Here is a 230686-nt window from a genome sequence, read left to right as displayed (position 1 = left end):
CATGGGCCTTTGCATTTGGATGATTTACTGTTTGTTGGCAATACCACGCAGCATATAATTTACCTGTATTGGTCATTTCGGCTTTACCATCATTATCGATCTTGGATTAAAACACAATTCTCAAACGTTGAACCAGTCAGCTTTCGTTGGCTTAGAAATTTCCTCATAGCCCTTTCGCTGCTTGTGTCAATCGACTTTGTTGTAACCGTGCTGGATCTTTGGTTGAACCTGAGTTTTTGGCAAGACTGGTGGAATAATCTAGCAGGTGTAATCCTGATTTACTATGTAAGTATTGCCGGATATGCCCAGCGTCAACCGGGTCGTCAGCTTGCCTTTTCTGAGTCCGGGCTAGCAAATGCAGATCCTGTCCCTAGTGAAATCCAGAAAAAAAGTGTAGTTACGCTCACTTTGGAACAAGACGCAGTTTATAAACAACTATTAAATTTGATGGACACCGAAAAGCCATACCTGAATCCTGATTTATCTCTCCCTGATCTGGCGAGGCGAATGAAAATAAACTCCCCGACATTGTCCCAGGCAATTAATCTCGGCAGCAGCAATAACTTCAACGATTTTGTGAACACTTACCGGATCAAAGAGTTTAAATACCAGGCGCTTGTACCAGCCAATACGCATCTGAGTTTGTTGGGAATTGCCTTAGAATGCGGTTTTAATTCAAAAGCAACATTCAACCGTGCGTTCAAGAAACTGGAAAATCAATCTCCTGGTGAATTTCTAGCTACTCAAAAGTTAGACCATTGATCATGTCACCGATACCTATCTTTTCCCAACCTTTTAATTGAGTAGGGCGTTGATTATCCACGCTTTATTTCACTTGCAGGCAATAACTTTCGAGTTGAGCATCTCGAATGAAGCTGTGGTGTTCAAGTCTTATTCCCCAGCCGCACTCACCGGTGGGAATGGCCGCACGGATTGGCAAGGTGCAGGTAACTTCTGCCAATTGATTCTATGCCTGAGCGGTATACCATTTAAGGGCAAATCCGCAAGTGACCGACGACGCAACTATGTCGCCTGTAAATATGGTCAAAAGCGCACCTCACCTTGGTACTGCTGCGCTCGATATCGGCGAAAGGAGTAGATATTAATTCGGTTTTTAGTTGTGCGCCATGATGTTAATTGAAATGCATGTAGTTGTCGGCTTTCAGCGATTGGCGAGGCCGCCCAGGTTGTCAACAATGGGGGACAGCAGTTAATTAACCAATTACTTAATAAAGTACCGCTAAAATAGAAAATAATGTTTCCCTCAGCCTCTGTAACGCCGACTAACTATTTAGAAAAGATCAATTCCATACAATTCGGATTCTAAACTTCTCTTTGATTATGAAAAAGCAATTCATTTATTCTTACTTCATGATGCTTACAACAGCATTGGTTTTACTTAACTGCAAAGGCGATCCGGGGGCAACCCCGAATCCAAATCCTGGCGGTGGCACTACCCTCGCAATTTCCTCTATAAACCCGGCATCGGGAGCCGAAGGTACCAAAGTAGTCATTTCGGGTACCGGATTCAGCACAACACTTTCCAATAACATTGTCAAATTTGGAACAGTTGCCGCGGTCGTTGATTCAGCCTCGGCAACGCGTATAGTCACCAAAGTTCCCAAAGATGCAAAGACCGGGAAAGTAAGTGTTGAGGTAGGAGGGCAGGTGGCGGCGAGTACGGCGGATTTTACGATGATGGCAAATCCGCCTGTTTTTGGAGCTGCGAATACTAATTCTTCTGCTGATATAACAGCTGCAAGTGCCAAAGTGAGCAGTACCATTACCTCCAAAGGTGACGGCGAAATTATCCAGCACGGCCACGTGTGGTCCGACACCAAATCCGACCCCACCCCCGCCGACGCCAAGACTGAACTAGGCAAAGCCGACGGACCATTTCCGCTCAAATTCACTTCTGACCTCAAAAGCCTGAAAGCCAACACAACCTACAACGTGCGAGCCTATGCTACGAATGACAAGGGTACCAGCTATGGCGCGGCGGTGCAGGTAATGACGGGGGCGGCTCCGTTAGCGGGATCGTACACCGTAAAAGCTAAGTTTCCGGGAGCGGCTCGGAACTCTGCTAATTATTTTGCCTTCAAGGACAAACTCTATGTGATAGGAGGATCATCGGGAACAGGTTATCTCAAGGATTTATGGGAGTACGACCCCGCCCAAGACAAATGGGCACAAAAAGCAGACGCTCCCATTACCCAGGCATTCGGGAGTTATCGGATATTCCATTTTGGGGCTTCTTCGCCCCTCATGTTCATCGATAACAAAATCTTTGTAATTGCGACTGCCGAATATTTGGGTAATCCCAAAAAGACGGTCGTGTTGGAATTTGATACAAATTCGAATACCTGGGCTGTAAAAGGGCAAGCTCCGGAAACCGATCAATCTGGTTCAAATACTTTCACTATCAATAAAAAGGGATACCTCTTGACTGGTCGGAAGATAGGCAATAACCTGACTATACCTCAAAAAGTATATCAATACGACCCCAGCACCGATAACTGGTTGCAAAAGAAAGATTTTCCCGGTAAGACCATAAGTGGGGGTGCAAGCGCGGCATATAATGGCAAAGGGTATGTGATGGGTGGATTAGATAAAGATTACGGTTTCGTGCAGGAGATGTGGGAATATGATGATGGCAAAGATGACTGGACCATACTGGCGAATTATCCCCAATTAGGTGCAGTATCGCAAAACAACACGTTTTTGGTGGATAATATCCTGACCATCAATTCTGGTGAAACAAATTACAGGTACAACTTCGACACTAAATCGTGGAATGTGAGCACGCTCCCTGACGCAATCAGCAAATCGCCTGCTTTTGGGGGCGGAACTTGCCGAATACAATACTGGGTACTCGCACAGGGTGTGAAAGGAAGTATCTACTTTTTCCACTTAGACAGTTCGGGTGGGACCTGCAACAATCTTATGGGGGAATTATGGGAGTACAAACCCTGATAGCTCCCTGCTTCCCCGTGACCTGGTACTTCGGCGCACCCAGCATCTATTAATGAATCATTAGTTCTTCACCTTAGCCAGTGTCCCCACAGGACTTGCTTCACCCTGATCTTTGTTCTCACTATCAACTATAAATTTCACCAAAATCATGAAAAAGATGTCAGTTTTCAATCGGCCAATTTGCACCTACCTGATTTTCATTATGTTCCTGCCTGCTGGTTTGACCATTTCCGGTTGCCAGGAAAAGAACAGCGACAGCGACCCGCAACCCGTCAGCCAGGACGCGCTGCCCAAAATCTTCACATCTACACTGGGCGAATCAACCCACAGTCTGCAATACGACGCCCAGGGGCGCCTGACCCGCAGCACGGTATCAACAGGCACCTACAAAGATGATTACAACTACTACGAGTATGAGACCGGGATCATGCGATTTGGGTACGTGATTCCGCCCAGCACAGAAAAGACTGTCATAACAGAGTACACGCTGAAAGACGGGCTACCCATGGAAGCCAACGATGGCCCTAAGTGGGTCATTACCAATAGAAAGCGGGAGTTTAACTACCGCTTCGATGCCGAAAAGCGGCTGCTGGGTTACGAGTACGAATACCGGAAGCAGGCGAATAACGAACTAATCGAGGCGGTTCGCGTGGAGTACACATGGAAAGACGGAAACGTGGTTCGGCGCCAGCGGTTCAATCCCACTACCAACCAGGTGCTCCAGGATTTGGCCTACGATTACGACCTGACTCATTCCAACCGCCTTTTTTCGGGCTTCGCTATCGAGCGGCCCCACTTCGGGGTGGAAAATCCCGCCGGACTTTACCTGCCCAAATGCGGACTGGGCGTCAAGAACATCCTGGTGAATGTACACACCACGGGCAAACCCGCTACGCGTCCATACATCTACACATTCGATGAGCAGAACCGCGTTCTGTCCATTCAGGATGGCTCTTATAAGTTGAGTTTTAGCTACTGATTTTTAATTTTTTTCACCGACTAGTCACAGCGCTTATACATAATTCCTTTGGAGGCAAAGGCTAGGTAATAGCGCTGGTACAGTGCAAAACGTTTAATTTTTCAATCAATACAATCAAAAAATCATGTCACAGAATCTTCCCCCCGAGCAGGCGGAGTTGCTGAAAAACCATCAGCCCCGCGTAATTGTAAAGTTGAACGGAAACGTTGAACTGCCCTACGAGGATGGGGCCGAAAAAATCCTGATTTTGGAAAAAAAGGGCGATTGGCAATTGCTGGCGAAACAGTTTCCGAGCCTGACGCTCAAAAGGGTTTTCGACCTTGAAACCGAAGCTTGCTATCGGTACCTGATCGAGCTGGCTCGGAAGGAAAATCCATCAGAACCAGTACCCAGACTATTTGCCTACTATTACGCTGAGGTAGCCAATGACACCGACCACAAGGCGCTGGTCGATGCCCTATTGGCCTGCCCATTGATCGAGACGGCCTACCGGGAAGGCATTTGGCTACCAGCCGGACCCAACCAAGGCGACCGAAACCCGCTCTCAATGAAGCAATTGTATCTCGATGCGGCTCCAGTGGGGGTGGATGCGCGTTTTACCCAGCAACTCCTCAACGGAACCGGCTTTGGCATACGGGTGGCTCATCTTGATAAGGGCTGGCAGTTGGATCACCAGGATTTGTATCGGAGTCAGAATCAAATCGTCCGAATCCCAAATACCGCTCCTGATACGCAGGATAAATTCCACGGGACTGCCGCTCTGGGAATCCTAGCTGCCATCGACAACGACCGGGGTATCGTGGGCATGGTGCCCGAGGCTACCTTTGGTGTAGGGGGTACTCACTATGCTGAAGGACCAGCCTATTATGGTGCTTTTGCTTTTGCCACACGATGGTGCAGAAATACCCCCCTCCAAAACACCTTTAGAAGACCAGATTGGGGTGATGCCAAATCTCCGACGATATATCCATCGTTTCCAATTTTTCGAAGCTCTTTGAGAAAGTCTAACTTTTCAACTTCGGAAAAGGAAGAATAAATTTAATCAGTTTCAAAGTTGAAGCAGTCTTAAATTCATGTTTTTCGGATCTTCTTTCTTCTTCGGCTTAAAAGGGGCGGCAACGACGCCTGCTAAGATGCCTCTGCCGGCTCCGACATCATATTAAGTTCGAAAAAGAGCTTTTTTCATAATTTCTGTTTTAATTTTACCTGGGATCGGAACCGTTTGAAGAACCTATTTTGGTCGGAGCCTGCAATTTTGCTTCGGTGATCCGGTTGCCTTCCTTGTCAAGTTCAATTACTTCATATCCTAATTGCTCCAACCCCGGCTTGATCGACGCTTTATCGCCTACAACTGATATGATCATGTTATCCAGGGGCAGGCGCTTCTTTGCAATTGCGTTTATTTCCTCTTTCGTAATATTCCTGACAATAGCGCTCTGTTGCTCGGCAAAGTTTTTTGGCAAATTATATTCCAGGATCTGATAAATCAGAAACGCTTTGCTTTCAGGCGTTTCATAACGGAGTGCATCGCGCTGGCCAATTGAATTTTTAAGAAAATCCAACTCTTCGTCAGTAATACCATTTTTACCGTAATTACTTAATTCCTTCATAAATTCAACAACTGAGCTGTCCGTCGCAGTCGCTCTCACGCCTGCCCTGGCAGTAAACGGTCCCGGTATAAGCGAACTTCTGTAATATGAAAATGCGCCGTAAGTATAGCCTTTGTCTTCCCGCAGGTTCAAATTAATGCGGCTGTTGAATGCATCACCAAGAATATAATTTGCCAGTTCGGCCTTGTAATAATCTCCGGTTGCGTCAAAAGGAAGGTCTGTAAGATAACCGATCCGGATTTCAGACTGTGCCGCTTTTTCTTTATCAATCAGATAAATAGCCGTTTTATCGGTATTCTTTCTGATGTTGGCCTCAGGCAGTTTCACAGGTTTGGCAGGCCACTTTTCCAGAAACCCTAGCTTTGGCCGGAGCATAGCCTGATCTATATCTCCAACTACAACCAGATTGGCAACAGAAGGGGAAAAGTAATTATTGTAAAAGGCCTTTACGTCTTCCAGCTTGATTTTTTCTACCGTTTTGGCAGTACCCAAAAGCGGGACACCGATTATATTGTCGCCGTATAACAATTTATCAAAGGCATTACTGGCGATGGCCACAGGCTGCGTGGCCTGATTTTCTATACTTTCCAGTTGTAATTTTTTCAATCGGTCAAAATCCTCGACAGCAAATTTCGGATGCAGCAACTTTTCTTCTATCAGCGCCAGAACACGATCCAGTGCCTTTTTTGGCGATTCCACCATAATGAAAATATCTTCCTTGCCGGAATAAATCTGAATGTTGCCGCCAAGCTTTTCCAGTTCAATATTGATCTGTTCCGCTGTGTACTTTTGAGTGGCTTCGTTCAGCATGGATGCAGTAAGCTGGGCGATTCCCGCTTTTGAAGGGTCATTAGCCGATAATAAATGGCCACCTTTCAGGGCGAGCAGCATAGTTACTGTCGGCACTTCATCATTTTTGGCCGCAATGATTTTAACGCCGTTTGCGAGTTTGTCAGTCCAGTATGGCGGAACTTTTATGGTCGGATTGGCGCCGGGCGCAGGCTTGGCACTTCTGTCAAATGAATCTTTTGCCTTTGTGTAACTTAATCCATTGTAGCCATAATCGGGAGCTGCATAACCTGCCTGCGAAATCGTGTAATTATCTGCATGCACCAGAATCTCTTTTTTGCCTTTTGGATAAACCGTTAGGACAACTGCATGCTTGTTGCGGATATATTTACCATAAACCCGCATTACATCTTCTTTGGTGACTGCGGCATAACGCCTCAGTTCAATTGGAAGATAATTGGCTGTTCCTGCAAAAGTTTCATATTGCGCCAGCTGTGAAACTTTTCCGGAAACGCTGGAAAGACTGGAAATTATACTGGCTTCCCTTGTAGCCTTAAACTGCAGTATGTCATCATCGATGACGCCGCGCTTTTCAAATTCGGCCAGCGTATTTTTCAGGATGAGTTCAATGCTGTCCAGACTTACTTCAGGAAATGACTGAATATTAAACGTGAATTCCCCGGCGAGTTCATAACATGGGTTGTTTGCCGATGCTCTCACCGCTTTTCTGCTTTTTACAAAGTTTTTATAAAAAAGTGAAGATTTTCCTCCGCCAAGTATTTGGGCAAGTGCGTCCAAAGGAGCTTCGTCCGGATGGTAACGGGGGACACTCGCATAAGTTACCGCCAGCATCGGAAAACGGACCTGGTCTTCATACGAAACATAACGATCACTTTCAAGAAAAGCAGGCTTAACACCTGTTTTGGACACAGCCGGTCCTCTGGGGATTGATCCGAAATATTTTTCGGCCATTTTTGCCACTTCGCCGGATTTTACATCTCCGCCGACAGTCAAAACTGCATTATTGGGGCTATACCAACGAAGGAAAAAGTTTTTCAGATCATTGGCGTCAACCCGGTTGAGATCTTCGATGTAGCCAATTGTCAGCCATGAATATGGATGACCGTAGGGATAAAGATTTTTTGATGTATATTCCCCTACAAGGCCATAAGGACGATTATCATAATTCTGGCCACGTTCATTTTTGACTGTAGCGCGCTGATTTTCAAATTTCTTCTGAGTAACAGCATCCAGCAAAAAACCCATACGGTCGGCTTCAAGCCATAATGCACGTTCGAGCTGATTATTGGGCACTGTTTCAAAATAATTGGTCCGGTCCCTGTTTGTCGAGCCGTTAAGATCTCCTCCTGACTCGGTTACAATTTTAAAATGCTCATCGTCGGCAACGTGGTCTGAGCCCTGAAACATCATATGCTCAAAAAAATGCGCGAAACCTGACTTTCCAACTTCCTCACGTCCGGAACCGACATGATATGTAACATCAACATGAACCAATGGATCTGAATGATCTTCATGAACAATGAGCGTCAGACCATTTGACAATACATATTTATCATAGGGAATTACAAGTTCGCTTCCCTTGCGGGTTACTTTCTCTATCAATTTGGTTTGTGCACTGGCTTCAATGACAGAAACCAAAAGCAATACCTGGCAACAGAAGATTATTTTTTGCATAGGGGTTGTGGCTAATTGAATTAGTAAGTTAATAATAATAAAGATTTTTCAAACATCACCTCCCGACAGGATATGATGTCTCATTTATCCGCAGTGACTAGTACATTAATCAAAAATAAAGGTGCGCTTTACAAAGCCCTATTTTTGAAAGCTTGTACATGAAGGACAAAATGCAGAATATGAAGGCAAATTGTAATTTCTGGCAATATATAATCATAGATTAAAAGCGGTAACGTATATGAAGATTTCCGACTATCTCACCATTAAAATTGATGAGCTTCAGGCCTGTCACTTCCCAGCAAGCAATAAATAAGCCCTCGCCGGAAATCGTCCGAAAACCCCTCATTGTCAAAAAGATATTTTACATCAAAAAGATCACGCGGATGTTGTCTGTAAGTATTGGAAAAAGTGTGCATCACCTAATAATTTTTGATCTACCAAGTTACAAAGCCAATGTAGGTACCATAATTTTTGTTTCAAAAATCCTCCATTCATGATTTTGTCTGTCGGATGCTCGTAATAGCACCCCTAACGAATCAGATTTCGGACGTTTTTTGAGACGGACTTCGGTTTGAAAAATTGGAACTCGTGGTGACTGGTGGTGCCATACCATACGTAACGAGCTATCTCAAATCAATTTGAGATAGCTCGTTTACTGAATTTTGAAAATTTATTTAAGCGAGAAACTCCTGTTGAATTCTCATAGCTTCATTCAGCGACTTCTGAATATATTCAACATTCTTAATGGCTTCTGGCGTGCTAGATCTTTTTTGGGCTTCTTTTGGATCGGTAGGGTCGATATTTTCCACGCGCTCGTTGATCCACCAAAGATTTCCAAACGGGTCAAGTATCCTACAAACCTTTTCTCCGAACCAAAGTGAAGTAATATCTGTGACCGATTTGGAACCCAGATCTAATGCTTTTTCATAAGACTTTTCAATGTCATCAACGTATACATTCAGGAAGCTAGGTGTAGGGTTCCATCCTTCCCGGGAATCAAACAACATTACCATTGCGTCCCCTATTTTTACCACCACGTGAATGACAACTCCTTCTTCATTTTTAATTTTACTATTTGGGACTTCTTCTGCACCAAACACGGCCTCCATAAATGTGATTAACTTTTCAGAGGATTCAGAAATTAACCAAGGAGTCACCGCAGTATAACTATCGGGTATAGTATTGATTCTTGATGAATTTTTTGCTTTCATAATTTCCAACATTTACTGTGAACTCAAAAATTTAATGATATTCACAAATTACCATGCCAATGACACCGCAAACTCTTTGTTTATCAACAATATAGGCAGTGTTTAGCTAGTATACACATAGCACCAGAGCAAAACCGGCTCTCATAAGAAATAGTAATTAATGAGTCATTTATGCAAATTGCTGACTGTTTCAAATAGTAAGTTATGGACATTCTCACAAAACGCTCGAACGTGAGACGGTGCCCCCTTCGGCCTACCATTCCATATCGCATATTTTGGACGTTTTATGAGACAAGAAAAAAACCTCATAAGTATATCGTTTAAATGGCTCTCTTTACTCCATTCTAGCTAAGGCGAGAGGATGACTGCAAAGGAGATACAGAAACAATTTATCAAGACTTATTTGAAGGTCACTTTAAAGCAATTTGGGTATCAAAACAAGCGGACAAACGTGGTGAAAGAACAAGGGTGATTTTTTAATGTGTTTAATCTTCAAAATTATTTTTGGAACTCAAAGGACAATGTTGATTTCCGGTTTAACATTGATATTGCTATACGTAGTCTGCACAGCGCTATTTTCCACCGGCAGCTTTATTCATGATCAGCTGAATGATCTTGGCGAATCCATTTTAAGCTTACTTAGTCCCAATTAATTACTTAGTCCCAATTCATAAAGGACAAGTGCGATTCGGAACTCTCTATCAGGATTTCCAGTAATATATGTGAGCCACCCGGCTAATTGGACCGAATGCGCGAAGTTGAACAGTTCGACCCACAGCAGCGATCAACCCAGGAAAAAGATGATCCAGAAGTTACTTATGATAAACTGAAAGGTCGATAAAGTCCATCCAGTGATTTGCGTGATTTTAAATACATGTTCATAGCGATCTTATTAAGTATTCACAAATCTGGAGGCGAGCATTCATTAAGCCTTCGATATTTAATGGAAAATACGAAGGTGTTACCAAATTTTTGATGACATTCTCAAATAAATATAGGTCAGCGAAATTCAAATCTAGTATTTTCCCTCGTTCAATCAGGTACTCAATGATTCACTCTAAAATAAGAATATGAAAATGCAAGTTGATGTCGGCATTGCTTTCTACGGTAAACCCTATCATACCATTGTCACAATTAAGTCGCTCTTAAGACATAGTGGACAACACATCGACAAAATATATATTTCCCGCGAACGCAAGCAGCCTCATGACGATTATATCGGGATCTTCAAGGTCATAGACTATTTCCGAAACGACCCCAATGTGCGCCTCGTTATCCATTATCCACATCACCATGTTGGGCTTGGTGTGATGGATTCGGAAAGAGCGAAAAAGGATACGAAGTTCAGGCAAAGTATTATGTTCCAGTATGCGTTGGAAACCACAGAGAAAAAATATTTGTGCATCATGCACAACGATATGCTGTTTCACGACGACATGGTTGGGGCGATGCTGGAAGAAATGATGACCGCCCCGGAAAATCTAATTGGCATAGGCTCGATCGGGCAATGCTGGAGTTGCCCGGCAGGAAAAGATTTTGCAAATAAGTGCAATCCCTATATAGTTGACGAATTTGTCCCTAGCTACGAGGAGGCCATGGAAATTACAGAGGCCTACGCTACGCCGCGACAGCAATTACAAAAGGAAATCATCAACGGCGGTCGGGTACATCTGTTGCCTGAATGCCGGTTGAATGAGTATTGCGCGATGTTCAACGTGGAGAGTTACCGGAAAGAAACCGTTCCCTATGGCGACATTGCCTGCTATGGAGGCAACTGGGGCGGTACGGATAATGCCACCATTTGGTCACACGATGTATACGAAAAAGGTTACCGGTTCAAACATATCCATTTGGAACAATATACCAAACACGCCCCATTTGATAGCACAAGCAGCGGTACCCAAGCGAACGACAATCGCAACTTATATGCGCGATCCGAAGAAAATGCCCAGGAATATATTGAAAAAAACTACGGGCCAATTAAGTTTTCAAGCTACGTCTCCCGCGCCAATTTCATTGATACGACGAAGCGGAAAACCTGGCTCTCCATCATCCATACCTATGGTTTTTTCAAGAGAATCTTAGGCAAGTAGCTGATTTTCATAAAAAGGCTAGTCGTATTGAACTGACAATATCGAGCGAAACGGCCGCCAGTTTTATCAAAAAATTAAAGCGCTTTTTCTTTTCCATCATTGCAGCTGTTTTTTCGCATTGTGTCCGGCAGATATCGTGCCGGCAAGAAATATTTGATAAATAGTGATGCGGTTGACTGCAGAAGTTTCGATGAAAAATCCGTTTTCATTGAGCTTCGCTTCCAGACCGGTCGCGATCGTGCTTTTACCAGCCCATAGGTGGAACCATTGTTACGCTCACAATTGGACCTGCTGGCGTATACGTCGCCTTTTCAACAAGTATAATTAGCTGACAGAGGTTAAAAAAAAAGAGAAAATCTAAGGGTAGCCAAATGAAGAAATTAGTAATTACTAGTATTGTAATATTGGTTTCAATTGGTAGTCTTTATTCTCAAGGAAAACTAATCAATGGAAAAATAATTGCTGAAAATTTAGAAAATTTGCCATTTGCTTCGATTTTGATTAATGATACGATTGAAGTGGGCAAGTCTGATGTAAATGGTTATTTTCAAATAAATATTCCTGCTTTAGAGCAAAAATAATATTTGCTGTTCTTGGATTGGAGTTTACGAATATAAATCTTGAAGATAAATGTAACGAGGTCGAAGTTATTTTGATGGACAATGTTACTTATGATTTTATGTCTCTCCAAAAGGTGGATAGACTACGTAAGGAAAGATTTAAGAAGTTACCTGAACTACGTAAAAAAGCATTTGAAAAAGGTATTTTTAAAACACCTAATGCCTGTTATAACCAAGAGTTTATACCTTATTCTAAGAAAAAACAAAAGTAAAATTTGGTGATGCCCTCTGATTGAGGGCTTTATTGTTTATAATGCTGCAATTTGTCTCACAAAACCCTCGAACGTGAGACTGCACGCACTCGCTTATCCACTCCAGTTCGGCCACAATTTTCGGACGTTTCGTTAAACCTAAACCAGCTAGGACAATCTTTAGAGTTAATTCGGGGCCGAATATAACCATCGGGAAAATATTCTTGTTATGGCCGGCATTAAAACATACGTCATTAAAATTCCCATAATCATTACACTTAAGACTCCCCAAATCCAGTCTGGTAGGTTGATTCGCAGGAAAACCGTATGACCCCAAGCTAGGATTGTATGGATAATAACATAGATCGTGAGGCTGGTTATTAGTACAATTTTCCATCGGACTGGCGTCTTCGGGTTGTTTGGACTGTGTTGATAAACCAGGAAATCCATTCCACTGAGGCGTCTACGTTCAGTTTCTAAAAATAATTTTTCCCCCATTGAAACGTACTGGCGACGCTGTTCCGATTTTTCCCAAACATCAAGATTTAATGGTGAGTCAAAGGTAAATACATTAAGTAATTCTTGATGGAAATTGTCATTTGTGGTTTCGAATACACTCCCACTAACATAGCCGTCAAATTGTGATGCAGCATATGCCATGCTCTTGAACCAGTCTATTACGGCCGCCCTGCATCCTTCCTTTGGCGTGACTCTTATAATTGTAATCACCTTTAAGGCGTTGGTCGCATCCATCAATTATGATGATCAAGGAAAAGCTTTACAACATTCGCATCTTCTAACCCACTGGGTAGCGGAAGCGACATACCGCCGTTCGTTGTCACGTAGAGGGAATTCTTATCTGCTGGTGTCCGGCCGAAGGCAATCGCCGTTGAGCCTGTCACACCACTTGATTCGTCAGCGATCAATAGTATTTGTTTTTGAGGACTAATTTTTACGACGCTATTGTAAATGTGGGTTGTCGCATAGATCGTTCCATCTAAATCGATAGCAAAATCATCGAAGTTGACATTTTCAAGATCGATTTTAACCGGGCCGGCGTTATCGCCAACCAGGTCAATTGTCAATAGCAGGTGTCGTTCTGTATTGGAAATGAAAACTTGATTATTGAATATCTTAATGCCATTGGCCGCCGGCAATGAGCTATTATCATCGGCCCTGGCCAACAGTGGGTTATCGGCCCAAATTTCTGAGGTATTTGTAGTCAAATCATATTTCCATACAACACCTAAATATGAATCACACATTAAGAAGGTAGTATTAGACAATCGTGTGATGCCGTTAAGAAACATCGCTCCCGCCGGTTGATTGACAGCAACAAGCTGACGCTGTTGATTAAGAAGGTAAATGGTGGGAACTCCCTGGTCATCCCATCCATTGCATAAAAACTCGTTTTGCCTTATGTGGACAATGCCGGCAAGTTTTCCATCGATCTGACTGTACTTTTCTTTGGTTTTGTTTGCTGAAATTTTGTAGACAGCGCCTTCCTCTAGGGAAGTAATAAATATTGAACCCTTGTCGTCAATAGCAATATTTTCAATAAAGGATGGTTTCCCAAATGAGGTAATAATTTCAGATGGAACGATTTGCCTGGATATGTTTTTGAATAAAAGAAGTGAATTGTTGGGGATCATGGTGCAACTATATAAAGTTATTTATCGAAATTTAGTCGCGTTGATGGCCAATACAAATGGGTTACCATAACACCTCCTGGTCACAAAAAAGTTACTTATGGTGATAGTCAGATAAATAAAATTTGATATGACTGAAAATAATTTGGAGATGCCAGCAGAAATGAAGGAAAGTTTCCTGGCGATAGGAACGTGCCCGGTGTCGACGACGATTGGAATTATTGGGGGAAAATGGAAAGTCATCATCCTGTATCTTATCAGTTATGATATTTGCCGATTCTCCCATATTCATAAATTAATTGATGGTATCAGTAAAAAAACACTCGCCGAACAATTAAAGGAGTTGGAAAATGACGGCATCATTCTCCGAAAAGCTTTCCCGGAAGTTCCACCTCGCGTGGAGTATTCCCTCACAGCCAAGGGTCTTACACTGCGCCCGATTATTTTTTCAATGAGGGATTGGGGAATCAAGTTTGGATGAATTCATGGCCAGACAGTGATCGTAATGGGAGCGGAAACGGTTGTGCCAAGTGGCAAATCAGCTGATGCCGGCAAAACGATAAACCGTCGGTTTACAAATGTATGGATGAACACGACCGGGAAATGGTTATTAGTAGCCCGCCAGGCAAGTGTTCTGTGCCAAAACTAACAATGCCGGCTTCCCTGAATTATTGAACGGGACTTAATTACCGGAAAAACACCGACCTGAGAGGCAGAAAATAAAATTGAAGGTAATCGCAAATGAATATATTAATTGTGCTTGCTCACCCCAAAAAGGAGAGTTTAAACGCCGCGCTGGCTTATTACCTGGCCAAACAATTAAATGAAAAGCATGAAGTAGTTTTGCAGGACCTTTACAGAGAGGGTTTTGATCCGATACTAAAAGAGAATGAGTTGCTGGATATTAACTATTTTAGCGAAGATATCCGCCCATATTGCGATGCGCTGCTAGCGGCGGATATCCTGATTGTTATCCATCCAAATTGGTGGGGATCCCCACCTGCAATGATGAAAGGTTGGATAGACAGGGTAATCCGTCTAAATGTTGGTTACGGTTTTAATGATAAAGGCGAAGGTGAACCCGTCAAACTTTTAAAATTAAAGCACTTTTTTGTTTTCAACACTTCAAACACGCCCGAAGAGCGGGAGCAAAACGTATTTCATGACCCCCTCGAAAATATCTGGAAGTATTGCATCGCTGGTTTTCTGGGCTCAGACCATTTTGAGCGAAGGATGTTTAACATGGTTGTCACCAGCACTGAAAACGAGAGATCCGGATGGCTTACCAGTTCATATCAGCTGATCGCAACCTCAGTTGATGCGAAATTATCAGTTAACCGCTGATTATGATTGCAATCTGGCCAGACTCGTTATAGTAGTGACCCTTAATTATTCTTATTAACCTGCACTTTCTCTGCCTTGTGTCCCTCTATTGAAATACCTTTTTCCTTCATTATCGTATAACCATATTGACTTATGGTTTCAATAACTGGAATAACGTCCCTACCCTTGTCTGTTATAGTATATTCTACCTTTGGAGGAACGACGGGATATGCTTTTCGTTCTATTAAGCCATATCCCTCCAACTCACGCAATTGAGATGAAAGCATTTTGTGTGTAATATGCGGCAGTGTTTTTTTAAGTTCACTGTAACGCATCATTTTTTTATTTAGCCTCCAGAGTATCGGCATTTTCCACGTGCCGCCAATAAAGTGCAAGGCAAACTCCATGGGGTTGTAATACAGTCTGTTGTCATAAATAAAATCAGGCATCGTTGAGAGGTTTGTTGACATAAAGATATTATTAATAATCAGGAACCCATCCCCTAACTATCCAAAAAGATAGTATCACACTTAAAAGTAGTATAGGTCTTTCTATCATATATACTTCACACTTTTGGCAGATAATCAAATTACCTAATCTAGTCAATAAGCGATATGGGGCACAAAAATTTAAACACGGTTAAGTTAGCAAGACCTAAAAGGGTTGCGTTAGTCGTATCAAACCCTGGTATATCCACCACCACCGGCCTGCCTGTCGGCTTTTGGTGGTCCGAGTTGACCCACCCTTATTTCAAATTTACAGAAATGGGATACGAGGTTGAGATCTTTAGTTATTTTGGTGGAAAATGCCAGGCAGATGCGATGAGTAATCCCGAAGATATATCACGATGGCAAGCCGAAGATGTTATTAGCCTGGGATACATACACGACCCAAGCTTTGTGAAACTGTTGGAGGATACCCCAGCCGCCAAAAATATTGATGCGGACACTTTTGATGCAATCTTAATTGTCGGTGGGCAAGGCCCCATGTTTACCATCGAGAAAGCCACAGACACGATAAAAAAGTTTGTTGAATTTTATGAAAGTGGAAAAATTACCTGTGCACTATGTCATGGCGTGGCAATTCTCAAATACGCCCGCCTCTCTGGGGGTGAGTATCTGGCAAAAGGAAAGACAGTGACCGGTTTTGCCAACGTGGAAGAAGATTTTACGGATAATGCAATATGGGGAATGAATTTGCTTCCTGCCGGACAAAGCCTTATGCCGTGGCGCATTGAGGATGAGCTGCGAAAAATAGGTGCAAATTTTATTCAGGCGGGATTGTGGAAAGGCTTTGCCATTCGAGACGGAAATCTGATAACAGGGCAGCAAAACTTCAGCGCAAGTGAAACTGCTGATGTCTTGATCCAGGCATTAGGCCAATAATATGGTGGGAGTAAAAAAGGTTGACTTAATGATCAGTATTGTTTTATTGAGTTTATCGGCAACAAAGACAAGCGCACAACTCAATAGGAAGGACACTTTGGCCTGGCAGTCGAAATTATCAGCTACAGGTTCCTTTTTGGATGGGAACGTTGCAAGGTTATCATTGGTGAATAGGCTGGAAGTGGCATACGCCGACGAATTGTGGGGAATGAGTTCGCGAAATGATTATCAATACGGTACCACCAAGCATGTTAAAACTGAGGATGATTTCATTTCGTATAATTTTGGATACTTCAAGCCACAAAAAAAGATTTATCCCTACCTGATGGGGATTGCTGAAACAAATTATAGAAGAAAAATCAAATTGCGCTACCAACTTGGGCCAGGTATTTCTTATACTATTCCATCAAAAAAAGGTATTCTAGCGCGCTTGTCCGCAACGGGTACATATGAATACACCCGGTTTGGCGGAACAAAATTTGAAAATCTGTCCGACACCCTATCGAAAATTATTACTACAGCGCGGATAACGGGAAGACTGTTCGGTATGCAAAGGATCTTCGAAAATAAAATGAGGTTGTCGTATGAGTTTTGGTGGCAGCAATCGGTAGAGGATGATCGAAATTTCCGGATTTACAATGAAGAAATTTTGGAGATCCCTTTTAATAAAAATGTCAGTTTCAGAACAGGCTTTCGATATTCTTACGAAAACATAAGGATCAGGGGATTAAAGCCCTACGATCTATTCTGGACTTTCGGTTTAACAATTGGCAATTTTTAACACACATCATTCACTTATTATTAAAAATTAAATGCGATGAGTAAAAGTATTTTGATAACATTTATTTCAGTGATTTTTTTAATTAGCTCCTGTTTGTCTCAAAAGCAAATTATTGGAAAGTGGGTAAGTGAAAGCCCTGAAAATACTGCTGCGGGTGGTTTTGGTACAAGACAGTTTACACTTGGTAAAGAATCCTGGGAGGTAAGAGCTTCGGTATATCTAGATAGTTCTTTGAACTTTCCGGTTTTCACTTTCCGGGCAGTTGGAAAATATACTATTGGCGGCAAATCAGGTGCCATAAGCAACGCAGAAGAGGCGGTATTTGGTTTTGATAAAAAATACATCACATTAAAAACAAAGGATACTTCTTTAATTCATAAATACGGATTTGATAAATGCGATCTTATTTATTTAATGGAGAAGGATATTACCGATACAGGATGTGCCTTTTTCGTTTCTAATGCCGTTTGCCCGCAAGAATTTGATTTGGTAAGCATTACGGGCAATACACTTTATTTAGGAGCAAGACCCCTTAGTGGTGGCATGTGCGAAGAGGCAAAAAGACCAAAGTTACTAGGGTTACCGCTTACAAGAATAGGCAAATAAATTTGATCTACATTTATAAGAACATGTTTCAAAATAATCCAAACAGAAAAAAATATCTTGTTTTAGCCCTGTGCTTTACGATCATATTTACAGGATGTGTGAATAAGCCACTGACCAACAATGGTCGCATTCTTCATCTAGACCATATTGTTGATTTAACGCATACATTGACATCCGACTTTCCCTACATTCCTGTCAAAGGGCTTACTTATCCGTTCGAGCTTATTTCAATGGCAACGCTGAGCAAAAATGGGGTGGCCGCCAACTCCTGGAAGATTCACGAACATTTGGGAACACATACCGATGCACCAAACCATTTTGTGGATAATCAAAAGTCGCTTGACCAGATAGATTTGAAAGATTTGATAGTGCCTGTTGTAGTTATTGATATCAAGGAAAGAGCTTCTCATAACAGGGATGCAGAGCTCACGGTGGATGATATCAGAAATTTCGAAAAACAGTATGGGAAAATACCAGACCGTGCATGCGTTATGATGTATTCAGGTTGGGAGGAACACTTAAAAGACAGCTTGTTTGTGGGATTAGATCGTAATCAGGTAAAGCACTTTCCGGGTTTTTCAGATCCGGCGATAAAGTATTTACTCGCCAACCGGAATATAGCGGGCATCGGCGTAGATGTGTTATCATTCGACCCTGGTATTGATGGAGACTATACTGGGCATAAGACACTTTTTGCAGCGGGTAAATGGGCGGTGGAATGCGTTGCGAACCTTAGTAAAATTCCTAAGACAGGCGCTACTATTATTGTCGGTGCGCCCAAAATTGGCTTGGCGACAGGAGGCTTTTCGAGAATAATTGCAGTTTGGTAGAATCTTCAACTTTCTAAAGAATATTATGACAGTAGAATATATCCGTTATAACATAACACCGGAGCAGATAGAAGTCTTTATTCAATCCTATGAAAAAGCCTCGGAGCAATTGGATGCTTCGGAGTATTGCGTGGCTTACGAATTAAGTGAATGTGAAGAAGAAGTGGGGCAATTTATTTTACGCATTGAATGGACGTCAACGAAGGAACATTTGAATGGATTTAGAAAGAGCAAAGATTTTCCTGAATTTTTCGCCAGTATAAAACCTTTTTTTAACGATATTATGGAGATGCGCCATTACAAATTAACGAACGTAAAAAGAAATAAAAGATGAAAACAAATCCAACATTGTACCAATGGGCTGGTGATATTCAAACCTTTGAGATCTTGTTCGAGAGCTTTTACTATCAGGTTTTAAAAGATAATTTACTAGGTGGGGTCTTTAAAGATATGTCGTCGCAACACATTAAGCATGTTGCGCATTTTGTCGCGCAAGTCTTTGGGGGACCCAGCTTATATACCAGCGAAGACAGGGGTTCTCATGCAATTATGATTGGCCATCACATAGGCAAAATGTTGAATGAAGAGCAACGTCAGCGATGGGTTCAATTGTTACTACTTACTGCCGATGAATTGGCCCTAAAATCCGACCCTGAATTCCGGTCGGCATTCGTAGGCTATTTAGAATGGGGAACGCGAATCGCTGTAATCAATTCTCAATTAGTTAATAATCCCATGGCTTCTGAGGAACCAATGCCTACATGGGGTTGGGGCGAAACTGGCGGACCTTTTGTTCAGGGGAATTAATAATCTTCCTGTAGATGGTCTCATGTTTTTCGCTATTTATCATAAGTTCCGATTTTTCTGAAAGGAGAAGTTACTGTTTAATGACAATAGAGAGTACACGTGTTTTGTTGAATAACAGGCGATATGATAACTCGAAAGTCAATGAGCTTCGTTTACTTCAGATCTGATTGTATAAACCATTTAATAGGGTCTCAATTACGGACCAATTGCTCCTCCATGGCGTGTCGGATTAAGGTGGTGATTGCACTATTAATTTCTCCGGATGCGCCGATAAAAACATGAATTTGCCCGGGATAACAGGCATACCATACTTTCACTTTCGATTTTCTAAGTGAGTCTGCATAGGCCGCACCTTGGTCTCGCAAAGGGTCAAACTCAGCTGTCAAAATTACCGCGGGTGGAAGATTGGCTAAGTCTTTTGAGCGGACAGGTGATAGCTCTGTTTTGTGATAATCCTGCTTGGTGGCATATGTTTCTATAGCAAAGATGACATGTAATGGATTAAACACTAGGATTGGGATACTGTCTGCCGTAATTTTAAGGCATTCTACATCGGTTTGAGGATAAGGAGTGGCGGGTGGTCCACCTTTTCGCTCGTATTCAAAATTGATGGTTTTTCGTAATTCTTCAGGCGTTCGATCATCGGCAGGAAATCTTTTTAGGAAGGCAGCGACGGTCGAATCGAGCTTACCTGAGTTACATGTTTGCGCCAGCATGGGCTGAATTGATAACCAAAATATTGGTAGGAAGATCGTTAATGAGCGGGTTTTGTTTTTCATATATGGGAAGTGAAAAATGGGTATTCCTTAATATTTTGTCTAATTATTTGTTTTACAAGACCTTTACTTCCTGACAAGTCAACTTGCATGGCATGCGATGAAATGATAGTTGCAGCGCTAAATCGATTTGCCTTTCGTCTATGTTCAGGGTCATTGCGGTGTAATCATATGAATTCTCACTAATTCTAAACGTGTATTCATCTGGCTTAAAAAGCCAGACTTTGATTGACACTAATAGCCGGCACCACCGTTTTTCGGCGCAGGCGCTTACTTACCGCCTGTTGCAGAAACATCCTGGACTGATGGATTTGGCCGCGCCCGCGTCGTAGTATTGATAAACAAAATACCATCAAAAAGCTTAGCAAGCGTATAAGAAAGAAAGGAATATGGCTCCAATGTCGCGTAGACGGCTTTTTTCTCGGTTTATAATTAACTTTCAACTTTTAAAGCAATTCTTTTTTCGGGCAGAAGTACCTTCTTTTGGGCAGAAGTGCCTTTTCGTGTGTACTTGTGACCGTATAATAACATTTCATTCATTGCGATAATACAGATATAAAATCCAAGTTATCCAACCATCGGTTACATTTGATAGGTCACCTAGCCCAGTTGGTATGAAAAACATTTATCTGATTACGCTTTTGCTTTTTTTTTGGGTACAGGCTTTTCCCCAGGGCGGCAATGTCACGATCAGCGGATTTGTGCGGGAGATAGGCAGCCTGGAATCGCTGCCGGGGGTTAATGTTTACTTGGGGAATATGGGCATCGGGACGGTCACCAATACTTACGGCTTTTATTCGATTTCGGCCGCGAAAAAAGATTCCCTCAGGGTTTCCTATTCATTTGTCGGGTATGAACGGATTGAAATTCAAATCCCTGGCTCGGCAGACAAGCAACTAAATGTGGCCATTTCGCCGTTTACGCAGCTGGAAGAAGTAACGGTTTCGGCGCGGCGGGAGGGAGAAAAGATGAGCGGGGCGGTGCAAATGAGCAAGATTGAGGTGCCAATCAGTCAGATCAAGAAAATTCCTTCTTTTTTCGGTGAAAAAGATGCGATCCGTGTATTGCAGCTGATGCCCGGCGTGCAAAAAGGTAGCGAGGGGCAAACGGGATTATATGTACGGGGAGGTGGCCCGGAGCAAAACCTGATTATTCTCGACGATGCGGTGGTTTACAATGCGAGCCATTTATTCGGGTTTTTTTCTGTTTTCAACAGCGATGCCCTCAAAAGTGTGGAGCTGACCAAGGGGGGTTTTCCAGCGCGGTACGGAGGGCGGCTGTCTTCGGTAGTAGAGATGAACATGAAAGAAGGCAGTAAAGAAAAATTGCATGGTGAAGGCGGGATCGGACTGTTATCGTCACGGCTTACATTGGAGGGGCCCCTGGTTAAAAATAAAGCTTCCTTTCTGATTTCAGCCCGGCGGACATACGTTGATGCGCTGGCAGGATTGCTGGTACAGAATCAACAGTCGGCCAATTACACCAGCGCAAAACCCAGGTATTTTTTCTATGACGTAAATGCGAAGGTCAATTATGATTTTGGTAAAAAAGATAAGCTGTATTTGAGCGGATATTTTGGAAAAGACAGGTATGGCCTGCGTGAAAAGTACGATCGCCAAGACAACCGTTCCGCACTCGACTGGGGCAATTCGACGGCCACCCTGCGCTGGAACCACTTGATCAGCAACAAACTTTTTGTAAACACTTCACTGATTTACAGCCGTTTCAATTTCAGGATTTCTTCAAGTGATAAAACGCTTGATTCGCTGGGTAAGGTTGAGGATGAAGCAACGCTGGACTACAACAGTCTGATCCGCGATTACAGCTTAAAAATGGATTTCGATTTTTATCCGAACGCAAAGCATAAGATTAAATTTGGGGCGCAGGCAACCTCCCACCGGTTTGTCCCATCAGCCCTGGTGGTCAAAGATGAAAATCTTATTGGTGATATCGACATCCGTACCACGCCCATCAATACTATTGAGGCCGGTGCATACATTGAAGACACCTGGCAGCCTTTTACCAGACTGAAAATCAATGGCGGGTTTCGCCTGAGTGTTTTTAATACACAATCCAAGACCTATCTAAGACCGGAACCCCGGGCTTCTGCGGCGCTGAAAATCGGCGAAGATCTTTCCGTCAAGGCTTCATACGCCAGAATGAACCAATATGTACACCTGCTGAGCAATACAGGAATGGGGTTGCCGACGGACCTTTGGGTGCCTACCACCGACAGCATTCCACCGCAGCAGTCGGGCCAGGTAGCGCTGGGACTTGCAAAAGACCTGGAAAAACAGGGCCTGACGGTAACCCTGGAAGGGTACTATAAAAAAATGAACAACATTATCAGTTACAAGGAAGGCGCATCATTTATCAGATTGGATGGTGCCAATGCAAACGAGCTGGATTGGGAAGACAATGTGACAATCGGAAAGGGCTGGTCTTACGGCGCGGAATTCATGGTGCAAAAGAAAGCAGGCAGACTTTCCGGCTGGATCGGTTACACACTTTCCTGGACGAAATGGAAATTTGCTGACCTGAACTTTGGCCGGACGTTCTACCCACGTTACGACCGGCGGCACGACATTTCGGTAGTCGGGATTTTTGAATTGAATAAACGCATCACACTTTCAGCAACCTGGGTTTACGGCACAGGCAATGCACTTACGCTACCGATTTCGCGCTTCTCCACTTTCGAAAACAGCTTTTTGCTCCGGCCTTACAGCTATGGAAACCTAAATACCGAGTATGGAAAAAAAAATTCGTTTCGGGCGGAAGCATACCATCGGGCAGATCTGGCCATTCAGTATCACAAGAAAAAAAAGCGGTTCGAGCAGACATGGGAGCTGGGCGTGTACAACGCTTACAGTCGCAAAAACCCGTTTTTCTATGAAATTCGGGGCAAACCAGACCCAAAAGACACAAGTATACTTACCAACGTGCTGACCAGGTATTCCCTATTCCCGATACTGCCGTCCGTCACTTATAACTTCAAATTCTAAGCGCGATGAGGCATATCAATATTTGGATTATAACGATTTCCGCCCTGTTGTTCTGTGGCTGTGATGGTTTGATAGAAGACCTTGATGAGAGCAAATTGCCAAAAATTGAATCAAAACTGGTCGTTTCTTGCTATATCTCACCGCAATCAGCCATCATCAGTGTTATTGTAAGCGAGTCGCAACCGTTGTTGGGGCCTGCATCTTACAATCCTGTTTACATCACTAATGCAGAAGTGGTGCTTTCCGGCAATGCGGGTCAGATCAGGATCCGGCGCCGCGATTCTACTTCGTTATACGCCGTCGATAGCAGTGCATTTAAAATATTAGCCGGGCAAACTTATACGCTGACGGTCAATGATGGAAAGCGATATGTCAAGGCTACCTGTACGGTTCCGGCGAATGTGCCAAAGATTAAAAATGTATTGATTGAAGATGTTTCTGGTACTCAGTTTAATCATTATTTGGGCCTGCGGGTCAGGTCATCATGGGAGGATATCAAAGGGGAAAATAATTATTACTCGACCAGAGGTTTCATCGATTATGGGGCCAAGCAATTATGGTCTGACCCGATAACTGGAGATGTTGGACCTGTCCTGCAAAGGGGATGGGTTGAAATATCATTCTTCCCCCCAATTGATAATTTATTCAACGATGCCAACCTTGACGGATCAATTTTTGTCGGCCCAGAATTGAATATGTTTTTCGAAAAGAGGGACACGATAGTTTACCGGGACAAAAACAATGTAGAGCGTTCCTTTGATAATGAGGCTAGGATCAGCGAAGTACATATTGAAGTGATAAATATGGACGAGCATTATTATCAGTTTTTGCGCTCAACTGCTAACTATAAAGAAGACAACAAGTTCACCGAGCCTACGCCGGTTTATACCAACATTCAGGGAGGCCTTGGCTGCTTTGCTGCTTTTAATGCTGTTGTCTTTGTCGACAGGTCGGGGTGGTAACCCCAGCGTAGCTGCGATCGGAGAGACAAGGTCTAGAAGATGATGAGACCGCGTCTCACGATCGAGGGTTTCGTGAGACAATTATTCTATGGTTTTGTAACAAGCCTTTGATCTTAGTCGCACTTTGTAAAGATAGAGGTTGCACAATCATTCACCCCACTTTGTAGTTGTGGGCGATCATTGTTTTAAATGTCCGAAATTGAACAAGAAATTTCAGCACATATCTTTCTGAGTGCAAATAAAACGGGTTTTTAATTGTGGTACAGTCCTTTGCTACATCATTCGAACAAGATGATATTAAAAGGACAATTAAAAAAATAACTAATACCTCAGTGCATATTTGCACTTGGTAACACTGTCGTCGAATCGAATACATAAGATATCCCGCCCATTAATGTCAACAATTACGTTAGTCGCCTAGCAGGAGGATCCGCATTGCCGTACGACCTGCCTTACTTTTTTTTAGCACTACGTAATAATAAATAAAGTAGGCGAAATTTGACAATAAAAACCGACTAGAACTCGGATGGTCTTCAATATAAAATCTCCACGTAGCACTAAGCGACATATTCTCCTAGAGTACCTAGGCCAGCCTCTTTCCTTCTTTCATCAACGTGATCCGGATCCGTCAAGGGCAACACATAGTAGCTATTTGTGTTTTCGTCGAACCCGATTTGACTGCCATAGATCTGGCATCTACCTTGACCTAATGCTACCCGGTCTTCGAGTAGTGCTAAAGAGCTGTTTTCGGCAGCATCACGCTTTACTGCGTCTCTCATTAATGGGAGGTATTTTTGTTGTGTGGCTAGGTCGGAATGTTGGAGAACAAGGAATATTGTATTTCCATGCTGTGCAATTATCTCTGAACCGGGCCAACCAAAGTCATTGAGTAACCCAGTGACTATCGGAAGATTAATACTATCCTCAATAAGAATTAGCCTGTTCATTTCATCAACCTGCCTGGAATTCATTCCATACTTGTTTATCGTATCATTGACGGTTAATCGGTATTGCTGATCGTTGGCTAAGACTGTATCCAAAATTGCAATTAGGTGCCAATTGTACTTTGCCTCCTTTATTTCTTTGTTGCTTTTGATTGAACCAATTGCCCTGTCCCATCTGGGATCACTCCTTAAATTTTTAAAGGTTGAATCTGATAGAACCTTGTTCACATCATCATATTTTGCTCGGTCAATTATTCTAAATGCCAGCGCGATTCCCCACTGGCATGTTCTGCCGACCGGGGCCTGCCATCACGGATCAATCGTAGCGCATTCCTGATTGGTCATCCATAATCCAATTACCCATTCACACATCAAAAAGGCTAAATAGGAAAGTCATACACCCTAGTTGAGGGCGGGGGATGGCGATTTTGGGATTGCCGCAGGCTAAGTAAATTTAAAGACCGCCAGGATGATAATGGTTAGAAACACCGCGAGTTGAACGCTGTGAAACCTAGTTAGCTTCGTGACCGCAGGTTGCACCCCTAAACTAGGGCCAACGCCCTCCGCAAGCAGGCTATTTCTTAACTGCTTCATTCGCGGACTGCCCACCAGAAGCCCGTTCAGCGGCAGCAGCAAAATCAGCCCCAGTTTTACTTGAAGCCATAGCTGCTGGAAATATACGCCCCCACTAATAATCGTCAGACCGATCCCGGAAAGCGCCAACACTACCCCGCCGGCTAGTAAGATCCTGCCCAGACCCGACATGAGTCCGAAAAGACTGACAGCTGCTTTATCCTGCTTCTTTAACAGGCCTACAAACGAGCGGAACATCACCAACTCGGTAACCGTGGTGCCCACCATCAGTACCAGACCGGATAGGTGCAGAACTAGCAACACTTGTCGTAGCATGAAGGCATCCATCAGGCAGTTGCATTATGACTAGGGCTGAATAATAAAAAACTGGTAATGACCATGTATACGGCGGTTCCGCTATGGACCAGCAGGCGGGGCAGGTCCACTCCGTTCTGTAAATAGATCAGCAGGCAGTCCGTAAAGGGGATGATGATGGCGGCCGTAAACACATACGCGGTCGCTTTTTTCATCTGGGTCAGTATTAAAGCCAAAAGGGCCAATCCCGAAAAAATATCGCGTATCCCCTTGATGCGGCCCACAGTAAGATCCGAATCATTCAAGGGCCGTATCCCGAAATCTTCCAGACTGATCTGGGGAGCCAGCACAAACCGGAGACCGATGAAGAGAATTCCCAGCGCGATGGGCAGGATCATCCAATAGGATGCAGACCGCCAGCCCCAGCGGGCCGGTGCATTTTCTGTTTTCATAGTGGTATTGTCGTGATTGATTGAGACCACAAAGCTCACGACCAAAAAACAACCCTTCGTTCACCTATGTTAATTAATGCGTCTGGGCCATTCTTTTTCGAATGCGGCTCAGGGATTGGGGCTTGATGCCCACGTAGGAGGCGATATAATATTGAGGAATGCGCTGGGCAATCTCGGGAAACTTCGCCAGAAAGGTTTGGTAGCGCAACTCGGGCATGTCGGTGTAGAGAGAGTTGATCTGGTGGATAGCACTCACGAAAACGTCGCTAATGGCCAGCCGCCCAAATCGTTCACCCTGTTCAACTTGTTGGTAAAACACGTCCATATTGGTTTGGCTGATACTATAGACGGTAGAGTCTTCCAACGCCTGAATGTTAGTCCTCGAGGGCTGCTGGGGGAGAAAGCTGACGTAATCACAAACAAATTCGCCCTCTTTGTTAAAGTAGCTAGTTTTCTCCTCCCCCTCTATATTGGCATAATAGCGGACCAGGCCCTTTTCCATAAAGAAGACGTTTTTGCAGACCTGCCCAGCCTGCAGGAGATGCTCGCCTTTACTAAGTTTTTGTTGGCGAAATAAAGTGGCAATGATAGCTTCATCCGCTGAGGAGAGGGGAATATAGTGCTGAATGGTTTTGAGCAGTCGATCCATCCTCAAAAATACGCATGAGATTGCTTTGGTCAAGCAAGCACAAGAAGAAGTAGGGGTTTGCTCGCGGAGTAGAAGGGTTTTAGTTGCAAACGCGGGTGTCGGTGCGAGCAAAACGGCGGATCTGCGACTTATAGATTGCTCTACTGGTTTTAAATTTTTTAATTGCGTCCTGATCGAAACGAGGAATTGGATGATCTTGAACTCTCTCCGCAGGAAAACAAAAGAGGGAACATCGTTGCTGTCATTGCAGACTGTTTGAGAAACTTTCTGTGTGTATTTCTTAATTGCGCCCTCATAGCAAAATCTTGTTAAGATGTCATGTTATAAAAAAGCTTATTTACTTCTTTGAGGATACACCATCAGTACGAAACTCTCCAATTTCCTTCTGTATTTTTCTTCCAAATGTGTAACACCTTGTTACGTACCGCGTGAATTGTCCCAGTAGAATCGGGCATTTGAACTGCGTTTCCATCTAAGGAATAAGCCATGCTTCCGTCATTGGAAAACTGAATAAGGTTTGGCTTTTCTTCATCATCCCATTCAATGTGAGGTTTATTTGGCCGTCTCACCAAAGATCGATCGGTGCGACGTAAAATGAACCACGGTCAATAGGGTAGACATGGCTCACTTTCGAGGATTTTTTGACTTAGCGACGCATTTTACCGGTTAATAACTTCAACCGCCCCGTCCCCCTTTTATGGGAGGCGGGGCGGTTTTGTAAAAGCTACTTTTGTTAAGCCCTCCGAATTTTCGCGAACAACATGTTTCCTTTTGTGCAGGGTTTACGACTAATGTTCCGGTTATAACTTACTTAACATTCCAGCATGATGAAAACACTTTACCTGATGTGCGGACGATTGATTTGCTCCGCGTTTTTTCTCCTCCTAAGCCTCAGTGTGCAGGCTCAAACTTTTTATGTGAAAAAATCTGGTGGCAGCGACGCCAATTCTGGAACAACCTGGGCCTCTGCTTTTCAGAACCTGAACAAAGCGCTGGCCGAAGCGAATCTGGTTGCCGAGGGTACCGCTGTTGAAATACATGTGGCGGCAGGTGTTTACAAACCAGACGAGGCGTATACCGGAGTTCAGGTTGGAAGAAGGCAGTCCTTTGAGCTTTATAGAGGCGATGGACTGAACAAAAGCCTGAAAATATATGGAGGATATCCGGCATCGGCAACCAACGGCGCAACGGCAAACCCAGGCGCAAACCCGACCTATCTGGACGGCGACATAGGCACAGCAGGCGACAAAGTGGATAACAGCTACCACGTAGCCATTATTTTCCAGCAAGATGTGGAAGCTGAAATTCTTTTTGAAGGGTTTACGATCCGAAATGGGTATGCAAATGGAATCAACGGCGATGAAGGGAATCTTACATTTTATGGGGCAAATTTTATCCGAAATGAAAATGGCGCTGGACTTGTTGTTGACCGGGCGCGGAGTGAAAAGATAACAATCAAAAATTGCCTCATTACCGAAAACACATCATATGATCCGGGGAGTGGTGGCTCGGCAGGAGCCACGTTTGGAGATACCAAAGCGAAAATTGAAAACTGTACTTTCTCCAATAACAATGCTAACGATACTTTCTTCGGCAGCGGGGGTGTTGGTGTAGGAGGAGAGGTCCAATTTTTAAATTGCCATTTCGAAAATAATAAAGGAAATAACGGAGGGGCCGCGGCAATCGAAGGTTCCAATCAATCCTTTACCAATTGCAGTTTCACAGGAAATGAGTCGCTTAGAGGCGGAGGTGCGATCGCTATGAACCAAGTGCAAGAATCGACCATGATAACTGGCTGCACGTTTACCAATAATAAGGCAGTTACCGGAGGAGCGATATCTAGCAATGCCTCATCGCCTCAGATATCACAATGCAAATTCGAGGGTAATGAAGCCAGCGGCGATGCAGGCGCTGTTTACTGCAATGGGCCATATCCAAGTAGCCCGCAAAACATCTCCAAATGTACTTTTACCAGTAACAAGGCGGGAGGCCACGGGGGTGCCATAAATATTCAAAATCTGGCATTTGGAACCATTAGCAGTTGTATTTTCGATGGTAATACTGCTTCCGGGGGAAATTCAAACGGAGGCGCCATGTATATGAGTCTCATAGGGTTATCGATTGAAAATAATGTTTTCCTGAATAACAGCGCGACCCAGCTGGGAGGTGCATTGTTTGAAGATCGCCCTGTGGGGGGTGCCGGAATCCCTCGTGCCAAGCTGATCAACAGCACTTTCCACAACAACAGCGCGACGTCGGGGGGCGCATACTATCATTCAAACGAACAGGGGTATATAGAGTCAAATCCCGAGGGTTTGAGACTTTTTTCCAACAATATATTCTGGAACAATGGCGACGAGATTATCAATTCGGATCCAGCAGCCCCTGCCCCCGTAACATACAGCATCGTCGAAGGCGGCTACACTGGCACAGGCAACCTGGATACCGATCCGCTTTTCAAAAATGAAGCTGACCCCGATGGTCCGGATAATATTTTGGGTACGATAGATGATGGAATTCAATTGCTGGTTTGCTCCCCCGCAGTGGACGCCGGAACAGCCACTGATGCCCCTGCAACCGACATCCTTGGCAATGCTCGTTTCAACGGTGATGGACAAAATGGTGCGGAGACGGACATGGGAGCCTACGAAAGCCAAACCCTTCAAAACCCACCAAGAGGCGTCATTTCCGGAACCTCTGAAATTTGTCCCGGAGGAAGCACGCCGCTGGTTTTTACTTTATCCAATGGAACAGCGCCGTTTGTAGTGGTATATACCAACGGAACAGACCAATTCACATTAAACGATTATGCTTCAGGTACCAGTGTAGCAGTATCACCATCGGCAACCACCACATATAGCCTGGTATCTATCACGGATGCCAACAAATGCGAAGCGACATCGCTGACAGGCTCGGCGGTTGTTACGGTACTGACGTCCCCGTTCTTCTCCACTACTCCTTCGGACAGAAGCACGGATACAAATGCCGGCCTTTGCACAGCAGCAGTCAATTACACGGCCGAGGCAGGAGGCAGTAATACAGCTCTGCATCCATTGACCTTATCCTACGCACTAACCGGGGCAACCACCGGTAGCGGCAGCGGAACTGGGAACGGCCTCGCTTACAATAAGGGTATCACTACCGTAACCGTCACATTATCAAATGGTTGTTCGCCCGACGCTATACATACATTTAATATAACGGTAACGGATAATCAAAATCCGGTGCTCACTGCTGCTGCGAACCAGAATGTCAGCATTAATGCCAGCTGCGCAATTACAATTCCTGATTTGGTAAGCTCGTCATCAGCGATTGATAACTGTGCGGGAACGGTGATTACACAAAGCCCGCTTGCCGGCTCTACCACGCCAGCAAGCCGAAATGAGACGATAGAGGTGACTATTACCGCAACGGATGCGGCCGGTTTGACAGACGTGCAGACCGTCACACTTACCGCAAAAGACGTAACTGCTCCCAATGTGCCTTCGTTGCCAATTGTCCATGGCATTTGCTCTGCAACGGTGCCTTCACCAACCACCTCGGACAATTGCGGCGGTCCTGTTCCGGGAACCACCAGCGATCCAACTTCTTACACGGATCAAGGGACTTTCACGGTCAGCTGGACTTTTACGGATCTCTCTGGTAATGAATCTACAGCCACACAAACTGTGATTGTTTCGGATACCGAGCTACCTACAATCACAGCGCCTGCCAACATTGTGACCACTAACAATAACGGGTGCAATGCTGCGGGTGTAATCATCGGCATGGCAACATCGGGAGACAATTGTGGCGTAGCATCTACCACAAACGATGGGCCGGGTGTTTATCCGATTGGCGTCACAACGGTTATCTGGACAGCGACAGACGTGAACGGCAACACTGCAACTGCTACGCAAACAGTAACTGTATTAGCAACGGTACTTGCCATTGCAGGCGATGAAGTTTCACACCCACTGAGCTTCGGGGCCGATGATCTTTATGCTACCGACTGCCGCGTGGTGGCTCGGATTTTACCATCGGGAGCATCTCCTGTGTCAGGAGATCTGAATGCGAAAGTATACATTGATGAAACTGTTCCCGCTTCGCATCCATATGTTACCAGGCATTACGACCTGTCGCCTGTCTCAGGTGCCGAGACGGCTACTGCAACGATAACGTTGTATTTTTTACAACAGGAATTTACAGAATACAATACCCGTGCAGGAAGCGAACTATTACCGTCTGGACCGTCGGGAAACAAGTCCAATCTGTACATCAATCAGTTTCATGGTACGTCCGAAACGGGTGCTGTGGGCAGTTATTCTGGTACATCGGTTCCGCCTTTCCATCCTGCCAACGAAAACATTGTTTGGAACAGCGCCTATTCCCGTTGGGAAGTCACTTTTAATGTGAATGGTTTCAGCGGGTTTTTTGTGACCGGGAGTTCTTCCTCACTTCCAGTGACATTAACATCCATGGCTGCGCGTGCAGTTGAAAACAGCGCTATCGAAATACGCTGGTCGACAAGCCAGGAAGTGGATTTTGATCATTTTGAGCTGGAAAGAACGGAAGATCCTAAAAAGGCATTCGCCTATCTTGCTACCATTAAGCCAGATACAAAAGATGCATCAGGCAAATACCTTTTTGCAGATCAATCGGTACGCTCCGGTGCGACACAATATTACCGACTGAAAATGTTGGACCTGGATGGCACTTATGCATACAGTAAGATTGTTTCCGCGCAACTGGGAATCGCCGATCTCGAAATTACAGCATACCCAAGCCCGGCCACTGACATTCTTACCATCCGAGCATCGGGGATCATTTCAGGGTTTAAGTTGATTAACAATGCAGGAATAACTATTTTGGATCGGGAGATTTGGAACGAAACAAATCTCGGCAGGCTGGATCTGACAAAATACCAATCGGGGATTTATCAGCTGCTTGTTAGGTTGAAAGATGGCAGGGAAATGTATAAGAAGGTTCTGCTCGTCAGGTAGCCGATACACAAAGTTATGATTAACCCTCCTCTGAAATATGTCTGTACGCGTGCTGCTTTAGAAGGATAATAACACATTAAGAGACGCATTATCATTTTTGGTCGAAAGCGCGCCGGGGTTCATACTCACCGGCGCGTCCGGCGATTGTATGAAGGCCGAAAGTCAGGTCAGCAAGCGGCAGCCGGATGTTATTTTGATGGATATTGAAATGCCCGGCATGGATGGTATTCCCGGCCTCACCCGTATTAAAAGCAAATTTCCACATGTCAATGTACTGATGCTGACCGTTTTTGACGATGATAACAGTGTTATTAGCGCCATACAGGCGGGTGCAACAGGTGATCCGTTAAAAAAAGAAGTGTACGAAGGCGGTGCACCAATGAATTGTTGGAAAGTAAACGGAAAGTTTTGCAAATGTTATTTAATGGCTAATATGCATCGAAGTTTGTCCCATGAATTTGGTATTCGGCATCCACCGAAATGTACTTACCTTGCCTCGAATATTCAAGAAAAATTAACCACAATGATACGCGTACTGATTTACGAAGATAATAGTACACTGAGGGGGGCATTGGAGATACTTATCGAAGGAAGCGAAGGATTCATGATCGTAGGCGCTTTTGGCGATGCATTGGATGTAGAAAACCAGGTTGAGAAACTATCCCCGGACGTTATTTTGATGGATATTAGCATGCCAGGTCAGAGTGGAATTGAGGCTGTCAAAAAATTACAGGCTCGTTTTGCTCATGTTGAAGTATTGATGGTAACGGTCTTCGATGATGATGAGTCGGTATTTGAAGCCCTGAAAGGAGGAGCAACGGGATATTTGCTAAAAAAAACACCTCCGGCAGAAATTATATCCGCTATCCGTCAGGTATACGAAGGAGGCTCTCCCATGTCGCCTTCCATTGCCCGTCGGGTGCTGCTTTCTTTCCAGCCTGAAAAAGAAACCCCTGAAATGGCGAGTTTGACCCAACGGGAACGGCATATCCTGGGTCTGTTGGCCCAGGGGTTAAGTTATAAGTTAGTTGCTAGTGAGGCGTTAATCAGTGTTGAAACGGTCAGGACACACATCAAGCGTATCTACGAAAAACTACAAGTTCATTCCGTCACCGAAGCACTCGCCCAATATCGGCATTGATAGGTTTGATGCGAAGGAAATTAGGCAAGTAGGTCTGCATGCAGGGGAAATGTAAGATGAATTCTCGTGCCGGAGCCGGGCTGTGATGTTACCGTTATGCTTCCCTTTAAGATGCCAGCCCGATGCTTTTGGTTAGCCAGTCCATTGCCCAAAGCTATATTGGTTTTTAGAAATCCCACGCCATTGTCTTCAATGATCAGGTTGGCTATTCCTTCGTCAATACGAAATTGAACGGTCAGTTCAGTAGCGCGAGCATGCTTGACCACATTGTGCAAAGCTTCTTTATAAATCATAGACAGGTGTCTCCAATGGTCTGGTGGCAGTATTGAAGCAGGCACGTTAGGAGGTATTGTCAGTTTTAAAGATATAGCTGAATGTTCAAGAACACTTGTTGTTAGAGCAGTAATTTGCTCAGTTAAATCGTCAGTATACAGGTGATGAAGGCTCAAATTCCAGACAATGTCGCGCATACGATCCATAACCTGTCGGGACGTGTCACCAATGGTAGCCAAAGTCAATTGCACGAATGCTGGCTGGGATGCCAACCGCTCCACGGCGATCTGACTCAAAATGTTTATACCACTCAGTTCCGAGCCAAGTTCATCATGCAAGTCCCGCGCAATTTCGCTGCGTATTTTTAGTAATTGTTGCTGCTTACGTTGGTTCTCTTGCAACTGTTCAATTAATGTTGCCTGCACCTGCACTTGCTCCTGCTGTGCAGTCAACTGCCTGTTGATTAAGCCCAACGAGAAGCTCAGGAACTCTGCCATATAAGCGGCAATCCAAATCAGCCTGTCACGGGTTTCCGCGCCTGCTAGATCCGGGAACCGCTGATTGATAAGACTGGCTAAACCTCCAATGAGAAGCATAACAATCCCCCAAAATATATATTTAACATTTTGGTCATAGTTTCTCCATAAGATCCAGAGATGAAGCACTCCAAACCCGATAAGGCTAACCTCAATAAATTGGTAGGTTATGACCCAAAAGGAAACAGAGACTCGCTGGATAGTTACGAATATATCAAGTACACCTAAGCCAAATAATATCCAGCCAAGCCAACGACTTATCCGGTCTGACTGAGGAGCTCGTATATCCGTTTCGACATATGCCCGAAAAAATAGCGAATAAGCGCATAAAGACCATAAAAGCGCTGTTAGCGAAAATCTGCTTGTGAAACCGATGGCACGTAAACCGGGCCAGCCATCCAGGACGATGGTTTCGTTTGTTAATAGCAGCCGAATGAGAGTCAGGAATAGATATAGCGCATAATATAGAAACTGAATGTCTCTCAAAAGAATATATTGTAAGCAAGTAAACAGGACCATGATTGAAATGACACCCCAGAAGAACACCTCTATTACCTGTTGGTGACGCTCGGAATCATAGAACCAAACCGCTTCGCTTGCCCGATAACGCTCCGGAGTATACAGCTGGATGCGGAACGTTTTGGGGTACGTACGCATGTGATTGGTCAGGTAAACACGGAAACAGGCTGATTGCCCTTGCTTAACTGTTCCAATCACCAATTCTTTATCTCGTCTAAAAGTCGCTTCGACTGGTCGGGGGGGGTTGGCCATTAATTGCCCCGCTTGGTCTAGCAGGATCATTTTCTTGTTTTGTATCCGATACAATCGTATAGAGTCGGGTAGGTTTTCAACCTTGATCACGATCAATGCCATCTTTGAGCCTGGATTAGTTACGACAAATTCACAGGCTACAGTTTGTTGCGATTCGCAGGTAAGGGGCGGTAAATTTGCAATGCCATTCACAAACGGATATGTAAATTCTTGCGCTTGCGCAGACAGCATTCCGATGGTCAGCCATAGAAAGGGGAATAACAGTCGACTTGCTGACATGAACATGGAATGGATCGTTTTTCTAAAATAGGGAAACACCCCAAGAAAAGAAAGTACGGCCCCAGGGTTAAATGAAAATTAGCCGGTCTTACCAGATATGCGCTGCGTTTGTGTTCCTTTTTCGTGGTGCATCTGATCTAACCTGATCTCACAATTGAAATTATGCTTCACAATTAGTCACACAAAACGTCGGATTTTAGTGAAACGCAATGAATTCAATGGGAATGCCCGAACTTCATGTACGTCAGTCTTAAAATGTTATCTCAAAAATCAACGTCTCAAATTATTATATTAAACTCTATGTCAGATTCAACTGCCTGACGATAGATCTCGTAAATTCTGAATTGCAAAGTGTCGAGATAAGCATTTAGTATTTTTGCATCTTCCCTGGTTCCGTTTTTTCTTTCTTTTTTCGGATTCCACTTTGCTGGCTCACATTTGCGGCCAGTGGAGATTTCTACACGCTCGCCATTCAGTGTGAGGCGAGCATAGATCGAATGTTCGTCCTCTGTGTGATTGCTACGTTTCTTTAAATAAAAAAACATAGTGAAGTTTCTTGTTAGCATAACATTAATTTTAAGTGAGTAAAACTACTAATAGTGCTGCCAAAAAATCAAGATGTTTATTTCGTGAACAGGTTGGTAATCAAACCATTGCATAGACTCGGGTGAGCATGGTTTCCACTTTTGATATGCTCCCGAGATGCTCACCCGAATATTGCGAATATTTGCATATTTTGGTAAGGTTTGAAAAACCAAAAAGCCTGTAAATGTATGATTTACAGGCTTTTTTTTTTAATACTGCTACTCGCAGAGAGGAAGAGATTCGAACGGATCTAGTAACGTTTTATCTATCAGTTAGTTAATCCAAATTCAAAACTCGCTCCATGAATCACGAGATATTTTCCTAAACAACTCCGATGCTCTTAATATGCTTGAACTTTTAATAATAACTATGCGACAACTACGCGAATTTAGTAACTTTTTACAAAAAAGGAAAGTCCTTAACATTTTGCATTGGTATTGACAACTTGGAAACCTACCTTCTGGATCAGCGAAAGGACGCGCAGATTTGGTGAACACAATTGTGTGATCTGTTATCAGAAAATAAAGTCTGACAAACAAACTCGGCAAAAGCGCAGCTAAATAAGTGGCCCTATTTTTGGAGACTATTGCAAGCCGCCAAAAGCTTACGGCATAATGGCGGCTTCTTCTATTGATTATGGTCGTGAAAGTGTAAGCCACCAGCCTGCGGCTCTTATTCCGTTTCCTTGTGGCCAGTTGAGGGCCACTGTTAGAGATGCTTTCTTTTTTCTCGTTTTTTCTTTGTCAAACATTCATTTAAAAGAAGCGAGAGGAAGGAGAAAGAAAATCATTTCTAACTTCTAACATGTACAATCATGGCTCACAACATCAATTTCAATGAGAACACCGACAAACACAGCTTTTTTAGTGTAAAAGAAAAAGCCTGGCACGGGCTCGGACAGGTGGTCGATCAATACCCAACCAGCAAGGAGGCAATCATTTACGCGGGACTTGACTATCAAGTTGAAAAAGCAAATTTATCGACCGGAATAGTCGCTAGTACAGAATCGAAAGACAATAACTCGGTTCCTGTTCCGGGATATTTTGCGACGGTGCGGATGGAGAACAATTCCATTTTAGGAGTGGTCGGCAAAGACTATCAAATAGTCCAAAACCGGGATGCTTTTACGTTTTTTGATACCATCGTCAGTGGTGATGGCATTATGTATGAAACCGCTGGTGCGTTGGGCAAAGGTGAAAAGATCTTCATTACGGCCAAATTGCCTGGTTATATTCAAGTCGGTAGCGATGATCTCATTGAGAAATACTTGTTTCTTACAACGTCCCATGATGGCAGTGGAAGCATTACAGCAGCCTTCACACCTGTAAGGATTGTTTGTGCCAACACACTCAATGCCGCCTTGAAAAATATGACCAACGTTTTAAAGATCCGCCACACGAGCAATGCGTCAGAGAGGTTGAGAACAGCTCACAAAGTGATGGGAATCGCAAGCCGGTTCAGCGAGGAAATAGGTGCAACTTTCAATGAATGGGCAAGAACACCAATTGCAGATCCACAAATGAAAAAGCTGATTGAGATAGCTATGGCGCCCAATAAAGAAGTCTTAGGCAATCTGAAGGATGGCAAAGTCAACGCGCTGTCAACTCAATTTACAAATATCGTTGAAGATGTATATGAATACGCATTGTCCAACCCAACCCAACAGCTACCGACAACAATGGGAACTGTATTTGGTGCATACAATGCTGTGACCGGTTATTTTCAAAATGTAAGAAAATTCCAGGATGACGAGGCGAAGTTAAAATCGATTGTCCTAGGCGGCACCGCTCAGCTCAGAACCCAGGCTGCTTTCAATTTGTGCAATGATTTTGCCAAACACGGGCCTTCAAGTTTCAATCTTAATTGACTGTGGGGGCTAGTCCCCCACAATCTTGTATTGACCTCTAAATGCGAGCCGCCCCCGACCCAGAGCTTTCAGCAGCTCAGAGTCGGGGGCGGTTCCATTTTTTGAGTTTTTCGAAAACAGGTGCTAACGACTGTTAAAAAGCTCTAAGACAATCAGAATAATACCCGACACTATTGCCAATGCCGAAATTATCATCAATAGTCCTTCCCCGGTCGATGTGAGGATTGCCGAAAAGTAACTGTTATAATGCTGAGCCCCACCATAACCTCTTCTGTTAAACCTTAGTTTACCCACAAATACCCTGAATGCCAGTCCAAGAGCAAGAAGAATCGCGCCGTAGACCATTACCGATGTAATACTGAATGCAAGAATCATAGCCCTTTTGTTTGAGTGATGACTGGTTGATCAGATGTAAAATTAATGCATTGGAAATACCCACACTAAACTTGATACAAGCCTGCACAGAATTTCAGCTACTCAACCATCCACACTTGGCTTCCCTGCTTGGGATGATGGGATGGCTCGTACCTGATGTAACCAAATGATTCAAGTTCTTTGAGATACTTATGGTATGTAGCAGTGCTTTTAGTTCTCGACATATGCATAATTGTACGACGAGTTACTGGAAAAGGACTTGATTGCCTATTTTGATCCCAAAGCAGAACGAGTGCCAGATAAGTCCCTACATGCCACACCTTTAATCGCTTATCTAGAAGAATGCGGCCGAAGAATTGGGATATTGATCTTTCCATTACCTTTTTGTTCTAATCTCAGCTGTAAGCAGCGACTGGATGTCTTGGAATGCGTAGTAAAAAGATCCTCCCACTTTATTGGGCCGAAGCTGGCCATTGATGCGCAAGTTTTGCAAAGTTCCAGGAGAGATATTTAACATCTTTCGGACATCAGCACTCTTGAGCCATTTTTTAGGCTCCGACTTATTGCATGTCAGGAATTGTTTTAAGTCCTCGAGTAGCTCTCTCCGGAATTCCTTCAAGTCTTCTTTGGTGATGAATTCAATATTCATATTTTGCGAAAATCAATAGTTGATTATTAGACCTGCTATGCCAACAACCGGATATTGCTAGGCCTATTTTTATGAAATGATGGCTCATAAACAATGTATCCGAAATCGCTCAGCTCGCGGACAACTCTGTAATAGGTCTTTCCACAAGATATTTTAGACAGGCTCATCAGCTCATAGCTGTACATTGATATGCATTCACTCATTAGCCTGTTTGCACAACGGAGAACGGCAGTGTAGACGCTGATATGCATCGCTGTGACACGAGCGTCTACACTGATATCGGTAAAGAATTGGTCGAGACGTTTTGTGATATCCATAGATTATTGGCTTACCGACATTCCTTGATTTTTCTTTGGCTTTTTGCCAGAGTGATGGTCTTTTCCATCGTCACCCAGGACCTGATCTACCTTTTGTGCCTGCTCTTTCCCTTTTGATTGGGATACCTCTTGCGACTGCCTGTTATTGATCCGGTGCATGTTTGAATCGTAGACCGTAATAGACTTGAATTGAGGATTCGCCTCAATGTACCTCCGCTGTTCACTGCCGTTTTCCAGGAAGGTCACCGATTGACGGTTCCCTTTTTGCAGCGAATCCAGCAGTTTTGACCTTTCCTGATCGTTCTGCAATTCCTTAATGGGATGCTTAGCAAGTTCATTTTCAAGCTTGAAGCCATAGTTTTCATGAAACTGTTTTTGCTTGAAGTTTCCCGCATTATCAGTCTGCTTAAAGTCCAATTGCAGCCAGGCATTGTAGATCTTACCTTCCTTATTTGTCAAATCTTTGTTGACAGCTCGCCCACTCATTAAATTGTACCCCTCCTTTAAGGTGATGTTGTTATCCTTACCTATATAGAAGGTCTGGTTCATTTTTTCATTGGCCTGATCTTGTTTCAATGAAGCAGTGTAACTATTAAAGAAATACATGTCTGTCGTGGCAGACTTCTTGAAATGCAGTGAGCTATTAAGCTCGTCTTTCCCAAAAGCACCTTGATGTTGCAAAGTGAATTCTGGCGGCTGCCTTTTAAGATTGTCTTTTAACTGGTTTTCCAAACCTTCGCCAAAACCGGTATACTTAACTTGATCGCGCAGATATTCAAAATTCTTTTCATTCATGATTTCTGAAGTTTAAAATTGATAATATGGGTATTGCTTGATTGGGACTGCCTTCAAAATGTGTTTGTTGCGAACTCTCAGATTGAGGTGCCTGCCGCCGTTCTTTTCCTGAACCTGGATTGCCAGGTATTTTTTGTCCGGAATCGTCATTTTTGGAAGCACATAGATGAAAGAGTGGGAGGAGTGCGGGGCAACAGCACTGGTATCGCCGCGGATGTGAAAAGGCTTGATCTCTGATTCCTGAATTGCAGTGCGTTTCGGATGTTTTCTATCTCTAAGAAAGAATCGAAAATTCTCTATATCGTACCGGATGGACGAGTTGTTGATCAGATCGACTTTGTAGACAAGCAGTCCTTCCTCAATGTAGAGTCCTGATATAAATAGCTCAGCTTGCGAGGATTTGTCCTTGATTGAAATATTTCTATCGCTATTTGTCCCGACAGTCTCAGCCACCTTCGAGACTTCATCTTCATTAATGGCATCGGTGCCCAGCTGGGCAATCTGTTCAAATGGAGGGCTCACCTGAATATTTAGATTAAGCGGCTCGGAAGCATATTCAACAGCAAATGAGAATAGCTTGCCATCGGCGGTAATAACCGTTAGATTAGTAGGATTCAAGCCGGCCCGGGCCGCTTTGACTTGAAGAATGTTTTCAACGCCAGCTGCTTTCTGGGCGAGTAAATCCTTGCTACCCCGGTCTACTGATTTGATACTGAAGGGAAAGATTAAGTGTGTGGTTTTATTCGTAGTTACTTCCAGCGGGAAGGGTTCAATAATCGAGGTTTCCATAACCTGACAAAAGCCATTTGGAATGATTAGAAGGCACAGCAGTAGCTGACACAAAAGAAATGTTCTCATGATGATTGAATGATTAGTAAAAATTGAGACTAAATTGACTTGGCGTTTACGTCTTTGAGGAGCACCCGGTAACCGGCTTTAACGGTTACCTGAATCAGCTTTGCTTTTCTGCCGAGGAAGGTTTTGGCAGCTTCAATACCAGCACTTGCAGCCTGTGCGCCGAGCGATGGATCAAGCATCGGAATATTAATGCCTTGAATAGCCCGGTCAGAAGATTGCTTACCAACATCCCGAGAAATCGCTCCTGGAATATAAATTCCTTCCATTCCATCCATGTCATAGACAGATAGACTGATGGGAAATAGCCCATTATCTGAGCGGACGGATTCGATGACGACACGCAACCGCTCCTGGTTTAAGCTTGCTTTGCCGTACAAAAAGCTGCCAGCCGGAATCCGTTTGCCTGCAATGAAGACATCAGTTGACAGTCTTAGCTTGATTGTGGCCCCCGTGACCAGCGTTTGATTCTGATCAATCACAGCCTCAATGGCAGGCAGATTTGTCGAGCTGGGTTCTGAGTTTTCCAGCGAGTAGAATCCCGTACTTGCGCTCAATCGGTCAGGATGGCGCGTTGCCGCTGAATCCGAGTGCGTGTCGGCACCTCCGAGTAATGTAATGTTAGCCTGGTCACTGGATTGGATAACTGGAAAAACCTGTTTTTGATTTGCAATCGATTGTTCTGTTAGCTTACTAGCCGCAAGGTCAGGGTTTTGAATTTGCATAATTTTGTCAAGCATGCCACTGAGCTCCTGCATTTCCGGATCGGATTCGGGCACCAACGCTTCTTCGTCAAGACCTGCCACGGGAATAACCTTGTCAACTATTGCTTCAAAAATCTGTCCTTTGTAGCTATCCATTGTAAGCAGCATTTTTTGTCCCGCCTTTATTCTTGTTATATCATTTTCGTCGATCTGCAATTCCAATAAAAAGTCATTCGCATCTCCTACAAGCGCAATGGGGTTTATAGTATTAACCATCTCGCCAGATTCTTTAAGTATATCATATACCTTTCCGTCTCGCTCGCTTCTGACGGTGAAGTCCCCAGACGCAGTTTTTGATATTTCCAATGTCTTACGTGATTGTTTCTGCTGGAAACTGATTTGCTTTTGCATCTCTGCAAAACGGAGTTTTGCGGTTTGATAACCGTTTTTTGAATTGGCATAAGTAAGCTGCCTGGCATCCAAATCATTGCTGGTCCCTACTTTTTGTGCCCAGAGATTTTTTTGGCGTTGCAATAGTGAAAGGTCATTGTCCAGCTTCGTATTTGCAAGCCTGATCGCCATTGACAGTTCATCAAGCTTTTCTTTGTTTGAAGCCACCGATGCGTATTGGGCATTCAGAAGCGCGTTTTCGGTGTTCAATTTTGCAGCGGTATTTGTGATCTGTACGAGCGGGGTTCCTTTGGAAATGATATCTCCTTTGCTAACCAAAATCCTGCTGATGATGCCGGCAGCAGAAGCGTAAACCTGGTATTGGTTTTTACTTTTGACAATACCTGATGCATATACCGATTCGGTTATAGGCTCCATGGAAGGCTTCAACTTTTGCGGATCGTTTTTACAGCTTGTCAGCGAAAGTATCATGAAAAAGAGAACATGCTGCTTCCTGATGCCCTGTCGGGCTATGTGAGTCGTATATTTTTTTGTTTTAAGCTTCATCCTGAATTTTTCTTTCGAGTTTGAGAATCAAATTTCTGGGAATAAAGCCAACAGTATTCGCCCAGATATTATTTATTTAGGGAGGTCCGCTGTATTGACTAAGGCTCCTCTGGCAGTATTTATCAGCATCGCACCGTCTCTTCATTAGCGTTATTCTATTCGCCTGAGGCAAATAATCGATCGGCCATTTTTCTATCATGCCCGTAAATATCCTTTCGGAAATTGAGTTTACCGGTATGGTCTACCCAGGCGGTAAAGTAGCCGATAAAGACTGGTATTTTGCCGCTACCATGCAGCTGCACAAATTTTTCCTTCCCTCTATTCATTGCGGCCGTTATTTTCGCGGATGTCCAGGTTGAGTCTTTGCGCAGCAGGAACTCTGCCAGTTTTTTAGGCTCCGATAGCCGGATGCATCCGTGGCTGAAAGCACGTTGCGATTCACCGAACAAACTTTTTGAAGGGGTGTCGTGCAGATAAATATTGTAGCTGTTAGGGAAAAGAAATTTCACAAGGCCTAGGGAGTTAGATTTGCCTGGTTTTTGGCGCACACTGCCACCGCTCCATTCCATATTATGTCTGACCAGGTAATTTTTACTGCGTTTTATGCCGGGCAGAACTTCATTTTTCAGTATGCCTGGCGGCACATTCCAGTACGGGCTGAATACAATCTGGTTCAGCGTTCCCGCAAAAATCACCGTATTGTGAACCTCCGTACCTACCACCGCATTCATACTAAATGCGAGCTGGCCTTTTTCATACATATGAAGCCGAAATTCGGGAATATTTACAAGGATGTAGTCGGTTGAGGGCGCGGCAGGGACCCATCGGATCCGTTCCATATTGATAAGCATTTGACGAATCCTTTCACCTATTGGCACATTCAATTCTGCTAAAAATGCCCGGCCGATTTCGCCTGTATTTTTTAACCCCAGCCGGGTTTGAAAAGACTTTACCCCCTCGAAAAGCCAAGAATCAAATACATTGCTTGAATCACCTGCTTCTGCTTCCATATCTCTCAGCAATGCCAGTCGTCTTCTTATTTCGGGAATCAACGGTGAAATGCCCCCTTTTTTTATGGCCTTAACGGTGGACAGTTCCGTCCAGTCTTCGGACGAAAGCGAATGGTAGATTCTTAATTGCTCTTTAAGCAGGTTATACTGCCGGTTCACTGGTTCATAAGAAGCTAAATTTTCTCCATTATTTTGTACCAGAGAATCCAGGAATTCACCAGGGTTAACTTTTTTTCGGGGGATAAACCAATCCAGTTCCTGAATGTTGATGCTTCTGTCGCCCGAGTAGGCTTTCTGAGTATACCTGAAAAAATGTTCTGTCAATGCCAGTTCGGTTTTTATTACCGCAGGGTCAGTTGATATAATATCTTTACGCAGATCCAGGGAATCAATACTCGCCAGCAGGGAAGGGTCAAAGAGCGAACTGTCACCGGAATCGAAAATATAGTCATTTTGCAGGCTCAGGAATGTTTGCACATACTCAGCCATTCCGTCGGGAAAAAACCATGCAAACTGATTGTTCCTCCGATTATAAAAATCTTGGATTTTGTTATTAAGGCTATCGTCGCTTTTATGCGTTTGCATAAATTGCATAATTGCAGTCGTGTCAATGAAAAGCTTGGTGAAAGCGTTTTCAATTCTGATGGTAGTATCTCTTTTGGCACGATCGGTGCGAGATTCTTTCTTGGTTTGGCAAGAGGACAACAAAGGCAGGGCAATCGCAAAAGCGAATAGAGTCATTAGGCGACAAGTTTTGAGAGAACTGATGATTTTTTCCATCGTATCTTAAATCGCCATACGCTTGGTTATGACTGTGTGCTTATCATCCAAAATGTCCAGATTACCTGTCTGTTCGGAGTGGTTATAAGTATAGATTGCCCGAAGATGGTTGGTTTGCCCTTGATCAACTCCCATATCCGCCAGCGCCGAAGTAAAGATCGCATTATGCCGCTGGTCGAAGATCATCAGTTTGTACAAGGGTGTATCCGGAAATTCTCCGTTTTTACTTGTGCAAAATTCCATTAGGTTTTCTTTACCTATTTTTCCGGAGTAGCAATATAGTTGGGTTGCGACCTGTGTGTCATCTGAGCCCTGGAGCATTTGATCAACAAATTCATATGGGTATTTCATGAGATATGGTTTGATAAGATTGGCAATACTAATCAGTGAATCGGGCTGCTTTTCAATGAAGACTCCCAATTACCTAGATTTTCGATCGTGCTCTGGGCGATTTGTTGTAGTGCCTCAATGGTGAGAAATGCCTGGTGCGGGGTTACGATTACATTGGGATAGGTTAGCAATTTGATAAGTAGAGGATCTTTGATCTGATTAGAATGGTCATCCTCGGATAAAATCGGTTTTTCATATTCGTAAACATCGATTCCCAGGTATCCGATCTTTCCCCGATCAAGAGCGTCAGGCAGGTCCTCCGTATTGATCAATGCGCCCCTGGAAGTGTTAATGAGCATAACTCCGTCTTTCATCAATGCAATACTTGACACATTAATCATATGTTTTGATTGCGGAGTCAAAGGTAAATGCAGTGAGATAACATCTGATTGCGCAAGAAGATCGTTTAGGGATACTTGCTCGATATTTTCCAGACCATCCTGTTTAATGATATCAAAACCTAATACATAGCATCCCAAGCCTTTAAAAATGGCGGCAGCGGCCTTGCCTGTGTTTCCCAGTCCTACGATTCCAACTGTCTTTCCCGAAAAGGTAAATCCGGTAAGACCATCGAGCTTAAAATTGTAATGATGGCTGTCGGCGTCGGCTTGTATGAGATGACGGTTGAGTGCCATCGCTAACGCAACTGCAAGTTCCGCAATGGAAGCGGGGGAGTACGCGGGCACACTTGCGAGCTTTATTCCCCTCAGTGCAGCAGCCTCTTTATCTATATGGTCTGTTCCGGTAGAACGCGTTGCAATATATTTTATACCAATTTCAGCCAATTTATCGATAATAGGTGCGGAGACTTCATCATTAGTCGATACAAGCACCGCCTCTTTACCTTCGGCAAAACGGCAGGTAGTTAAGCTGAGTGCATTGGATATCAGCGTAATGTCATGCTTTTTTTGATTGGCCATGGCCAAAAACTTCTTTTCGAAGGTCTTTACACTATATGCTACTACTTTCATGATGTCGGTCGTTTCCAATACACGAAATTAACTACATCAGGTTATGTCAACGGCAAGTAACATCAGGCTTTTATGTGATGCTTATCAGTTTTTCATTTTTTGAAGTCCATCCAGGTCCTGGATAATAATCATGCTTCCCTTTTTGTCGATCAAACCTTCGTCCTTAAAGTCAGTGAGCGTGCGGCTTACCGTCTCCGAGGCGATACCAGCCATCGAAGCGAGCTCATCCCTGGACATTTTAAATTCTGTCAGCTGTCCTTGTGTGCTCAATTTAACCAGCACGTTCGACAACCGTTTTCGGACCGAATGATAAGCAAGGCTTAGCAACTGTTCTTCCTTCTCGTGGATGTCATTGGACAGGATCCTGATGAACTGACTGCCAATATCAGGATATTGGTTGATAAGCGCGATGACCGAATCTTTTTGCAGCATGCAAACGGCTGAGTCTTCCAGTGCTTCTGCGGTTTCGGTAAAAGCGTGCTCCAGAAGTAAGGCGCTTACGCCCAGGTAATCATCCGTTCTAAAAAGCCCCGTTACGAGCTCCCTGCCGTCCTCTGATCTTTTGGCCGTTTTGATGGAGCCGTCCAGCACCAGATAGATGCCAAGCGGCTGATCCCCGTCATAATACACAATCTGCCCTTTTTTGATCTGCCTAATTTTACGGCCGGTAATCAATGCTTGTAGGTTCGCGGCTCCACTTTCTGAAACAGCTGTAAGGCTTTCCAGTCTTTGCAGCGTTTTACTATGAAACGCTTTTTGTTTCTGCTCTTTTGCAAGTCTCCCTTCAATTGCTTTTAAGAGTTCTATTTCATCAAATGGTTTGGTCAGGTAGTCATCAGCACCCATTTCCATCCCTTTTCTGAAATCGATTCTCTCCGCTTTTGCCGTCAGGAAAATAAACGGGATTGAGTCAGTCTCCAAGTTTTTTCCAAGCATATATAGCACACCGTAACCGTCCATTTCGGGCATCATGATATCACAAAGTATTAAATCAGGCCTTTGCCGGAGCGCGAGTTCAACACCTTCTTTTCCATTGTTGGCCTGCCTGACCACATAGCCTGAAAATTCAAGGATTTCAGCGGTGCTTTCCCTGATGTCATCATTGTCTTCAATAATCAGGATCTTTTCATTCATGACTATTTTCAAAAGAAAGTGTGAATGAAGTGCCCTGGTTTACATTGCTTGTAAACTTAACCTGTCCGTTCATTAGCTGGACATACCTGCTGACGATGTTCAGGCCCAAACCCGTTCCCGGAATAGTACCGGTGTTATGTGCCCTGAAAAAGGCTTCAAATAAATGTTCCTGGTCTTCTTTGGGTATACCGATCCCATTATCTTGAATACAGATACTCGTTAGAGACGGCGTTATTTCAGTATTGAATTCGATGAACGTATTCTCGCCGGAATATTTGATTGCATTGCTGATCAGGTTGACAATGGCGTTTCTCAATAAGGATTGATCCAGGATTACAGTAGCTGAGGTGCCGGAATGCTGATAAATAATCTGCTGGTTTTGTTTTGCGATCAGCTGCATATCTTCGGTGATTTCCTCAGAGAATTTTACGATGTCAAATTCTGTTAAAACGGGTTTAAATTCTCCCGCTTCAAGCCTTTCCAGTGAAAGAAAATCATTGAGCACGCCAGTTAGGTGAGCGACCAAAACCTTGATTTTAGCGGTATGCCGGGAAATATTCGGGCTGATCGACTCCCCGGAATATTTCTCGATCAAAATGGAGGAAAGCTGGATCGCACTCAATGGAGTACGGAATTCATGCGAAGCCATCGACACAAACCTGCTTTTCAGCTGGCCGAGCTCCATTTCTTTTTCCAGTAACCGGCTCACTTTTTCTTTGGCTTCGCCCAGTGCCGTTATCGTTTCATGCAATAAACGGGTGCGTTCCTGCACTTGCTCTTCCAAATGGAGCGCATATTCCTTTAACTTCTCTTCGGCATCCTTTTCGCGACTTAGGTCATGAATGAACCCTGTGTATATTTTCCGGCCTGAAAACTGGACCTCACTGATGCCTAAGCGAAAAGGAAAAACTGCGCCCGATTTTCTCAGACCTGTTACTTCTCTGCCGGTTCCGATTATGGACTTTTTAGCAGTCTGATGATAATTATGGAGATAATCATTGTGTTTGTCACGGTCGGGGGAGGGCATTAACATGGAAATGTTTTGCCCGATAACCTCGCCGGGGTCATATTCAAACAACCTGCAACCAGATGGGTTAATCGTTTCTATGGTTCCCTGACAGTCAATCGTGATAATCCCGTCGATCGCATTGTCGATGATCGCTTTTAACAAGGCTGAGTTTTCCATGAAATTTGCCCAAACCGGAGCGATTGATGTCCTGTAAGGTACAGAACTTATAAGGGAATCCCCCTCTTTTGCCTTAATCTTCGGGAATTGATCCTGACCCTGGCCATAAATTCTTCCAGGCTATCGGTTGGATTTTTAGGGGTTACAATCTTGCTATTGACTGATTTCACTAGAAATTGCCTAAGAAAATGATGGATGTAATAAGTCATGATTTGTTTCTTTAAATGATGATTTCATTTTTTTGATCCGCATCTGCCCAATCGCGCGAGACATTAGAAGGTTTAATCGACATTCCGCTTAAAATTTCATCCAGTTTTGTTTTCACATTACAAACCATACGGTTGTACCCAATAATCTCATTCTCGAGAATGCCTTCTGCTTTTTGCCTGATTTTTTGTCTGGTTTGCGAACCTTTATCGGGAGCAAGCAACAATCCTATTGCAAAACCCGCAGAGCTGGCAAGTAGCAGGCTGCATAATATTTTTCCGCTTTTCATGATAATTTACTGTTAACGGCACTTTTGAAGCCTGTCTGATATAACGATGTAGTATATACGTAAATATGGACTTTTTGTCTTAGGCCGATTTTATGCCCTGACAATACATATAAATTTGAGATAATTTTATTCGTAAAGCCTTACATCTTACCTGTAAGAAGTTACACTTTTCACATGTTTTCTAAAGTGTTCCACCTCTTCTGACTTTCATGCATGTATGTGGATGGAGAAAGGCCCGTGACTTTCTTAAACTGGTTTGAAAGGTGTGAGACACTACTGTAGTGCAATTTGTAAGAAATCTCTGTGAGGTTCAGTTCCTTGTATTGAAGCAGCTCCTTGACCCTTTCGATTTTATGGTTAATTATAAAATGCTGAATGTCAATGCCTTTTGTTTTGGAGAATAAGTTGGACAGATAAGTGTAATCATAACCCATTTTTTTGCTGATGTAGTCCGAGTAATTCGTTGTTGGAAGGTCATCCGTATAATGAACGAGCTCAACGATCACATTTTTTATCTTTTCAATCAAGATACTCCGCTTGTCTTCCATCAGCTCTAGTCCTGAAGCGCGGAGGTTTTCCCTCAGGCATTTACGCTGCGGGGTGGTTATTTTTTTCATTATTTGAACAGCACCCAGCTCTACTTTTTTGCAGTCCAGCCCCAGTTTCGTCAACTCTTCTCTGACCCTGATTTTGCAACGCGGGCTAACCATGTTCTTAATGTAAAGTATCATAAATTTTAAATTTGATTGATAATTAGGATTAAACCTGGTTCTGATGATTTTAACTTATTCGAAAGGTATGGTGAAGAATTGGGCAAAAAAGTGACGATCGTCACAATCGGCAGTGATCATGATTGTCTTCTGGATTTTGAAGAATTACTTGAATCTTAGAAATATTTTTTGGGCGTGGTTGCGCAAGAAAAAGGAAGTAATAATAATTACCTCCTTTTCTTCAATCTGATACGTATTAGCTTAGCTTAAAAAATACTGGAAGGTTTAGTTACTGCGCATATTCATTGTGGTAAGTAAGGTAGTTGATCACGGCCCTGATACCGAAAATATCCCTGATGCACTTTTGGGCCGAAATCCTTTCCTTTTGCAGACGTACAGTTCCTTCTAAATAAACTAGGCGGCCAGTGACCCGGACCCTTATTTTGTCACAGTTGATGAATGCATTGGCGTGAAGGGCATTTATCACTTTTTTTTCGAGGTTTTTGTCAGTTTCGAGGTTGGCGGCATCGGAATCAAAGTCTGGCTGCCAGGATGTTTGGACTTCTGCGATTTTTGTCATGATTCAGCATGTAACGTGAATAAGTTGTTTGTGGGTTACCTCGCACTTAACCATTTACCATTGTCAATGAGACCTGAATTACATATGCCGGGGTCGTTCAATTAGGCAAGCTCGATATTGTTTTTAAGCAATGCTGCGACAGCAAGTGTTCTTTCTGAGCTTCTTGCTTCTTTAAGCTGCTTTTTCAACTCGAAGGCAAATAGTTTATTTTCTTTCGACAATTTCTTCTTTGCGATATGCACGAAGTCTTCATAGAGCTTCTTCGCCGCTTTCCTGATCACATTCTCCTGTTTTGAGGTTTCCTCATTGTTTGCATCAATTTTCAAGTTAGCATTCAGGGCCTGGATGATTTCAGTGACGCGCTGCTGTTTTTCTGGTTTCATGTTGTTTTGTAGGTTAAGATGACCCAATGACATGGGACTCTTTGTTACAAAGGTGTGGTAATTGCTGGCCTTAAACCTTACACAACGACTAGAAGATCTTACATATATTACATGTTTTCCAGATTCCCGCTTCTTTTCATTTTGAGCTTTTTAAAATAAGAGGGGGATAAGCCGGTGATTTTTTTGAACTGGTTCGATAAGTGCGATACGCTGCTGTAATGCAACCGGTAAGCGATCTCAGTTAAATTGAGCTCTTCGTAAAGCAGCAATTCTTTTACCTTTTCAATTTTGTGAAGGATGATAAACTGTTGAATGTTAATTCCTTTTACTTCCGAAAAAGTGTTTGAAAGATATGTATAATCATAGCCTAGCTTTTCGCTGATGTAATCGGAGTAGTTGGTTACTGGGAGGTCTTCCGCATAGTGGACCATCTCTATGATTACCGCCTTTATTTTTTCGATCAAAATACCTCTTTTGTCATCAAGGAGTTCAAGGCCAGACCGTAGCAGGTTTGTTTTGAGTTCCTCATGCTGCTCCTGGGTGATGTCTTCGAGGATCTCAACGGTTCCCAGGTCAACGATAACGTAGTGGAGCCCTAATTTCGTCAACTCCTCTTTCACCAACATTTTGCAGCGTAAGCTGACCATGTATTTGATATACAGTATCATATGGGATGGGAATGTAATTTTCGCTAGTCAAAAATGCAACAGCCGGATTTTAATCTGTGTTCGATGCAACTAATGAGAATTCATGCATAACAATTGCCAGGTTAAATTCGGCAAGCGTTGTTATAGTAAGACTAGCCACTACAACCGTGCCAATTGCCAATTTTAGACTATTATGATTTTAATTCAACGTACTACTAAATATTCATGGCGACAGTCAAATGGAAAACTTGGTTGGGGGAAGTCTTACTGATCTCAAAAAGGTAAGGGTACGTCCATTTTTGATTAACCAAATAACAAGATGAAAAAAATATTATTTACAGCAGTGCTCCTGACATTAGGCACAATCTCATTTGCCCAGACATTCAGTTTTGGCTCCAAGGCAGGTATCAACGTCAGCAATTACTCCGGTGGCGAAATTAATTTAGATGCGAAAATGGGGTATCATTTGGGAGGACTGCTTAATTTTGGTTTCGGGGAAATTTTCTCGATCCAGCCCGAGGTATTTTTCTCAACCCAGGGTGCCAAGATTGAAAATTAGGGAAGCAAGCAGGAGTTTAAGATCAATTATCTGAATATACCGGTCATGCTGAAATTTAGGAGTGCTAATGGGTTCTATATAGAAATGAGCCCTTGGGCTGAGGGGAGATAAGCCCGAACTTTAAAAACAGTGTTATCCAGACAAGCCTTTTCCGGGTAATCCCGATCATTAAAAAATAGGTTACACTTCATTGTCTTGATCCGGGAGGAACAGGTAGTCCTGGTTTCTCCCCTTTTTTTATCGGATTCTGCACTTTCCCTGGTAACCCTAAGCTGGTTGTTACCTTTTATCCCTTTTGAAAGCCTTTGAAGTTGTTTGATAGTAGCGTTTTACATTGACCCTGAATATATCATATAACAGCACAAAAGTTAAAATGACAACCGGAGCGAAAAATGATTTAAATCCGATACTATCAAACAGATAAGCACCGGAAATTGCTCCTGTCATAAAAGAGCAGATGATAAAAAGTTTCAGTTTTATTTTTGAATAAAGGGCTGCGCGGTCGTTATAATTGGTTTTCACCAATTGTGCCAGCTCAATTCCAAGATCTGTAAACGTGCCAGTAAGATGGGTTGTTCTTACCACTGATCCAGACACCATTGAAACCAATGCATTCTGCAAGCCCATCGCGAAAAGTAAACTGCCGGCAAAGATAATTTTGGACATGACGGTTCCATCATATCTGTACCCATCCAATGCCGAAAAGACAAGTATCGTTAATTCGATCAAGATTGGGATGGAATACGAGTAGCGTTGATATCCGCCAAAAAGAGATTGGAAAACCCCGGATGTAAAAGCGCCGGCAAGAAATAAAAGCATCCATAACGCAATGACCTGCGCATTTTGCCAGTTTTGTTGCGCAATCCCTTCTGCCAGCAATGCAGCGTGGCCAGTGATGTTCGTGGTAAGCACCGAGAATCCCAAAAAGCCTTCGGCATTAACAAACCCGGCCGTAAGACCAAGCAGGGTTGCCAGTTTCAGATTGTGATTTGGTGTACGATGAGTACCGGAATGCCTGAACATGATTTGTTTGCCGAGTGAAAGCGCTTATTATTCCCTTATGCTGAGATTTTTAAGTATTTCCTCAGAAGCTGAATCAGAAGAAATTCCATAACCAGTTACCAGGATCCCCTTAATCCCATTGTAGGATTCGATGGCGTATACCGCCGCTTCATCTGCCGGATCAGAATTACCTTCATAGCGGTATACATCAACAATGGTGAAATCTCCCGCTTTGAGCACCCCTGCCGGATGTGCCAGACTGTTATCTTTAAGATTGAAGTCAATCGTAAATCCCTGTTTTCGAAGTTTATTGATTGCCGTGCTGACTGTATCATAGTGGGCATGGGCATCCTTTTCAAAACTAATTGTATTTGTCGGTTTATCTTCGTCAGCTGAAACAAGCATTTTCCCTACATTTTCTCCATCAAACAATCCAAGTAATGCGGCGGGCAGTTGGTCAAAACCATGTATTACGGTCTCGGTAAATTTTAACTTTCCCTCTTTTACCCATTGTGATAAACACTCCGTTGCTTCGGGGAATAAACCTTGGTTATCATTTACCATAAAACCCTGCATCAGAATGCTTCTGGTTAACAGCCTGGGCTGCAGCCTGGGTCCGGAGACATTCGTAGAATTGTTGTAAAGAGCGATCTGTCCGCACAACGGTATGCGCGAGTGAAAATTCATATGGCTGATCACCGCATCAGATATGTCCCCGCCAACATTGTCAAAATATATATCAACGCCATCCGGGCAAGCCTGAGCGATGGCCTTTTCTAAATCTGGTGCTGTTTTGTAGTTGATGGACTGATCAAAACCGTATTCTTCTCTTAACAGCTCTGCTTTTTTATCTGAACCTGTGATGCCAACTACACGGCATCCGTGTATCTTGGCAATCTGCCCTACCACAAGGCCCACCGCACCCGCCGCAGCTGATACAACTACTGTTTCGCCTGATTTTGGTTTTCCAATGTGGATGAGCCCGATGTAGGCGGTAAGTCCTGTCATCCCAAGAACGCCTAAATAATAGCTGGCGGGAGCAACAGTAGCATCGATTTGGTGAATATCTTTTTGATTGGCAATGCAGTTTTCTCTCCATGGCAAAGAGCCTAGTACATAATTGCCTATTGTAAATGAGTCTGACTTGGTCTCAACTATTCTGGCTATTACGCCGCCTGTGAACGGCTCATTGAGTTGAAAAGGTGGGACGTAAGATTTAGCCTTATTCATTCTGCCTCGCATGTAGGGATCGACGGAGTAGTACAGGCCTTGAAGCAGAACCTCTCCTTCATTTATTTCAGGCAGATCAATATTTTCAAACCTGAAATTTTCCTTGGTCGGGATATCTACGGGTCTTGATGCCAGTACAATTTGTCTTGTTGTCATGAATTTTCTATTGGGTGGGCCTGAATTTGCCAGGAACCGTTATCTTATACAAACCACTATTTTCTAATTATTATCAAAAAGTAGGAAGAAATGGGTGCCCGACCCTTCCTGTGACTCCACATGTACCTTCACATTATTTGCGGTGAGAATGTCGTATGTGGAAGCCAGGCCGATACCCAAGCCGCCGGGCTTATTGGTGTAATTGGCATGAAAGATGTTTTTCAGGTTCTTTTCGCTGATGCCACAGCCATTATCCTCAATCTGAACAACATATTTCCCTGCGATGGGCATCGTAACCAGTTTCAATTCTCCGAGCTGTGCCTCCATAGCCTCAATAGCATTGACAATGATATTGGTGAGGGCAATCTTCATTTTCGGGCGGTTTAATGCCACGATGCAGTCTGTGGGATCATATTCTTTACAGACCATGATATTTTTCAGCATGATCCTGTCTTTTGCCATTTCGATCACTTCATCAAGCAGGTGATGAAGTGACTGATTTGCCACTTGGGCTTCAACAATGCTTCGGTTTTTGATCAGGTCATTGACCAGCTCGTTAATCTTGTCAGCGCTGTGCCTGATGATATCCATATAGGTTTTCAAATCATCATCTTTACGCTCGGCGAGCATCAATTCTAGGGAGAGATCAATTGTAGCCAATGGGTTGCGTATTTCATGAGCCAGTTTTGCCGTAAAATCAAATAGGCCAGGCCCTTCGAGTAAAGGAGAGGGTGAATTCATTTCGGAGAGCTTTTTTGGCTGAATACTAACGTCAAAGATGAGTCTATTCTGACCGAATACTTTATATAAAGCGGCCAAATAGTTGCATCTATCACAGGTACGGCATTTTGCAAAGGTGTGAAGTATGCAACAATTTGAGATGACGATACAACAGTTATCACTTCGCCAACAGCAAGCTTTGTATATATATCCAATTGACAGTGTGTCAATGTCTCAACCTATTATTAAATCCCAATGAAAAATTATTTCTTACTCCTGTTTATGCTGTTTGTTGCAACATGTAATGTATCAGCACAAAACGAACCGTCAACAGGTACATTTTGGCATCCCAATCCTGCTGTTTACGACGTAAAACATGCATTGGAAATAGAGAGCCTGGTGCCCATGTTTCTTACAGGCGGCTATCACTTTGCACTGGGCTACCGGTACAAAAAATTCAGGATCAGGGCGAGCGTGATTAACGGTGGCACGTACAACGCTGAAACGGCTGGTTTGAAAAATTCATCTGCTGAGTTTAAAAGGTACTATACTACATCACCCGGTGTTTTCCTGGGTTATAATGTCTGGAAAAACCTTGAAGTTTATACGTACCTGGAATTTCACACTTTTGAAATCACCCAGAAGAGTACAGGTATGAAAAAAGATTTAAAAAGTACAGATTCCGGCCTGGGTGTTAGTTATCAATTCTTTATCGGGAAAATTTTTTACGTACAACCAGGTTTGCACCTTTATTTAAGAAGCAATAACAGCGTCAATTTTGGCGACGCCACTTACAATATCCCTAATGCAGATGTGTCACCCGTTATCAGAATAGGAGCCAGATTATGGAAAAAATACTGATAGACCGGAAACGATTTCTTGGACTCGCCGCAGGCTCGGTAGTCCTGGCCGGTGTTGCAGGTTATGCATTGAGTGACAGGAGCAATTTTAAAAGGTCAGATCTCGGGTCTGAAAAAGCGGGTGAGTTTCCCTTGAAGCCGGATGAAATTGAGATTTTGCATCTGGCCTCGCTGGCGCCAAGTGGACATAACACCCAACCCTGGTTTGTGAAGTATGTAGGACCCTATCATTGGATCATCGGCAACGACAAGCGTAAATGGCTTCCTGGTGTTGACCCAACGCAGCGGGAAACGATGCTATCAATCGGTGCTTTTTTGCAAAACGTTGAATATGCTGCCGGTAACCTGGGTTATGATTGCCAGTTCAATTTATTGGCGGCCAGCAACCAGGATGAACATGTGATGGAGGTGAAACTGGTTAGGTCAGCAATCCATACTTATGATATTCGAAAGATAAGACAACGCCGGACAGTCAGGTCAGACTATGTCAATGATATATTAAAAAAGGACGATGTAACATTCTTGTTGGACAATGACCATGAATTTATCCGTTATGTCCCTAATACTTCAAGGGAGCATATTTGGCTTATGGAGCAAACCATTGAAGCCAACAGGATCCAGTCTTATCGGGAAGCCGCCCAGAAAGAATTGTCTGAATGGATCAGGTTTTCAAGTAAAGAAGCCAAATATTACCGGGATGGACTCACAACTGCGGGGATGGAAATCGATGGCGTCTCTGCCTGGGTTTTAAGGAACTTCTATGGAAAGTCGAAGGTGATGAAAAAGGGTTTCAGGGAGCAAAATATCGACAATGTGAGTAAGCAGGTGTCACAAGCTGCTGGATGGATGTTGATTATGAGTAGAGATGGTTCGGTGGCTTCGCTTCTTGAAACAGGTCAACGGATGCAGCGATTATTTTTAAAAGTGCGAGAAAAGAATATTGCAATCCATCCAATGACGCAAATTTTGGAGGAACCTTCCATGCACCAACAGTTTGTGCAATCCATTGGTATGGGCAGTGAGGCGCAGTTTATTTTACGAACAGGATATTTGAAGCATTATCCTGACCCCGTTTCGCTCCGAAGACCTTTGGGGACTTTTGTCATCACATAACTCAGATCGCCCGCAAACTTATGCTAAATATTTTGGTGACTGGTGCCACTGGAAACGTTGGGGCCGAAGTGATTAAATCCTTGCTTAAAGTCAAATATGACCTAAAACTATTGGCAGGTGTAAGGGATTTAGAAATTGGATGTAAAGAGCTGACCGATAAAAGAATAAGTTTAGTCAGATTTGACTTTACCGACACGACGTCGTACACGCCTGCTTTACAAAACTGCGACTTTCTTTTTCTGATGCGACCTCCGCAAATTTCTGAAGTATACAAATATTTTGGACCACTACTGGATGTTGCAAAAAGGGTTGGAGTCAAACATATTGTATTTCTTTCGGTACAGGGCGTTGAGAAAAGTAAAATCATCCCGCATTATAAAATAGAGAAGCTGATTGTAGCGAGTCATATCCCTTTCACATTTCTCCGGGCCGCCTATTTTATGCAGAATTTTTGTACAACATTGAAAAACGATCTTCTGGACAGAAGGAGAATATTTTTACCGGCCGGTGGTGCTCGGTTTGCAGTGGTCGATGTTCGTGATACCGGCCATGTGGCAGCCATTGTCCTGACGAATGCTACTGAACACATCAACAAATCTTATGATCTGACAGCCAGCCAATTATTTACATTCCAGGAGATGGCGGCGAAATTAACCAGCATTTTAGGGGTCAACGTAAAATATACTTCGCCGGGATTGATAAATTTTTTCCTCGCCAAGCGTAGAGAGGGAATTCCAATCAACTTCATACTGGTCATGATCATGATACATTACTTTCCGCGCTTTCAGAAAGAACCCATCATAACGGATTGCATAGAATCCATTACCGGAGAGGAGCCTATAACCTTCAACGAGTTTGTTGCAGACCATCGGGTTTCGTTATGCGGTCTACAACAATATCCCGGCAAATCATTAACCAATTAAAGCTAAATGAATAAAGCGAAATCTGCACGGAATATTCTGTTTTGTCTGCTGGGTTTCCTGGGTCTGGGTGCGCTGGGCGGAGGCGGTGTACTAATCATTTCTCCCACTGGTGAATTGATGGGAATGCCTTTGTCCATGCTGGATCCGTCGCCTTTTCATAGCTTTTTGATCCCAGGGATCTTGTTATTCGTGGTTCTTGGGATTTTTCCTTCGCTGCTGGTCTTCGCATTTATAAAAAATACAAAAAGCCGTATCGCTGAGCGTCTTAATTTTTTTGGAGATATGACCTGGCAATGGAGTTGCTGCATCTATGTGGCTTTTGCACTGATCATCTGGATACAATCGGAGATGGTTTTGCTTCATGCCGTGCATTGGCTGCATACGGTTTACATGCTCTATGCAGTAGCCATTCTTTTCGTTGCTTTGCTGCCAGCAGTCAGAATGCAATGCAGAAAGCAGCTTGCCACGACAAATTAAAGGTGTCCTAAATTTTTAATCAATCAAATCAGAATAATGAAAAAAATAAAGAAAGTGGTTGGCTTCGTATCGCTGATTATCCTGGTTTTTTGGGTATCCATCACCCTCTGGGCAGAAGGCAAAGGTCCAAAAAAAAGTTGGAGCCTGGGAAATGTTGCCTCACCTCAAAAAGCGCTGATTGTTTACGATCCTGACCCACTTTATAATTTAGATGAACAGATATCCCGCTCGCTGGGGCAGGCACTTGCAGATAAGGGTATGCATGTCCGGGTGGTTTCGGTGAAAAAAGCGATGGAATTGGAAAACACCTCTTATACGCTGTATGTGTTTTGTGCCAATACCTACAATTGGCGGCCGGATTGGGCGCTGAGCAACTTTATTGATAAAAAGGTGATTTTAACTAACAAAAATGTAGTAGCAATTACCCTTGGCAGCGGATCAACGGAGGCTTCTCAGCAGGCATTGGAAAAATTGATCCTTAGCAAAGGCGCACTCCTTTTTGATTCCCGGTCGTTGTGGCTATTGAAGCCAAATGATGAGTCGAAGCCAAAAGAGTCAAATGTTGCTGTTTCGGTTTCGATGGCCTATTCATGGGGACAAGAAATTGCCGGGAGAATGGCAGTTAAAGACTAGCGCTGGATTGCCGGTTAGGTTAAAAGGAAATGGGCTTCCAGGATTTATTGTCAAACCAAAACAAAGGTGGACAATATGTGATTGATGCAACTTTTAGAGTTTCATATACAACACTTGCTAAACAGAAGAATCTCACCTTTGAGTGGTTGTGAAAATGCCTAGCCATGAAAAATAAAATCAATATTTCGAGTTCAAGAAGAACTCAATTTAGATGCGTATATCTTCGGCCGTTATTTAGTATCTGACACGCCCCTGTCTCCCTAATATAATCAAAATCATGTTCAGCCTCCAACCGCAAGCTGAAAAATAAATAAACAAACATATGGAATCGAATATTGAAGTTGTTGCGGAAAACAGCCAGGCTGTTGCAACAGAATTGTTGAAACTTTTGGCAGATGAACATGTTTTGTATACCAAAACAAGAAATGCTTATTGGAATTTGGAGGACGCTCACTTTTATGAAAGGGAGAAGCTTTTTGATGACCAGGCCAATCAGTTGATCGGGATCATTGACAGTGTTGCCAAAAGAATACGTTTTATGGAACATTATGCTTACGCTTCGCTTAAATCCTTTTTAGAGATCACGCATTTAACCGAGGTCTCGCCTGATCAAAATGATAGTTTAATCTATATAAACGAATTGCTTTCCGATCACGACAGTATCATTATCCATTGCAAGGAAAATGCCCATCGTTTTGCCAGCGAATTCAAGGACACTCCGGCAGCTAATTTTATCACGGATCTTTTGGAAAAACATGAAGATATGGCCAGGTTATTAAGGTCGCATCTAAAATAGTTCTTCCACAGGCTGATCTCAGATTTTTGAAATGAAGAAATTGTAAAAAAAGGTAGACATTATTACCGACGGAAATTTCGGTATCGGTAAAGCAGTGGCTATTGAAGCCGCAAAAGAAGGTGGGACCGTGTGATAGCTGACCTTTACAGGCAAACGCGATATGTCCTTATTATATAGAAACTCCTCTACTCAGGGCAGCGCCCGATGAAGTGCATGAAGCCTGGATTCAGGGCACACCTTCTAAAAGACTTGGAAAGGCCTCAGAGGTCGCCAAAGCCTTTGTCTATTTGGCATGTGACGATTCCAGTTATTGCAACAGGACCCAGATCATCCTGAATGGCGGGGTCATGGCGTAAGCTCTTTTAGGACAATAGAAACACATCATAATTTTTAAGAAAATGTCACAAATAATTGTCATTTCCTTTACTCAGGAAACAAAAGCTATCCAGGCTCTGGATAAACTCAGTGAATTGGAATCCTTCGGGGAAGTCACCATTTACGAAAAGACCATGATCCGTAAAAAAGAGAACGGACGGTATGAAATACTAAACCAGGATGGTTTTCAAGGGTGGCAAATGCTGACAGGGATGGCGGTAGGTAGCATCTTTGGAATACTTGCTGGCCCATTGGGTTTTGTGATCGGCATATATACGGGTGGCGCAATTGGTCTGGTTTCTGAGATCCGTGAGGATAATTTTGAATCAGACTTTATATTTAAGCTTGAAGGCGGGGTAAGCGTAGGAACTGTTTCAATTATCGCAGAGGTCGATGACAACAGCCATGTGGCCATCGATTATGCCATGAAAAAAATGGGTGGTATGGTGAGCAGAAGCGATGTTGATTTCGCATATGGGCATGATGTAGGTGAAAAGATAGATGAGCTTGATGATGAAATTGCAGAAGGCCGGGCCGAGCTGAAAAAATCGGCTGACGATGTTAAACACAAGGTCGAAGAGAAAATACTTACGCTGAAAGAGAAACGAAAACTTAAAATCGCCGGGTGTGAAAAGAAAGGTAAAAGAGCGCTGAACGAGATTAAAGATAAAACACAGGCTACGGTCGATCAAGTAAAATCAAGCATAGTACGGTTTGAAACGAATGTAAGTGAAGCTGCCAGAGATGCTGAGGTAAGTCTGATCAAGAGAAGGATTTCGAGGCAGGAAGACAAGCTTACCAAGTTAAACAGAGCCCTGATCGAGGCACTGGTCTAACAAGCCTGCCGTTAAACCAGCTGCCCAGAAAATGACCTAAATTCTTTTTCAGGGATAATTTGAAGTGACCCTTTTTAAGGCACGAATTAAAGTCGATATAGTCAAAAAATAGTGAATGATGAGAATCACTTTTTTCATAGTTGTAATTCTGCATGGATTAATTCATTCGTTTGGCTTTATAAAAGCCTTTGGTATTTCGGATTTAAAGCAGCTAACACAGAACATTTCGAGACCTTTTGGAATACTTTGGTTATTTGCCTGTATATTACTGGTAACAGCCGCAACGATGTTTGCTTTTAGAAACACAAACTGGTCTTGGCTTGGACTGATTGGAATAATAATATCGCAGACACTGATTATTTACTTTTGGCAGGATGCAAAATTTGGGACGATTGCCAATATGATTATTCTCATTGGAGTCATTATTGAATTTTCTGCATCGGGTTATTACCTTAAGTATAAAGATGATGTAAAAGCTGGGTTGCGGCAAATCGCTTATTTTGAAAAATCCGCTTTGACCGAAACGGACATCAACGAACTGCCTGAACCGGTAAAAAGATACCTCCGTTTTACTGGTTCCATTGGCAAGCCCAAAGTAAATAACTTCAAAATAGAATTTACAGGAAAGATCAGAAAAGATGAGCAGTCGGACTGGATGCCTTTTTCTTCTCAGCAGTACAATTTTATGCAGACGCCAACAAGGCTCTTTTTTATGAAGGCAGTGATGAAGAAACTGCCTGTTGCCGGTTATCACTGCTTTCAAAATGGGCATGCTTTTATGGATATCAGGCTGCTATCACTTTTTAAGGTTCAATACCAGGATGGCCCGAAAATGGATTTGTCCGAGTCGGTGACCTTTTTCAACGATATGTGCTGTCTGGCACCGGCGACACTAATTGATAAGCGAATAAAGTGGTTTGATGTTGAGGGTAATAACGTAAAAGCATCATTCACGAACAATAATATTACCGTTTCCGCATGGTTGTATTTTAACGAGGAAGGTGCGCTGGTCAACTTCGTTTCCCAGGATCGGTACTCCGCTGATGCAGGAAAACAATTACCTTGGTCTACCCCTCTGAAAGATTACCAGCAAATAAATGGATCCAAATTGATGCGTGATGCGGAAACCATTTATGGTTACCCGGACAGGGACTTGTGCTACGGCACTTTCAAACTCGAAAGTGTAAAATACAATTGCCGGGACGCGGAATAGACATCAAAATCAAATTTTCCTTCCAAAAATAATTATGGAAACATCACAAGTTGTTACACAGGCACCCTACGCAATCAAGCCGGGTTGGATTTCCTTTTTACTTGGGTTTCTTTTCATACTGATCGGTATTTGGGTATTTATTACCCCGAATGAAAGCTACCTAGCTCTTTCAACGATTTTTAGTGTCACTTTCCTAATAAACGGTTTCTTTGAGATTTTTTCAGCTGCTTCCAGCCAAAAATCAAGCAGCCGGGGCTGGGTTCTGGCTGGAGGTATCTTTGATATTCTTCTAAGCATTATGTTGATATATAATCCTCTGATTACGGCGCAGATATTGCCGTTTTACGTTGGATTTGCTTTGACCTTCCGCTCAATGATGGCGATTGGCGTCTCATTTCAATTTATTGGAATAAAAGGCTGGGGATGGCTGCTGGCCTTGGCAATTGGAAGTTTGATCTTCTCCTTTATGCTGCTTCGCAACCCCGTTTTTGCGGGAATGACGATCGTGAGCTTTACAGGGTTGGCTTTCATGGTGATCGGTATTTTCAGAGTATTGATGTGGTTCAAATTTAAATGATGACTAAGCTATGATCAATCTTCCGAATCCATTCGCTGGTGCAAGTACTGAGAAGATGAATGTCGAACAACACAGCGAGATGGTGTTGCCAACAACCATGCGGGCCATGGTCATGGAAAAACAAGGTGAGCCGCTTGTCAGTAAAACACTTCCGCTTCCTAATCCCGAGCGGCATCAGGTTCTGGTTAAAATCATTGCCTGTGGGGTCTGCCGGACCGACCTTCATATTATGGATAGTGAACTTCCAAATCCGAAACTGCCCTTGATCCCAGGCCATGAGATTATTGGAACAGTTGTGAAAGCGGGCAGTGACATTTCAATGTTAAAGGTGGGAGACCTGGTGGGTATTCCTTGGCTGGGCTACACCTGCGGATATTGCCGATACTGTTTGAAAGATCAGGAGAATCTTTGCGAGAACGCCCTCTTTACGGGTTATACCATGGATGGCGGATTTGCAGAATACACCGTCGCATTTGAAAATTTTTGTTTTAAAATAAAGTCCGTATATGCCAATCCGTCAGGAGCGCCACTGATGTGCGCGGGACTGATTGGGTACCGTTCTTATAAAATGACAGGCCAACTTGCGCAGCGAATCGGCATTTACGGTTTTGGCGCAGCAGCCCATATTCTGACTCAGCTTGCTAATTACGAAGAAAAGAAGGTCTATGCTTTTACAAGGGATGGTGATACGAAATCCCAGTCCTTTGCAATGGATCTTGGCGCCGCCTGGTCTGGAGATTCGAGTTCACTCCTCCCCATTCAGCTTGATGCGGCCATTATTTTTGCTCCGGCAGGAGAGCTGGTCCCAAAGGCGCTTAGGGATGTAGATAAAGGCGGTGTTGTTGTTTGCGGGGGAATCCACATGAGTGATATTCCTTCATTTCCTTATGAAAGTCTTTGGGGGGAGAAAACGCTGCGCTCAGTTGCTAATCTGACCCGTAAAGATGCAAGTGAATTTCTTGCTCTGGCCGGGAAGGTGAAGATCAAAACAAAAACAACATTGTATGCTCTGGAAAATGCCAATGATGCCCTAGCTGACCTGCGCAGCGGCAGCATACATGGAGCGGCAGTACTGGTGATGTAAATAGCTTCACACCAATTACATACATGAGTTCGTTTCCCCTGATCCGTTGGGATATCAAATGAAAAAAACAGAAATCAAAGTGTTGGAACAGGGGCGGGACCATCCACAAAAGACTGATAAAAATCAGTGATTGATACAACTCTTAGCCTTCGCGATGTAAGTTATCACCCCTGAGTTTACTGACCTTTACCCAAGTAATAACACTATTACTAATAAATAAAGAGATTATGAAAACCAATGAAGAATTGCAGAAAGATGTTCAGGACGCAATCAAATGGGAACCCTTATTGAAAGCGGCAGAAATCGGTGTAACAGCGAAGGATGGCGTTATCACTCTTTCAGGCACAGTGGATAGCTATGCAAAAAAATCAGAGGCAGAAGATGCGGCTAAACAAGTAATTGGCGTAAAAGCAGTGGTTGAGCAAATCGAACTTAAAACTTTCAGTAACCTGTATAACCGGGACGATAACGATCTTGCCAATGAGGTACTGAACGCATATAAATGGAATTGGGAAATTCCCGAAGATAAGGTCAAGGTGAAAGTTGAAAATGGCTGGATCACGCTGGAAGGCGAAGTTCAATGGAATTATCAAAAAGAAGCAGCTGCAAGGCTCATCAAGAAGCTAGTCGGGATCAGAGGGGTTTCCAACAGGATCACGATCAAATCTGAAGCCCATGATGAGATCGAAAAAATGGCCATTGAAAGCGCGTTAGCCCGTAATTGGTCTATCAAAGAGCAGGATATCCATGTAAACGTTTCACACAACAAAGTGATCCTTACAGGCACAGTTGGCTCCTTGTATGAAAAAATCGAGGCCGAACGTCAAGCTTGGAAGGCGCCTGGTGTTGAAATAGTCGACAATGATATTGTTGTTGAATATGACTATTCACTGGTTGATTAAATGGATTAATAGGAGGGGAAACCCTCCTATTAAATAGTAGTGTTTATCGTTTTATAGGTATATCATGTTGCTCAAAGGAGAATTGTTTAAACCAGGATGCTGGGGAGGCATTGTATTCTCCCTTGCAGTTGCTCCAATCGGGTCGTATGTAGCATTTCAGCAACCATTTTTATGGCTATCACTTTGTTTTTCCTTCAAAGAAGACCTGATAGTCGGTACCTGTGGAAGCAGGAACCAAGAGAAGCTATTGTGCGGATTTGGTGCAGGCTTCACTGCGTCGCATCGTCAGAGAAGAGGAACGCCACGGTTGCAGCTATCTCTTCTGGTTAGGCCAAACGCAGTAATGCCGATCCAGCCTTCCGTTTAAATTGAATGAGATTTTGGCTATCAGTTTCAATCTCATAATGGTGGGGCTGCTTTGTGTTTTATTTTTACACATTTTTTTTAAATAAGTTACATCTTTCACTTTTCAGCATGAAAATTTATGCAAGTCGAAAGTCCGTAATTCTTGCAACTTTTCTAATATGTTTTGCAACATATACCCAGCTAAATCTCGCGACTTTTATGATGATGTAAAATGCCCTAAAATTTGGCATGACTATGTCATATTTTCTGAAATTCAACTCTTTTTTACCGGCTTATCAAATGTTAGGGTACCGTTGGAAAACGAACCGATTTTTTTTGCAGCTCTAATTTGGCCTCTCTTTTCGCAGCAAAAATATTTTTAAAAACATAATCTGAAAGCATGGAAGTTGAAGAAATGACCAAAACAGATCATCACATCATGGAGCATTCCATGCACAAAAAGCCAATGCACGACATGGGCGGAGCGGATCATCATACAATGATGATTGCGGATTTTAAGAAACGCTTCTATGTCGTTTTAGTGCTTACGCTGCCCATAGCAGCGCTCTCTTCGATGATTCAGCATTTTATGGGGGTAAACTGGCAGTTTGCGGGATCGTCCTATATCTTGTGCGCATTATCGACCATTGTCTTCTTTTACGGGGGCTGGCCATTTTTAAAGGGGCTGGTCAGTGAGCTGAAAGAGAAAAATCCGGGCATGATGACGCTAATCGGTTTTGCGATTATGGTATCTTATTTGTATAGCACAGCAACGGTATTTGGTCTCCCGGGCATGGACTTTTACTGGGAGCTGGCAACGCTGATACTGGTGATGCTGCTTGGGCATTGGATTGAAATGAAATCCATTGCCGGTGCGTCAAAGGAGCTTGAATTGCTGGTGGAGCTCATGCCCTCTGATGCACATAAGGTGGTCGGGGATAGAGTGCAAGATGTAAACACGGATACGCTTCAGCAGCATGATATTATCCTTGTTAAACCTGGCGAAAGGATAGCTGCCGACGGTTATGTTTCGGAGGGCGAAAGTTATCTGAACGAATCAATGCTGACCGGGGAATCCAGTCCGGTTAAGAAAACCAGCGGCGATAAAGTAATTGCGGGTTCTATTAATGGGAATGGTTCAATCAAAGTAACGGTGTCCCATGCAGCTAAGGAATCGTATCTCTCACAGGTGATCAAACTCGTGGACGATGCGCAGAAGGCCAAATCCCAGACACAGCTGCTCGCAGACACCGCGGCAAAATGGCTCACTTTTATTGCCCTCGGTACTGGTATTGTCACATTTCTGTATTGGTATTTTAGCGGGGAGAACCTTGCTTTTGCCATCGAACGCATGGTGACCGTCGTCGTGATCTGCTGTCCGCATGCATTAGGCCTGGCTGTACCGCTGGTGGTGGCCAGATCCACTTCGCTGGCTGCCAAAAATGGTCTTTTGATTAAAAACAGGTCGGCATTTGAGAATGCCCGGAAAATCTCCATCGTCGTGTTTGATAAAACGGGGACGTTGACAATTGGCAAATTCGAGGTTTCAAAAGTTGTTTCGCTTAAAAAGGAATTGACTGAAAATGAGCTCATTCGCCTTTCCGCATCATTGGAACAAAATTCAGAACATCCTATTGCCACCGGTATTTTACAAAAAGCAAAAGAGCTATCCCTAACCATTCCCGATGCTGAAAATTTCTATGCTATTACCGGCCAGGGAATTCAGGCTACGGTCAAGGGCAAAGGCATGCAGGTGGTGAGTCCGGGGTATCTCAAGGCAAATAATATCACGGTGGAGGCCCTGGAAACCAACGATACGGAAACCGTCGTTTTTTTGATAATCGATAAGGAGCTGGCAGGATATATAGCCCTGTCCGATCAGATCAGACCAGAATCGGCCGCTGCTATCCGGACATTGAAAGAAAATAATATCAAGTCTATTTTACTCACCGGTGATAATGCGAAGGTTGCTAAAAGTGTGAGCGAAACCCTGGGCATGGACAGTTTTACGGCCGAAGTCCTGCCGGACCAGAAGCTTCAAAAGATAAAGGAACTGCAAAAAAACGGAGATTTTGTAGCCATGACGGGTGATGGTGTAAACGACGCGCCGGCGTTGGCGCAGGCCGATATCGGTATTGCCGTAGGCAGCGGCAGTGATATTGCCGCCGAAACAGCAGGCATTGTGCTGGTAAACAGCAATCCCAAAGACATTGTCAGCCTCATTTTATTTGGTAAGGCAACACATCGGAAAATGATCCAGAATTTAATCTGGGCTACTGCTTATAACATTGTTGCCTTGCCGTTGGCCGCCGGGGTATTGTACCGCTGGGGCATTTTGTTAAATCCCGCAGTGGGCGCCGCCTTGATGGCTGTGAGCACGATCGTCGTTGCAATAAATGCAAGTATGTTGAAAGTTAAATGACGGTGCATTTGCCGGAAGAGGCGATAGACATTGTGTCCACGGCTATTTTCGACGATAAAATTTGACCCCTTCATACCAAACCGTAAACACAAACCCTACACTAACACTAATCACCAACTGCTTCAAATTCACTGTCTCTAGACTGAAAAATCGCGTAACACCGGGTATCACAAAAATGAGAAAAGAGAGTAAGATCGTAATGCCAATGATCATCGGAACCAGGTTGTTTTTGTAGCGTAGTGTTGTTAAAATGGAGTGAGAAAACGACCGGTTCACGAGGGTCAAGCAGATATTGGCAGATAATAGCCCAATAAATACCATAGATCTCGTAAGCGCCTCATCATAAGATTGCATCAACGCGTACTGATAAAGCAGCAGCATTCCGGTCGTGATCACCAGTCCTTGTAAAATGCTCACCGACAGCTCTTTTAAACTAAAAAATGTGGATGTGAAAGGCCTTGGTTTTTGCAATAATAAATCCTTTTCCATCGGCTCATTTTCATAAATGATTGAGCAGGTCGGACCCATGATCAGCTCGAAAAATATGATATGGACCGGTGTGAAAATATTTGGATAGATCCAGCCCAGCGCCAGAGGAATGAAGACAGTCAGGATAATGGGTATATGGATGGAGATAATGTAGCGGATCGCGTTTTTTAGGCTGATGTATATTTTGCGGCCCATCGCCACGGCATCCACCATCTTGGCCAGATCGTCATCTGCTAAAATGAGTGATGAGGCTTGTTTTGCTATTTCCGTACCTTTTTTGCCCATGGCAATCCCAATGTGCGCAGCTTTCAGTGCCGGACCGTCATTGACCCCGTCGCCGGTCATGGCCACAATCTGTCCCTGTGCTTTGAGGGCATTGACTACTTTCAACTTTGCTTCCGGAAACATTCTGGCAAAAATGCCCGTCTGCATCACCTTTTGCTGCAATGTGTTGTTATCCATTGCAACCAGCTCGTCACCCAGCAAAACGGTTTCAGCTTCTTTGAACCCAATTTGCCTGGCAATGTTCTGCGTCGTAGCCGCATTGTCGCCAGTAATGATCTTTACCTGGATGCCTGCATTATAAAACGCTTCAAAAACAGACGTAATGTTTGCTTTTGGCGGATCATAAAAAGCGACCAAACCAAGAAATTGAAACGAAAGCTGCTGCTGTTTTTCAGGGAATGCGTCTCCCGAAAATGTACTTTGCCCAACTCCCAATATCCGGTATCCTTTGGCGGCCAGCTCGTTGATTGCATTTGCTATTTCCTTGTTCTGACTTTCCGATAATCCTGACAGTGTTATCAAGGCTTCCGGTGCGCCTTTCGCTGCAATGATGCGCTCGCCAGCTGCATTTTCAAATACATGCGTCATCATAGGCGGCTTTCCTTCCAGCGCATATTCATGGACCAGCTTAAATTCAGGCCGCCTGTCGGTCCCAATCAGTTGGCCATAAGCTTCGTGCAAGGCCGTTTCCATCGGATCGAAGGGTTCCGGTTCGCTCGACCACATGGCAATCGCGAGCAGCGTTTTGGCATCGTCATCCAAGGTGCTGTCGGGCAGCTGAATCGCGTTTTGGGCCTGGACATATAAATTGACCAGCTGCATTTTATTCTCGGTGATCGTTCCCGTTTTGTCGGTACAAATCACCGTCGCGCTGCCCAGGGTTTCAATGGTCTGCGTTCTTTTGACGATGATCCCCATTTTCATCAGTCGCCACGCACCCAAAGCCATAAACGTAGTAAAAGCCACCGGGATTTCTTCCGGTAAAATGCTCATGGCAAGTGTTAATGCCTTTAAAAGACTGTCTAAAAACTGCTGCGTGCGGATGTAATTGATCCCCCAGACGATCAGGAAAATAATGCCACCAACAATCGCCATTTTCTTTACAAAATTGGTGATCTGAATTTGCAGCGGCGTAGGCTCCTGCTCAATGGATTCCAGGCTTATGCCGATCAGCCCCAGTTTTGTTTTGTTCCCGATCGCATTGATCTCCACAACAGCCCTGCCGCTTGTGACGAGCGTCCCCTGGAAAACTTCGCTGGCAGGTTCATTTTTGACAACCGCCATGGACTCGCCCGTCAGAATGGATTCGTTCACCGAGAAATCGTGGGCTTCGAGGATAGCGCCGTCCGCAGGGATTTTATTTCCTTCTTCCAATATCATGTAATCGCCGATCACAATCTCTTCCCTGAGAATTTCCACTTCGACGCCATTGCGGACTACTTTGCATTTGGGCTGCGTCAGTGTTTTCAACTCGGCCAGCGCATTCCGGCTTTTGGTATCCTGGTAAATCGAAATGGCGGAAATGACAATAATGGCACCCAGCATAAACAAACCTTCTCCCAGCGAGTCCGTCAGAAAATAAATGGCAGAGGCGGCGATCAGCAGGATTAGCATGGGCTCTTTTACCAAACCTAATATTGCGGTCAAAAGGCCGCTTTTGCTGGTATCTTCTATTTTGTTCTCGCCGTGGGTGGCGCGGGATTGGCTGACCTGGTCGGTGGTGAGGCCTTGATGGAGGGTAATAAGGTTGGTGGGCATTTGGGGAGGTTTAATCAGTACCGAATTGCGCAATCCGCTCATTACAAATGCGCTCCGTCAAGTCTTTCAACACTTTTACGCGATCGGCCAGATATTCCAATTCTTCTTTTTCGATTTTGTAGTTCATATTATATCTCGAATCGATGTATGCCTTTTGCAAGAGTTCAAACAACCGCTTTTCTTCTGGTGTATTTTTCGGAAAAACCGTTCCGAAAGTGGAATGAAGTTTTTCAACCTGATTTCCTAATTTTTCTATGTCGTGAATTTTTGGCTTGTAATCGGTGAAAACGAGAAGAATAGCGGAATAATACCTTTCAGTAGCTTGGTGAAGATTGAAAGCGGCTTCCTTAAACCACGCTTTTTCAATATGAATGTAGGTAGTTTCTAAAAAACGGCTAGCGCTTTCAAACCAAGGCTCAAACTGCTCTTTTGCTTTTTTCTGCCTTTCCCCAGGATTCATATTTTTTGGCTGGGATAACTTGAATTTTCCCGAATCAAAAAGCACAATTCCTTCTTTTAAAATATCGACAAAAAAATATTCATTTCGTTCAATCTTATCGTTTACAAACCCGATACTGTGATGAATGATGGTGACGCTTGTTTGCTCGTCATTACCGTTTACTCTTTTGTTAAGGTCCCACCACTTTTTGTCGTCTTTGGCGGATTTCCTGTCTGTGGTAATAACTAGAATGTCGTAATCGCTTACATATTCGGTGTGCTCCTGGAAATCCTCCACCCAATCGCCACGCGCATGGCTGCCAAAAAGGATGACCATTTCGGCGGGCACTTTTTCGACAATGATTTCGGTGAGTGTTTCTAGTTCTTCCTGTTTGTCGTCGGGGAGGTGGGAGAGCGTTGTTTTCATGGGTGTGTGGGGGCTTAAGTGTGCCTGTTGTTTTTCGGGTTTTGGAGAGGTGTTGGTTTTTAGGTTTGTGGAAGTATGATTGTTTCTCAAAATCAGGTTATAAATGGTATTTTGTTAGTTCCGAGCGTGTTGTTTTCAAAATGGTACTTACATTCAGACTTGGTGACGTTGGGACTATTAGCACTAAATTCACTTGGAGAGCTTACTTCCACGTTGCACAGAATTTCCCGCAAAACACGGAAACTCAGTTATCCCAAACCGTTTGTTATGCGTTCTCTCTCTCTCTCTCTCTCTCTCTCTCTCTCTTTTTCTGCACTGTTGATTTATGATCAAATTATTTTCCATTTTTCTTCTTTTGTTCTTCTTTCCATTCGTTTTCAGCTTCAACCAATGGTTTATGCCATTCCCAAAGCTCCTGCAAAGTTTTTATGTCCGCCGTGATTGGGTTTGATGCACTAAAAGCATCGGATGGCGTCTCTGGCATATTATGTTGAAAATAACTTTCAAATGTCCTTCTTGGATTGGAGGCTAGGGAAGAACTGAAATAGTTATTTGTATAGTCGTAATGATGAGAATGGATAAAGCTTTCCCAGCGCTTCACACCCTCTTCTTCGGATCTTATGTCAATAATCTCAAATTGTTCCATATTTCTCTTGTCGGCAGTTCCCCAAGCTGTATTCATAAGACTAACTGCTTCAACGTCGGTGTCAGGTGCGCCATAACCAAAAATTGTCACACGTTTTGTGCTGTCCTCGTGAAGCCATTTTTTAACTTTGCTCCATTCCATATTGATAAACTCATCTGCTGTATAGTTCTTTTGGGAAACTGGATATAGAAGTTGCGTTGGTTCAAAAAGGCCTCCGTCCCGCCTCATTTGCATGCCAACTGGTCCTGATCTACCATCTTCTTTGCTATACCCAATTGAAACCGACCCGTGTAAAAAGCATACATATGGCATGTCTGCAATAGGTGCATTTCTACAAAACGCCTGATATAAAAATGGATCCCAATTGAATGTTGCAATCAAGTCTCTTGGTCGAAGGGAAAGGACTAAAAAATCATAAATCGTTGCTTCGTTTTCGGGCAACTTCATGTCTTTGAAATAATTGTAAACACGGTTTTGGATTTCAATAATTTCGTCGGAGTTAGGATTTTCGTTATGCAAATTGGTATAAAGCTGCTCGAAATTTTTAGCTCTCAACCTTTCAGGAAGGATCTCCACAATGTCGGATAGTTCAACAATGTCAATAAAATTGTCCATTGAGGGTAGTCGTTTACCATTAGGTTCAGGATTCCTAAATGTCGAGGCAATACTTGCTCCTGCGCCTAAAATTACAACATGTCCACCACCACCATAAACGGTTTTGATCCTATCTTGCTTTGTCTTCGCCATTGTTAATCATTTTGATTTAGTACGGTTGATTAAAGGATGAATCATAACTAGCAGGACTTCCCGCAATGCCGATATTTTCCCATGTACAGCCCGGAGCTACACCCCACTGGAATAATTGAAATTGAAGTTAACAACAAAAAGCTAACCGGAATAATAGTAAGCTCGATAACTGATACCAGCCGATTGTTGCTAAGTCTGCCACAATGTTAAGGGAATAACCATTTACTCTTTGTTGTCTCTTTTTTTGTATGTCACCTCTTCGTTGAAATATGAACCCGTTTCAACTCTCGAAGCATAGAAGTTAAAAAAAAGTCCCACAAACGTAAAGAACAAAACAATTTGCGAAACGGCTAAAAACTGTCCAAATGTTGTTTTAGGATAAATGTCTCCAAAACCAACTGTCGCTGTTGTTATGAAACTATAATAAACTGCCTCGAAATTATTTGTCAACGGTCGATTGAAAAAGCATTGAATATTTAAGTTACAATAAGAATAAATGACTGCAAAGTTTAAAGCAATTTCTATATAGTTATAAAACAGATTTATTAATGACCTTTTATATGTTATGGGTTTTGTATTTAGGTCGGCACAAAAAATTAAATAGTTTAAATAGATTAAGGTGTCAATTAGTAAATACGCTGACAAATATGGCATTAACCATTGCTTTGTTAGGTTGCAAGATAGCACTATGATTGGGAAGGCCAATTTTGATAAAACTAAAACCTCAACACCCATTTTTCTTGCGTGCAGTCCAAATAGGCCCGAAACGTGTCTGACATAAAGCCCAATCGAAACGAATTGAAAAAGTGTTAAGAAAAGCCTGTAAAGACGCTCAATACCAAAGTCTTTGTACGTTTCGTTTCTCCAAAGTCTGTTTAAGTTTTTGACTTGATTTTGAAAAGCTGGGTTTAGTTTTCTATCAACAGAATAACTACCTAAAAATAAAATTCTAATAAAGTTTGCAATTTTGCTCATTTGGAATGTTTTGTCGGGTTGCTGATAATGACTATGTATTGCTAGCAACTGATTTTGAGACCAGCCTCGCTTTTCTCTCATTTCTTTAGCTTTTTTGCGCCTCCACTTTTGTTCTCATAATTATTTTTGTTTTATGAAACAAAGATTGGTCATATTTTGCAAACAGGTTGCGTTATCAATATGTCAACCTTGTGATACTAGGGTACCAAATAAAGAAGGCTTGGTCCTCATGAAGCAGGTTCAATGTGGCAGATCAGACTTTCGGAATGCCCAAAAAACTGCTCAGCGAAGTTATAATTGTCGATGTGCGTCCGCGTTAGTAGTCCAAATCCGCTATTGTATACATTCTGATCAGGCGTTAGGGCCTACTTCTTTGTTTTGCAAGTATTCTTCTATTTGTTCAAAGTTCATGTAGGCGATGTCCTTTGAAATTTTTCTCTTTATTTCTCCGAAAGTTTTGACTGTGTCAAAGTCTCTCTCTTCGATTTGTTCTTCAGTCATCAGGGAGGGGCATTCAAGAAAAGTCATTGCGTCCATTGCCGGAAAGTTTTACATCCAAATATAGCAAATTAATCGGGAGAGAGATTTAGGCTGCACCTTCCCGAAAACCAACATAGGAACCTTTAACTGCGATCAATCAGAAATAAGCTTTAACCGTTAAAAAACATCCGGTAACAAACAATGCTCCAAATATGATATTGGCGAGAAAATTTTTCCTGACTTGTTTGGCGGAAGGAAGGAACAGCCTGTACAGTCCCAATGTTAAGGATAGCCAGCCGGTCAATGTGACAAGTATAGTCCAGTCAAAAGCCCAGAGGTTGTACAAACGGATGATCGCAAGTCCGCCGATAAATAGAAGCAAACCGTTCAGGTAAACAACTGTTGCTTCCACCTTTGTCCAAATGTGAAAGTTTAAATATTCGGACAAAGACAAAACCATTACAGTTGGTCCTACCAGTCCGGCTATGTCTTTTGCGGTTTCCATTGATTCGATATCGTTCAAATGTCACTGGCCTGTTCAAAAATGCAGAAATATGAACCGGGGAATCAACTGTCCTTTTACTTCACCTAATTCTTTCCGAAAACCAACAAAGGCACCGTCGGATGGTACGAATATTCCGCCGATTTACTGGACAGAAATATTTTTTCAAACAAATTCCTGTGGTGCTCTGTAAACATGACCAGCATGGAAGGCTTGGTCCTGATGATGGCGGCTTCGATGTGAGAGACCAAACTTTCGGAAGGTTCAAAAAACTTGATATCCAATTTTAGTTGCAGGTGATCCGATTTTTTAGTGGCCTGCTCAATTTTTTTGGGATCAATGTGGGTTTCCAGGAAAGTGGTGAAATGCAGTAGTTGTACTTCTGCATCGAGTGGTTTGGCAAATGCGGCTACGATTTCCAGTTCTTTATCGAGGTTCGTCAGATCGGAAGCGTAGAGGATACTGGTAATCTTTTTGGACTTATAGGTATGCGGCACAGCGATAACAGGAATCTCTGAATTGTTAATCAGATTGGCGGTATTAGTGCCAAGCAATCGTTGCAGTCTGCCGGCCCCCCGCGTGCTGATGCATATAAAATCAAAATGTTGCTCCGCAGCATATTTGAGGATATTGCTTTCCGTAAAAACGGAACCTTTGATGACGCATTGGTGGTGTTCGGGCTGGATTTCAAGCTCCTGATAGATTTTTTCAACAAATAGATCAAGCTGCTGCTGAACATTTGCCGACTCTGACTTTTTATATTCTTTGATCTTTGCCGCCGTCCAGCCTGTCGGCGAAAGGACGTTGTAAGAATGGAAGAAGGTCAGCGCAAATTTACTTTGTGAAGCCAGCTGGATAGCAAACCGCAGGCCAGCTTTCGAGCCTGCGGAGAAATCGGTGGTAACTAGTATTTTTTTCATGATTCTAGACTGTTCCAATCTCCATCACCACCCTGCCTTCAATTGTTCCGGCTCTCATTTGATCAAATACAGCATTGATATTTTCCAATTTGGCAGTATGGACTGTTGCTTTCACTTTGCCTTCCAGCGCAAACTGGATGGATTCTGCAAGATCTTTTCTGGTTCCGACAATAGATCCTCGCACGGTGTACCGGTTCAATACAGTTTCAAAAATAGGCAAGTCGAAACTTCCTGCGGGTAGACCATTCAAAGCAATTGTACCTTTTCTGCGCAAAGCAGAAATGCCTTGTTTAAAGGCAATTGGCGAAACAGCCGTTACCAGCACGCCGTGCATACCACCGGTTTGTCGTTTCAAAAATTCGCCCGGATCTTCTTCAAGCGCATTTACGGTTAGGTCCGCACCCAGGCTTTTTGCCAGATCAAGCTTGTCTTTACTGATGTCAATGGCAGCCACATGCATTCCCATGGCTTTTGCATATTGTACAGCCAAATGTCCCAAACCGCCGATTCCTGATATTGCAACCCATTCTCCGGCCTTGGTTTCGGTTTCTTTAAGGCCTTTATATACGGTGACCCCTGCACATAAGATGGGGGCCATTTCGATCATATTGGTATGGTCAGGTAGATGCGCAACGTATCTGGCATCTGCAATCACATATTCTGCAAAACTGCCATCTACGCTGTATCCGCCATTTTGCTGGGTTTCGCATAACGTTTCCCAGCCCGAGATGCAGAATTCACAACCGCCGCAAGCGCTGTACAGCCAGGGAACGCCGACAATATCGCCTTCTTTTATACCGGTCACTTCCGGACCTAATGCAACCACATAACCAATTCCCTCGTGCCCTGGAATAAGTGGCATTTTTGGTTTTACAGGCCAGTCGCCGTCGGTGGCGTGCAGATCTGTATGGCATACGCCACTTGCAATGACCTTAACCAGGATCTGATTTTTACCTGGTTCTTTTACGGGCATTTCTTCGATTTGAAGCGGTTGCCCAAAACTGTGAACAACAGCCGCCTTCATTTTTTTTGGTATCATAAATTTATTGATTTGGCGGTTAGATTATTCATAACCACTTTTAATCACTGTGGAGATCATTTTAAATTGTTCTTTGGCGCAAAAGGAATTTTTCGAATGGGCCGGAATGATGATTCCCTGACCTAATTTGAGTTTGTGTTTTTTGCCATCAATAACAATTTCGGCAGATCCGTCGATGATCTGAATGTAGGCATCAAAGGCAGAGGATTTCTCTGCCAGCTCCTCTCCTGTATCAAATGAAGACACGGTGATATTACCGGTTGTCTTCTTGATGATAGTCCTGCTTGACACGGTTTTTGGAACATACTGTACGATTTCAACTACGATGTGTGCTTTGGATTTCTCCATTTCGGTGTCATTTTCTTTTCTGTCTTTGCTATTCATAACGAGGGATCGATTAGTAATTGCTTTACTAACCTCATGAATTCATTAGCGATAAGTATCAGCTAGCAGCAACCATAAAGGTGAGGCTATTTTGCGCGCAACTTGTTATAGATGCACTGCAACAAGTTGCATCTATCACAGATTAGAAAACATTTGTACTATTTGATTGGGACAAATATGCGCACCGTTTGTATCACCAGAATGGGTGAGATTCCGGCAGCCAAGATTAATTTCAAAGATTGGATATCAAGTCTTTGTAGCGACAATATATGCCTCAGAAACGGGATGTAATTGGTGGCGAACATAATTAGGATGCATAAGATCAATGCCATCCAGATAAATTTGTTCCGGGTGATTTCATTGTTAAAAAAACGCAGCTTACCTGAATACATATTGAAAACATGAAGCAGCTGTGCCAGCGAAAGTGCGTAAAAGGTAATGGTGTTTCCTTCCTGTGGGCTTAATCCTAACTGATTGATCACATACCAGTAAACACCCAGCACCGAGGCGGTCATAACCAAGGCATAAAATACAATTCTTTTCCAATCCGCTATTTGTAATATGGGCTGTTTTGGATCTCGGGGAGGGGATTTCATCAGTTTCTTGTTGTCCTTTCCAACGCCCAATGCAAGCGCCGGAAAGACATCGGTAATGATGTTGATGAAAAGGATTTGAAGTGGTAGCAGCGGACTTCCCACATTGAGGAACCCAGCAAAAGTGACTACGAAAATTTCACTCATATTACAGGACAACAGAAACACAATAAACTTTCTGATATTTTCGAAAATCACCCTTCCCTGCTCAATGGCGTGTACAATGGATGCGAAGGAATCATCTTTCAAGACCATATCCGCAGCTTCGGCGGCAACGGCGGTACCCCGCAGTCCCATGGCGATGCCGATGTCAGATTTTTTTAATGCCGGAGCGTCATTTACACCATCACCGGTCATACCAACAATGTCTCCCTGTTTTTGGTAAAAATCGATCATATCCAGTTTTTGCGCAGGATTTACCCGGGCAAATACATGGCATTCCATCATCTTTTTTTGGTCATCTAATGATGCAAAGTCAAATGCTTCAAGGTCTTTTCCAGTGATCACCAACTGTTCGTCGGGGCCAACCAAATTTACCTGTTTGGCGATTTTCAGTGAAGTTGCCGGATGGTCGCCGGTAACCATAATTACCTTGATTCCAGCATCATGACACGCATTCAACGATTTGATCACTTCCTTACGCGGCGGGTCCAGAAACCCGATCAGTCCTGCATAGGTCAGTTTTTCTTCTTGTGTAAAATTTTCTCCCGGCTTATGGTCGGTTTGCCGGTAGGCAAAAGCAAGGGTCCGGAGCCCATCCGCTGCCATCGCCTCTGAAACTTCAAGTTCCTTCGTTCTATCTTCCTGATTTTCCCAATTACAAAGCGCGGAAACTTCTTCCACAGCACCTTTGACACCAATAAAATAATCGGGTCCGACCTGGTCGAGGGTGGCCATCATCCGAGTATCGGAACTGAACGCTTTTTCGGCCTGCCGCTGATAATCCCTATAGAGTTTATGAAGGTCTATACCGGAGGCGCGGGCATACAAAAGCAGCGCTACTTCGACGGGGTCACCTAATTCTCTCCGCTCTGATTTCTTCGAATCCAGCTGTGCATTGTTAACCAGCGCGCCAATTCGCGCAAGCATTTCAATTTCGGGTGAATGGATCAGGCCCTGATCGCCTTTCAGAATTTCAAGTGTTTGGCCACCCCCTTTGTCTGTATTAATGCGAACGCTAAAATCATTTCCGGCTGCCCTAAGCGCCTCGACTTCAATTTTATTTTCGGTAAGCGTACCCGTTTTATCGGTGAAAATAACGTTGGTTCCTCCGAGTGTTTCTACGGCTGAAAGACGTTTGACAATTACCTTTTTTTCAGCCAAACGGAGCATTCCGTAAGCAAGAGCAACCGTGGCAACAACCGACATTCCTTCCGGTATGGCGGCAATGGCCAGCGCAACGGCAGTTTCTATCAACTGTTTAATTTCCTGTCCCCTCAAAAATCCGACGATTAAAAATAACGTCGCCATCCCAAGCGTAACCCAGATCAGCACTTTTCCCAAGGCATCCAGCTTGGCTTCCAAAGGTGTGGCCGTTCGCTTGGCCTGGCTGACCATGGTGGCGATCTTGCCCAGCTCGGTTGACTGGCCGATGCCGGTTACCACTGCTTTGGCATTGCCATTGGTTATGGCAGTTCCCTTAAAAAGACAGTCGTGCCGGTCGCCAAGCGGCGCATCTTTCTGGGAAGGGTCTATAGTTTTTGGTGAAGGAACAGATTCACCAGTTAATGCAGATTCGTCGACAGTCAACTGATTGACTTCCCGGATAAGCGCATCCGCAGGTATTAGATCACCCGCCTCCAAAATCAGGATATCACCTATTGTCACCTGCTCTGAAGGAATTTCCATGATTTTTCTGTCACGAAGCACTCTTGCTGGTGTAGTATCCAGTTTGCGCAAAGCTTCCATGGATTGCCTGGCATTGTATTCGAGGATAAACCCGGTAATTGCATTGATTAAAATGACTGCTATCACTGCAAAGCCTTCAAGGGTATCGCCAAGGAAAAAAGACACGATTGCCGCCGCCGCGAGGATCCAGACGATGACACTATTCACCTGCCGCGACAGGATAGACCAGATGCTCTCTGGTTTTACCTGCTCTAATTCATTCAGACCAAATTCTAAAATCCTCGACCCTGCTTCCTGACTGGATAACCCGGTTTTTAAATCTGTAATATCGAGCTTGCCAGGCTCTTCGGATGTATTTTGGCGAGGTGTTTCTAACATGCTGTCATTTTAAATGCAAGACTCTTTGTTCAAATTAGTCAAACAAAGCCGATATCTCATTTCCTGAACATGATGATTTGAATTAATTCATAATCGCTCGCTAACAAGATAAATGCTTGTAATCCATTAATTTAAATTGGTGTCTGCCATTAACTGTCGTCCTTTGATCACGGGGGTAGTGATTATTTTCCCGGTTAACCAATCATTCGATGGCAACATTTAACAACCGGATCAGGCAGATAGGGTTACTGGTCATATTGGCAGGACTGGCATTACTGCTGTTACTGGAACTCTACGTTTTCATTCCAGGGTTCCTGGGCGCACTGACATTGTATATTTTAAGCCGCGAATGGTATTTTGCACTCACTGTGCGGAAAAGCTGGAACAAAAGTGCAACCGCCCTCTTGTTTATGTTCGCATTTCTTGTTGGTATCGGTCTTCCGGTTTCTTTTGCTATCCATTTGATTTCTTCCCAGGTAAATGTACTTTTTGACAATTCCGAGCAAGTCATCGTGGTTTTTAAATCCGTATCTGCCCAGATTAAAGTATGGACAGGACAGGATGTTTTCACTGATGAAAACCTAAGGGAGATCCAAAAGGTGGTTACTAATTTTCTCCCCTCTTTGCTAAATAGTTCGGCTGCAGTCGTTGGCAACCTGCTGATGATCCTTTTTCTCTTCTTTTTTATGCTTACAAATGGCATTGCGATGGAAAGGAAAGTGGCTGGGATCATTCCGTTAAAGGATGAAAATGTGCATATCCTTGCCGTAGAAACAAAAAATATGGTACGGGCCAATGCATTTGGCATCCCCCTGATTTCCATTATACAGGGGCTCTTCGCAATCTTTGGATACTGGATTTTTGGTATCCGTGACTATATGCTTTGGGGCTTTATGACGGCACTCTTTGCTTTTTTTCCTGTCGTCGGCACGGCCTTCATCTGGATACCTTTAATTATTTTCTTGTATTCATCGGGTAATAGCGGTCAGGCGATTGGACTTGCAGTTTATAGTCTGGTGGTAACAGGAAATGTGGACTATCTCGCACGAGTCACTTTGCTTCAAAAAATCGGCAATGTGCACCCAGTTGTCGCGGTTCTTGGCTTGATCGTGGGGCTTAATTTATTCGGCTTCTGGGGGTTTATTTTCGGGCCTTTGCTAATCAGCTACTTCGTTCTGTTAGCCAAGATCTATGCAAATGAATTTGGAGAGCTCAGGCACTAGTGCTGTTGCGAAGATTAGAACATTTCACTTTTATCGTACTCAATCTTTCTGATTTTGAATTTCGCGTATGGGAAGTAACCTTCTTTTAATTGCCAACCTGCTTCTAATAAGGTCGGGATCAGTACGTCATTATGGACTTCATGATCGCTAGTCTTGTTAATCCATTTTTCCTTGCGGACATCGTCCATGTACCGCTCTGTTTCCATTTGGATAATCTCATGGTTATTATCGAAGGTGACCACAAATGAAATGAAGATCCCCTCGTGCCGGAAGTTCAGTTTCGCTGAATCATCGTCGACAGGTAACCATTCCAAATTTTCGCTGGGCAGTAAATTGGTTGGGAAACACGCACTTTCACCCAGCCAGCGGAGCAATTCGCCTTCATCGTATTTTGGACCTTTGCCATCCAGTACTTTGATCAGGTTAAATAGAGAAACTACTAGTCTGCCTTGATTTGCGATATACATGTCCCTCGCGGTAAATAGCAAGGTGGTACCTTTCCAGACGAAGCCCGGCTTTCCGGTGGTGAAGTATTCTTCTCCGGACATATTCACCCAATCCTTCTTCAGATCGGTTTTGAATTGTCCGTCGTGAAGCAACCTTGCCGAAGCGATGTAGGGCTGCCCTTCCTTTAAAACATGCCGGAAATAATGTTGTACAGGTTGGGGAAGGTCAGTAAGATCTGCATATTTGAACTCCTTCCGCGATGTTAAATCGTGTTTTGAAAATAGCCGCGCTATTTCTTCCTTGAATTGAAGATAAACAGAGACTTTTCCGGCAAAATATAAAATGGTTGCAATAGCGATTACAGCCAAAACCAGTTTCCATACCATGATTTCTTTTCGATAAAGTTACCGATTTCCTCATGGTTTAGCCTTGATTCTTTCGGGTAATCCAAACGCCTTGATGACCTGCGGCGAAGAACAGATTTCATAACAAAATGACAACATGCGCTTGCTTCCATTTTGGCTAATATTACTTTCTTTTTCAATGCGGATCAGCGAAAATCATGCGGTATTGGCCAGCTTATTTATTGATGTTTCTGATCTCATGTGCCCGGGACAGTGATACGATCAAAATAAAGGGATCGGATACGGAAGTGAATCTGGCCGTTCAGCTTGCCGAGACGTTTCACAGCGATAACCCCGAAGTTTTTGTTTCCATTTCCGGAGGAGGTTCCGGCCTTGGCATCGCTTCGCTGCTGAATGGTACTGCCGACATGGCCAACTCTTCCAGGAGTATCAATAGCGAGGAAATTGACTTGTTCAAAAAGAAAACGGTTCGAATTGATTCTTTCATTTTTGCCCAGGATGCCATTGCTTTCGTGGTATCCGACGACCTGCCGATCGACTCAATCAGCACCAAAACCCTGGCCCTCATTCTGAGCGGTGCCTATAAGGATTGGTCCTCGATAACTTCTGAAAAACTGCCTGTGAATATTTATGGAAGGCAAAGTAATTCCGGCACACACGATTTCGTCAAAAAAAAGCTTGAAATCGCCTTTAGCCCACACGCCAAAGAAATGAACGGGAATGCGCAGATTTTAGAGGCCATCAAGCAGGACAACTCGGGTATCGGCTATGTAGGTGCCGGTTATGTTATCCACGGCGGCAGCAAAGGTTTGAAGGTGTTGACAGTCTATTCGGGAAAGGATAAAGCCGTTTCGCCATTGAATGCTAAAATGATTGCAGCAGGAAAATATTTTTTCCAGAGGCCTTTGTTTCAATATTATAAGTCTGATTCCTACGATAAAGTCAAGCCCTTCCTGGATTTTGAAAAAGGTCAGATAGGGCAAAAAATTATTAAAGAGGCTGGCTATTATCCGGTAAACTGAATGTCATGGATGTAAAGAAGCGGGAAAACACAGATTGGCTTTTAAAACAACTCTTTAAAGGCACGGGGATGGTTACCATCGTTTTGCTGGGAGGTATTTTTATGATGCTGATCTACAACAGCATTGCCTTTTTTGCAGAAGTAAACCCTATTGATTTTTTTACCGGATACCAATGGGACCCGGGAAGTGTTGATAGAAATTACAGTATCCTGCCGCTGTTGGCTAGTACAGGTTTGGTGGCGGCAGGTTCTATGCTCATAGCGGTGCCGCTGGGTATTTTTACGGCAGCTTTTTTGTCAGAATTTGCACCGGGAAAATTGCAGGCTGTTTTGAAGCCGGTTATTGAAATGCTTGCCGCCATTCCTTCGGTTGCTATTGGTTTTCTCGGGATCGTATTGGTAGGCCCGGGAATCGCCAAACTATTCGGCATGCAAAATGGATTAAATGCATTAAATGGATCTGTGTTATTGGCTGTGATGGCGTTGCCGACCATTATAACCATCAGCGAGGATGCCATTAATGCGGTTCCGAAAACCTACCGGGAAGCTTCTTTGGCGCTGGGTGCGAACAAGTGGGCGACGCTATCTCAGGTAACATTGCCCGCGGCTTTGCCCGGCCTGATCGCAGCCGTTATGCTCGGACTGGGCAGGGCACTTGGAGAAACCATGACGGTGCTGATGGCGACCGGGAATGCGTCTGCCATGCCTGGCGGTTTCCTGGATTCCATCCGCACGATCACGGCCACTATCGCCATCGAAATGGGGGAGGTGCCATACCAAACGACCCATTACTTTGCGCTTTTTGCCATTGCAGCCGTGTTATTCCTCATCACCCTGGCGATCAACTTTCTGGGGGAATATTTCGCCAACAGTTTACGCAAATTTCAGGCATGAAAAAGAGTCTATTCCATTTTCTTAATTGGACGGTTTTACTCGGGAGTACCATCCTGGTCTGTCTGTTCCTGGGTATCATTTTGTTTGATATTTTTTCAAAAGGGGTGTCTTCGCTTTCCTGGAAATTCATAAGCCGGCCACCGACCCAGGGAATGACCCGCGGCGGAATACTGCCTGCGATAACTGGCACCTTATGGCTTACCTTGATCACCACGCTTTTTGCGGTGCCTTTCGGCATTGCTTGTGCGGTTTATCTCAATGAGTATGCAAAGCCTTCTGTGCTTACAGGTATTATCAGGGCCTCAATCCGGAACCTGGCTGGTATCCCGTCCATTATTTATGGTTTGTTCGGGCTGGCTTTATTTGTTCAGGCGCTCCACCTGGGGACTTCCGTCTTGTCGGCTGGACTAACCCTGGGGCTGCTTTCATTGCCGTACATCATTACCACCACAGAGGAAGCCTTAAAAAGAATACCTGATAGCATGCGGGAAGCGACGCTTGCCCTAGGCGCGACGCAATTTGAAACCATCAAAGATGTCGTTTTGCCGACTGCGTTACCGGGTATTCTAACCGGCGTAATCCTGACTTTGTCGAGAGCAGCAGGCGAGACGGCACCCATATTATTTACCGGCGTCGCTTTTTATATCAATGGCTCCGCGACCTCGGTGAACCAGGAATTTATGGCTTTGCCCTATCACTTATATATGCTTTCCACGCAGCACCAGTCCATTGAACAGGTCAGGCCCTTGGCTTACGGCACTGCAGTGGTTTTAATTGTACTGGTTTTCGTGCTCAATATCATTGCCTTCTATATTCGGTTTAAGCAAAGGACCCAGCAGTAATATGGATCAGATTAAATTATCAGCTCATTCGCTGAACCTCTATTTCGGGGAAAAACAAATATTGAAAAATATTAATATCGATTTTCCCGAAAATCAGGTTACCTCGTTAATAGGGCCTTCCGGCTGTGGGAAATCAACACTGCTCCGCTGTTTCAACCGGATGCATGACCTGTCTTCCGATGCAAGGATCGATGGGGCTATCAAGTTGGAGGACCTGGATATTTATGACAAGAAGAACTCTGTTACAGAAATCCGTAAAAGGATCGGGATGGTATTTCAAAAGCCAAACCCATTGCCTAAAAGCATTTACGAAAACATGTCTTATGCATTAAACATCCATCAATTCCCGAAAAATGAAATTCCAAAACTCATTGAATCGGCTTTAAGGGAAAGCTATTTGTGGGAAGAGGTGAAGGATGAGCTGAAAAAGCCGGCGGTGAAATTATCAGGAGGACAGCAGCAAAGACTATGTATTGCCAGGACCGTCGTGCTTCGGCCGGAGGTCATTTTAATGGATGAGCCCTGCTCAGCATTGGACCCCATCAGTACCCGAAAAATAGAAGAGTTGATCATCAGTTTGAAAAAGGATTACACGATCGTGATCGTAACCCATAACATGCAGCAGGCCCAGCGTATTTCGGACAAAGTTGCTTTTATGTACCTGGGCGAACTAATTGAATTTGGAAGCTGTCAGGATGTTTTTCAAAACCCCCAGAATGAATTGACGAAAAACTATGTAGGCGGGCATTTTGGTTAAATCTATAAGTCTGACAACAAGTTCAATACATCTATTACAACAGAACCAGCAGCACTATTTTTCGATGTAAGTTTTTATTAATGTAAGATAGTTTCGCGCGGCGGCTAAATGAACATCCCGAACTTTTCCCTCTATGGTTTGTCCGGCACTTATTGCATGGACCTTTGCCCTGATATTGGCACGCATACATTTGTAGTAGGTAAGCAACTGCTGATCTGCCGATGTTATGATACACGGAAAATGATCTGAATATGCTGTCAGGAAAATATCAGAGAGCTCTGGGTATCCAAAAGCTTCAAGATCCATGCAAAGGAAGGCAATTTCACTGATGACATCAATTTGGCGGAAATCATTATTGAACTCAATACAGTCAAAAATAACGGGCTTTTTGTACAGAAAAATATTACCGCTGTGAAGGTCCCCGTGTAGATCCCGCTTAAAACCCTCGCGAATCCGTTGCGCGAAAAGCAATTTGTTGGTAGCCAAAAAGTGATCACTCCATTGGATGGCCAAGGTGATAATATTTTGAAAGCTCTGTCCAAGATTCTCTTTTACATAGGTGCCGGCGTTTTCAATATCGTTGAATGTGCGTCTCGACTCATCCTGATCGAAAGGGGAGTGAATAACCTTTGCGTAAGTATGAAAATCAGCAACTTCCTTTGCCAGTGCGATGATTTGCTCTTGAAGGACTTTGCCTTTCACGAGTAGTTTATCCATTCTTTTGGAAGGTAACATCCGCTTCATAACAATAGCATAATCTACGATCGTCGCATTCCCTTCTCCAATAAACCACTCATTTTTCTGATGGCGTACCGGTAAAACGGCCAGGTAAATGGCGGAAAACCGCTGATTCAGCCTCAGTTCTATTTCACAATATTTCTTTCTTTTGGCCAGTGTAGAAAAATCCAGAAATGAAAGTTTCACGGGCTTTTTGATTTTGAAGGCCATTTTTTTACTCAGAATCACCCAGGAAATATGGGTTTCCTCTGGTGTTCCATACAGAGGCTGACCTTTAAAAATGCCTGTCTGGGAAAGTGCATGGATGTTCAAATCATTCATAAGAGCCTCGCAGATATTCCAATGCTTTTTGTGTCATACGATCGATATTGTCATTCTCGGATTGCAGTTTTAAAATTGGTATTTCGGGCATTTCAAATTGCTCCCTGATCAGCAGATATACCGCATAATCTGCTTCACTATCCTGCCTGATACCACTTAATCTTTTTTTGGTAATACTATCCGTAGCCTGTATCAGTATAAACCGTATGGGCGTTTCCCTTCTCTTTCCAAGGTTTATAAAAATGGCACGCATCGCGTCGTGGTGAAAAGTGGCATCGATCACGACGGTCTCGCCCTGGTTTAAGTCTTCATCCACATTTTTTGCCATGAGGTGATATATGGTCATTTTGTCCTCAAAGGAATATTTACCTAATGCATGCACCCCTTTTCTCGTTTGGTCGCTGCTGATGTATTTCACATTTAGTTTGTCAGCTAATCGGGAAGCGAAAAAGCTTTTACCTGATCCGGGTAGGCCAAAAACGATGATGATCATGATATCCGGTTAGATTTAGGATATTTAGCAAATGAAAAAATGATTGATTTCAAAGGCCATTACTCAGGATGACAAATTGTGACGGTTCCAGTTTCAGTTTGATAAAATGCCGGTTTCCTTCTTCGTTGCGCAGCACACTAATATGTCCCGACTGGCCATATACAAATTTGAACTTGCTTTCTTCGGCATTCAGTAGAGGATCTACCAAGACGTATTCTTCGTCCTGATCTGTAAGAGAGCTATTGTAGGCGACAATAATCTCCTGGTCATAAAGTACCCTCGAAAAAGCGAGCAGGGACTTTTTGAAGGTGGGTAAATGGAAATTTTTGCCGTCATCAGAAAGCTCGCGCATGTACATTCGTCCGAACTTTAAAATCGGGCTTTGCTTTCGGAATGCAGCTATGAAGGCGATTTCTTTGTAAATCTTCCCCGACTTATTTAATGCATTTAAAGAATGATCTTCCAAACTGAACATCGCCTCCCGGACGCGGGCATCCCCATCACCTGACCCGTCAAAGCCTTGTTCGGTGCCATAATAAATGCAGGGTGTTCCCAGGGCGCAGAGTAAGAAACCAATTCCTGCAATGACCTGATTTTCGGTAGCGTTATTTCCAAATCGTTTTTTGTAAACCTGTCCAACCTGGTCGTGATTATCTATGAATGTTACCAAAAACTCCCCAAATTCACCGCGGTTCATGGCATTTTTGCGAAGCGATTCATACCTGCGGATCAGCTTATCTGGTGAAGACACGCCGCGGATTACGTCGGCAAGAATGTGATAGAGGGGAAAGTCGAGTACTGAATTTAATCCAAAATAAATGGCTTTGTCTTCCACGACCACAGAGGTTTTTGGGCCAATGTATTTGTTGTACATATCTTCCGGCCCGACAAGTTCTCCAAACAAAAAGAAGTTGCGTTTGCCGAGTTTGTAGGCGAATTCTCTCACATGTGAGCAGAATTGGCTGATGTAATCTTCGCCCATGTGTTTCACCGCGTCGATCCTAAACCCATCGATATCAGTTTCTTTAATCCAATAGCAATGGATTTTGGTTAGCATTTGCTGCACATAAAGCGCTTCGGGGGAAGTGTCATTTTTAAAGCTTTTCAGCGTTGAAAAATCGCCATCTCTTGTTTCCGGATAAGTATCAAAGTTGCGTATTTGTCCCTTTCTGGAATAAATCTCGGGGTTTCGAAACTCTACGGGCAGGGGTCTTTGCTGGTAACGCCAAGCTCCAAATGGGAATATGGCCCCCTGGTTGTAATAATATTTTTCATCATTGGGATATGACCAATTATCGCCGCTGTGATGCAATACTATATCCATAAATACCCTTATATCCAAAGCATGGGCTGCATCAACCAGATCTGCCAGGTCCTGCTTTGTTCCGAAGCGCGGATCGATGTCCAGAAAATTTTGAATCGCATAACCGTGATAGGAAGAAGGGTTATTTTCAAAAACGGGGCTCAGCCAAAGGGCGGTGCAACCCAGGTCATTGATGTAATCGAGATGATTGGTAATACCTTTTAATGTACCACCACATATTTTTTGCAGCTGTTCCGAATTTCCGAAGCCGCTACTTCTTTCGCTATCTGTAATGGGTTTTCTATCAAGGTCGTCGTGAAACCGGTCTACCAACAAAAAGTAGATGAACTCCTCTCGCCATTCTCTTCCGGAATTCTTCCAGTAAGTCTTACCCGGTTTGGGTGATAAGCTGATCTCCTTGATTGAAGTAGCTGCGTTTTCTTGGATCATAAAGACATTGTTAATGTTCATCCGAAGCGTTTAGCTGGAATAGGTCCACACAAGGATATTGGCATGATTTACAATATCTGCGGTCGTACTTTCAGTAAACAAGTGCTTCAAATTGCGTTTTCCATGCGTTACCATGGCGATCATGTCTGCATTGATCTCACGGGCGAAGTGTAGAATTCCGTCTTTTACGTTAGCATCATTTACCACTGTGATTGTATAGTTTGAAAGCTGGTAGTGTGTAGCGTATTCTTTGAGTTTGTCAATTAGTGTGATGTCATTCAGCGATTTCCCTCTATGGATGCGTAGTAAGTGAAGTCGGGAATGAAACGTCTTTTGGAGTTCTTTAACCTTCGACAATACCTCACTCTGATCGAGTTTCAGGTTACAGGGAAATACGATATCATGGATTGATTTTCGATTTTGATCCCCTCTTACTGCGAAGACTGGCACGGGTGACGTTCTTACAACCTTTTCGATATTTGAACCCATAAAATACTCACCCCATCCACGCGATCCATGTGTCCCCATCACCACTAAATCAATTTTATCGGTTTCAATAAAACTCAGAATGGATGTTAAAAATCTCCCGGAAAGTATTTTATGATGTATCAAAACTCCTGGTTTACGAACATACGTCAGCTTTATCAATTTTCGTCCTAGCTCTTTTAGGTTGGCGTCCTGCTTGGTAGAAAATTTTGAATCGTTTATATCGTTGATTACATTCACCAGGAACAGCTCATCTTGTGCGGTGTCAGTCAGATCAATGGCAAAGTTGATTGCCTTTTCACTCGATAATGAAAAATCGCACGGGACCAAAATTCTCTTCATGTCACCTCCTTCTGTGAAAAAATAGCTTAAAAAGCCACCGTTTTGTAAATGGTAAAGGTTTAATTATTTATCAATTTAGTCTTTACATACAAATTGTAATTTCTTACAGAAAACACTGATTTCGTCTGCATCCAAAATCGGTTGCAAACGAACTTGTTCCATGACATCTTTTTGAATTTCCAGGTCTGTTTTCATAATTGAAATAGGTTATTTGAAATAAATCTGATGCTCTTGCATTTCGATGACAAGGCTCGTTTTTGACAGGCGTGTCCGATAAGCCGTCTCTTAAAGAATGACCATGGGTGCCTGAAATTGGCTCTCACAAACCTTTTGATGGTATACCAACAGAGGTAAGTGTGTATCTAATGTCAGCTTTTTTGTGAGTCCGGGACTAAGGAACTTTTCCAAAAATCCGCGTTGCCTGGTAGAGACAATCAACAGGTCTGCGTGGACTTTGTCGCAATAATCTTCAAGGCTTTTCATAACTTGTTCTCCATCCAGAATAACAATATCTTCCCGGCCAATACCAAGCTCTTTCTGGATTTCATCTACATGCTGTTTGTCTGACTGTATATTTAACTGCTGGTCCGAATTGATCTTCACAAGCGTTAGTTGGCCATTCAATTGTTTGACGAGGGAGATAACATCCAGCAAGACTTCTTTTTCTTCAAATTCTAGCTCTGTGGCATATAGCACTTTACTAAAATTGGTAGTAGTTGCCTGAGGCGGCACGATAAGCACGGGGCAAGTCGCATGCAATGCTATACCCGTTGCCGAGCTGCCAATCAATTTGTCCAGCAAACTGCCTGCGCCGCTGCGTCCGACCACGATCATGCTGGCATTTGTTTCGCTGGCCTGCCGCAACACGGCTGGCTCTACGCCATCTGTTTCCCACACAGCATCAGCGCGATAGCCTTCCTGTTGTAGCTGGGAAACACAGGCATTTAGTTTTTCCCGGTAAGAATCTTCCAACTCTTGGTAAACAGGTAAAGCACTGACAGAATCAGGAAGGGCGAAATCGTCCAAATAAGGTTGGTAGGCAAACATAATTAGCAGTTTTGCTCCGGTTTTACTTGCGATTTGTTTTGCAGCCGACAGGGCTTTGTTTGTGTTTTGGGAAAAGTCGATTGGGACCAATATTGTTTTCATGATTTTCTCGTAGCTGTTTCAGACAGTGTAAATTAGCCTTTACTTATGCGCAACAAAGAGTGGCATTTTTAATTCTTCCATTAGCACATCCGCCATACTTTTCCTGAACCAGCGAGAAACCATATTTCTTTGGTAAGCGCCCAGAACAACCAGCGCGTTTTGGTCTGTTTGTTTTAGATACTCTGCGATTTGCTGATCAGGATTGCCATGCAGGACCTGATAGCTAGCTGTTTGAAAATGCCGTTTTACGAATTCCTTCATAAGGCGGTTGTCTGGTATGTGCAGATTCTGGTCGGAAGATTTCACAGACAGGATTTCTACGGGCAGCTCTTTCAGAAATGGTAGCAAGTAACTGAACATTTTAATGGCAAACAGGGAAGACGGTTGACCATCATATAACATGACAATTTTCTCAATTGTATCAAACTCTTCCGGTACGACCATCACTGGGCACTGGATATCGCCAAGGAGGTCCTGCAAAAATCGGGTAGGGGCCTCTTGTGTCCCTAACGCAAGGGTTTCGTTTTTGGCAATAATGAGTAAATCCGAATAGATCGTCTCATGAAGCAGCTCGGGCAAAGCAAAATTCCGGTCGTGATGGATCGTAAAATGGGTGTCGGATTGCTGACAAAGCTCCTTGAAATTTTCAACGGCTTGATTTCTCAGCAACTGGTCTTGGTGGTTCAGTTCTCTGATGTCTGCCGTCCACGGCTCAAGGCGTGGCACCATATCGTAAACAGAGTAGCTATGGTGTGTAAAATCGTCAAGAAACACACCCACCAGGTGCGAATTTGTTTCCCTGGCGACTTGAACGGCATATTGAACGGTGCTTTCTGAATATTTCAGCCCGTCGATGGCGGCAATGATCTTTTTCATAATTGTTGATTTAGTTATGGGTAAAGAAGAATGGCAGGTCCAGATTTTCGAGCAAGGAGTCTGCTGTGCTTGGATCCAACATCGTGGACAAAGAGCTGCGCCCATAAGATCCCATGATAACGAATGTCCGTTTTTTATCCGATAAATATTTAAACAGTTCAGGCACCGGATTGCCGGTTACCACTTTAAAAACGGGATAGTTGTAATGGTTACTGACCCATTGTGATAGTTTTTCTGTTCGAAGTTCATCCTCATCTTCATCTTTACGAACATGCAGCATGGTCAGTTTCAAATCTTCCAATTCGGGGAAAAGATAGCTAAACTGCTTAAGTGCGAAGGCCGAAGATCGGCTGTCGTCAAAAGCGAACAATATTTCATCGACCTCGTCGAAAGTGATTGGAGCCGCTATTATTGGACATTCGGTTTTGGCCAAAATGTTCTTTACAAATCCGGAAGGGACATCAACTGATTGGTCTTCGAAACTAATATCCCTGCTAATCAGCAGCACATCAGCGAACCTGCTTTCTGCAATAATCCCTTCAAGAGGGGAGTTCAAATCCTGATGGATGTTGTAACGTACTCCTCGATCTTCGCAGATTTTCTTGAATATTTCTATGTATATCGAGCGCGTCTCTTCGTGTTCTGCATAGTTGGGTAAGTCACTGTCAACAATTGTTTCCACATAGGGCATGCTGTAGCGTATTTCTAGTGACGGTGTTGGATCCGCTTGACGATTTTCCAGGAATACAGCTGTCAGTCTCGATTGAGTAAGCTGTGCCAGGTAGCATCCAAACTGTAAACAGGGAAGACCGGGTTTGTCCGGATTAATTGCCAGAAGTATGTTTTTCATGTCGATTTTAAGGTAGGACTGGTGTTATTTTAAAGCGAACGTAACGATTCTGGCCGCCTTTGATGATTTTGTTGAGGGTGCGGTTGCGTTCTCATTTCTCTGGAGCCGAAATAAAGCTACTGCCATCAGGATCGTTGAAGGAAATGCGGCATAAAAGCCCAAAGGCGCGATGCTGATGCCGAAAATCATACCGGCCCAGCAACCTGCTATCAGTGGCTTGCCTTTCAAAAGCATGGACACGGCAATCATCATCTGGGCAAATGCAATGATGAGCACCATGGGTGTGATAATTGCTTCAAATGCGCCTAGTATAAATTGTTTGTACAGCGGGACGGCTGTGTCAGCGTAATCCTGATACGCCCAGGGCGAATCAAGAGCGATGTAAGTGTTTACGGAAGCCGCAGCAATGAAAATTGCAAAAAATGCTGCCTTTGTATACCTGGGATATTTACTGCTGCTCCAAATAAGGGTTATTGCCACAAGATTACTGGCTATGTAGGCAGACCAGAATGTGAACGAAGAAATACCAAATGTTTCCATTGTTTAAAAGGTTTAGGTGAAGAAATATCCCAACTTTCTTTTTCGATATCAGCCTTTAGTCATTCAATCCTAGTCCGCAAGGTTTTTGATTGATATCCTAAGTCAAAGTAAATGAGCTTTGATTGTAAAAAACCTGACGTTAGGTAACATATAAAATGATCTGTATCAGTTTTCAAGTGTTGGCCTAATGCATATCCCAGTCTATGGCCATAAAAATGAATTACGGAATGCATTTGTGAAACATCCCACCTACGAACTACATATTGGTTTGTTCTGGCCTTTTGTTAAAGTTTTGCGGGTAAAGGTCGGCGACATGTTTGTGATTAATGGTTGAGATATTTTGAAGGTTGCGCTTCAACCAATGGTAGGGGATTGGCGGTGTGCTTTTTGCAGATTGCAAAGAAGGCATAGATCAAAACAGCATGTTGGGCGGCATCATTGGATTGGGCAAAGAGATAATTTTCTCGTCGTAACGTCAGTGGGCGGATTGCGTTTTCAATTAGATTATTACGGTTCGCCGCGCGATCAATCAACAGGTTTCCATCATAAAAATAGGTGCAGAGTGCGTCCCATCGGCCATAACTGTACTATATAGCCTCCCCCATCTGACTTCTGGGCAACGTACTTTTTATTTGTTCAAAGACCCATTTGCCGAACTCATTGATGATCGGAAGGTATTCTGCCAGCCGCAGCTCTTTGATTACGGTAGCATCAAGCTTCTGTTTGCTGACTTTCCGCTCTACGGCATACAGTCGCTGGATCATCTATAAAGCTTTTTACGCCCTGGTTTTGTTGTTTTCTAGAGCCCGTTCAAATTCACGACGGGCATGAGTGGACGAAGCCAAATGGTCACCTGCAGAAATTCGGTCGTTGATCTGTACACTAAAAGTTTAATATAACTTCGGTCTTGGTGTGAATTTTGGAATCGTTCTACACTATTTTAATAGAGATATTTTGCACAGGTGGGTTCATTAAAACCGTGGTTAAAATGTAAAGTGACGCAAACCGCAATAAATGCGATATTGGCAATGGGGGCGCGGATAAAGTACAGATTATTAGGTGTCGCACACGTTAAATTGTACTACTACTATTAAACTTACGAAGCAATCGACTACTTAATTGATGTTTTGCTCATTCTGTTCGACACCCGCCCGCACCAACTTAATATTTAAGCGATCTATTGAGCAGGTCTTGGCGTAAATAGCCTAAACTAAACCTGCAACACATGAAGAATTCACCGAGCCTTTTTGAACGCTTTGATAATTTGGACACATCTATCAATAAATGGCTGGTCGCCAACAGCATCAACATTCTTCGCTTTGCGATGGGGATTGTTTTTGTTGGTTTTGGTGTGCTCAAATTTTTCACAGGGATTAGCCCTATTGAGTCCCTGGCAACCCGCACAACTTCCGAGCTCACCTTGGGTGTTTTCACTGGGCACAGTGCCATGGTGTTTGTTGCTACCCTTGAATGTTTGATTGGCTTTTGCTTTTTGACCGGTATGTTCCTTAGGGTAGGGGTATGGCTGCTTGCGTTGCAAATGATTGGCGCAATGTCACCTTTACTTTTGTACCCTTCCGAGCTTTTTTCTGGTACCGTGCATGCACCGACGCTGGAAGGGCAGTACATCATCAAGGATATAATCTTGATAGCTGCCGGAATGGTGATTGCATCTACTTGGACTGGCGCGCGTATTGTTGCAAGGCCTCAAGGGTTTCGGGCAACGTTAAGTAAAAGAGTTGCTGGGGTTTACCAGGATGTTTCTACTGTTCCATATGCTTAACACCAAACTAGACACTCAGCCAGGCTTTACTAAATATTAATATTCAATAACAGAAATATATATCTACCTTTCTATCTGCATAACTATTTCTACAACAAATAGTTGTGCAGGCGGGAACAATTTTTGTATTTCAATTTAATAAGTCCCAGCTAGCCGGATTACCTTCCATAAACTTTAAATAATGAGTAGAAAATCTATCTTCTATTGCGAGAATGAATTAGTTATTCTGCTCAAAGCCAACGATAGGGCAGCATTCGAATATTTGTATGATAATTACGCTGCCGGCCTTTATGGAATAATCCGCCGCATCGTAAGAGACGATAACAAAGCGGACGATGTCATGCAGGACTCTTTTATAAAAATATGGAAGAACATTGCTTCTTATGATGCGGACAAGGGAACACTATTTACCTGGTTGCTTAACGTGGCCAGGCACACAGCAATCGACAGGTCTAGGACAGATGCCAAGTTTGAAAATAATACGAACTGGGACTTGGTGGCTGAGAAGGATCTCATGCCAAGTTCAGCCATCCATTATGATGCATCCGCATTGGATTTGAAGGAAATTGTTAATAAGCTCAGACCAGAAAAAAGACAACTTATTCAAATGCTGTACTTTGAAGGTTACACGCATGAGGAAGCGTCCGAATATTTGTGTTTACCACTTGGTACGGTCAAATCCCGGGTGCGCAAAGCATTGTCAGAGCTAAGGCAGGTTTTCGATATTCCTATTGCAAGCGCCCAAGTTGCCTGAAACGTCAGCGTTAATTATTGAAGGACTTGAAAGTAGCTTTCAAATATTGGACAATGCAGACTTGAATGTCCACAGTGTCCGATATAATTCCAGAAGGTAAGGCAATATATTGCAAGGTATGGTTACAGATCCAGAATCGCAACTATTAATCACCAGCGACAAGTTGTCGGTTTAAGAGGGCTGCAGGCCGGCTTACATTTCCCTCAAAGTAGAAGCGGCCGCCTTCAGAAGCTCTGGGCTGATCCTTTCAGTAATATTGGGATTAATGTATTCAAAGAGGATCTTTCCTTTTTTATCCAGGATAAAAACGGAAGGTACCGGCAGTAGCTTCTCTGTATTTTTAAAATCTGATGCTTCCGGTAGTATTTTGTCATAACTGGCAGGTGCTTTAAAAGCGATGCCAAACTGTTTTGAGACACTCAGGTCAGCGTCAGACAACAAATTGTAGGAAAGTTTTTGCTTGTCAATAGTATTAGTCAGGTTTTTGGGACTATCTGTGCTAACCGCTATTACCTGATAACCCATTTGAGCAAGGTCCTTTTCGATGAGCTGCAAACCCGATAATTGTTTAGAGCAGTACGGGCACCATCCGCCGCGGTAAAAGATAAGAATGGATTGACTTTTGGAAACAGCCTCATTAAGGCTGACACTTTTTCCCGTCAGATCCATAAGTTTAACGGTAGGAATCGTTTCGCCCGTAAGCAGTGGGCTGATGTCTTCCGGGTTCAATGGGATACTGACTGCTTTTAATTTATCCGTGCTGTCAGTTCCGGATGCCTGGTCCGTAATTTGGTATGGAAAGACAATTGTGTAAGACACTGCCGGCTGCACTGCCAGGAATATAAAAAGGATAACAATAAGAGCACATCTAGATGTGCCATTGAAAATTCTGACTTTTTTGAACTGGATCATATGATTGAGATTAAAGATGGAAAATACCACAGCCAAGGTAGGCTTCAGTTTCCTGTTGGGAAATGACCAGAATTCCCGAATAATTGATGTTTTTGCCCAAAGTTCAATACTTCAGCAGGGCCATCGACTGATTGACCGGCCGAAAGTTATGCACTGGTTTTAATTCGGACAGAGGTTTTAAGATATATGATAGATCCGGGCGGTATAGGCAATTAATCGGGAAATACAGGCATTGATTCATATTACCAGGGCCGGTAAATTTGTTTGTAATATGATAAGGGAACAGAATTGTTTCCTGCAAACCAATTATGAAAAACTGCACATAGATTCTACGTACCAGACTTATAGCAGAACTATTGGCACTCATATTCTACCCTTCGGAATTATCTCCCTCAAATAATCTTATCTTTTAGGTCACTGTGAAAGACAGAAAACTCGTGTACTTTCCTACCATTACTAGGTTAAATTGCTCAAAGTGAGAAAATTAACAATCTTTGGCCTAATTGACGTCAAAGTTAAATAGTACGGTATTTTGACTATTTCTTATATTATTTAAATGTAGTATAAACACTCAGCTTCATTATCACTAAATCATTTACTTTATGAAAAACGCACTTGTTCTGATTTTGCTTTGCATGTCCATCTGTTCCTGCAATGACCATGGTACACCCAATGCTTCTGCTGACATCCTTTATGTACAAACCAATAACTTTGAAGACAACCAAAATGCAGTACTTGCCTATAAGGTCAAGAGCGATGGGTCATTGGAACCCTTGATGGGCAGTCCTTTTCTTACCAAAGGTTCGGGCGTTGGTAACCCCATGCAGATCCTGGGACCTCTTGATTCTGATTATGAATTAAGGGTATCCGCAGATGGGAAATTCCTTATGGCTGTAAATTCGGGCAGCAATACGATTGCGGTGTTCAGCATAATGGCCGATGGGGCACTTGAGCATGTTCCCGGATCACCCTTCCCATCCAATGGGCAAACGCCGGTTGCGTTAGATATTTCAGGCAATTTTGTATTTGTACTTAACAAGAGTCAAGACCCATTGCATGCCACCCCGCAGCTCCCGAACTATTCTACATTTACAATCGATGGTGCGGGAAAATTGACTCCTGTTCCAGGTGCGAAATTTGAAACGACAGCAGGTACTTCTCCTTCCAATGCGCTGGTATCTCGCGATGGCAAATTTTTGTTCGGCACCGACTTCCTTGGTTTCATGTTGATGCCCCCGGTTGGCACCTTGCGCACTTTTACAATCAGCGGATCAGGTAATTTAGCCCCGGTAACAGGTTCGCCTTATGTAGTACCAGGCATGAACGGCACAGCGTTGGGATTATGGCAGCATCCGTCAGGATCCGTATTATATGTTGGTAACCCGCTACAAGGAATGGTGAATGTGTATGCAATCAATGGTGTCACTGGCGCTCTAACGCTTCAAACATCAGTAGCTGCCGGAAAAGCTGCGTGCTGGATCCGTACTAATAAAGCAGGCGATCGCATGTACGTTCTTAACTCAGGCGATAATACCGTACAAGTATACAACACTTCAAACCCCACGGCTCCTTCGTCTATGCAAACGTTCGAGCTAAAAAATTCGGGGCCTATCTATCCGGGACCCGGAGGTGCAGCGTTCAAAACAAGTCAGGATTTCTCCATTGTTTTTTCTTCTTCAGAGGATAAATTGTTTATAGTTAATCAACATACCAATGCGGACTTTAGCATTGGCAACTTCAACTTTTTACATTCTTTAAAAATTGCCGCTGACGGAATGGTAACCGAAGAAATGGAACCGGTTCAAATACCAATTCCTAACACCGTTAGGCCAAAAGGCTCGGCAGTGGTAAGCAGGTAAAACACAAATAGGATCAGATTACCATTACGGTCGTCTTCAAGCATCCATCAAGGCTGGCATACTTATTTAAAATTTACTGTATACCTGCTGATTATCAACAGCATTTTCAACTTTTAACCAAATACTGCAATGAAAAAATTACTTGTTTTAATGGCCGCATTTCTATTCTCCTTGAGTGTTTACGCTCAGGAAAAAGACAAAAAAATGGATAAGATGGATAAGATGGAAGCATCAACCAAGGATTGCGTGATGATGCATGACGGAAAAATGATGGTCATGAAGGGTGGTGAAACAATGGCAATGGCAGAGGAAATGACATTAGCAAACGGGACAATGGTCATGACAGATGGAATGGTTAAGATGAAGGATGGCAATACCCAAATGCTCAAGGAAGGCCAGTGTGTTTACATGGACGGGAAAATTGGCAAAATGAAGATGAATAAGATGAAGATGAAGGATAAGAAAGCGGGAACAAAGTAACCTCGTTAAATGCTGGCCAGGTACATATAAAATTGTATTTGGCCAGTTATACAATGGAAATCCAAAAGTGAGGAAGTAGCCTGGATTCGCGGTACCTGTGACTGCATAAAATGATTTACGGCCTCAATTAATTTGTCATTACATTGCGGCAACTTACCAGGTTGGACATTCTTTTTTGTATCATCTGTCACCTGATCGCTGCCAGGGTTTTTATGAGAAAATTATTACTTTCATTCATTGTTTTTCTGCTCGGCAGCCATGTTTTCGCTCAAACTAAGATCACGCTCAAATCTGCTGACGGAAAGCTTATTTTTTTGTTTTGGCTCTCAAAAGAAAACCCGGTTTATCAGCTCATTTACAATGGAAAAGCATTGGTAGACGAGTCGGGGCTGGGCCTGGACTTTAAGGAAACTGGCGCTTTCGGTCCGGGTTTGAAGCTGGGAAAGCCTGTGTTCACCAACGTTGATGAACACTATGAGCTGGTGGTAGGAAAGGCGAAAAATGTCCACCATGTGCACCGCCAAGTTTTGATTCCGCTCTTGGAAACCACTGGTGCCAAAAGAAAAATCAACCTGGTGGCTAGGGCTTTTGATGAAGGAATTGCTTTCAGATATGAATTTCCTGATCAATCAAACTGGAAGGAGTATACTTTGACTGATGAAAATACCAGTTTCAATCTGGCTGGAAACCCAAAAGTTACTTCACTTCTTTTTGATAATTATACCAGCAGCCACGAAGGATTGTACCAAAAACAGCAACTCAGTCACGTTCCGGAAAAGAAGCTCATGGACATTCCGGCACTATTCGAGTTTGCTGATCATGTATTTCTGGCCATCACCGAAGCTAACCTTCGGGATTACGCAGGAATGTATCTATCAAAAAAGAATGATGTATTGAAAAGCCAACTCTCTCCGTTGCCCGGTCAGCGGGAAATTAAAGTGAAAGCTGTTCTCCCGCACCGTACACCCTGGCGGGTGATGCTGGTCAGCGACAGGGTCGGTAAATTAATTGAATCCAATGTCCTAACAAGCCTGAACGAGCCCAGCCAGACGACCGATTTCTCCTGGCTGAAACCTGGTAAAACATCTTTTCACTGGTGGAATGGCGACGTTACCCCGGACACGACTTTCTCACCCGGCGCCAACTTTGAAACCAATAAATACTACATTGATTTTTGTGCAAGAAACCACATTGAATACCATTCTGTGATCGGTTACGGTGGATTTGCATGGTATCCGACCAACGGTCCGGGCTATGGAGATCCGGGATCTTACTCGGATGTGACCAAGTCAGTACCGTCGCTGGATATGCAGCAGATTTGTGATTATGCCAAACAGAAAGGAGTGGGGATCCATGTATGGGTGCACTGGAAAGCACTATATCCGCAGCTGGAAGCCGCTTTTACCCAGTTTGAAAAATGGGGGATCAAGGGCATGATGGTCGATTTTATGGACAGGGATGATCAGGAAATGGTGAAAATCCAGGAGCAGATCCTTAGCCGCGCAGTTGCGCATAAGCTTTTTATCCAGTTTCACGGCTCGTTTAAACCTACCGGCCTGAGCAGGACTTACCCTAATGAATTTACACGGGAAGGAACTTATAACTATGAAAATAACAAGTGGAGAGAAACAGGTATCAGCCCCGAGCATGATATGGACATCGCATTCACACGCTTGCTGGCCGGTGCCAGCGACTACCATTTAGGCGGTTTCCGGGCCGTGAAACCCGATGAGTTTAAAACACATTACACCCGGCCGATGATGATCGGTACCCGCTGCCACATGCTGGCTATGTATGTCGTCATGGAGAGTTACCTGCATATGGTCGCCGATTATCCCGAGGCCTACGAAGGCCAACCCGGCTTTGAATTCCTGCAAAAAGTACCCACAAACTGGGACGAGACAAAAGTCTTAGATGCTACAATCGGGGAATCGCTTACAATCGCAAGGCGAAAGGAAAAGAAATGGTATGTTGGCACAATCAATAGCAGTTCGGCAAAAGCCTTAAAAATCGGACTGGATTTTCTAAACGATGGTAGCTTTCAGGCTGAGATCTTTTCAGATGCTCCCGATTCGAGCGAAAACCCGAACCATCTGACAAAAAAGGTGCAGCAGGTTAAAAAAGGTGGTTTTTTAGAAATTAACCTGGCTCCGGGCGGGGGCCAGGTAGTCATTATTTCCCCAAAATCCGAATAAAATTAGGAGGGCTTTAAATAACAATTATTTCGCTGGTACAAATTTCATTGCATACGAATTCATGCAGTACCGCTTTCCGGTGGGCTTAGGGCCGTCATCAAAAACGTGGCCCAGGTGCAAGCCCGTTTTACTTTCTACTACTTCAACCCGCACCATGCCCAGGGATTCATCGGATACTACTTTTACGGCCTTTTCATTATAAGGCTTGTAAAAACTAGGCCAGCCTGTTCCTGATTCGAACTTTGTTTCGGAAGTAAACAATGTGTCTCCGGTGGCCGCACTTAGATAGAATCCCTTTTTGTGATTGTCCCAATATGGATTTTGATATGGCCGTTCTGTGCCTCTTTTGACCAGGATAGAATATGCTTCTTTGGATAGCTGTTTCTTCCATTCTTCATCTGTTTTAGAACCAGGGTACTTCGTCTTTTCTATTGCCTTTTTTTGCTGGTCCTGGCTGCACGCGATGGTTGTGAAAAGCACGCTAAGTGAGAAAATAATCGGTATGATTTTCATTACGTCCTTGATTAAAATGGTTGTTTATTTTTGAGATTATTCTGAAATGCGCTTCATAACCCTGAGTAGTAGTCATAACCTTGTCTGGCCCAATAGTCCCCAGGCCGTCGATTGCTGAATGAAATGGTCCCGATCCTTTTCAAATTTTTAATACCGTACTTTACCGGGATGATCAGCCGGAGAGGTGCACCGTGATCAAGTGTCAACGGCTCGCCGTTCATCTCATAAGCCAGAATCGTTTGAGGGTGCAACGCGCTGGGCATATCCAGTCCGACATAATATTTTGAATTAGGGGTCTTCATACCGACGTATTGCATTTTCGACTGGCTTTCAAGCTTATAGTGGGATACAAAGTCAATAAACCGGACACCCGCCCAATGTTGTATCTGGTCCCAACCTTCGACACACTTAAAATCAAAAATGATTTCAGTTTTGGGCAACGCTTTAATATCGGCCATATTAAGTTTAAGAATGTCATTGGTATCTTTTATTACCGAAAGCTCCCATTCCTCCGTGTTGAACCCTTCCTTTTCCAGGCCGATCCGACTGTTGATCCGCACATTTTTAGCAGCCTGCGATCTGGGATAGGTTTTGACCAGGTGGTTATTACTGAAAAAATTCCTGAAAAATACCTCGGACTTATTCATAGCCACGCGCAGCGGGGAACGGGCACGGGCAGTGATGCCCATTTCTTCTTTTCCTGCTTTATAAAGCCATTTCCAGCCCCCAAGAGCAGATGCTGAAAGAACGGCAAACGTGGTAAAAGAGATAAAATTTCGCCTTTTTATGTTTTGCTCAATATTACTATTATTCTTTTCCATTGGGGTTGTCTTTTAAATTAGGTTCTTCCGTCAGGTCCTGGGGCACCGGTAAAGCAGATACTTCTATGACCTCAAATCCTGCAATGACCGATCTGAAATTATTCCATCCTGCCAGGATCACCTGTACTACATGGATAAGAAAAAACAAAACATAGCCCACAGTCAGGGCAAAATGCAATATTCTTGCGAAGTGATAACCGCCACAAAGCCAGGTTATCCAATAAAACTGTACGGGTTTATAAATGGCCAGTCCAGTGAATAGCGAGCCAAATCCCATGATGATAATGGAGGTATAGGCAATCCTTTGCGCTGCATTATATTTATTCTGGGGCGGAGCAGTTTTCCTGATGTGCAAATCATGTAAAACGACCAGCCAGGCTTCTTTGAAAGAAGACTTTTTGGGGACAAGCTCCCGCCAGGCGCCTGATACAATCGTATAAAGAACATACAGAAAACCATTGACAGCGAAGAACCACATAAAAAAGAAGTGGAATGCCATCCCCTCTGCAAGCCGACTGCGGAGGTTGAGGAATTCGTAAAATCCCTGCGGAAAGAACTTGAATAAGGTTTGCCCGAAAATGGTAATTGTATAAGCGCCAGTCGCCCAATAAATGAGCAAGCCGCTCCAAATCATGATGGCCAGGACCGGAAAGTTGACCCAATGCGTCCACCGCATCGCAAAAGCATGTTTTTCTTTGATGATCTTCATGAGCTGGCTCGTTTTAAGTATGCGATTCCAATGCCGCCTTGCTGGCGGCAATTATTGAGCCGTCCTGGTTATTTTGCAAAAGCACCAATAGCTCTAATTCGCTTGCCTTCACGTCCCGGGGGATAGCGATTTGCGTTTTGCCCCTACTGTTGCCGCTCAGGATAAGGGTCTGGATGGCGCGGGTGATCTGTACATGGGATAAAGTGCGTCCTGCATTTTCACCGCTTCTTATTCTGCTTTCGGCTTTTCTCTGGACCAGCGCAACGGTAAGCGACGAATTGGCAATTGTTCCATTAATCTGGTAATCAAAAGCAACCTGATTGCCGCTGGCTTTGACGTGTTCCAAACCGATTGTGACCGCTGCTTTTTTACCAAGTCCTTCAGTAATTGCCTTGCGCATTGATGTTTCCTGAGAGCCTACAAATTCCGTACTGCCATTGATGACAGCCTGGGGCGTGTACACACTCGACAGTTTGAGCCAGCTTGCATACTGCCGCTGCCTTTTGGTAAATGCGGGATCACTGAACACGTCTTTCCAGCCCAGCCTGTTCCAGTAATCGACGTGAAAAGCAAGGATGTATACCGGCTTGTCATTATTTTCTTTCTGGATCCGGGCTATTAGAGCGTCGGCCGAAGGGCAGCTGGAACAGCCCTCGGAAGTGAAGAGTTCTACAACCGCAAAGCCGGGAGAGCCCTCAGCCCTACCTGCTGATTTGAATTGACTATCTGGAATAGATGCGGCAATAAACAGGCTGATAATCAGCGTAACTGTGGAAAATGAAAGTATTTTCATTAGAAAGAAAGTTGGTAACTAAAATACGTTAAGATCATACCAATAAATTGTAGACGGATTTTAATGATCAAAGATTTGGACTCCAATGATGTGATTGCCATAGATAGCCAACTTGAAGATTCGGACCGTTATTCGTAAATCCGTGTATATGCACTTGAAATTTGTCCGTACCCCACTTTTTTAATCATCTCTGTGCTATTGGCTTTTGGGATTCGTATTGATCTGTCCCTTGAGTGCTTTTGCAGCATGGGTATATCTTCTGCCGGTAGTGGCGGTACCTGTAAGTATGCCTTCTTGTGGCCGGGGCTCTGCAACTGATTCATATGATTAGGATTAAAAGATGGAAAATGCCACAGCGAAAGGTAGGCTTCATTTTTTTGTCTGGAAATGACTAGAATTCCCGATTATTTGATGTTTTCACCCAATCTGCCATTTTTTGTGGGCTTCTTATTGGCCGGGACATAATATGCAACTCCTTTTATGTCAATACAAAAAATCCACATTATCACATAGCCGGGCGGTATAGACAAGTAATCGGGAAATACAGGCATTTATCCATATTTCCCGACCGCATACATTTGTTTCATAAAATATTACAAGGAAACAAGGTTGTTTTCTGCAAACGATAAGACAATTATGAAAAATCACGCACAGATTCTTTACCGTACAGCTTTGGCTTTATCACCCTTTATTTTTGGTGCATGTACTGACCATGACCCTGAGGTGATAGACCAGAAGTCGACGATCAGCATCGAAAACGTTTTGGACTCCCGCCCGCTGGTCGAGTCGGGAACGTTTCAGGGAACAGGTACACCGCCCGTTATCCTTCCAGGACAATCAGTAGACATTAAATTCTCAGCGGCAAAAGGGGAGGCGTTATCTTTTGCTACCATGTATGGCTGGTCCAATGACTTGTTTTTCGCGCCTGTAAATCCTGGCATCCTGGTGTATGACGGCGCAGGAATGCCAATCGAAGGCGATGTTTCTTCCCAAATCAAACTTTGGGACAACGGTACACGGATCAACCAAATGCCCGGTGCAGCTGTAAACCACCCGGGAGCAGCCGATCCCAAAAATATCACGGAGGTTAAGGGCACTGACGCCCAGGGTAATTCTTATCTGGCGGCTTCGGCCCTGATGCAGGCAACATTAAAGTATGATGGTAACTCTTACTTCACCTTGACGATTAAAAACACATCTGGCGGAACGGCCAACGAAACGCCTTTTAGCCCGGGCGTGTGGTCGGTTTCCTATATTGTTGGGGGTAATTTGTTAAGCCCGTCACCATTGTTCTCAGAAGGTATGCCTACGGCTAATGGTTTGACTTCGATTGCTGAAATGGGAGATAATATGCCTTTAAGTGCTTACATTAAATCAAAGACCGGCATTTTTACGCCACTTTCGCCAATACTGGTGGTCGTCTATAATGGAATTGATAACCCGATTTTCAAGGTTGGGGAAAACGACAGGGGAGAAGGACTTAAAAGACTGGCCCAACAGGGGAATGCTACAGACCTTGCTGCATTTTTGAAAACAAAACCGGGCGTTAAAAGCGTCTTTATCCTGGCAGCACCTACCACCACGGTGCTTCTTCCAATGATCAACGGCGCTCCAGGCAGCAGTGTATCCCAGGAGCTTTCTGTGGGAAGTGGCGACCGTCTGGCGATTGCCACCATGTACGGGTTTTCTAATGACTGGTTTTTTACCAGTATAGATAACGGTGTGGATCCGGCCCAGAAAGGGGATATTTCTTCAAGTATCAAATTATACGACAACGGAACGGCGCTAGACCAATTCCCGGGAGCGGGCATTACCCAGTTTAATCTGGCGGGAACCCCGCTGGCGGAAAGTAAACCCATTGCAGCAGTACCAAACCCGAATCCTTACACGACGCTTCCTGCTATCACTGACTTTATCAAGGTCACTATCAAGTAAATGACGTAAAACGACAGCCATGCATTTATCTTTGATATGGTAAATGCATGGTTTATGTTTTTTAACCGAAGAAAATATGAAATGGCAATTTGAAGACAGGATGACGTACGGCCAGTTTCGGGTAAGTGTCGGTGAAGGCTCGCTTAAAGGGGAGGGTCTTTTGAACGGAAGTAAGGAAATGCTGTCTACGATTGTCTTAAACCCGGGACCAGACCAGCAGGTTGTGATTGATAAAATCACCCATATTTTTCCCTCGGGCTCAATCCTTCCGCTGGTTTCAAACCAGCACTTCTTATTCGATAATCCACAGCCTTTGATCGCCTGGCAGTTTAACAGGAGTTTTTACTGTATTGCCGACCATGACGCCGAAGTGGGTTGTGTGGGTTTTCTGTTTTATGGCATCCAAAACCCGCTTTTTGTTCCTTTGTCAAAACAGGAAATGGAAGGGATTTCCCTTATTCAGACCATGTGTGTGGAAGACATGTCAATAAAAGACAAGATGCAGGGCGAGATGCTGCGCACACTTTTAAAGCGGCTGATCATCAAAGTTACACGGATTGCCAAAAGGCAAACAGAGAATTACGATTGTTTCACAGAAGAAAAAATGGATGTGATCAGAAAGTTTAATTTGCTTGTTGAAGCCAATTACCGCTCGCAGCACGAGGTGCAGTTTTATGCTCAGGCCATGAACAAATCGCCCAAAACACTTACCAACATTTTCGGCTTGTGTAATTATCCGTCGCCCTCCAAGCTAATCCAGAGACGTATCATTTCCGAGGCAAAACGTTATCTCTATTTCACCAATAAATCGGCAAAAGAAATTGCCTGTGAGCTTGGCTTCACGAGTATGGCTCATTTTAGCCGGTTTTTCAAGCTAAATGCAGGAATTAATTTTTCAGAATTTAGAGGGCAGCAGTTGCTCACGACTGAAAATTAATTCAAATTGCCCAAACACTTGTAAAAAGAACTATGGAGAAGACAATGATGATTTCCATCATAATACTCTAACGAGTATTATTTAAAAATGTAAGGAAGATTGCTAGTTATATGCCCAGATGTGAAGATTAGGGAGTCTTACTGAGAATGTTAGAACAATTCATAATTTGGAAAGCAATGATTTGTTTACATTCTGGAATGGCGAAATTATTCAATGATAGCCTCTTAATTTGGTCGAGGTTCTTAATGAAAATCAGATAACCCGATTGACAATGGCAACAATTCGGACAAGCTATTTGTTATATATTTTGCTGTTATAGCAGCCAAGATCGCAACTATCCAGAGGCTAAGCACATATTTTGTCCAAGGTAGCTTATTCATTTGCCTATTAGCAACGTCACTATTCATTGCTTCGAGTCGATATTACCTTCCTTTAAACGCACTCCATAGAACCTGGGAGTTATGTGGAGAGAATTGGCTTTTCAATCAGTTCGATAGCATTATCAATTCCATTCTCAGTGTGCAGCAAATCAGCCATCCGCCGGCTGTTATTATAAAGATTTGGTTTAGTCAGCAGTTCATATCCGGCAGTAATCAACTGGTCCTGTGTTATCTTTTTTAAAGGTATTGGTTTAAGCGCGCAGCCTTTTTGGAAAGCTAATTGCCCCCAAAAATGCTGGTCCCCCATGGGGTAAAGCACCGGACAAGTCAAAAATGGTTTTCCTGCACGAAGACATTCCGCCATCGTACCAATTCCACCGTGGTGAATCACTGCTTTTACAAGAGGGAGTAATTTTTCATATGGGGCCGACTCGATAATCTTAATGGATTTATATTCTTTTAAATCGCCTGTATTTTCAAACCCCCATCCTTTAACTATGATTATGCGTGTGTTTAGCTTTTCTGCGAGCTGAATCATTGCTTGCTGCATGTTCAGCTTAGTTGCCAATGGCATACTGCCAAAGGTCACTAGCAAGGGCGGAGAACCTTCTTGTAGGAATTTCATTACGTCAGGGCTAAGCGTTGCAGGAGATTCACCGTACCAGAATCCTGTGAAATGGCTATTAGCAGGATAGTCACCAGGCTCTTTTAAAAAATGATGGCTTACACCATAAATAGATGGAAGTTCTTTATAACCTTCTGTTAGCGAAGACAGCCCGTTTTCCTGCCGAAATTTCAGGACGGGTTTGTGCATCATCCGGTAGCTAAATTCAGTCAATTTATAGCTGAATTTATTGAGCATTGACGGTAGGCCAACACCGCTCAAAACAGGATTAACGAATTCTGCTGTCGGCTCAAAAGCAGGAATGACGTTTGCACGGATCATTTTGTTTGGAAACTGATCCGCAAAGAATCCAGCAAGGGTTTTGCCATGGAATAAAATCTTATCACTCTGTAGGGAAACTTTATAAAAAGTGTCCAGCGCACTCTGGATCATGGGATGCACCCAACGACCAAAGTTTCTTTGTGCAAGAATCGGATTTTTCATCATTTGCTTCCCTTCCTCAGAGTCAAGGAGGGCCTGAAAATCAGCATCGACCGGCTCAAAGTCCAGCTTGTACGATCTGGCCAATGATTCAAAATTTCTGGCAGTTGATAACACCACCTCGTGACCCCGCCGTTGAAGCGCTTCTCCCAATACGGCATACGGCTGAACATCACCACGGGTTCCTAAGGTCAACAAGGCTATTTTCATGAGTGATCAATTTAAATTTAAATAAAGTGAATTAGTTTTTTTAGTTCTTTATAAAAAGAACTAGTTAGGTAAATTTAAACTGCTTTGTTGTGCATGTTAATTTGTCTCCATCGTTCAAGGATAATCGGAAATTCAATAATCATCATTTTGTACAAGCTAGAAACATTGTTCAATTCTTGGGCAAACTCGTCTTTAAGGCCCCTGCTGGCGCGGATGTCATCAAGCATAAGGCAATAGTTTTTGAATCTAGAAGTCATCTCCTGCTGATCAAGCATTTTCTTAAAATTGATGTGGAAATAGCGTTTTCGCTGCCCGCCAACTGTTTTTGACTCAATCATACTAAGTGCTGACAGGAATTTTAATGCGTTCGAAATAGCACTTTTACTTACTTTAAAATAGCTAACCATATCGTCAAACGTAGCCTGATCTTGTTGACTAAATAACAAATACACAAATACACGGGCTGCTACAGGACTTAATCCCATGCCTTCCATGACAACCCCATAACCTTCTATTTTACTTCTGTGATTTTCCAACCTATGTTAATTCCTGAATCCAAAGCTAACCATTTTAAATTGGTTCTCGAATAAGAGAACCAAATATTATCTTTGGATATGAGGTAGGTTTGGTAATAATTCCCAATCGTCTTCAAAAAAAACGGTGGTTAAAATGAAATATGGTAAATTTTTTTTTACCATATACGAGGCTTTAGACTGACAATATAGTACCGTTAGAAGCTTTCGTTACACGTTTAATCGTACTTGTACAATCGTTATCCTTTTGATTTCGCCGAATTACTCAGTTAGGCATGTAGATAGATAAAAGAATAAATTAAAGTGATTGCTATGAACACGGTTTAGCGGTATTCCGGATTGTCAAAGTGCCATCTCGCTCCGTCATCCCACGCTTCCCGGGAATTGCCGTAGGACGGATACCCGCCCTGCTCTTTGAGCATTTTGGCCAGGTGCATCAGGTTGTAGGTCATGAAGGTGGTGTTCCGGTTGGTGAACTCAGAGTCAAAACCTATCGGGGTAGACAACTTGTCTCCCTTCCACTCAGTATCCCCGTAGCTGGGTCCCGGGCCTACTGCGCCGATCCAGCCGCAATCTGCCTGGGGCGGGATTGAGTAGCCTACGTGCTGGAGCGAATACAGAATACCCATGGCACAATGCTTGATGCCATCTTCATTTCCTGTCACCAGGCAGCCGCCCGCTTTGCCATAAAACAGGTATTGACCCTTCTCGTTCACTTGTCCACTCATGGCATACAGCCGCTCGATCAGCTTTTGAGCAACGGACGATTTTTCACCCAGCCAGATGGGCGTTCCAACGACCAGAATATCGGCATCCATAATTCGGGCAAACAGGGTGGGCCACTCGTCTTTTTCCCACCCGTACTGGGTCATGTCTGGATACACCCCACTGGCCACCTCGTGGTCGACCAGCCGAATCTGATCTACGCTTACGTTTTCTTTCGTCATTATGCGCATCGACACCTCCATCAGGCTCCCCGTGTGGCTGGTGTCCGGCGATTTCGTAAGAGTGCAGTTAACGTATACCGCTTTTAGGTCAGAAAAATCGTTTTTCTTCATTTTGTAATTAGGTTAGTGTTTTGAAGTAGAAAATACGGTGCCACAGAGCACCCCTTCCGTGGCAGATTGGTCATCCTACCTTTGGGCAAACCCTTTTACTTTTAATGCAAAAAAATTGACCAGAAGAAAACTAAATTACAGCTTCTACTTCTGGTCAAAATCAAAAATTGAATATCTTCCCGGTTATACTTGCAAGGCTTTATAGGTCGAATCCTGCCAAACCTAAGAAATTATACTTTCCAGCAATACCTGCTCCCGCAGACGTTGTTTTCAAAAAAGTTTGTGATTTATAGGCGGCACCCGATCCTGAATTCTCGAAAAGATTAATTGAGAATGATTGGAAAGCGCCAAGATTGTAGACATACTTATTATCCGGAGAAATCCACAATTCTTTGGAATCACCATTGGGAGCAATACCACTTCTGGCCTCTGTTTTTGTTAGCATTAACCCGGATGAGCCTACATTGAATGTTGAAACAAGATTGGTTTGAAAACTGGCGACGAATAATTTATCACCCGTTGAGTTCAATACGGTCCAGCAAGCTTCGTCAATCGCTGATGGTGATGAAACCCCGTAGTTGGAGGCCTTTGCTACTGTGGAGCCGTTATCGTCCAGAACCGTTACACTATTGTCTAATTTAGCAGGAATCAGGTTGAAGTTCGAAACGAATAGTCTTGAATTGCCCAAAATAGCCCAGTTAAAACCAATGGTCCCTGAAATACCCGCTTCTTCAAAATAACGGCGATTACTGACTGATCCATTGGTAAAATCATACACATAAACCCGGCTTGGATGTTGTTCGTCGAGCGAAGTTAATTTGGTAGCAAAATGGGCTATGCCCCATGTCGCTACGGCCAGTTTTTTTCCATCCGGGCTAAAACTTACCGTTGTGGGACCTCCATTTTCGCGAACGTACTTATCTAGTTGCTTCTCAGGGCTTAGAGCTCCGGTTTTAGCATTGAAAGTAAAAAGCTGAATGTTTCGCTCATTATCAGTCGCATCGGGCTGTGTCAGATCCTGCGCATGAAATGCATTGTCCGGATAACGTTCAATTGCGGCTCCATCTTTTTGTACATTGGGGTTGTTCCATTGATTTCCAACAACCACCCAATACTCGTCGTCTATCCCTGATTTTTTGGTATAGGCTATACTTACCGGCCTGGTTCCTCCCGAAATGGTGTTGCTTTTAAAGGCGATATCTCCATTGGATTTATTTAGCGAATAGACCGAAATCTGATTGCCGCCTGCGTTGGTGTTGAGTAAATAATCGCCAATGATCTGAACGGCCCCCTGGGCGTCAAAATCGCCGTGAGCATCACCTCCGGCTTTCACATCAGCTCCACCCTTACTATTGGTCGGATATGCAGTTTCATCTGACAACGAACCGTCTGCGTGACGGGAAAATTTTACGACCTGATTTATATCTTCCCCATTTGTGGTCGTATAGAGATAGCCGACAACTTGAATAGATGGATCCGGGTTGTGGTCTTTTATACAGCCCTGAAAAAGTAAAATACTACATGCGACTAAGGCTTTGAGCAATTTTGATTGATATCCCATTTTGTGAATTTGAATTGGTTTATGATTGTATGAATTGAAATGCGGACTTGTTGAAAATAATCGGGCAAAATTTAATTACTGATGACAGGTCATCAGGTACTGATATTCATCATACAGATGAAATGATCAGTCTGATATTTCAGCTGTAAACCCAAGGTTAACTAGGTATTTGTCCTCAGGATCAAACCCCTCGAAGCGGCTAATGCTTCGCCGGCCGACCAAACCGATGCGCCAAGCAAGACGACATCCTTGGCCAAGAATTGACCGGGAAGAGCAGACAGGAACGGAAACCCATATCCTTCCTGTATTACGCCGGGAGTAGAAATCATGAAAGTCAGCGTGATAACAAAGGTTAGGACAGCTGCGATGCTGCCAAGCGCGGACGCCTTTGGAGAGAAAGGTCTGCAAACGATCAGGATTCCGATGACAATTTCAATAAAGCCAAGTAGCCCTGAAAAAGAGGTAACGCTTAAAAAGTTGTAAGTCCATGATAGCAGTGGACTATGCTCAACCAGGGGCTTAATCCCTGCGGCTTCGTAGGTGGTAAATTTCAGGATGCCTATCCAGATGAACACGATCGCCAGACCATATCGGATTAGTTGCGTTCCTATGTTTTCCAGCCTGGCGTCATTGGGAAAATCAACAGGTAAAGTTGTGTTTTTCATGCGTTCCAAAAGATTAAGTGCTAAGCCCTTTAATCTCTTAGTCGCTGATTAGACAAAACCTTACAACTATTTTTGGTTTCTATAAATATCTGCTTTCTTCAAGCCTGGGTTTTTAGGTGTGATACTGATTGCAACTACCTAATAATCAATTCATTAATTTTAGATTATTTCTCGTCTAACTGCTTAATAATTTTCTCCTGCAGCGCTTCCTTGAATTGCTGATCCAGGCCAGTATCATCATTCAACTTATTATCCAGAAGTTTCTTTATACTACGATTTATCATAAGGCTCTGCTTTTGATAAGTCCGGCAAGGGTTACAGCATGCCAGGTGAAGCAACAACTCCAGATGCTCATTAAACCGAAGTGAATCAATCTGTTTCTTTTCGATCAAAAAAGTCGCTTTGCGGCAATTACAGTATATCTTTTTTAAGGAGTTCATGTTAGTTTGCTAGTTCAAATTTTTTTGAAGACAAGCCCTCAGATTCAATTTGGCCCTATGAATAATCACCCAAAAGTTAGCTGGCGTTATGGAGAGTTCATCGCAGATTGTAACCGTTGGCTTCTCATCCATATGCTTCATCGTAAAAACTGAAAACCAGAGATTGGGCAGCTTCTTCATACATTTCTGGAGAATTTCCATCAACTCTATACCGTGTTCTGCTTCATCAGTGACTATTTCGAATGCAACAGGCCTGTGTTTCACAATCCAGTGACCATCCTGTTCATTAAAGAATGGATTCAGCTCAGAAATGTCAAGCATTTCGGGCCGCGCAGACGATTTTTTCCTATGTATGTCGCTAATCTTGTGTTTCAGAATTGCTGTAAGCCAGGTTATTTCGGAACATCTGGCCTCAAACTTATCCATTCGTTCAAGGGCAGCCAACAATGTTTCCTGAACCAAATCCCTGGCTAAATCTTGATTTTTGATACGTTTAAGGGCATAGTTATAAAGGTAGTCGGCATAGCTTGCCACCCATTTATGCGGATCAAGGGCGTGTGTGGACGAAAGCCCGCTGGCTTTATGGCTATACATATCTCAATCTATCTGTTTTGCCTGTTTTAAGACGCTGTTCCATATTAAGCTTAAGCCTTTGATAACCTAATTTTACTCAAGGTATCACTTGAAGGCAGCGTTCTATTCGATTAGTCGCAAACTGGACCAAACCTTACAATAATAAATCAGAAATTGAATTTAGGTTATCAGCTGATAATTAATTTGTACGTGCATGGCGGTCTCGAAAGCATTCGTTTTATCAGGTGTTGAAATATTCCCGCGCGGCGTCCGCATCTTTTATTTTGTGCCGATTATCTGCTGGCATATTCACTAATGGGTTAAATTAAAAGAAAGTGCAGCAGCGGCTGACCGGAGTGCCGGCCCAGCGCCAAAAGCGCCACGAGTTTGGCGTAGCAAATTTGGGTTGGTGTATTTATATGTTTTCAATTTTTTTCGAAACCTATGAGCGAGATCAAAAATAAGGAAATAGTGCCTTAGAATCCGATATACCAAAGCTGATGGCAAAGAAAGCCGTTGACGGAGGATCGGAAGCCTAAAACCGGAAGGTAAGTGTCAGCGTCACATTTCGTGGAGCTCCCGGAAACAAGCGAAGGTAATTCTGGACCTCTTGCAATGGTTGTAGCTGGGATCATGACTGGAAACAGAGGGAGGGCACGGGCAATGAGCGATATTACCAGGGATTATCTGAGCAAATTCTGGGAAGTTACCGACGAAATTCTCAATGCGATCCTGTTCCTGCTCATCGGGTTGGAGATTGTTATCGTTACCTTCGAAGTAAACTATGTCATCATCGGCTTGCTCACGGCCATTTAATTGTTATTGTCCGATTCGCGGTGCTTTATTCTACTGCTACCACATTCGGGTTTATCAAACAACTCGGGCCCGGAACTTTGAAAATAATCGCGTGGGGTGGTCTGCGTGGCGGCATCACCATTGCACTTGCTCTGTCGCTGCCGGCCAGTCCGTATAAGAACATTATTGTCTCAGTAACTTTTGTGATTGTGCTTTTCTCAATTGTCGTGCAAGGGCTTACTATTGGTTCATTAATCAAAAGATTAGCACGTGAGACCAAATAAAGACAATCTTGTTACTAGATCTTTTCATCTGCCTGTGCTGCCGTAGCATTATGTTGCTTCCTGTCATTTTATGCCGCAGCACTATCAGCATTCAAAGTGCTTGTTGTTATGCCCCCGTTAAGGTCTTATTGGACGCGGATTGTCTATTCTAATGAGGAGGCGAATAACCTTTCGGCCATTTTCTGGTCATGGCCATAGATGTCCTTTCTAAAATTAAGTTTGCCGGTATGGTCTACCCAGGCGGTGAAGTAACCGATGAAAACAAGTATTTCGTTGCTGCCGCGCAAACATTATCATCATCAAACAAACGAGCGAAGCATTTATGCGGCTTCGTGCTGAATTTTGATCACATATTATTTCTACCGTTGTTCAGTTGTATATCTTATCATTGATCCACCATTGAGCATTTTTGATAAGCATACTAAAATGGACGTAAAATGCACCAACTGCCAATAAAGCAAATGCTGTCCAGATAACCAATCTGTCCTCACTGAACAAGGGATTATAAATATTGATCACAGAAAAGAAACTGCCCGTTATTGCCCAAAGCAATAGCCAAGGCCAATCACTTAGACTTTTCTTTTTGGCTTGGAAAGAACGGGCAATCAGCAGAACGCTGCGTATCAAAAGCCAGACCCCTGCAAATAAGGGAAGAGATATGGCGGCCAGAATGGGGTTTGTAATGAAGATAATTCCAAAGATCAAATCCAAAATTGCCCCGGCCAGAAACCAGCCCCAACCTTTGAAAAACTTGCGGTTTTCTATGCAAAAGGCAAGCTCACAACCGCCGCTGATCATTAGCATGGCAGAAAAAAATATGCTCAGTTCATCGTAGGTTATAGACGGATTCCGTGCCACATATACCCCGGAACCGATTAACGCGACTCCCGTGAGCATAAAAATCCACCAGTAGTGAATGGGGTGTTGAGCTTGCTTGATAATGCTTGTCATTCCTGTAAGTTTATCCTGGTATTCCATTGCTGTGGGTTCCTATTTCCATCACAACCCTACCTTGGATTGTTCCCGCTCTCATTTGATCAAAAACAACATTGATATCTTCCAGTCTGGCCGTATGGACTGTTGCTTTTACTTTTCCTTCCAACGCAAACTCGATGGATTCAGCAAGGTCTTTTCTTGTCCCGACAATGGACCCTCTCACAGTATAGCGGTTCAATACAGTTTCAAAAATAGGCAGGTCAAAACTTCCGGCGGGCAGTCCGTTCAATGCAATGGTCCCTTTTCGCCGCAGCGCTGAAATCCCCTGTTTGAATGCAATCGGTGAGACAGCAGTTACCAGTACACCGTGCATGCCGCCTGTCTCTTTTTTAAGGAATTCGCCCGGGTCTTCTTCGAGCGCATTCACAGTCAGGTCTGCTCCAAGGCTTTTTGCCAGATCCAGCTTGTCCTTATTGACGTCTATTGCGGCCACATGCATGCCCATGGCTTTTGCATATTGCACTGCCAAATGGCCCAAGCCACCAATGCCTGAAATCGCAACCCATTCGCCCGCTTTGGTTTCGGTTTCTTTCAGGCCTTTGTAAACCGTTACGCCCGCACAGAGGATCGGCGCCATTTCGATCATGTTGGTATGATCCGGCAAGTGGGCGACATACCTTGCGTCTGCGATCACATATTCGGCAAAACTGCCATCGACGCTATAACCACCATTTTGTTGGGCTTCACATAAGGTTTCCCAACCGGTAATGCAGAATTCGCAACCGCCACACGCGCTATACAGCCAGGGAACGCCTACAATGTCTCCTTCTTTCACTCTGGTAACCTCCGGCCCCAAGGCAACTACATAACCAATTCCTTCGTGACCTGGAACGAGTGGCATTTTTGGTTTTACCGGCCAATCACCTTCCGTCGCATGCAGATCAGTATGGCAAACGCCGCTGGCAATGACTTTTACAAGAATTTGATTTCTGCCAGGTTCTTTAACAGGCATCTCTTCGATTTGAAGCGGTTGGCCAAATGCGTGGACCACGGCTGCCTTCATGTGCTTTGGTAACATAGCTGGATATTTGTGCAAGTGATGCATCATCAAAGAGGCTGTTGTGCTCATTGATGAATGTTGATCATTTAGCATGAACCTCAAAGGTGAGGCTATTTAAATCAGCAATGGTGATGAATTACAGATAATCAAGCATTTAAATCATTTTACCGGCAGGAAAGCCTGTAGAGCCTGATTCACTAAAAGCGGAATGAAACCAGAATAACATAATGCTAAAACACAGAATTTAAGAATCTATGTTGTACAACATCGTTTGCAAAAGAGTGTCTCTTACTTGTGTCAAAAAGTACACCGCTCGGTGGGCGTGCCAACGAATAAATCTTATAATTAACTACGGAGAATGATGATTATAATGGATACAGTAGCTTCAAATTTCTTTTATTTCTTTCGTTTTATTTGTCGTTAGCGGAAATATCAGTGGTGACGAAGTACAGTCAATTGCAAAAAGAAAGATATAAAAATAGTGCAAACACCGATCCGAAATCCAGTGCCTATGAAACGATGATGCGTAAAAAATGGTGGCATCGAAGTCGAGAAGTGCCAAATTAGGCCAATGATAACCTTTGTTTATAGGAACCAGGAGAAGATTTAAACGGTCGTTTTTCTTTAAATTGACGATTGCCTGCCATTTCTCATTTTTTGCCATTTAATGATTACATGCTGGTCTTTTGGTTCACTTTATACTAGTTGACCCTACCTTTAATTGTAACATGAAATGCTCTCGCTACATGTTAGTTTCTTGATTCTGCTGGATAACAAAGCTACTTAGAGATAATAACCAGCTCAGCCGGGTTCGATCAAATATGATTCATGTCTTTACCACCACAGGTGAGCCAGAATTTACAAAGTATCAGAAATACTGACTTGAGATACCCTGAAGGTATTTAAAACATATTTGCTTCTCACACATAACGAAAAGCTCACCTTTTGAGCAAAGTCAAAAATTGAGAAAGTGGCAAATGCTGTAAGAGCAAATTACGACTTTATTACGGACTGGATACTATCTATCAATTCAGGTATCGATCCCGTCTTCTTAATGTATTTGTCCACTCCGAGCTGATCAAGCCTGGTGTGCCACTGCTCAGGAATGGAACCGGAGTAAATAATAATAGAAGGGTTATCAAACGCTTTTAGTTGTTGCAAGTGCAGTAAACATTGGTCACTATCTACTCTGGGCAAGTGTAAATCCAGAAATACATATCCCGGGGGCGTTGCTGACCCATTTTTGAAATGGGCTACAGCCGACTCGCAGTCAGAGAAGAATAGGCAGCTTAAATTTGGGTCAAGCTCTTGAAGTGCCATGCTTAAAATTTCGTGATCATCCGTATCATCGTCAATCATCACAGCTAATTTGCTATTTCCCATGTGCTAAAAATTATATACTTGTGGCAAATATCTTTGTCTGGAAACTAACTTAAAATTTATGCCAGCAGGAGCAGTTTGGTTTTTTCAGAGATACAAAAGTCACGCGTTGTTACTCACCAGCTGAAAAGCGGCCCAGGCGTTTGTTATAATGAATTTTACTAAATATGCTACAAAGATTGGTGCCTGGTTTTAGCATCCTGGCCTTCTTTTATACAGAAGTTGCATATGGACTATATTGAATACGGCAGATCAAATTCTTTTAATAGCTTAAAGATCAAAATTGGTGGTCGGCATTGTCATCGACAATATACAATTCCCTGTTTATAAATTCCCGCAAGCCAAATCAACAAAATACTATAAGCGCTGCGGATAGGTTTGCGGTATTATGATCCGGAATGCTGTACCAGTATCAGGAAGGCTCTCCACATGCATTTTTGCACCCAATAGTTCACAAAGGCGTTTGACTATAAAAAGGCCGATGCCTTCGCCCTGACCACCTTCCAGATCCTGCATTTGTGAAAGCAAATCATGACTTTCAGGTTCATAAACTTGACCGTAATCATAATCTGTCAGGTTGGAAAGCAGTTTTTGCGGAATCCCACGACCCGTGTCTGATACTGAAAATTCCCAAGCCAATACCGGAAGCTCACCAGAAGGGGGCAGCGCCTGCCAGTTAACTGATACGCCGCCCTCACTTGTATATCTTAGAGCGTTTAAGATCAGGTTTTGGGCAATGCGGCCGACTTTAACCTGATCGCCTTCAACTGCCAGATCGTCATCACCAGAAAAGTTGAGTTCTAGCCCCTTGGCCCTTGCGATCTGCAAAGATCCTTCACATAGCTGGGAGAGCATAGCGGAAGCATTAAAAGGCGCAATATGCAGTTTTTCTTCTCCTGATTCCAGGCGGGAATAATCCAGAAGCTGGTTGATCATTTGGGTTACCTGTTCAAGGTTCCGCTGGATCACGGCAAGGGTTTTGGCCTGGTCTTCCTGGGTCTCCATCTGGTCCAAAAGCGTAGTCCCACCCGTAATGATACCAAAGCTGCCCCTGAGATCATGAAATGTGGACCTTAAAAATGAGCCGCGTTGCTGCACATATTCTTTCATCACATTTAGTGACTGGATCATTTCATACGATCCTTTGAGCTGGGAGTTTAACTCGTCCTGCTGTTGGCCAGCCTCTTTAAGGAGTGTAATGTCAAGTTCTGTAATGGCTACGCCATGTACGTGCCGAGTGAGGGCAATGCCAAGCCATTTTTGCTGTTCTTCTATAAATAGCTCCTCGTAATAGGGCTGATTTAAGTCAAGTACATCTTTCATACAATCCTGACGCTGCCCTGGCAGCAGCTCGGAGGCCAAACGGCCCACCAGTTCGTTGACCGTACTTTGAAAGGTGTCGCTAAATTTGCTGTTGCAAACCACAAGCGCAAAATCTGCTAATTTACCAGCGTCATCGCAAACGGCCTTAAAAAAGCCGATGGAAGCCGGAGAGCTGTCGAGTACCGCCTGCAAGTTATTAGCGGTCTGGATCAATGCTGAATTGGAATCTTTGAGCTGCTGGGTCCTTTCATCAACATGGCCTTTGAGCTGTTGGGCCATTGTTTTTTGTTCATGTATGTCCGTACTGCTTCCAATGTAACCGGTAAACTTACCATCCTGGGAGACCATCGGTTTGGCGTTTTCCAGTACCCAGTGGTAGTCCCCGTCTTTACGCAGGAGCCTGTATTCAAAACTGAATGGTTTTTGGTCCCGGGCATGTTCAAAAAAGGTTTCCCGGTAGGCTTCCAAGTCTTCGGGATGGATCGCTTCATATAGGGTGGCGGCTTTTTCGTTAAAAGACTGACCCGTATATTCGGTCCATGCCTTGTTCAGGAAATTAATTTTTCCATCAGGGCCACAGACCCAGATCAAAGCAGGCGCATTATCGACAAGGTCTTCAAACCATTGTTGCCGTTCAATTAACAGTTCCTGCGCTTTCCTATGCCCGGTAATATCTTCGAAAACGACTAAAATTGTGAGTTGTTTTTGCTGGACAACTTTTCTAGCATGGACCAGGATTGTTCGATCACCGCCATCTGAAAATTTGATATTGACCTCAAAACCATCAATCGTTTCATTTCTGGAAAGCACATTATTTAGTAAATCACGAAAACCGGTAAAATCCAGTTGTCCGCTGCCAAATTCGCTGATCGAACTCCCCTCGGTCCTTTCAGGGCTTGTTTGAAAAATTTCATAGAACGCTTTGTTGGCAAGTTTGACCTTAAGATGCTCGTCGAGCACCAGGGTGGCTTCTTTGATGGTGGAAAGGATAGCCTCTGAATACTGGTATGATTCGGTCAGTTGCTCGTTGCGGCGGTGCAGTTCCTGGTTGATCGTCTGAAGTTCCTCGTTGGAAGCCTCTATTTCTTCTTTGCTGGTTTCGAGCTCCTCATTGATACTTTGCAGCTCCTCATTACTGCTTACAATTTCCTCGTTGGCAGATTGCAGTTCCTCATTGCTGGACTGCTGGCCCTCGATAATCGAGTGCATGTCCTGGCGGAGTGCAGTGAGCTCATCTTCCAGTTGCTGATTTAAAACAGCCGCATCGCCAGATGTTTTTTTACCGGCCTTATTTTGCGTGGACTCCTGGAAAAGCACCAGGAAAAGCTGCTGGTTGGATGTGTTTGTAATGGGTACGGCTTCGATGTCAGCATAGAAAGAATTCTTACCGGATTTGATGACCAATCCGCTCTTTTTTGTTGGCTTACCGGATTGGCGCGCCTTATGAAGAATGTTACGTAATTCAAAGACTACCGAGGGGGGCGCCATTTTTGTCAGGTTCAAACTGGCTTTGCCTGGGGTATGTTGCAGAAAAGCCCCGGTCGCACCGCGGAACTGGATAATCTCCAAATCCTGATCGACCACTACGCTTGCAGGCACGTATTGGGCAAGAAGCAGTTTCTCTACGATCTTATCAAGCTCACTTAAAGGGGTAACGTCTGTTGTTTTAACGGGTGTGATTTTTACGTCTGTTGAAACAGGGTTTTTCCTGAATGTCATATCAAGTGGAATTTTAACCTGCGTATTGTTTTTACGGGCAAATATTTTATGGGATTTCTCAATTTGTGTAAAGTGGGCCGGAGAGCTGCCGGCAGATTCAGATTTACCCAAAAGTAAAAATCCATCGGGTTTTAGCGCATAATGAAATGTTGAAAAAACGTTTTTTTGGAGCAGATCATCCAGATAGATTAACAGATTACGGCAACTGATCAAATCCATTCTGGAAAAGGGCGGGTCACTCAGAAGATTGTGGGGTGCAAAAACACAAAGGTCGCGAACAAGCTTGTTGACACGGTAATGCCCGTCGGTATGGGTAAAAAACCGCCCCAGACGGGCTTCTGTGATGTCATCAACCTCGCTTTGGGTATAAATGCCCAGCCGCGCTTTGGTGATCGCTGTTTCGCTCAGGTCGGTAGCAAATATCTGTACTGGTATACTGACAGCACGTTCACCCAGGATTTCCACCAGCATGATCGCCATCGAGTAGGCTTCTTGGCCGGTTGAGCACCCCGCGACCCAGACCCTTAACGGATCTTGATCTGCCCTGCTTTTTATGATCTGAGGGAGCACATGTTTTTTAAGGTGGTCCATGGTCTGCTGGTCCCTGAAAAAACTGGTTACGTTAATTAAAAGGTCGCTGTATAGTTTCCCAGCCTCGGAAGGGTCCTGCTGAAGATAACTTAAATAATCCCCAAGCGTCTCCAGCTTATAGAGCAGCATCCGGCGGATGATCCTTCGTCGGATCGTGGTTTTTTTATAATTCGCAAAATCACTACCTACTGCCGATTTGACAAAGGATAGGACTTTATCCAGGTCCTGGTCTGAGCCGTCGGGTCCGCTACCTTCCGCCGTTTCACTGGTAAGTTGGAAAATAGCTGCTTTTTTGCTCAAAAGGACCAGTTCCGCTGCTATTTCAGCAGGGGAAAGCACCATATCCACCACACCTTCACGGATGGCAGACTGCGGCATTCCCTGATGCGCGGCAGTTCCATCCTGGGCAAAAGTCACTCCCCCCGCCACTTTGATAGCTTTTAGCCCCTGGGAGCCGTCAGAGGCCATACCGGACAATACAATCCCGATTGCCCCGTCCTTTTGCCTGTTTGCAAGCGAAATAAAGAACTGGTCAACAGACAAATGGATGGATGGCTTTGGTTTTCTTGGCATCAGCGCCAGTGCGCCATCTATTACTTCCATGCCCTTGTTGGGCGGGATGATGTAAACATGGTCGGGCTCTATTTGCATTAAATGAGTAGCCTCGCATACGGGCATGGCCGTAGCCGCCGCCAGGATCACATCAAGCTGGCTGTCATGGTCAGGTGAGAGGTGTTGAATATAGACATAGGCAAGCCCTGTATCTGCTGGCAAATGCCGCAACAGCTCTATTACGGCCTGCTGGCCGCCAGCGGAACCACCTATTGCGACAATCGGGACGGGGCGGTTACCTGGCCGTAGGTCTTTGTAAGCGGTATTGCCTTCCTGCTCCATTCGTATAGCTGTAATTTTGACAAAGTCTGTTTATGTAAGCCAGATTAAATGGATAAATACTAATTCCAGGTTTTACAGGCCTTTGTGTAGTGGTTGTGGCAAAGCGATGGTATCCCACCAGAAGCTGCAGACGTCCCTTAACTTGGAAAATGACTTGGCAGGGTCAGCTGATTTGAGCAGGTAAGCGCTGGCCTGCCCTGCGTAACTGGCCGTTCTGTCTTTGGGGTGGTTTGAATAGCTCAGGACAATCACGGGCACGGCTGGCAGGTTTTGCGTGGTCATGAAATTTCGGATATCGGCCAAAAGGCCCAGGCCGTCGTGCCGTGCAGGTAAGTACAGGTCTAGAAGTATCATTTCAATGGGAGGCTTTACAGACGCATATTCGTTTGCCAGAAAATCAAGGGTACTACTTTGATCGCTTTTATGGATCAATGCGATATCTGGTAAAGCCCTTTTAAGGGCCATCTCTATCATCTCCCAATGGTCGTTGTTATCTTCTACTACGAGAATGCTTTTGTTGCGAAAATTTTTAGAAATTACCTGCTCATCAATACCACGGTAGTTGTTTAAGAAGCAGACATTGACGGCCTGGGCTATTTGAAGATACCCGGAATAGTTGACCGGCTTTATGATGAAGGCGTTTGCCCCCTGGTTATAGCAGTGCTTGATCAGATCCTGGTTGGAAGTGGTCGAAACCATCATGACAGGTATGTGCCGGTAGAAGGGATTGGATTTAATCTGTTCCAGAGCTTCCAGCCCGCTTACCCTTGGCATATTCATGTCCATCAAAATCAGCGCGGGTTGATCCGCCTGGTCTTGGGGCAAGGCTTCAAGCAGCAACTGCCCATCATGGATCTCTATTATTTCTATGTCTTTGATTTCGTTTTCCAGCGCCTCTCGGATCAGCATCCGGTCGTCGGTGTCATCATCTACAATGTATACGGTTTTATTGGCCTGCATAATGTTGATAGGTTGTGTAACTTCTTTTCAATCACATCAGCAGCAGCTATTGTCAGAGTAAAGATCCTAAGTATAATTTCGGGTTATAAGTGCGTTTACCAGACTATCCGGAAGCTTGCAGCGTATCTAAAAATTCCGTCGGCATGCTTACAGGCCCGATCGGGGCCAGCGGTGCGGTTATCCCCAGCATTTTTTTCTTTTGCCTTTTTTTTAGGGTATAAATGGACTGCTCTGAAATAATAATCCCAAGCTCGTCTTTGACCTGCTCTACGACAACAATGGCAGGTAGTTGAAAGAGGGTATCCCCATAATATTTCAACAAGACATCAAACCGGCCTTTCAAATTGTTATCAAAGGCCTGAAGAACATATTTTTTGTCCATGACTCCGATTTAGGTCAAATAATGCACTAATATAGGAACAATAAACCGGGATCAACATCGCATAGATCAGTAATAAATCAAGGTGATTTAAATCAGTATCCGTATACACCCTTCATAATCAATGTACTTACCAGCTTGATTCAGGAACGCTTTTTGCAGTAGACCTGTCAGTTACATTAAAACATGACTGGATCACCATTTAAGCCTTTGCTATGAACACCACAAGCAGCCCATTCAGTCATAGCAATTTTGATGAGAACGTCAGGTTGACCACTGCCTTAGAGCTGGCTGTAATAGGAAGCTGGCAGCTGAGCCTGTCTGATAAACAGGTTTGGATGTGTGACCAGTTTAAAGTACAGTTTGATTACCAGGGTGGAAATGTTATCGGCTGTGAGGATTTATTTGAACTTGTCCATTTAGATGATAAAATCCGGGCCCGGCAAGCGTTCAATGACGCACTTGTACCGGGAACGGCTGGCAGCTTTAACGTTGATATCAGGTCAAGGCAATATTCTAATTCAGCTGAGCACTGGCTAAACTGGAAAGGGAAGGTGTTTTTTCAAATTAACGGGGAGCCTTACCAGTTTTCAGGAATTCTGCAAGATATTTCGCCGGCATACACCAGCAAAAATACCTTGGTTGAAGACCGCAGTAAAAACCGCGTCGTAGAACTGGAAGATATCAACCAGCAGCTTGCAACGGTTAACGAGGAGTATTGGGCTGCAAATGAAGAGCTTTCTGTGGCAAATAACCGGCTTATACGTTCAAATGAAAATCTTGAGCAGTTTGCATACATCGCCTCGCATGATTTGCAGGAGCCGCTTCGCAAAATCCAGTCCTTTGGAAACCTGCTTAAGGCCCGGTTTTCAGAACAGCTAGGAGAAGGCATCATATATTTGGACAAGATGCAGGCTGCTGCCAGACGTATGTCGGTATTAATTGAAGATATATTGGCTTTTTCGCACGCAACGCTGCAAGATTCGGGGATTAGTCGGGTAGCTCTTAATGAAGTCGTCAATGATGTAATGGTTGATCTGGAAGCAGCTATCCACCAAGCCGGGGCAGCGATAGCCGTACCGGTATTGCCACAGGTTAGGGGTGATGCGGCACAATTAAGCCAATTGTTTCAAAATATATTGAGTAATGCGATCAAGTTTAAACGGAAGGGGACCCAGCCCGTAATTGAGATCAGATGGAATATTGTCAGTTCATTGGATTTACCTGATCACGTGCATCCGCGTACTGTCACTGCCGCATATGACCGTATAGACATTTCCGATAATGGCATCGGATTTGATCAACAGCATAAAGACCGCATCTTCAAGCTATTTCAAAGGCTTCATAGCAAGAGTGAATTTGAGGGTACTGGTATCGGTCTGGCTATTTGCGAAAAGGTAATTGGAAATCACGGAGGGGCTATCGGGGTCGAGAGCCAAATCGGAACCGGCTCGACATTCAGTATCCACTTTCCTATAAGTTAGCGGCGCAAGCAGCTGAAATCCGTTCTAAAATAGATTGCATCTATACATAATTGGTTAAAATATAACTTGGACTGTTGTGTTAAATGTAGGTTTGGAGCTAAAAATGAACACTTATCAAGGCGTAATAAACAATAAATAAGGCACCTTAAACTGTACTGCTGACTGACTGACCCGTCCTGTAAAGTGTTGACAGTATCTAATTTTTGGCAAAAGCAACTTTTATAGAACGTACTTCCCGGATCCAGCGTGCCGGCTTTTTATCATTGGGTGTAATGATCCGAAATGGACCTTCACCGGTTCCAAATGGCTGCCCGTCTTTTGTTGTGGCAAGCAGAATTATCTGATCTGTAAATTCTGGATCAATCTCAGCCAGTGAATACAGGACCTCATAGCCATCGGCCGCTGTAATTAACAGATACTTGGCCAGGTTTTCACCGCGCAGTTTTGCCCCAGTTGTCACGCCCGCTTTTTCAAGGAGCTCGATCAAAGCAACTCCAGCGAATACATGCTCTTTACCATCCCGGTCTTTAACTTTATGGCTTACCTGTTTAAAGCTGGATAGGTCTGAAAGTTTCAGCTCTAATGGTGTTGTCACTTCGCCACCGATGGAAAGCGTCGCTGTATTTTGGGCGAGTGATGAAAATGTAACACCAAAAAACAGCAACAGGACTGCAATGCAACGCTTGGAAATCTTAGGTTTATACATATTTCAAGGATTTAGAACGAGATGGGGATTAGAAAATGCGGGATTGGAGATAAAAGAAGAATCGGTAAGCATACCTAGAAATGCAGCCAGATCGGCTTTCTCATTCTTTGTGAGCGCCAGGTTCTTGCCACCGGCTTCATTGGAAATGTCTTGTAGAAATGTGCTAAGCGTCGGGCTTTGCACAATGTGTTCGCTATAATGGTCAAGGACTTGCTCTATAGTGGTGAACCTTCCATCATGCATGTAAGGTGCGGTCAGCATGATATTGCGCAGGGTAGGGATGCGAAACCTTGCCCGGTCAGCAGCCTGCCCAGTAAACTGCTCTCTGCCGATGTCAGCAGCTATGCTGTCCAGACCATTGTTATGAAAAAGCTCTTTAAAGGTTTTAACCCCGCCATGGCAATGGCCGCAGTTGGCGCCACGGATACCACGCTTAGGGTCTGGGCCGTTTTCGAACAGTTGTAAGCCTCTTAGCTGCTGAGTAGTCGGCTTAAACGTTCCAGCCAAATAGTGATCATAGTTGGAACTGGCAGAAATCAGCGTCCTTTCAAATTGGGAAAGCGCTTTTAGGATTTTGTCTTCCGTAATTAGGCTGCTTCCAAACGCTTTGGCAAACAGCGGTGGATACAGGGTGGTCTGACTTAGCTTTTTGGCTGATTCGCTGAGTGGTTGCCCCATTTCGTGTTCATTGGTTAATGGGAATTTGACTTGCTCTTCAAGGCCAGGCGAGCGCCCATCCCAGAAGAAATTGCGAACCCAAAGCAGATTAGTCAGCGACATAGAGCTCCTAGTAGTTAGAGAACCATCGGTGCCAGTGCTGAATGCTTTTCCATCTGTGAAAGCTTGTCTTTGCTGATGGCAGCTTTCACAAGATATATTGTTACCAGCTGATAAGGCTTTATCGTAGAACAGAAGCCGCCCAAGATAAACACCTTCCTTGGTGGTAGGATTATTGGCTGGAATTACGAACCGCGAGCCGAAATTGGCGGGATATTGCAAAACATAGGGCTCGGTATTTTTGCCCTGAAATGATTGGATTATACCGCAAGAAATGAAAAAGGCGCAAACCAGGCTGGCTTTAAGCCAACCTGGTTTGTTTGTTAAAACCGTTTTCAACAAGTTTCTCATTTAAGTAAATGCATCCTTAAAAATGACTGAACACCAGGTTCACAAAGAAATTTCGTCCTGCTTCCGGGAATCCTTCCACCAAACTGTAATTGGCATCAAAAATGTTATTTAGTCCCACTTGTGCAGAAATGAATTTATAGAGTTTCACCGACGCCTTGGCATTGACCAAGGTGTAAGCTTTTGCCTGGGTGCCATAGCTGGAGCTATAACGATCACTGTTATGTTCGACACTTGCCAGAATGTTAGCACGCTTCAAGAATGAATAATCGGCATATGCAAAAACCTTGTGCTCAGGAACATTGGTGAAAAGAATGGCCGGGTTGGTTTTGTTTTTTCTTTTTATAAAAGAATAGTTTGAGCCAATGCTCAGTCCGGAAATGACCCGGCAATCCAAACCCGCTTCCGCACCATAAAACCTTGCTTTTCCTGCATTTTGCAGCTGAAAACGTCCCGGCTGTACATTGTCAACTTGTTGAATGATGTCGTTAATGTTGTTGTTGAAAACACTCGCTTGCAGGCTGAGCTTATCCGCAATTTTTCCCGAATAGCTTAAATCAAAGTTTACAGCCGCTTCTGCACCCAAGTCAGGGTTGGGAATCGCCTGGCCCATCCTGTAAGAGTAGCGGTCTTTAATGGTTGCAAAACGGGTTTTCCGAGCAACCGATCCTTTCAGCGAATGGCTCCTATTAATGTCCCAAAACAAACCGATCTGCGCATTGACTGCATTGTTTTTGCTGTCTTCAAAATTGGTTATCTCTTTGGTTGTGGCGTTGTATTCCTGCGCTTTATCGCTGCCGCGCATGTTAAAGCTCACGCCTGGAATAAGTGCCAGAGTAGACGTGAGCTGATAGTTGTTTTCAATGCCCACAGATAACGTATTATCAATGTAACCTTGCACCGGCTCACCTAAGTCATGCTCCCTGTGCACATCCCGCTTATACTGCACATTTAGCTTGAAAACGTTCCCTTCCCACGCACGAGATTCATATTCCGCATTGCCGCCAAAGGTGTAATCATCGTAGAAACTTTGAAACGCGTAAGGTCGGGATTGTTTGGTGTAAGTCGTGTCGTCATAGCTAAACAGCTGATTAACAAACGTATCGTAGTACAGCCGGGTTTTCACTGTGCTCTTTTCACCAACCGCCGTGTTTGAGATAAAATACAAGCTTTGCTTGTTCCACTTCGGCCATTGCCAAAAGCGCGTCATGATCCTGGAATCGTCACCTACATAAGGCGGATTGCCTTTTTCTCCCTTTTGGTTGACATAACCGACCACATATTCGTCGCTCGCATTTGGCGTGAAACCTGCCTTCACGCTGAATTTGAGATCATTCCGGTAAGCATTCGACCGTTCGTCGGTCTGCTGGTATCGCCTTTTCTTAAAATCCGCTGACAATGGAAATGTTTCCTGTTTCAGCTGCGAAGCGCCCACTTGAAAGAAGAATTTGCCAAGTCGCGACCCGACATTCACATTCAAGCGGTAACCGTCACCGCTGAAAACGCCCGCGTGGCCGTTGATTTCGAACTTGCTGACTGGCTTGCGGGACACCAGGTTAATTGCGCCGCCCATCGTGTTCGCTCCATACAGGATCGATGCGAAGCCTTTTGAAACGTTGATTTCGGCCAGATCAAAGGTGGTAAACCGGCCCATATCCACATACCCATCATAAGGAACGTAAACAGGAACGCCGTCAATGAACACCGGCACCTGGCGCAAGTCAAACCCGCGGACGTAAACCACGGATTCATTTCTTGGACCAACATTGGCAATGCTCACACCAGGCAAAATGTTGAGTGCATTCGAAAGATCGTTGCGGTTGAATTTTTCTATCCGCTGGTAGGATAACCTATTGTTGCTATCTCTTTCCGATATGCCCGAAATGCGGATTTCCCCGAGTTGGAAAGTCCTGCTGGCTGCTGCTGAATCCAATTGCTGTCCATGAGTCAGCATCGGGAGACAAAAAATTGATAATAACAGGGGTATAGTTGCTTTCATTCAATCGATATGTATTTGTTTACATATCGCAAATATAATGACTCCTTTTAGATCTCCACCCTAATTTTTAGGATCAAATCACGGATAACAGCTCTTTTTCTGCTTTGGCAACTTCAAGAAATTTTTCATCCAGCTTCTTGTAAGCTTCCATCACCTGTTTTCCTGTTTCTGTAATGATAGCGCCGCCTCCGTGTGTTCCACCTTTTTGTGTTATTACGTATGGACTCGATCCAAGCGTATTCATGGCATCGACCATCGCCCAAGCCTTTTTATAAGAAAGCCCCATCGCGGTTGCAGCTTTGGAGATCGAGCCAGTTTCGGCGATGTGTTCAAGCAGTTCGTAGCGGCCGGGTCCGAAGAATTTTGTTTCATCAATAAAAACCCAGTGGCGTATACGTATCTCAGTGTTTCGGTTCATATGTCTTAATGCTCACAATTAATTCTCAATCTGCAAAGCTAAGTTCAAATCCATACAACTCGCGTATTCTGCAATCTGGCATGATCAAGAGTCTACGGATCTGTCACTGCAAATATGTAACCGCTATGAGCTGTCTAAAAATCCGGTGGTTTTTTCGTACTCTTGGACCCTTCCATTTTTTCTCCTTTTGGTTCCGAAAGTGCCTAATTACGGTACTTCGAAATTACGATTTAGTGATACACCGAAACAAATTACTGCATATTGCGAACTGGCACGTTAAACTGTACTATTTGGAACTAACTGACGGCCTGAATATTGGTACCTATATCACGGCAATTTAATTCTGAAATTTTCGTGCAAAAGAGTCCTGAAGTTTACACTCTGAGACACTTCATAACAAATACGGAAAAATGCTGCCGTCCTACGGGACACATTAATACGGCGGTTAATATAAACTCAAAATGTTCAAATGTTTGCCGACATTTCCACGAAGATATACTGACTCGGTTACGGCAATAATTACCGACCAACGTGTTGCAATTAAAGGCCTGATAATTTCAAAAATTTAATCCGATAGTTTCCACCCAATGGAACTTCGAATTTACCTAAAATGATCCTGTTGCTGTGCAAACGGGTGACTTTTGAAATGTTGATAATAATGGATCGGTGAACCCTAAAAAACAGCTCAGCAGGTACCCGGGCTTCAATTGAAGAAAGTGGCGCGGAGCTGATCAGGTGCTCGCTGGAAGCGATGACCTTGGTATTATTCCTGCTGGCTTCCAGATACACAATCTGGTCATAGTTCAATTTGTTGATCCGGCTTTCTGTTCGCAATATTAAATGATTGCTTTGGATACCAGCCGGTATTTTAGGTATGGTATTCGTTGTGGGAGTCAGTTTTTCGAGTACACGATCAATGGTGACGATAAAGCGTTCAATGGAAAAGGGATTTAGCAGGTAATCGCAGGCAGCTAGGTCAAATGCATCGGTCGCAAATTCCCTATATGTAGTAGTAAAAACTACCAGCGGAAGGTTTTTCAATGTCTTCAAGAGTTCAATTCCAGAAAGCACTGGCATATTGATATCTATTAAAAGCAAGTCAATCGGCAGATGCTGTATTTTCTCCCTGGCTTCAAAAGCATCACCGCATTTACCCACAGCACAGGAAGCAGTTTGCAGTACTGCACCAAAATTTCCAGAGCTACCGGGGATTCATCAACGATTAGCATTGAATCACTTGGAAATCAATTCTTTTGATGATTGTCCAATTTGGTCTCTATAGATCTTAAAATATCCAGTTGTTTTGCCTGGCTATCAAACAAAACTTTAATCTGTTCTTCCAGCAACAGATCGATTTTTTGGTGAAGGCTTCTAACTTCCAATTCTGCTTTCAGATTGACAAGATAATCATTTTCACTTCGCTTACGGTCTTTTTCTTCCTTGCGGTTCTGGCTCATCATAATGATTGGTGCTTGCAGCGCGGCAATGGCCGACAAAACTAAGTTCATAAGGATAAATGGGTAAGGGTCAAACTCAACTTCGCGTGGTGATAATGTATTGAACAGTATCCAAAGGGTCAATATGACTGAAAATGTGATAATAAATTTCCAACTACCTCCGAAGCTTGCAACCTTATCTGAGATGGTTTGACCACGGGTTAATATTTCAGTTGGCTGGTGCAAAAGATTTTCAGCAATGAGCTTTTCTTCGTCAATCGCTTGCTGAACAATTTGTTTCAGTTTGGCAATTTGCCGGTCGCCGGAAATAAGCAGTTCTTGTGTATTGTCATCCATGAGGTTTGTAAATCAGTAGGTTATGCTAAAATTCTTACCACCATTCTCAGGAATGGCAGGAATTCATTTTATCAAGGAAACGGCTTAACTAGCCACTTATTTGAAAAATGAAACAACGCCGTCCATTAAGACCATTAGTATTGTTTCTTTTCCTGATTTTGTGACCGTTACAAAATAGAGGTTTTCCTACAAATGGCGAAAATGGCGTTACAGAACTTATATCTTAGTTCGGTAACTGTATAAAGGTCTAAAACGATGTTTATTTCTTCACTTCTCACAAAGGTCAGGGCGTTCCTCCCATTTATTTGCTATGTCTGGTCATAACATGTTGTTTGATGAAAAGCAAAATATCTATGGGCCGAAGCAAAATCAACTTTATCATAAAACTTGCTTTTTGGCAGCAATGGCTATTACAGGCATTGCTATGGACGGCCGCTATCCATGTGAGGAAACAAATCAAGTTTGGATTTTCTACACATCGTTTTTCTCATCTAAAGATCTTAGAGCCTAAAATATCTACTTACACAAGATGTGTTTCAATTTGGTCATATCGTCACTGATCTTCCTGTCTACAATCTTGGCATACTGCTGGGTGGTTTTGATGTTTCGGTGACCGAGCATCTTTGAAACACTCTCGATCGGTACTCCATTTGTCAAAGTTACTGTTGTAGCAAAAGTATGTCGTGCTAAATGAAAAGTAATATTCTTTTCAATTACACACAGGTCGGCGATTTCCTTCAGATAGGAGTTCATTTTTTGATTTGATAGCACAGGTAATACCCTATTTTCATTGACACATTGCGGGTGGTCTTGGTATTTTTCCATAAGTTCCAAAGCCATAGGAAGCAAAGGAATTCGCGAGGGCGTATCTGTCTTCTGACGGTTTATGGTGATCCACTTCCCGCCATCAATACCTTCAATAACCTCGGTTCGCTTCAGTTTATAGACATCCGCATAAGCAAGGCCCGTATAGCAGCAGAACAAGAAAATATCTTTGACATGCGACAAACGTCCCACCCCCATATCTTTATTCCAGACTCTACGAAGTTCACTTTCAGTCAATGCTTGTCTGTCGACATCACGTTTTGTCATTTTGAATCCGTAAAAAGGATCTCGTGTTAGCCAACCTTTTTTGACACAGAGCAAGACAATCTTTTTAAAGTTAGCCAAGTATTTCATCGTTGTATTGTGAGCACACTTACGGACAGTTTTGAGCCAAAATTCATATTGTGAGATGAATTCATAGTCCAGTTTTTTAATCTCGAAATCATCGACCCGATACTTCCATTTAATAAAATTCCGGGTGTGATCAAGGGATGTCTTGTATCTTTCTAATGTTCCGGCGGCGAAGTCTGTACCAAGCAGTGCTACAACCTGATCATTATGTTCTTGAAAGACTTCTAAGATTGTCTTTTCGTTCTCTGTTTTCCCGAGGAGTATATTTTTAATTGCTTCAGCAGTCACTTCTTTATCAGCATCAAGCAATGTCTTTTTTGCCTGATAAACCTTGGCAGTTAGGATATCTAAATACCCATTTAATTCCTTCGATTCCTCCTTATTTCCCGTTGCTCGTCCTGCCCGTACGTTCCATTTCAAGGGATGCCATTGACGTTTTGTCGATATGTCCTTAACTTGGCGGTTGACCGTTACTCTAAGGTAGACATGTCTTTTCCCATCACGATTTTCTTCACTAGGCGTTTTCAAAAAGAAATTCAACCCGAAACTTGCTTCTAACATAAGTTTAATGTTTAAGATGAACAAAGATCGCGTCGTTACTACTAAAAGTCAAGATGTTTATGGGGTAAACATGCTGTATATCAAGGTCTTAACTGCATGTTTATGCGCGATTTTCTTTCGAATGATAATTCCATGAAACGCGCATAAAAACTTTGAGATTTTTTGAATCTTTTGATACGATTCAAAAAATAAAAACCCCGATTAAAGTCTTTAATCGGGGTTTTTATATGTTTTGGTATTGATACTCGTAGAGAGGAAGAGATTCGAACTCTCGATGCAGTTACCCACATACTACCTTTCCAGGGTAGCTCCTTCAACCACTCGGACACCTCTCTATATGTGGTTACGGGGTGCAAAGATAGCAATGCAAATCTTTATTGCAAATCAAACACTCATTTCACCTCTCAAAGGATTGCCAAGCATCTCGATGCATTTTTGCGCATCGGTTTCGATCCCAAATACATACATCATTTTTGTGATGGCCGCCTCGGCAGTTATATCTGAACCACTTACAACCCCAACCTGCTCTAAAAATTTGCTAGTTTGATACTGGCCCTGCGTAACCCGGCCGCCGTCGCATTGGGAGACGTTGAAAATGACCAGTCCGCGGTCAATGGCTTTGCTGATGGCATTCAGGAACCAGATGTCGGTCGTGGCGTTACCTGATCCGAATGTTTCTAAAACAACGCCTTTCAGATCCCTGATATTCAGGATAGATTGTACCACCAGCGGTGTAATGCCCGGGAACATTTTGAGGAACGCAACCTGGGTATTCAAGGTTTTGTGCACCCTAAAATGCAAATCGGGTTGAAACGACTTTACATATGGGAAATTGTAATCGATCCGGACCCCGGCTGTTGCAAGCGGGGGGTAGTTTTCGGAATGAAACGCATTAAAATCGGAGCTTTCTTTTTTCTTGGAACGGTTTCCGCGAAGCAGTTGCGAATTGAAATAAATGCATACTTCCGTAATAATAGGGCGTCCAAGCTCATTTTTTGCCGTCGCCAGTTCCAATGCGGTAATCACATTTTCCCGTGCATCCGACCGGGCCACTCCGATCGGGAGCTGAGCACCTGTAAGGATAACGGGCTTATTCAGGTTCTCTAACAAATAACTTAATGCAGAAGCTGTGTAAGCCATTGTATCCGTTCCGTGAAGGATTACAAAACTATCATATTGTGTGTAATTATCTTCAACGATTTCAGCCAGCTCAACCCATATCTCCGGATTCATATTAGAGGAGTCGATAGGCTCAGGAAGGGACAGAAATGTTATTTCAAAATCAAGACGGCTTATTTCGGGTACCCGCTCAATAATCTGCTGAAAATCAAAAGGTACAAGCTGATTCTCTTTTCGTTCATAAACCATTCCGAGTGTGCCACCTGTGTAAATGACCAGTACCGAGCCGTTTGCGGGCTCGGGAGAAATGGGATTGATGTTGATTTTGGTATAATTCGTCATATTGTCGGCAGGAGAAGTTTTTTGGAGGTGCCTGAAGTCGCGGCTATTACTTCTGCTTTGGATATTTGCATTAAATCGGCCACCCGCTGCGCGACCAGATCAATGTATGAGACTTCATTCCTTTTGCCGCGATAGGGGACGGGAGCAAGGTAAGGACTGTCGGTTTCCAGCACAATGTGTTCAAGTTCTACAAAAGGAAGAACTTTGTCCAACCCACCATTTTTAAAAGTGGCGACACCGCCAATTCCAAGTTTAAAGCCTAGTTCTATTGCCTTTTTTGCCTCTTCCAAATTGCCTGTAAAGCAGTGGAAAATACCTTTCAATGCAGGGTCAGCAAATTCTTCTATCAGTTTTACAGTTTCCCAAAATGCATTTCTGCTATGGATATCAATCCAGAGATGATGCTTTCTGGCGAGTTTGCATTGATATAAAAACGCTTTTTCCTGCTGTTCGCGAAAGGTAACGTCCCAAAAAAGGTCCATTCCAATTTCGCCAACTGCCATAAATGGATATCTGCCCAACCATTCCTCCATGATATCCAATTCATCTTCGAAATCGTCCTTCACATAAGTGGGATGCAGACCAATCATGGGCAAACATTTACCAGGAAAACGAACCGCGAGTTCAAGCATCCCGGGAATGGTGGTACGGTCGCAGTTGGGCATCCATATCTGTTCAACCCCAGCATTCCAGGCGCGCTGCAACATGTTATCACGGTCGTCAGCATAGTCGTCGCTGTAAATGTGGGCATGGGTTTCGATCATGGGGGTAAAGCTTTTAGCTCTTAGCTCTTTTTGAAGTATTAAAATATCTTAAATGTCAAAGGCGCCAGTCTAATGGAGCTAACGGCTAGCGGCTAACGGCTCCTCAATATTCCCTTCCCTTCCAAACCGTCTTACTCGGCAGATAATAGTTAACCAGCATGATCAGGCCGATACTTACCATGTAAAACCAAAAAAGGAATGCCGCTTTCCATAGATCCGGCTGCTTTAACAAGATGATGGACAGCAGGGAAATTCCTGTGATCAGCACATAGTATTGGACAATGCTGGAAAGGGCATCAATGGGGTACCAGATAGCGATCAATAGACATATTGGGACGATCAGCGATGAAACGAACAGGCTTAGACGTGTCACCCAGAAAGATTGCATGACCCCATGCATCCACCTTTTTCTTTGTTTTAGTAATTCAGGAAAAGTATTCACCGGCTCCGAAATGCTTAAAACCTCCGGTTTGTAAGCCATTTGAAAATCATACCCCTGACGAACAACACCAATAAAAAGCGTATAATCTTCGACAATCGAAAAGCCGATTTTCTCAAAGCCTCCAATCGCGAAATACGCCTCCCGGGTCACCGCCATGTTGTTGCCCATTCCGGTAATCGGAATCTTAAATAAGGAGAAAAACCGCATCGTACTTAGCGCAAAAAGCCATTCCATCGAAAGCAAGTCTGCCAATAAATGGGTGTGTTTCATTCTCGTCAACCCAATCACAACACCTGTTTTTGGTTTAAAATGGGCCCGCATTTCTGAGATCCAGGTCGGCTTTACTGCAATGTCGGCATCGCAATAAAGAAAATAATCTCCGCTGGCATGGTGCGCCAAATGTGCGAGCACATTCGCTTTCCCTTTCAATTCCGCAAGCTGACTGGCGATTTTTATATATTTAAAATGCGGTTTGTCCTTGATAAAATTTTGTACCAATTCTGCTGTCCGATCATCAGAATCGTCGTCGCCGACGATAATTTCAAGATTTTCCTTTGGGAAATTGACAGCATCCAATGACGTCAGGCACCTTTCAATATTGTCTTCTTCGTTCCTGGCGGCGATCAGTACACTAATTTTAATCAAATTCTCACTATTGGACATACAGGCATTCAGTTAACTCATGGGCAGGGCTTCGAAAGAAAATCCTTTCTGTGTAAAATGTTCCAGAAATCTTGGAAGTGCATATTGCATGTTCTTCGCGGCTTTAATGCTGTCGTGGAACAAAATAATCGAGCCGGGACGTGTATGTTGAATGGTTTTTTTTAAACAGGTTTCCGGCGTAATTACCTTCGAAAAATCACCACTCAGCACGTCCCACATGATGATTTTTCGTTCATTCGAAACGACTTTTGACTGACTTCTCTTCACCCGGCCATAGGGAGGGCGAAACAGATTTGTTTCCAAATCGAGCTGTTTTGCACATTTTTCAATATTTTCCAGATAGGTCTTGTCGTCGGTTTCCCAGCCATTCATATGGTTATGCGTGTGATTGCCTATTGAATGCGCATTTTCCAATATCTTTTGAAAAATATCCGGGTGTTTTCTGACATTCTCCCCAATGCAGAAAAAAGTGGCTTTTGCATTGTACTGCTCCAACATATCCAATACCCAGTCGGTTATCTGAGGGATCGGCCCGTCGTCGAATGTAAGGAAAATCTTCTTTTCCTGGGTAGGGACGCGCCAGATAAAGCCGGGGAAAAATACCTTTAACCAAAAAGGGGAATAATGCAAAAACATGAAACTAGAATTTCTTTATTCGTCAAATATAAAGGGTACAAAACAAGAAGCTGCCCATTTGGAGCAGCTTTCTTATCAATACATTATATAGAGGCTGGCTTAATACCGAAGTAAATTTTTAAGCATGCGCAAATATCGGATTGAACATGGACACCGCCTTCGCTTCCAGGAATGACTCACCCATCAGGAATTCATCCACCGAACGCGCAGCCTCGCGGCCTTCGCTGATCGCCCAAACCACCAGTGATTGTCCACGGCGGCAGTCGCCTGCTGCAAATACTTTTTCATTGGAAGTAGACTGATAACCATTGGTTTTAATGTTACCGCGGTCATCAAATTCCAGTTCCAGGTCGTTTAAAAGACCTTCCTGTTGCGGATGTAAGAAACCTGCGGCCAGAAATGCGAGATCGCAGGGAACATTTCTTTCGCTGCCTTCCACTTCCTTCATTTGCATACGTCCCGTTTCCGGATCTTTCTGCCAGTCCAGGTCAACTATTTTTAGCTCTTTCAAATTGCCATCTTCGTCGCCTACAAATTCCTTGGTATTGATAGACCAATGTCTGTCGCAACCTTCTTCATGGGAAGAGGAAGTACGCAGCATCATCGGCCAATTCGGCCATGGCGTACTTGCGTCACGATCCTGGGGTGGGATCGGCATTAATTCGATTTGGGTTACGGACACTGCACCATGACGTCCGGAAGTCCCAACGCAATCGGACCCGGTATCACCACCACCAATCACTACCACATGTTTGTCTTTGGCAATGATCTGCCCGTTTGTGTAGGGCGCACCGCGATGGTCGAATTCAGGATTGAGCCCGGCTACGCGTTTGTTTTGCTGGCTCAGGAATTCCATTGCAAAATGGACGCCTTTGAGATTACGGCCCTGGATTTTCACATCCCTTGGAACCGTTGATCCCATCGTAAGTAACACAGCGTCAAACTCATTCAGCAATTCGTCAGCCTTAATGCTTACGCCCACATTCACATTGGTACGAAACTCAATGCCTTCCTCCTGCATCACGGCAAGTCTGCGATCGATAATTCCTTTTTCTAATTTAAAATCGGGAATGCCATAGCGGACCAAACCGCCTATCTTATCAGCTCTTTCTAAAAGAACCACAGTATGTCCGGCTTGATTCAGTTGATTACTTGCTGCCAAACCTGCTGGACCTGAGCCTACCACTGCTACTTTTTTGCCTGTACGGGTCTTTGGTATTTTTGGTTTTACAAGATTTAATTCAAAAGCCTTTTCAATGATTGCTTTCTCAATATACTCAATTGCGACCGGCGGCTTATTAATGCCGAGCACGCAGGATGCTTCACAAGGAGCAGGGCAGATCCTGCCGGTGAATTCAGGAAAATTGTTGGTTGAAGCTAATATCTCGTACGCCAATGCCCAGTTTTCATCGTAAACCGCGTCGTTGAATTCGGGTATGATATTTCCAAGCGGACAACCATTGTGGCAAAAAGGAATACCGCAATCCATACAACGCGCTGCCTGCTGTCTGGAATTAGAGTCGGTGGGTGCCGTTTCAATCTCCTGATAATCGTGAAGACGTTCTTCAACAGCTCTTTTCTTCGGTAACTCCCGTTGAAACTCTAAAAATCCGGTTGGTTTTCCCATTCTATACTTCTTATTTAATCGTTATTCTAAATGATTGGAGCAGAATTGGCAGTGCTTATTGGTGAACTACGTCAACTACAATGTCTTTGTAAACCACATTCTTATCCGCAATCTGCTGCGCCAACGTAATTCCACGTCCGTCCAGAGCCTTCTTAAAATCACCCGGCAATACTTTCACAAATTGCGAAACTGATTCTTCCCAGTTCTGGATCAGCTGGAATGCAACATTACTGGTGGTGTATTGGAAATGTTTGTCCAGATACTCATGCAGGATGCCTCTATCTTCTTCATTCAGAGCCTCCAGCGTAACCATTTCCATGTTCACCTTGTCTTTGAATGTTCCGGTTTTATCCAAAACATAAGCCACACCGCCAGACATACCTGCCGCAAAATTCCGGCCGGTTTCACCTAATACAATTGCAAGACCGCCCGTCATGTATTCCAATCCGTGATCACCCACACCTTCCACAACCACTCTCGCTCCTGAGTTACGCACGCAGAAACGCTCTCCCGCAGTTCCACGAATGTATGCGTCACCAGAAGTAGCTCCGTAAAATGCGACATTACCAATGATAATATTTTCTTCCGGCTTGAATTTCGACTCGCGATCAGGGTAAACAAGCAGTTCAGCACCGCAAAGGCCTTTTCCGAAGTAATCATTGGCATCACCCTCCAATTCAAGACGTACGCCCGCAGTATTAAACGCGCCAAAGCTTTGGCCCGCAGTACCACGGAATTTGAAGTGAATGTTACCTTTTGGTAAACCTACGCCGCCATATTTCTTTGATATTTCATTGGAAAGCATTGTTCCCAATGCGCGATTAAGGTTGTTGACGGTGAATTCACCATAAACCTCTTCCTTATTTTCCAATGCCGGCGCTGCTGCTTTGATCAAATCAAGGTCGAGAATCGCATCGATCCCGTGATCCTGCTCTTCCTGCTTGAATTGCGCTACCGATAGGTCGCCTTCTTTGTAAAGTATCGCATCGAAATTCAGGTTTTTGTATTTCCAATGCTTGATATCGTTTCTTAATTCGAGATATTGTGCTTGGCCAACCATTTCATTCACAGTGCGGAAACCAAGTTGCGCCATAATCTCACGCAGTTCCTCAGCCATGAAAGTGAACATATTGACCACGTGCTCAGGCTTACCGGAGAACAGTGCACGCAATTCCTTCCGCTGCGTCGCAACGCCAACCGGACAAGTATTTAAATGGCATTTGCGCATCATAATGCAACCTGCCGCAACTAATGCAGCAGTGGCAACGCCCCATTCTTCTGCTCCCAGCATCGCAGCAATCGCTAGGTCGCGACCTGTACGGAGCTGACCATCCGCCTGAACGGTCACCCGTCCACGCAGCTTATTTTTTACCAATGTCTGATGCGTTTCGGCCAAGCCAAGTTCCCATGGCAAACCTGCGTGACGGATTGAGCTCAATGGCGAAGCACCGGTTCCGCCGTCATAACCTGAGATCAGGATATGGTCTGCATGCGCCTTCGCGACACCCGATGCAACGGTTCCAACGCCTGCTTCCGAAACGAGTTTCACACTGATACGAGCCTGGCGGTTTGCATTTTTAAGGTCGAAGATCAATTGGGCTAAATCCTCAATCGAGTAAATATCGTGGTGAGGAGGTGGGGAAATCAAACCTACACCCGGCGTTGAATGCCGTGTACGTCCGATCCAGTCATCTACTTTAAAGCCGGGTAACTGCCCTCCTTCGCCTGGTTTTGCACCCTGCGCAGTTTTAATCTGCAATTCACCTGCATTGCTCAGATAATGGCTGGTTACTCCAAACCGGCCGGATGCGACCTGCTTGATCTGCGAATTCATCCAGTCACCATTGGGCAGCTTATTGTAGCGCAATTCGTCTTCACCACCTTCGCCAGAGTTGGATTTTCCGCCAATGCGGTTCATGGCAATGGCAAGCGTAGTATGCGCTTCCCACGAAATAGAGCCGAAGGACATTGCACCCGTCGCAAATCGTTTGAATATGTTTTCGGCAGACTCTACATCCTCAATTGGGATGGAATTGCCTTTTTTAAATCGTAATAAGCCGCGAAGGGTCAACGCTTTATGGCTCTGATCATCAATCAGTTTGGAGTATTTTTTAAAAAGCTCATAACTATTGGTTTTGGTGGCCTGCTGCAACATATGTACAGACGCAGGATTGAAAATGTGCGCTTCCCCGCGTTGTTTCCATTGGTAAACACCGCCCACTTCCAGTCTTGGTTTTTGGTCAGGCGTTTCGTGGTAGGCCACTTTATGGCGAACCAGGATTTCGCGAGCAATGTCATGAATTCCCATACCGCTGATACGGGAAATGGTACCTGTAAAATATTTATCTACCACATCTTTATTCAAACCAACACATTCAAAAATCTGTGCGCCCTGGTAAGACTGCAATGTGGATATACCCATTTTGGAGAAGATTTTCAATAACTCCTTATTAACTGCCTTAATGTAGTTGTAATGCAGTTTTTCTTCGGTAAACTCACCGTCGATCATGCCTTTTTTATTCATATAGGCCAATGTTTCAAAAGCCATATATGGACAAATTCCTGCTGCGCCGTAACCGATCAATGTGGCGACATGATGCGTTTCCCAAACGTCACCAGCTTCTACTAATAACCCCACTTTCCCTCTCAATCCTTCGCGGATCAAATGGTGATGAATAGTGGCAGTTGCTAACAATGAGGGAATAGGAGCGTGGTCAGAATCGATCGCTCTGTCTGACAATATGAGAATTTCGAATCCATCATCAATCGCGTCCACAGCGTAGCGGCAAATGCGGTCCAATGCTCTTTCCAACGCTTTTCCGCCTTCGTCGGCACGGAAGTAAGTGTTAATGGTCTTAGCCTGAAAACCATCTTTATCCACAAAACGCAGCTTGTCAAATTCCTGTACTGAAAGGATTGGATGTGGCAATGCGATCTGGCGGCAATGTTTCGGGCTTTCTGTCAGAATATTTTCGTTACCTCCCACAAATGAGATCAGCGACATAATCGCCCTTTCGCGAATAGAGTCGATCGGTGGATTGGTAACCTGTGCAAAAAGCTGCTTAAAATAAGTAGACATATGCTGGCTTTGTTCCGAAAGAACTGCCAGCGGGCTGTCGGTACCCATAGAACCAATCGCTTCCATGCCAGTTTGGGCCATCGGCGCAAGGATCATACGCAAATCTTCCGAGGTATATCCAAATGCAACCTGACGTTTCAGCAGTGCATTTTCATCATAAGCCCGGTAAGTACGGATCGGATGTTCGAGTTGGTCAACGTGTAATTTGTTCTCATCCAGCCACTTTTGGTAAGGTTGTGAGGAACAAACCTGCGCCTTTACTTCTTCATCGGGAATGATGCGGCCTTGCTCCATATCTACCACGAACATACGTCCGGGCTGCAACCGGCCTTTGGTCACCACTCTCGATTGATCTACATCCAAAACACCAGCTTCGGACGCCATAATGATGGTATCGTCATCCAAAACCCAATATCTCGAAGGGCGCAGACCGTTTCTATCCAACGTAGCGCCGACCATTTTTCCATCCGTAAAAGAAATAGAAGCCGGGCCATCCCAAGGTTCCATAATGGCAGCGTGATATTCGTAGAAAGCGCGCCTTTCCGCATCCATTTGGTCATTTCCATCCCAGGCTTCGGGAATCAGCATCATCATGACGTGCGGTAGTGAACGTCCCGAAAGATGCAGCAATTCAATGGCATTATCCAGGTTTGCAGAGTCTGATTGGTTCCTGTCGCAGATCGGCAGGAGCATATCCATTTCTTCTTTTGAAAAAAATTCGGAATAGAAAGCTTTTTCTCCCGCGCGGATCCAGTTTACGTTGCCTTTTACCGTGTTAATCTCTCCATTGTGAGCGATATAGCGGAAGGGCTGTGCAAGTTCCCACGATGGGAATGTATTGGTCGAAAATCGCGAGTGGACTACTGCCAAAGCAGAAACCACTGATTCGTTTTCAAGATCAGGGAAGTAATATTTTAGTTGGGCAGTGGTTAGCTGACCTTTATAGGATATCGTCCGGCAGGAAAGCGAAGAATAATAAAAGCTGTTTGCGCCGCCTTTCACGGTATCTTTAATCAGACGGGTCGAAACCTGACGGAGAATGAACAATTTTCTTTCGAAAGCGGTATCGTCGGATACTTCATCAGGACGTTTGATGAAAACCTGTTCAACGCACGGTTCAACTGAGAGAGAGCCTTCACCTAATGTATTATTCAGGGTGGGAACCTTGCGAAAACCAAGCAAAGTCAGACCAAGTTTCTTGATTTTTCGGTTGACGATATCGCGACATTCCTCGCGGATTGTTTCATCGCCAGGGAAAAATATCATCCCCACACCATATTCACCTGCTGGGGGAAGCTGGAAACCAAGTTCTGTACTTTCTTCAACGAAAAACTCATGCGGTATCTGAATCAAAATCCCTGCACCATCACCGGTATTCGGGTCAAAGCCGGTAGCACCCCTGTGTTCCATGCGCTCCAACATATGAATCGCATCGGCCACAATTTGGTGTGACTTACGGCCTTTGATGTTAGCCCGGAAACCGATCCCACATGCATCGTGCTCAAATTCCGGACGGTACAGTCCCTGATTTTCTACCATTTGTTCAGACATTTTCGACATTCGCGGCGATTGTAGAGTAATTAGCAAATTCGTAATTAGAATTTGTTTAAATAAGCGATTAAAAAAAAGCGCTAAACCGCATTTGTATTATGAATAGGGTAAAGCCTCGCAAGATAACCATAAAAAATATTTGGCTTAATATGCAAATGACAAAATTTTATAGTACCAGATCTTATATGGTTGTTTAGTTACAATTATTATAGAAATATTGATAAATGTTCAACAAGTTGTGAAAATGTTTGTCAAAATGACAATGCAGCGTATTGCTTTTTGTTGCCTTGGAAGATTGCAAATTTGGTCTACGTAAAGTGACAAAGGTGATCGGGAGTCGATGGCTGGCGGCTCGCTTTTTGGAAGTGAGCTTTTAGCTATTAGTTGTTAGCTTTTAGCTTTTCTTGCAATAAATGTCTACTAATGACTATAAATGACAAAAAACGTCCCGCTTCTCGGAGCAGGACGTTTCAAACAACTGTTTATGTAAACACTCCGAGCATCAAGGTTCCTTTGATTCGCTTACGTTTTCGTAATCTTCGTCGTCGTAATCATCATCTCCCGCGCCGAATTCGTTTTCCAGGTTATTCATAAAAACCGCGTCGATGGCTTCCTCTTTCGTAGGCAGTACGTTGAGATCCGGAATCTTCAATTCTTCCAGCAAGTCAATAAAATCATCATCTCTGGTAACGATAACCAATAGGCCCAAGTCATTGGAACACAGCCAATTTACTTTCCTCAATACCGTTGTTCCGGCTGTATCCACGGACTTTACAGTTTGCATATTGACGATCAGGCTGTGGTAACCTTCCTTGAAAAGTGATTTCACCGTATCTTCAAATGAAGCCGGAATATCCTGTGCAAATTCGGTTTCTTCCAGTTCGATGAAAACGTATTGCTCTTTCTTTTCCAGTTTATAATTCATTGCAGTATTTGTTTTGTCGGAAATAATAGGGTTAAAAAATGGATTCTGTTGATCGATTATAAGGATCTAGCAATAGCCGCTTGAATGCGTTTTAATGGATTATCCAGATTATTTTTTTGGAACTTATTACCAGTTACTTTTTCGAATAATTCAATGTAACGGTCGGATATAAGTTTTACTCTCTCATCTGTCATCTCCGGCACCGATTGTCCCTTTTTTCCCTGGAAGCCATTTTGGATCAGCCATTCCCGTAAAAATTCCTTGCTAAGCTGTTTCTGGGGAAGACCTGCCCTTTGATTATCCTCATATACGTCCATGTAGAAGTAACGGGAAGAATCCGGCGTGTGGATTTCGTCGATCAGGTAAATGACACCATCTATTTGACCAAATTCGTATTTAGTGTCTACCAAAATAAGTCCCTGATCAGCAGCCATTTCTGTGCCTTTTGAAAACAATGCGAACGTATATCTTTCCAAATGTTCATATTCATCTTCACTCACCAATCCCTGCGCCAGTATTTCCTCGCGCGAAATGTCCTCGTCGTGCCCTTCACGCGCTTTGGTGGTTGGAGTGATGATTGGAGAAGGAAGTTTGTCATTTTCCTTCAAACCTTCCGGCAGCGCAACGCCGCAAACTGATCTTTTACCAAGCGAATATTCCCTCCAGGCATGTCCGGCCAGGTAGCCTCTTACAACCATTTCCACCGGATACGCCTGGCACTTAATCCCAATGCTCACATTTGGATCCGGCACTTCCAATAACCAGTTGGGAACGATCCCTGATGTGGCTGCCAGAAAGTGGGCGGCAATCTGATTCAGTACCTGTCCTTTATATGGAATCGCCCGTGGCAATATTACGTCGAACGCGGAAATCCGGTCGGTGGCAACCATCACCAGGCGCTTATCAAAGGAATATACATCGCGCACCTTTCCTTTGTAAAAAGCGGTTTGACCGGGAAACTGAAAATTGGTTTCGGATATGCTGTTCATTAGTATTTGGTGGTGAAAATTACCATTCGATCTCATCCTTTGGATGCGTCAATTTATTGTATTGCTTCCTTCGGAGCTGGTAAATATATTGGGATTCATTTGATTTCATGGCATCCAGAATTGCCCTGGCCTGATCTTCGGACATGTTCATTGCTTTGAGGCTTTTCAATAATTCCTCCCTCTTAATGTCCTCAGCCACTTCCCGACTTTCTGGCTGCGGCGCTGGTTCCGCGGACTGATCTTCCTGGTTAAGGGCTTGCTGTTCAGACTTTTGCTTCCTGGTATTAATGTCGGAGGGCTGCTCAGTTCCTGAAAAGTGTTTTTTCAAAATGATGTAATTGTCTCTTGCCAGCGTATTGCCGGGTTCAAGTCTAAGAGCAGTCTTTAAATTTCCCAAAGCCCCGGCAGTATCATTTTCACTTACCTTAATCAGAGCAATCTGGCTGTTGGCAATGGATGCAATGGTATTGTTTTCAACCTCGCCGAGCAACTCATAATGTTTAAGCGCCTCTTTTTTATTTCCCAGATTGTAAAGAGAGTGTGCGAGGTTTAATCGGGCGGCAGGGTCAGAAAAAATTGATCCGTATGCAATCTGCTTGTATAAATCTGCGGACTTGGCATATTCCTTATTATTGTAAGCCTGCTCAGCGCCCAGCTTTCGCTCATTTACCTTGGTGATGGAGTCGAATGTTCGGTTATCCCAGAGCCAAAGCAGGACATAAAGAATAAGTGCGGTCATGGTCGGTCCGGGTTGAGACGCAAAAATAAGCATTGATCCTCAGAGACGAAATGTTCCGATAGTAATTAAAATATCCAGCAGGATTAAAATCAAAGCAGCGCCAAGGAAATAGTAGTATTTATTACTGACGACGGTAATAGTCCTTGAATCCACCAATGTGCCTTCCGCAAGATTAATATCATTAATCAGTTGGTTCACATCATTTTTAGTATTATTAAGTTCATAATATGTCCCTCGGGAAGCGCTGGCGACCGTTTTGAGAAAATTCTCGTCGAGTTTGCTGATCACCAGCTTGTCATTCTTATCCATCAGCGGCTTACCGTCTTGCTGAATGCTGATGCCAACTTTTGTGCCCACTGCAACCGTATAAACGCCAATTCCAAATCGACGGAAGTTATTATAAAGTGCGCTGCTGCACGAAGCATTATTTTCTCCATCGGTAAATAAAACCATTAATCTGGCGCGCCCGGCTGGGTCGGTGGCGTTCATTAACTTATCATAAGCCAGTTCCGCCGCTCCGCAAATGTTGGTGCCGCTTGTTGCTAGCAAATCTGTCTGGAGTGATTGAATAAATAATTCCAGCGCCGCATTGTCATAGGTAAGCGGAACGTGAATAAATGCATCATTGGAAAAAATAATGATCCCAATCCGGTTCGATTTTTCCTCCTGAACCAGACGATTCATCTCAAACTTTGCTTTTTCGAGCCTTGATGGGGTTACATCCGCTGCGTCCATAGATTTGGACAAGTCCACAACCAGAAATATGTCTTTGCCCTTTGCCTGAATGTCCCGCTCCGCTTCTCCAAAGGATGGACCGAGCAAACTGATGATTAGCAGAGAGAATGTTATTGTTCTTAGAAAGAGTTTAATGATGAGTGTCCGGGCGGTAGTTTGCAGCTGCCGGGCAATCCGGACGGTGCGAATAATGTAAGCGACGTAGACAAAAATGAAAACAAAAATGAAAAAATACTCGGTACTGCCAAATGGATAATTCCAGTTCATAATGAACGTTTTGGGTAATTTAAACTTTTTCAAAAATAGGCATTTACGGCTTCTGATAAAGTTTTTTTAACTGATTGTTTGTTTTACTGAGAGGCAAACTTCTATATTTGCAACCCAGAACGGAAAAGAAGGAGGGATGGGTGAGTGGCTGAAACCAGTAGTTTGCTAAACTGCCGTACTCGCAAGGGTACCGCGGGTTCGAATCCCGCTTCCTCTACACAACTTCTGGAAGTTTAAAGTGCTCTTATTTTATTTGAAGAAAGAGCAAATAATACCCTCGGGGAGTGGCGCAGCCCGGTAGCGCATCTGGTTTGGGACCAGAGGGTCGCAGGTTCGAATCCTGTCTCCCCGACGAGAAATAGAGATTGGCAGGTCGAATCCTGTCTTCCGACAAAAAAGGCAGTCAGCCGTATGCAGATACTGCTAACTGCCTTTTTCTTTTGGTCCGGTAGCTCAGCTGGATAGAGCAGCTGCCTTCTAAGCAGCAGGTCATGTGTTCGAATCACATCCGGATCACGTAAGGCACTTAGCTTTTTGCTGGGTGCTTTTTTCTTTGACGACAGATATTTATCAATTTTCCAAATTGGCCTCGCTGCTGGGCGCAACTTCACCGTCCGTGAGACAGAATTGGCGTGGGAAAAAAGTGGTAAGCTGATGGTCAATGAATCGGCTGCACGTCAGCTTGGGTTTGAGTCGCCACAAAAAGCAGTAGGTGCAATTGTCAATTGGGGACAGGCTTTTGAGATTGTTGGGGTGGTAAAAGATTACAACGCAATGAGTAGTAAATCATTCGTTGACTAAGCCAACCGCAACTTTTTTATCCCTTTCTGTAACATTCGTTTTAGTGTGCCCTTGTCATGCCGGGTACTTTTGTTTCAGTTTTTCAGCCTTTTGTAAAAGGTTTTGGGAAATGAAACAAAACGATCAGCCATGAAAAATATATTCATCACCGCTTCCGACGGCTACCGGCTAAGCGCCTTGTATGCATCACCAGTCTATAAAAAAAGGGGAACCATAGTAATCAGTTCCGCTACCGGGATTAAGAAGGAATTTTATATCAATTTCGCCATGTTCCTCATTGGTCAGGGTTACACCGTGCTGTTGTACGATTATCGCGGGATTGGCGGCTCAGCGCCCGATGATCTTCGTACGATGGACGCCTACATGCATGAATGGGGCACGAAAGACATGAATGCTGTACTCAAATACCTCGTTGAGGAACAAGGGTTGACCTGCATTATATGGCTTGGCCATAGCGTGGGTGCGCAATTGGTAGGTTTTCTTGAAAATCCTGAACATATCAGTAAGGTAATTTCAATCAACTCCGCATTGGGTTACTGGGGCTATTTCCCGTTTCCCATGAAGTGGCTTATCTGGATGCTTTGGTACTTCATTGGGCCACTGATGATCAAGATTTACGGCTATGGGGTCATGACAAAAATTGGCTGGGGAGAAAATCTGCCGCGTAATATGATGTGGGAATGGAGGGCATGGTGCCTTAATAAAAGTTATTTCAAGGATTCGCTAAATAAAATTTTACGGTCCGACCAGTTTTGCCAATTTACAATCCCCATTACGGCGGTTTACACCAGCGACGACTTTATAGCGAATGATAAAACAGTGCCGCTCATGATGAAATTCTTCCCAAATTCCCCTCAAACAATCCTAAAATTATCTGTAAAGGAACATACGAAAGATAAAGTAGGGCATACGGGCATATTCAGGAAGAAATTCAGGGCAAATCTGTGGCCTCTTTTGATGGAGGTAATTGAGAAGTAAGTAGTTCGTCTATTGCCCGATAGCCCGTTGGCAATGATATGTAATCCGCTTTTGCACCGGCTTTGAGTAGTATATCCACCGATTCTGGCGTCCGCCGGTCGGTCCAGTAGGAGTCCACGCAGGCGCGCACCGCCAATTGCAGTGGACTCCTGCCATTTCTATCCGGCGTATCAATGGGTGATCCTCTTTCCACGAGTAATTTTATGATCTCAGGCTGCGCATGCCAGGCAGCTACATGTATTGCAAGACTTCCTTCCGGGATTTCAAAATAACCATCACCCTCCTGAAAAGGCGCATCTACCTCGACACCAAGATCCAGCAATTGTGCAACACCGCCCACATTTCCAGTTCCTGCGAATTTTGCCAGCAAAGTTCCGCTCATGGACAACAGTTCCGTCAAAAGCCCGGGTTCTGTCTGCAAAATACGCTTCACCAATTCACTATCCCCAAATGCACATGCCTCGATAAGGCGGTCAATGCCCTGTAAAGTATAAGCCGTTCCGCGCTTTCTGAAAGTAGACAGCACATCGCTGCGGCCTTCTCTGGCAGCCCTGGCAGCGGCAGTAACACCTTCGCTCGTCACCGAGGGGTTGGCCCCATAATCGATTAGAAGTGAAATGATTGCTAATGATTGTTACGCTTCAATGCATGGTGAAAAGGGGTTGCCGTATCCCAATGACCATTCGGGTCTACGCCATATTCGAGCAGGTATTTTACGCCATCGTAGTCATGCCAGTCGTGTTTGCGGATGAGCATTAGCACAAGATTTTCGGTTGAAACTTTCCCGGTTTCAACCAGTGCAATCATTGCTCCGTTTTCATCGGTTTCGGGAGAATGGTATACTGCCTCACCATCGTTGGGATCGGCTCCATATTCCAGCAAAAGTTTTGTCAGCTTCTCATGATGGGCAAGGCCAGCTGCGCCGTAAAGTGCGGTTTCAAACTCGGGATAAGTGCCCGTAGTCCAAAAACCGGAGTTCGGATCCACTCCTGCATCCAAAAGTATCCTGGCTGTTTCTAGAAAAGCTTCACTTTTCTCTTTTTCAAGTCGCAGATATTTTGACATACATAAATAAACCAATGCGTTACCGCCAAAAGGTGCAGCCTGACTCGTGACACTTCCGGGATCGGCCGCCACGAAATCGCGGACAAGTTGTGCATTGCCAAGTATGGCAGCCGTGTAAATGCTTAGGCCCGCCAATTTACGGTACAATGAGAGCATGGTATTGGCCTCATCCAACGACCCGTGCCAAATGGCAGCGCGGATGAATGCGGTTTGGATATCCTCTGGTTCCGACAACATATCTGTTTTCTCAGCTATACTTTCTCAGATTAATGTTTGAAAACTAATAAGTTTCCGCCAAATGTTCAATAGCGGACACGCCACGTTCTTTTGCGGACATAAAATTCATTCAAAAAACCTTCAAGTAACGCTAATTTGCCCTATTCATGCACTTTTAAAAAAGTGGCATGGATTTGTACGATAAAATAGAAACTAATCAGATTTAGCTATGCGCCGGACTTACCTTGGAGAGTTTGAGGAGGTGGTTTTACTCATGGTCGCTATTCTCGACGGCGAGGGTTATGGCGTCACGATCAGCCAGACGCTGGAGGAGCACACGGGGAGGAGTGTCACTTTCGGGACAATACATAACACATTGATCCGGCTGGAAGAAAAAGGTTTTGTGAAATCCGAGTTAGGTGGCGCGAGTGCTGAGCGCGGTGGCAGGCGAAAACGCATATTTAAAGTGACCGCGCTCGGCAGCAGGGCCTTGCATGACATTCAGCAGCTTCGCAAGGATCTCTGGCAAATGATCCCTTCCAATACTTTAAAACTGAGCGGGATATGAGAGCCACCAAACAGCCCGATCGCCAGTCGCCGCCCGGCTGGATGCAGCAATTGCTAACATTATTGCATCCTAAGAATACATTAGAGGAAGTGGAGGGTGACCTGGACGAATTATATGACCATTGGTATCAAAAATCAGGAAAATGGCCAGCCAATTTAAAATATCTATTCAACGTAATGTCCGTATTGCCGCCATTTGTGCGTCGGCGGAAGCAAGCAAATCAATTCGGAAAATCTTCAATCTTAAATATAGCCATGATCAGAGACTACATTAAAATCGCCTTTCGTAACCTCGCCAAATACAAGGCAAATTCGGCCATTAACATCATTGGGCTGACTTTCGGGATGACGTGCTTCTTTCTGATCTCGCTCTACCTTTTCGATGAATTGACATTTGATGCTTTTCATGAAAATGTGGACCGGATTTACCGGATAACCCAGAAACGCACTTCTGAAAATGGCAAGCAAACACATGTATCCTCAGTCGGTTACCAGATTGGGAAGTACGCTACAACCGAATTGCCGGAAGTTGAGAATGCCGTGCGGGTGACTGCATTAGGTCGCATGAATGTTTCTGACAGTACTGGCAGAAATGTGTTTCTCAGGGAGATTACCATTGCGGATGAGCATTTTTTCACGGTTTTTGATTATCATCTCACTGCGGGTAACCGGGCTACCGCTTTGCAGCAACCATATACCACGGTTATTTCCCGCCAAATGGCACTGAACCTGTTTGGTACGACCGATGCGATCGGTAAAATCGTGGATACCGATGGTTTCGACACGCCTTTTCGGGTGACCGGAGTTTGTGAAGACGTTCCTGCCAATTCCAGTTTTCAATTCGACATCCTTTTTTCGGAAACCACCATTCATAGCGAAAAGTGGTTTACGGAAGATTCCGGCAGCGACTGGTCTTCAAATAATTTCGTGACTTACCTTTTACTGAAAGATCATGCGCAAAGTCAATCTGTTGCAACGAAAATAAAGAATGCAGTGGCAGGGCATTTGCCAAAAGACCAGAAAGCAGGCATTTTCTTTCTTCAGCCTTTGCGGGATATCCATTTTTATTCTGAGGATATAGATAACAGCGCGGAACGGAACAATAGCGTGGGCCGGATGGGCGACATTACTTACGTTTATGTGTTTGCGATCATTGGCATATTTGTACTGCTCATCGCCTGCATTAACTACATTAACCTCACCACTGCGCGCGCCTCGCGTCGGGCAAAAGAAATTGGTGTCCGGAAAGTAGCGGGTGCGAACCGCGGAAGTCTCACTTTCCAGTTCCTGATGGAATCGCTGGTGATTACCTTCATCGCATTGGTTATTGCGCTGCTTGCCGTCCAACTGGCTTTACCCGGGTTTAATGCTTTTACAGAAAAGGCCCTGGCCATGAATTTTTCATCTGATTACCGCATATGGCTTATCGTCGTTTTGGCAACACTTCTTACTGGCCTGCTTTCAGGAAGCTATCCCGCATTTTTGCTTTCGAAGTTTCAACCATTATTGCTGATAAAAGGAGTTACCTCGACGCCCGGAACCAATAAAACCCAGTTACGGCAGGGTCTGGTGGTTTTTCAGTTTACATTATCGGTAGTCATGATTGTGGCGACGCTGGTCGTTTATTTGCAGCTGCGATTTGTAAGGACTAAAAACCTGGGTTTCAATAAAGAACAACTGGTTATAGTCGATATCAATAGCGGCAAAGTCCGCGATAATTTCCAGACAATTAAATCAGAATACAGTAAGCTGGCTGGCGTTAACCAGGTTTCAGTTTCCTCCCGCGTTCCGGGCGAATGGAAAAACCTGGCGCAAGTTGAAGTGCATGTTCCGGCAGCTCCCGCAGGAGTGAATTCGAATATGACATTCATCGGGGCTGATGAAGATTTTCTGAAAACATTTGACATTAAGTTGCTTGCAGGCCGGAACTTTGGAAACAATGCGCCTGCGGATTCGTCCTCGGTACTGATCAACGAATCGGCGGCGAAGGAGCTGGGCATTCATTCTCCGGGTGAACAGTGGATAAATATTCCGCGCAGGGGAGGCAACGGGAATATGTATCCGCTCGACGTTCCTTTAAAGGTGCAAATAGTGGGTATCGTTAAAGATTTCAACTTCCGGTCGCTGCGGGAAACCATTTCGCCGCTGGTGATCGGTTACCGTGTGAACCCGATCCAGCAGATCGATTATTTCACGATCCGGTTGTCCGGCAAAGATTCACCGGAAACGATCGGGCAAATGAAGTACATCCTGCAAAAAATAGATCCGGAAGATTTGTTCGAATACCATTTCCTGGATCAGCAACTGGCCTTGTTTTACCGGGAAGATGCCCGACGCCAGACCATATTTATCAGCATGGTGCTGGCGACAGTTTTCATTGCTTGTCTGGGATTGTTCGGTTTGTCAGCATTTACTGCCGAGCAGCGGGCAAAGGAAATTGGTGTTAGAAAAGTGCTTGGAGCCAGTGTAGGCAGCATTGTTTCCCTGCTTTCCAAAGACTTTCTGAAGCCGGTTTTAATCGGAATCCTGCTTGCTACCCCGCTTGCCTGGTATGCCATGGATCGCTGGCTGCAGGATTTCGCCTATAAAATCGACGTAGAATGGTGGATGTTTGCGCTGGCAGGTTTCCTGGCGATCAGCGTCGCATTGCTCACAGTCTGTTTTCAATCGATCAAGGCGGCTTTGATGAATCCGGTTAAGACTTTGCGCAGCGAATAGGTTATCTCAATGGCACCTGTTGCAGGTGCACAAAAAGATCTTTATGTAGACCATCAGCGAATATCCGCCGCATTAAAAAAGGGAGGTGTAAGAAAAGGGACGGGAGTTAGATTATTTGGCGATTTGGTCAACCAAAATCCTCAATCTATTGTAAAACGGCTCTGCAATTTTACTCGGACGGATGTCCCAACCACGGTCGTAGTTGACAATGCAGGATCCAATAAAGCTTTTCGTTTTTTCCCTGACAACGGGATCGAGGATGGATAATTTGGAAATCCGGCCCCTGTCAATGCCTGACTTGGAAGGTTCGGCTAAAATCAGTGCGGAAAATTCGTACTTCCCAACATTGCCGGATACCCAAAGCGCTCCGGAAATCCTGGGATCGCGGGACCGGTCTTTTATTTCAGCATGGATCTCCTTTTCTTTTGGAGAACTGATTTGCATCGTTTGCTTATCCAGATACTCATCAATTGCCTTGGTAACATGCACCAAAGGATCAGAGCCGTCGAAGGCACTTAGATCCTTAAGTTTATTGATCTGTTCATCTTTCAGGCGAAAGTTTTTGTTCAATACTTTGCGCATATACCTTTATCAGTCTGACGATTCATTCAAAAATACGCAGGTTTGTAAAAGATATTCTAGCAAAAAAGACATTTGACCTGCCGATTCCAAAATTTGTATTTATTCTTAGTATAGATAGGATAGTGCAGGTGATTACTGCCCTGGTATCATTGTTGTAAGCATTGCCGATATGAAAATATTACTTATCGCAATCATGATGCTCACAGCCGATCAGCCCCGACAAGCATTGGTATTTTACAATGCAGAAGGCGTAGCGTTGCTGGAGAAGCAGTCAAAGGAGTTCAAAATCAATGAGGGCGGGCTGACGGAACGGGATATCCAGTTTACTCCAATCCAGCTTTCAAAAGAAACCGGATCAAAATGGAGCAGATGGAAGGTAGATACTTCCAGCGCTTTTACCTTTATCCTGGTGGGCAGAGATGGCGGAGAAAAACATCGGTCAACGGAATTTGTGTCGGCGAAAGAACTCTTCGCGTTGGTAGATGCAATGCCGATGCGAAAGAGTGAAATAAAAAACAATCGCTAACCTCATTGCTCATGGAATTTCAGCGGAAGAATATTTTAGTAGCTGGTGGTAGTGCCGGAATTGGTTTATCCTTGGTCAAAATGCTTTGTGCAAATGGCGCAAATGTTTATGTAGTTTCGAGATCTGCATCGGATGAATGGGACGAAAGTGTGCGCCATATCCCGCTTGATGTTACTGCTAACGTTGCGGCAATGAATGGAGCCTTGCCTGAAACGCTTCACGGATTTGTATATTCAATTGGTAGTATCAACCTGAAGCCCTTCGCTAGACTTACAGACGAGGACTTTCTGAATGATTTCAATCTCAATGTATTGGGTGCTGCAAAGCTTATCCAGCAAGCGTTAAAGCCGCTCAAAACCGCAAAAGGCGCGTCCATTGTTTTGATCAGCTCGGTTGCTGCCCAAACCGGGATGCCATATCACGCCAGCATTGCAGCCGCAAAAGGTGCCGTGGAAGGGTTGGCACTGTCGCTCGCAGCAGAACTGGCAGCGCAGCAAATCCGCGTGAATGTAGTAGCGCCGTCCCTCACGGACACACAACTTGCTCAAAATCTGCTAAGTACGCCAGAAAAACGTGAAGCCTCTGCGAAAAGACACCCGACAGGTAAATATGGTCAGCCCGAGGACATTAGCCATGCAATCGGCTTTTTGCTATCCGACCAAAGCAGTTGGATGACCGGGCAGGTAATCGGAATCGATGGTGGGTTAGGAAAGCTTAGGCTGATTTAAGGGTAACCATACCACCTGCTGATCCGGCTCGTGCGGTTGTCCGATGATACTTTTATACAATTCGGGCCGACGTGCTTTAAGGTAGCGGTAGCCTCCTGCTTGTTTCAGTTTTTCAGGCGTAAGTGTTGCGATCGCAATGTCGTTATCCAGTTCCCGGCATTCTGCAATGATGTCTCCAAACGGATCCAGGATCATGGAGCAGCCATTTTTGAGCTGATCATGATCCATACCAATTGGATTAGAAAAAATCGCATAAATCGCATTGTCGTAAGCGCGTGCAGGAAGCCACTTCATCAGCCATGCCCTTCCTTTCAAACCGTCGAATTCCTGCCGGAGGGAAGTGGGGTCGGCGTGGCGGTTGTACCAAAGTTCCGGATCCACAAATCCTGCACCCGGGCGGGTAGAAGGCGTGCACATGGTGACGTGCGGCATGAAAATAATGTCGGCGCCAAGTAGTTTGGTTGCCCTTACATTCTCAATAATGTTATTGTCGTAACAAATCAATATTCCGCATTTCCAGCCTAAAAGATCAAAAACGACATACTGATCGCCGGGTGTAAGATGCGCATTGATGAACGGATGCAGCTTACGGTATTTTGCAATCAATCCATTTCCATCCACACAGACGTACGCCTTGAACATTTTGTCCGCCTCGTCTTTTTCAAACAAACCTGCGAGAATGACGATGTTGCTTTCGCGTGCAATGCTGATAAGTGTCTGAATGCTCGGCCCATCAGGAATTGGCTCCGAAATTTCAAGCATTTCCTCCCGTGAAAGTTGCATTGCGAATGTATACCCGGTTATCGAACATTCGTGGAAAGCAATTACTTCGGCGCCTTTTGCAGCAGCCTCTTTCGATAACTGCCGGATGATTTCAAGGTTACGGGCCTTATCCCCGCTATGGTTTTCAAATTGAGCAGTTGCAATTTTTATTGGGTTCATGACTGAATGGAGTGGATGCTGTTTCAAAAAGGATCTTGTTGCAAAGATATTTGATCCGTTCTCATAACTCTATACCTATAATGTACCGGTTGGCTTTGCCGCATGCAGGAGATGTAGAAAACGCTTAAACCAAATCCCAACCTTTCCTGGGCTTCCGTGAAAGCAACTTATTCGCTTCCTTATCACCAATAAACTTTTCCTTCTCCGCATTCCAGTTCAATTCTCTTTTCAGGCGGTATGAAATCAATCCCAAGTGCATGGGGATTGTCAGTTCGCGGGCATAAGCCAGGTTTGATTCGGGTTGTTTGCGGGATTTGACGGCGTCGACGAAATTTTGCTGGTGGCCGGGGGACCTTGGATTTGTGATGGGGATCTCTGGTATATCTGCCATTGTAACGCCATTGATGGTAATTTCTTTGGTACTGTAATCGCAGATCAATGTTCCTTTGTCGCCTTCAAAATAAGCGCCGATTCCCCGGTTGGCGGCTCTCGGAACATCAGGTGGTATTGCAGTCCAGAAAATTTTCAGGTTTTCGAATTCATAATCCACATTCAATGTCTTGGGCGCATCGGCAATGCCGGTGTAGGCCTCGCCGCGTGCGCTGATCTTTTTCAATCCTGTGGGCTGAATGGAAGAATAAACTACATCCGCTATGTGGCACCAGAAATCAGCGAATTCACCGCCCGAATAATCCAGGAAGTATCTGTAAGTAAAATGGCATTTTTCAGGAATGTAATCCGTATAAGGCGCGGGACCCAGCCACATATCCCAATTTAAGGTCTTAGGAACAGCCTGAACTGTAGGAGAACCCAATTCTTTTGTGGTGGATTGTTTCCATAACCGCACCGTATGCACATTTCCAATCGCACCTGATTTGATAATCTCAACCACCCGGTGAAAATTATCTCCCGCATGGATCTGATTGCCCATTTGGAAGATCCGGTCGTGCTTGTTCATATGTTTGAGCATCATTTTGCCTTCTTTCAAACAATAGGAAAGCGGTTTTTCGCCATACACGTCCTTACCTGCCTGAAACGCGAGGGTAGCAATCTGGGCGTGCCAATGATCCGGAGTAGCTACGGTGATGGCATCGATATCTTTTCGTTCAAGGACTTTACGGAAATCGCCGTATGTATCTACTTTGGCGTTGGGTTGCATAGTCAGCAGTTTTTGCTTCGTTTCGCCCAGGTGCAATTCATCCACATCGCAAAGTGCAACGATCTCAACCTCAGCAAGGTTAGCGAACCATTTCATGTGATTGTTGCCCATACCACCTAGTCCGATGTGTGCAATGCGCAGCCTGTCGCTTGGTGCGGCCTTGCCATGCAGCGATGGCAAAATCGTAAAGCCCAGCGCGCCAAGACCAGCCATTTTAACAAATTCTCTCCTGTTGGTATGTATGCTCATGATGATCGGGGTAAATAAACATTTATTTAAAGCCCGATCTGGCCTGAAAATTACTCTGATTTGTTAGCGAGGTCGCAAGTAAGGAGACAATTCCAGCACATCCACTTTCAACAACCGGCTTTTGAAAAGATCGGCTTTGTATTTGAAAATGAAGTTCCGCAGCGACATGCCGGTCTGGTTCATGATGCAGAGATTGGCCCCTTCTTCTGAAATATTGAATCGCAAAAGCAGCTCAGGAATGCGTATGTTTTTGTTTAAATGCAGCTCATTCCTGAGGTATTCAATTATCGCATCGGCCAGGGTTTGTTGGGATATTTTTTCTTCGGTTTTTTTACTTTCAAAATTATTTCTTGCCAGAACTGTCACAAAAAGCTCGACGCTACCCTGGATCAGTTTAATGTATGAAGCCGACCGCTGCATTACCTCAAAAGACATTTGCTGGATCAGATAGGCGATCGTTTGCCCATCATGCTCACTTTGAAGTGGCCTGCCCTGGGTGAGCCGGTTATTGGTACAAAGATTTTCAGCCTGCTTATAAGTGTCCGCAAAATTGGGTGTCAATGCTTTTTTTCCTTGAAAATTTTCCGCCAGACAAGAATCGAAAGCGATCATAAAAACCTCTGTTTCCCGATCTTCCTGAAACAAAAGCCGCTGACCGGGTTTGAGAAGAATAATGCCCTGTCTGGAATAACCGCGCATTTGGTTATTCAATATAAAATTCCCCTCGCCGGACATGACGAAAATGATCCGGTAGTGTTCAAGGTGCTCTGGGTTGCTTTCCCAATTCCTGGTCTTGCTTTGAAGCAAATGGAATTTTTTACGGGCATGAAACTTGATTGCTGGCATACACAAATTGGCTTTTCTACAATACCAATTTTATGAATCAGTTAATCAATTAAAATTAAGAATAGCGGAAGGCCGATTTTCGGGAGCCGAAACGTCGATTTCTGATGCAGAGTTGTAACCGCTACTTACCTTCCCAGCCAGTTTTTAAATTCCGTAATGCGTTCGGAGCTAATGTATGTTTCCTGCGTCAGCGTTGGATTCAGATCGATTTTGAGTTTGCCAGCGGAAATAACATGAATGTCTCGGATGGCATTGAAGGAAATGAGCATGGTCCGGTTAATGCGAAAAAAATCGGCAGGATCAAGCATTTGAGATAGCTTTTCGAGGCTATATTCCATTGCGAAATGCCTACCATCGAACAGGCGCAGAAAGGTTGCCCTTTCCTCGATTATGAAATAAGCAATATCCAGGGTCTTAAATGTAAAAATCCGTGACCCGGCCGTGGCAAGAAAACGGTCCTTATATTTGGTGATCAGCGTGGTTGCAGGCAGCCCATTTTCCGCATTACTGTCCGTACTGCCCTTCGAAGATTCGGACAGCCTTTTGAATTTCATCAGTGAGTTTTGCAGTTCGAGCGGATTGATGGGTTTCAAAAGGTAATCAATGCTGTGCGCCTTGAAAGCTTTTTGCATATACGCATCAAATGCTGTCGTAAAAATGATCGGGATCATGAGATCCAGGCTTTCAATGATCCTGAAACCATTGTCGTCCTCCAAATGAATGTCCAGGAAAATCAGGTCTGGCTGTATTTTGGCCGGATCTTGCAGATACGAAATGGTTTCAAAAACGGAAGGGATGACAGCGAGGACCCCAATGGTAGGATCAATGCTCAAAATCAGGTTTTGGAGCCGCTCCGCACTCAGTTCTTCGTCCTCAACAATCAGCACATTCATGATATTAGCGGGATTTTTACGACAAAATGGCCCTCACTTTTATCAATAATAACCTCCTTATTCAGCAAAAGCTTGTACCTGTTCACAATGTTTTTCAGGCCCAGTCTGGTCGTCGGCTCGCCGGGTAACCTAAGTTGCAAGGGGTTGCTGACAACCAACATGCCGCTTTCAATGGCAATACGAATGGACAGCGGATTATTGAGCGACATGGTGTTGTGCTTGACTGCATTTTCAATCAAAAGCTGCAAGGTAAGTGGGATAATGGAATACCGTTCGAGGTCTTCGGCGGTCAACTGCACATCCATCAGCACTTTTTCTTTGAACCGGGTCCGCAGCAGAAAAGTATAGGTTTCCAGAAACTTGATTTCCTCTTTTAAACTGATTTGGTGCAATTCCGCCTGTTCCAAAATGTAACGATAGGCGAGGGATAACTGTTGAATGAATTCGCTCGATTGCTCCGGCCTCGACTCCACCAGAGACGAAAGTACACTCAGGTTATTAAACAGAAAATGCGGGCTGATCTGGTTTTTCAAAGCAAGAAACCGGGCGCTCATATTTTCTTTTTCCAGCTTTTCGGAATTGACCAGCAATTTTTTCATCTTCTCCTGAACCTGGTTACTAACGCAGAGATAATAAGCTGCTGTCAACGCCAGAATGGTCAATGCCTCGTTTGCACGAATCTGCATAGGCCTGATAATCAGCCATTGGGGATGGCGGGTGAACGGTGTGGGCATTCGGGTCCATAAATGACCCATTTGTCCCCAGGTATAACTCAGGATAAAATTGAACAGAACCGCAAGCAGGATGGAGGGGATCAGTGTAATCAGCTGGTTGGAAAGTTTGAATTCCAATGAGTTATTACTGCCTGTCAGTATTGACATCTTTTGCAATACCCAATCAACCAGGTAAATCCAGCTGGTGTAAAAAATAGTACTGATGATTATTTCAACCGAAAATAAAGGCAGATTCCCTGGGATGGTATGCCACCGTTCGGGCGGAACGTTGATGTATGTACGTAGGGGAATGTAGATAAGTGCCAGCGCAAAACCGAGCAGCCACTTCTGACCGAAAATGTAAGGCCTCATTTTTTGATTTTCATATGTTCATCATTCAACATACGGAAACAGGCATTTTCAGTATGATACTACAAAAGTAAACGGTGGTTCCAAATACTTGTTCCGAAGCCACTTTTATCATCAAAATGAGCTTTATCCCAATCAGATCGACTTTTCATTTTAACAAAATCAATCAGAATATCATGGAATAGGAATCAGCATGTTTGGGGACCTGCTGCTCCACGTTACTATTTACCTGATCCTGCTCTCCTGTGCTACATTTGCCCAGCCTGTTGCTCCCAGAAAGCAATTTCATCTCTACCTGCTTGCCGGACAATCCAATATGGCGGGACGTGGAGCGGTGGAGGAACAAGATAAAACAACCCACCCACGAGTTTGGGTTTTGACGAAAGATAATATCTGGCAACTCGCTACGGAGCCTTTGCATTTTGATAAACCTGCTGTAATTGGAGTCGGGCCGGGCTTTGCGTTTGCGAAAGCAATGGCTGATTTAGATACTAATCAAGACCCCCATTGTCACTTCCCAACCCGATCAACCGGCCTGAAACGCAATGCACTCCATGTGTCGTTGATGGAAACTGCTGTGACCGTTGTAATGCCATATTCTTCTCCGGTTACACGAATGGTATCCCTGCTAATTAATCACAGTCGGCCCACCTTTAAATTTGAACTTCTTGATAATGTCTTTCATTTCAATTTTCGGTTAAAATAAATCCAACCACCTTTAACTGAGATTGGTGCAAAAACAAATATGGCGAGAAGCTGTGTCCAATGACTACCAGTTGCTTTGAAATAAGAAAAAGTCGCAAACCCGGCAGTGATCAAAGCCAGCGCATAATTGACGGTCATGCTTTTTCTTCCTGCGACCAATTGCGTTACGATGCCGCCAACTAATGAAAAAAGAAGTCCGTAAAGTGCAGTCAAAATCATAAAACTTGTGGAAGCATCACCATGCGGCTTAACGCCGGATACTCTGAACAGCAGCAGCGAACTGACCACAAAAACAGTATAACCTCCGATTACTGCGATAATTTGTCTCAGCATAGAGCTTCCCTCAAATGATGGTTCTTGATAAATTTCCGCAATGAACAAAAAAATGCAATGTGTAAGTAGCTTAACTAATAACTAAAGCGCTGCGCTTCCGGCAATGTCGATACATGCGCGATTTTACCCTGTCTGAAATCCTTATATAATGCTTTGATTTCGTCTTCTTTATCCGCAATGAAAGGCCCATAAGAAACGATTGGATCATTCTGCGGCTGTCCAGCGTATAGCACAACACGTCCGCCCGATGCGCCGCCTTTTAAGGTAAGCTCGCCTGGTGCATTAACCGAAAATTTATTCAGCCAGCCAATCTGGTTTTGTTTCAATACCTGCTGATCCTCACCGACTTCAATGCTACCTTCAATCACATATAGAAATGTATTGTAGGACGCACTAAACGCCTGAATTGTTTGAGCGCCAGGCTCTAACAGAATGTCTGCGACGATAATGGGGACGTGGTTTTGTATTGGAGAAGTCAAACCTGCCAGAGAACCGCTATACAACCTGATATCCACACCGTTTAAGGAAGTTTTCGGAACCTGTTCCCAGGCAAGATCCTGCACGCGCGGCGTAGTCCAACGATCCTTTTTAGGGAGGTTCAGCCACATTTGCAAAAGGCGCATCCTGGATTCGCGGTCAATGGATTCGGTATGCACAATGCCGCTTCCGGCGGTCATTATCTGGAAATCGCCGGCTTTCATCATGTGCGCAGAGTCGCCCATCTCACCTTCCAGCAACAGGGATACGGTTTCAAACCCTGCATGAGGGTGCGGCCCACCGATCGGCTGACCATTCTTTTTGTCCAGAAAATCGTCCATGAGAATGATAAAAGGGTCGCTATTTACAAAGTCGTTTTGGATGACCGCGCGGGCTGTGTGATCAGGGCCAAGAAAACCCTGATGTGGATGCGGTGTTTGTATATTAACCAGTTTTCGTTTAAAGCTTTGAGTTTCCATCACCATGTGATTTATTAATTATTAGGTAACAAAGCCTACATTTTTTTAGCAGGCTGCACAGTTTAAACAAAAATGATTGACTTATTATTCAGGGAATGGTACTATACTATTGGTTAGTACTTTTTTTGTAGCGGGAGTTTAATTTTAAAATTTAACTATACATGATTGTTTTGACGGAAGGCGGGTTGCGCTAACTTTGAAACATCAATAAAACGCGAATAAAAATGAGCATTTTGGTAACGGGCAGTGCCGGCCACCTCGGAGAAGGCGTCGTGCGTACGCTACGGGCGCAGGGGAAAAAGGCAATCGGACTGGACATCCAGCCTTCAGCATTCACGGATCTCGTCGGATCGATTGTAGACAGGGGTTTCGTGGAAAAGGCGATGGAGGGAGTCGTCCATGTAATTCATACCGCTACATTGCACAAGCCGCATGTGGGCACGCACAGTAAGCAGGATTTTATCGATACCAACATTTCCGGCACACTAAACTTGCTCGAAGAAGCAGCTTCGGCCAATGTAAATTCGTTCGTTTTCACAAGTACGACCAGTGTTTTCGGGGAAGCGATGAACCCGCAGCCGGGTCAGCCAGCCGCTTGGGTGACCGAAGAATTGACGCCGATACCCAAGAATATTTATGGTGTTACCAAGCTGGCCGCGGAAAACCTTTGCGAACTCTTGCATCGAAAGAGTAGTATGCCAATCATTGTGTTGAGAACATCCCGTTTTTTTCCCGAAGACGACGACAATGCGCTGATCCGCCAGGAATATGATACTGTTAATGTACAGGCGCTTGAACTGCTGTATCGGCGGCTGGACATCGAAGATGCTGTAAATGTGCACCTGCTTGCATTGGAAAAAGCTGCTTCGGTTGGTTTTGGAAAATTCATTGTCTCTGCCACTACGCCATTTGCGAAGGAAGATCTTAGTATGTTGCGCGAAAATGCGCCAGAGGTGATCAGCAAATATTTTCCCGATTGCAAAAGCCTCTTCGAGAAAAAGGGATGGAAGATATTTCCCAATATTGAACGGGTGTATGATAGCAAACTCGCCACAAAGGAACTCGGCTGGCAACCCGGATATGATTTTGCATATGTGCTTCAATGTTTGAGAGAAGGCATGGACTTTCGCAGTCCTTTGGCAATAGAAGTGGGAAGCAAAGGATATCATCAGGAACAATTTGATCAGGGACCGTATCCGGTAGAGATTTAGGTAGTTGTTTGTAAATTTTTTTCTAAAAATCCAATTAGCTAATGAAAACATTCTTTCTGAGATTTTTTGATTTCAATTACTGGGCTAACCAAACCATTGCTGAATTTTTGATAGAACACAATATCCAGGATGAGCAGATAATCCGGATAATGAGTCATTTGGTACATGCGCAAAGCAATTGGTATTACAGGGTTTTGAAACAGCAGGCGGATGTTCCTGTTTGGAATAACCTTCCGCTGGTAGCAATTTCCGATGGGTTAGCCAGCAATGGTGAGCTTTGGGTTGAACTGATCAATACCTTCAATGAGGAAGACTTCAACGAGAAGCTTGATTACAAAAATATGGCTGGTGAGCCTTTTCTGAATACAGTCTCGGATGTGTTGACGCATCTGGTCAACCATTCGACTTATCACCGCGGACAGGTCATTTACCTGATCCGTAGTCTTGGAATTGCGCCTCCTGGCACGGATTATATCAGGTATGCTAAAATGTTTTAAAGCTTTTAGTTGGTTGCAATAGTGATTTTCAGGTCAATATCCTTGTCAACCAACGTCCTGTCGGCCCAGCTGCCAGTGTATCCGACATTCCATCTGAAACGGTCGATTATGAAATGGGCAGTATAGCGTGTAGCGTTTTTGGATACCTTAAATTGAATCGACTGAGTAACGCCCCTCATCGTAAGATGCGCGGAAATATCCAAACTATCTTTGCCGGATTGTTTGATTTTATCTAAAATCAGGCTGGCCGTCGGAAAAGTCTGAACGTCGAAGAAGTCTTTACTTTTCAAATGAGTATTCAAATTCCTGATCGGTATTGGGTCAGTTTTGGGAATATCGGTAACGGTCAGATTTTTCATATCAATCGTAAAACGGCCTCCGATTAATGTGTTTTTTTTGACGATCACATAGCCATTCAGCAGCGGAACTTCGCCTTCATGCTTTCCAGCGCCGAACATTTTGGTGCCTTTCCAATCAATTTTGGATGTTGCCAAATTCACTTTTAGTGTATCATTGAATGAGTGCAACGCAGCTCGAAGCGGTCGGGAAATCATCATGCAAGAGAGGAAAGCCAGGGATAAAAGTGGCAGGAAGCGTTCGTTCATAGTTGTAAATTAAGAATGATTTGCGGCAGCGCATTTGGCAAATCAAGAAATACCTTGGGTTAATTCGAAAAATAATAGATGAACCGTCTGAAAAGTCGACCATTTGAAGTGGTTACGGGATTTTAATTGATTAGATTTGGTTAAGCAGGGCTTTCAACTGCTGCTAACATTTAAATCTCAACCCATGATCATTCACAGTCTCGACGAACTCGCAGAAGGATTTCAGGAGAAATATCCTGAGCTAACCAAGTTTGAATGCTTACAACTTGCCCAGCAAAACCTGATTCTTCAGGCCATTCACGAGGCAAACGGAACCACACCAAGCGGCCGGCCACATTTGTCGCTGGCTATCGACAAACTAAGTCAGATCCTAACGCAATTGGAGAAAAATGGAGGGAATTAGTGGCAAAAGCGCGATCATTTTTGGAGCCAGCGGATTCATTGGGTCGTATCTTATGGATGAACTGTTAAGGGATCCGGACTACGGACAGATCACTGTGGTGGTCCGGAAAAGCTTGAATGTTTCTCATCCCAAACTCAAAATTCTGATCGGCAACTATCAAACATTGCCCGATTTGAAAGACCAGATGGTTGCTGATGAAATTTATATCGCGCTCGGAACGACAAAGCAGAATACGCCCGACCAGGCAGAATATTACCAGGTGGATCATGACTATCCGGTTCTGGCAACCAAAATCGCCAAAGAAAACGGCGCAAAATCTGTCCTGATTGTTACCGCAGTGGGATCGAAAACGGGCTCCAATGTTTTCTATATCAGGACAAAAGGTGAAACCGAGCGTGACATTATTGCCCTGAACCTGGAACATACCTACATTTTCCGTCCATCGATGCTCATGGGAAACCGGAAAGAGAGCCGGTCATTGGAAAAATTCCTTATCAACGTTTTCTCGCTACTCAATCCACTTTTTGTCGGCCCAATGCAAAAGTATAGAGGTATTGAGGGGAAGGATGTTGCAAAAGCAATGATCCAGGCGGCGAAACGAGCGTCTGAAAAAGTGAAAATTTATGAGTGGAAGGAAATGAATCCGCTGTTATAACGCATCTATTCCAGCTTTAAAGGTGGGCCGACCACCTTCATTTCGTTCGCTTCAAAAATCTTAGCGACTTCCGCGGGAGTTGGTTCGTGATCCAGCGCGGCCATGGTGATGAAGAAATCTTCCAGTTTGCCCGCAGGTTGCATGGTAACCAGCATTTTGCCTTTTGGAGATGCTTGCGTCCAGGCGTGTGGAACTGTGCGGGGAAGGAAAATGCTTTCGCCGGTTGTCAGACTAAATTTCTCCCCGCCGACCAAGAATTGATACGAACCTTCAATGACATAAAATATCTCATCTTGACTAGGATGGACGTGCAGCGGCGTGCCCCGTCCCTGGCTCAATGACGTCTGTTCAAAAATGGCCAAACCACCATTGGTATCACTGCCCGAAATTTTGACGTCCAACACGTTGGAATTGACACCTTTTAATTGAATGTGCCCATGTTTCCTACCTTCTCCGGCCTTTGTTTTAAATACCTTAATAATATCCTTTACAGCATTCTTACCTTTTGCAAAAGCCATCAACGGTAGAGAAGCCAACACGGCGAGACTGGAAATGAAGCTAATTCTTTTCATGGTTTGGTTGAGTTTTAAGGATTTCAATTCAGGAAGATCAATGAAACAGCCTGGCCCAATGATTCCAGAAGGATTTTGCAGGTGAAGTTAAGCGTTTGGAATTAGATTTGTTTGGCCGACTTTTAGTCTGGTAGATTGGATTTTCGACTTTTATGTAAGGATCATTGCCAATAAACGAAAAGCCTTTGTCGGGGTAAATAGCCAAGAATTGTGCTATCACTTCAACTTCGTCTGATAAGTATTCGTCATTTTTAAATTTTTCGAGCGGTCCGACTTCTACAATATGATGATTAAGGAACTCGTCGTAGCCATATAGAAATAACATCCCCTCATGCTTCGCAGCCAAAGAATCAATTAGCTTGATGACCAAGCTCTCTTCATTTGTCATGGCATTAGAGTTTTAGAGTTTCGGAAAGAATTTTGATAACATTTTTCGCGATTTCGAAAGAGACAATACTTCTTGTTTGATCAATATATTGTTCTCTGTAATCAGCCACAAGTCTTTCGGCCTTCAATTTGACCATTTCACCATTGAAGAAAAGGGCCTTCATTTTATCAACTTCAAGCAATTTCGTAAATGTCGCATTGATAATCAAATCATGAGATCCTAGCGTATCCAGGCGATCTCTCTCTCGATAGCTCCGAATACCTCTGATCTTGTGAATGTGTAGCATGTATTGAAAAACGGAATAATACGAGCAATGAACGCTACTACAATAATTGCCGTGAGTGTAAATCAATAACTTAGCAGAGGCCAAATTCTCCTCATGCCTTTTAAGGTAATTGTTATTCATTGAGAAGCTTACTCTATTATAATTGGGCAAAACCATCGGCAGCAGATTGCCAATATGATTATAAGCCCAGCCAGGAGGGATTTACTTCTGCAAAGTGGATTTCGGAAAGGAGGATTCATCCTGCGGCAGGGCCGAGATATCTAGCGGTTATTTATGTGAGCTAATGGGTGCGGAAGGCTCCCATCACTTTCCTTCAAACAACTTAATCGTATAATCCAGCAACGCGGTATCGCCCGACTTGCCATGGCCCGGGATAACCACTTTGGTGTCGGGGTATTTTGATTTTAGCTTGGTGACCGTGGCTGGCCAGGCGTTGACGTTGGCGTCGGCGAGGTTGCCTTTTGTTGCATTGATTTCCTTGATCAGGCAGCCGCCAAACATGATTTTGTCGCTTGGGAAGTAGCCAATGACATTGTCACGGGTGTGTCCTTCCCCGAAAAATTCTGCAGTCACTGTCCGCTTGCCCACCTTCAGGTTCATTACCTTGTCAAAACCGGTTTGCGGGACGGGGAAGCCTCTTTCTTTGGCTGACACAATGGTCGTGTTATTGGCATATGAGGGAACGCCACGGCGGTGAAATTCCCGCAGGCCACCTACGCAGTCTTCATGAAAATGGGTAGGAATCACGGCTATTGCTTTGCAGTTCAGACTGTCTTTCAGCCAGTTCAATAAAAGGGCCGACGTGCTATCATCAGCGGGGGTATCGAAAATAACGGCTTCCCCTTTGTCAAAAACGACCATTCCGTTACACGCAACTTTCCCAAATGTCTGCGTCTGCAAATAGGTGATATGCTGGTAAACATTGTCGGTAATTTTTTGAATGATGATTTTATCATTGCTGATGCCTTTGTCGGATACTTGGGCCGAGGCGGTTTTGAGTGTCAGAAGGACGAGACAGAGAAACAAATACGATCTGATCATACTTATATTGGTTTGTTTTATTGGATTGAACAAATAAAACAGGATTTAGATAAATATTCATCATTGATTCCAAGATAGCTCGGCCCCTTGTATTTATATCTGGGTTTGTTATGACGGTTAAATACTGACTAACTTGGAAAAATTTCAACCTGGTTTGCTGTATGGATTTCCTAAGCCGTTTTTTTGCCATTGTTTTGCTTTTCTCATGCTTGACCCAATGCAGGAAGAAAGTAGGGGAAAGTGAAAGTCTTCAAACGTTAGTGTCAGATGTTGAGCATATCAATGGCAAATCGGCTTACCTGAACACACCTTACATTACAGCGGGTGATCGCGTGTACATGGTTGGGACGCAGGATGGGGCTTTTCCCGAATTGGGCTGGCATGTTACGGGAGAAATGGGCGGGATCTGGGACCACCCGATTAAGCTGATGGACGGCTTTGTAGCGACGATAACCTCCGATAATCGGCAGGTTTGCCTGATGAAAGCAGATACGTTCACCAATTTTCCATTTGCCAATAAACATATTTTTCGAAGTGGTTTGAAAGACCTGGTCGTCGAGCGTTTCCAGTTTGTTCCCGATGGGAAGGAGGCAGTTGTAATCGAGTTTAATTTTACCAATACCGGAAATGATACCAGGAAATTCACATTTGACTTTACCGGTTACTCCGATCTGAGGCCGGTGTGGCTTGGCGAGCGCACGAGTATGGTCGACGGCCAGGACATCGCCGTCTGGGAAAAATCTTCACAGAGTTGGGTTGTTAAGGATAGCCTAAACGACTGGTATGTCCAATTTGGATCGAATACAGCTCCTGAAAAGCATTCACAAGGCGTTTTTGCATGCGATTACAAGCCGAAAGGAAAAGGTGCGATAGCTGCGATCAGTTATTCGCTTGAAATTGCAGCCGGTGCATCACTACGCATTCCGATTACAGTTTCAGGATCCTATGAATCGGCTGAAAAAGCCGGTGAAACATTTGCCGAAGTGCAAAAAGACGCCGCTAAAATGCTCACTGCCAAGAAGCAGCGTTACGCAAGCATTTCGGAAAAATCAAAGCTTACAATTCCCGATAAAGAATTGGAAGAAGCATTCCGATGGGTGAAATACGATACCGATTGGCTGGTAAGGGACGTTCCGGCGGTGGGTCGCGGCTTGTCAGCGGGTGCGCCGGATTATCCATGGTGGTTTGGTGCGGATAGTGAATATGCATTAAAAGGGCTCATCGCTACCGGGCAGCCCGACCTTGTTTACAGCGCGATAGCTGTTCTTGATAAACTTTCAGAAAAAACAAACGGAAATGGCAGGATCATCCACGAAGCGTCCACCAATGGCGCAGTATACAATCCCGGAAACGTCAATGAAACTCCCCAGTTTGCATCGTTAATTGCAGCCGTCTATGCCTGGACAGGTGATAAGGAGTTTTTGAAAAAGTATTTTCCCGTCATCAAAAAAGGCCTTAACTGGCTTCTGAAAGAGAATGACAAGGACGGTAACCTGCTTCCGGATGGTTTCGGAATGATGGAGATCCACGGCATGGATAGTGAAATGACCGACGTCGCCGCATATACCCAAAAAGCATTTGCCGACGCTTCTTATATGGCAATGGAATTAGGTGATAGTCAGTTATCAGCACAATACAAAACCATTGCAGGCCAGCTGCGTACGCTGATCAACCAAGATTTTTGGGTTCCTGAAAGCAATTCATTTGCAGATTTTATTGGTACTCCAGTCCAAGCGATACGATTAATTGACGATGCAATAGTCAGAGCAGACACGCTTAAAAAACCCTGGGCTGTTGCTGAATTAAAGGCTGCGAAGTCGGCCGTTATCAGGAGTGGGGCGAAACAAAAGAAGGGATTCGTCGTACATCACAATTGGGTGGTGAACACGCCGATGGAAACTGGCATTGCGGATAGTGCAAAAGCCCTGGCCGCATTGGAAACGGCTTCAAAATTCACAAACCCGTTTGGCGCATTTGTCACAGGTATCGACAGAGATGAATCCGCCGGGAAAGATGAACGCTCGGTGGCGGGAAACAATAAGGTGTTCACCTACACAGGCGCTGTGATGACTTTACCAACCGGCGTATTGGCGATTTCCGAGAATAATTATGGCCAGCCCGATAATGCATTAAGCTATCTCAGACGCATGACAAAGTCGTTCAGCTTTGCATTACCCGGGTCGATTTATGAGGTATCTCCCGATTATGGCATGATGTCGCAAGCCTGGAATGTGTATAGTTATGCCGTTCCGATTGTGCAGCAATTTTTTGGTGTGAATCCGGAATCTTCGAAGAAAACAATCCATTTTCAGCCGCAAATGCCCTCCAAATGGAATGACGCAAAACTTGAAAATGTAATCGTCGGGAACAATGAGCTTGATATTGTTTTCAAACGATCCGGGAAAGCAGAACAATGGGATTTAACTCAGACAAAGGATGACTGGAAGGTAATGTTGACGTTCCCGAAGAATAAATTTAACAACTGGCGTGTCAATGGTAAAAATGTGCAGCCAAGGCAACAGGGACTATTTGACATGTTTGAAGTCACCGGAAGCAACATATCGTTGTCGATGGATCGCCAGTAATAAATAATTGAACATAATTATGAAACCATAGGTATCAATTGACCAAATGATGTTTAAATTCGCGTAATGTTAGTTTGTTACCCTCAACGTTATTTTCATGAAAAAGTCAAATGTATTTGCTCTGATAGAGCTGTCTAAACTTGTCGACGCCCTCAAAAAAGATACCAGGCAACCAAGTCTGAAGGAAAGGTTAAAAGCCCAATCCTCTTATTTCAATATCATTGATCCCAAATATTTTTCTGAATCATTGGCAGCAGAATGGACCGATTTGCAGCGATTGGCAAGTATCAAAGGTGTAAAGAGGGATGAGGATGGTTTTATGGTTATGAATGCCATACGCCACACCGTTGAATCCATGACAGAGGCAGAATGCGAAAGTTTTGTAAATAAAGTTGAGGTTCTTGCGGAGAAGGTGAAGGAAGAATTTGCCTATTAGCAGATCTTGGATTTTGCAGAGGTCAGGGAGATGTGCTAGGTCCGTCGTCTTACAGCTAAGACAAGCCGTATTCAAACTGGAAACTAAAAATGAAAATCAAAATTCTGTTATTGTTAGCACTTACTTTTTCAATGAGCAGCAACCTGCTTTTTGCACAAAAAGGAAAGCAGCTTTTCCCTCAAACGCCAGGAATGGTGTCCTACACCTATCGTTCCAGTTTTTCAAAGGACGTAGCCCTTACATTAGACACGCTGAAAGCACTGGGTATCAAGGATATGGAATTTTCCAACTTATTCAAGAGAACCGCGGCCGATATTAAGAAGCTACTGGATGAACGCGATATGCATTGCTCATCTTTCGGGGTGAGTTACGACGACGCATTGAACAAAACACAAGAAGTGGGGCAGAATGCTAAAACATTGGGTGCTAAGTTTGTACGCGTTGCCTGGGTACCTCATAAAGGTGCTTTTACATTGGCAAAGGCGGATTCAACGATAGCCGATTTCAACACAATTGGAAAGCGCCTGAAAGATGAATTTGGACTCACGTTCTGCTATCATAACCACGGCTACGAATTCGAAAAACACGAAGACGGAACGCTTTTGGACTACATTATCAAGAAAACAGATCCAGCCTATGTCAGTTTTGAATTGGACGTTCTATGGGCGTTTTTCCCTGGCGGTGATCCTGCGGGACTGCTCGAAAAATATCCCAAACGCTTCAAATTGATGCATATGAAAGATTTGCGGAAGGGCGTCGAAGGAAACCTGTCGGGTGGAACGCCTGTGACGAATGATGTGGCGCTCGGAACTGGCCAGCTGGATATTCCCGCAATCCTGAAAGCCGCAAAAAAATCGGCCATCGAGCACTACTACATTGAGGACGAAAGCCCGAGTTATGCCACGCAGGTGCCACAAACCATGGCTTATTTGAAAGGATTGAAGCAATAAAAGCTATTTCCGGAACCGGTACAGGTAAGGCGCTTTATTCGCCGCTCCCGTAAATTTCTTTTCCAGCCGCTCCAAAACATCGAGGTCCAGGATCATTTTTTGAAAATTATTTCGGGCAAACGGTTTGTCAAAAATAGTTTCGTAGAGCTCCTGGACTTCCCGCATTGTAAAGGTTTCAGGCAATAAATTAAACGCGATCAGTTTTTCGTCGAGATTGAGCCTGAGCGTTTCAAGCGCTTTGATGACGATCTCGTTATGATCAATGATCATTTCCGGCAAATCTTTGATATTGTACCATTCGACAGAATCATCCAGGTCTATTTTTTGAGGTATTACCTTATTAATATCCACCAGCGCATAATATCCGATTGAAACAAATCTTCGCGCAAACCACTCATATTCTGCCTTTACAATCAATTCATCACCAAGCATGTCAGGGTTAAGTGAGATCAGGCGGTCAATGAATTTCTGGCTGTTCCTGGCGGCTTTTCCAAAAACATGAAATTGTTCCAGATAAATTTCTGTGATCCCCGTGCGTTCCTGAAGAATGCGGTCTGCCGCTTTATCAATATCCTCATCCTGGTAAACAAAACCACCCGGCACAGCCCAGAAATCTCCATTAAAATTGAGTTTGGGAATCAGCACTTTTAGCTGTTTGTCGTGGTAACCAAAAATAACGCAGTCAATGGACAGTTGCTGGATGTAATTCTGCTGGCTCGGATTATGCATGATGGAGTGGCTTAGGAGTAGGTTTTTGGTACTAACATTTATTTCGGCAAAACTACACAGGCCATCGATAGGTAGTTTATTTTTCTCGTTCGTGGGCAAAATGCTGTTTTCTGACTCTGGTACAATACAAATGTATAATAGAAAAATATTTATTGTCTTAATTTTAGACAATAAATCAAAATATAATAACTTTGCCTTACTGAATCAAACTTATTAATCCGGATGAACCTAAAATCTTGCCTTGTCAGTGTCGCTATTATTGGCTCGTGGCTGTTGTCCTATCCTGTTTTTGCGCAAATAAGTTCTACTAATGTGCTGGTTTTCAGTAAGACAGCCTCTTTCAGGCATCAGTCGATCGCAGCTGGGATAACGGCACTTACCAAAATGTCGAAAGAGAAGGGCTTCAATGTCAGCTTTACGGAGGATGCCACGCAGTTTACTGAAGGCAATCTTAAGAAATTTAATGCTGTTATATTTCTGAACACGACCGGTGATATACTGAATAATGAGCAGCAAACCGCATTTGAACGCTATATCCAGGCGGGTGGCGGATACGTGGGCATTCATGCAGCCACCGATACCGAGTACGATTGGCCTTGGTATGGCAAGCTGGCAGGAGCCTATTTTCTTGACCATCCTTCAACGCCCAGCAATGTTCAAAAAGGTAAATTTAGCGTTACCGAGAAAAACTGGGCTACCCAGGGAATGCCGGACGAATTCGAGAGAACAGATGAGTTTTACAGTTTTAAAGATATTTCCCCAAATATCAAGGTTGTTCTTGAAATCGATGACAAGAGTTATATCGGTGGAAAAAACCCTGATTTTCACCCAATGGGCTGGTACCAGGAATTTGATGGTGGTCGCTCGTTTTATACCGCCATGGGACATACCGATGAAACATTCTCAGAACCACTTTTCCTGAACCATTTATCAGCGGGAATTAAATATGCAGTCGGTGGCGATGCGCCTAAACCAGTTGATTTTTCAAAAGCGAAGCCTGAGGAAAACCGTTTTACAAAGGTAGTCCTGGAAGAAAAGCTGGACGAGCCGATGGAACTGAGCGTGTTGAATGATGGGCGGATTTTATTCATTCAGCGAAAAGGTGAGGTAAAGCTTTACAATACCAAAACAAAAGAGCTGAAAACCATTACCAAAATCCCGGTCAGCACGAAATACAAAAACAAGGAAGGAAAAGAAACAATGGGTGAGGACGGACTTTTGGGTTTAAACAAAGACCCCAACTTCGCTCAGAACCATTGGATATACCTTTATTATTCAGTCCCCGAAGAACCCAAGAATGTGCTGGCGCGATTTGAATTGAAAGGTGACGAGCTTGATTTGGATTCAAAAAAGATATTACTGGAAATTCCAACACAGCGCGAAGAGTGTTGCCACACCGGCGGCTCCATTGCCTGGGACAAAGCGGGTAATTTGTATTTATCGACGGGAGATAATACCAATCCACACGGTTCCAGCGGATATAGTCCGAGCGATGAGCAAGAAGGACGGATGGCTTGGGATGCACAAAAATCTTCGGCCAATACCAATGACCTTCGCGGTAAAATCATCCGCATTACGCCTAAGGCTGACGGTACCGCAGGGGCCGCCCCATATAGCATTCCGGAAGGCAATCTTTTTCCAAAAGGAACTGCCCTAACCCGTCCCGAAATTTTTACTATGGGACACCGTAATCCATTCCGCATTTCAGTGGATCAAAAACGAGCTACGTATATTGGGGAGAGGTTGGGCCGGATGCTGCTAAACCTGATTCGAGCCGAGGGCCAGCTGGTCACGATGAAGTAGGGCAGGCGCGCAAGGCTGGTAATTTTGGATGGCCGCATTTTGTGGGCGATAATAAGGCCTACTCGAAGTACGATTTTGCAAATAAAAAATCATTGGAAAAATGGGACGTCAGTGCGCCGAGCAATACTTCGCCCAACAATACCGGCTTGAAAGTGCTTCCGCCAGCTCAAAAAGCATTTATCTGGTATCCTTACGCCGTGTCCCCGGAATTTCCGCTGGTGGGTAGCGGTGGCAGAAATGCAATGGCAGGTCCTGTTTTTTATTCCGATGCTTTCAAAAATGCGCCGCATTCATTCCCAAGCTATTACAATGGCAAAATACTGACTTACGACTGGATGCGCGGCTGGATCATGTCCGTCACGATGGACCAGGAAGGGAATTATGTTGCGATGGAGCGTTTTATGCCCAGCCATAAATTCTCGAATCCGATGGATATGGAATTTGCCGACAATGGCGATTTGTATATGCTGGAATATGGTACCGGCTGGTTTTCTGCGAATGACGATGCCCGCCTGATCCGCATTGAATACAATGGAGGTAACAGAAAGCCTCAACTGCAAATGGTCGCAAACAAAATGGGCGGTGCCGCACCGATGGCTCTTAAACTGAGTGCAAGAGGTACTGCGGACGCGGACGGTGACGCACTTTCCTATACTTGGAAAATCACCTCGAAAAACGGCTTCACCAAGTCAATCAACACGCAGGATGCTAATATGACGCTTGCCAAAGTGGGTACTTACAAAGCCACGCTGACCGTGAATGACGGTAAAGGCGGCGTAAGTGCGCAATCGATGGATATTACTGTCGGCAACGAGCCCCCTGTTTTAAGTCTGGAAATGCCAGCAAGCAATAAATCATTCTTTACCGCAGACAAACCCTTTAACTACGACATTAAAGTTTCGGATAAGGAGGACGGGACATTAGAAAAAGGCATTGACCCTGAACGTGTTGCGGTAAACATTGATTATCTGGCCGAAGGTTATGATAAAATCGCCATCGCTCAGGGACACCGTTCTGCGGATGCCAGCGCTGCATTTAATACCGGCAAAAAATTGATTGAAGCCAGCGATTGCAAAGCTTGTCATGCCATTGATAAAAAATCCATTGGCCCTGCATACAAGGAAGTTTCGGCAAAATACAAAGGGGATAATTCAGCGGTCGAAAGGCTGACGAAGAAGGTAATCTCAGGAGGCGGCGGTGTTTGGGGAGAGACTGCTATGGCGGCGCATCCGCAGCTGTCAACGGCTGATGCTTCTGAAATGGTGAAGTATATTATGAATACGATCAATGAAAAACCCAAAGAAAAATCGCTTCCTGTAAAAGGCAGCTACAATGCCAAACTTCCTTCGGGAGATAAGGGTAAAGGTATATTTATTGTGAGGGCCGCTTATGAAGACGGTGGGGCAGGAGGTCTGCCTTCATTAAAATCCGAACAGTCATTTGTTCTGAGAAATGCAAAAATTGATGTCCATGGCTTTGATGGTTATGAAAATATCATGAAGGTTTCCAACAGCGGAATGAATTTGGCCATTGCTTCCAAATCAGGCGCTTATATGGTACTAAAACAAATCGATTTGAATGCGATTGCCGAACTGAAATTGCAGGCAATGGCACCGAAACCGCAATTGAATGCGGCAGGCGGAAAAGTTGAGTTGCGATTGGACAGCCCGACCGGCAAGCTGGTAGGCGAATCCGAATTTCTGGAAGCGTCGGATAAAATGGACTTTAAGCCAACGCTGCTTACTGTGCCTGTGAAACTGGCCGATAAATCAGACGGCAAGCTACATGATGTGTATGTTGTTTTTGTGAATCCAAAGGCCGAGGAACATTCCCTCATGATTGTTGTCGGCTCCGAATTTGTCTTAGGTACCGATGCGCAGTGAGGTGGTCCAACTAAACCTTATCTCCAATGAAGAAAATGATCATGCTGGCCTGGCTACTTCCGGCTTTTGCAATTGCACAACAACCCTCCTCGCTTCAGCAAGGATTTCAAAGTCCGCCCAATGCCGCCAAACCCCGTGTTTGGTGGCATTGGATGAATGGTAACATTACCAAAGAAGGTATCACCAAAGACCTTGAATGGATGGACCGTGTTGGGATCGGCGGGTTTCAGAATTTCGATGCCAGCCTTTTCACGCCACAGGTTACACCCAAGAAACTGGTGTTTATGACGCCGGAATGGAAAGATGCATTCAAGCACACGACGGATCTTGCCAAAAAACTTCAACTTGAAATGACCATTGCGGCATCTCCCGGATGGAGCGTGACGGGTGGGCCGTGGGTACCTGCGGGCGATGCGATGAAAAAGTATGTTTGGACAGAGACAAAGGTTACAGGCGGTCAGGCATTTGCCGGGAAACTTCCACAGCCGCCAAACACGACCGGCAGTTTCCAGAATGTTCCAATGGGCGGAAGTACGCTCGGCGGTCCGGTGGGGCCATTACCTACATTCTATGCCGATGCGGCTGTGATTGCATATCGTTTGCCAGCTTCTGAAAAGTCTTTGACGACATTAAATCCAAAAATCACTTCCAGCGGCGGGAAATTCACGCTGGCGAAACTAACAGATGGGGATCTGGCCAAAGCAGATACCTTGCCACCATTGGAAGTCGGGCAGGAAATGTGGATTCAATATGAATTTGAAAGTCCGCAGACTGTCAAAGCATTCACTATTGTAGGAGCAACTAGCGGCGGACCGCTTGCAGAGTTCAGAGGAGCGCCGGATAACCGGACTTTGAAAGTAAGCGACGATGGGGTAACATTTAAGGATGTGGTGGTGATTAAAGGCAGTACCGTTCCTCAAAACACCATGAGCATTATTCCGACTACCGCGAAATATTTCCGTTTTGCATTTAAGACACTGGCTCCTGCGGGAAACCCGTTTGCGGAAATGTTTGGCGGAGGCGGAGGGACAGCCAAACCTGAGGGCGTTCCGGTTGCTGAAATCGTGTTGTACAACACTGATCGCATTGATTTGTTTGAGGAAAAAGCCGGTTTTCTTCCCTGGAAAGAAGATACCCATACCCTGGTTAAGAAAGATTCCGACGCCATTCCTATAAAGGACGTGATCGATCTTGCATCAAAAATGACTGCCGACGGTACATTGAACTGGACCGCGCCGGCCGGAAATTGGGTCGTCATGCGGATGGGCTATTCCATTACCGGTCGGCAAAATCACCCTGCCTCACCAGAAGCAACAGGCCTCGAAGTAGATAAGCTGGATAAAACTGCCGTAAGCAAATACATTGAAACGTACCTGGACATGTATAAGGATGCGACCGGCGGCCAAATGGGTGCGCAGGGACTCAGCCACATGGTTTTGGATAGTTATGAAGCAGGCCACATGACCTGGACGAAGGCAATGCCGGAAGAATTCAAGAAGCGCCGAGGTTATGAAATCACGCCTTGGATTCCTGTGCTCACAGGTAGGGTAGTACAAAGCGCCGAAGCCAGTGAGAAGTTCCTGTGGGATTTCCGCAAAACCATTGGCGAGCTGATCGTTGAAAATCATTACGAGGTTATAGGCGACGCATTGCATGCGCGTGGTATGAAACGCTACACCGAATCGCATGAAAATGGACGGATTTTCCTGGCCGACGGAATGGACGTCAAACGTAAAGCCGACATTCCAATGTCTGCCATGTGGACGCCGGGCAGTTTGGCGGGCGGTGCCGACGAGGAGGTTAGGAGCGAAGCCGACATTCGGGAAGCTGCATCGGTAGCGCACATTTATGGACAAAATCTGGTAGCAGCCGAATCCATGACTTCGATCAGCAATGCATTCAGCTGGCATCCGGAAAAACTGAAACGCACCGCGGATTTGGAAATGGCGTCGGGTTTGAACCGGTTTGTGGTGCATACCTCTGTCCACCAGCCGCTGGATGATAAGAAACCGGGTATATCACTCGGGCCATTTGGTCAGTATTTTACGCGGCAGGAAACCTGGGCAGAACAAGCCAAAGTATGGACAAGTTACCTGGGACGCAGCTGCTACCTTTTACAACAGGGCAAGCCGGTTATTGACATTTTATATTATTATGGCGAAAACAATAACATTACCCAAGCTTTTGCTCAAAAATTGCCGTCGATACAAGGGTATGAATATGATTTTGCAAATGCAACGGTCATTAAAACGGCGATCAAAATAGAAGGTGGAAAAATAGTCGCGCAAAGCGGCCAGCAGTATCGTTTGCTGGTGCTGGATTCTACCGCAAAAAATATGACATTGCCGGTCCTGAAAAAACTGGGTGAGTTGGTTAAATCAGGAATGAAAGTGGCTGGGATAAAGCCTGAGATGAGCCCAAGCCTGACTGATAATCCGGCTGAGTTCACAACATTGGTCAATCAGATATGGGGCAATCCGAATGTTTCTACCAAACCGGTGGAAAGTGTGCTGAATGAGATGGGCGTTCAAAAGGACGTCGATATTTCAGGCGCAAAATCAAATATTCTTTACGTTCACCGCCAAACTCCCGCAGCAGATTTTTATTGGCTGGATAACCGCAGTGACAATCCTAATGAAGCAACCGTAAGTTTCCGGGTGACGGACAAAGTGCCCCAACTGTGGCATCCCGAAACCGGTAAAATGGAGAGAGTGTCTTATCAGATCAAAGACGGACGCACCATTATTCCGCTCAAATTCGAATCCTGGGATGCCTATTTTATTGTATTTGAAAACAAAACAACCGTTGCTTCCTACACCAAACCAGCAGTGACCGAATCCGAAGCTGCTGTGGTCAAGGGCGATTGGAAACTCACTTTCCAGGAAGGACGTGGCGCACCCCAGCAAGCCACATTGAGCAAGCTGGCATCACTTACCGACAATGCTGACGCCGGGATCAAGTATTTTTCTGGGACTGCTAATTACCATAACAGCATTGAATTGGCCACAATTAATAAAAACGCAACCTACATTCTTGACTTGGGCGATGTGAAAAACATAGCAGAAGTGACCGTTAATGGTAAAAAAGTCGGTACAGTTTGGAAAAAGCCATTTCGGATTGACATTACGGATGCATTAAAATCAGGAAGTAACACGGTGCTGGTGAATGTAACGAACCTTTGGGTCAACCGCCTCATTGGCGATGCGCAGCCAGGTGTGAACAACAAGATCACTTTTACGACCATGCCTTTTTATAAAGCGGATTCACCCTTGCTGCCTTCGGGATTGCTAGGGCCGGTGCGTCTATTGGAAGCAAAGCAGAATTAACAATCAATCAAGTTTCAGTTTTACCTCAGGCAGTTTTTCCGCTATTAATCAACGGCAACAATTTGTTCTGCAAATATTGGGTCCAGGAAGGGGCACAAGAATCGTAACATTCTGCTTCGGGCGTCAAACCTTCATGGGTGAATACCAATTGCGTTTTGCCGTCTTTTTCTGAAATATCAAAGATCACTTTGGTGCCCAGCCATTCGTCCTTTTTTTCGAGATAATTAAGCTGGCTGTCCGTGATCAGCCAGACTACTTTTTTGTCGGGGATTACTTCTACTAATTTTTGCATGGTATGATGGGCGCCTCCTTCGGCACGAAAACTAAACTCGTCATTCAGGTTTTCTGTGCGGCCATGAATTTCTTCTGCATGATAGCCTGACCACCACTCCCGAACATTGTTGACAGCCTGATATACTGTGTGGGGTGTTTGTTCCGACAACAGCGTAAGTTTAAAATCTGATTGATTCATTTTGTTGATTTTTAGTTGGGTAATCTGTTGTTTAGTAAGGTTTCCAAAGTTTTCAGTTTCGATATCCAGAACTTGTCGAAGTACGAAATCCAATCCTTCATTTCATTAAAACCATCCTGTTTCAGGGTGCAATACCGCTCCCGGCCGATGTCCTCAATAGAGATAAATCCGGCGTTGTGCAAAATTTTAATGTGTTTTGAAACGGCTGGCCGACTCATATCGAAATGGTCGGCCAGGCTGTTGATGGTCAGGCTATCCTCCGAAAGCAGCATCAGCATTTTCCTTCTGCTCGGGTCGCCAATCACCTGGAATGTATCAAGCGTTGGTATTGACATGTGCTGATTCCTTTAAAAGATTGTCGATTTTCTGAAATTTCTCCACCCAGCCATGGTTCAGGCCGTTGTATAAACTCAGGTTCTCTTCTTTCTCAAAACCGCTATGTTCCAGCAGCAGATCCGTGCCCTTGTCTGTCGGCAGCAATTGCCACACAACAACAGAATCAAGTGTGATCTCGCCTTCGCCCGGGCCGCTCCGCCAGGAGTAAGAAAGCCTTTTGAAAGGATCAATTTCCAATACTGTGCAGTGAAAAATGCCGTCAAAATCCATGGCAGGAACCGGGTTTGTCCTGAATTGGAAGTCATGGCCAACCACGGGCTTAAAATCATTTTTCATGAGCCATAGAGTCATGAGTTCAGGTTTGGTGAGATATTCCCAAACCGTTTCCGCGGGATGCGGAAAGAAAAACTGGTGTTTGATTGTTCTTTTCATAATAGGTAACTTTGAAGTTACGCAAATGTAAAGGTAACTTCTGAGTTACGCAAATTTTTGTAGCGAAATATGAAAAAATTTGCAAATGAAGGATATCATTGCTTAGATTTGCCGTATGAAAAATCAGTTGTCATTTAGCCTTTTTTGTTTTAGGAGCCGCGAGGTAGTCCAGGCAGAATAGCTATATCAACGATAAGATATATTTACAATCCGCTTGGTAACACACCAGGCGGATTTTTTTTGTTTGCGGGAATAGCAAAGATGGTTTATGCGCCGGACTGAAAATCCGAAGATCCTGGATCGTTACCAGGTTCCCGCACTTTTTAAATTGGCCGACATTCTCAATGGATGGGTACTCGTCTGCAAAACGAGTTTAGCACAGTTCGATTCTGTCGTCGGCCTCGATAATCGGCAACTCTTTTTTTCGGAAAAATTACTTGTTAAAATTTGCACTTTTGGATACCGCTTAATAAGATTTTATTGTAATAAGGAACATAGATTGTATAATTAAATCCAACTACGCTCCTTCTTCATCATGTCTTTAATTGTTAGCTCGCTCTTCGATTTAATTAAGCGCAACATCCGCGCCTGTGCAACATGACCATTCGATTTTTACTCAATTTTTTCTCCCATTCGGTGGGCAATTCCTCTAAAATTTAGTCGGTCTATCCTTAAACTGATAAGCCACATCAATAGTAATCGGTTAAAATTTCGAGCAAATTTTTTAAGCTTCTTGGGCTATAATGGGGGGATACCTGTGTTAGCATTTTTATCATTTGAGTTTCAAACAATCAATATCACAATCATATGGAGGCAAATTTCAGAAGTGAGATCAAATTACTGCTTGTTGGTGCCATAATCTCTTTCATCTCAGCGTTCCTCACTAATTGGGCAAACGAAAGAAGAGAAGATAAAAAAGGAAATATGCAAAAACGCTTCGAATTAAATGAACAAATATCCAAGGATCTTGGGAATCGACTTTTCTTTACACACGAAATGTATAAACGTAAAAACCAGCATGAGGATAGCCTTTATAAACAAGCATTTAATCAATACAATTTGGTCAGACAGGAATGGAATTTAAAATTTACCTCATACATTGCTTTATTAGAATTCTACTATGGGCAAGATGTTCAAAACAATTTTATAACCCAAATGTATAATCCAATGGTAGCCCTTGGTCAAAATGCATCAAGTCCCACTGAACCATTATATAAAGATTTTACAACCCGCCATGCAAAATTATCCAAGTCCACGAAGGAATTGATCATAGATATTTATCATAGGACTTACAAATAATATATTAGTAAGTGGGCTTATTACCAATTCAATTTTAAAACCAGGAAAGTCAGTTAAGCCTCAAACCATCCCCAAAACCCAATGCAATCCCATCACACCCACCAGCCCCATTACCGAAACCAATGTTTCCATAATAGACCAGGTTTTCAAGGTTTCAATCATGGAAAGTTGAAAATATTCCCGGAAAAGCCAGAAACCGGTGTCATTGACGTGTGAAAACATCATACTGCCCGCCCCAATGCTTAGTACCATCAGGTTAGGATCCACGCCGGTCGAGATCAGTAATGGCGTCATGAATCCTGCCGTGGTGATGCCGGAAACGGTGGAAGATCCCACACAAATGCGGATCAATGCGGCCATGCCCCAGCCAAGGATATACGGGTGAAGTGTTGAATGCGCCATCATGTCTGCGATGGATTGGCTCACGCCTCCATCCGTCAGCACCTGTTTAAAAGCACCGGCCCCGCCAAAGATCAGTAAAAGCATTGCTACATCTTTAATTGCATCGGTCAGCAGGGTTGTTACCTCCTGCCTGGATTTTCCCTGCCGCGTGCCAAGAGTAAAAGAAGCCAAAATCACCGCAAGAAACATGCTTATAATGGGCTCTCCAACGAAAAGCAAAGCACTTTTTATCCACGAATCTGCTGGTAGAAAAGGGCTGACAACTGTGCTTACGCCAATCAATATTAACGGAAACAGGAGCGTGAAAAAACTGGTGAAGGTCGATGGCGCTTTCGCAAAGTCCATGTCGGGGGCAATGAATGCAGGATTAGGCAGATTGGTATATTTTTTCACCGTCGACCCGAAAAGTGCTCCGGATACCAATATGGCAGGTATTGCGATGATGATCCCGTAGAAAAGCGTCGTGCCCATCGACGCATTGAATTGTTTCAGGATTGCCAATGGAGCAGGATGGGGCGGCAGGTACCCTTGTGTAACCGATAAGGAAGCCAGCATCGGCAGTCCAATGTACAAAGCCGGCAACTTATAGCGATACGCAACGCTGATGACTACCGGCGTCAATAGCATAAATGCTACCGAATAGAACAAAGGCAACCCGACAATAAACCCGGTGATCATAAATGCCCATCGTGCATTGGAGGTCCCGACCAGTTCGATCAATTTGAAAGCAATGCGCTCGGCAGCACCGCTTTGTGCAACCAGTTTGCCCAGCATCGCCCCTAATGCAATGATAGCCGTAATGGATCCCAATGTGCCGCCAATTCCTTTTTGGATAGAATCGACGATAGTGAGGCCGGGAAGTCCCAGTGCAAGACCAACCCCAACCGTTACGGCAAGAAAGGACAGGAAAGTGTTTAACCGAACGACAGAGATGAGCACAATCAGTGCCAAAATACCAATCAGAGTAATCGCTAACGACATTCGCTTGTTTACGTTTCTTAGATTAGATCCCTGTGACCTGTTTTAGTAGATTACAAGCTGCCGGGCATGGTTAATCTACTTGCAGGCGACCGCGAATCGCCCCTGACATTTTAACATAAAAACCGAATTGTCAGGACTATTCAATGGATGTCACAATTTATTTTTAATTTCAAAAATAGGGCCCTTAATAAAGCAGTAAATGAACATCATTCCAACCATCATTTTATCTTTTTTTTGCCTGTCTGCCTCAGGTCAGGCAGTTCCATCTGAGGGCCTTCCAAAGAACTGGCATTTGCTCGATTGGCAGGAAGATGGCTTTCCGGGTGCCGGGGTGGAAAAGGCTTATAAGTTATTGCTCAATGACAAAAAACCTTCGAGGCAGGTGATTGTCGCGATTATTGATTCGGGCGTCGATTATGACCATCCTGATTTGAAGAATGTGGTTTGGGAAAATAAAAAGGAGATTGCAGGTAACGGCTTGGACGATGATAAAAATGGTTATACCGACGACCTGCATGGCTGGAATTTTGTCGGGAACACCGAAGCGGGAACGGTTGAAGTGATCAGGGAATATATCAGGCTGAGGAAAAACTTTGAAACTGAAAAAGACAGCGCTATCCTGGCAAAAAAAGAAGGTTATGCTTATTGGAAGAAGGTGTTGGAAGGGAAAGTTCAGTTTTTTGAAGAGAATCGGGAGAATCAGAAATCACTCGAAAGTACGCTTAGGGATTACAAGATTCTGTTTGATTTTTATAAAAACAAAACAGGAAAGGATTCGGTCGATTATCAGATGCTGCTTGCTTTCCCGGTGCCAGCTGATGCAGACACCCTTTTGCAAGCCAGTTACCGGAACCGACTGGAAGCATTTTCGCAACCCTGGCTGGCAGGGGTAAGCCTGAATGAAAGACTGACAATTTTTCAGGATCTCGCTGCAAGGGTCAGCAAAACCGTATCCATTGCTGATTCCATGATCGCCCACAACGACGTAACGTATTTCTCAGCGAAAGAAAAAATCACCGCCCCGGATGTAGATAGCGGCAAGGCGTACGGAAATAATATTTCATTGCCCAGGGACGACCATGGTACCGCATGCGCTGGCATCGTTGCTGCACAGCGAAATAATGGTGTAGGTATGGATGGCGTGGCCGATAATGTGCTGATCATGCCCATACGGATTTTCATTACGGCCCAGGTCGACGAGATCGACAAGGATGTTGCACATGCGATCGAATATGCGGTAGACAATGGTGCCCGGATTATCAACATAAGTTTTGGTAAATATTTTTCTCCCCAAAAAAACCAGGTGGATAAGGCCGTCCAATATGCCGAAAAGAAAGGCGTGCTGATCGTTTGCGCAGCGGGCAATGAGGCCAGCAATATGGACAGCATTCCCATGTTTCCTACCGCAAAATACCTGGATAACAAAATCGCGACTAACCTGATCAAAGTGGGCGCAACTTCGTCGGACAGTTCGCTGGTCGCTTATTACAGCAATTATGGTAAAAAGTCGATAGATGTTTTTGCTCCGGGCAGCGACATTTATACTACTGCCAGGGACGGTAAGTACATTACCGATAGTGGCGCAAGCTTTGCAGCGCCGATCGTTTCGGGTATTGCGGCGCTGTTGTGGAGTTACTATCCTTCATTGAATTACAAAGAGATCAGATCCTGCATTGAAAGATCAGCAACGCCGGCCAGCCTGACGGTTACGAAACCCGGAAGCGAGGAGCGGGTGCCTTTTAGTTCGCTCAGCAGAACAGGCGGCATTGTCAACGCTTACAAAGCATTGAATTTTGCCAAAGAAATTGCCGCGAAGAAATAGCCGGATACACCCTGCGTAGTTTTACCTGCCCCAATTACATTCAGCGATTTTAAACCTCCTTTCATCGATTATTGGCCAACCAGCCCTGGCCTTAGGTTTACTTTTGATCATCCGAATGCGAGTTGCATTTGACAAAAGCTAAACACTAAAAAAATCGACTATCATGAAAGGAATGCATTTATTATCGAAAACAAGCCTGGTACTTTGCGTTGCACTCTCGATCACTTCCTGCCGGGAAATGCAACCGGAAAACGAAGTAGCAACTGCTGCCGAATCTGCCATAAACCGTATTGCACCGGAAGTAGCTTACCCTGGCGAACAAGGGGTGCTGAAACAGGGTACGCTGTTTGGCAATGAAATCACTTACACCGAAATTGACAATAAGGCGGTTTTTGAAGGAGATATTATCTTATCGCCACAGCAGCTTCGCGGAACTTCGAACGCACGTACAGAAGCAGTAACCATGTATACCTCGCTTTGGCCCAACAATACAATCTCTTACACCATCGACGCTTCCATTGCCAACAAGGAAACAATACTGGCTGCGATCGCCGATGTGGAAGCTTCAACGCCCATCAGATTCGTTGCCAAACGGGGGACAGTCACTTTACCAGGAAGCAATCCTCCGCTGATCGAGCCAAGTTATGTGACATTCACCGGGGCCAGGGGATACTCTTCTTCCATTGGACGTGTCGGCGGACAGCAGTTTATTACAATGCCAATCTCAGCCACCAAAGGCGGAATTCTCCATGAAATCGGCCATACTGTTGGCTTACTTCATGAACATACGCGTTCCGACAGGGCTTCCACAATAAAGGTGAACCTGGCCAATGTGGCCGATGCTGATAAACCTAATCTAATGACAATCAACCAGTCAGGGAAGGCAGCCATCCAATATGGTCAGATGGATATGGGGTCTATCATGATGCTGGATTCTTACGCCTATTCCAAAAACGGATTGCCGGTGATGACTTATCTTGACGGAAGTACGTTTAGCGTGCAGCGTAATCAGTTTTCAACCAATGATATTGGCTGTATCACGGCAATGTATTCCAATCTGTACGCGGCTAATGCGCTCGATGTCTTCGCTTCTGATGTTATATCCGGAAACAAATCAAAGTACCCCAGCCACTATACTTCGGTGGAAGCCATGTATGCGATTCCTGGAATCATCTTTATAGGGAGAGGTCCCAATATCATGAAGTTAAACACCGATACTGGCGAAGGAACTGCCTTGGCCTATGAGTTTAATGGTGTCAAAGGAATGGTTTATTCCAAAGGTTATGTCTATGCGCTGCAAAACGGTTATTTGTGGAAAATTGAAGTCAATACCGGTTCCAAACAAAAACTGGGTGGACAATATTGGGTGCCGGGAACAGCGATATCTTATGCCTATGGATTCCTCTTCATTGTAAATGGCGATAATTTGTTCAGGGTTTCTATGGATGGTCTGTCGTTTTTGTCAATGGGTACGGGATATAAAGGCGTTACCGAGTTGGCGGCTTTGAAAGATCAATTGTACGTCGTTAAAAATCAGGGCAGGCTTTACAAAATAAATCCGATGACAGGGGTAACGACCACGCACGGCTCAGACATCTTCGGTACCGGCGCCCAATTGACATCCTCAGGGAAAAATCTTCTGGTAAATAGTATGGGTAAGTTGTATAATGTGGACGAAGCCGGTACCATTAAATTGATATCGAATAACTGGTCTGACATGACCCACCTGGCTGCTGCTGATGCGGGGAACTGATAAAGGTTCTGACCTTCATGACAAAACCGCTGAGAAATTCGTCTCGCAGCGGTTTTGCTGCTATAAAAACCGAAAATACGGACGGGCTACCAGGGGCGAGAACGGCCATGGAATGGCAATAAGCAATATGACCAAAGCCGCAACAAACCACCGAAGCATGGTTTGATATTTGAGCTGGTCTGTTTCCATCCGTTTTGCTTTCGCCGAACCAATTGTGATGACAATCACCGCAATAATCATCATCACCGCATGGATGTAGCGAAAGAAGAGGGGTTGGTCATGGTACCATCCATTGCCGGACGCCGAGACAGCCAATTTTACAATTGGGGACTGAAAATATAAAGTCACACCCAACGTCAATTGAATATGCGCAATCGTGGCGGTCCAGTGGCGAATGCTGTTGGCAGCTGTCGTAAATGGCTTTTTGCCACTATAACCCTGATACGCGACAAAAATCGAAAGCAGCAAGGACGCCAGCACCATCCAGCGAAACAAAGAATGCAGGAAAAGAAGGATCGGATACATAGGAAAAAATACTATCTGGTATGTTTATGGTTAAAAAATTTTCAACTCAGTTTTTGAAGGTAGCCTTTCAGCTCGGACAGGTAGTCGTCGTAACAGCCTGGGCCGAAGACCTTGCCCATGTTCCGCACGCCGCTATACCCGGTGACGATGAAAAAAGCGATTTGTCGCGGTGATAAGTCGGGCCTGATATTGCCGGATTGCTGCGCCCGGGTCAAGACCTGCTCAATAGCATGCTGCCATTTGACAACGAGCTGGGTCAGGGCGTCTTTGAATGCGGGATTCAAAGGTGACATTTCTTCAATAAGATTGATCGCCGGACAGCCGTACTCGACTATGAAAAACGGATTACCGAGCAGCAACCCTTTCATCATCTGGTAAATCTTATCGGGCAAATCCTTCCCGTCCAGCAAAGGATCGATCATCGCCGCAGCCATGCCGGGGTACATTACCTCCTTAATAATCGCCAGCCCCATTTCCTCTTTGGATTTGAAATGATAAAAAAAAGCACCTTTGGTTACGTGTGTGGTGGCAATGATCACGTCAATGCTGGTAGCTTGATATCCATTTTTGTAAATTAATTCGAAGGCTTTTTGCAGGATGGTTGATCGGGTGTTGTCGGCTTTGCCCATAACGTACTAGGTGGTATGTTTTTTCGAAGGTAGGGTTTTTTGATATTCTTTTCGCGAAGGATCGCCGAATATTATGCTAAGGACTTATGGGCTGATGCCATTCCAATGAAAATCTCAAGACATTATGGAATAGTTATGTTTTGTGGTAGATTGATCTAATTATATACAATTCTCCTATGTCAGCAACTGCCGCATTAAAAGGATATCGAACCCAATTTCTGTATTCTCTCCATTACATATTATCAAACCAAGACAAAAACTATCAATATCGACTAGAAGGTGAAGAAGATCTTGACATTTTGAATGATCAGGGAGATCTGTTGATTGCCATTCAGGTGAAGAATTTGAATAGAGTTCTAATTCCCTCAGACCTGGTCAATGATAAGAGAACATCGTTTTTAAGGCGCTACGTCGATCGATATCCTGGATCTCTTCCTAGACTTGTATCATTCGGTCCGATATCTCCCGAGGTTAAAAGTATTCGAGAAAGTGGCAGTTCGAAAATTAAGAATGTAGTTGCCGCGAGCTTTACTCAGTCGCAATGGCAATTGGTGAAGGAAAAAATTGACTTTATTGAAGTAGAGGAAGGGACTCTTATTGACGAGATATTGTCAAACTTGCGAGGTTACAAGCAAATAGACCCAGTGCCAACCGCGGAAAATCTGTTATACTGGCTGCAAGTGACTGCTGAAAAACAGGTTGTTATCACAAGCCGAGATGTCTTCGATAAAATCGAATCGATAGCAGTATACCTTTCGGAACGAATTGCCATTAAGGATCGATACGGGATCTATTTCAAACCTTTGCATTTATCAGATCTTTCTTCACTAGATAGTGAATTGCTAAAAGAAGAATTTTATAATGGCACAAGTGCGAGATATGAACACATTCAACTTGGACTTGATGTGCGCCGTTTAAATTTGTTAGACCAGATACACGAGCAATTTAAATATGAAAATACTGTGATATTACATGGTGCTTCCGGCCAAGGTAAGTCTTCGTTAGCATATAGATATGTATTCGATAATACGCCGAACTCGCTCATATATGAGCTCAATGTTCAACAAGATCCGATTAATACCGTCGAGTCTATTGTCGCAATGAACTCCATTGTTAAGAGTCTAGAAGTATCTTTGATTTTTATTATAAATGTTGCTCCAAATACAACCTCATGGCTAAGAATAGTGCATACATTTAAAAATAATAAATCCGTCAAATTTTTAATTACAATAAGAAATGAGGATTGGTATAGAGCAAGTACATCTGGAATTGAGTTTTCATTTTCTAAAATAGAATTGATATTATCTCGAGAGGAGGCGGAGCAAATATATGGGTTGTTGGAAGGAAAGTTGGGGATAAGAAAGTATCTTAATTTCACCGAACTATGGATAGAGCTAGGCAATGAAGTCCCACTGCTGGAATTGGTATATTCAATTGTTCAAGGGGACTCATTAAAAAATAGACTTAGGCAGCAAATCTCGAATATAGCTGGCGACGAAAATAGTAATGGAGGACTAGAAGGGCAGATACATTTTTTGCGCATAATTAGTCTTATCAGTGCTTTTGATGGACATATTGATGCTGGTAAAATTAAGAAATACCCTAATATACTATTTATAGTTGAAAAATTTGAACGGGAGTATCTAATTAAAAATGATAGCTCTGCTAAGCTTTTAACTGGCTTACACCCAGTTAGATCAAGAATACTCTGTGAATTGCTATTTGACAATTTTTCAGCTGAGAAAAGGGACTTTATACGTCCAAGTCTACAATACATATATGATTTTGATGTTTTCTCATTTTTGATTCAATCTTTTTTTGAACAGCTTATTGAACCAGAGGATGTTTTGGGTATTTTAAAGGACCTTCAATCAATTGGCTGGGTTTATTACCAGTCCGTTAGTTCCGCATTTATCTGGAAAGGAGTATATGATTACTTATTAATTAACAAGGGTCTCTTATATACTGTGGTTGACAGATTTGGCGACGCTTGGTACATGTTGGTAGATTTGTACCATGGTAACACCTATAATCCTCAAACCGTACTGGAATTTTTTGTGAATGGAAGACAAGATTTGTTGGAATTTATTAACGATGTAAATTCTAGATTAACTGATAAGAACGAGGTCTTTGTGTATTGTTCTAAATTATTTGACTCCGTGTCTGTTCCTCAAATAATTCCTCAAACAGAAAATGATTGGAGAGCCTTTGGGGAGGTTTTGTTTTGGAGTGGCAATGTTCCCAATTCGTCAAATAAAGGTATAGCTGTTAGAGAAAGCGATTTTGCTGTGGCATTCTCGGAAATTGGCCTTGAAACTTTAGCAAAACTAATGTTGGGGATGTACTATTATTCGCCCAATTTAAATACGATACGGGAAAAGTTGGCCGTCACATTTACGAACCGACTAAGACGGCAATTTAACATTCTGTTACTTACCATAGATGATGAAGTTAGTGTTAATATCCTTTACGATTTTTTGAGAGATAAGGATAGCCTTATGTCTCAACATCAAGGAATTGTCAATATCCTGGAGATACTTCGAAATGCATTTCCAGATAAGTCGAAATTCAGAACGCAATCCCACGGACATCGCCTATCAACAGTTCCTTTGGATTTTGATGATAGTCGAAAGGAGGTTTCGGTCACTAGTCTACCACTATCAGAATGGGTAAATATTAACGCAACAACTAGAAGGTTGATCGAATTTGAGCTGCGTCCAGAGGGCTGGCGTGAATTTATTGACGAGTTGTTGACTTGGGAATCGGAAGTGATGAAAATTCTTAAGAATTTCGAGAGGTCGATATTAAGTTTCAAAAAAAATGGGGAATATAGTGCAATCATCCCTATCATCGATCAAGCAAGTTACAAAAGCGGAAGGGTGCTGAAAATTCCCAGAGTTGTTTCGGATAAGTTTGGCTTACCCACAAGTATGAAGTCGAAGCTCACTGATTCGGGAGAGCAGAAAGAAAGGATATTCAATGATATTTATCAGGGATTTCTCACTGCGCACGCTGAATTTAGAAGTTCGATTGAAAATTTCATTTCACAATCTGGAAGTACAATATATAGTTTTTCGAAAAGAAAAATTAATTCAAGTTATGAGGATGACAAACAATCTCTTTATTTAAGCATTATCAATCTTTATTCTGCCTGTGAGAAGAATATTGAGTATCAAAAGCAAAAACAAAAGTATTTTGGACATCTTGTAAATGGACAAGACAGACCAATACAAACGGATTATCTTCATTTGATAGCTACTTTATGGAAAACTGCGGTTAGCGCTATCGAATCGGGAGATCCGAAAAGGATATTGGCGTCCGAGGGGATAACTTCCTTGCATGAAGATTTTGAGGTCAGACTTAAATGGGCTTTTAAATCTATCGTTAAGTCCACAGGAGTTAGCTTCAGATACCTACGTGGCCCGAACAATAACGGCGCCATTTTTATTCTAAGTGCAGATACATCAACAAGTTACTTTTTAGCGCTTGCTGAATATTACAATGCGCTACACAATATTGTGAGTTTAGTCAAGTTTCAAAGTCTTAAATATTTAATGTTTGAAAGTAAGTTTTCAAGCTTTTCTTTTCTTCCAATAGTGAAAGGTTATTCGCTTGATAATAAATGGCACGTTTTTCCATTGCATGTTGTTAAAGACAAGACCTTCAATACAATTGGAATTCATAATGTTCTTTCAACAGACATAGAGGCTCAGTTCATTATTAAATTAAAGTTGATGAGCTGGGAAGAGGTTCATGTCAAATTTGTTGATCTGCGAACTCTCAAAAGCGAATTTGCGAGTGTGCTTTTTTTATTGGATCATTTGAAAGATCTCAAATTTTTTGATGAGAATGAACTTGATCAGGAGGGATTGACAACGTTTCAGAATCATATCTGCGGAGTAGGGGGCAAGATTCAGAGGTCATTTCAATTCGTAATTGATACACTGACAGAAATTATTAACGCTTATCCGTTGGACAGGGAACTCTATCTGGTAAATGAATTTGAGCAGAAATATTGGGAATATATGTTTGAAATCCATCGAAACATTTATCCAACTGGGGACAGCAACCCGGGCAATTTTGAATTGACTTTAAATGTGGAAATGTTGGGCGAATGGTATGATAGACTGCATAAGTTGTTTCCTACTTGGGGGATTCTTACTTCCATGATACATACAAAGCTCGTGGAATCTGGATGGAACGAAGTATGAGCTTGAATAAATGCTTAAAAGCTAGAAGCTTTGCCTGGTAGTTTAGTTGCTGCAACAAAAAATCCATAGTGATGGATTTAGTCGAGAAGGATCAATTCTCTCGATTTAGGTTATTTGTCCGATGATTAATATCCTACCTCCCCCCAATCAACCGCTCCAACCGCCCCATCATCTCATCCTTCTCCTTCAACATCCGCTCATACAAAGCAATCTTCTCCTCGTGCAATTGAATGATTTTGTCTATTGGATTAATGTGCTGAATATTGACACCATTATTGTTTACAGCATTACCTGAGAAATTGCAGGATATGTTATTGATTGCCTGTTGTTCATCAAAATTCCGAATCGCCTCCGCAGGTATCTTCAAAATAGCCGCAACCTGCTCCAAAATCTCCGAATCAATCTTTTCCTTTTGTTCGAGTGTGGAAATTCTCTGCTGATTCCAGTCTTCGCCGAGCTCGAACGCAAGTGCGTCCTGCTTAATTCCGAGCATTTCACGAAATCTTTTAAGATTACGGCCTTCGTGGATCTTTGGGTTGGAGGTAGTATGTGCCATGCGGAAAGGGGTTTGGTTAAAGAGGCAATTTATACAAATCCCCCGGGAAGTTTTCGGGTAATTTACGGGCGGCCCGTGTAGGGCATTACAAAGTAAGTTACCCACGCGGCACGCGTGGGTAACTTACTCATTGGATATCTGCCTCACCTCATTTCACATCCCACCAAACCTTGGTATTGATGTTATCCACACCTTGCCTCGTTACAGCTGCTTTCCGGTTTTCGCCATTCAATGCCTGCTCGATGATTGGATAGATAAATCGGACGGGGATCTTGTTCTCGTTTTGATTGGTCGCCGATGGTTTCAGCGCAGGGATATTTGTTCTCCGCCAGTCAAACCATGCTTCCAAACCCGTATAAAACAGCGACGCCCATTTTTGTTCACCGATCTTGGTCAGTTTCTCACTTTTCGTTCCGGTGTAGGCTACAGCCGCTTGCTGGTAATAGGCATTGCCCGGATCAACATTGTAAAAATCAAATGAACCTTTCATGCCAGCGTTATAGTAAGCCTCAGCCGGCTTGTTAATCAATCCTTTTTCTGCTGCTTCCGCCAGCACAAACTGCAATTCGGGGAAGGTCATGATAATGCCTTTTGCAATGGAAAGCCCGGCGGGTGTAATGGAATTTTCATAATAAAGCGAGCCGATCCTGGATTGAAATTGCTGTCCGCCATTGTAAGTCTGTGCCGCTACATCGTCCAATCCATTGGGAAGACCTTCGAAAACATCGTCGGCTGGGGAAGGCGTGTTTTCGGTCACAGGCGTTGCCCTGAAAAAGACATTCAGACGGGGATCCTTTTTGGATTTCAGCCAATCCACCATTGTTTTGCTGGCACGGTACTCATTAAATGATCCGATCCGGTCGGAATATTCCGGGAATTGGTCGGGAGCGGCTGCGAGGTAGGTGTAGACGCCATTGTCCGCATTTCCTTCGAAAACCGGTGCTGCTGTCGGGTTCGCAATAATGGCAGTGAGGTCTGCGGATACGTCGCGGCGATCGGAGATCCGCATGAGATACCGGATGCGCAATGAATTGGCCAGCTTTCTCCATTTTGCTGCGTTACCTCCATAAAGCGGGTCGCCGCTGATCGCATCTGTGCCGGTCGATAGCAATGTGTTGGCCGTGGCCAGATCGGCCAGGATTCCTTTGTAAATATCTTCCTGGGCATCGTATTTGGCATAAAGAACACCTTCCTTCGCTTTGATGGCTTCCGAATAAGGGATATCGCCATAGGCATCCGTCGCAATGGAGAACATCCAGGATTTGAGAATGAGCGCAACGGCCTTGTTGTTGTCCAGCTTGTCTTTTTCTGCAAGAATAAGGATGTTATTGACGTCGCGCATATTTTCATATACGGCATTCCATAAATTATTCCGTTCGCCCCATAAGTATCGGTCTTCGTTAACAAATTGGTTCTTAGCCGTTTGCTGGATCACAATGTTCCCAATGCCCCAGGTTTCGGTTAAAAGGGAATTCATCATATCGCGCACGATCTGTGGCAATAGCAATTGTATGGTAACCTGCGTCGGGCTGTTTGGGTCTTTATTGATTTCATCGAAATCGGACGTGCATGCATTCGCTGAAATGAGGCAAATGAGCAGCGCATGGGTGAGTGTTTTTTTCATTGTATTGAATGATAGCATTCGTTTTAAAACCAGATTACAATTTGAAATTGATATTGAATCCATAACTCCGCGTCGACGGAATGGCCGTCGATTCTACACCCGGAAGTACGGTACCGCCAAGGGTTGATGAGGTTTCCGGATCGATATGCGGCACTTTGCTCCACAAGAACAGGTTTCTTCCAACGAAAGAGATGGAAAGGTCCCGGACAGGAAAATTGCTTCCAAGCCATCTGGCGGGTACGACATAGCCCAGAATTACTTCCCTCAATTTGGTAAATGTCGCGTCGTAAATTACAGGTTCCAGTAATGTCCTGCCCAGGGTAATGGTGGTGTGCCATTCGCGGGAGCTTAATTTTTTATCGTTCGGAGTAAAGCCCGTTATTGCTCCCCCAGCGTCACTGGTCGGTACGACGCCCTTGCCAATCACGCCATTGCCAGGCAGTGAAAGATCATAACCATTGGCCCGGCCTTCAAGGGTTTCAATGATCCGGCCGCCTTCCCGTCCTACCGTTTGCGTATGCGAGTACAACGACCCGCCGTGACGATGGTCAATCAAAAAGCTGAGTGAAATGCCTTTGAATGAAAAACGGTTGCTGATACCCGCCTGCCAGTCAGGATTGTAATTGCCGAGTAAGACACGTTCAGTCGTTGGAACAGGCTTTCCTGCATTGTTGTAGACGATCTCGCCGACGTACTGGCCGGTTTTATCATAATATTTACTTTTCGGGTCAGCGCTCACACGCTCGTATCCGATGCCGTACATATTACCCATACGTTCGCCTACGCGGGCTTCCACCGTCACATACCTGGATGCGAGTACGTAATTGCTGATCGCCTGCCCGGAAACAGGATCTGTATAAAGCCGCTTCACTTCGCTGCGGCTCACTGTATGGTTTACATTTAATTCCCATTTGAAACCATTATCAAGCCGAACCGGAATGGTGGAAAGCATGATCTCTGAACCCCAGTTCCGGATCAGTCCGGCGTTGATAATCTTGGCGTTATAGCCCGACGTGCTGGACAATGGAATGGGCAGGATCTGGTTTTCGCTATTGCTGAGGTAGTAGGTAACATCCAGGTTAATGCGGTTTTTGAAAAGGCGCAGATCAAAACCTGTTTCAAATGATGAGCTGATCTCGGGTTTCAATTCCGCGTTGGCCAGTGTGGAAAGCTCCGAGTAGGAAGGCAATCCTTTCACCGCCGTTTGCGCGGTATATGCTGAAATCAGCTGATAAGGGTCGGTATCATTTCCGACCCGTGCCAGACCAACCCTGGCTTTCAAAAAGGAGACCGGTCCGCTGTTAATGTTAAGCAAATCTGACAGAATGAGACTTACATTCCCTGCCGGATAGAAGTAGCTCCGATTGGCACGCGGCAGTGAGCTCGACCAATCATTCCTGGCCGAAAGATCCACAAACACCATATCCTTATAACCAACCTGGCCAGATGCATATAGGCTGTTGATCCTTTTCTGCGAACGCATACTGGTCGCCTGCAATGCGACCTTGGAATTTCCGAGCGAATAAATTCCCGGCACGGCCAGCTCCGGTGCGCTGATGTCGGACATGTTGCGGGTCTGGCGCAAGAGGTTACCTCCCACAGAAGCCTGGATTGAAATGCCGGAATTCAGGTCTTTGTTGGCGCTTAGTAAGAAATCGCTGTTTGTTTCCTGCAATACAATTTTCTCTTCGCGGTAGCTTCCCAGCAGGTAACGCTGGGTGCTATACGCTCTTCTGCGGTCGCGGAATTCGTTACTGTAATCCGTTCCCGTGCGGAGCGTGAGGCTTAGCCAGTCTGTGAATGCATAATTGGCAGCAACATTGCCGAATATGCGTTTGATATCCTGACCGTTTGTATTCTCATAAAGATTGAAATACGGATTATCATGGTAATTATAATTGAAGTTAAACTGGTTCAATCCTTCCCGTCCAGCCTGCCAGTAATTGCGCAGCGAAGCGGTATTGTGCGATGAACTGTACCAGTTGTTGAATAGGTACATAATGTTTTCGGTACCATAGCTCAGGCTCGGACGGTTACCGCTTTTATTGTCAATGTAGTTGACAACTGTATTAATTTTCAGCTTTTTATTGAGATTATAACCACCCGAAACGGCAAAGGTATTTCTGGCAAGATCAGTATTAGGTATAAAACCCTTTTGATCCAAACGTGTGTAAGACAATCGGAAATCGCCTTTATCCGACGAGGAACTTACCGCCAGGTTATCCGTATTGGTAACCCCGGTTTCGAAAAAATCCTTCACATTATCCGGATAGGCGATCCAAGGCGTGGCCTGTATTGTTCCGCGTTTCAAAAGCTGCGCGTTCAGGTCCACAATGCCAATGGCAGGGGAGAGGTTACCCACGTCGCCGCCGCGAAATCCATTGCTGGTCGGGGAGTCGAACTGGCTTAACAGCTGGCCGTTCATGGCTGGCCCCCAACTTTCGTCCACACCATCGCGGTTACCATTACCATTGCCGTCCACAAAATTGAATTCTACCAATCCCTGACCATACACATTCTGGTATTTTGGAAGTTTTAAAACGGATTCGAAGGTGGTGGTATGGTTCACCGATACGCCAATGCCTTTTGTAGACTTACCGGTTTTTGTTTTGATAATAATCACCCCATTATTGGCCCTAGAACCATACAATGCGGCAGCGCTTCCGCCTTTCAAGACGGTAACTGACTCAATATCATCAGGGTTGATAAAACCGGCGCCGTTACCAAAATCCACATCCTGGTTCCTGCCACCCGGGCCGCCCGTGGATCCCGTGAAGCTATTGGATATCGGCACGCCATCGACCACAAAAAGAGGTTGATTATTATTAATGTTCAATGAACGTTCACCACGGATCGTGATCCTGCTGGAACTCCCAATCCCCGATGGATTACTCACGATGTTAACCCCTGCTACTTTTCCGGCCAGAGAACTGACCAGGTTTGTTTCCCGCGCCTGGATAAGCTGGTTTCCGTCTACGCTTTGGGTCGCATATCCCAATGCTTTCTTGTTTTTTTCAATCCCGAGCGCGGTTACGACAAGTTCTTTCAGCTGGGTAGCGTCGGTAGCCAGGGAAACATCAATTTTGCCCCTGCCTTTTACCTCAATTTCTTTTGGAACAAAGCCAACAAAGGAGAATACGAGTACTGCATTATCGGCTGGCGACGCAATCAGATAGTTTCCCTCATTGTCGGTAAGCGTGCCACTTGTGGTGCCTTTTACTAAAATACTGACCCCAGCGAGCGCTGCTCCGTCATCGGATGAGGTTACGCGGCCGGTTACATTTTGCGCATGGCAAATGTGCGACAGCAAAAACAGTGAGAACAATTTAAATAAAGATCTTTTCATGATAAATCAGAGATGAATTTGTGAATACGGTTCAGCAAAATTCAATCGTTCATGCAAGTTTTTGCCAGTAGTTTTGGTGCATTCTCCGGTACTATTGATACATTTTTGATCAAAAATTTTCCACGTAAAACACTGATAATAAATGGGTTTAATATTTAATAATTTGATAACATCAAGCGTAGGTTTCGCTTTGGTATAGTCATGATATTGCGCGAATTTGTCTTTTTGAGGGCAATGCATTTTGTCCTTTCTTCCCATTAAAAATCCCGGAAATGAAAAAAGCAGTACCAGTTTTTGCATACCAGATATTCTTTCTCTTATTGTTTATTTCTAAAAGCTACGCGCAGCAGCCCGGTCAGACTCTGGACGGATGGAAGGAGGGCTATCTGGATATTCATCACATCAATACCGGAGGCGGCAATGCTACCTTTTTCATTTTGCCGGATGGAACCACGCTACTCATCGATGCGGGTGCCCTGGATCCGACGGAGCCAAGAACAATGGGCCCGCGCAATACCAAAGTCAAGCCCGATACGACCCGCCAGCCGGGAGAATGGATCGCACGGTACATCAGCAAGGCAATGGAATTTAGGGCCAAAGAAAAATCCCTGGATTATGCGCTGATCACCCATTTTCATGACGATCACATGGGCGAAGTTTCCGGTATTTCCAAAAAGTCGAAACAGGGGCCGTATATGTTGACGGGGATTACTGAGGTAGGCGACTGGCTGCCCATTGGAAAAATGATCGATCGCGGATGGCCTGACTATACATTTCCGAAAGTGACGGACACCAAAACGATGGCCAATTACCGCAGCTTCCTGGATTGGAATGCGAAAAATAAGGGGATGAAAATTGGAAAGGCAGCTCCTGGCCGAAACGATCAGCTTACTTTGATTAGAAACCCTAAAAAATATGCGGGCGTGTTCGAAATACGCAATGTGGCGGCCAATGGCGAGGTATGGACGGGGGTGGGAACGGAAACCAGGGCGCAATTTCCTGATCTGAAAACATTGAGCCCGCAGCTGTTTCCCAGTGAGAATATGTGCAGCATTGCATTAAGGATAAGCTACGGAAAATTCGACTATTTCACCGGCGGCGATCTGCCGGGAATCGTACGGCCTGGCATGCCGCAGTGGCAGGATATGGAAACGCCGGTTGCGAAAGCCGTTGGCCCGGTTGAAATGCAGATCCTTGACCATCACGGAAACCGGGATTCCCAAAATGAAATGATGCTGAAAACCTTGCGGCCGAGGGTTTTAATCATCCCCGTCTGGTCGTCTGATCACCCTGGGCATGACGTCCTGGACCGGATTTATTCCCAGAATATTTATCCCGGCGAAAGGGATGTTTTCGCAACAGATATGCTGGAACCCAATAAACTGGTGATCGGGGAACTGCTCGACAGGCTAAAAAGCGACAGCGGACATATCGTCGTGAGAGTGGAACCAGGCGGCGATCGCTATCACGTTTTTATCCTGGACGATCGCAATGAAGAATGCAAGATCAAAAGTGTCCACGGGCCTTACATTGCACGATAAGTCGCTGGTTGGTGTTCAATCATATTGGCATTGGTGCTGTAAGTTTTAAAATTAGTTAAAGTGTTAGTATGATCAATTCACACCCGGGTAACATTAGAGGCGTATCTTTAAGATTATTTAGAAGCGAGTATGAATTGGTATGAAGATGAGGTATTACGGGTTGAGAAAGAATCTCAGAAACTATTATTTCAGCCGGAAACCGTGTTTTATGGCAGTTCCAGCATCAATCTCTGGACAACGCTATATGCTGATTTCGAAGATATAAAACCGGTTAATCTGGGCTTTGGAGGATCAACACTGGCCGCCTGCGCCTGGTTTTTTGACCGGATCATGGCCCCGATAGCTTCTGCAAATGCCATTGTTATTTATGCTGGAGACAATGATCTGGGCGATGGCCGCAATCCAATGGAAGTATGCCTGTTTTATCGGCAGCTGATGGGACAGATTCAAAAGAAGTTTGGCAATATATCCTGCTATTACATTAGCATTAAGCCGAGCCTGCAACGCTGGGAGATTATATCCCAGATTAAAACAGCCAACCGGCTTATTTGCGAAGAGATTGAAAAGGATCCGCATCAGCATTATATCGATATCTTCCCGGCTATGCTGAATGAACGAGGCGCACCGGATAAACATCTTTTTGAGCAAGACGGATTGCATTTGAGCCCAATGGGTTACGATTTATGGAAAAAAATAATCAGGAAGTCACTCAACCTGCCCAATGATATTAAGATATGGTAAGCTCACAAGAAGCTGCGATCATGGAAAGGGAATACCAAAAATGGTTTAGCCCAAACCTGAACAGGTATATGGAAATGCTGGTTTTCGGTAGAGAGGGCGTACCCGTTATATTCTTTCCTACCAGGGCAGCTCATTTTTATGACCTGGAAAACTGGCGGATCATTGATGCCATGCGTGAGAAAATTACCTCCGGCGAGGTTCAGGTTTTTTGCGTCGACAGCATTGATGAGGAAAGTTTTTATTCAAATAAACCGCCTCGTGAGCGAATCCTCCGGCATTTGCAATATGAAAGGTATATTTTGAATGAAGTCATTCCTTTCGTAAAACAAAGGAACAAAGAAAAGCAACTCGCGGTAGCCGGTTGCAGCCTGGGAGGCTATCACGCCGTCAACATTGGTTTGAAAAACCCCAAAATTTTCAACAAAATTGTGGGTATGAGCGCGCGCTACGATTTAACCAAACCGCTGCCATTCTTCGCCGACCTTTTTGACGGTTATTTCGACGAAAACATCTACTTCAATATGCCCAATCACTTTGTCCCCAGGATAAGTGATAAAAAGTTATTGAAGCAATTGCGAAACCTCGACATCACACTGGCCATCGGGCAGGATGATTCATTTCTGCCTGATAACAAGCGATTAAGCGACTCTCTGAACGCAATCGGCGTACCTCATAACTTGTTCATCTGGGAAGAAGAGGCCCACCGCCCGCGCTACTGGCGAGAGATGGTCAAGTTGTATTTGTGATCAGGCAACCACTTCACCGCCGGTTTGCTCTTTCTCAGCTAGTTTTTTGCTTTTCTTGGTAGCCCGTTTTTCAACCTTAATAATCTTGTTAGCAAGCTTCTTTGCTACTTTTCCGACCATTTTCCTCAGCTTCTTCGAAGCCTGCTCTGCCTCGCTGAGTTTAGTGTTAACGATCGAAACGATCTGGAGCGCAAGTTCTTTTTTCTTTCCTTTCATAAGTCTCGGGAACGGTTGAATGACCTCGTAAATCTAAGACTTCCGGCGACAAACTTCATATTAAGTTTTACCCACCCGGCTCAATCGACTTTTGCCGGTGCCCTTTGGATCTCCGGATAATAAACGGATTACCCATTGTGATGGCAAGTTATTAGACTTTGGCCATATTTAAGATCTAAATAATTGCTCTATATTTGAACTTAACTTATAAGTGAAGCGTATACACTTTCAGAAGTATTCTAAAAACAGAAAACTATCCATCTATACAGTCAGATTTGCTGAAAACACTGAAAATGAGACAGATAGTTTCTTGAAAAAATATTGGCAGGCAGGTTTTAAAGAGGATATTCTAATCATTAAGAATTGGATTAGGAACCTCGAAGATCGCGGCGCGAAAGAGCATTATTTTAGGCATGAAAGAAGGGCAAATGCCGGACCAGCTCACTTCTCAAAATTGAGAATTTATTGTATCCGTTGTCACGACAATCTCATCATTTTAGATGGCGGCGGGGAGAAGAGAGGTCAAACAGCGCAAGATGGGCAGGAAACCAACGCCGCTATGGAACTGATGAACGCAGTGGACGAGGCTTTTGTGGAGAAAATTAAAGACAGGGATATCATATACTCCTTCGACGGAATGGATTTGTTCGGGGAGCTTTTTGTAGACATATCTTAACAATGACTAGACTAGACTCAATAACAGATGATAAATCAATCGGCAGATTTGTCGATAAGAGCTTTGACATTTCAGACAGAATTTTTGAAATTCTTACTCGAAAAGGGTTAAGTCAAAGGCAGTTTGCAGATATATTGGGCAAAAATGAGTCCGAGGTAAGCAAATGGCTTTCTGGGACTCATAATTTCACCATTAAAACCATTACCCACCTAGAAGTTATTTTAGAAGAAGTTATCATGGCAGTCATAAGTGACAATCTGGATAATATTTCATTTGAGTACATCGATAAAAATCCAACAGCCGAATTGGTTGATTGTGAAAATTGCTTAGATAACCTGAACGTGCCATATCTTAAAACCGAAAGGGTAAACAAATTCGTGGAATATTCTCTATCAGAATCGTTGTGATAAATAATGTCGATATCAAAATAATTGACGCCAGCCTGGATAAGTTGTCCATAGATAACACCATAGCCAAAGAATTAATAGCATCTTATTCTTTCAAGTGTGACAAGTTTAAAGTTCAAATAGAAACTGGTGATTTAAGATTGCTAATGATCACATGGAAAATAGAAATCTTGGCCAATCATCAAAATGCTGATAGAGATTCTATCAAACTGGAAACGACCATAGGTACTGTCTTCAAAATTAACAACATTGACATTGTGCTTGGTCTAGCGGATCACAAAATACAGAATGCCGAATTGATGCTTTCAATCTTTGATTTATCTTATTCAACGGCGAGAGGTCTTATCGACTCAGTCGCTAAGGGAACAGCTTTTCACGGAGCGTTATTACCTCTGGTTGATCCGATGAAACTTGTATCTGGTTTCGAGGAATTAGTCAAAGTTGATGTTTTATATCAACGTTAACGAGCATAGTAACAATCAATTAAGCCCTTCTAATCAAACATTTGCAGGGCTTTTTGTTTTTCTAGGTGTGTGACAACCAAGTCTTGAAGGGCTGATCCGCGGAAAACTTTAATGATACTTCACATACTCATTAGAAAACGACCCATCGTTGAAAAGATCAATAATCGCGTAACCTGGTGTGGTTTCCTTGTACTTTCCCATCCAATAATTGCCACAAACGGCGCCGTTGCAGCAATAGGTTACCTTGTTATATTCGACCCGGTCGAGGAGGTGAATGTGGCCGCTTACAGCCAGTTTTACATTTTCATGCCGGTTGAAAAGCTTAATGATCTGTGCCGCATCCATATGCATCCAGCTTCCCGGCACAACCCAATTTCCCTCTTTTAGATTGTCGCCATCAAAAAATACGCTTGCAGATAAGATAGGAATGTGCGAAGCAACCATGACAGGCATATGTGGAGGCGTGTTTTTTAAATCTTCTTTCAGCCAACCCATCTGGGCTTCATCCAGACTGGCCAAATATCCTGCCCCCTCCGGTCTGGGCTGAACGCTATCCAGCATGATAAAATGCCATCCGTTCCTGTCAAAACTTTGATACGGCCTCGTGATTTCCGTTTCATCCATTGCCCGTTTCTTCCCGTCCTGAAAAGTACCTTCCAAATTGGACGGATGCCAGATGTCATGATTTCCAATGCAGGAGATCAGCGGCAGGCTGTTTTCCGAAACCATCACTTTGTGATAGAGTTGCCATTCTTTGGCAGACTTTTCCTTGGAAATGCTGTGAGAACCCATCACGGAGTCTCCGGTATTTAATATAAAATCTGGCTTAATATCCAGATTTTGAAGGTGGTGGAGGCATTTCTCGAAACTCCTGCCCGCCCAGAGATGAGGCTGAATGTGAATGTCGGTCAGGTGGGCGATGCGCAGGACCCGTTTAGGTAGATAAGGTGCTGAATGTACAGATGCTGAAACCGATAATCCGCCAGCTACCAGTCCCAGGGTCTTCAACAGGTTTCTTCTTTGCATAGCAATAGCATGTTTTGCAAAGATCCCTCATCCGTATGAATCCTGTGTTAATCAAAGGTTATATGATTATTAATCAATCTAATGCGCCGCTATTATCCTTTGTTCACAATTGCATAACATTTGGGTAAAACGCGGCAGCAACGCTTCCGCTAGATTTGTGTAAAAACTATCTCACCATGCATATGTATTTTACCAAAACTAAAACAGCGGGAGCTACTGCGCTGATTTTAACCGCGCTTACGTTGGGCTGCACTCTTCAGGATCACAACATTCCGGTCGATTCTGCCAAATTGATCGACAGGTCTGTAAATCCGGCCCTGATCAAATCCATGCCTGGCTTCGGAGATCTCAAGATCACCACATTGATTAGCTCGGACGATGTTCTTCAGGACTCACCTAGTTTCATTTACGGCGCCCAGCCCGACGGAGGTGCATTTGTAAAAAACCCGAATGGTGAAGGATTCGTAATGATCAACAACCATGAGATCCATTTCTCTGTTTCGCGGGTGTATCTCGACAAAGAGCTGAAACCAGTAAAAGGAGAGTACATTGTGGATGCGGAAGGCGGTCAGTGGCGCTTGTGTTCTGCAACATTGGCAACCCCGCAGGAGCACGGTTTCGGGCCGGTTTTCCTTACCGCCGGTGAAAGCAGCTCGGAATCGATGACGCATGCTATCGACCCATTTGCGCCAGCAGACAAAAAAAATAAGACGAGAACGGTGAGTGCATTTGGAAAATGGAACGCTGAAAATGCAGTTCCCCTGCCAAAAGACGCTTTCCCTGGAAAAACGGTGATCGTGATTGGTGAAGATGATACCAATGGCCAATTGGTATTGTATGTATCCGACGTGGTTGGCGATCTGAACAATGGAAAATTGTACGCTTTACGCCGGACTAACAAGGAAAGCGTTGAGACAGATATGCAAAAAGGACAGATTCATGATGTTGAGTTTGTTCCATTTGATAACGTAAAGACCAGCACAGGAACAGAATTACAGACTCAGACGGTGGACAAAAAAATGATCCAGTTTGCCCGTGTTGAGGATATCGATTACGCAAAAGGCGGAAATGGTGCAGGAAGGCAAATTTATTTCACTGCAACGGGTGTAAGCCAGGCGGATAAGGTGACGCCGGTGGCTGGCAAAAACATGTGGGGACGGGTTTACCACCTCACATTTGATCCGACCAACCCTTTGAAAGGAAAACTCGAAATTATCATGGATGGCGAAGATAAGCCTGGAAGCTTCATTGTAAATCCGGATAACATCTGCGTGACCAAAAACTTTGTTTATGTGCAGGAAGACGGTGATTCGTTCTACAAATTCAACGACCATGACGGAACAATCTGGCAGTACAATATTGCTACGAAGGAAAGCAAAGCCATGCTGCAAATGAACCACCGCAGAAATGATCCAACTTTCAATGCGAAATACAATTCGGTAGGTAGCAATCTATTGAGTTCCTGGGAATATGGCGCAATGATCGACATCTCCGATGTTGTGGGAATCCCTGAAACGTTTATGATTAATTTACACCCGCATACCTGGCAGGACGAAAAATACAAGGGAGCAGACGGCAGCGGTATCTCAACTAACAAAGAAGGAGGCCAGACCGTAATTGTTCGAGGGATCAAGCAATAATTACTTCTTCAACAAAAATGAAACCAGAAGGCCCTTTTCGAAGGGCCTTCTATTATTTTTATAGGGATATGAAGATTTGCCCACGTCTGATTTTTGTAGTTTTTTCGATTCTTACGTTTTTAAGCTGCGGGTCGCAGAAAAGCCCGAAAGATGTTGTCTACACCCAATTTGATGATGACCTGAAAACGCTGATTGCCAGGAATGAAGGTTTCCTGGGCTTTGTCAGGACGTTGGACGACAAGCAAAAGCTTCGCGAGGAATTCCTCAAACTGCGGTTGCAATACAAAAAAACAGAAGCTTTCTCTGAGTACTTTTTTCCTACAACCGTCAGAATGGTTAATGGTGCGCCGCTGGATGAAGTGGAAGACGAGGAAAATGCTGTTTTTGAGCCGGGCGGTCTGCAAGTCATTGAAGAGCTGATCTACACGGACGAGCCGATAGATAAGGAGGAGTTGATCCGGCACGTAAGAAAACTGCAGGTCAATGTGAAACGTATCAAAATGTTGTGGGTAGATATCGGCCTGACCGATGCCCACGTAATGGACGCATTGCGCCTGGAACTTTTCCGGCTGATTACCCTGGGGATCTCCGGTTTTGATAACCCCGCCTCCGGAAATGCGCTGGAAGAAAGTAAGCAGGTTTTGCGTTCGTTTCAGCAATACCTAGGAGTTTACGAGGGCGTTATGCCTGATTCAAAGGAATTGCAGGACCAAGCCGAGAATGCGATCCTGTTTTTGAACAAAAGCAAAAATTTCAATGATTTCGACCGGGCTGCATTTATTGTAGACCATATCAACCCGTTGTGCCGGAGCCTTCACAAAAGCCAGAAGGCCGCGTCCATTCCCTTTGTTTTTGACCGCAAAATTCTAAAAGGCGACGCGGCAACGTTGTTCGATCCGGGTGCGTTTGATGCAGAAGCACTTGTCTCCAATTCGAGGTTTAGTTCAACAGCCGATCGCATCGCATTGGGGCAGAAGCTATTTTACGATGGCCGGATTTCGGGCAATGGGAAAACCAATTGCGGCACTTGCCACCAACCCGGGCTGGCTTATACCGACGGACTGAAAACCAGTAAAGGCTTTGGCAAAGAAAGCATTGGCCGAAACGCGCCGACGCTCCAATACGCGGCATTGCAACAAGCAATGTTTTACGATCTGCGGTCACCGTCCCTGGAAGACCAGGCAGCGGATGTGATTCACAATAAAAATGAAATGCACGGATCGTTAGATGAAATAGCCAAACTCATTGGTTCCGATGCAGATTATCAAAGGCTCTTCAAAAAAGCTTATCCGGAATTGGATACAATTCCCCCAGTCTACATTCAAAATTCGCTGGCAGTTTTTGTCCGATCATTGAACCCATTTAATTCAAGGTTTGATCAATACATGCGGGGTGATAAAAAGGTGCTCACTTTGGAGGAGATTAGCGGTTTCAATCTTTTCATGGGCAAAGCAAAGTGTGGAACCTGCCATTTCGTGCCACTTTTCAACGGAACCGTTCCGCCCGATTACCAGCGCACCGAATCGGAAGTGTTAGGGGTAACCGCAGATGCAGATTTCAAAAATGCCAAACTGGACACCGACGCTGGCCGGGGAGCCCATAACCAGTTTCCACAATGGGAAAACGCATTCAAAACAAGTACCGTCAGAAATGTAGCGAAGACGGCACCGTATATGCATAATGGTGCGTATGCTACCTTGGAACAGGTCATGCAATTTTACAATGAGGGTGGCGGCGCTGGCCTTGGGTTGAATGTTCCTAACCAGACGCTGGCTGCGGATAAACTGAAATTGACGCCCAAGGAGATTGGGCTGGTGACTAAGTTTATGGGGAGTTTGAATGATTGATAAATGGAAAGAGCATCCACGCATTTTTAAAAGTATAGAGGGTCAATTCAATTTTTTGATCCACATATTCCGGACGGAAACTTTGGTTGTCGCTTCGATTTCAATCCCGATCATACCCGTCTGGTTATTGGATGATTTTGGATCGTCGTCAATCATGACGGCCATGACCGTGCCATTCAGAATGTGAATAAAAACCCCGCCCCGGGCAATCACGGTGTATTGGTTCCAGTCATTCATTTTGATCACGTCTCCCAATGCCTTACGGTCGCCAACGTTTCCCATCAGGCGCTTGCTCTTTTCACCGTAACCTTCCACTACCTGTCCGCGCCAGGCCAGAATTCGCATCGGCGTGTTTTCGGAGTAAAATTGTCCCGTCCAGACCGGCGAGCTCGGCCAGAAATCTGCCTGCGGCCCTGTCATCATCCAGTCCAGATTAACCGGGCCAACGTTAGCCGTAACATTGTCAGCAATTTTTGCCAGCCAGGGTACTCCGGTAATGCTGCGGTACTGGATCCCGCTCCCGCCTTTTCCTTCGACTTTGATCTCAAATTTCAGCGTAAAATCTTTGGCCTTCATATCCCGGTTTACAATGTAACTGTTGCCACTTGGGTTTTGGGCCGTTGATTCGCCGACGATCGCACCATCTTCAACGCGCCAGAATTTGGGATTTCCATCCCAGCCCTTCAAACTTTTTCCGTCAAATAGCGACACATATCCCGCATGGTCGTTGAAATCCATTGAATCAGGTTCGGTAAAAGACATTCCGCCCGGTTTGGGTTTGGCCGGCGCAGTTTGCTGAGCAGAGACCATCCCCGAAATCATCGTTATGGCACACAGAATGATAAGATTTTGAAATTTCATACCTGATTGTTTAACGGGTTTGGGACAATGGACAAATTTAACCTACCTGCGCATCAACAGATGCAAAATCATAGCTATTCCAGGCCTCCGCAATTTTTCCGGAATCGACCCTGATCATGCAGAGCCCCGGCACGACGACAGGTTTTCCTGTCCCTGCATGCGTCGCGTAAATGACCGTACGGGCGGTTTCCATGTCATCCTCTGAAACGACCTCCTCTACATCAATGCGAATGTCGTGGAATTGCGTATTGAATAGCTTAAAAAACGCCCTGAAACCAGCCGCGCCTTTTGGCAAACTGTCGTCTATACCCTGAAAATGTGCGTCGCTTGTCATCATTTGCTCAATGGCATCTTCATTGCTGTTGTTCCAAACCTGATCAAACCACCGGTACAATAAAGTCGATTTTTTATCACGCATGACACAAAAGTTTAGATGAATGAATTTAATGGTAAAAAGCAGGAATGGTAGGGTTTTACTGATGTGTTTTAAGGTAATGTGTTGACGTACAGTTAATTTATAGGAAGGCAAGCTGGCGTGCGAAATATTACTAACGCGACTGACGTCTGCGAGAAAATGTACGGGGGTGGTTACCGGCCAGACTGAATTCAGGAGACACAGAAATCAGGTTCTAATCTGATTTTTGCTGGAATTTTGCTAGTTTTGAAAAGACGTGCTTGTGGATTTTTGAAAGAACTAAATATTGAAACCGTGGAAGATTGGGGATACATTGATTTTGAATGACTATGCAAACGAGAGAAGATATTTTACAAAAATTAGAATGGGTTACCGCTGCCGAATCTAGCCAATAGAAAGAGCGCGCAGCCCGCAAAGCCGGAAATCCAAAAGCCCTTGAAAAGTCTCGGATTATCGCGATTAATACCCTTGCTCAACTGCGAAAACTTAGAATGAGCCAAAAGGATTTGGCGGAGAAATTGCAGGTAACGCCTCAGACTGTGAATTCCTGGGTGAAGGGGAATAGCAATTTTACGATTGAGACGATTGTGCGGATTGAGGAGGCTTTGGGGGTGGAGTTGATTGGGGTTAGGGTTGGGTGATATATTGCAATGCCACACTACTTATCATCATAATGCCCTTTCGCGGCAATTACAAAGACAGTAACAGTTTGTTCAATGATCTGGTAAACCAAGCGATGCTTTTTATCAATGCGGCGCGACCATAATCCGGAAAAATTGTTTTTTAGCTGCTCGGGTTTGCCGATTCCGCTGTACGGATTTGCACCAAGCTCCTCGAAAATGCGTTCGATGCGTTTAACGAGTGACTTCCCGCCGGATTTATGTAAAAATAAAAGGTCTTTTCTTGCTCTGTCAGAGAAGGTTACAGAATATCTGCCCATATGTTTTTGAGATCGCGAATGGAAGTCACTCTTCCAGCCTTCACGTCCTCAATGCCCTCTTTTATGGCACTTAACACTTGCAGGTCCGAAAAAAAGACATCAGTTTCAGTACTTTCATCAATTGGCGTGAGTAAAACTGATTTCTTATTCTTTCCCCGGTGAATGATCACTCGTTCTTTCTCGGCAAGATCCAAATAATCCTTCTGCTTGCCCCGAAATTCCCTGGCTGATATAATTCTCATGGGTGTACGACTTTGTGTACACGAAGATAGGGATATTTTGTATTTTTTGCGAAAGTTAGCAGGAAGTAAAACTGAAAACTTACCATGATGATGGTTCCACTTAATTTGTGCAGGTGCCGCTTGCACAAATTACCGGTCGGGAATATGTGGTAGTAAATTGTCGCATGTATTTGAGGTTCTTGGCGAAAGTCTCTGCATGTCAGGGGATTCGTTTTGACAGTCCGCGGCAAGGTGATCGATCATCTTCGCTGCTCAATTTGCGACCGTCTACTGTTCAATGATGGTTTTTCCAATTTGCCGGCCAACCGTTAGCATTCAATGGAGAAAGCTCAATTTGCCGTAAGGATTTACATATTGCTTGTCAGAGAATGCACAGAAATACTAATTTTAATATAATGTATAATCAAGAGATAATTTATAGTGGTGTTGTTAGATTCGTCGCGAAACACGACTCGTCAAAGTCAATTGATGCGACGGGTGACCTTACGTTTGAATGGTTTCCTAAAATTGGTGCCGTTTTCAAGGGGCGGATACCAGGTTACCCCAACGTTCATCCGCCCACTGTAATGGAGGCACAACATTTAGAGTTATGGGCAAATGGCCTGATGGTCTCAGATGTTCAAATAACGCTAATTCGACATCCATTGATGCCTCTTCCTGGTGAACCGCTGGTTAAACATTGGTATATTGAAGCTAGCTGCGACAATAAGACCATAATGGGGGATTCCTCGATACAAGTGCAAAAATTGGAATTCGTAGTACCAAATCTTAGATCACTCACAAATGAATATCACATAGAGCAAGAGTTTGGATACTCATTTGTTCATTTGATCGTATTTAGGGACAACGAGGTGGAAGTTCGAATTCAAGAAATGTACGACTTCGATCAGAAAATGTCACAGTTAAATAGCAATGGTGGATATGCCGCTACTTACTTTGGGGAGGCTTCAAAAACGAATTCAAAAACCTTTTCACTTCGTGAGGAGAGAGAGCTTATGGAAAAGCTTGCTACATTTTTTAGCTTCCTAAACGGCAGAAGAACAACTCCGATTTTTATTCAAGGTAAATCGGAGGGTGTAGTTTACTGGACTGACTATAGTCACTCTGTTGCTGATTCTTACATTCCAATTGATAGTTGGCAAGTTCTTAATTTCCCAAACAGGTACGAAGCAATTTGGGAGAATTTTGTCCATCTATGGGAGGACGAATCTGAACGAACCTTCATGAAATTTATATTGCATTGGTATTTCGAATCTTTAAAAAGTCAAGAGTTTTCTGAATCGGGAATTATCAATGCGCAAACTGGTATCGAATCTCTATATCACAAAATTATCGTCCAACAGAAAAAGCTTTTGTACGGAAAAGACATCGAGTCAATTGCTGCCTCAAATAAGATCCGATTAATCCTATCTATTCTTAATGCTCCTTCTGATGCGCCAGAGTTCTTCGACCTTATTTTAAAAAAAATTGGTCAGGAATTTCCCGATGCTCCTGCGGTTTGTGTCAAAGTAAGAAATTCATTAGTTCATTCAGGCAAAGCGTCTTCACGAGATGATGTGGAGACGTCTAAAAGATTAAAAATCCAAGTATTAACAGTGCTTACATGGTATCTTGAGATGGGAATTCTGTACTACTTTGGATTCGAAGGCAAATATTGGAATCGATCTAGGCAAACTTTGCAATCGCAATATGATGGAGAGATTGTACCCTGGTCTACAAGACTTAAATAAGACGAAGTTTAGCTATACGCATGCGCATAGGACGGACGAATCTCATCACACTTTCATCCTACCTCCCCCCAATCAACCGCTCCAACCGCCCCATCATCTCACCCTTCTCCTTCAACATCCGCTCATACAATGCAATCTTCTCCTCATGAAGCTGCATTATCTTATCGATAGGGTTATAAATATTTTGGTATATAGCTGACCCATTATCAAAGGTGTTAGAAATGATATTTACAGCCTTTTCTTCATCAAAATTCCGAATCGCCTCAGCAGGAATTTTCAAAATAGCCGCAACTTGTTCCAAAATGTCGGAATCGATCTTTTCTTTTTGTTCGAAGAGCGAGATTTTTTGCTGGTTCCAGTCTTCACCGAGCTCAAACGCAAGATGATCTTGTTTGATCGAGAGCATTTCTCGAAATCGCTTCAAGTTACGGCCTTCGTGGATCTTTGGATTGGAGGTAGTATGTGCCATGTGGAAAGGTGTTTGGTTAGAAAAAGCAATTTATATAAATCTGCGGGGAAGTGCTCGGATATCTTACGGGCGGCCCGCGTAGGGGGTTGGGATGTACGTTACGGGCGGGAAGGGGAGTAGGGAGGAAGGGGAGGAAGGGGAGGAAGGGGAGGAAGGAGGAAGGAGGAAGGAGGAAGGAGGAAGGAGGAAGGGGAGAAAGGGCAGCCTGTCGGTTATTGCGCGTGTATTAAAAGTGAAAATCTATTCGTTGAAGCAGGTGGCTTACCATTGCTGAATAATCACGCCAAGTTGTTTATCCATTAAAGCAAATTCTTTGGCTCCCCACGGTCTAAGTGTGATTTTAGCTAAGTTGGGATGAAGAAATTCAGGAAAATTGGCTGCTATTTTTTCGTATACTGTCTCAATATCGTCGGTTACTAACCTGAACTCAGGATTGTGCTCTTCCGCCAACTTTATATCTTCAAAAAGGTTAATGCGCAATCCATCTTTTTCAAGCACACAAAATGGTTTGTTACCGTCTAATTCGTTATGCCCTATGGTGAATTCGAGGCAATCAACAAACAATTTCAGCGCTTCGTTAATGTCTGTGTAAAAGACGTTTGGGACTAATTTGGTAAATCTCATAGCAGCGACAGGTGAGTTGGAATGTAAGTTAAAAAAAATAAGGCTGTCCGTGTTTCGGGCAGCCTTATCATTTTAAATTTTCAACGTTTACAACATCTCAAAAAACTTTACTGTGCCATCACCCTCATTGCTGGTGACGAGCAGGTTTTTTCCGTTAGGGCTTTTGTCCGCCGGGATGATCAATACGCCTTCTGGCGCGTCGCCTGTTTTAATCATCTGAAGAAATTTCGGGGCAGCGGGGTTGCTGATATCGTATACCGCAATGGCATCCACACGTTCCAATGCGATGAAAGCCGTAGGTTTATTGTTGATCATGGCTACGGTAACACCTTCTGGCTCAACACCTTTGTCATCGGAGCGATCGTCATCATAAATACCGGCATTAATCGCTTCCTGCTCCAGGCCGCTTCCTGAGTCGTGCACGAGCTGACCAGTCGCTGCATTGAAAATGCTGAAACCACGACCTCCAAATCCATAAAGCACATCGTAATCTCCATCATTGTCTATATCACCGCGAGTACTTGTAACCCGTAGGCGACCCAGATTTTCGGGTTTCTGCAATGTGGTGGCATTAGGGAAAACGGTGGCGTCGAGCGTCAATGCGCTGACCCTCTTTTGCTCATCGAACGCGGTATATTCGCGGGCGTCTCCTTCGTTTGCCGTGATCAGGTAAGCTGAACCGTTTGTAGAAAAGGACGCAATTGCGTCGGGCAGGTAGAAAGATTTCACGGGATAGGTGCCCAGCGCAACTTTACTGTCCCTGTCGCTCGCATCCATGGCATTAACCAGCTGGCTGATATCTTTGGTGCCCAATGGGTGCAATTTCAGGATCGTTCCAGTGGTAAGGTCCAGTTCGGCAATGCCATTGTTTTCCTGAAGGGTAACAAAGGCTTTTTTAGAATCGCTTGAAATGGCTACATATTCGGGCTCAATGTCCTTCGCAAAAGTTGCGCCTGGTCCGAATACCCGGAAACCGTTCATGGCCAACTGATTGTACGAACCTTCAAATGCGCCGAAAGTAAGGGTCTTTACACTGTAATTATCAGTAACGTCGATAATTGAAACGGATCCTTCCGGATCAGTTGTATAGGCAGCGTTAGGCTCACCTTCATTCGCTGTTACAATGTATTTGCCATCGGGACTAAAAATGACCATATCGGGCAGGGCGCCGACTGTAATTTGTTTAATAGTTGCCAATGAAATGGTGTTGAGGACGATCACACTTCCATTGGCCTGCTTATTAATTGCTTCCAATGCAATGGCGAGCTTACCATTGGATACGGCCACGCTATTTGCAACACCACCAAGCTTAGAAATATCAATGGATTGCGATTTGGTAACTAACGGAAATTTTGAAAGATCCAGAACGTCCACGGTCGCCGCGGATTCATTGTTTACCGTAAAAAGTTTTTGAGTGGTCGGGTCGTAAGCTGAAATTTCCGATGCAGCAGTTCCGCCAAGGTCAATCGAAGTGATTTCTTTAAATGAAGCAGGTGATCCAGGATCCTGAGGAAAATGGTCTGTACAACCATTAAGAATAGCTGCCAGCAATGTCAGCGCAAGTAGAGATTTGTTTTTCATCTTCGAGTTGTGAGTAGTAAAAAACAAAAATAGGGACAAGCAGAATGTGTAATCAGCGTAATTCCAAAGGTTAACAATTCCTTAACACTGAGGCAATTTAGATTTTGAACCGCTAACTAAGTTCCGTGTTATCTTATCATGAATCTTGGACTAACTCAAATGTTTCGCTTTAACTTTATATAGCTGCATAAGAACAACCAAATGATCCCCTGTTCTTATAATAGGTAGATAACTCACGGTACCTTTTGTATTTCTTCAAAAAAAATCAATACAAACCCATGAATCAGATCTCAGAGGCTCAACTGGGCCGGATTATTGAGGAGTATGGAAGTGTTATCCCTGGCCTGAGCCAGCCGTTAAAGGAGAATATTGAAAAGGAATTTGCCGTAGAAAATCAGCCGGATACAGCCGATGTGGCAAAAGAGGCCAATTTCACGACAGTCCGTATCATTGAGGAGGAGCAAGGTATTGTGGCCAGTGAACGGATTATTGTCGCCACTGCAGGAGTGAGGCCGGTTGTCAGAATAAAGGATAATAAAGTCACGACCGAGTTTTTGGGAAGAAATACAAGTAATTCTGCCTGGGCACCTGTTCTGTTGCAATGTAGTGAAGCTTTGAACAAGGCAATTCCTGCGGTGGGGCGCATAGAACTGAATAATGGCGACCTGTCGTGGGTAGGGACGGGATGGATGATCGAGGAAGGGATTATTGTTACGAATGCCCACGTTGCTGAGCTATTTTCAAAACCCGATGCGGCAACATCCAGTTTCGTCTTCAAACCGGGGCTGCTTGGCGGTACGGTTAGTTCTAAAATTGATTTTTTGGAGGAAGAAAACAATGTTAATAGCCTGGAACATCCCATCAGTAATGTGATATGGATCGCGCCTACCGGCGAAACGGATGTTGCATTTTTGAAAGTCGTCCAGGGAGCGGGTATGCCGGCATTACCAAGTCCTGTTGAATTGGCCGATTCGGTAGAGAACGAATCCGCAATTGCTGCCATTGGTTATCCGGCCAAAGACGATACGATCCGCGATCAGGAATTGGTGATCAGCATTTTCGGAAATGATGTTTATGATAAAAAAAGGCTTGCACCGGGAAAGGTCAAAACCATTGATGAAAAAATGCTGCACCACGACTGCTCCACACTCGGCGGCAATTCAGGCTCGCTTCTGATCGACCTGAAAACGGGAAAAGCGGTTGGTTTGCACCAGGGAGGGTTTTTAAACGATTCTGCCAACATTGGCGTAAGCGTTACTCACCTGAAAGTCCTTTTATCTAAGATTAAAAAAAATATAACAGAGAATGCGCTGACTCCTCAACCGATAAAAAAACCTCAAAATGAACTCGTAATGCCAGTGAACAACGAATCTCCTGAGATCAAAATCAATCTGCAGATCCCGCTGGAAATTTCAATCAAGCTGGGAAATGTGGTTACTTCTTTCGGAACGGCCGCTCTGCCGCTTCCCGCTGCGACCGATCCATTCGCAGGTCAGTTTGGGAATGTGGACGCGGCCTTGGAAGTAGCCAAAACGACATTTGAGTCAAATCCTGATGTCGTTAAGGTCAGAAAGGGATACCGGTTTAAGAATGGGTGGATTACGGACGAGGAAGTGATTGTGGTGGAATTGAAAGAAAAGCTTTCTCTGACCGATTTATTAGGAACAGGAAAAAGGCCGATTACCCGTGAGATTCTCGGGGTCGGCGTGGATGTGCGGACGGCGGTTTTGCCTGACTTATTGGATAGCATGGGCATTGACCTTACTGTGCTGGAACGTAAATCGGCACCAGCGAGGTACCAGGAGCCACCTGGATTTGATGATCTGGATTCTGATATGTTTTTGAGAAGGATCAGGGCAAAGATGGATGCGATATTTCATGTTAGTCCCGACGCCGGTTTCAGTACACTGAGCTCCTTTCTCAGCCGGGTCACGGGCAAGCTTACAGCAACCATTTATGAATGGCAGCCCAATCACATCAGTGACGCCATTGAGGAAGCCATCGAAAGGACCGGTGGCACGTTGAAAATGGTTACCCAGCGAACCGGAGTAGCAGAGTCGGACGCAACCATTTCTGCGGTTAACGATATGAAAGCGCGGTTGGGCGATCGGTTTGAACATGTTTGGGCTTCAACACGGGGTCGTAACAGGCTGATCCCGAATTCTTACCACATTAAAGTTGCCACCCGCGACGGCGAGGAATTCTGGCTTTCGAGCGGCAATTGGAAGAACTCGAACCAACCGGAAAACCCAACCGGGCTACCAGCTTTGAAACAATTTAACAGGGAATGGCACGCGGTAATCCGCAACAAAAAGCTTACCGGGCTGTTCGAACGCTACATTGACTACGATTTCACCCAGGCGAAGTTATTCCCAACCGAAATCAATGAAGCTTTTCAGTTACCCGAGGTAGAATTTTTTATCCAGGACACTTCCGGCGTCGGACAGGAAAGCATCGCCGGCGTGACCTATGAGGATACCTTAGTAATTGTTGACGAAGTATTGGACATACAGCCACTGCTCACACCTGACCGAGATGCGGATGGCGACCGCCTGTTTATCAAGCAAGCCACCAATATGGTCCGGCGTGCAACCAGAAGCGTTTACATTCAAAACCAGTCTTTCAATATTACCAAAGAAAATAATGAAGAACTCGATGAGTTTTTCGACGCGGTCAGCAAAAAACAGCGGGCGATTACGGACGTCAAGATTATTTTTCGGGATGCGAAGGATTATGGGCGGCAGAGCGATCTGGAAAAGCAGCAGGAAATGATCGAACTGTTGAAAACACGCGGATTTGATACTTCACGCGACCGGATGAGGCTGCAATCGAAATGCCATACAAAAGGCATTATCGTTGATTCGAAAGAAGTGTTGTTGGGTTCTCAAAACATCACAAACGGCGGGGCGCTTCATAATCGCGACGCAAGCCTGCTGGTCAGGAACAGGAAAGTCGCCGAGTTTTTCGAAAAGGTCTTTCTTTTTGATTGGGATAACCTCACGCATAACGAGATTAACGAAAGCGCGGGCGGGCTTCGGATAGCACAGCCCGGAGAGGCAACCCCGGAGGGCTTCCGTCGCGTTGGACTGGCCGAATTGCTTGGCGAAAGGCAATAGATATGTCCTAATCTTCATAATCTCTTAATGATTTCTTAATCACATCGGAATTGAAATAGTCGTCTTTTGCAGCCTTATTTTCGCAAAAAACACCTATTACAATGATGAAAAAATTTTTACTACTACTTGTATTCTTTCTCACTTGCCAGTCCTTGTACTTCAATGACTTACAAGCGCAGACGACCCAGGCGTCCATATCGGGGATTATCTCCGATGATCAGAATGCCGAACTTCCGGGTGCCAATGTTCAGGTTAAGAATGAATCAACAGGGTTCACGACCGGAACTTCTACCAATGCCAAAGGAGAATACGCTTTTAAGGAATTACCTCTTGGAGGGCCTTATACTATCGTCGCCACATTTGTGGGCTTTGGAGAGCAAAAACTGACCGGGTACATTCTGCATCAGGGCGATGCGATCAAAGTGAAAATGACCATGAAAGAGACAGACCAGACGCTCGAAGTGGTGCAGGTTGTAGCCTCTGGTATCAAAAACAAAATTGAAAACATCGGTGCATCCACTGCCATCTCAGCCAAGGATATCACCCGCCTTCCGGTGAACGGCCGTAATTTCACTTCATTAATGGACCTGTCTCCTTTGAGTAAGGGAGGTAACATTTCTGGGCAGCTGGGATCTTCTACCAACTACACCATTGACGGGATGAACGCTAAAAACCCGACTTCGGCAGGATCTACAACAAGCAGGAGCGGAGCACCCTATTCGATTTCAATTGAGGCGGTGCGGGAGTTTCAGGTGGTTACCAACCAATATGATGTTACTTATGGCCGCAGCGGTGGTGGAACCGTGAGTGCGGTAACCAAATCGGGTACGAACAGACTGAGCGGTAGTGCATTTAATTACAGCAGGGCCAATTGGTTATCAAGCCCTTACGATATTCGTGGGAATAAATTGAATACCACATTTTCGACCAATCAATTTGGATTTTCGTTGGGTGGCCCTATTATTAAGGATAAGCTGCACTTCTTTGTGGCCTGGGACCATCAGCAGGATACACGCCCGTTTGTGATTGCGGATGTCCTTGCGCCGGTGGATGAAAACAGATTTAACGTTACCAGAACAACCCTCGACCGTTTCGTTGATATCGCTCGTTCCAAATACGGAGTTGCCAATACCCCTCAATATGGAACATTTGACAAAAAACGCGGTTCTGACGCGGTTTTTGCCCGCGTGGATTGGCAGATCAATGGCAAAAACCTGCTGACGATAAGGGATAATTATACAAATGATAGGAACAAGCTTGGTTTGCAGGATAACACGTCGATCAATATCTATGAATCGACCGGAAATGACTATAATGTTGATAACAGCTTGCTCGCCTCGCTGCGGTCATCCATTACATCACGTCTGACCAATGAATTGAAGGTCCAGCATTTGTATACGCATCAAAAAAGTAGCCCGGGAGACCAGCTTCCTTCTTCCAACATTCCAAGAGCGATTGTTGAAGGCGTTGTTTCCACATTGAGCGATGGGACTTCGAAATCCACAAACATTCAAATGGGAGGTCACCGTTTTGCGCAGGAGGGTTTTACCAATAATGTGATCCAATTGGTGGACAACCTTTATTACAACACCAACAAAGTAGAATATACTTTTGGAATCGACCTGATGTATACCCGCTCACATTCAACTTATGGCAGCGAGGTAAACGGCAGGTTCCATTACACTGTAGACGCGGCGGCTGGCAAAACAGCCTTGGATAAATTTGAAGCATTGCAGCCTTATCGGTATTATCGTGAAGTTCCTTTGATGACGGATTGGTCGGTGGATGGGAACATTCTTAATGCAGGTATTTACGGTCAAATGAAAACCAAGCTTGGCGTTGGCCTTGATATGGTTGCCGGTTTGCGTCTGGATTATGCACATTATCCGACTTCGCCTTTGAACCAGACGTTACTTGAAGAGCTACAAATCCGCACGGACCACAGGCTGAAATCGTTTGTGGTGCAACCGCGTCTGCAATTTACCTGGGATGTTAATGAAAGACATACGGACATTGTCCGCGTTGGAGGAGGGATTTTCGCTTCTGACATCAATAATTACGTGCTCATCAACAATCTTACTTTTGATGGTAAGCACCTTGCAACGGTTGATGTTCGCGGCGCAAATGTCCCTGTTCCTGATTTTGCTGCTTATCGTAATAATTATGCAAGTATTCCAAGTCTTTCTTCGCTGCAAGTGCCGACGATTAATACCAATGGCCCCGATGCCCGCGTACCGGTGATATACAAGGCGAACGCATCTTACAGCCATTATTTCACGGATAAATTGAGAGTGGGCGTAGCAGGTTATATGGCGCTGGGTCGCAATAACTACTTTTATGTGGACAGGAACATGGCAGATGATCCATATTTCCGCCTGGCCAATGAAGATAACCGGGGCGTATTTGTTCCGTTGGCTTCCATGCCTGCAAATGGCGCGGGAGACTGGCTGCAAGGCCGGAAAAGCCAGAAATTTGGCCGTGTCCTTGAATTGAACAGTGCTGGAAAAGTGAACACATTTGCTTTTGTAGCCGACGCGACTTACCAGTATTTCAGGGATGGTGAAATCACCATGAGCTACACTTATAACGATACAAAAGACAATACATCCTACAATGGTAATGTAGCCAACACCGCAACGCTTTCACTTCCTGTGAAAGACGATCCCCGTAATTTGAGTCAATTGAGTTATTCTGATAACCATTTCCGTCATAAAATCGTGTTCTACGGTTCGCTGCCTTCTTTTTGGGGCGTTAATGTAGGTGTACGTTACTCAGGACTTGGCGGAAGCAGGTACACATTACTTTCAGGAGCCAATAGCAATGCCGACTTTGTTTCGGGAACGAATGATTTAGCTTTTGTTTTTGATAAAAATGACCCTAGCGTTCCGGAAAACGTAAGAAAAGGATTACAGGCGATCATTGACAATCCAAATGCAAGCCAGAGTGTGAAAGATTATATTACCAAATATTCCGGCAAAATAGCTGGAAGAAACGGTGGTATCAACAGCTTTTACGGCATTTTCGATTTGAGGGTTACTAAGAAAATAAAACTTTATCAAAGCCACAGCATCGAGTTGTCAGCGGATATCTTCAATGTTGCCAACCTTTTGAATAAGGATTGGGGTAGCAACAAGTCACTGGGCAGCCAGGCGCTTTATGCATTGGGTATCCCCGCTTCTGGCACAACTCCGGCCATTGCTGGGTTTGACAAAGCCAATCAGAAATTTGTGTATCGCGTGAATACTGCCGGTGTGGTTACACCATCCGGAAACCCTTACCAGTTTCAGTTAGGTCTGAGATATAGTTTTTAATAAGGATTTAATTTCAATTTTGCCAATGAAAAGTTTGACTGCCGGATCGTTTCGAGCAGTCAAACTTTTTCAGTTTAAATATTTAATTTTAAAATACTTACAAATAAGAATGATGAAAAAAGTAATCGTTTTACTGATGTTATATTCCAATGTTGTGCTTGCGCAAGCTACTCTGGACAAACAGGCGCACCGCGGTGGACGCGGCTTGATGCCTGAGAATACCATTCCGGCTATGTTGAAAGCGTTGGACCTGGGCGTGCAGACATTAGAATTGGATGTTGTTATTTCCAAAGACAAAAAAGTAGTGGTTTCGCACGATACCTATATGTCGTCCGACTTTATGCGCAAGCCTGACGGAACGGATATTACTTCCGCAGAGGCCAAGCAGATTATTCTTTATCAGTTGAATTATGATGAGATCAAAAAGTTTGACGCGGGGAGTAAACCTCATCCACAGTTTGCAAAGCAGCAAAAATTAAAAACATATAAACCCCTGCTTGCGGAGTTAATCGATTCCGTGGACGCTTATGTAAAAAGCAAAGGCTTGAAGGCCCCACTGTACAACATTGAAATCAAATCGGCCCCAAACGGCGACGACAAAGAGCATCCCGCACCGGCGGAATTTGTAAAACTGGTGATGGATGTCTGCAAAGCCAAAAATTTGGGGAGCCGGCTGACCATTCAATCATTTGACGTTCGCCCGTTGCAGGTGCTTCACAAGGATTTTCCCGATGTTACCCTTTCCTATTTGACTGCAAATCCCAAGTCTCTGGAAGATAACCTGGCCTTACTGGGTTTTGTCCCAAAAGTTTACAGTCCATATTACAAAACAGTTACCAGTCAATCTGTCAAAACCTGTCATGAAAAAGGAATGCAGGTTGTACCCTGGACTGTAAATACGAAAGAAGAAATCAATCAACTCACCCAATTGGGCGTGGATGGCATTATTACGGATTATCCGGATTTGTTTTAAGATAATTCCCGATTTGAGTTGAAGGCCGCGCGGGTACGCGCGGCCTTTTTTGATACCGTGTTTTTATGGCTAGAAGCTTTTACTGCTGTAATGTCAAAGAAATCGATCAGGAATAACATTTGCTACTGATACATGTTATGGCTACTTAGCCGGACAATCAACTCATCCATTCTTCAAAAACAACACCCTTAAATCCAAAACCAAAATGCCAACAAAAACCCCCATCAAGAAAAACTACCAGATGTTGCTGGAATGGTATCAGTACCGCGCTGGGGAAAATGCCGGATCTCTAAAAAAGTTATTGAAACTGCTGTCCAAACTCGACAGGAATGCGGAAGGAACTGCGGCATACGACAAAGACATAGACGACCTGGAATCGCTGAAATTTATCTATGAGACGGGTATCAGGAATTTTGAAAGTCAGGTGGATAAGTATAGGACGATGATTGAGGAACTGTGATGGCCTTGACTTACCTTGCTCGGAGCCTATAACAGGATCTAAATTCGCACGATACACAGACCATCATTTTATTGTCATAATGTTTCATGCTCAATAGAATCAAAATCAGCATGCACTTCGCGGATGTCAGCAAGAAATAAGGGGTCTTTGGCAGCTATTTTCAATGCATCAAGTTTCTGGGATTTGACATCTGTCTGATCATCAACATAAACTGTTACCTGCTTTTTATTGCTAAAAGCAGGCGGAAGAGTCAGGACTACCTGATTGTTTTTTACCGGACAAACAATTTTATAAGTCATCGCAAAAGATTTTTAGCAAGGTAACAAATTTTGAATTTAGTAACGGCAAACGAATTATTCTACCGAAGTTCAACAAAAACGCATAAAAAAGTATGCATTGGCTTTAAGTCAAAACGACAATTTTTCCGGCTCCCTGGTTACTTTCCATAAATTCGTGGGCTTCAACAATTTGCTCCAAATGGAATGTTTTGCTGATCGGCAGAATTATTTCACCGGCTTCAATCGAATCGATAAATTCTTGAAAATTGACCTGCTCCGCCAGGATTACTTATTACGGCTGCCTTAAAGTGCTGTATAGCAATTATTTGCTATACCACGCCAGCTTTTGACGCGGTAAATTTGGGAGGCAAATGCCATTTAAATTCCCAACCTTTTTTTACTCAATATGAAAGCTCTATACTTTGATGACCTCGTTTTATTAATGGGCAAAAAACTAATTTTGTTATTCGTTTTGCTCAACATTATCTCCGTTTCTCGCGCTCAGCAACGGATTTCTGGCAGTACAATGAATGAGAACGCCAGGGTAAATGATGATTTTGGAACAATCGTTGTTTCAAAAAAAACACAACCAGAAATTTCTCCCGGTGTCAATTTTACTTTTTTTACGGACATCCCGTCTATCCCGTCATTTGTATTGAATGATGATCCGTCGTTCATTTCCATGCAGGATATGGGCATGGGTGAAAATAATATCATGTGGGCAATCGCTGCTCCAGAATCGGGAACAGGAAATGGAAACATTTATTACAGAACGGCCGGTACATCAGCGTGGGTGCAGGCGCCTGGCATGGGCATGAGAATAGATGTCACCCTCAGAGGCCATTCGGTGCTTGTTAATGAAGCGGGTGCTGTGTTCACCTGGAACAGTAATTCAAATAGTTTTCAACTGTTATCGGCTTCGATAAATGCAGTGGACATCGGAGTTTCCGCAGGTACCGTTCAAAACGCATTTGTCTTGGTGAGAAATTTCGGATGTCATACCCTTGCTCGCAGTACAGGATCGGGATTTTTTACCAGTTATCCAAATGTTTGCGGCACGCGCCTTGACGTAGCTCCGGATGGCTCCGTATATGTGCTTAGCGAACTTGCCGGGGAAGTATACCGCGTAACATTTTCCGGGGACGCTGCGACGATTGCTCAAACGTTTCCTTCCTTGTCATTTAGGGATATTACGGTCGCAGCTGACGGTAAAGTATGGGCTGTCAATTCGACAACGAGTTACTATCTGGAAAACGGAGTATGGGTTGCTGACCTAAACAGCAGTGGTATCGGATTCGGAAGCAACCCATCGGGTTTATCTGCAGGATCCGACGGCGATACACCCATTTTGACGCTGAATGCCGAAGACGATGTGCCCACAAGCGATCGCGGACAAATCATTCAACGCCGGGAAAACGGCAGCTGGATGAACAGCCATAAGGTCCGTCAGTCTGGCAATGCCAACAGTATCGTTTTAAATGTTGCCCCGGGTACTTACCGGGTGGAGGAGAACCCTACACAACCTGCCTGGAAACTGGTCAGTATCAACTCAGCCGGTGGTTCTGTGGCCACAAGTCTTGAGAATCGCAATGCATCCGTCACGGTGGGTGCAGGTCAAACCGTGCATGTCGAGTTTGTTAATGCAGGATATGATTATGGCGATGCGCCTGCTTCCTATGGCACAAAAGCAGCAGACAATGGTGCAGTTCATCAGGTAAACCCGGCTCTTACACTGGGAAGTACGATTGATATCGATGCCGATGGTGGCACCAGTCCGCCTGCAAGCGGGGATGATAACACAGGAACGGATGATGAGGACGGAATTTCTTCATTCCCAGTCATTTCCGCAGCGGGTAGCGGGACATTTACAAATTATACGGTCAAAGTATCAGCCCGTAACGGAACAGCATCGACCGCAAACCTTTGCGGCTGGATTGACTGGAACAATAATGGCACTTTTGAATCGCTGGAAGGAGTTTGTACAACATTGGCCCCAGCCGGTACAGAGGCAACACTGGTTTGGCCGGCTGTCGCAATGAGTGGATTTGAGCGCAGGATCGGGACCTTTGGGAGGTTCCGGCTCACGACGGACGTTTTAACGACTGGCGGCATGACGGGCATGGCCACCAACGGAGAGGTTGAAGATTACTTTTTACCGTTTTCGGATGCTCTTCCGGTTACACTGATCACATTTGAGGCTTCTGCCCGTGAAAATTATGTAGCGCTAAAATGGGCGACCGCAGAAGAAATAAACGCGGACCGCTTCGAGATTGAGCATAGTACCAATGGCAAGAATTGGAATTTGGTTGGAACGGTGGTTGCAAAAGGGGAAAGCAGCGTTCAGGCAAATTATACATTCGAACACAAGGCTCCCGTGAAAGACAGGAATTTTTATCGCCTCAAGATGATTGATCATGACAAAACCTTCTCCCTAAGCAAAATTATAAGCGTGCTTTTTGACAAAACATCTACGCTTACCGCTTATCCTAACCCGGCGAGCAATCGCATCCTGATCAGCAATGACGAAGTGGTGAAGCAGGTAACGTTACATGCGATATCCGGCGCGAAAGTATTCGAAAGTCAAAAACACTTTTACAATGGAATCGATGTTTCGAAGCTTAGTCAAGGCATGTACATCTTGTCAATCATTCAATTGGATGGTACTGTCAGCACACAAAAGGTGCTCATAACCAGATAATCACATCGATAGCCTGATCGTAAAACGAGCAATGCGGTTGAATGGAGATTCAACCACATTGCTCGTTTTACAAACCAAAATATCAGGGAATCAACAAATGGGGATTGACTAGTTGATTACCTTTTTTTCCATTCTTACTACCTGATTATCGATTGGTTTCACTGTGTTGAGATAAGCATAGATAGCATTGAGATCCTCTTCTTTCATGCCTGCGTACATGGTCCAGGGCATTGGCGTGTTAATGGCATCCGGTGCCATTTTAGGAGAAACGTAATTGCTGTCAACGAATGCCTTAAAACGGGCAACAAAAGCTTCTTTTGTCCAGTTACCTATTCCTGTTTTTTTATGCATGGTAATGTTTGGCGAGCGCATAACGCCGTTTGAACCAGCGAATTCCATCCCTCCTCCAAATTCAGTTCCGGCAATTACACTTCCTTTCTCCGTTTTGCTATGGCAATCCACGCAACCGGTGGCAGTGATCAGATACTTCCCATAAGCCACCTGATCCGCTTCTGACGGACGCGTGGTGAAAGAAGCCTGTTTAGGCATTGTATTGATCAGGATGCTAACGGGGAAATCGGGTTCTGACTCGGGAATATCCTTTTTTACTGCCGGCAACTCACGAATGTAAGCGATCACCGAGTAAATATCCTCCTGGTCAAGCTGGCCAAACCGGTGGTAGGCCATCACCGGAAATAATGCTTTTCCCTCTTTATTTACACCGGTTGTGACGGCACGGAAAATTTCTCCGTCCGTCCATCCGGCTAGCGTATAGGGTGTGATATTGGGCGCATAAAATTTGCCTGGAAAGCCCATGTCCTGGGTAAAGGCTTCACCGCCCGCCCCGAACCCGCCCGAGGGCGGTCCGGCATAGCGCGACCAGTCGCGGGTGCTATGGCAGTCCATACAAACCGTCACGTGATTAGCCAAATACTCTCCCCGCGCCACACGGGCCGCGGTACGTTCTATTTTAATGTCGGGCGCGGGGCCAGTATCGGGAAGCGCTGTTTTAACATACGTGATGCCTGCAAGAACAATAACAACCAGGGCACCGAGTATTTTACCAATGAGTTTAATTGCTTTCACTTAGATGGTCTTTGTAGATTAAGTGAAACATTTTAATACGTCAGCTTGCTGATTGTGCCGTCCTGATAGCTAAGCAGATAGTAGATTCGGCCATTTCCACGGATGATGTCAGTCGGCCGTGTGAGGCTGTCGAGGAGTACTTTTCCATCTTCATTGAGCACTTTACCAGACTTAGCAGCAAATCCCATTGCTCCGAAAACACCGTGCTGAATGACAATGGGCTTCTGGTTGGCTGATAGTGTAATACCGGTCAGCGTCGTAAATTTAGACTTGTATACGTCTACCACTCCTGATGTATTCACCTGAAAGATTTTAGCATTACCTGGTGTAAAAGGAAAGCCGGTTAATGTGCTTACGAGGAATTTGCTTCCATCGTAAACGATGCCAGTTGGCACAGCCTCTACATCCGCTGCAACATTGGGTAATTTAGCAAATAAGCTTAGTGCGCCCGTTACCTTATCCCTTTTGATAATGGCATTGCTTCCGGCGTCAATGATGTACATATGATCGTCCGGGCCAAATGTAAAATCGTATGTGTTTGAATTGATAGGGTCGGTCAATCCAAGACTTTCCACATAGCTTCCAATATCAACTGAGTCGATATCGGCCAGCTGGACGGGGGCATCGCCAGATTTGAAGGACGACACGTCCGCTGTATAAAGAATTCCATTGGAGCCGTGCAAAAAATATAATTGCCCCTCGCGATAAGCCAAATGGGCAATTCCTTCTATTGATCCTTCCCGCATCAGGGACTGGAGACCGGTAACAAATGTTGTCTTCACGCCGGATGGTGTAATCATGGAAACGCTGCCATCATTGCCCTTACCAGATCCTGCTTCGGTCACCCATAGGTTTTCCATGTCATCTGCTGCCAGTCCGATCGGATATCTCAATCCGCTTATAAATATTTCCGAAGACAAGGTTTCTGGTTCAGGTTCAAAAATATCGTGATCTGTGCAAGACAGGACGAAAAGGAAAAACAAGAATGTCGAAAGTGAGTAAGTTAACTTTTTGGAATTTGACATGTTGGTTTAGAAAAAAACGTTGAGTAAAATCTTAGTGCAAAAGACGATAGGAGCGCGACATTGCACAATAGCAAATTATTGCTATATCAGGTGATTTAACCCTGTATTCGCCGTTGTGGCAGGTGGTTAGGAAAAAGAATGTATGTCATTTGATCGAATAATCTACTTTAAAGGTATATATACAGTTACATACGCCTTACAAACACTTCCTGTCTTTTCATGCTGTGCAGACTTTTACAGTTCCAGTTGAATTTGTCTTGTATAAAACCCCATTTGTATGGCCTGCTATCTTTCATATTTCTGATTGTTACAAACATCTGCCTTGCGCAGGCACCGCAAACGCGTGTGAATATTCAGCTGTTTGGTCCTGAGCAGGGTTTGCCAAGCCGGAATACGCGTTCACTGGCCCAGGATGGCAGGGGATTTATGTGGGTGGCTACTGGTCAGGAGCTTTGGCGTTATGATGGATATAATTTTCAAAACTTTACTGCAATGCTCACCCGTTCTCTGGGCGGTGGCACCTTGATCAACCAGATAAGGACAGGGCCGAAAGGCAATATTTGGGTAGCACATAATAGCGGCTTCAGCATTATCAATCCCCTTGATCTGACCTGCAAGACTATTGATCCTTCAAAAATTTTGAAGGGTGTTGGTTCCAGGCAAAATCTGGATATTTTTTTTGACAATGATCAAAATGCCTGGGTGTCAATACCGCGGGGTAAGCTGACTAAAATCAATAAGGATTACCTCCCCGTGGCCCTGTACACCCCACCAACCGACGCCGGACATTCTGCTGCTGTTGGAAGCCAGGTGACCAAACTATTTATGGATGGGAAAAACAGGCGATATGCATTCAGCGACAGTACTTTTCTGGACGAAATCGATGAAAAAGCATATCTGGTTAACCGGACCAATCTATTGGCAGAGGAGATGGATTCCCGCCATTTCAGCGTATTCAATGTTGTGCAGTCCGATGCTGATACATTGCAAATATATTACAAGCATAAAACCAGTAAGAAATTCCGGATCCGTCATTATGCGCTCGGAACGCGAATTTTCAGTCCTGTTACAGACATTGACTCCCCGATAGCCCCTGATTTTATTTATGCTTATAAGAACAGTTATAAGTGGTATAAATCTTCCAAAGAGATTGGTTTTTTAAATCAAGTGACGGGTCAGTTCACAAATCTCACGACCCGCCTGCTGCAAAAATCGGGTGCGGATATTTTCTTTTTCGGTGCCTGTTTGAGCGCGGACGGCAGTTTTTGGGTGGCAGGCGTCGACGGTCTCATTAAAGTAACACTCACCGAAGAAATTTTCAGGAGATACATGAGTGTCCCTTTGGAAAAGACGGGCGATATCGGCAGCAGCGTAAGGGGCATTACTGAGGATAATTCCGGTATGATTTGGGCGTGTTCCTATGGTTATAACCGAAATGGTTTACAATACTTACTTCATCAAATTGATCCCATAACACACCTGAGCAGACACATGCAGCTGCACAGCCAGACCAAGATTTCAAATGAAATGGTGATCCCGTATAAGGTACTCTTTACCAAAGACGAGGTTTATGCGGTGACGGACGGCACACAGTTCCTGAAAATTGATCCGGAGACCGAGGCTTATCATGCGGTGGAATTTCCGTTTGTTAGCGGACGCGGATTTACTTCCTTTTACAAACTCAATGATTCCACCTTTTGGACAGGCACCTGGGGTGGAATGGGCATTATCGGTACGCGGGACCTGAAGCCCGATCTTTTAAATGATAAAGCCGGGCGCTATATCAAAAATGAACGCGTCAACAACTTTATGCCGTGGAAAAAAAACCGCGTTTTAGTCAGTACTACGAATGGCTTATACGTTCTGAATCAAGATGCGAGCATTTATGAACATTATGGACAGACAGCCGGAGACAAGATCAAACTTCCGGCTTTACAAATTTTCCACACTGTATGGTTTGAAAATGCATTGTGGGCGGCAAGCGGGCAAGGGTTGATCCGCATTGATGTGGATAGCAAAAAAACGCAGCTTTTTACCACGCATGACGGCCTGCCTGATAACAATATCTATGCGGCACTGCCGGATCAGCGGGGAAATCTTTGGCTGAGTACCAACAAAGGTTTGTCGCGCTTTAACACACGAACCAGAAAATTCCATAACTACGGAATTTCAGACGGTTTGCCACACCTGGAATTCAATCATGGGTCCTATCTAAAATCGAGAGACGGCACCCTTTATTTCGGCGGCCTGAACGGCGTTGTAGCATTCAATCCCGAGCAGCTGGATTTGAGCTCAAAAAAAGAAAGCGCCTTACAGCTTATTTCCTATTCCAAATTCGATGCCGATCTAAGCAAGACCGACACGATTATCATCCATCAGGCCGGTAAACAGATCATTTTCAACCCCGGTGATCGCCTTTTTGCCTTTGCATTTATGAGCCCGGATTACCAAAACACCTCATTGAACCGATTTCGCTATAAGCTGGAAGGGTGGGGGGATGATCGCTGGCAGATGTTTGAAAATGGGAATAAATTACTTTTTAACAGTTTGCCACCCGGAAATTACTTGCTCAAAGTGCAGGTCTCCGTGGGAGGCGCCGACTGGAGTAGCCAGGAATGGCAATCACCCGTCAGTGTGCTCACACCCTGGTATAAATCGGTTTGGTTTTTCGTTCTCAGTTTGCTGGTCGTAGGTTTTTTGATTTACCTCTTTTATCAATACCGGCTCCGGCAGATCATGGATATCCAAAAAATCCGCAATGGCATAAGTGCAGATATGCACGATGAGATCGGGAGCACCCTGAGCAGCATTACTTTTTACAGCCAGGCGTTGCTGATGCAAATGGAGAAAACCGAACATCAGCAGGTGGTTCAAAAAATAAAGGATAATGCCCAGCAGGTTCAGGAGGGGCTTAGTGATATCGTATGGAGTGTCAAGGCTGGGAGTGACCAGATCGAGGACGTATTTGCACGCATGTTTCAATTCGGCAGCACATTGGCAGAATCCAAAGGGTTTGCTTTCAGTTTTGAAGTGGATAGCCAGATCCAAAACCAAAAATTGGATATGCAGACACGAAAAAACCTATATTTGATTTTCAAAGAAGCGATGAACAATGCTGCCAAATATTCCAATTCCAGCACCGTTGAAGTATATACAGCGCGCGAGGACGGCCATATCAAACTGATTATCAAAGACAATGGCCGGGGGTTTGACCCTGAATTCATCAGAAAAGGCAATGGGTTGGCCAATATGCATCAGCGTGCGGCTCAGATGAACGGCCAGCTTACGATCCACTCCGCTATCGACGACGGTACTACTATTACATTGGTTTTCTAACCAAATAAAGATGACTAGTATTTGCTATATTGTAGAAACAATTCGCATGCTAATTTTGCAGCCTGTTTATTTCAAGATCATATTAATTGCTATTAACTCATTGTATGGCGTCAAGGATCGTTATTTTCGACGATAATCAGGAAAGATTGAGCAGCGTTTCCATGCTCCTCAATCTCTCGGACGGCTTTGAGTGCACCGGGACTTTTCCTAATGCCAATAATCTTCTGGCCAACATTACCGAATCGAAGCCCAACCTTGTGCTCATGGACATCGATATGCCCGGAACAAATGGCATAGAGGCAACCATCCTGATAAGAAGGCATTTTGGTGCATTACCTGTGCTTATCCAAACGAACTTTGAAGAAGACGAGCGGATATTTGGTAGTCTGCAAGCCGGTGCAAACGGATATTTGTTAAAGAAAACAAGTCCGGAGAGGTTTATTGAGAGTTTGAGAGAGGCGCTTGAAGGGGGTGCGCCTATGACTGGCAGCATTGCTACCAAAGTCCTGCGTTACTTTTCTACCCAAACGACAACCCAAAAAGATTACCACCTGACCGAGCGTGAAAAGCACATATTAGGTTTTTTGGTTAAAGGTTACAGCTACAAATTAATCGCCGCAGAATGTAATATTGCTTACAACACGGTAAATAACCACATCCGCAATATCTATGACAAGCTTTACGTCAACAGCGCCACCGAGGCGGTGAGCCTGGCGATCAGAGAAAGGTTGGTCTGACGTCCGGGGCTTTGTTACTTAATGGAAAAGTGCCTTTCAGTGCAATGCAGAAGTAAGTCGATTCGTAGTTTGGCCATGCAGGATGTGGCTGATCGCTTCTTTCCAGGACCCGCGGGCGCGACGACTGATTGGCCAATTCAAGTATCTCTGCATGCAATTTTATGTGAATTGGCTTACGCCCGACCAGATTAGGCAATGCGAATGTATATTGGCCGTCACCGCCGAAGGTGGTTCCCAACAGTTCAAACAAAGCCGGATGCTCTGCAATGCGCAGTTTCCGGCCATCACACCAGGCCCAGCCTTCGGGCGCGGCATGTGCAGGAACAAATTTAATTTCCGCCAGAAAGGGTTCTCTCATGACTATAGGTTTCAGGTAAATCAGGGATGGATCTTAGCTCAACTTTTTGGCGCGTATATCCCGTAGAGTGAAATGATATAATTGACATACAGATAAGGCTCGCCGTTATTAAAAGGCCTTTCCCCATCTCCGGGCCCCTCGTCTTGATGAATTGGCATGCACCTTCTCAGATCGGGCAGAGCAAATGTGACCTGTCCGTCGCCACCGTATGTGGTCCCCAGCACATGGTAAAGAAAATGGTTCTCTGCAATGGGAAGCAGCTTCCCATCACAGAACAACCAGCCATCAGGCGCGAATCTCCCGGCGAACAATTTGATTTCGCCAACATAAGGGTAATCCATGACAAGAAATCGTTATTTTTTCACTACTCTTTTACTACTTTCCTGGTCTCGGAAATACTTCCGTTGTCAAACTTCAAAATGTTTAAACCAGGAGACAGCTTGTCTATCGTAATGATATTCAACCCAGCTTGTAAAATTTTACTCTTGTTCGATCGCACTCTCCCTGCCAAATCATAATAGGTTATATTCCAGGTGCCTTTCGT

Annotated in this window: 210 protein-coding genes, 6 tRNA genes and 3 pseudogenes (2 of these 219 only partly in view); 92 read left to right on the top strand and 127 right to left on the bottom strand. The window is 44.2% G+C overall.

Annotated features, from left to right (window positions below; all coding sequences use genetic code 11):
* From FHS68_RS08890 to FHS68_RS08875, 4 genes are all read left to right on the top strand, one after another.
* Positions 1-762, top strand: the 3' portion of a protein-coding gene (locus FHS68_RS08890) for a helix-turn-helix domain-containing protein (protein ID WP_167269249.1). It extends 402 nt beyond the left edge of the window; only the last 762 of its 1164 coding nucleotides appear in the window; its start codon lies beyond the left edge, outside the window; the stop codon is at positions 760-762.
* A 579-nt stretch (positions 763-1341) separates the two neighbouring features.
* The gene (locus FHS68_RS08885; RefSeq protein ID WP_167269247.1) at positions 1342-2973 is read left to right on the top strand and encodes an IPT/TIG domain-containing protein; all 1632 of its coding nucleotides are present in this window, start codon (positions 1342-1344) and stop codon (positions 2971-2973) included.
* A 148-nt stretch (positions 2974-3121) separates the two neighbouring features.
* Positions 3122-3952 carry a hypothetical protein gene (locus FHS68_RS08880; protein WP_167269245.1) on the top strand — a complete coding sequence of 277 codons (831 nt, stop codon included), beginning with the start codon at positions 3122-3124 and terminating at the stop codon, positions 3950-3952.
* A 124-nt stretch (positions 3953-4076) separates the two neighbouring features.
* Complete coding sequence (locus FHS68_RS08875) at positions 4077-4988, top strand: S8/S53 family peptidase (protein ID WP_167269243.1); 912 nt, start codon at positions 4077-4079, stop codon at positions 4986-4988.
* Positions 4989-5154: 166 nt separating this feature from the next.
* Here the strand turns inward: FHS68_RS08875 and FHS68_RS08870 are convergent, their stop codons facing one another.
* Together FHS68_RS08870 and FHS68_RS08865 are read right to left on the bottom strand one after the other, a co-directional pair.
* Complete coding sequence (locus FHS68_RS08870) at positions 5155-8046, bottom strand: M16 family metallopeptidase (protein ID WP_167269241.1); 2892 nt, start codon at positions 8044-8046, stop codon at positions 5155-5157.
* 674 nt (positions 8047-8720) lie between these two features.
* Positions 8721-9257: a VOC family protein gene (locus FHS68_RS08865; RefSeq protein WP_167269239.1), complete on the bottom strand. Its 537-nt coding sequence runs from the start codon at positions 9255-9257 to the stop codon at positions 8721-8723.
* A gap of 1070 nt (positions 9258-10327) precedes the next feature.
* On the opposite strand from FHS68_RS08865, the gene FHS68_RS08860 reads away from it, so the two are divergent.
* Complete coding sequence (locus tag FHS68_RS08860) at positions 10328-11350, top strand: hypothetical protein (protein WP_167269237.1); 1023 nt, start codon at positions 10328-10330, stop codon at positions 11348-11350.
* Positions 11351-11721: 371 nt separating this feature from the next.
* Complete coding sequence (locus FHS68_RS08855) at positions 11722-11931, top strand: hypothetical protein (protein ID WP_167269235.1); 210 nt, start codon at positions 11722-11724, stop codon at positions 11929-11931.
* A gap of 416 nt (positions 11932-12347) precedes the next feature.
* On the opposite strand, the gene FHS68_RS08850 is transcribed toward FHS68_RS08855, so the two are convergent.
* Both FHS68_RS08850 and FHS68_RS08845 read right to left on the bottom strand, forming a co-directional pair.
* Positions 12348-12914: a putative antibiotic biosynthesis monooxygenase gene (locus FHS68_RS08850; protein ID WP_167269233.1), complete on the bottom strand. Its 567-nt coding sequence runs from the start codon at positions 12912-12914 to the stop codon at positions 12348-12350.
* Positions 12914-13813, bottom strand: coding sequence for an SMP-30/gluconolactonase/LRE family protein (locus FHS68_RS08845; RefSeq protein WP_167269231.1), 900 nt, complete (start codon positions 13811-13813; stop codon positions 12914-12916). Before FHS68_RS08845 ends, FHS68_RS08850 begins: the two co-directional genes overlap by 1 nt.
* 127 nt (positions 13814-13940) lie before the next feature.
* On the opposite strand from FHS68_RS08845, the gene FHS68_RS08840 reads away from it, so the two are divergent.
* Together FHS68_RS08840 and FHS68_RS08835 are read left to right on the top strand one after the other, a co-directional pair.
* On the top strand, positions 13941-14291 hold the full coding sequence (locus FHS68_RS08840; protein WP_229211825.1) for a winged helix-turn-helix transcriptional regulator: 351 nt from the start codon (positions 13941-13943) through the stop codon (positions 14289-14291).
* A 260-nt stretch (positions 14292-14551) separates the two neighbouring features.
* Positions 14552-15154, top strand: coding sequence for an NAD(P)H-dependent oxidoreductase (locus tag FHS68_RS08835; RefSeq protein WP_167269229.1), 603 nt, complete (start codon positions 14552-14554; stop codon positions 15152-15154).
* Between the two features lie 41 nt (positions 15155-15195).
* On the opposite strand, the gene FHS68_RS08830 is transcribed toward FHS68_RS08835, so the two are convergent.
* Complete coding sequence (locus FHS68_RS08830) at positions 15196-15582, bottom strand: winged helix-turn-helix transcriptional regulator (protein WP_167270839.1); 387 nt, start codon at positions 15580-15582, stop codon at positions 15196-15198.
* Positions 15583-15747: 165 nt separating this feature from the next.
* Between FHS68_RS08830 and FHS68_RS08825 the strand changes: the two genes are divergently transcribed.
* The 6 genes from FHS68_RS08825 to FHS68_RS08800 all read left to right on the top strand — a co-directional run bounded on the left by FHS68_RS08825 (position 15748) and on the right by FHS68_RS08800 (position 19542).
* Positions 15748-16518, top strand: a complete 771-nt coding sequence (locus tag FHS68_RS08825) for a type 1 glutamine amidotransferase domain-containing protein (RefSeq protein ID WP_167269227.1) — start codon at positions 15748-15750, stop codon at positions 16516-16518.
* 28 nt (positions 16519-16546) lie between these two features.
* On the top strand, positions 16547-17299 hold the full coding sequence (locus FHS68_RS08820; RefSeq protein WP_167269225.1) for a DUF481 domain-containing protein: 753 nt from the start codon (positions 16547-16549) through the stop codon (positions 17297-17299).
* A gap of 36 nt (positions 17300-17335) precedes the next feature.
* Positions 17336-17905 carry a hypothetical protein gene (locus FHS68_RS08815; protein ID WP_167269223.1) on the top strand — a complete coding sequence of 190 codons (570 nt, stop codon included), beginning with the start codon at positions 17336-17338 and terminating at the stop codon, positions 17903-17905.
* 98 nt (positions 17906-18003) lie between these two features.
* The gene (locus FHS68_RS08810; RefSeq protein WP_167269221.1) at positions 18004-18735 is read left to right on the top strand and encodes a cyclase family protein; all 732 of its coding nucleotides are present in this window, start codon (positions 18004-18006) and stop codon (positions 18733-18735) included.
* Between the two features lie 25 nt (positions 18736-18760).
* Positions 18761-19069 carry a putative quinol monooxygenase gene (locus FHS68_RS08805; RefSeq protein WP_167269219.1) on the top strand — a complete coding sequence of 103 codons (309 nt, stop codon included), beginning with the start codon at positions 18761-18763 and terminating at the stop codon, positions 19067-19069.
* Positions 19066-19542 (top strand): group II truncated hemoglobin, encoded by a 477-nt coding sequence (locus FHS68_RS08800; protein ID WP_167269217.1) that lies wholly within the window; start codon positions 19066-19068, stop codon positions 19540-19542. Before FHS68_RS08805 ends, FHS68_RS08800 begins: the two co-directional genes overlap by 4 nt.
* A 191-nt stretch (positions 19543-19733) precedes the next feature.
* Here the strand turns inward: FHS68_RS08800 and FHS68_RS08795 are convergent, their stop codons facing one another.
* Entirely contained in the window at positions 19734-20321 is a 588-nt protein-coding gene (locus FHS68_RS08795; protein WP_167269215.1) for an alpha/beta hydrolase fold domain-containing protein, read from the bottom strand.
* A 611-nt stretch (positions 20322-20932) separates the two neighbouring features.
* On the opposite strand from FHS68_RS08795, the gene FHS68_RS08790 reads away from it, so the two are divergent.
* Together FHS68_RS08790 and FHS68_RS08785 are read left to right on the top strand one after the other, a co-directional pair.
* Positions 20933-23320 carry a TonB-dependent receptor gene (locus tag FHS68_RS08790; protein ID WP_167269213.1) on the top strand — a complete coding sequence of 796 codons (2388 nt, stop codon included), beginning with the start codon at positions 20933-20935 and terminating at the stop codon, positions 23318-23320.
* A gap of 5 nt (positions 23321-23325) precedes the next feature.
* Positions 23326-24282, top strand: coding sequence for a DUF4249 domain-containing protein (locus FHS68_RS08785; RefSeq protein ID WP_167269211.1), 957 nt, complete (start codon positions 23326-23328; stop codon positions 24280-24282).
* A gap of 557 nt (positions 24283-24839) precedes the next feature.
* Here the strand turns inward: FHS68_RS08785 and FHS68_RS08780 are convergent.
* The 4 genes from FHS68_RS08780 to FHS68_RS08765 all read right to left on the bottom strand — a co-directional run bounded on the left by FHS68_RS08780 (position 24840) and on the right by FHS68_RS08765 (position 27215).
* The gene (locus tag FHS68_RS08780; RefSeq protein WP_167269209.1) at positions 24840-25454 is read right to left on the bottom strand and encodes a DUF6624 domain-containing protein; all 615 of its coding nucleotides are present in this window, start codon (positions 25452-25454) and stop codon (positions 24840-24842) included.
* 216 nt (positions 25455-25670) lie between these two features.
* A complete protein-coding gene (locus FHS68_RS08775) occupies positions 25671-26147 on the bottom strand; it encodes a DUF2214 family protein (protein ID WP_167269207.1) in 477 nt (158 codons plus the stop codon).
* Entirely contained in the window at positions 26147-26566 is a 420-nt protein-coding gene (locus FHS68_RS08770; RefSeq protein WP_167269205.1) for a DUF4267 domain-containing protein, read from the bottom strand. Before FHS68_RS08770 ends, FHS68_RS08775 begins: the two co-directional genes overlap by 1 nt.
* Positions 26567-26639: 73 nt before the next feature.
* Complete coding sequence (locus tag FHS68_RS08765) at positions 26640-27215, bottom strand: Crp/Fnr family transcriptional regulator (protein ID WP_167269203.1); 576 nt, start codon at positions 27213-27215, stop codon at positions 26640-26642.
* A gap of 824 nt (positions 27216-28039) precedes the next feature.
* Between FHS68_RS08765 and FHS68_RS08760 the strand changes: the two genes are divergently transcribed.
* From FHS68_RS08760 to FHS68_RS26545, 3 genes and pseudogenes are all read left to right on the top strand, one after another.
* Entirely contained in the window at positions 28040-32197 is a 4158-nt protein-coding gene (locus FHS68_RS08760) for a choice-of-anchor Q domain-containing protein (protein WP_167269201.1), read from the top strand.
* Between the two features lie 76 nt (positions 32198-32273).
* A pseudogene (locus FHS68_RS26550) lies at positions 32274-32525 on the top strand (response regulator); the annotation flags it as partial.
* Positions 32526-32576: 51 nt separating this feature from the next.
* Complete coding sequence (locus FHS68_RS26545) at positions 32577-33338, top strand: response regulator (RefSeq protein WP_310588556.1); 762 nt, start codon at positions 32577-32579, stop codon at positions 33336-33338.
* Positions 33339-33358: 20 nt separating this feature from the next.
* On the opposite strand, the gene FHS68_RS08750 is transcribed toward FHS68_RS26545, so the two are convergent.
* Positions 33359-35203: a sensor histidine kinase gene (locus FHS68_RS08750; RefSeq protein WP_167269198.1), complete on the bottom strand. Its 1845-nt coding sequence runs from the start codon at positions 35201-35203 to the stop codon at positions 33359-33361.
* A 272-nt stretch (positions 35204-35475) separates the two neighbouring features.
* Complete coding sequence (locus FHS68_RS08745) at positions 35476-35763, bottom strand: Arm DNA-binding domain-containing protein (protein WP_167269196.1); 288 nt, start codon at positions 35761-35763, stop codon at positions 35476-35478.
* Positions 35764-36596: 833 nt separating this feature from the next.
* Between FHS68_RS08745 and FHS68_RS08740 the strand changes: the two genes are divergently transcribed.
* Positions 36597-37649, top strand: coding sequence for a DUF932 domain-containing protein (locus tag FHS68_RS08740; RefSeq protein ID WP_167269194.1), 1053 nt, complete (start codon positions 36597-36599; stop codon positions 37647-37649).
* A 123-nt stretch (positions 37650-37772) separates the two neighbouring features.
* On the opposite strand, the gene FHS68_RS08735 is transcribed toward FHS68_RS08740, so the two are convergent.
* From FHS68_RS08735 to FHS68_RS08660, 16 genes are all read right to left on the bottom strand, one after another.
* Positions 37773-38024, bottom strand: a complete 252-nt coding sequence (locus tag FHS68_RS08735) for a hypothetical protein (protein ID WP_167269193.1) — start codon at positions 38022-38024, stop codon at positions 37773-37775.
* A 98-nt stretch (positions 38025-38122) separates the two neighbouring features.
* Complete coding sequence (locus FHS68_RS08730; protein ID WP_167269191.1) at positions 38123-38401, bottom strand: helix-turn-helix domain-containing protein; 279 nt, start codon at positions 38399-38401, stop codon at positions 38123-38125.
* The gene (locus tag FHS68_RS08725) at positions 38401-38673 is read right to left on the bottom strand and encodes a helix-turn-helix domain-containing protein (RefSeq protein ID WP_167269190.1); all 273 of its coding nucleotides are present in this window, start codon (positions 38671-38673) and stop codon (positions 38401-38403) included. Before FHS68_RS08725 ends, FHS68_RS08730 begins: the two co-directional genes overlap by 1 nt.
* Positions 38674-38993: 320 nt before the next feature.
* Positions 38994-39785, bottom strand: coding sequence for a hypothetical protein (locus tag FHS68_RS08720; protein ID WP_167269188.1), 792 nt, complete (start codon positions 39783-39785; stop codon positions 38994-38996).
* A gap of 12 nt (positions 39786-39797) precedes the next feature.
* Entirely contained in the window at positions 39798-40643 is an 846-nt protein-coding gene (traN, locus tag FHS68_RS08715) for a conjugative transposon protein TraN (RefSeq protein WP_167269186.1), read from the bottom strand.
* A gap of 29 nt (positions 40644-40672) precedes the next feature.
* Positions 40673-42301 carry a conjugative transposon protein TraM gene (traM, locus tag FHS68_RS08710; protein WP_167269185.1) on the bottom strand — a complete coding sequence of 543 codons (1629 nt, stop codon included), beginning with the start codon at positions 42299-42301 and terminating at the stop codon, positions 40673-40675.
* Positions 42302-42456: 155 nt separating this feature from the next.
* Positions 42457-44052 carry a L,D-transpeptidase family protein gene (locus FHS68_RS08705; RefSeq protein WP_167269183.1) on the bottom strand — a complete coding sequence of 532 codons (1596 nt, stop codon included), beginning with the start codon at positions 44050-44052 and terminating at the stop codon, positions 42457-42459.
* 45 nt (positions 44053-44097) lie between these two features.
* Entirely contained in the window at positions 44098-44442 is a 345-nt protein-coding gene (locus FHS68_RS08700) for a hypothetical protein (protein ID WP_167269182.1), read from the bottom strand.
* 32 nt (positions 44443-44474) lie between these two features.
* Positions 44475-45452, bottom strand: coding sequence for a 2-hydroxyacid dehydrogenase (locus tag FHS68_RS08695; RefSeq protein WP_167269180.1), 978 nt, complete (start codon positions 45450-45452; stop codon positions 44475-44477).
* Positions 45453-45536: 84 nt separating this feature from the next.
* Complete coding sequence (locus tag FHS68_RS08690) at positions 45537-46586, bottom strand: response regulator (protein ID WP_167269179.1); 1050 nt, start codon at positions 46584-46586, stop codon at positions 45537-45539.
* Positions 46579-47772 (bottom strand): PAS domain-containing sensor histidine kinase, encoded by a 1194-nt coding sequence (locus tag FHS68_RS08685; protein ID WP_167269177.1) that lies wholly within the window; start codon positions 47770-47772, stop codon positions 46579-46581. The genes FHS68_RS08690 and FHS68_RS08685 overlap by 8 nt, the downstream gene beginning before the upstream one ends.
* 220 nt (positions 47773-47992) lie before the next feature.
* On the bottom strand, positions 47993-48268 hold the full coding sequence (locus FHS68_RS08680; protein WP_167269176.1) for a YtxH domain-containing protein: 276 nt from the start codon (positions 48266-48268) through the stop codon (positions 47993-47995).
* 170 nt (positions 48269-48438) lie between these two features.
* A complete protein-coding gene (locus FHS68_RS08675; protein ID WP_167269174.1) occupies positions 48439-48999 on the bottom strand; it encodes a helix-turn-helix domain-containing protein in 561 nt (186 codons plus the stop codon).
* A 268-nt stretch (positions 49000-49267) separates the two neighbouring features.
* Positions 49268-49558 (bottom strand): BON domain-containing protein, encoded by a 291-nt coding sequence (locus FHS68_RS08670; protein WP_167269173.1) that lies wholly within the window; start codon positions 49556-49558, stop codon positions 49268-49270.
* Between the two features lie 101 nt (positions 49559-49659).
* Positions 49660-49941 (bottom strand): hypothetical protein, encoded by a 282-nt coding sequence (locus FHS68_RS08665; RefSeq protein WP_167269171.1) that lies wholly within the window; start codon positions 49939-49941, stop codon positions 49660-49662.
* Between the two features lie 107 nt (positions 49942-50048).
* Positions 50049-50609: a helix-turn-helix domain-containing protein gene (locus FHS68_RS08660; protein WP_167269169.1), complete on the bottom strand. Its 561-nt coding sequence runs from the start codon at positions 50607-50609 to the stop codon at positions 50049-50051.
* Positions 50610-50907: 298 nt separating this feature from the next.
* Here FHS68_RS08660 and FHS68_RS26375 point away from each other — a divergent pair, with 298 nt between their 5' ends.
* Complete coding sequence (locus tag FHS68_RS26375; RefSeq protein WP_229211823.1) at positions 50908-51147, top strand: outer membrane beta-barrel protein; 240 nt, start codon at positions 50908-50910, stop codon at positions 51145-51147.
* A 279-nt stretch (positions 51148-51426) separates the two neighbouring features.
* On the opposite strand, the gene FHS68_RS08650 is transcribed toward FHS68_RS26375, so the two are convergent.
* The 3 genes from FHS68_RS08650 to FHS68_RS08635 all read right to left on the bottom strand — a co-directional run bounded on the left by FHS68_RS08650 (position 51427) and on the right by FHS68_RS08635 (position 54276).
* Positions 51427-52170 carry a YoaK family protein gene (locus tag FHS68_RS08650; RefSeq protein ID WP_167269167.1) on the bottom strand — a complete coding sequence of 248 codons (744 nt, stop codon included), beginning with the start codon at positions 52168-52170 and terminating at the stop codon, positions 51427-51429.
* A 27-nt stretch (positions 52171-52197) separates the two neighbouring features.
* Positions 52198-53535, bottom strand: a complete 1338-nt coding sequence (locus FHS68_RS08640; RefSeq protein ID WP_310588525.1) for an NADP-dependent oxidoreductase — start codon at positions 53533-53535, stop codon at positions 52198-52200.
* A gap of 63 nt (positions 53536-53598) precedes the next feature.
* The gene (locus FHS68_RS08635) at positions 53599-54276 is read right to left on the bottom strand and encodes an ATP-binding protein (RefSeq protein ID WP_167269165.1); all 678 of its coding nucleotides are present in this window, start codon (positions 54274-54276) and stop codon (positions 53599-53601) included.
* Positions 54277-54510: 234 nt separating this feature from the next.
* Between FHS68_RS08635 and FHS68_RS08630 the strand changes: the two genes are divergently transcribed.
* From FHS68_RS08630 to FHS68_RS08565, 14 genes are all read left to right on the top strand, one after another.
* Entirely contained in the window at positions 54511-55116 is a 606-nt protein-coding gene (locus tag FHS68_RS08630; protein ID WP_167269163.1) for a hypothetical protein, read from the top strand.
* Entirely contained in the window at positions 55101-56228 is a 1128-nt protein-coding gene (locus FHS68_RS08625) for an Acg family FMN-binding oxidoreductase (RefSeq protein ID WP_208408263.1), read from the top strand. Before FHS68_RS08630 ends, FHS68_RS08625 begins: the two co-directional genes overlap by 16 nt.
* Before the next feature lie 20 nt (positions 56229-56248).
* Entirely contained in the window at positions 56249-57151 is a 903-nt protein-coding gene (locus FHS68_RS08620) for an NmrA family NAD(P)-binding protein (RefSeq protein WP_167269161.1), read from the top strand.
* A 6-nt stretch (positions 57152-57157) separates the two neighbouring features.
* The gene (locus FHS68_RS08615; protein ID WP_167269159.1) at positions 57158-57628 is read left to right on the top strand and encodes a hypothetical protein; all 471 of its coding nucleotides are present in this window, start codon (positions 57158-57160) and stop codon (positions 57626-57628) included.
* A 36-nt stretch (positions 57629-57664) separates the two neighbouring features.
* A complete protein-coding gene (locus tag FHS68_RS08610) occupies positions 57665-58261 on the top strand; it encodes a hypothetical protein (RefSeq protein ID WP_167269157.1) in 597 nt (198 codons plus the stop codon).
* A gap of 322 nt (positions 58262-58583) precedes the next feature.
* Entirely contained in the window at positions 58584-59057 is a 474-nt protein-coding gene (locus FHS68_RS08605) for a Dps family protein (RefSeq protein ID WP_167269155.1), read from the top strand.
* Positions 59058-59215: 158 nt separating this feature from the next.
* On the top strand, positions 59216-59413 hold the full coding sequence (locus FHS68_RS26760) for an SDR family oxidoreductase (protein ID WP_167270833.1): 198 nt from the start codon (positions 59216-59218) through the stop codon (positions 59411-59413).
* 42 nt (positions 59414-59455) lie between these two features.
* Positions 59456-60268, top strand: a complete 813-nt coding sequence (locus tag FHS68_RS08595; RefSeq protein WP_167269154.1) for a hypothetical protein — start codon at positions 59456-59458, stop codon at positions 60266-60268.
* Positions 60269-60383: 115 nt separating this feature from the next.
* Positions 60384-61481 carry a DUF6544 family protein gene (locus FHS68_RS08590; protein ID WP_167269152.1) on the top strand — a complete coding sequence of 366 codons (1098 nt, stop codon included), beginning with the start codon at positions 60384-60386 and terminating at the stop codon, positions 61479-61481.
* A 34-nt stretch (positions 61482-61515) separates the two neighbouring features.
* The gene (locus FHS68_RS08585; RefSeq protein ID WP_167269150.1) at positions 61516-62058 is read left to right on the top strand and encodes an HdeD family acid-resistance protein; all 543 of its coding nucleotides are present in this window, start codon (positions 61516-61518) and stop codon (positions 62056-62058) included.
* 10 nt (positions 62059-62068) lie between these two features.
* On the top strand, positions 62069-63142 hold the full coding sequence (locus FHS68_RS08580; protein WP_208408262.1) for a zinc-dependent alcohol dehydrogenase family protein: 1074 nt from the start codon (positions 62069-62071) through the stop codon (positions 63140-63142).
* Positions 63143-63369: 227 nt separating this feature from the next.
* Positions 63370-64044, top strand: coding sequence for a BON domain-containing protein (locus FHS68_RS08575; protein ID WP_167269148.1), 675 nt, complete (start codon positions 63370-63372; stop codon positions 64042-64044).
* Positions 64045-64108: 64 nt separating this feature from the next.
* The gene (locus FHS68_RS08570) at positions 64109-64411 is read left to right on the top strand and encodes a hypothetical protein (RefSeq protein WP_167269146.1); all 303 of its coding nucleotides are present in this window, start codon (positions 64109-64111) and stop codon (positions 64409-64411) included.
* A gap of 378 nt (positions 64412-64789) precedes the next feature.
* Entirely contained in the window at positions 64790-66811 is a 2022-nt protein-coding gene (locus tag FHS68_RS08565) for a copper-translocating P-type ATPase (protein ID WP_167269145.1), read from the top strand.
* Positions 66812-66853: 42 nt separating this feature from the next.
* On the opposite strand, the gene FHS68_RS08560 is transcribed toward FHS68_RS08565, so the two are convergent.
* From FHS68_RS08560 to FHS68_RS08515, 10 genes are all read right to left on the bottom strand, one after another.
* Complete coding sequence (locus tag FHS68_RS08560) at positions 66854-69343, bottom strand: cation-translocating P-type ATPase (protein WP_167269143.1); 2490 nt, start codon at positions 69341-69343, stop codon at positions 66854-66856.
* 10 nt (positions 69344-69353) lie between these two features.
* Entirely contained in the window at positions 69354-70208 is an 855-nt protein-coding gene (locus FHS68_RS08555; RefSeq protein WP_167269141.1) for a HEPN domain-containing protein, read from the bottom strand.
* 334 nt (positions 70209-70542) lie between these two features.
* Positions 70543-71601: a hypothetical protein gene (locus tag FHS68_RS08550; RefSeq protein ID WP_167269140.1), complete on the bottom strand. Its 1059-nt coding sequence runs from the start codon at positions 71599-71601 to the stop codon at positions 70543-70545.
* A 222-nt stretch (positions 71602-71823) separates the two neighbouring features.
* Complete coding sequence (locus FHS68_RS08545; protein ID WP_167269138.1) at positions 71824-72657, bottom strand: potassium channel family protein; 834 nt, start codon at positions 72655-72657, stop codon at positions 71824-71826.
* A gap of 270 nt (positions 72658-72927) precedes the next feature.
* Positions 72928-73113, bottom strand: coding sequence for an RNA-binding protein (locus tag FHS68_RS08540; protein WP_167268803.1), 186 nt, complete (start codon positions 73111-73113; stop codon positions 72928-72930).
* A gap of 100 nt (positions 73114-73213) precedes the next feature.
* A complete protein-coding gene (locus FHS68_RS08535; protein WP_167269136.1) occupies positions 73214-73561 on the bottom strand; it encodes a hypothetical protein in 348 nt (115 codons plus the stop codon).
* An 83-nt stretch (positions 73562-73644) separates the two neighbouring features.
* Positions 73645-74478 carry a universal stress protein gene (locus tag FHS68_RS08530; RefSeq protein ID WP_167269134.1) on the bottom strand — a complete coding sequence of 278 codons (834 nt, stop codon included), beginning with the start codon at positions 74476-74478 and terminating at the stop codon, positions 73645-73647.
* A 4-nt stretch (positions 74479-74482) separates the two neighbouring features.
* Positions 74483-75517, bottom strand: coding sequence for an alcohol dehydrogenase AdhP (adhP, locus tag FHS68_RS08525; protein ID WP_167269132.1), 1035 nt, complete (start codon positions 75515-75517; stop codon positions 74483-74485).
* A 24-nt stretch (positions 75518-75541) separates the two neighbouring features.
* Positions 75542-75901 (bottom strand): cupin domain-containing protein, encoded by a 360-nt coding sequence (locus FHS68_RS08520; protein WP_167269130.1) that lies wholly within the window; start codon positions 75899-75901, stop codon positions 75542-75544.
* 158 nt (positions 75902-76059) lie between these two features.
* Positions 76060-78720, bottom strand: coding sequence for a cation-translocating P-type ATPase (locus FHS68_RS08515; protein WP_167269128.1), 2661 nt, complete (start codon positions 78718-78720; stop codon positions 76060-76062).
* A gap of 209 nt (positions 78721-78929) precedes the next feature.
* Here FHS68_RS08515 and FHS68_RS08510 point away from each other — a divergent pair, with 209 nt between their 5' ends.
* Positions 78930-79943, top strand: coding sequence for an AI-2E family transporter (locus FHS68_RS08510; RefSeq protein WP_167269126.1), 1014 nt, complete (start codon positions 78930-78932; stop codon positions 79941-79943).
* Positions 79944-79957: 14 nt separating this feature from the next.
* On the opposite strand, the gene FHS68_RS08505 is transcribed toward FHS68_RS08510, so the two are convergent.
* A complete protein-coding gene (locus tag FHS68_RS08505; RefSeq protein ID WP_208408261.1) occupies positions 79958-80776 on the bottom strand; it encodes a DUF6544 family protein in 819 nt (272 codons plus the stop codon).
* Positions 80777-80952: 176 nt separating this feature from the next.
* On the opposite strand from FHS68_RS08505, the gene FHS68_RS08500 reads away from it, so the two are divergent.
* From FHS68_RS08500 to pstB, 4 genes are read left to right on the top strand one after another with little or no spacing between them, the layout of a single operon-like run.
* Entirely contained in the window at positions 80953-81777 is an 825-nt protein-coding gene (locus FHS68_RS08500; RefSeq protein WP_167269124.1) for a PstS family phosphate ABC transporter substrate-binding protein, read from the top strand.
* A 5-nt stretch (positions 81778-81782) separates the two neighbouring features.
* Positions 81783-82670, top strand: a complete 888-nt coding sequence (pstC, locus tag FHS68_RS08495) for a phosphate ABC transporter permease subunit PstC (RefSeq protein WP_167269122.1) — start codon at positions 81783-81785, stop codon at positions 82668-82670.
* The gene (pstA, locus tag FHS68_RS08490; protein WP_167269120.1) at positions 82667-83512 is read left to right on the top strand and encodes a phosphate ABC transporter permease PstA; all 846 of its coding nucleotides are present in this window, start codon (positions 82667-82669) and stop codon (positions 83510-83512) included. Before pstC ends, pstA begins: the two co-directional genes overlap by 4 nt.
* Positions 83513-83522: 10 nt before the next feature.
* A complete protein-coding gene (pstB, locus tag FHS68_RS08485) occupies positions 83523-84269 on the top strand; it encodes a phosphate ABC transporter ATP-binding protein PstB (RefSeq protein WP_310588555.1) in 747 nt (248 codons plus the stop codon).
* Between the two features lie 54 nt (positions 84270-84323).
* Here the strand turns inward: pstB and FHS68_RS08480 are convergent, their stop codons facing one another.
* The 9 genes and pseudogenes from FHS68_RS08480 to FHS68_RS26755 all read right to left on the bottom strand — a co-directional run bounded on the left by FHS68_RS08480 (position 84324) and on the right by FHS68_RS26755 (position 92581).
* Positions 84324-85328, bottom strand: a complete 1005-nt coding sequence (locus tag FHS68_RS08480) for a phosphotransferase (protein ID WP_167269116.1) — start codon at positions 85326-85328, stop codon at positions 84324-84326.
* On the bottom strand, positions 85321-85821 hold the full coding sequence (locus FHS68_RS08475; RefSeq protein WP_167269114.1) for a P-loop nucleotide/nucleoside kinase family protein: 501 nt from the start codon (positions 85819-85821) through the stop codon (positions 85321-85323). Before FHS68_RS08475 ends, FHS68_RS08480 begins: the two co-directional genes overlap by 8 nt.
* Positions 85822-85870: 49 nt before the next feature.
* On the bottom strand, positions 85871-87574 hold the full coding sequence (locus FHS68_RS08470; protein ID WP_167269113.1) for an alpha-amylase family glycosyl hydrolase: 1704 nt from the start codon (positions 87572-87574) through the stop codon (positions 85871-85873).
* A gap of 30 nt (positions 87575-87604) precedes the next feature.
* Positions 87605-88402 carry a universal stress protein gene (locus tag FHS68_RS08465; RefSeq protein ID WP_167269111.1) on the bottom strand — a complete coding sequence of 266 codons (798 nt, stop codon included), beginning with the start codon at positions 88400-88402 and terminating at the stop codon, positions 87605-87607.
* Positions 88403-88687: 285 nt separating this feature from the next.
* The gene (locus FHS68_RS08460; protein WP_167269110.1) at positions 88688-89551 is read right to left on the bottom strand and encodes a universal stress protein; all 864 of its coding nucleotides are present in this window, start codon (positions 89549-89551) and stop codon (positions 88688-88690) included.
* A 39-nt stretch (positions 89552-89590) separates the two neighbouring features.
* Positions 89591-90427 carry a putative universal stress family protein gene (locus tag FHS68_RS08455; protein WP_167269108.1) on the bottom strand — a complete coding sequence of 279 codons (837 nt, stop codon included), beginning with the start codon at positions 90425-90427 and terminating at the stop codon, positions 89591-89593.
* A 10-nt stretch (positions 90428-90437) separates the two neighbouring features.
* Positions 90438-91277: a universal stress protein gene (locus tag FHS68_RS08450; protein WP_167269107.1), complete on the bottom strand. Its 840-nt coding sequence runs from the start codon at positions 91275-91277 to the stop codon at positions 90438-90440.
* A 24-nt stretch (positions 91278-91301) separates the two neighbouring features.
* The gene (locus tag FHS68_RS08445) at positions 91302-91817 is read right to left on the bottom strand and encodes a hypothetical protein (RefSeq protein ID WP_167269105.1); all 516 of its coding nucleotides are present in this window, start codon (positions 91815-91817) and stop codon (positions 91302-91304) included.
* A gap of 323 nt (positions 91818-92140) precedes the next feature.
* Positions 92141-92581 (bottom strand): annotated as a pseudogene (locus FHS68_RS26755) (IS66 family transposase).
* Between the two features lie 461 nt (positions 92582-93042).
* Between FHS68_RS26755 and FHS68_RS08430 the strand changes: the two are divergent.
* Complete coding sequence (locus tag FHS68_RS08430) at positions 93043-93600, top strand: DoxX family protein (protein ID WP_208408260.1); 558 nt, start codon at positions 93043-93045, stop codon at positions 93598-93600.
* 181 nt (positions 93601-93781) lie between these two features.
* Positions 93782-94354, top strand: a complete 573-nt coding sequence (locus FHS68_RS08425) for an RNA polymerase sigma factor (RefSeq protein ID WP_167269102.1) — start codon at positions 93782-93784, stop codon at positions 94352-94354.
* 192 nt (positions 94355-94546) lie between these two features.
* Here the strand turns inward: FHS68_RS08425 and FHS68_RS08420 are convergent, their stop codons facing one another.
* Positions 94547-95266 carry a peroxiredoxin family protein gene (locus FHS68_RS08420; protein WP_167269100.1) on the bottom strand — a complete coding sequence of 240 codons (720 nt, stop codon included), beginning with the start codon at positions 95264-95266 and terminating at the stop codon, positions 94547-94549.
* Positions 95267-95868: 602 nt separating this feature from the next.
* Between FHS68_RS08420 and FHS68_RS08415 the strand changes: the two genes are divergently transcribed.
* From FHS68_RS08415 to FHS68_RS08405, 3 genes are all read left to right on the top strand, one after another.
* Positions 95869-97125, top strand: coding sequence for a lactonase family protein (locus FHS68_RS08415; RefSeq protein ID WP_167269099.1), 1257 nt, complete (start codon positions 95869-95871; stop codon positions 97123-97125).
* 129 nt (positions 97126-97254) lie between these two features.
* Positions 97255-97605, top strand: coding sequence for a DUF6799 domain-containing protein (locus FHS68_RS08410; RefSeq protein ID WP_167269097.1), 351 nt, complete (start codon positions 97255-97257; stop codon positions 97603-97605).
* A 212-nt stretch (positions 97606-97817) separates the two neighbouring features.
* The gene (locus FHS68_RS08405) at positions 97818-99800 is read left to right on the top strand and encodes a glycoside hydrolase family 97 protein (RefSeq protein ID WP_167269096.1); all 1983 of its coding nucleotides are present in this window, start codon (positions 97818-97820) and stop codon (positions 99798-99800) included.
* A 24-nt stretch (positions 99801-99824) separates the two neighbouring features.
* Here FHS68_RS08405 and msrB read toward each other — a convergent pair whose 3' ends face one another.
* From msrB to FHS68_RS08385, 4 genes are read right to left on the bottom strand one after another with little or no spacing between them, the layout of a single operon-like run.
* Positions 99825-100313, bottom strand: a complete 489-nt coding sequence (gene msrB, locus FHS68_RS08400; RefSeq protein ID WP_167269094.1) for a peptide-methionine (R)-S-oxide reductase MsrB — start codon at positions 100311-100313, stop codon at positions 99825-99827.
* 53 nt (positions 100314-100366) lie between these two features.
* Complete coding sequence (locus FHS68_RS08395; protein ID WP_167269093.1) at positions 100367-101134, bottom strand: molybdopterin-dependent oxidoreductase; 768 nt, start codon at positions 101132-101134, stop codon at positions 100367-100369.
* The gene (locus FHS68_RS08390) at positions 101121-101843 is read right to left on the bottom strand and encodes a cytochrome b/b6 domain-containing protein (RefSeq protein ID WP_167269091.1); all 723 of its coding nucleotides are present in this window, start codon (positions 101841-101843) and stop codon (positions 101121-101123) included. Before FHS68_RS08390 ends, FHS68_RS08395 begins: the two co-directional genes overlap by 14 nt.
* A 13-nt stretch (positions 101844-101856) precedes the next feature.
* The gene (locus tag FHS68_RS08385; protein WP_167269089.1) at positions 101857-102636 is read right to left on the bottom strand and encodes a DUF1223 domain-containing protein; all 780 of its coding nucleotides are present in this window, start codon (positions 102634-102636) and stop codon (positions 101857-101859) included.
* Positions 102637-103272: 636 nt separating this feature from the next.
* Between FHS68_RS08385 and FHS68_RS08380 the strand changes: the two genes are divergently transcribed.
* Both FHS68_RS08380 and FHS68_RS08375 read left to right on the top strand, forming a co-directional pair.
* Positions 103273-104571 carry a spondin domain-containing protein gene (locus tag FHS68_RS08380; protein ID WP_167269087.1) on the top strand — a complete coding sequence of 433 codons (1299 nt, stop codon included), beginning with the start codon at positions 103273-103275 and terminating at the stop codon, positions 104569-104571.
* 76 nt (positions 104572-104647) lie between these two features.
* Complete coding sequence (locus tag FHS68_RS08375) at positions 104648-105508, top strand: helix-turn-helix domain-containing protein (RefSeq protein WP_167269085.1); 861 nt, start codon at positions 104648-104650, stop codon at positions 105506-105508.
* Between the two features lie 459 nt (positions 105509-105967).
* On the opposite strand, the gene FHS68_RS08370 is transcribed toward FHS68_RS08375, so the two are convergent.
* The 6 genes from FHS68_RS08370 to FHS68_RS08340 all read right to left on the bottom strand — a co-directional run bounded on the left by FHS68_RS08370 (position 105968) and on the right by FHS68_RS08340 (position 112054).
* Complete coding sequence (locus FHS68_RS08370) at positions 105968-107203, bottom strand: glycosyltransferase (protein ID WP_167269083.1); 1236 nt, start codon at positions 107201-107203, stop codon at positions 105968-105970.
* A 74-nt stretch (positions 107204-107277) separates the two neighbouring features.
* Positions 107278-107739 (bottom strand): GbsR/MarR family transcriptional regulator, encoded by a 462-nt coding sequence (locus tag FHS68_RS08365; protein WP_167269081.1) that lies wholly within the window; start codon positions 107737-107739, stop codon positions 107278-107280.
* Positions 107740-108059: 320 nt separating this feature from the next.
* Positions 108060-108794, bottom strand: a complete 735-nt coding sequence (locus FHS68_RS08360) for a flavodoxin family protein (RefSeq protein ID WP_167269079.1) — start codon at positions 108792-108794, stop codon at positions 108060-108062.
* A 199-nt stretch (positions 108795-108993) separates the two neighbouring features.
* The gene (locus FHS68_RS08355) at positions 108994-110355 is read right to left on the bottom strand and encodes a lactonase family protein (protein WP_167269077.1); all 1362 of its coding nucleotides are present in this window, start codon (positions 110353-110355) and stop codon (positions 108994-108996) included.
* Between the two features lie 161 nt (positions 110356-110516).
* Positions 110517-111020, bottom strand: a complete 504-nt coding sequence (locus FHS68_RS08350) for a YkgB family protein (protein WP_167269075.1) — start codon at positions 111018-111020, stop codon at positions 110517-110519.
* Between the two features lie 449 nt (positions 111021-111469).
* The gene (locus FHS68_RS08340) at positions 111470-112054 is read right to left on the bottom strand and encodes a sigma-70 family RNA polymerase sigma factor (protein ID WP_167269072.1); all 585 of its coding nucleotides are present in this window, start codon (positions 112052-112054) and stop codon (positions 111470-111472) included.
* A 531-nt stretch (positions 112055-112585) separates the two neighbouring features.
* Between FHS68_RS08340 and FHS68_RS26540 the strand changes: the two genes are divergently transcribed.
* Both FHS68_RS26540 and FHS68_RS26535 read left to right on the top strand, forming a co-directional pair.
* Entirely contained in the window at positions 112586-112849 is a 264-nt protein-coding gene (locus FHS68_RS26540) for a cation:proton antiporter domain-containing protein (RefSeq protein ID WP_167269070.1), read from the top strand.
* A gap of 20 nt (positions 112850-112869) precedes the next feature.
* Positions 112870-113112 (top strand): cation:proton antiporter domain-containing protein, encoded by a 243-nt coding sequence (locus FHS68_RS26535; RefSeq protein WP_167269069.1) that lies wholly within the window; start codon positions 112870-112872, stop codon positions 113110-113112.
* A gap of 369 nt (positions 113113-113481) precedes the next feature.
* On the opposite strand, the gene FHS68_RS08325 is transcribed toward FHS68_RS26535, so the two are convergent.
* The 6 genes from FHS68_RS08325 to FHS68_RS08300 all read right to left on the bottom strand — a co-directional run bounded on the left by FHS68_RS08325 (position 113482) and on the right by FHS68_RS08300 (position 122357).
* Positions 113482-114063, bottom strand: coding sequence for an HdeD family acid-resistance protein (locus FHS68_RS08325; protein ID WP_167269067.1), 582 nt, complete (start codon positions 114061-114063; stop codon positions 113482-113484).
* A gap of 10 nt (positions 114064-114073) precedes the next feature.
* Positions 114074-115177, bottom strand: coding sequence for an alcohol dehydrogenase AdhP (adhP, locus tag FHS68_RS08320; RefSeq protein ID WP_229211822.1), 1104 nt, complete (start codon positions 115175-115177; stop codon positions 114074-114076).
* A gap of 924 nt (positions 115178-116101) precedes the next feature.
* Complete coding sequence (locus FHS68_RS08315) at positions 116102-116491, bottom strand: response regulator (RefSeq protein WP_167269064.1); 390 nt, start codon at positions 116489-116491, stop codon at positions 116102-116104.
* A 354-nt stretch (positions 116492-116845) separates the two neighbouring features.
* Positions 116846-121015, bottom strand: coding sequence for a CheR family methyltransferase (locus FHS68_RS08310; RefSeq protein ID WP_167269062.1), 4170 nt, complete (start codon positions 121013-121015; stop codon positions 116846-116848).
* A 72-nt stretch (positions 121016-121087) separates the two neighbouring features.
* Entirely contained in the window at positions 121088-121975 is an 888-nt protein-coding gene (locus FHS68_RS08305; protein ID WP_167269060.1) for a response regulator, read from the bottom strand.
* 103 nt (positions 121976-122078) lie between these two features.
* A complete protein-coding gene (locus FHS68_RS08300; protein ID WP_167269059.1) occupies positions 122079-122357 on the bottom strand; it encodes a hypothetical protein in 279 nt (92 codons plus the stop codon).
* 212 nt (positions 122358-122569) lie between these two features.
* Here FHS68_RS08300 and FHS68_RS08295 point away from each other — a divergent pair, with 212 nt between their 5' ends.
* Positions 122570-123838 (top strand): PAS domain-containing sensor histidine kinase, encoded by a 1269-nt coding sequence (locus FHS68_RS08295; RefSeq protein ID WP_167269057.1) that lies wholly within the window; start codon positions 122570-122572, stop codon positions 123836-123838.
* 196 nt (positions 123839-124034) lie between these two features.
* Here the strand turns inward: FHS68_RS08295 and FHS68_RS08290 are convergent, their stop codons facing one another.
* The 18 genes from FHS68_RS08290 to FHS68_RS08205 form a co-directional block, all read right to left on the bottom strand.
* On the bottom strand, positions 124035-124544 hold the full coding sequence (locus tag FHS68_RS08290) for a molybdopterin-dependent oxidoreductase (RefSeq protein WP_167269055.1): 510 nt from the start codon (positions 124542-124544) through the stop codon (positions 124035-124037).
* 3 nt (positions 124545-124547) lie between these two features.
* Positions 124548-125660, bottom strand: coding sequence for a cytochrome-c peroxidase (locus tag FHS68_RS08285; RefSeq protein WP_229211821.1), 1113 nt, complete (start codon positions 125658-125660; stop codon positions 124548-124550).
* A 28-nt stretch (positions 125661-125688) separates the two neighbouring features.
* Entirely contained in the window at positions 125689-127623 is a 1935-nt protein-coding gene (locus FHS68_RS08280) for a TonB-dependent receptor plug domain-containing protein (RefSeq protein WP_229211820.1), read from the bottom strand.
* A gap of 118 nt (positions 127624-127741) precedes the next feature.
* Positions 127742-128086, bottom strand: coding sequence for a winged helix-turn-helix domain-containing protein (locus FHS68_RS08275; RefSeq protein WP_167269050.1), 345 nt, complete (start codon positions 128084-128086; stop codon positions 127742-127744).
* A 540-nt stretch (positions 128087-128626) separates the two neighbouring features.
* Complete coding sequence (locus FHS68_RS08270) at positions 128627-129265, bottom strand: LytR/AlgR family response regulator transcription factor (protein ID WP_229211882.1); 639 nt, start codon at positions 129263-129265, stop codon at positions 128627-128629.
* Between the two features lie 65 nt (positions 129266-129330).
* Positions 129331-129879, bottom strand: a complete 549-nt coding sequence (locus FHS68_RS08265) for a DUF1003 domain-containing protein (protein WP_167269047.1) — start codon at positions 129877-129879, stop codon at positions 129331-129333.
* Between the two features lie 516 nt (positions 129880-130395).
* Complete coding sequence (locus FHS68_RS08260) at positions 130396-131616, bottom strand: site-specific integrase (protein ID WP_167269045.1); 1221 nt, start codon at positions 131614-131616, stop codon at positions 130396-130398.
* 248 nt (positions 131617-131864) lie between these two features.
* Positions 131865-131951, bottom strand: a tRNA-Ser gene (locus tag FHS68_RS08255).
* A 49-nt stretch (positions 131952-132000) separates the two neighbouring features.
* Entirely contained in the window at positions 132001-133077 is a 1077-nt protein-coding gene (locus tag FHS68_RS08250) for an asparaginase (RefSeq protein WP_167269043.1), read from the bottom strand.
* Positions 133074-133841, bottom strand: coding sequence for a TatD family hydrolase (locus FHS68_RS08245; RefSeq protein ID WP_167269042.1), 768 nt, complete (start codon positions 133839-133841; stop codon positions 133074-133076). Before FHS68_RS08245 ends, FHS68_RS08250 begins: the two co-directional genes overlap by 4 nt.
* Positions 133842-133944: 103 nt before the next feature.
* Complete coding sequence (locus FHS68_RS08240; RefSeq protein WP_167269040.1) at positions 133945-134946, bottom strand: glycosyltransferase; 1002 nt, start codon at positions 134944-134946, stop codon at positions 133945-133947.
* Positions 134947-134958: 12 nt separating this feature from the next.
* Positions 134959-135582 (bottom strand): polysaccharide deacetylase family protein, encoded by a 624-nt coding sequence (locus FHS68_RS08235; protein ID WP_167269039.1) that lies wholly within the window; start codon positions 135580-135582, stop codon positions 134959-134961.
* A 118-nt stretch (positions 135583-135700) separates the two neighbouring features.
* Positions 135701-137209, bottom strand: coding sequence for a glutamate synthase subunit beta (locus tag FHS68_RS08230; RefSeq protein ID WP_167269037.1), 1509 nt, complete (start codon positions 137207-137209; stop codon positions 135701-135703).
* Between the two features lie 55 nt (positions 137210-137264).
* Positions 137265-141848: a glutamate synthase large subunit gene (gltB, locus tag FHS68_RS08225; protein ID WP_208408259.1), complete on the bottom strand. Its 4584-nt coding sequence runs from the start codon at positions 141846-141848 to the stop codon at positions 137265-137267.
* Positions 141849-142341: 493 nt separating this feature from the next.
* The gene (locus FHS68_RS08220; protein ID WP_167269035.1) at positions 142342-142764 is read right to left on the bottom strand and encodes an STAS domain-containing protein; all 423 of its coding nucleotides are present in this window, start codon (positions 142762-142764) and stop codon (positions 142342-142344) included.
* A gap of 56 nt (positions 142765-142820) precedes the next feature.
* Complete coding sequence (locus FHS68_RS08215) at positions 142821-143753, bottom strand: phosphoribosylaminoimidazolesuccinocarboxamide synthase (protein WP_167269033.1); 933 nt, start codon at positions 143751-143753, stop codon at positions 142821-142823.
* A 19-nt stretch (positions 143754-143772) separates the two neighbouring features.
* Entirely contained in the window at positions 143773-144492 is a 720-nt protein-coding gene (locus tag FHS68_RS08210; protein ID WP_167269031.1) for a hypothetical protein, read from the bottom strand.
* A gap of 39 nt (positions 144493-144531) precedes the next feature.
* Positions 144532-145494, bottom strand: coding sequence for a vWA domain-containing protein (locus FHS68_RS08205; protein ID WP_167269030.1), 963 nt, complete (start codon positions 145492-145494; stop codon positions 144532-144534).
* A gap of 130 nt (positions 145495-145624) precedes the next feature.
* Between FHS68_RS08205 and FHS68_RS08200 the strand changes: the two genes are divergently transcribed.
* The 5 genes from FHS68_RS08200 to FHS68_RS08180 all read left to right on the top strand — a co-directional run bounded on the left by FHS68_RS08200 (position 145625) and on the right by FHS68_RS08180 (position 147273).
* Positions 145625-145711: transfer RNA gene (locus FHS68_RS08200), tRNA-Ser, on the top strand.
* Positions 145712-145772: 61 nt separating this feature from the next.
* Positions 145773-145846 (top strand) — tRNA-Pro (locus tag FHS68_RS08195).
* A gap of 90 nt (positions 145847-145936) precedes the next feature.
* Positions 145937-146010 (top strand) — tRNA-Arg (locus FHS68_RS08190).
* Positions 146011-146028: 18 nt separating this feature from the next.
* On the top strand, positions 146029-146295 hold the full coding sequence (locus FHS68_RS08185) for an ABC transporter permease (RefSeq protein WP_229211819.1): 267 nt from the start codon (positions 146029-146031) through the stop codon (positions 146293-146295).
* Between the two features lie 129 nt (positions 146296-146424).
* On the top strand, positions 146425-147273 hold the full coding sequence (locus FHS68_RS08180; protein ID WP_167269028.1) for an alpha/beta hydrolase family protein: 849 nt from the start codon (positions 146425-146427) through the stop codon (positions 147271-147273).
* Here FHS68_RS08180 and FHS68_RS08175 read toward each other — a convergent pair.
* The gene (locus tag FHS68_RS08175) at positions 147227-147856 is read right to left on the bottom strand and encodes an ankyrin repeat domain-containing protein (protein WP_167269026.1); all 630 of its coding nucleotides are present in this window, start codon (positions 147854-147856) and stop codon (positions 147227-147229) included. The two genes, FHS68_RS08180 and FHS68_RS08175, sit on opposite strands and share 47 nt — an antisense overlap.
* Before the next feature lie 41 nt (positions 147857-147897).
* Entirely contained in the window at positions 147898-148575 is a 678-nt protein-coding gene (locus FHS68_RS08170; protein WP_167269024.1) for an ankyrin repeat domain-containing protein, read from the bottom strand.
* 208 nt (positions 148576-148783) lie between these two features.
* Here FHS68_RS08170 and FHS68_RS08165 point away from each other — a divergent pair, with 208 nt between their 5' ends.
* Together FHS68_RS08165 and FHS68_RS08160 are read left to right on the top strand one after the other, a co-directional pair.
* Complete coding sequence (locus FHS68_RS08165; protein ID WP_167269022.1) at positions 148784-149122, top strand: PadR family transcriptional regulator; 339 nt, start codon at positions 148784-148786, stop codon at positions 149120-149122.
* Positions 149119-151839: an ABC transporter permease gene (locus FHS68_RS08160; RefSeq protein ID WP_167269021.1), complete on the top strand. Its 2721-nt coding sequence runs from the start codon at positions 149119-149121 to the stop codon at positions 151837-151839. Before FHS68_RS08165 ends, FHS68_RS08160 begins: the two co-directional genes overlap by 4 nt.
* 111 nt (positions 151840-151950) lie before the next feature.
* Here the strand turns inward: FHS68_RS08160 and FHS68_RS08155 are convergent, their stop codons facing one another.
* Positions 151951-152421: a DUF7678 domain-containing protein gene (locus FHS68_RS08155; RefSeq protein ID WP_167269019.1), complete on the bottom strand. Its 471-nt coding sequence runs from the start codon at positions 152419-152421 to the stop codon at positions 151951-151953.
* A gap of 169 nt (positions 152422-152590) precedes the next feature.
* Between FHS68_RS08155 and FHS68_RS08150 the strand changes: the two genes are divergently transcribed.
* Together FHS68_RS08150 and FHS68_RS08145 are read left to right on the top strand one after the other, a co-directional pair.
* Positions 152591-152947, top strand: a complete 357-nt coding sequence (locus FHS68_RS08150; RefSeq protein WP_167269017.1) for a DUF4174 domain-containing protein — start codon at positions 152591-152593, stop codon at positions 152945-152947.
* Positions 152948-152958: 11 nt separating this feature from the next.
* Positions 152959-153675 carry an SDR family NAD(P)-dependent oxidoreductase gene (locus FHS68_RS08145; RefSeq protein ID WP_167269016.1) on the top strand — a complete coding sequence of 239 codons (717 nt, stop codon included), beginning with the start codon at positions 152959-152961 and terminating at the stop codon, positions 153673-153675.
* Here the strand turns inward: FHS68_RS08145 and FHS68_RS08140 are convergent.
* From FHS68_RS08140 to FHS68_RS08120, 5 genes are all read right to left on the bottom strand, one after another.
* Positions 153652-154617, bottom strand: a complete 966-nt coding sequence (locus FHS68_RS08140) for a nitrilase family protein (protein ID WP_167269014.1) — start codon at positions 154615-154617, stop codon at positions 153652-153654. The genes FHS68_RS08145 and FHS68_RS08140 overlap by 24 nt on opposite strands.
* Positions 154618-154741: 124 nt before the next feature.
* Complete coding sequence (locus FHS68_RS08135; protein WP_167269012.1) at positions 154742-156025, bottom strand: Gfo/Idh/MocA family protein; 1284 nt, start codon at positions 156023-156025, stop codon at positions 154742-154744.
* Positions 156026-156088: 63 nt separating this feature from the next.
* Positions 156089-156871 (bottom strand): hypothetical protein, encoded by a 783-nt coding sequence (locus FHS68_RS08130; RefSeq protein ID WP_167269010.1) that lies wholly within the window; start codon positions 156869-156871, stop codon positions 156089-156091.
* Positions 156872-156996: 125 nt separating this feature from the next.
* Positions 156997-157764, bottom strand: a complete 768-nt coding sequence (locus tag FHS68_RS08125; protein ID WP_167269009.1) for a LytR/AlgR family response regulator transcription factor — start codon at positions 157762-157764, stop codon at positions 156997-156999.
* Positions 157761-158849, bottom strand: coding sequence for a sensor histidine kinase (locus tag FHS68_RS08120; RefSeq protein WP_167269007.1), 1089 nt, complete (start codon positions 158847-158849; stop codon positions 157761-157763). The genes FHS68_RS08125 and FHS68_RS08120 overlap by 4 nt, the downstream gene beginning before the upstream one ends.
* Positions 158850-159039: 190 nt before the next feature.
* Between FHS68_RS08120 and FHS68_RS08115 the strand changes: the two genes are divergently transcribed.
* Positions 159040-159552, top strand: a complete 513-nt coding sequence (locus FHS68_RS08115; RefSeq protein WP_167269005.1) for a sialate O-acetylesterase — start codon at positions 159040-159042, stop codon at positions 159550-159552.
* Here FHS68_RS08115 and FHS68_RS08110 read toward each other — a convergent pair.
* A complete protein-coding gene (locus tag FHS68_RS08110; RefSeq protein WP_167269003.1) occupies positions 159528-159884 on the bottom strand; it encodes a hypothetical protein in 357 nt (118 codons plus the stop codon). The two genes, FHS68_RS08115 and FHS68_RS08110, sit on opposite strands and share 25 nt — an antisense overlap.
* Before the next feature lie 74 nt (positions 159885-159958).
* The gene (locus FHS68_RS08105) at positions 159959-160840 is read right to left on the bottom strand and encodes a pirin family protein (RefSeq protein ID WP_167269001.1); all 882 of its coding nucleotides are present in this window, start codon (positions 160838-160840) and stop codon (positions 159959-159961) included.
* Between the two features lie 224 nt (positions 160841-161064).
* Here FHS68_RS08105 and FHS68_RS08100 point away from each other — a divergent pair, with 224 nt between their 5' ends.
* Positions 161065-162051 carry an NAD-dependent epimerase/dehydratase family protein gene (locus FHS68_RS08100; protein ID WP_167268999.1) on the top strand — a complete coding sequence of 329 codons (987 nt, stop codon included), beginning with the start codon at positions 161065-161067 and terminating at the stop codon, positions 162049-162051.
* Between the two features lie 41 nt (positions 162052-162092).
* Complete coding sequence (locus FHS68_RS08095; protein WP_167268997.1) at positions 162093-162548, top strand: DinB family protein; 456 nt, start codon at positions 162093-162095, stop codon at positions 162546-162548.
* Positions 162549-162553: 5 nt separating this feature from the next.
* On the opposite strand, the gene FHS68_RS08090 is transcribed toward FHS68_RS08095, so the two are convergent.
* Positions 162554-163153 carry a YceI family protein gene (locus FHS68_RS08090; RefSeq protein ID WP_167268995.1) on the bottom strand — a complete coding sequence of 200 codons (600 nt, stop codon included), beginning with the start codon at positions 163151-163153 and terminating at the stop codon, positions 162554-162556.
* Positions 163154-163337: 184 nt separating this feature from the next.
* On the opposite strand from FHS68_RS08090, the gene FHS68_RS08085 reads away from it, so the two are divergent.
* Entirely contained in the window at positions 163338-163556 is a 219-nt protein-coding gene (locus tag FHS68_RS08085) for a hypothetical protein (protein ID WP_167268993.1), read from the top strand.
* Positions 163543-164211, top strand: coding sequence for an NAD(P)H-binding protein (locus FHS68_RS08080; RefSeq protein WP_167268991.1), 669 nt, complete (start codon positions 163543-163545; stop codon positions 164209-164211). Before FHS68_RS08085 ends, FHS68_RS08080 begins: the two co-directional genes overlap by 14 nt.
* Positions 164212-164216: 5 nt before the next feature.
* Here FHS68_RS08080 and FHS68_RS08075 read toward each other — a convergent pair whose 3' ends face one another.
* From FHS68_RS08075 to bla, 4 genes are all read right to left on the bottom strand, one after another.
* Positions 164217-164783 carry a cupin domain-containing protein gene (locus tag FHS68_RS08075; protein WP_167268989.1) on the bottom strand — a complete coding sequence of 189 codons (567 nt, stop codon included), beginning with the start codon at positions 164781-164783 and terminating at the stop codon, positions 164217-164219.
* A gap of 37 nt (positions 164784-164820) precedes the next feature.
* On the bottom strand, positions 164821-165171 hold the full coding sequence (locus FHS68_RS08070; protein WP_167268987.1) for a hypothetical protein: 351 nt from the start codon (positions 165169-165171) through the stop codon (positions 164821-164823).
* A gap of 4 nt (positions 165172-165175) precedes the next feature.
* Positions 165176-165457, bottom strand: coding sequence for a hypothetical protein (locus FHS68_RS08065; RefSeq protein ID WP_167268985.1), 282 nt, complete (start codon positions 165455-165457; stop codon positions 165176-165178).
* A 303-nt stretch (positions 165458-165760) separates the two neighbouring features.
* Positions 165761-166498, bottom strand: a complete 738-nt coding sequence (gene bla, locus FHS68_RS08060) for a subclass B1 metallo-beta-lactamase (RefSeq protein WP_167268983.1) — start codon at positions 166496-166498, stop codon at positions 165761-165763.
* A 161-nt stretch (positions 166499-166659) separates the two neighbouring features.
* On the opposite strand from bla, the gene FHS68_RS08055 reads away from it, so the two are divergent.
* From FHS68_RS08055 to FHS68_RS08045, 3 genes are all read left to right on the top strand, one after another.
* Entirely contained in the window at positions 166660-169083 is a 2424-nt protein-coding gene (locus FHS68_RS08055) for a glucosidase family protein (RefSeq protein WP_167268981.1), read from the top strand.
* A 97-nt stretch (positions 169084-169180) separates the two neighbouring features.
* Positions 169181-169519 carry a hypothetical protein gene (locus FHS68_RS08050; RefSeq protein WP_167268979.1) on the top strand — a complete coding sequence of 113 codons (339 nt, stop codon included), beginning with the start codon at positions 169181-169183 and terminating at the stop codon, positions 169517-169519.
* Between the two features lie 89 nt (positions 169520-169608).
* Entirely contained in the window at positions 169609-170469 is an 861-nt protein-coding gene (locus FHS68_RS08045) for a sugar phosphate isomerase/epimerase family protein (RefSeq protein WP_167268977.1), read from the top strand.
* 3 nt (positions 170470-170472) lie between these two features.
* Here FHS68_RS08045 and FHS68_RS08040 read toward each other — a convergent pair whose 3' ends face one another.
* Complete coding sequence (locus FHS68_RS08040; protein ID WP_167268975.1) at positions 170473-171198, bottom strand: NUDIX hydrolase; 726 nt, start codon at positions 171196-171198, stop codon at positions 170473-170475.
* A gap of 222 nt (positions 171199-171420) precedes the next feature.
* Between FHS68_RS08040 and FHS68_RS08035 the strand changes: the two are divergent.
* Together FHS68_RS08035 and FHS68_RS08030 are read left to right on the top strand one after the other, a co-directional pair.
* Positions 171421-174884: pseudogene (locus FHS68_RS08035) on the top strand (ThuA domain-containing protein).
* A gap of 26 nt (positions 174885-174910) precedes the next feature.
* Positions 174911-178210 carry a glycosyl hydrolase gene (locus tag FHS68_RS08030; protein WP_167268973.1) on the top strand — a complete coding sequence of 1100 codons (3300 nt, stop codon included), beginning with the start codon at positions 174911-174913 and terminating at the stop codon, positions 178208-178210.
* Positions 178211-178235: 25 nt separating this feature from the next.
* Here the strand turns inward: FHS68_RS08030 and FHS68_RS08025 are convergent, their stop codons facing one another.
* From FHS68_RS08025 to FHS68_RS08015, 3 genes are read right to left on the bottom strand one after another with little or no spacing between them, the layout of a single operon-like run.
* Entirely contained in the window at positions 178236-178682 is a 447-nt protein-coding gene (locus FHS68_RS08025) for an SRPBCC family protein (RefSeq protein ID WP_167268971.1), read from the bottom strand.
* Positions 178683-178693: 11 nt separating this feature from the next.
* Positions 178694-179017 carry an ArsR/SmtB family transcription factor gene (locus FHS68_RS08020; RefSeq protein WP_167268969.1) on the bottom strand — a complete coding sequence of 108 codons (324 nt, stop codon included), beginning with the start codon at positions 179015-179017 and terminating at the stop codon, positions 178694-178696.
* A complete protein-coding gene (locus FHS68_RS08015; RefSeq protein ID WP_167268967.1) occupies positions 178998-179450 on the bottom strand; it encodes an SRPBCC family protein in 453 nt (150 codons plus the stop codon). Before FHS68_RS08015 ends, FHS68_RS08020 begins: the two co-directional genes overlap by 20 nt.
* A 246-nt stretch (positions 179451-179696) precedes the next feature.
* Here FHS68_RS08015 and FHS68_RS08010 point away from each other — a divergent pair.
* The 3 genes from FHS68_RS08010 (at position 179697) to FHS68_RS08000 (ending at position 180749) form a co-directional block, all read left to right on the top strand.
* Positions 179697-179769: transfer RNA gene (locus FHS68_RS08010), tRNA-Phe, on the top strand.
* A gap of 11 nt (positions 179770-179780) precedes the next feature.
* Positions 179781-179852 (top strand) — tRNA-Cys (locus tag FHS68_RS08005).
* Between the two features lie 405 nt (positions 179853-180257).
* Positions 180258-180749 carry a hypothetical protein gene (locus tag FHS68_RS08000; RefSeq protein WP_167268965.1) on the top strand — a complete coding sequence of 164 codons (492 nt, stop codon included), beginning with the start codon at positions 180258-180260 and terminating at the stop codon, positions 180747-180749.
* A gap of 60 nt (positions 180750-180809) precedes the next feature.
* Here the strand turns inward: FHS68_RS08000 and FHS68_RS07995 are convergent, their stop codons facing one another.
* Positions 180810-182132: a gluconate:H+ symporter gene (locus tag FHS68_RS07995; protein WP_167268963.1), complete on the bottom strand. Its 1323-nt coding sequence runs from the start codon at positions 182130-182132 to the stop codon at positions 180810-180812.
* Positions 182133-182331: 199 nt separating this feature from the next.
* Here FHS68_RS07995 and FHS68_RS07990 point away from each other — a divergent pair, with 199 nt between their 5' ends.
* A complete protein-coding gene (locus tag FHS68_RS07990; protein ID WP_167268961.1) occupies positions 182332-183954 on the top strand; it encodes a S8 family serine peptidase in 1623 nt (540 codons plus the stop codon).
* Between the two features lie 163 nt (positions 183955-184117).
* Positions 184118-185707 (top strand): M12 family metallopeptidase, encoded by a 1590-nt coding sequence (locus FHS68_RS07985; RefSeq protein WP_167268959.1) that lies wholly within the window; start codon positions 184118-184120, stop codon positions 185705-185707.
* 60 nt (positions 185708-185767) lie between these two features.
* Here FHS68_RS07985 and FHS68_RS07980 read toward each other — a convergent pair whose 3' ends face one another.
* Entirely contained in the window at positions 185768-186232 is a 465-nt protein-coding gene (locus FHS68_RS07980) for a hypothetical protein (RefSeq protein WP_167268957.1), read from the bottom strand.
* 41 nt (positions 186233-186273) lie between these two features.
* Positions 186274-186861, bottom strand: a complete 588-nt coding sequence (locus FHS68_RS07975) for a TetR/AcrR family transcriptional regulator (RefSeq protein ID WP_167268955.1) — start codon at positions 186859-186861, stop codon at positions 186274-186276.
* A 176-nt stretch (positions 186862-187037) separates the two neighbouring features.
* On the opposite strand from FHS68_RS07975, the gene FHS68_RS07970 reads away from it, so the two are divergent.
* Positions 187038-191072 carry a hypothetical protein gene (locus tag FHS68_RS07970; RefSeq protein ID WP_167268953.1) on the top strand — a complete coding sequence of 1345 codons (4035 nt, stop codon included), beginning with the start codon at positions 187038-187040 and terminating at the stop codon, positions 191070-191072.
* Positions 191073-191205: 133 nt separating this feature from the next.
* On the opposite strand, the gene FHS68_RS07965 is transcribed toward FHS68_RS07970, so the two are convergent.
* The 3 genes from FHS68_RS07965 to FHS68_RS07955 form a co-directional block, all read right to left on the bottom strand.
* Positions 191206-191628, bottom strand: coding sequence for a helix-turn-helix domain-containing protein (locus FHS68_RS07965; protein WP_167268951.1), 423 nt, complete (start codon positions 191626-191628; stop codon positions 191206-191208).
* Positions 191629-191776: 148 nt separating this feature from the next.
* A complete protein-coding gene (locus FHS68_RS07960) occupies positions 191777-193252 on the bottom strand; it encodes a SusD/RagB family nutrient-binding outer membrane lipoprotein (protein WP_167268949.1) in 1476 nt (491 codons plus the stop codon).
* 34 nt (positions 193253-193286) lie between these two features.
* On the bottom strand, positions 193287-196598 hold the full coding sequence (locus tag FHS68_RS07955) for a SusC/RagA family TonB-linked outer membrane protein (RefSeq protein ID WP_167268947.1): 3312 nt from the start codon (positions 196596-196598) through the stop codon (positions 193287-193289).
* Between the two features lie 272 nt (positions 196599-196870).
* On the opposite strand from FHS68_RS07955, the gene FHS68_RS07950 reads away from it, so the two are divergent.
* The 3 genes from FHS68_RS07950 (at position 196871) to FHS68_RS07940 (ending at position 199626) form a co-directional block, all read left to right on the top strand.
* A complete protein-coding gene (locus FHS68_RS07950) occupies positions 196871-198139 on the top strand; it encodes a ComEC/Rec2 family competence protein (RefSeq protein ID WP_167268945.1) in 1269 nt (422 codons plus the stop codon).
* Between the two features lie 129 nt (positions 198140-198268).
* Positions 198269-198880, top strand: a complete 612-nt coding sequence (locus FHS68_RS07945; protein ID WP_167268943.1) for a GDSL-type esterase/lipase family protein — start codon at positions 198269-198271, stop codon at positions 198878-198880.
* A complete protein-coding gene (locus FHS68_RS07940; RefSeq protein WP_229211818.1) occupies positions 198874-199626 on the top strand; it encodes an esterase family protein in 753 nt (250 codons plus the stop codon). Before FHS68_RS07945 ends, FHS68_RS07940 begins: the two co-directional genes overlap by 7 nt.
* Here the strand turns inward: FHS68_RS07940 and FHS68_RS07935 are convergent, their stop codons facing one another.
* Complete coding sequence (locus FHS68_RS07935) at positions 199627-199842, bottom strand: hypothetical protein (RefSeq protein WP_167268941.1); 216 nt, start codon at positions 199840-199842, stop codon at positions 199627-199629.
* Between the two features lie 211 nt (positions 199843-200053).
* Between FHS68_RS07935 and FHS68_RS07930 the strand changes: the two genes are divergently transcribed.
* The 3 genes from FHS68_RS07930 to FHS68_RS07920 are packed head-to-tail and all read left to right on the top strand — an operon-like array spanning position 200054 to position 201389.
* Entirely contained in the window at positions 200054-200518 is a 465-nt protein-coding gene (locus FHS68_RS07930) for a hypothetical protein (protein ID WP_167268939.1), read from the top strand.
* Between the two features lie 2 nt (positions 200519-200520).
* Complete coding sequence (locus FHS68_RS07925) at positions 200521-200925, top strand: helix-turn-helix domain-containing protein (protein WP_167268937.1); 405 nt, start codon at positions 200521-200523, stop codon at positions 200923-200925.
* Positions 200922-201389 carry a hypothetical protein gene (locus tag FHS68_RS07920; protein ID WP_167268935.1) on the top strand — a complete coding sequence of 156 codons (468 nt, stop codon included), beginning with the start codon at positions 200922-200924 and terminating at the stop codon, positions 201387-201389. Before FHS68_RS07925 ends, FHS68_RS07920 begins: the two co-directional genes overlap by 4 nt.
* 108 nt (positions 201390-201497) lie before the next feature.
* Here the strand turns inward: FHS68_RS07920 and FHS68_RS07915 are convergent, their stop codons facing one another.
* The gene (locus tag FHS68_RS07915) at positions 201498-202415 is read right to left on the bottom strand and encodes a metallophosphoesterase family protein (RefSeq protein ID WP_167268933.1); all 918 of its coding nucleotides are present in this window, start codon (positions 202413-202415) and stop codon (positions 201498-201500) included.
* 176 nt (positions 202416-202591) lie between these two features.
* Between FHS68_RS07915 and FHS68_RS07910 the strand changes: the two genes are divergently transcribed.
* Positions 202592-204055, top strand: a complete 1464-nt coding sequence (locus FHS68_RS07910; RefSeq protein WP_167268931.1) for a PhoX family protein — start codon at positions 202592-202594, stop codon at positions 204053-204055.
* Between the two features lie 68 nt (positions 204056-204123).
* Positions 204124-205902, top strand: a complete 1779-nt coding sequence (locus FHS68_RS07905) for a cytochrome-c peroxidase (protein WP_167268929.1) — start codon at positions 204124-204126, stop codon at positions 205900-205902.
* A gap of 42 nt (positions 205903-205944) precedes the next feature.
* Here the strand turns inward: FHS68_RS07905 and FHS68_RS07900 are convergent, their stop codons facing one another.
* Both FHS68_RS07900 and FHS68_RS07895 read right to left on the bottom strand, forming a co-directional pair.
* Positions 205945-206763, bottom strand: a complete 819-nt coding sequence (locus FHS68_RS07900; protein WP_229211817.1) for a 3-keto-disaccharide hydrolase — start codon at positions 206761-206763, stop codon at positions 205945-205947.
* A gap of 37 nt (positions 206764-206800) precedes the next feature.
* Positions 206801-207181, bottom strand: a complete 381-nt coding sequence (locus FHS68_RS07895) for an ester cyclase (protein WP_167268928.1) — start codon at positions 207179-207181, stop codon at positions 206801-206803.
* Positions 207182-207627: 446 nt separating this feature from the next.
* On the opposite strand from FHS68_RS07895, the gene FHS68_RS07890 reads away from it, so the two are divergent.
* Positions 207628-207819: a helix-turn-helix transcriptional regulator gene (locus FHS68_RS07890; RefSeq protein ID WP_310588554.1), complete on the top strand. Its 192-nt coding sequence runs from the start codon at positions 207628-207630 to the stop codon at positions 207817-207819.
* Between the two features lie 17 nt (positions 207820-207836).
* Here the strand turns inward: FHS68_RS07890 and FHS68_RS07885 are convergent, their stop codons facing one another.
* Together FHS68_RS07885 and FHS68_RS07880 are read right to left on the bottom strand one after the other, a co-directional pair.
* On the bottom strand, positions 207837-208118 hold the full coding sequence (locus tag FHS68_RS07885; protein ID WP_167268924.1) for a Txe/YoeB family addiction module toxin: 282 nt from the start codon (positions 208116-208118) through the stop codon (positions 207837-207839).
* The gene (locus tag FHS68_RS07880; RefSeq protein ID WP_167268922.1) at positions 208100-208360 is read right to left on the bottom strand and encodes a type II toxin-antitoxin system Phd/YefM family antitoxin; all 261 of its coding nucleotides are present in this window, start codon (positions 208358-208360) and stop codon (positions 208100-208102) included. The genes FHS68_RS07885 and FHS68_RS07880 overlap by 19 nt, the downstream gene beginning before the upstream one ends.
* 395 nt (positions 208361-208755) lie before the next feature.
* On the opposite strand from FHS68_RS07880, the gene FHS68_RS07875 reads away from it, so the two are divergent.
* On the top strand, positions 208756-210090 hold the full coding sequence (locus tag FHS68_RS07875) for a YopA family protein (protein WP_167268920.1): 1335 nt from the start codon (positions 208756-208758) through the stop codon (positions 210088-210090).
* A gap of 58 nt (positions 210091-210148) precedes the next feature.
* Here the strand turns inward: FHS68_RS07875 and FHS68_RS07870 are convergent, their stop codons facing one another.
* From FHS68_RS07870 to FHS68_RS07860, 3 genes are all read right to left on the bottom strand, one after another.
* The gene (locus FHS68_RS07870; RefSeq protein ID WP_167268918.1) at positions 210149-210559 is read right to left on the bottom strand and encodes a helix-turn-helix domain-containing protein; all 411 of its coding nucleotides are present in this window, start codon (positions 210557-210559) and stop codon (positions 210149-210151) included.
* Positions 210560-210820: 261 nt separating this feature from the next.
* Positions 210821-211183, bottom strand: coding sequence for a VOC family protein (locus FHS68_RS07865; protein WP_167268916.1), 363 nt, complete (start codon positions 211181-211183; stop codon positions 210821-210823).
* 87 nt (positions 211184-211270) lie between these two features.
* Entirely contained in the window at positions 211271-212764 is a 1494-nt protein-coding gene (locus tag FHS68_RS07860) for a choice-of-anchor I family protein (RefSeq protein WP_167268914.1), read from the bottom strand.
* 278 nt (positions 212765-213042) lie between these two features.
* Here FHS68_RS07860 and FHS68_RS07855 point away from each other — a divergent pair, with 278 nt between their 5' ends.
* From FHS68_RS07855 to FHS68_RS07840, 4 genes are all read left to right on the top strand, one after another.
* On the top strand, positions 213043-215880 hold the full coding sequence (locus FHS68_RS07855) for a phospholipase D-like domain-containing protein (protein WP_167268912.1): 2838 nt from the start codon (positions 213043-213045) through the stop codon (positions 215878-215880).
* Positions 215881-215984: 104 nt separating this feature from the next.
* Entirely contained in the window at positions 215985-219191 is a 3207-nt protein-coding gene (locus FHS68_RS07850) for a TonB-dependent receptor (protein WP_167270819.1), read from the top strand.
* Positions 219192-219300: 109 nt separating this feature from the next.
* Positions 219301-220164: a glycerophosphodiester phosphodiesterase family protein gene (locus tag FHS68_RS07845; RefSeq protein WP_167268910.1), complete on the top strand. Its 864-nt coding sequence runs from the start codon at positions 219301-219303 to the stop codon at positions 220162-220164.
* 205 nt (positions 220165-220369) lie between these two features.
* Complete coding sequence (locus FHS68_RS07840; RefSeq protein WP_167268908.1) at positions 220370-220624, top strand: hypothetical protein; 255 nt, start codon at positions 220370-220372, stop codon at positions 220622-220624.
* Positions 220625-220698: 74 nt separating this feature from the next.
* Here FHS68_RS07840 and FHS68_RS07835 read toward each other — a convergent pair whose 3' ends face one another.
* Together FHS68_RS07835 and FHS68_RS26750 are read right to left on the bottom strand one after the other, a co-directional pair.
* A complete protein-coding gene (locus tag FHS68_RS07835; RefSeq protein WP_167268906.1) occupies positions 220699-220923 on the bottom strand; it encodes a hypothetical protein in 225 nt (74 codons plus the stop codon).
* A gap of 103 nt (positions 220924-221026) precedes the next feature.
* Positions 221027-221185, bottom strand: a complete 159-nt coding sequence (locus FHS68_RS26750; protein WP_208408295.1) for a zinc-binding dehydrogenase — start codon at positions 221183-221185, stop codon at positions 221027-221029.
* 123 nt (positions 221186-221308) lie between these two features.
* Here FHS68_RS26750 and FHS68_RS07825 point away from each other — a divergent pair, with 123 nt between their 5' ends.
* Positions 221309-223600: a GEVED domain-containing protein gene (locus FHS68_RS07825; protein ID WP_167268904.1), complete on the top strand. Its 2292-nt coding sequence runs from the start codon at positions 221309-221311 to the stop codon at positions 223598-223600.
* A 108-nt stretch (positions 223601-223708) separates the two neighbouring features.
* Here the strand turns inward: FHS68_RS07825 and FHS68_RS07820 are convergent, their stop codons facing one another.
* The gene (locus FHS68_RS07820) at positions 223709-224686 is read right to left on the bottom strand and encodes a c-type cytochrome (protein WP_167268902.1); all 978 of its coding nucleotides are present in this window, start codon (positions 224684-224686) and stop codon (positions 223709-223711) included.
* A gap of 32 nt (positions 224687-224718) precedes the next feature.
* Entirely contained in the window at positions 224719-225711 is a 993-nt protein-coding gene (locus FHS68_RS07815) for a ScyD/ScyE family protein (RefSeq protein WP_167268900.1), read from the bottom strand.
* A gap of 345 nt (positions 225712-226056) precedes the next feature.
* Between FHS68_RS07815 and FHS68_RS26650 the strand changes: the two genes are divergently transcribed.
* Both FHS68_RS26650 and FHS68_RS07805 read left to right on the top strand, forming a co-directional pair.
* A complete protein-coding gene (locus FHS68_RS26650; RefSeq protein ID WP_167268898.1) occupies positions 226057-229047 on the top strand; it encodes a sensor histidine kinase in 2991 nt (996 codons plus the stop codon).
* Positions 229048-229151: 104 nt separating this feature from the next.
* Positions 229152-229784: a response regulator transcription factor gene (locus FHS68_RS07805; protein ID WP_167268896.1), complete on the top strand. Its 633-nt coding sequence runs from the start codon at positions 229152-229154 to the stop codon at positions 229782-229784.
* On the opposite strand, the gene FHS68_RS07800 is transcribed toward FHS68_RS07805, so the two are convergent.
* The 3 genes in view from FHS68_RS07800 to FHS68_RS07790 are tightly spaced (at most 38 nt apart) and all read right to left on the bottom strand, a layout consistent with a single transcriptional unit that may run on beyond the window.
* Positions 229765-230142, bottom strand: a complete 378-nt coding sequence (locus FHS68_RS07800) for a phage tail protein (protein ID WP_167268894.1) — start codon at positions 230140-230142, stop codon at positions 229765-229767. The two genes, FHS68_RS07805 and FHS68_RS07800, sit on opposite strands and share 20 nt — an antisense overlap.
* A gap of 38 nt (positions 230143-230180) precedes the next feature.
* On the bottom strand, positions 230181-230483 hold the full coding sequence (locus tag FHS68_RS07795; RefSeq protein WP_167268892.1) for a phage tail protein: 303 nt from the start codon (positions 230481-230483) through the stop codon (positions 230181-230183).
* Between the two features lie 23 nt (positions 230484-230506).
* A protein-coding gene (locus FHS68_RS07790; RefSeq protein WP_167268890.1) for a GEVED domain-containing protein crosses the window boundary here: on the bottom strand, positions 230507-230686 show its 3' end. The gene runs 3672 nt beyond the window's last position; only the last 180 of its 3852 coding nucleotides appear in the window; its start codon lies beyond the right edge, outside the window; it ends in the stop codon at positions 230507-230509.

It is taken from the genome of Dyadobacter arcticus, assembly GCF_011762185.1.
Classification (GTDB): Bacteria; Bacteroidota; Bacteroidia; order Cytophagales; family Spirosomataceae; genus Dyadobacter; species Dyadobacter arcticus.
Note: the sequence above shows the minus strand (reverse complement) of the source record. Positions and strands in the feature narration are given on the sequence as shown.

What these genes read in the sequence shown, in the direction of transcription:
- FHS68_RS08885 (WP_167269247.1), top strand. Translation starts at nt 1,342, where the DNA reads ATGAAAAAGCAATTCATTTATTCTTACTTCATGATGCTTACAACAGCA.
- FHS68_RS08880 (WP_167269245.1), top strand. Translation starts at nt 3,122, where the DNA reads ATGAAAAAGATGTCAGTTTTCAATCGGCCAATTTGCACCTACCTGATT.
- FHS68_RS08875 (WP_167269243.1), top strand. Translation starts at nt 4,077, where the DNA reads ATGTCACAGAATCTTCCCCCCGAGCAGGCGGAGTTGCTGAAAAACCAT.
- FHS68_RS08870 (WP_167269241.1), bottom strand. Translation starts at nt 8,046, where the DNA reads ATGCAAAAAATAATCTTCTGTTGCCAGGTATTGCTTTTGGTTTCTGTC.
- FHS68_RS08865 (WP_167269239.1), bottom strand. Translation starts at nt 9,257, where the DNA reads ATGAAAGCAAAAAATTCATCAAGAATCAATACTATACCCGATAGTTAT.
- FHS68_RS08860 (WP_167269237.1), top strand. Translation starts at nt 10,328, where the DNA reads ATGAAAATGCAAGTTGATGTCGGCATTGCTTTCTACGGTAAACCCTAT.
- FHS68_RS08855 (WP_167269235.1), top strand. Translation starts at nt 11,722, where the DNA reads ATGAAGAAATTAGTAATTACTAGTATTGTAATATTGGTTTCAATTGGT.
- FHS68_RS08850 (WP_167269233.1), bottom strand. Translation starts at nt 12,914, where the DNA reads ATGGATGCGACCAACGCCTTAAAGGTGATTACAATTATAAGAGTCACG.
- FHS68_RS08845 (WP_167269231.1), bottom strand. Translation starts at nt 13,813, where the DNA reads ATGATCCCCAACAATTCACTTCTTTTATTCAAAAACATATCCAGGCAA.
- FHS68_RS08840 (WP_229211825.1), top strand. Translation starts at nt 13,941, where the DNA reads ATGACTGAAAATAATTTGGAGATGCCAGCAGAAATGAAGGAAAGTTTC.
- FHS68_RS08835 (WP_167269229.1), top strand. Translation starts at nt 14,552, where the DNA reads ATGAATATATTAATTGTGCTTGCTCACCCCAAAAAGGAGAGTTTAAAC.
- FHS68_RS08830 (WP_167270839.1), bottom strand. Translation starts at nt 15,582, where the DNA reads ATGCCTGATTTTATTTATGACAACAGACTGTATTACAACCCCATGGAG.
- FHS68_RS08825 (WP_167269227.1), top strand. Translation starts at nt 15,748, where the DNA reads ATGGGGCACAAAAATTTAAACACGGTTAAGTTAGCAAGACCTAAAAGG.
- FHS68_RS08820 (WP_167269225.1), top strand. Translation starts at nt 16,547, where the DNA reads ATGATCAGTATTGTTTTATTGAGTTTATCGGCAACAAAGACAAGCGCA.
- FHS68_RS08815 (WP_167269223.1), top strand. Translation starts at nt 17,336, where the DNA reads ATGAGTAAAAGTATTTTGATAACATTTATTTCAGTGATTTTTTTAATT.
- FHS68_RS08805 (WP_167269219.1), top strand. Translation starts at nt 18,761, where the DNA reads ATGACAGTAGAATATATCCGTTATAACATAACACCGGAGCAGATAGAA.
- FHS68_RS08800 (WP_167269217.1), top strand. Translation starts at nt 19,066, where the DNA reads ATGAAAACAAATCCAACATTGTACCAATGGGCTGGTGATATTCAAACC.
- FHS68_RS08795 (WP_167269215.1), bottom strand. Translation starts at nt 20,321, where the DNA reads ATGAAAAACAAAACCCGCTCATTAACGATCTTCCTACCAATATTTTGG.
- FHS68_RS08790 (WP_167269213.1), top strand. Translation starts at nt 20,933, where the DNA reads ATGAAAAACATTTATCTGATTACGCTTTTGCTTTTTTTTTGGGTACAG.
- FHS68_RS08785 (WP_167269211.1), top strand. Translation starts at nt 23,326, where the DNA reads ATGAGGCATATCAATATTTGGATTATAACGATTTCCGCCCTGTTGTTC.
- FHS68_RS08775 (WP_167269207.1), bottom strand. Translation starts at nt 26,147, where the DNA reads ATGGATGCCTTCATGCTACGACAAGTGTTGCTAGTTCTGCACCTATCC.
- FHS68_RS08770 (WP_167269205.1), bottom strand. Translation starts at nt 26,566, where the DNA reads ATGAAAACAGAAAATGCACCGGCCCGCTGGGGCTGGCGGTCTGCATCC.
- FHS68_RS08765 (WP_167269203.1), bottom strand. Translation starts at nt 27,215, where the DNA reads ATGGATCGACTGCTCAAAACCATTCAGCACTATATTCCCCTCTCCTCA.
- FHS68_RS08760 (WP_167269201.1), top strand. Translation starts at nt 28,040, where the DNA reads ATGATGAAAACACTTTACCTGATGTGCGGACGATTGATTTGCTCCGCG.
- FHS68_RS26545 (WP_310588556.1), top strand. Translation starts at nt 32,577, where the DNA reads ATGAATTGTTGGAAAGTAAACGGAAAGTTTTGCAAATGTTATTTAATG.
- FHS68_RS08750 (WP_167269198.1), bottom strand. Translation starts at nt 35,203, where the DNA reads ATGTTCATGTCAGCAAGTCGACTGTTATTCCCCTTTCTATGGCTGACC.
- FHS68_RS08745 (WP_167269196.1), bottom strand. Translation starts at nt 35,763, where the DNA reads ATGCTAACAAGAAACTTCACTATGTTTTTTTATTTAAAGAAACGTAGC.
- FHS68_RS08740 (WP_167269194.1), top strand. Translation starts at nt 36,597, where the DNA reads ATGGCTCACAACATCAATTTCAATGAGAACACCGACAAACACAGCTTT.
- FHS68_RS08735 (WP_167269193.1), bottom strand. Translation starts at nt 38,024, where the DNA reads ATGATTCTTGCATTCAGTATTACATCGGTAATGGTCTACGGCGCGATT.
- FHS68_RS08730 (WP_167269191.1), bottom strand. Translation starts at nt 38,401, where the DNA reads ATGGAAAGATCAATATCCCAATTCTTCGGCCGCATTCTTCTAGATAAG.
- FHS68_RS08725 (WP_167269190.1), bottom strand. Translation starts at nt 38,673, where the DNA reads ATGAATATTGAATTCATCACCAAAGAAGACTTGAAGGAATTCCGGAGA.
- FHS68_RS08720 (WP_167269188.1), bottom strand. Translation starts at nt 39,785, where the DNA reads ATGAATGAAAAGAATTTTGAATATCTGCGCGATCAAGTTAAGTATACC.
- traN (WP_167269186.1), bottom strand. Translation starts at nt 40,643, where the DNA reads ATGAGAACATTTCTTTTGTGTCAGCTACTGCTGTGCCTTCTAATCATT.
- traM (WP_167269185.1), bottom strand. Translation starts at nt 42,301, where the DNA reads ATGAAGCTTAAAACAAAAAAATATACGACTCACATAGCCCGACAGGGC.
- FHS68_RS08705 (WP_167269183.1), bottom strand. Translation starts at nt 44,052, where the DNA reads ATGACTCTATTCGCTTTTGCGATTGCCCTGCCTTTGTTGTCCTCTTGC.
- FHS68_RS08700 (WP_167269182.1), bottom strand. Translation starts at nt 44,442, where the DNA reads ATGAAATACCCATATGAATTTGTTGATCAAATGCTCCAGGGCTCAGAT.
- FHS68_RS08695 (WP_167269180.1), bottom strand. Translation starts at nt 45,452, where the DNA reads ATGAAAGTAGTAGCATATAGTGTAAAGACCTTCGAAAAGAAGTTTTTG.
- FHS68_RS08690 (WP_167269179.1), bottom strand. Translation starts at nt 46,586, where the DNA reads ATGAATGAAAAGATCCTGATTATTGAAGACAATGATGACATCAGGGAA.
- FHS68_RS08685 (WP_167269177.1), bottom strand. Translation starts at nt 47,772, where the DNA reads ATGGAAAACTCAGCCTTGTTAAAAGCGATCATCGACAATGCGATCGAC.
- FHS68_RS08680 (WP_167269176.1), bottom strand. Translation starts at nt 48,268, where the DNA reads ATGAAAAGCGGAAAAATATTATGCAGCCTGCTACTTGCCAGCTCTGCG.
- FHS68_RS08675 (WP_167269174.1), bottom strand. Translation starts at nt 48,999, where the DNA reads ATGATACTTTACATTAAGAACATGGTTAGCCCGCGTTGCAAAATCAGG.
- FHS68_RS08670 (WP_167269173.1), bottom strand. Translation starts at nt 49,558, where the DNA reads ATGACAAAAATCGCAGAAGTCCAAACATCCTGGCAGCCAGACTTTGAT.
- FHS68_RS08665 (WP_167269171.1), bottom strand. Translation starts at nt 49,941, where the DNA reads ATGAAACCAGAAAAACAGCAGCGCGTCACTGAAATCATCCAGGCCCTG.
- FHS68_RS08660 (WP_167269169.1), bottom strand. Translation starts at nt 50,609, where the DNA reads ATGATACTGTATATCAAATACATGGTCAGCTTACGCTGCAAAATGTTG.
- FHS68_RS26375 (WP_229211823.1), top strand. Translation starts at nt 50,908, where the DNA reads ATGAAAAAAATATTATTTACAGCAGTGCTCCTGACATTAGGCACAATC.
- FHS68_RS08650 (WP_167269167.1), bottom strand. Translation starts at nt 52,170, where the DNA reads ATGTTCAGGCATTCCGGTACTCATCGTACACCAAATCACAATCTGAAA.
- FHS68_RS08640 (WP_310588525.1), bottom strand. Translation starts at nt 53,535, where the DNA reads ATGACAACAAGACAAATTGTACTGGCATCAAGACCCGTAGATATCCCG.
- FHS68_RS08635 (WP_167269165.1), bottom strand. Translation starts at nt 54,276, where the DNA reads ATGAATTCACCCTCTCCTTTACTCGAAGGGCCTGGCCTATTTGATTTT.
- FHS68_RS08630 (WP_167269163.1), top strand. Translation starts at nt 54,511, where the DNA reads ATGAAAAATTATTTCTTACTCCTGTTTATGCTGTTTGTTGCAACATGT.
- FHS68_RS08625 (WP_208408263.1), top strand. Translation starts at nt 55,101, where the DNA reads ATGGAAAAAATACTGATAGACCGGAAACGATTTCTTGGACTCGCCGCA.
- FHS68_RS08620 (WP_167269161.1), top strand. Translation starts at nt 56,249, where the DNA reads ATGCTAAATATTTTGGTGACTGGTGCCACTGGAAACGTTGGGGCCGAA.
- FHS68_RS08615 (WP_167269159.1), top strand. Translation starts at nt 57,158, where the DNA reads ATGAATAAAGCGAAATCTGCACGGAATATTCTGTTTTGTCTGCTGGGT.
- FHS68_RS08610 (WP_167269157.1), top strand. Translation starts at nt 57,665, where the DNA reads ATGAAAAAAATAAAGAAAGTGGTTGGCTTCGTATCGCTGATTATCCTG.
- FHS68_RS08605 (WP_167269155.1), top strand. Translation starts at nt 58,584, where the DNA reads ATGGAATCGAATATTGAAGTTGTTGCGGAAAACAGCCAGGCTGTTGCA.
- FHS68_RS08595 (WP_167269154.1), top strand. Translation starts at nt 59,456, where the DNA reads ATGTCACAAATAATTGTCATTTCCTTTACTCAGGAAACAAAAGCTATC.
- FHS68_RS08590 (WP_167269152.1), top strand. Translation starts at nt 60,384, where the DNA reads ATGATGAGAATCACTTTTTTCATAGTTGTAATTCTGCATGGATTAATT.
- FHS68_RS08585 (WP_167269150.1), top strand. Translation starts at nt 61,516, where the DNA reads ATGGAAACATCACAAGTTGTTACACAGGCACCCTACGCAATCAAGCCG.
- FHS68_RS08580 (WP_208408262.1), top strand. Translation starts at nt 62,069, where the DNA reads ATGATCAATCTTCCGAATCCATTCGCTGGTGCAAGTACTGAGAAGATG.
- FHS68_RS08575 (WP_167269148.1), top strand. Translation starts at nt 63,370, where the DNA reads ATGAAAACCAATGAAGAATTGCAGAAAGATGTTCAGGACGCAATCAAA.
- FHS68_RS08570 (WP_167269146.1), top strand. Translation starts at nt 64,109, where the DNA reads ATGTTGCTCAAAGGAGAATTGTTTAAACCAGGATGCTGGGGAGGCATT.
- FHS68_RS08565 (WP_167269145.1), top strand. Translation starts at nt 64,790, where the DNA reads ATGGAAGTTGAAGAAATGACCAAAACAGATCATCACATCATGGAGCAT.
- FHS68_RS08560 (WP_167269143.1), bottom strand. Translation starts at nt 69,343, where the DNA reads ATGCCCACCAACCTTATTACCCTCCATCAAGGCCTCACCACCGACCAG.
- FHS68_RS08555 (WP_167269141.1), bottom strand. Translation starts at nt 70,208, where the DNA reads ATGAAAACAACGCTCTCCCACCTCCCCGACGACAAACAGGAAGAACTA.
- FHS68_RS08550 (WP_167269140.1), bottom strand. Translation starts at nt 71,601, where the DNA reads ATGGCGAAGACAAAGCAAGATAGGATCAAAACCGTTTATGGTGGTGGT.
- FHS68_RS08545 (WP_167269138.1), bottom strand. Translation starts at nt 72,657, where the DNA reads ATGAGAGAAAAGCGAGGCTGGTCTCAAAATCAGTTGCTAGCAATACAT.
- FHS68_RS08540 (WP_167268803.1), bottom strand. Translation starts at nt 73,113, where the DNA reads ATGGACGCAATGACTTTTCTTGAATGCCCCTCCCTGATGACTGAAGAA.
- FHS68_RS08535 (WP_167269136.1), bottom strand. Translation starts at nt 73,561, where the DNA reads ATGGAAACCGCAAAAGACATAGCCGGACTGGTAGGACCAACTGTAATG.
- FHS68_RS08530 (WP_167269134.1), bottom strand. Translation starts at nt 74,478, where the DNA reads ATGAAAAAAATACTAGTTACCACCGATTTCTCCGCAGGCTCGAAAGCT.
- adhP (WP_167269132.1), bottom strand. Translation starts at nt 75,517, where the DNA reads ATGATACCAAAAAAAATGAAGGCGGCTGTTGTTCACAGTTTTGGGCAA.
- FHS68_RS08520 (WP_167269130.1), bottom strand. Translation starts at nt 75,901, where the DNA reads ATGAATAGCAAAGACAGAAAAGAAAATGACACCGAAATGGAGAAATCC.
- FHS68_RS08515 (WP_167269128.1), bottom strand. Translation starts at nt 78,720, where the DNA reads ATGTTAGAAACACCTCGCCAAAATACATCCGAAGAGCCTGGCAAGCTC.
- FHS68_RS08510 (WP_167269126.1), top strand. Translation starts at nt 78,930, where the DNA reads ATGGCAACATTTAACAACCGGATCAGGCAGATAGGGTTACTGGTCATA.
- FHS68_RS08505 (WP_208408261.1), bottom strand. Translation starts at nt 80,776, where the DNA reads ATGGTATGGAAACTGGTTTTGGCTGTAATCGCTATTGCAACCATTTTA.
- FHS68_RS08500 (WP_167269124.1), top strand. Translation starts at nt 80,953, where the DNA reads ATGCGGTATTGGCCAGCTTATTTATTGATGTTTCTGATCTCATGTGCC.
- pstC (WP_167269122.1), top strand. Translation starts at nt 81,783, where the DNA reads ATGGATGTAAAGAAGCGGGAAAACACAGATTGGCTTTTAAAACAACTC.
- pstA (WP_167269120.1), top strand. Translation starts at nt 82,667, where the DNA reads ATGAAAAAGAGTCTATTCCATTTTCTTAATTGGACGGTTTTACTCGGG.
- FHS68_RS08480 (WP_167269116.1), bottom strand. Translation starts at nt 85,328, where the DNA reads ATGAATGATTTGAACATCCATGCACTTTCCCAGACAGGCATTTTTAAA.
- FHS68_RS08475 (WP_167269114.1), bottom strand. Translation starts at nt 85,821, where the DNA reads ATGATCATCATCGTTTTTGGCCTACCCGGATCAGGTAAAAGCTTTTTC.
- FHS68_RS08470 (WP_167269113.1), bottom strand. Translation starts at nt 87,574, where the DNA reads ATGATCCAAGAAAACGCAGCTACTTCAATCAAGGAGATCAGCTTATCA.
- FHS68_RS08465 (WP_167269111.1), bottom strand. Translation starts at nt 88,402, where the DNA reads ATGAAGAGAATTTTGGTCCCGTGCGATTTTTCATTATCGAGTGAAAAG.
- FHS68_RS08460 (WP_167269110.1), bottom strand. Translation starts at nt 89,551, where the DNA reads ATGAAAACAATATTGGTCCCAATCGACTTTTCCCAAAACACAAACAAA.
- FHS68_RS08455 (WP_167269108.1), bottom strand. Translation starts at nt 90,427, where the DNA reads ATGAAAAAGATCATTGCCGCCATCGACGGGCTGAAATATTCAGAAAGC.
- FHS68_RS08450 (WP_167269107.1), bottom strand. Translation starts at nt 91,277, where the DNA reads ATGAAAAACATACTTCTGGCAATTAATCCGGACAAACCCGGTCTTCCC.
- FHS68_RS08445 (WP_167269105.1), bottom strand. Translation starts at nt 91,817, where the DNA reads ATGGAAACATTTGGTATTTCTTCGTTCACATTCTGGTCTGCCTACATA.
- FHS68_RS08430 (WP_208408260.1), top strand. Translation starts at nt 93,043, where the DNA reads ATGAAGAATTCACCGAGCCTTTTTGAACGCTTTGATAATTTGGACACA.
- FHS68_RS08425 (WP_167269102.1), top strand. Translation starts at nt 93,782, where the DNA reads ATGAGTAGAAAATCTATCTTCTATTGCGAGAATGAATTAGTTATTCTG.
- FHS68_RS08420 (WP_167269100.1), bottom strand. Translation starts at nt 95,266, where the DNA reads ATGATCCAGTTCAAAAAAGTCAGAATTTTCAATGGCACATCTAGATGT.
- FHS68_RS08415 (WP_167269099.1), top strand. Translation starts at nt 95,869, where the DNA reads ATGAAAAACGCACTTGTTCTGATTTTGCTTTGCATGTCCATCTGTTCC.
- FHS68_RS08410 (WP_167269097.1), top strand. Translation starts at nt 97,255, where the DNA reads ATGAAAAAATTACTTGTTTTAATGGCCGCATTTCTATTCTCCTTGAGT.
- FHS68_RS08405 (WP_167269096.1), top strand. Translation starts at nt 97,818, where the DNA reads ATGAGAAAATTATTACTTTCATTCATTGTTTTTCTGCTCGGCAGCCAT.
- msrB (WP_167269094.1), bottom strand. Translation starts at nt 100,313, where the DNA reads ATGAAAATCATACCGATTATTTTCTCACTTAGCGTGCTTTTCACAACC.
- FHS68_RS08395 (WP_167269093.1), bottom strand. Translation starts at nt 101,134, where the DNA reads ATGGAAAAGAATAATAGTAATATTGAGCAAAACATAAAAAGGCGAAAT.
- FHS68_RS08390 (WP_167269091.1), bottom strand. Translation starts at nt 101,843, where the DNA reads ATGAAGATCATCAAAGAAAAACATGCTTTTGCGATGCGGTGGACGCAT.
- FHS68_RS08385 (WP_167269089.1), bottom strand. Translation starts at nt 102,636, where the DNA reads ATGAAAATACTTTCATTTTCCACAGTTACGCTGATTATCAGCCTGTTT.
- FHS68_RS08380 (WP_167269087.1), top strand. Translation starts at nt 103,273, where the DNA reads ATGAAAAATCACGCACAGATTCTTTACCGTACAGCTTTGGCTTTATCA.
- FHS68_RS08375 (WP_167269085.1), top strand. Translation starts at nt 104,648, where the DNA reads ATGAAATGGCAATTTGAAGACAGGATGACGTACGGCCAGTTTCGGGTA.
- FHS68_RS08370 (WP_167269083.1), bottom strand. Translation starts at nt 107,203, where the DNA reads ATGAAAATAGCCTTGTTGACCTTAGGAACCCGTGGTGATGTTCAGCCG.
- FHS68_RS08360 (WP_167269079.1), bottom strand. Translation starts at nt 108,794, where the DNA reads ATGAAGAAAAACGATTTTTCTGACCTAAAAGCGGTATACGTTAACTGC.
- FHS68_RS08355 (WP_167269077.1), bottom strand. Translation starts at nt 110,355, where the DNA reads ATGGGATATCAATCAAAATTGCTCAAAGCCTTAGTCGCATGTAGTATT.
- FHS68_RS08350 (WP_167269075.1), bottom strand. Translation starts at nt 111,020, where the DNA reads ATGAAAAACACAACTTTACCTGTTGATTTTCCCAATGACGCCAGGCTG.
- FHS68_RS08340 (WP_167269072.1), bottom strand. Translation starts at nt 112,054, where the DNA reads ATGTATAGCCATAAAGCCAGCGGGCTTTCGTCCACACACGCCCTTGAT.
- FHS68_RS08325 (WP_167269067.1), bottom strand. Translation starts at nt 114,063, where the DNA reads ATGACAAGCATTATCAAGCAAGCTCAACACCCCATTCACTACTGGTGG.
- adhP (WP_229211822.1), bottom strand. Translation starts at nt 115,177, where the DNA reads ATGAGCACAACAGCCTCTTTGATGATGCATCACTTGCACAAATATCCA.
- FHS68_RS08315 (WP_167269064.1), bottom strand. Translation starts at nt 116,491, where the DNA reads ATGGGAAATAGCAAATTAGCTGTGATGATTGACGATGATACGGATGAT.
- FHS68_RS08310 (WP_167269062.1), bottom strand. Translation starts at nt 121,015, where the DNA reads ATGGAGCAGGAAGGCAATACCGCTTACAAAGACCTACGGCCAGGTAAC.
- FHS68_RS08305 (WP_167269060.1), bottom strand. Translation starts at nt 121,975, where the DNA reads ATGCAGGCCAATAAAACCGTATACATTGTAGATGATGACACCGACGAC.
- FHS68_RS08300 (WP_167269059.1), bottom strand. Translation starts at nt 122,357, where the DNA reads ATGGACAAAAAATATGTTCTTCAGGCCTTTGATAACAATTTGAAAGGC.
- FHS68_RS08295 (WP_167269057.1), top strand. Translation starts at nt 122,570, where the DNA reads ATGAACACCACAAGCAGCCCATTCAGTCATAGCAATTTTGATGAGAAC.
- FHS68_RS08290 (WP_167269055.1), bottom strand. Translation starts at nt 124,544, where the DNA reads ATGTATAAACCTAAGATTTCCAAGCGTTGCATTGCAGTCCTGTTGCTG.
- FHS68_RS08280 (WP_229211820.1), bottom strand. Translation starts at nt 127,623, where the DNA reads ATGCTGACTCATGGACAGCAATTGGATTCAGCAGCAGCCAGCAGGACT.
- FHS68_RS08275 (WP_167269050.1), bottom strand. Translation starts at nt 128,086, where the DNA reads ATGAACCGAAACACTGAGATACGTATACGCCACTGGGTTTTTATTGAT.
- FHS68_RS08265 (WP_167269047.1), bottom strand. Translation starts at nt 129,879, where the DNA reads ATGGATGACAATACACAAGAACTGCTTATTTCCGGCGACCGGCAAATT.
- FHS68_RS08260 (WP_167269045.1), bottom strand. Translation starts at nt 131,616, where the DNA reads ATGTTAGAAGCAAGTTTCGGGTTGAATTTCTTTTTGAAAACGCCTAGT.
- FHS68_RS08250 (WP_167269043.1), bottom strand. Translation starts at nt 133,077, where the DNA reads ATGACGAATTATACCAAAATCAACATCAATCCCATTTCTCCCGAGCCC.
- FHS68_RS08245 (WP_167269042.1), bottom strand. Translation starts at nt 133,841, where the DNA reads ATGATCGAAACCCATGCCCACATTTACAGCGACGACTATGCTGACGAC.
- FHS68_RS08240 (WP_167269040.1), bottom strand. Translation starts at nt 134,946, where the DNA reads ATGTCCAATAGTGAGAATTTGATTAAAATTAGTGTACTGATCGCCGCC.
- FHS68_RS08235 (WP_167269039.1), bottom strand. Translation starts at nt 135,582, where the DNA reads ATGTTTTTGCATTATTCCCCTTTTTGGTTAAAGGTATTTTTCCCCGGC.
- FHS68_RS08230 (WP_167269037.1), bottom strand. Translation starts at nt 137,209, where the DNA reads ATGGGAAAACCAACCGGATTTTTAGAGTTTCAACGGGAGTTACCGAAG.
- gltB (WP_208408259.1), bottom strand. Translation starts at nt 141,848, where the DNA reads ATGTCGAAAATGTCTGAACAAATGGTAGAAAATCAGGGACTGTACCGT.
- FHS68_RS08220 (WP_167269035.1), bottom strand. Translation starts at nt 142,764, where the DNA reads ATGAATTATAAACTGGAAAAGAAAGAGCAATACGTTTTCATCGAACTG.
- FHS68_RS08215 (WP_167269033.1), bottom strand. Translation starts at nt 143,753, where the DNA reads ATGAACAGCATATCCGAAACCAATTTTCAGTTTCCCGGTCAAACCGCT.
- FHS68_RS08210 (WP_167269031.1), bottom strand. Translation starts at nt 144,492, where the DNA reads ATGACCGCACTTATTCTTTATGTCCTGCTTTGGCTCTGGGATAACCGA.
- FHS68_RS08205 (WP_167269030.1), bottom strand. Translation starts at nt 145,494, where the DNA reads ATGAACTGGAATTATCCATTTGGCAGTACCGAGTATTTTTTCATTTTT.
- FHS68_RS08180 (WP_167269028.1), top strand. Translation starts at nt 146,425, where the DNA reads ATGAAAAATATATTCATCACCGCTTCCGACGGCTACCGGCTAAGCGCC.
- FHS68_RS08170 (WP_167269024.1), bottom strand. Translation starts at nt 148,575, where the DNA reads ATGTTGTCGGAACCAGAGGATATCCAAACCGCATTCATCCGCGCTGCC.
- FHS68_RS08165 (WP_167269022.1), top strand. Translation starts at nt 148,784, where the DNA reads ATGCGCCGGACTTACCTTGGAGAGTTTGAGGAGGTGGTTTTACTCATG.
- FHS68_RS08160 (WP_167269021.1), top strand. Translation starts at nt 149,119, where the DNA reads ATGAGAGCCACCAAACAGCCCGATCGCCAGTCGCCGCCCGGCTGGATG.
- FHS68_RS08155 (WP_167269019.1), bottom strand. Translation starts at nt 152,421, where the DNA reads ATGCGCAAAGTATTGAACAAAAACTTTCGCCTGAAAGATGAACAGATC.
- FHS68_RS08150 (WP_167269017.1), top strand. Translation starts at nt 152,591, where the DNA reads ATGAAAATATTACTTATCGCAATCATGATGCTCACAGCCGATCAGCCC.
- FHS68_RS08145 (WP_167269016.1), top strand. Translation starts at nt 152,959, where the DNA reads ATGGAATTTCAGCGGAAGAATATTTTAGTAGCTGGTGGTAGTGCCGGA.
- FHS68_RS08140 (WP_167269014.1), bottom strand. Translation starts at nt 154,617, where the DNA reads ATGAACCCAATAAAAATTGCAACTGCTCAATTTGAAAACCATAGCGGG.
- FHS68_RS08135 (WP_167269012.1), bottom strand. Translation starts at nt 156,025, where the DNA reads ATGAGCATACATACCAACAGGAGAGAATTTGTTAAAATGGCTGGTCTT.
- FHS68_RS08130 (WP_167269010.1), bottom strand. Translation starts at nt 156,871, where the DNA reads ATGCCAGCAATCAAGTTTCATGCCCGTAAAAAATTCCATTTGCTTCAA.
- FHS68_RS08125 (WP_167269009.1), bottom strand. Translation starts at nt 157,764, where the DNA reads ATGAATGTGCTGATTGTTGAGGACGAAGAACTGAGTGCGGAGCGGCTC.
- FHS68_RS08120 (WP_167269007.1), bottom strand. Translation starts at nt 158,849, where the DNA reads ATGAGGCCTTACATTTTCGGTCAGAAGTGGCTGCTCGGTTTTGCGCTG.
- FHS68_RS08115 (WP_167269005.1), top strand. Translation starts at nt 159,040, where the DNA reads ATGTTTGGGGACCTGCTGCTCCACGTTACTATTTACCTGATCCTGCTC.
- FHS68_RS08110 (WP_167269003.1), bottom strand. Translation starts at nt 159,884, where the DNA reads ATGCTGAGACAAATTATCGCAGTAATCGGAGGTTATACTGTTTTTGTG.
- FHS68_RS08105 (WP_167269001.1), bottom strand. Translation starts at nt 160,840, where the DNA reads ATGGAAACTCAAAGCTTTAAACGAAAACTGGTTAATATACAAACACCG.
- FHS68_RS08100 (WP_167268999.1), top strand. Translation starts at nt 161,065, where the DNA reads ATGAGCATTTTGGTAACGGGCAGTGCCGGCCACCTCGGAGAAGGCGTC.
- FHS68_RS08095 (WP_167268997.1), top strand. Translation starts at nt 162,093, where the DNA reads ATGAAAACATTCTTTCTGAGATTTTTTGATTTCAATTACTGGGCTAAC.
- FHS68_RS08090 (WP_167268995.1), bottom strand. Translation starts at nt 163,153, where the DNA reads ATGAACGAACGCTTCCTGCCACTTTTATCCCTGGCTTTCCTCTCTTGC.
- FHS68_RS08085 (WP_167268993.1), top strand. Translation starts at nt 163,338, where the DNA reads ATGATCATTCACAGTCTCGACGAACTCGCAGAAGGATTTCAGGAGAAA.
- FHS68_RS08080 (WP_167268991.1), top strand. Translation starts at nt 163,543, where the DNA reads ATGGAGGGAATTAGTGGCAAAAGCGCGATCATTTTTGGAGCCAGCGGA.
- FHS68_RS08075 (WP_167268989.1), bottom strand. Translation starts at nt 164,783, where the DNA reads ATGAAAAGAATTAGCTTCATTTCCAGTCTCGCCGTGTTGGCTTCTCTA.
- FHS68_RS08070 (WP_167268987.1), bottom strand. Translation starts at nt 165,171, where the DNA reads ATGACAAATGAAGAGAGCTTGGTCATCAAGCTAATTGATTCTTTGGCT.
- FHS68_RS08065 (WP_167268985.1), bottom strand. Translation starts at nt 165,457, where the DNA reads ATGCTACACATTCACAAGATCAGAGGTATTCGGAGCTATCGAGAGAGA.
- bla (WP_167268983.1), bottom strand. Translation starts at nt 166,498, where the DNA reads ATGATCAGATCGTATTTGTTTCTCTGTCTCGTCCTTCTGACACTCAAA.
- FHS68_RS08055 (WP_167268981.1), top strand. Translation starts at nt 166,660, where the DNA reads ATGGATTTCCTAAGCCGTTTTTTTGCCATTGTTTTGCTTTTCTCATGC.
- FHS68_RS08050 (WP_167268979.1), top strand. Translation starts at nt 169,181, where the DNA reads ATGAAAAAGTCAAATGTATTTGCTCTGATAGAGCTGTCTAAACTTGTC.
- FHS68_RS08045 (WP_167268977.1), top strand. Translation starts at nt 169,609, where the DNA reads ATGAAAATCAAAATTCTGTTATTGTTAGCACTTACTTTTTCAATGAGC.
- FHS68_RS08040 (WP_167268975.1), bottom strand. Translation starts at nt 171,198, where the DNA reads ATGCATAATCCGAGCCAGCAGAATTACATCCAGCAACTGTCCATTGAC.
- FHS68_RS08030 (WP_167268973.1), top strand. Translation starts at nt 174,911, where the DNA reads ATGAAGAAAATGATCATGCTGGCCTGGCTACTTCCGGCTTTTGCAATT.
- FHS68_RS08025 (WP_167268971.1), bottom strand. Translation starts at nt 178,682, where the DNA reads ATGAATCAATCAGATTTTAAACTTACGCTGTTGTCGGAACAAACACCC.
- FHS68_RS08020 (WP_167268969.1), bottom strand. Translation starts at nt 179,017, where the DNA reads ATGTCAATACCAACGCTTGATACATTCCAGGTGATTGGCGACCCGAGC.
- FHS68_RS08015 (WP_167268967.1), bottom strand. Translation starts at nt 179,450, where the DNA reads ATGAAAAGAACAATCAAACACCAGTTTTTCTTTCCGCATCCCGCGGAA.
- FHS68_RS08000 (WP_167268965.1), top strand. Translation starts at nt 180,258, where the DNA reads ATGGAGGCAAATTTCAGAAGTGAGATCAAATTACTGCTTGTTGGTGCC.
- FHS68_RS07995 (WP_167268963.1), bottom strand. Translation starts at nt 182,132, where the DNA reads ATGTCGTTAGCGATTACTCTGATTGGTATTTTGGCACTGATTGTGCTC.
- FHS68_RS07990 (WP_167268961.1), top strand. Translation starts at nt 182,332, where the DNA reads ATGAACATCATTCCAACCATCATTTTATCTTTTTTTTGCCTGTCTGCC.
- FHS68_RS07985 (WP_167268959.1), top strand. Translation starts at nt 184,118, where the DNA reads ATGAAAGGAATGCATTTATTATCGAAAACAAGCCTGGTACTTTGCGTT.
- FHS68_RS07980 (WP_167268957.1), bottom strand. Translation starts at nt 186,232, where the DNA reads ATGTATCCGATCCTTCTTTTCCTGCATTCTTTGTTTCGCTGGATGGTG.
- FHS68_RS07975 (WP_167268955.1), bottom strand. Translation starts at nt 186,861, where the DNA reads ATGGGCAAAGCCGACAACACCCGATCAACCATCCTGCAAAAAGCCTTC.
- FHS68_RS07970 (WP_167268953.1), top strand. Translation starts at nt 187,038, where the DNA reads ATGTCAGCAACTGCCGCATTAAAAGGATATCGAACCCAATTTCTGTAT.
- FHS68_RS07965 (WP_167268951.1), bottom strand. Translation starts at nt 191,628, where the DNA reads ATGGCACATACTACCTCCAACCCAAAGATCCACGAAGGCCGTAATCTT.
- FHS68_RS07960 (WP_167268949.1), bottom strand. Translation starts at nt 193,252, where the DNA reads ATGAAAAAAACACTCACCCATGCGCTGCTCATTTGCCTCATTTCAGCG.
- FHS68_RS07955 (WP_167268947.1), bottom strand. Translation starts at nt 196,598, where the DNA reads ATGAAAAGATCTTTATTTAAATTGTTCTCACTGTTTTTGCTGTCGCAC.
- FHS68_RS07950 (WP_167268945.1), top strand. Translation starts at nt 196,871, where the DNA reads ATGAAAAAAGCAGTACCAGTTTTTGCATACCAGATATTCTTTCTCTTA.
- FHS68_RS07945 (WP_167268943.1), top strand. Translation starts at nt 198,269, where the DNA reads ATGAATTGGTATGAAGATGAGGTATTACGGGTTGAGAAAGAATCTCAG.
- FHS68_RS07940 (WP_229211818.1), top strand. Translation starts at nt 198,874, where the DNA reads ATGGTAAGCTCACAAGAAGCTGCGATCATGGAAAGGGAATACCAAAAA.
- FHS68_RS07935 (WP_167268941.1), bottom strand. Translation starts at nt 199,842, where the DNA reads ATGAAAGGAAAGAAAAAAGAACTTGCGCTCCAGATCGTTTCGATCGTT.
- FHS68_RS07925 (WP_167268937.1), top strand. Translation starts at nt 200,521, where the DNA reads ATGACTAGACTAGACTCAATAACAGATGATAAATCAATCGGCAGATTT.
- FHS68_RS07915 (WP_167268933.1), bottom strand. Translation starts at nt 202,415, where the DNA reads ATGCAAAGAAGAAACCTGTTGAAGACCCTGGGACTGGTAGCTGGCGGA.
- FHS68_RS07910 (WP_167268931.1), top strand. Translation starts at nt 202,592, where the DNA reads ATGCATATGTATTTTACCAAAACTAAAACAGCGGGAGCTACTGCGCTG.
- FHS68_RS07905 (WP_167268929.1), top strand. Translation starts at nt 204,124, where the DNA reads ATGAAGATTTGCCCACGTCTGATTTTTGTAGTTTTTTCGATTCTTACG.
- FHS68_RS07900 (WP_229211817.1), bottom strand. Translation starts at nt 206,763, where the DNA reads ATGAAATTTCAAAATCTTATCATTCTGTGTGCCATAACGATGATTTCG.
- FHS68_RS07895 (WP_167268928.1), bottom strand. Translation starts at nt 207,181, where the DNA reads ATGCGTGATAAAAAATCGACTTTATTGTACCGGTGGTTTGATCAGGTT.
- FHS68_RS07885 (WP_167268924.1), bottom strand. Translation starts at nt 208,118, where the DNA reads ATGGGCAGATATTCTGTAACCTTCTCTGACAGAGCAAGAAAAGACCTT.
- FHS68_RS07880 (WP_167268922.1), bottom strand. Translation starts at nt 208,360, where the DNA reads ATGAGAATTATATCAGCCAGGGAATTTCGGGGCAAGCAGAAGGATTAT.
- FHS68_RS07875 (WP_167268920.1), top strand. Translation starts at nt 208,756, where the DNA reads ATGTATAATCAAGAGATAATTTATAGTGGTGTTGTTAGATTCGTCGCG.
- FHS68_RS07870 (WP_167268918.1), bottom strand. Translation starts at nt 210,559, where the DNA reads ATGGCACATACTACCTCCAATCCAAAGATCCACGAAGGCCGTAACTTG.
- FHS68_RS07865 (WP_167268916.1), bottom strand. Translation starts at nt 211,183, where the DNA reads ATGAGATTTACCAAATTAGTCCCAAACGTCTTTTACACAGACATTAAC.
- FHS68_RS07860 (WP_167268914.1), bottom strand. Translation starts at nt 212,764, where the DNA reads ATGAAAAACAAATCTCTACTTGCGCTGACATTGCTGGCAGCTATTCTT.
- FHS68_RS07855 (WP_167268912.1), top strand. Translation starts at nt 213,043, where the DNA reads ATGAATCAGATCTCAGAGGCTCAACTGGGCCGGATTATTGAGGAGTAT.
- FHS68_RS07850 (WP_167270819.1), top strand. Translation starts at nt 215,985, where the DNA reads ATGAAAAAATTTTTACTACTACTTGTATTCTTTCTCACTTGCCAGTCC.
- FHS68_RS07845 (WP_167268910.1), top strand. Translation starts at nt 219,301, where the DNA reads ATGATGAAAAAAGTAATCGTTTTACTGATGTTATATTCCAATGTTGTG.
- FHS68_RS07840 (WP_167268908.1), top strand. Translation starts at nt 220,370, where the DNA reads ATGCCAACAAAAACCCCCATCAAGAAAAACTACCAGATGTTGCTGGAA.
- FHS68_RS07835 (WP_167268906.1), bottom strand. Translation starts at nt 220,923, where the DNA reads ATGACTTATAAAATTGTTTGTCCGGTAAAAAACAATCAGGTAGTCCTG.
- FHS68_RS07825 (WP_167268904.1), top strand. Translation starts at nt 221,309, where the DNA reads ATGAAAGCTCTATACTTTGATGACCTCGTTTTATTAATGGGCAAAAAA.
- FHS68_RS07815 (WP_167268900.1), bottom strand. Translation starts at nt 225,711, where the DNA reads ATGTCAAATTCCAAAAAGTTAACTTACTCACTTTCGACATTCTTGTTT.
- FHS68_RS07805 (WP_167268896.1), top strand. Translation starts at nt 229,152, where the DNA reads ATGGCGTCAAGGATCGTTATTTTCGACGATAATCAGGAAAGATTGAGC.
- FHS68_RS07800 (WP_167268894.1), bottom strand. Translation starts at nt 230,142, where the DNA reads ATGAGAGAACCCTTTCTGGCGGAAATTAAATTTGTTCCTGCACATGCC.
- FHS68_RS07795 (WP_167268892.1), bottom strand. Translation starts at nt 230,483, where the DNA reads ATGGATTACCCTTATGTTGGCGAAATCAAATTGTTCGCCGGGAGATTC.